The sequence below is a fragment of the Thiothrix fructosivorans genome, from assembly GCF_017349355.1.
Classification (GTDB): Bacteria; Pseudomonadota; Gammaproteobacteria; order Thiotrichales; family Thiotrichaceae; genus Thiothrix; species Thiothrix fructosivorans.
The window spans coordinates 1,268,157-1,467,533 of the sequence record NZ_JAFMPM010000008.1; the positions used below are offsets into that span (position 1 = coordinate 1,268,157).

The following is a 199,377-nucleotide window of genomic DNA, read 5'->3' on the forward strand; positions in this document are numbered from 1 at the left end:
CCAAAACGCATGTGGTCTTTATCGCCAATCCGAACAACCCCACCGGAACATGGCTGGAAAAGGCGGAGCTACACGCTTTCCTGCAACAAGTCCCGCCGGAAGTGATTGTGGTGATCGACGAAGCCTATACCGAATACGTACAGGATGCGGATTTCCCCAATGCGCTGACATGGTTGGATGAATTCCCGAATCTGATTGTGACGCGCACGTTCTCCAAAATTTACGGGCTGGCAGGATTACGGGTTGGCTACGCGGTTTCAAGCCCGGAAGTGGCGGACATACTCAACCGGATGCACTTGCCGTTTTGTGTGAATTCGCTGGCATTGGCGGCGGCACAAGCAGCACTGGCGGATGATGACTTCCTGCAACACAGTGTCACCACGAACAGCATTGGCTTGCAGCAATGGTTTGCGGCTTGTGTTAACAATGGTTGGGAATACATCCCCAGCGTGGGAAACTTCATTACGATTGATTGTAAACGCCCCGCCATGCCCTTGTACCACGCCATGCTGCGCGAAGGTGTGATTGTGCGCCCGATTGGGGGTTATGGTTTGCCGCAGCACTTGCGTATTACCGTTGGTACGGAAGCACAAAACAGCCGCTGCATTGAGGTGTTGCAAACGCAACTGCGCGAACCTTACCTTGACCAAGGAATATTGTAGACAACACCCATGGCTTGTATTTTTTGACCTTCTACTTTTTATCCATCAACACATGAGAGTATGGCGATGAACAATGAAGTGACTAAAGCAGAAAGCGAACTTGCTGAGACATCCGTTGCTGAAAATAAACTCAAGGTGGGAGAGGTTGCGGCTGCATCGGGTGCTGTAGTGAGTGCGGGTGGTATTGCCGCAGGCATTGCCGGTGCTTGCGCTACCGGCGGTTGTGCAATTATGTCGGCAGGTAGTTTTGTCGGTGGTTCGGCAGCCGCAGGCCCGGTGGTCATGGCTGGCGCACCTGCCTATTTGGGCGCAAAAGCCATTAACCACTACGCTTTCAAAGACGAAATAACGCTTGAGCCTGAAGAAGCTCAAGCCCGCGAAGCGGCACGTAAAGCCACCAATATCGGTGCATTGGTTGGTGTGGGTGCAACCGCAGCCATCACCGTTAGCAATGGCTTCAGGACGGCAGCGGTCATGACCAAATTGGCGGCTATCGGCGGAATGCTGGGTGGTAGCGCGGTCACGGGGGGTGTGATGTTGGCGTTGATACCGATTGCCACGGCGGGTATTGTCGGAGCTGGGGTCTATTACGCTAAGAAAAAGCTCACGCAACCAGCGCCACTTGCTGCGGCATAATCCGCTAGGTTTTTTTGCCGAGCAAACTCACGCCGGAGATGACCAGTAGCATTCCGGCGAGATGCTGCCAGCCAAAAGCCTCATCCAGTAACATGACGGACAGCAAAACGGTGATTACTGGGCCGAATGTTCCGACAATGCTGGTGCGTCCTGCACCGATGCGATGAATCGCTTCACTTAGCATAAAACTGGGTATCACGGTGCTGACAATGCCTAATAAAACTGCGTAAAACCATGCAGTAGGGCTGACGAGCAAATCACTGAATGCGTGAGTGAAGGCAAAATGTACGGTGATGCACACCGTAGATGTCAACATGACAAGGCTGGTAAATAACGCGCTGCCAAATTTGCCAATCAAGCGTTTGCTTAGTACTACATAGAATGCAAACACCAATGCAGCCCCAGCGACTAAGGTTATCCCCACATTGACTTGGCTACCGCCGAGTTGGTTTGCCTCATAAGCATACAGCAGCAATACACCGCAGTACGTCAACACCAACGCCATGATAATACGCGGTGTCACGGCTTCACGCAGGAGCAACCACCCCAACAGCGTTGTCATGATTGGATAGGTGTAGAGCGTCAGACGTGCCAGTTGCGCTGAAATATAGTTCAGACTTTGCATGTCCATCCACGATGCAAGGTAATACCCGATAAACCCCAGTCCCATGATACTGGCAAGTTCACGCCCTGACGGCAGGGTTAAGCTGGTCTGGCGCAATGCCCATATCAACGCGCTTAGGTAAAAGGGTAAGGACACCAACATGCGCAAGCTCAGTAAGGTCACAGTGTCCACACCTTGTGTGTAAGCCAGTTTGATAAAAATGGCTTTGAACGAAAACAAAGCGGTACTGACAATGGCTAGCCATAGGCCTGTCTGGAAGTGTTGCATGGGGTTGTTTGCCACAGAATTGTTAAGAAATGTTAAGCAGTATGGGTGGTGATGAATTTTTTTTCTATACTCGACCGCTCAATACCCCAATCCCTATCCAGACCCCTATCAGTAAAACAGAGGTTAATACGATGAAATACAGTGTTTTTCACTATGGAAAACCCAGTTGTGCCGTGATGCACACCCTGCCACACATCCTGTATCAGCGTTCCAAGGATTTGACAACAACACCCTGTATTTATGTCGATGGTAAACCTGTTTTATCTTGGGCAGAGTATGCCGATGCCGCTTTCGGGATTGCTTTAGGGTTGCGTGCACTTGATATCAAACCGGGTCAGCGTGTGGCGATGTTATGCGAAAACTCAGCAGATTGGGCGAAAGTGCAACTCGGCATTTACGCGGCGGGCATGATCAGTGTGCCGATACTGCCTTCCAGTTCCGACAATATGATTGAACGTATTATCAAAATGGCAGAGCCACAAGCCCTGTTGGTGGATGCGGTGCAAATGTCGCGTGTTATTGCGATGCGGGAAAAAGGTGTGACCTCCGCCCCGCTGTTTTGCCTGAATGGCTCACAGCCCGGTGTGTTGGGGCTGGCGGATCTGTACCAGAAACCTACCGATGCGCAGATGCAGCAATTGCTGAGCGAGATTAATGAGAAAACGCCTTGCCTGATTTCTTACACCTCCGGTTCTACAGGCGACCCCAAAGGCGTGTACAAAAATCACCTCATTACCACGGTTAACCACGGCCCTTGCGATGTCAACGGTCAACTAGTACCCGCGCAACCAGAGCAAATGGCTGGCATTATCCTCAGCCTGAACCACGGCATGGGGCAGGGGCTGTTCTATCGCGCACTGGCGCAAGGCTATTCTATCGGTCTTACTGAACGCCCTGAGCCAGAAATCAGTCTGGCGCATTTAGCGGCAATGGCTCCGACCATCATTTGGGTCGTACCACGGGTGATCAAGCGGCTGGTGGCGGAATTTGATGAACAGCACCCTGAATGGTTACAGGAATGGGAAGCCCAATATGCCGCAGGCAAACGGCGCGGCAGCCCAGAAATGGCAAGCCTGCACCAGCGTATGCAAGCGGCATTCGGCGGGCGTTTGCTACAAATCCATTCTTCGGGTTCGCAGACACCGCCTGCCTTGTTCAAACGCTGTACCGAAATCGGGCTGGAACTGTGGGAGTTCTACGGCGTTACCGAAACTGGCATTGTGTCAGAAGGCAGCCCATCGGGTGTACCGGGAATGACCGGGATGCCTGTGCCGGGCATCGAATTGCGCTTTGAAGACGACGGTGAGTTACTGGTACGCGGCCCTGGTATTTCATTGGGGTACTACCAGAATGAAGCCGCTACCCATGAGATGATTGATGCGGACGGTTGGTGCAAAACCGGCGATTTCGTGGTTTTCAAACCAGAAGGTCTGCATATTGCTGGGCGCAAGAAGGACATTTTCAATACATCCGAAGGTTCTAATATCTACCCAACCCGCATTGAAGGCATTCTGGAAGAGTTGCCATTGGTAGCAGAAGCCGTGTTGTTGGGCGATCGTCGTCCATTCATTGCTGCGCTGATTGTGCCGGATGTCAGCAAGGCTGTGCAGGAACTGGGTCGGGAACTCACCGAGGCCGATTATGCTGAAGGTGGTGAGTTGCATCAGGTATTGATGCGTAGCATTGCACGGATCAATGACGGGCTAGAACCTTACGAATGCATCCACAAGATTGTTCTGCTGCAAACCCCGTTCCTGCCAACCGTCCGTTCACAGGTGGGCGGTATCAGTAAGACCCGCGTGCGCCGCGATCTGGTTGACCAGTTCTATCAAACCGACATTCAGCAGATTTACGAGGTTGTATGAGTACTACAATGAACGACGGGCTTGCGCTCGATTTTCCTATCCATTACGACATCGCAGCGGTGCGGATGTTGCGTGCCACCTCGCGTGAAGAGCGGGCGGCGGCGCTGGCAGCGTGTTGTTACAATACTGGCAACCTGCCAGCGGACGTGATCTATGTCGACTTGCAAAGCGACGGCGGTATGGGTGCTGTCGGAATCGAACAACTGGCGGCAGTCGTAGGCGATGCTCCTTCATCAACTTCGCTGGAATCACTGGGAGCGGCAGACCCGGAGTACGGTGCGCTGCTGGCAGGCGTGACTGAACTGACGGGTTATCCGCACGTAGTGGCGTTCAACAGTGGCAGGCAATCGGAAGCCGCCTTGTTACGGGCTATCCTGAAACCGGGTGTGAAAGTGTGCGGCAATATGCTGTTCCCGACCACCCGCTATTACGTCAGGACGCTGGGCGCAGAACTGGTGGATGTGATTAACGAACGCACCTATGCGCTGGATGACCCGTATCCGTTCAAGGGCGAGGTCGACTTGGACAAGCTGGCGGATACGCTGGGGCAAGCAACTCCAGTGGCTTGTGTATTGGTTGAAACGGCTGTCAATGGCAGTGGCGGACACCCGATTTCCCTAGCCAACCTTCAAGCCGCTTACGCTTTGTGCCAACAGCACGATGTGCCGCTGTATCTGGATGCTTCACGCATACTGGAAAATGCTTACCTGATCCAGCAGCGCGAATCCGGTCAGCAAGCGCGTCGTGTTACGGAGATTGTCGGTGATTTATGCAATGCTTCTTCCGGCTTGTGGGCGAGTGCTGCTAAAGATTTTGGCGTGTTGGAAGGTGGTTTGGTTGGCTTGCGGGATGAGGTGCTTTACCATCGGTTGCGCACGGTGTCTATGCTGGAATGCGTTTCCAACCGCACGATTCGCGAGATAGCGGCGGGCTTCCGCGAAGGTTGGCAGCGTGATGGGCATTTGCATGACCGTGCGGCGGGTGTGCAGCAGTTGTGGCAAGGTCTGCAAGCAGCGGGCATTCCGCTGGTGCATCCCTCCGGCGCACATGCAGCATTCGTGGATGTGAAAAGCTTTTTCGGCACGGGCGACGGCGTGAATCTGGGTGAATCGCTGGCGGCTTACATCTACCTCATTTCTGGCGTGCGTGTGACCAAAGGACCGCGTTTATCAGATGGGCAACAGGCGCGTGGACAGGAACTGATGCGTCTGACTGTGCCTGCGCGGCGTTACTTGCCTGCGCACATTGAGCATGTGGTGCAGGCGTTCAAACTGGCGTTTGCCAATCGTGAACAGATTCCACGTCTGACCAAGCTGGAGGCAAGCTCCAGTTGGATGTTTGAAGCAGCGCGTTTCGCGCTGTAAACAAGACTGTAAACGCATGTTGCGGCTGCCGGGTTAATGCCCGGCAGTGTTGCGTTTGAAGGCTGCTTCGATGAATTCTTCTTTGCTGACAGGGCGGGTACTGAAGGCGAGCGCATGGGCAGCTTCCAGCAATGGCATGGGTTGCTCATACTGGTTTGCCAGTTCTAGCCCGACACGCAGTGACTCCACCCCTTCAGCCATTTCGCCACGCGCCTTGATCGGGGCTAATGCCTCTTCCAGTGTCATTCCTTGACCCATTTGCACAGCGATTTGGTAGTTGAGGGCAAACTCGCTGGTGCATACCAGAAAAATGTCGGCGATGCCTGCAACCCCATACAACGGTTTGCTGTCTAGCCCCATTTTGGTTAGGAGCTGGTCGAGTTCTTTCATGCCTTCTGCGGCAACTAACCCTTGGAAATTCGTGCCTAAACCTAAGCCTTGCACCATACCGACTTCCATGCCGACGATATTTTTCAAGCCACTGAGATATTCATAGGATGCCAGATCGGCTACGGTATTGACGTTAATGGTTGGCGAGGTAAATGCTTGCCAGCCATGCTGACGCATTTGGGCTGAATCCGAGGCAATCACCAAAGTCGTGGGCAAGCCTTTGACCATATAGGCTTGCATGTTGGGGCCTGAAATTGTTCCCAGATGTTCTGTTTGGCACTCTTCGCGCAAAACATGCGTCATCAGCTTGGTATTAGTCGGTTCAAAGCCTTTGGTCGAAGATAAAACCGATTGAGCAGGATGTATCAGCGCACCAAGCTGTTGTGCGGCTGCCCGCATCGCATGGGAAGGGACTGCCATCACAACTAGATCTGCTTTAGGGATTTCATCTGCAATATTCATCGACGCACGCACAGCAGGATGGATCGGCGCACCCTTGAAATAGGTCGGGTGGCAATGCTGGGTATTGATGCTTTCCTGCACGGTTGCGTCTTGTGTTAACAAGGTACAAGTATGTCCAGCCGAGGCAATCAGGTGGGATAAGGCAGTACCCATTGTCGTACTGCCAAAGACAGCAACGCGCAGTGTCTTGTTGTTTTTCATGTTGGAACTCGGTTCGGGGTTGAGATTGGTAATGGTATAGGTTTATTTTTCAGCCTATTGGTTAAGGGTAAAACTGTCAATGCTGAAAAGTGGCACTTAACATTTCTTAACATTACGGGTACATTTTAACCGTTATACTCACAATCTTTAAAATCAAGGAGAATACTTATGTTTCCAGTAGCTTTTGTAGTGGGCGCGGCGGTTGGTGCTACCAGCACGTATGTCTATAAAGATGAACCAGCTAAGCAATGGGTGCAGGACACCAGCAAGAAACTGAAAGAGGCTGCCGTTTCTTTCATGGATTCCATGAAAAAGAAACCGGAAGAGCCAGCAGAAGCCAGTGTTGAGGCTGCTGCTACTGCGCAAACAGTTGAAGGCACGGTCGTTGTGGACAAAATGGAAGAGGCTACCAAGTCTTAAGCGTCTGCTGCTGGGGCTTCAACGTGAAGTTCCCGTCAGCTTGTTCTTGAGTGTTGTTTGCTGTCGAACGCCTTGGTTCAACTCGGCAACGAATGTACCTTTGGCTTTGTCTGGGTCAAAGTTTTCCAGTGTTCCGCCTTGTTCAAAATGTTGTTGGAATACCCTGCCTACCGCATAAGTGGATGCCCCGCCTAATGCTGCGGTGGTTGCTCCCCCCGCTAATGTGCCGATCCCCGGAATCAGTTTGAGAAAACTGCCGACCAGTGGCGTGGCTGCTTTGGGTGCCAGGCCCGTCATGAGGGTGGCGATCCATGCTTTCGCCAGATTTTTGGAAAACGGCACACTGTACAGTTTGGAGAGTCGCATCAGCATGACCCGTTGTACCCCGATCAGTCCTAAAGTATCCAGTAGGGGGATGGGGATGAATCCGGTCAGGCTTGAGCCAAACGCATAATCTTTAATAAGTTGTTCGGCTTGTTGCGCCCGTTGTTGCTTATTCATAGTGTGTTTGTAAATCCGTGCGGAAGGCGTTGGTTTGTTGCTTAGTATCGAAGTTTTCTAGCGTGCCGCCTGCCTCGAAATGGCGGATAAAGATGTTGCCCGTGGCGTAAATGACTGCACCTGACAGGGCGGATAAGCTGGCTCCACCGCTGAGCGTCCCAATGCCGGGTATTAGTTTGGTCAGGCTGCTTAAGCCGATGATAGTGGTCGTAGGCAGGGTACTGCTGAGTAGGGAGAATAGTTTGGCTTTCGCCAGCTTTTTATCGAAACCGACGGCATAGTGCTGGCTGAGTTTGTCCAGCAAGTGCAACTGGGTGCTGGTTAAGGCTGCCACATCCAGCAGGGGGATGGGGATGGCACTCATCGCAGCACCTGCCAACAGGTGTTTTCTGACAATCCGCTGTGCGTGTTGGCGGCGTTCGGTATGGATAGCTGCCAAATCGGAGAGGGTAGGTATTGCCTCTGGCGGTGATTCGGCGGTATGGGTTGTTTCTAGAATGCTGTTTACTTGTTCCATTACCGGTTCTTTAGGCGGAACTAGCACGGGTTCTGGTTGTGCAATCACCGGAACAGTTGCCACCGTGTCACCCAGCAAAAGGATGTGTCGTTCTTTCAGCCGCATCAGTATATGGTCGGCATGGGTACGCAGTTGATAAAACTCCGGCATGTGTGCCAGTGGTACGGAAACCGTATTCGCCAGTTCGCCATGTAAGTTGTGTAGGCGGGCAATTTCCTGTTCGGTGGCGGGTAAATCAAGGCTGTCCAGTTTGCGGTCGAGCTGGCTCAGGGTTTTATACCAAGGGTAAATGCGTGACCGGATACGCCATTGGTACAAGGGCATAATACCTTTACTGAGTGGGATCAGTAGGGTAAGCAACGGAATCAGCATGATTTTGAGTTGATCTAGCCGCGATGCAAGCCAGAAGGGGAAGATTTTTTCCAGCCAAGACGGACCTTGCTGGAGGTATTGTTCGGCAGTCGGATGGATGGGGATTTCCAGATGGTCAATAGAAGGGAACTCGCGGGGCTTTTCCAGGAGACCTTGTTGGCTATGGATTTTGTGGGCTTCTCGACTGAAGAGGCGCACATGTTCAGGGTGAATATCCTTGCCCGCTACCAATGTCGCAGCGGTGGTCAGCATCGTTACATTGTGGTCAGGCAAGTTATTTTTCAGGTCGATGATGCCTTCGCCCAACGTTAGAGCATTCAGAAAGGGGTAATGACTGGTGTACGTAATACTTTGCCGCTGGAAATCCATCAAGGCGATGTCAGGTGAGCTGATGAGTTTGGAGACGATAGCTGCGTTGGGAAGCGTCATGATGAATAGTGCATCTATTTCACCGGCGAGCAGTTTGGTTTCAGCTTCATCCATGAGCAGGGGTTGCAAGCTGCTGTTATCCTTCGTAATGTCATTGTCGGTCAGCAATTGCGAGACGAGGACTTGCGTGCCGCTACCTTGTTTGCCAATCGACAAGCGTTTGCCACGCAAGGCATTCAGGTGGCTGATGTCACCCAATTCTTTGCGGTAGAATACCCATAAAGGTTCATAAAACAGGCTGGCAATGGAGTGTAAACCCTGTTCGGCGGCATCCGGCAGGGTGCTGTGGGCAACACCGCCTTGCACCAAGGCTAAATCTGCTTTCCCCTCTTTAACTATTTGCAAGGCTTCGACTGAACCCGCCACGGAAACAATCTCAAGGCTGAGACCTTCCGCTTGAACATTTTGCTGATAACGTTTAGCGTAATCGTAATACGCGCCGCTCGTACCGCCTACGGCAATCTTCAAGGTGTTGGCGGCTGATGTGGGCACGAATTGCCACGCCACATAAAACCCGATTACCAGTATTACCATCAGGGGTAGCCAGATTTTGCAGAACTCACATGTGAACTTGAACTTCAGTTTTAGCTTCTTCATGGTATTAGATGGGTTTTGAAGGATTTGCGCATAACTTTAGCACTTTCATTGAGAAAGAAATGTTAAGAAATGTTGCGTTATGTTTCCTTGAGGTATTGTCGATGATTTAATGAGCATAATAATGCCACTTGAGATGTGAGGGATTTCCAATGCCTGAGGATCGTATCAACATCAGTACACATCGTACTGTTCAGTCAAATAAAACCGCGTTGTCACGGCAAGTCAAGGAACAAACGCAACTGATTGGTGAACTAACCGCCATGATCCAGCAAAAGGAACAGGAATTGGCGGAATGGAACGGTCAGTCACATTTGATTGGTGAACTCACCAACAAACTTCAGGAAACTGAAACAGCCATGAGCGTCGTCCACCAGCAACTTCAGTCTAAAACGCATCTGGTTAACGACCTGACCAACCAATTAAAGACACAGGAACAGCACATGCGTACTGCCGCTGAACACGCTCAATTGATTGACGACTTGACCACTAAACTTCAGGAAGTGGAAATCAAGCTAGCCGCCGCTTCACTGCAAGGTAAACATATTAGTGCGCAAAATACGGTGAAAACGCACATGGTTTCGGGTATGGCGCTGGGTTTGTTACCAGCCCCCTTGTTTGACATTATGGCGTTGAGTGGTGTGCAGCTTAACCTATTACGTAGTTTATGCAGGCATTATGCGGTGGATTTTGATGAGCAGATTGGCAAAGGCATGGTGTCGGCATTGGTCAGTGGTTCTCTGCCTGTGCTTACCGTGTTGGGGTTGAGCAGCTTCGCTAAACTCATTCCCGGTATTGGTACAGTGGGTGGTGGTCTCAGTATGACGGTGCTGGCAGGTGCAACCCTTTATGCGACCGGACAAGTGTTCATCCGTCATTTTGAGGCGGGTGGTACGTTACAGGACTTTGACGGCAAGCATTGGCAGGCATTCTTCAAACAACAATTGGAAGAAGGCAAGGCGTTTGTCAGGAGCAAGCAGTTTGGCACAGAACCCAACAGCCGTTCTGCCACCACCGTTAACTAAACCGTTGTCATGATCAATAGGGGATAATCATTGTGCGTGGATTGACCGAGCCAAGGTCGAGGCTAGAACCATTCTTCATTGAATACAACAGTACCTATCTGCATGGGGATCTGTTGCCCAAAGGGAATCAAGAACCACCAGAAGTGCTTTGTCTTTATGGAGGCGGGAAAGAAAGGCGCAGCAGTTTTTTGCTCTTACGGCATGTTTTGTTTGAGAAACATTCAATCTCATCCTGTGCGTTTGATTTCTATGAGGAATCACTCGATCCGTATCGACAAGAATACTTGAATCAGGCGACCGATATTATTGATGCCTGTTTTGATTCCCAGCCATTTAGTGTTGTAGCGGCAGACTTGAATGCTGAAGTGGCGTTACAATTGGCTAAACTATTCCCAGTACGTCAGCTGATTTTGCTGAATCCGCCAGCGGGTTGCCATGAAGCAAGGGAAACACCTTGTCAGGCCGTGGCGATGCCAGTTGAATCAACACAAACATTGGCTTACCTGAATACTAACCCTACCTTGTTGTTGAAGGTCGCTCAGATGGTTAAGAATACCTTGCAGGGTGATGGTAGCCATGTGAGATGCAATTATAAGGAGTACGGCTAATGATCCACCTACCTTTTCTTCTCCCTTTGCTAGCAGCGGGGGTCGTTCGAGCCATGTGGCGTGAGCATCAGCAGGGTAAAGTATTTGTAAATTCACCCTTAGGTTTGCCTGATCCGACGACGGGTACAGCACAGGCAACATTGCCCACACATCAAGCGGACAAGGCATTCGATGATGTTGGCGAGTTGCATCATTACCAAAAGGTTGCTTGGTACAGTCTGGCATTTGCTGCGTCTGGTTCATGGTTTTATCCACCCGCTACTTTGCTGAGTATTCCTTTGTTGGGATACAACGCTTATCACTTTACTAAGCTCATTCGGCATACGGATGCGGCTGGGCGCAAGTCACCCATGACTGTTTTTGAAAGTATCGCTTTGGCAGGTTCATTGGTGACAGGGCAGGCAACCACAGCATCGGTCATGTTTTTGTTGATATTTGGTTCGCGTAAGCTGCTATTGCAGGCGGGTAATATCGCTGATATTGGTCTTTCCCGTACCATGGATCCGCGCTTTGCCAAAATGTGGATTTTACGGGATGGTGCAGAAATTGAAGCATCACTACGCGAGATACAGGAAGGCGATGTGGTGGTGATAAGAAACGGTGATACGGTACTGGTGGAAGGTAAAGTTTTGGAAGGTGAAGGGGTTGTCCGCCAATACAGTCTGTTAAAAAAGCCTAAATCCATCAATAAGCAAACGGGGGATAAAGTTTTTCCTTTCACCCAATTAAAATCGGGTTGTTTATATATTCAACGCGTGTAATATCCCTTTTAAATATAAGAAAATGATTGATACAGATCAATTAGTAACCATATCAATGCAGTTCTCGAATTTTCTAATAAAAAATTAGCAAAATGTGTAGTAGTATAGCGCGGTTAGTTGAAAAAAGGTCGTCATCTGATCACCTTATGAGTGTGCATACTCTATGATTGAATAGATAGTTAAGGATTCCCCACCTTGTTATTTTTATTCATACGTCCCTTCAAGTAAAAATAAAGTGCTGTTATGACTATGTTGCAAAAACATGCAATGAGAAAACTGCTGATTGTCGATGATGATGAAATTTTACAGAGTTTTTTGCAGAAATATCTGGATCGTGCACAGTATGAAACTGAGAGTCTGCTGGATGGAAGTCATTTACCCGGAGTGCTTAGTAGTGTCCGGACAGATTTGATTGTGTTGGATGTGGAATTGCCCAGCAAAGACGGTTTTTATTGGCTTAAATGGTTACGGCAATACCATCCCCACATTCCGGTCATTATGGCTTCTGTCAGAAGTAACGAACATGATCGCTTAGCGGGTCTGGAGCAAGGTGCACGCGATTATCTGGTCAAACCTTTTCAGTGTAAGGAGCTGTTGCTCAGGATTGAGAACATCCTCGGTAGTACTCAACCCAAAAGCAACAGTACGCTGCTCCGTATCGGGGAACTGGAATTGGATACTCATGCTTGTACCATCGTCAATGGGCATAAGGAGATTAAACTGACTTTGCTGGAAACCAGTATTCTTAAATTACTCTACATAAACAGTGGTGCTCCGGTCAGCCGTGATGACATCATGGCGCAGGTAAAAGGTACTAGCCATAACCCGCTTGATCGCAGTATTGATATACATATCAATAAACTGCGTAAAAAGATTGAAACTAATCCCGCAACCCCACAGTACATTCGCACAGTCAGGGGAAAAGGCTACCGTTTACATCGTAATTGATCACATCCCCACCCCTTGCGGTAAAGCGGGCAGGGCAAAGCCAGCGCGGGCAGCGGTAATAACACTGGCAAGATAAGCCAAGGCAGACTGTCCACGTTTGCGGCAAGTACCGATGATGCTGGCCAGCATGGCAAACGCACGGCTCCCCGTAGCACTCTTTGTGCCATGGTTGGTTTTGCGCAGGATCACCCAATGGCGCAACGCCCGCTCAGCCTCATTATTGGTCAAGGGAAGCCACGGGTGGTCAAGGATTCGGAAAATGGCATCCCAATCATTGATGAACTCTTTCGCCAGTGCCGCCGTCTTGTCATGGGCAGATACGGCATGGATCAAGCATAATGCCCTGAATTCCAGGAGTTTTGCCTGATGGCGTTGACGGATCACGTCGGTTTGCGTCCCCACCGTGCCGCCTGCTGCCCGCCAAGCGTAAATGTCGTCCTGTAATACCCTCAGCCAAGCGAGGGTGAAGTTGCCAAACGTCCGCCCGTCTTTGTCCAGTGATTCTGCCAGCCCACGGGCTTTGCGGATCAGGTGCGCCCAGCAACGCAAGCGTTTGGGGTGGTGGCGGTAAGCGGCATAGCCATCACTCATCAGCCAGCCCCCAAAGTGGGGGCTAATCACGTTGTCGAGCATTTCAATGGTGCGCTGCCCTACGTAGAAACAAACGCTGAGGGTGGTGACGAATGTCCATAGCCACAGGGCTTCGCCACGCTCTTTCCAAGAGGTTTCATCAATATACAGCACCCCGCCGTCAGCGGTGGCTTCTGCCAACAGCCCTTCCACCAAGGCATCTTCCAATGGAGAAGCACTCGCGGCTGCTTCCTCAAAACATTGCTGCAACACCCCGACACTTAGGGGAATGCCCAACACCTCCCGCAACAGTTCTTGTGTGCCACGCAGTGACAAGCGTGAGCGCAGCCGTAGGTGGACAATAAGTGCCGCCAGATTGCCCCCAATCAGCCGCCACTCGCCCACATCAACCTCCGGGTATAACGGGTCGGGAGCTTGGCGATGCGGGATATGGCGGCTCACATGACCGCAGGTGCATACGCTATCGTGAAGGTGGTGGCGGGTGGTGATGACGGTCAGTCCGGGGTTCCCATCCGTGCCAAACTGGATGTCCACACTGTCATAGGCGGTATAAATACGGGAGACAGCCGCATCCAGGGACCTGCCACAGGCTTCACATCGGCTGGGGTAATGGTGTTCGTCTGCATTGATGGGCGGATGCCATACCCGACCATAACCCGGTGCGCCGGGTTGTTTACCCGCTTTGCGTTTGGCTGGTTGGGCTGGCTTTGTGCCCGCCACAGCTTCTGGTTCCGGGGTTGGCTTTCCTCTGGCTGCACCCACCCCTTCTGTTTCGGGCAAAGCCACCGTTTTGGGTGACGTTTCCCACGGGAAACCGCTGCTGGGTGGTTTGGAGGAGTTGTTGGAGTTTTGGTTGATCTGTTCCCGCGCTTCTTTCAGGTCATGCAACAACTTGGTCGACAGGTGCAGCAGTTCCTCCGGCGTGAGCTTGGCAAGGTACTGGCTGTTAAGCTGTTTGAGGCTGTGGTCTTTCAGTTGTTGGGTCATCGGGGGAGTGTCGCAAATTTAGTGCGTTTGGGTAAGGGGGGACTGTTCAGTTACTTTACATCTTGCTGAGTTAACGACATAATTAAAAGCCATACTAATAGTCGGAAATAATCAAAAATGACAAACGTTGGCAGAGAAGAGGTACTGGATAGTCTGCTGGAAAACTTAGGGATGACAACTACGGTTGAATTGTTGGCATTCGCTTTGCCACATATCGGTCAGAGAAGGGATAGCTTACAGCAGCTTTTGCAAGCCGGTGATTGGGAAGGTGCTGGGCGGGTTGCCCATAAAACATTGAGTTCAGCACGTTTGTATAGCTCAAGCCAGTTTGAGACTTTATTGAGGAAAGTGAGTCAACAAGATATAGCAGTTATTGCTACAGCGGAATTCCAGACAATGTTAGATGAAGAATTTTCTTTCACGATTAAAGCGCTGGAACAATGGCTGGCTTCGGCGGCTGCCTGAACACAATAGGCAAGGCAATGGTTTGTTCCAGCCCGGTAAGCGTCAAACTGCCAGCTTTTTCCGACTTCTTCTAAACCCGGCTCACACGATAAATGCCAGCGGCTGGTCTTCCAACGGTAGAAAGCAAACTGTTGCAAGGGTAACTGTAAACCCATGCCACGCGCCTTGATATACGCTTCTTTCAAAGTCCAGTAAGTGAAAAAACGGTCGGCTTGCGCGTTTGGGCAAGGGGCAGAGAGAACATCGTTTGCCTCTAGCGGCGTTAATACATACTGGCATAAGGCAGGCAAATCACTGGGGCGTTTGATGTTTTCTACATCGACACCCACCGCCCGTCCACGCGCCACGGCACAAGCAACCATCCCCTGCGTATGCGAAAGGTTAAATTGCAGCCAATCATAGCCGGGGTTGGCAATGGCAGGCTTGCCATAGGCATTGTGATTGAACTGCCATTGTGCAGGGTTGACCGGGGCATAACGGCTCAATACTCGTCTCAGGAAAACGTGGGCAGCCACATACAAATCCCGATCTTTAGGGAAACGGAATGCCTGCGCCCGTTGGTGTTCTTCCGGGCTGAGGATGTGTTCTGCCTCTGCACCTACATACCCATCCGGCTGTAACAGATGGATATGCACCTTATCCGCGAGTGCCTGCATCAGTTGGCAACAATAGGTGTACGTTGACGGAAAGCCAGCAGCATCCATGCCGCCTGTGCCAATACCACGCTGTAGACTAGGCCGACCGCAATACCCTGTAACTGATACAGGAGCAGGGCAACATTTGGCATGGCAAACATGCCTTCCGACCCCAGCAATGCGACGCATAAACTACCCCATACTCCACCGACGCCATGAATGGCTACCAGATACGCTGCCCGCGATTGCCATGCTTGCGTCAGGAACTGTTTGCGTAACATGCTGAAAGCTAGGTTATGTATCAAGCCTGCACTGATACCGACGACCAGTGCTTCCATAAATAATAAGCTATGTGCTGATGCTGCGACCGCCACCAGCCCGGTGACAAAGCCGCCCAAGGCGCGTGCAATCATGCCTTTGCCGGTATGGAAAAAGCTGTAGTGCAGGAAAGCCACTAGACCAGCAGCAGCGGCAGCCAATACTACATTCAGCATGGTAGAACCAATCTGGTTGCCAGAAATGGGCAGGGTTCCGGTGGTAAAGCCCAACCAGCTCAACCACAAGAACAATACAGCACTGGAAGAGTAGGCAGCGTCATCGTTGGCTTTGGTAGCACTGGCCTGTTCAGTATGCTGGCGCCCCAGTTTCCAGACCAACACAAAGGCGAACCATGCTGCTACTGAATGGATAGTGGTAGAACCAGCCGCATCCATAAAACCGGCGGCCTCCAGCCAGCCTTTGTTACCGGGGATAAATTGCCCTGCCCACGCCCAATGCCCAAAAACAGGCACAAGAATGATGCCGACAAAGGCTGCCAACAAAAGGTGTGATGCGGCGGATAATTGCTTACCGATAGCGCTATAGATAATCAAGGTAGCCAACATGGTAAACCCAGCCTGATACAGAACAAATTCGGCAAAAGGAAATAGCGGCGCTTGGTTCGGGTCAGCCACGTCATTACTCAGCAGGTAGCTGGATGTACCTATCCACCCGCCAGCGGATGTGCCGAACATCAAACCAAATCCAACCAAGAAATAACCAAGAAATGCCCCCAGACAAACCAACAGGACACCCTGATGTTGGGGAGTGCCGTCTGGCAAGGGTTTGTAGTGCTCGCGGCTACTGGTTAATACATAAGCCAGTGGTGTCAGGAAAACCAGTACGATAGCCAGCAATGTCCACAGGCGATTCAGGCTCTTCATGAGTGTTGTTTGTTCTTCCTGTTTTTGATCGGCTACTTTGGTTTCAGACCCCTGTAGTGTTTCCAATTGCTTGGTCAGATCCGCAATCGTGATCAGAATCTCATACAAACGGGTGGCATTGCCTTCGATCAGGGATTTTTGCGAGTAAATGTCACTGGCATTGGTGCGTACATCCCGGCTCAGTGCCAGTAAGTCGGTTTTCAGCTTTTCAATATCAGTGGTGTTAGACGTAATGTTGTTGCGGCTGGTATCCAGCCCGGAATAGGCTTCCTTGAGCTTGGTGTCGATCTGTTCTAGACCATTCTTAATGGTATCCATGCTACTGCGGTTGAGTGTGGCATCCTCTTTGCTGTTGTCAATTTCTGTACGCAGGGATTCCAGTGTCTGTTGGATGATCTCGATGTTGTCCATGCTATTTTCGATTTTGGACTGAGCCTGTTCTTTGGAAGTGGCTGCTGCATCGGGAGTCCCCGTGCCTGATACGGGCGCAGCCGTTTGGCCTTTGATTTCAGCACTGGCAGATGGCAGGTCAGGGGCGGCTTTTTTTTCTTCGGTCAATCCGCTAAGGGGGAGACAAAGTATGAGCCATAACAGGATAAACCGAAACCCAGTGTGGCACTGACGGGCTGGGGATGGGTAAGTTATTTGCATACAGAGCCTCAATGGTTATTTCTTTGTCGATTTAGTGGTAGGTGTTGCCAGCAATTGTGCGCAGTTTTGCCCTTTCAGCGTGGCTTGCAGGGCGTTATTTATGTCCTTGAACAAGTCAGTATCCTGTTCACGTAAAGCCAGTACCATCGCTGTGGCAGGTAATGTTTTAGGATCAGCTTCAATGACCTTGAAATGGAGGTAGCCTTCCAGTGAGGTATCCGTGATGCGTGCCTTGATCATGGCTTCTTCCGCAAATAGGGCATCCAGCCTGCCAAATACTAAGTCAAACACCGCACTATCGGCGAATGGATAAGCTTTTAAACGTGCTTGGCTGCTGTACTCATCCAGCAAATAAATGTGGAAAATCGAGCCTTCTAGAACACCTAGGTTTGCTCCCCGGAAATCTTCCGGCTTGCTGCGCACGGATGCATCTGCTTTTTGGATAAACAGAGGTTTGGGTTTGCAAAGGGGTTGCGTTAACTGGAGTTTATCTACTTCTGGGGCAATAAAAGCATCAACGACCAGCAGCGCATTCAGTTTAACCGCCTGTAAATCCTGCAATAGTTGGTCGGGCGTACCACTAACAAATTCACACTTTGTCTGCATGTATTGGCAGGTTGCCTGAACAGCATCGACCAAGATACCAGCCGCTTGCTTTTGTGCATCCAGATAAGCGTAAGGTGGTCGTTGGGGGGGAATGCCAATATACAGGGACGGCTTGTCCGCAACGCTGGGTGTCGTTGATTCTGCAAAAGCAGGTAGGCTAAGGAGACTAAGCAACACTATGGAGTAACCACATATCAGGTATTTCATGGCGTGTTGCCTGTCTTTTTTTCAGGAACAGGTGTTGGGATATGGTCGTCAACACTATCTAAAAACGTGGCGGGAGCTAGATCCAGAAAAGGTGCATCAGAAAAACCTTGATATTGCAAACTACTGAGATTAATAGAAATTTCCGGCATCCCTACCAAGTGCGAAGCCAGTTCATGTACTTTTACATTGTGTACCAGATCACGGTAAACCTCCATATTTCCCCTGCCTTGTGGGTCGACATCAGTGCGTTGGTTCAACACGATATCCACTCCGGTGAGATCGATTTGTTCACCAATAAAGATGGCAGGTACTTTAAAAAAAGTCATGCTACTGTTCAACCGCCCGACCAGTGTTTGGTTGATTCCAGCATGGTTGCTGATAAAGAAGGCATCGGCATTGAGTGATAATTTGCCATAACAGGCAATCAGTTCCCGTTCAATTTCATTCTTGCTTAAAGCCGAAAACGGGATGTCGCATCCCACCAGTTTTACCCCACTCTGTTCCGTCATCTGTTTGACGATAGAATAACCCGCTGCCAGCCGCCCATTTTCGGTGTCTTCATAAATCAGACCAATACGTTTGAACTGAAACATAGCTTGCGCAAGTTCTAATAGGCGAACTTTATGGTCGTCGCTGTGCACTGGGGTACTAAAAATTTCAGCGAAACTGAGCTTCTTACTGGTCTGCGTCTGTCCCGCTAATGTGTTTGTGGTGGGTGTTTGTGCGGGAGCGCTTGGCATTTCCGCTGATTGTTTAGCAGATTGCGCCGTGTTGTTTGGCTGCTCAGACGGTAGGACGGTTGTTTGCTCGACCGTTGGGGTGGCTGGCGGCAGATCGGGCTTTGATCGTGTATTTTCCACTGGAGTAGTCGTATCACTCAGGCGCTTTTCAAAACGCTCCAGCAGAAACGGTAGGTGGATGGCTGGCAAGGGGCGGAATTCGCCGCGCTGCCAGACGTTGAAAACAAAGTGTTTGCCATAAAGGTCACCCACACCATTATAGGCATACAAACCCGTAACCCCAAGCCATGCAGGCAAGTAGTGCATCGTTGACGATAACAAGGCTGGTACTGTTGAACCTGCTTTTTCAATGGCGGCTGCGAGCAGCATTACTGAGTCATAACCTTGGGCAGCGTTGTAGTCAGGCTCTTCCTGATACTTGTCCTTATAACGTTGGATAAAAGCTGTATCACGGGGATTCTGGTTATTGGGGCGATACACCGCTGGCACGATGGTATTTTGTCCCGCTTCTCCTACGGTTTTGGCATAGGCGGGCAGGTTGAAGCCATCACCACCAAGGATGGGCTTGTTGATGCCCATTTCCCGGAGTTGTTTGACCATATTGCCGCCCGGTTGGGAAGGGGAGGCGATGAAAACGGCATCAAAGTCTTTGCCCGTAAATTGTGAAATCAACGGACGGTAATTGTCTTCTTTTTCAAAAAACGAAGAGTTTTGCACCAGTTTTATGTCCCGTTTGACTGCCGCATCCTCAAACAGGAAAGCCAGTTCACGGCTAAGGTCATCACGGGCGTAAAGAATAACTACATTTTTGTAGCCAAGGTATTGAGCGACACTGGCGATCTGTTCCGTCATGACGGCTGCATTAGGCATCATACGGAATACATACTGAAAATTATGTCCGGTTAATTCTTGTGCGGTCGAAAAGGGTGGGATGAATAGGATCTGGCTACGTTCGTAAACGACCGAGGCGGGTACAGCGATACTGGAACTACGATGTCCCAGTACAGCCGTCACTTTGGGATCGGCAGCAATGCGGCGAATGGTGGGCTTGGTGTCATCAAACGATTCCCCATCCTGTTCGATACTGACATTCAGGGAACGCCCCATGAGTTTGTTAGGACGCTGATTGATTTCTTCAGCAGCCAGAAGAACGCCGTTCAGGTAGTTACTTTTATAGGTATCCTGTACCGCCACGAAGTGGATGTCCCCTGTATTCTGGCGGGCATAATCCAGCCGCTGCTGTGCCATCTGTTCATAATCAGGGCTACACGCCGCAAGGTTTAGGCAGACTATCAGCCATACTAGCAGGCGGGTAGCATTCATGGCTTGTCACCTGTCGCAGGAGGGGGATTAGTCAGTTTTTGTTCGTTTGGTACGCTGGTCGAAGGCTGCTTATCCTTGTCCTTGGTTTTTTTCCCGTCGGCTTGGGCAGCAGGCGTTGTGGTTTCAGTGAGGGGGGCATCCGCTGGCAGTGTTTCTGATGTTGCCGGGATGGGGGAACTAACGCCATTATCGCCGCCCAGAATGATGGGAAGACCATCTTTGCCAGAACCAATTACCACAACTTTGGCGTTGGGTGAAGCTGCCAGCTTTGCGGTAGCTTCAATACCTTTACTACGCAGCACTTGCTCGGTCAACGAGCTATTGATGGTATCGTGGTAAGTTTTGATACCCCCCGCTTCGATAGCCATCCGTGCGGCTTCCTGCTCGGCTGTCTTAAGACGGAATTCATAGGATTTCATGAATTCTTCCTGTTTCAGTTTGTCTTCGATGGCATCGACGATTTCTGGGGGGAGGGTGATGCTACGGATGATGATGTCTTCGACGGCTACGTAGTTACGCCCTACCTCATCCAAAGCGCTGAGGATGGCATTCGTCAACAGTCCTGCTTCGTTCGTGTAAATTTGTTCAGCAGTGTAACTGCCTAATTGCTTACGCATGACCGATTCGATCTGCGGCAGGATGACCAGATTCAGGTAATCAGGGCCGATACGTTGGTGGAGAATACCCAACAGTTCATATTCAGGACGGTAACGTACCGCGAGTGACAAGTGGATGCTCAATCCCTTGTTGGTAATAACATCAAACTCATGTAGTGCTATTTGCTTGCGCACGTCGTAGAGGTACATGGTATTGAACGGATTGATGATATGTATCCCTTCTGGATAAATCGTATCGGTTTCTGTGCCGCCGCCAAACAGACGATAGAGCACGCCCGCTTGACCGGAGTGGATAGTGATCACAATACGGTTAAAAAAGAAAATAACCACTAACGCAGTCAGCAGGGTCGCAACAATCAGTAGGGGCACTTTGCGCCTAATCCAGCGTTTGAATTGCGCATTGGCGCTGATGGGTTTGTTTTCCACAGGGTAACACTCTGTCCTTTTGTTACCGGATTGCGGGGTTACAACACGGTAATGCCTGTCTGTTTGGGTATAAGGGATAAGGGCTTGTTGTCAACAGTTCAGGATGTCAGAAAACCAAAAACCACCCAAAACACGCGTTCTGGGTGGGTTAACTTATTCGTGTCGAATGAATAAATCAGGCAGCGGCCATGACGGGTGCGGCTGTATTCTTTTTGCCGAACATCTTGCCAAAGGCGTAGTAAGTCCCTAGACCCAACAATGCCCCGCCTGCGACAGCCATACCCATCGGGTGGCTCAGCGCAAAGACTTTGGCGGTAGTGCCCATATTGGCTAGTGAATTGCCAATCGTTGCTAAGGTGCTGTTGGAACCGGCTGCTGCTGCGGTTGCTGCTTCTGCTTCCATAAGGTTCTCCTGTAGAGGGTGTTAAATGGATAACGTATTGTGAGAGTGGATTATCAACGCCTGTCCAAAATTGAGTCAAGCCAATACCCCCCGTTGAAAGCCACTGAATTGTTAAGTTTTGTTAAGTCAGCCATATCGGTCGTTATATTTATTTTGATTATGATAAAATTTTAGCAATATCGATGTTTGCTAACTGAAGGTCAGGATACATGCCACTTACCGTTGAAGCGGTCGATGTTATTACCGGTAGCCACCCCACTGATCCAGTCACGGAATTGGAGGCGGTTGCCGCCGAGGTGCAAGAAATCACCGCCAGCAGTATTGTCAAAAACCACCTGATTACCAGCATGGGTTTGGGATTAGTACCCATTCCACTGTTTGATGTATCTGCCTTGACGACGGTGCAAATGAACATGCTACGCAGCTTGAGTGCGCATTATGGTGTGCCCGTGAGAGATCAAGACCTCAAGTCGATGTTGCTTTCCCTCGCAGGCGGGGCAATGCCAGTGCTGGCAATCGTTGGGTTAAGCAGTTTTGCCAAAGTGATACCGGGAATCGGCACATTGGCAGGTAGCGCCAGCCTTAGCGTATTGGCAGGTGCGGTGACTTATGCAGTGGGGCAGACTTTTATCCTGCATTTTGAAGCAGGCGGTACGCTGGAAAACTTTGATCCAAAACAGGCACAAGCATTTTTCCGGCGTGAACTGGCAATGGGTAAGTGCTTGGTACACAGCATCAGGGACGAGATCAACGGTTCCAAAAGACGTAGTAGGCAGATATTGCCGCAATAGTGGTCAGTCAGAGGGAGGGGCATACAGATGGCGGATGAGGGGGAAGATGTCTGGCAGCCAATTGAGGCGGATTCTGCTTTGGCTCAACAGGCTGATCAGGTACGTTTGAACGCTGAAAAGCAGGCTGCTTGTGCCGCGAAAGCTGATAGCATCATCAAATCCAATGTTGCCCAAGCGATGGCAATGGGATTGATCCCTGTGCCACTGTTGGATGTGATTGCACTCACCAATATCCAGTTCAAGATGGTGGATGATTTGGTTAAGTTATATGGCATACGTTATACCCATATTGAGAAGGCTGTAGTACGCTCCTTCATTCTGGGGATGTTACCGGTAGTGGCTGTGGCAGGGTTGGGGAGTGCCTTTAAAGTATTACCGGGTGTTGGTTCATTTGCAGGTGGTGCAAGTGTATGCATAGTGGCAGGTGGTTTGACTTATGCCACGGGCAAAGTGTTTGTGCAACATTTTGCAACAGGAGGAACTCTGCAAGATCTTGATCTGGTAACAGCCAAGCAGCATTTCATGCGTGAGTTCCGCCGGGGCAAGCAACTCGCTAAAGAACGGCTAAACGATCCACCGTTACTTTTGCACTCTTAAACAATAATATTAGAATTTAACCATGCAACACGTTATTTTGGGCATATTCCTGACACTGGTGCTGATGTTACCTGCGCAGGCGGCTGGTACAGGCAGTAACACAGCCATCGCGGAAGAAACCGTCATTGTCTATAACTGGTCAGATTACATACCGGAAGGGGTACTGGAAGATTTTACCCGTGAAACCGGTATCAAAGTTGAATACCTGACCTACAAAAACAATGAAATCATGTATACCAAGCTGAAATTATTGAAAGGGCGGGGTTATGATGTGCTGATTCCCTCTACTTATATGGTGGAGCGGCTACGCAAAGATGGTTTGCTCCAACCACTCAATAAGACACTGCTTAGCAATTTTAAACAGCTTGATCCTGATTTGCTCAATAAACTGTATGACCCGGGTAATGAGGTGAGCGTGCCTTACTTGTGGGGCAGTGTTGGTCTGGGGGTTAACGCCAACAACCCAGCCGCCACTAATGTGACCTCATGGTCAGATTTATGGCATAAGCAATGGCGTGACAAACTATTACTGCTGGATGACATGCGTAGCGTGTTTCATATGGCGCTGAGTCTGGATGGACATTCCACCAATGCTACTGCTCCAGAGGAAATCAAGCAGGCTTACGAACGTCTGCAAAAATTGATGCCTAATGTTCATTTACTTGGGGATGCAAACCCTGATGAACCTTTCGCAAGCGGGAAGGTGGATTTAGGATTGCTCTGGAATGGCGATGCAGTACTTGCCCATAGCAAGAATCCGGCAATCCGCTATGTATACCCCAAGGAAGGAGCTAGTTTCTGGATGGATAGTTTTGTGATTCCAGCGCGTGCCAGTAACCCGGAAAATGCGCACAAGTTCATTGACTACATGCTGCGCCCAGAAGTGGCAGTACGTTGTGTCAAGGAACTGGGGTACGCTACGCCCAATTTGACTGCGAAATCCATGCTGGATACTGAAACGCGAGAAAATCCAACGATTTTCCCTTCCCCTGAGAGGTTGGCAAAAGCGGAATTCCAACGTGATATTGGCGATGCTCAAGATCTTTATATGCGTTATTGGGCAAAGTTGAAAGCGGGACGCTAATCCGGTAGTCAACGGTAAGCCAAGCCGGAAACCTTGCTCCGGCTTGGCTTAGTGATGGCTTTAAGCGCGACCTTGCAACGGGCCTGCTGCACAAATAGCTTCAGCCACCCCTGCGCTGTATTGCGCAAAGTTCTGGTGGAACAATGAGGCTAAGTGAGTTGCTTTCACTGCATACACGGCTTTGTCCGTCCATGTAGAGGATGGATCAAGCACGGCGGAGGGTACGTCTGGGCAAGAGGTTGGAATGTTCAGCCCGAAAATCGCATCTTGCTGCATTTCCACGCTATCCAATGTGCCATTCAGCGCGGCATTGACCATGCTGCGGGTATGGTGGATGTTCATACGCTTACCCACGCCATAAGCCCCGCCCGTCCAGCCAGTATTCACCAGCCAGCAAGAGACACCGTGTTCGTTGATCTTTTTGCCCAGCAAGTCAGCATAAACCGATGGGTGCAATGCCATGAACGGTGCACCGAAGCAAGTACTGAAAGTAGCGGTGGGTTCAGTGACACCCTTTTCCGTACCCGCAACTTTCGCGGTATAACCGGAAATAAAGTGATACATCGCCTGTTCTGTGGTCAGCTTAGAAATCGGTGGCAATACGCCAAACGCATCACACGTCAGCATAATAATGTGCTTAGGATTACCTGCCTTGCCCGGATACAATGCGCCCGGAATTTGCGTGATCGGGTAACTCGCACGGGTATTTTCCGTTAAGCTATTGTCATCTAGATTCAGTTTGCGGGTTGTTTGATCCATCACCACGTTTTCCAGCACCGTGCCGAAGGTTTTGGTGGTTTTGTAGATCATCGGCTCTTGTTCGGCGGAAAGGTTAATCACCTTCGCGTAGCAACCGCCTTCCAGATTGAATACGCCGTCATCGCTCCAACCGTGCTCGTCGTCACCGATCAATGAACGGTTAGGGTCTGCCGATAACGTGGTTTTACCTGTGCCGGAGAGCCCGAACAGAATCGCAACGTCACCTGCTTTGCCCACATTGGCGGACGCGTGCATCGACATAATACCGCGCTGTGGCAATAAGTAGTTGAGTACGGAGAAAATGGATTTCTTGATTTCACCCGCGTAATGCGTGCCGCCAATCAAAATCAGCCCACGACTCAAGTTCAGCAATACAAATGCGCCGGAATGCGTGCCATGCGCTTCTGGGTCAGCCTGCATATCGGGTACATGAATAACCGTGAATTTAGGCTCAGTCACGCCTAGTGTGCGGTTCAAGTCATCAGGGCGAATAAACATATTACGGGCAAATAACGCGTGCCATGCGTACTGGGTAATGATACGGACAGGTAATTCGTCAGCTTCATTCGCGCCTGCCAGTAAGTCTTGCACAAACAACTCACGACCATCCAAAAACTGCACTGCATCCGCTAAAATCTTATCGAATTGTGCTTCTGTCATGGCTTTATTGACTTTGCCCCACCACACTTTGTCGTGTGAACCGGCATCATCGACAATGAATTTATCGTTGGGGGCGCGTCCCGTAAATGTACCGGTATAGGCAACAAATACACCGTCTTCGCTGATTTTGCCTTCGCTGCGGTTGAGTGCTTGTTCGTATAGAACCGGGGAGGATTGGTTCCAGTAAAGGTTTGGTGAATTTTTTAGTCCCAACGTACTGGCAAGATGTTGTGCCAGTGTGCCTGTTGTACTCATGTGACGCCTCCGGTAGCGCTGTTTAATGTCGACAATATATCGTTCAAGTATAACGAAGGCACAGAATAATATCGCATAGTGTCGACTATTAGAATACATTTTATCGGAAATTCCTGCTTAATTAGTTATATTGTCGACAGCAGGTTTTTTGTCTGTCGACAATGTGGATTTTTGTAAGGTTATCTTGAAAAATACCTAAAAGTTGTTGCGCTTTTTGTGACGCCTTGTTGATTCAGTGTGATATTCTCGCGCAATGGAAAATTTCTACTTAAGTCAAATACGTTTTGCTGATTTCCCGCTGGATGAGCGCATCTTGGCGTCGCTCCGGGAGACTGGTTTTGAGTTCTGCTCGCGGATTCAAGCGGAGACGTTGCCGCTCGCATTAGCTGGGCGCGATATTGCGGGGCAAGCCCAAACGGGCACGGGCAAAACCGGCGCGTTTTTGGTGGCTGTTTTTCAGCATTTATTAACGCATCCCTTGCCAGCGGCGGGTGCTGGAACAGTGCGCTGCATGATTCTTGCGCCAACGCGTGAACTGGCAATTCAGATTGCGCGGGATGCGGAAGAGCTGGGTAAACACACGGGCTTGCGTTCGGTATTGGTCTATGGCGGGGCAGGTTACGACAAGCAACGCCGCCAATTTGAAGAGCCAGTCGATGTCTTGATCGGCACACCTGGGCGGGTGATTGATTACTGGAAACAGCATGTTTTCACCCTCAAATACGCGCAAGCCTTGGTGATGGATGAAGCTGATCGCATGTTTGACATGGGTTTCATTCAAGATGTGCGTTTCTTGATGCACAAAATGCCACCGCCTGAGAAACGTTTGAATATGCTGTTTTCTGCTACGCTGTCACAGCGCGTGTTGGAATTAGCCTACGAACACATGAATAACCCGCAGCAAATCAAAATTGAGGCGGAATCGGTGCGAGCGGATAATATTGCGGAGCATGTTTATTTTCCGGCGAACGAGGAAAAAATTCCATTGCTGGTGGGGTTGGTGCGTAAACTTCAGCCGTTCCGTGCGATTGTGTTTGTGAATACCAAACACATTGCTGAAAAGATTGATGATTATCTCCGCGCTAATGGCATTACCTCTGACCTGATTTCGGGGGATGTGCGTCAGAATAAGCGCGAAAAGCTGTTGCAAAACTTTGAAGCCGGTGAGTTTCAGGTGATGATTGCGACCGATGTGGCAGCGCGGGGCTTGCATATTCCTGATGTATCCCACGTTTTCAATTTTGATTTGCCGCAATTGGCGGAAGATTACGTGCACCGTATCGGGCGTACTGCGCGGGCGGGTGCATCAGGTGAGGCACATAGCTTTGCGTGCGAAGATACCGCGTTTTACCTGCCGGATATTGAGGAATACACGGGTAAGTCGATTCCGGTGAGCAAAATTACTGCCGAATTATTGCCAGCAGATTTGCATCGTCCACACCGTAGCCAGCGTGAACGTGTTCCGCACCATCCAGGCGGGCATGGTCACAACGGTGGTGGGCAAGGTGGCGGTCAGCGCCGTCGTAGCCGTCCGAGGGGTTAATGAGGACTTGATGGACTGTTATGCGAAACGTTTGCATAATCCTTTCAGTAGCGCGGTGCAAGTGGTGGCATCCGCGCAGATTCGTGCCTTAAGTTTCAATGGGATAGACTGGGAACTTCAGTTCCAATGTCAAACCCCTCGTGGTATTCAGTACGCTAGGATCGGGCTATGGTCGGCGCGTCATGGTTTTCGTCCTTATCCGCTTGATCCCAGTATTGACCGTGACGCGCTCGAAATCGCGTACCCGCCTATTGTTGCCACCCTCGAAACAACCCCCGTACCCTTGCCGCAAGATGACCATTACGAGTTCTGGTTGTTGGATGAAACCGATCACTACCCATTAGCCTTGTTGGCGAGTTGCCGATTGCCGACTGAAATGTCGCAAGCGCGTATTTACCCCATCTGGAAAGCGGTGAGTGCCAGCCAGCTTGAGTTGCGCAATACGCCTGAAGAAGAGCGCCGAGGTGCGCCGCCGCTGAGTTATCGCTTAGAGCAGAATGTGAAAGACAGGGCAGGGCAAAACCCGCAGGCGAAGTGGTTTTTGCGCACGCCCGATGGCGCTGGGCAATGGCTGAATGCGGCTAATGAGGTGGTGGATAAGCTGGCAGCGGAGCATTTCCCACCGCTGCTATTGCGCGAAACGTGGCGCAAACCAGCGGAGCAAGATTTGTGTGATCGTTACTTGCAACGCCTTGCGCCGCGTTTGCTGGGTTTGGCACGTTTGTCGCTTGCTGACCGTGCGCGAGTGGAACAGATGGCAAGCCATTATGCGCAGGAAGTTGCCGCGCATTTCCACCTGTACCCCGCCATTGCCGACCCGCAGCGGATGACTGCATTGCGGGTTGAGGCGCGTTTACGGGATGCGGTGTTAGTCGCTGCCAAATAGGTCGCGGGTGTAAACCTTCGCCGCGACATCGTGTAGCTCGTCGCTCATGCGGTTGGCAATAATGACATCGCTCATTTGCTTGAAAGCGTCGATATTGCGAATGACAGCGGAGCGGAAAAACGTTTCTTCTTCCAGCACGGGTTCGTACACCACTACATCAATCCCTTTTGCTTTAATGCGCTTCATAATGCCTTGAATGGAAGAGGCGCGGAAATTATCCGACCCCGCCTTCATGACTAAGCGGTAGATGCCAACAACACGCGGGTTACGCCGAATCACATCATCCGCAATAAAATCTTTACGGGTGCGGTTGGAATCGACAATCGCGTGAATCAGGTTTTGCGGTACTTGATTGTAATTAGCGAGCAATTGCTTGGTGTCTTTAGGTAAGCAATAACCGCCGTAACCGAATGATGGGTTGTTGTAATGATTGCCAATACGCGGATCAAGGCATACGCCGTCAATGATTTGGCGCGTGTCCAAGGTATTCGTTGCCGCATACGTATCCAGCTCATTGAAGTATGCCACGCGCATCGCGAGGTAGGTATTCGCAAACAGCTTAATGGCTTCGGCTTCGGTCGAGTCGGTGAATAGCACGGGTGCATCTTGTTTGACCGCCCCTTGTTGCAATAAGCCTGCAAAGACTTGGGCGCGTTCCGAGCGTTCTCCGATCACAATGCGGGAAGGGTAGAGATTGTCGTATAACGCTCTACCTTCGCGTAAAAATTCCGGCGAGAAAATAATATTGTCGCTGCCGACTTCTTGGCGCAAGCGGGCGGTGTAGCCGACTGGCACAGTGGATTTTATAATCATGACGGCATCAGGATTGATTACCATGACATCACGCACGACCGCTTCGACCGAACGCGTATTGAAATAATTGGTTTGCGGGTCATAATCCGTCGGCGTTGCAATGACCACGAAGGTCGCCCCACGGTATGCGTCTTCCTTGTCAAGCGTGGCGCGGAAATTCAAATCATTGCGCAACAGGAATGCTTCGATTTCGGTATCCACAATCGGGGATTGATGCGCATTCAATTGGGCGACTTTTTCGGGGAGAATGTCGAGGGCAACCACTTCATGGTGTTGCGCTAACAGCATGGCGTTGGAAAGACCGACATAGCCCGTTCCGGCAATTGCAATTTTCATAAGTTATTCATTGTCATTGTATGTTAGAAGAAAGTAAGCCATCCATTGGATCAGCATGGCAATTATCGAGCTTTGCGTGTTCATGCCGCAAGTGCTCCGAGATGAAATGTGGCAATGTGGTAGGCAAATGGCGTTTGCGTGAAAAAAAGGCTTGCCTTTTGTTTCTGATTCCCTATAATTCACCACCTTCAGCGACAGGCGTATAGCTCAGTTGGTTAGAGCACCACCTTGACATGGTGGGGGTCGTTGGTTCGAGTCCAATTACGCCTACCACTTTCATACACAACCACTATAACCACGTGACCCCTCGTATAGGCCACCACTGGAGTACAATATGCCTATCATTACTCTCCCCGACGCAAGTCAACGTTCTTACGATGCCCCCCTTTCTGTCCTTGCCGTTGCTGCCGATATTGGCGCGGGTTTGGCTAAAGCGACACTCGCAGGCAAAGTAAACGATCAATTGGTTGATGCCAGCTATGTCATTGATCACGATGTTTCCCTGAGTATTATCACTGCGAAAGATGCCGAAGGCTTGGATATTATCCGCCATTCCGCCGCGCATTTGATGGCTCAAGCGGTCAAACAATTATTCCCTGAAGTACAAGTCACCATTGGTCCCACGGTCGAAAATGGCTTTTACTACGATTTTGCCTCCCCACGCCCGTTCACGCCTGAAGATTTACAGGCGATTGATGCGCGGATGCAGGATCTCATCAAGCAAGATATTCCCGTCGAGCGTAGCACCCTGTCACGCGATGAAGCCGTAAGCTTCTTTCTGAATATGGGGGAAGCATACAAAGCGGAAATCATCGCAGGCATTCCCGCCGACCAAACGCTGTCGCTCTATCGTCAAGGCGATTTTATTGACTTGTGCCGTGGTCCTCACGTTCCTAGCACGGGAAAAATCCCCTCCGTCAAAGTGATGAAGGTGGCAGGTGCTTACTGGCGTGGCAATTCCAACAACGCCATGCTGCAACGCATTTATGGTACAGCGTGGGCAAACAAAAAAGATTTACAAGCCTACCTGACGATGTTGGAAGAGGCTGAAAAGCGTGATCACCGTAAACTCGGTCGTCAATTGGATTTATTCCATTTCGACGAACAAGCCCCCGGTGCAGTCTTCTGGCATCCCAAAGGTTGGACAGTATTCCAAGCCTTGATTGGCTACATGCGTCAACGCCAGCAACGCGCTGGCTACGTCGAGGTAAACACCCCCGATGTCATGGATCGCAGTCTGTGGGAAACCTCCGGTCACTGGTTTAACTACCGTGACAATATGTTCACCACAACGACAGAAGACGAGCGTGTCTTCGCCCTGAAACCGATGAACTGCCCCGGTGGCATGTTGATGTTTTCACAGGGTTTGAAAAGCTACCGCGACCTACCATTGCGTATGGCTGAATTCGGCAAAGTACACCGCTACGAACCGTCCGGTGCATTACACGGCTTGATGCGTGTACGCCACTTCACACAGGATGATGCGCATATCTTCTGTACTGAAGACCAGATGGCGCAAGAGTGCAAGGACGTAGTGGCGTTGGTGCTCGACATTTACAAAGAATTTGGCTTTGAAAATGTTCACATCAAATTGTCTACTCGTCCAGAAAACCGCATTGGTTCGGATGAGAGTTGGGATTTGCTGGAACACGCGCTCGGCAATGCACTCGATAGCATGAAGTTGCCGTATACATTGTTCCCCGGTGAAGGCGCATTTTACGGCCCTAAGCTGGAATTTGTATTGCGTGATGCTATCGGTCGTGATTGGCAGTGTGGTACGCTGCAAGTCGATATGAGCTTGCCAGAACGCTTTGATCTGACCTACGTAGCGGAAGATAATACCCGTAAACGTCCGGTTATGTTGCATCGTGCATTATTTGGTTCATTGGAACGCTTCACTGGCATCCTGATCGAGCATTACGAAGGGCGTTTCCCGCTCTGGTTAGCGCCAACGCAAGCTGTCGTGATGAATATCACGGACAAACAAGCCGATTTCGTGCAAGATGCCACCAAGCAATTGCTTGATGCAGGTATTCGCGCTGTATCAGACTTGAGAAATGAAAAAATTGGCTTTAAAATCCGTGAACACACGATGCAACGTGTCCCCTACCTGTTGGTAGTCGGAGACCGCGAAGTGGAAACACAATCTGTAGCCATGCGCACCCGTTCCGGTAAAGACTTAGGAACTTTCCCATTAGCGGAAGTTTTGCAACGTCTGAATGCGGAAATTGCTGCGCGTCGCTTATCACTATCTGAGGATTAAACTTATCGCTCTCGAAAAAGAACACCGTATTAATGACGATATTAACGTTCCGAAAATTCGTCTGATTGATGCGGAAGGTGAAAATCAAGGTGTTGTCTCCTTACGGGACGCAATGGAAATGGCCTACGATGCCGAGCTTGATCTGGTGGAAATCGTACCCAATGCGAAACCACCGGTTTGCCGCATCATGGATTATGGCAAATTCCGTTTCGATGAAAGCAAAAAAGCTGCGATAGCCCGAAAAAACCAGAAACAAGTGCAGGTCAAGGAAATCAAGATGCGTCCGGCAACGGATGAAGGCGATTACCAGATCAAACTGCGAAAACTGAAAGAGTTTCTGGAAGAGGGCGATAAGGTTAAAGTCACCCTGCGCTTTAAAGGGCGTGAAATGGCTCACAAAGAGCTGGGGATGGATGTTCTCAAGCGCGTTGAGAAAGAGCTAGAAGACATTGCCGTTGTTGAGCAATTCCCGCGTCTGGAAGGCCGTCAAATGGTTATGATGCTCGGTGGCAAGAAAAAAATCTAAGCCCAACATTGGGGGCATTCCCCAACACCATCCTGTTAAGGCAAGGCACTCTTGCAGGATGTTTTATCTACCTGATCGAAAAGGAGACCAAGATGCCTAAGATGAAAAGTAGCCGTGCTGCGGCTAAACGTTTCAAGAAAAACGGCAGTGGCTTGTTTAAACGCAAGCAGTCACACCTGCGTCATATCTTGACTAAAAAATCCACCAAGCGTAAGCGTCATTTGCGTTCAGGCGACAACTTCGTTGTTGCAGCCGACCACGGCAATGTACAAAAAATGCTGCCCTACGCGTAATCAGGAGGATTTAAAACATGGCAAGAGTTAAACGTGGTGTAACGGCACATGCCCGTCACAAGAAAATTCTCAAGCTGGCTAAAGGTTACTACGGTGCTAGAAGCCGGGTCTACCGGGTTGCGCATCAAGCAGTTATCAAAGCTGGTCAATACGCATTCCGCGACCGCCGTCAGAAAAAACGCCAATTCCGCGCTCTGTGGATCGTGCGTATTAATGCTGGTGCACGTCTGTTCGGTCTGTCTTACAGCCGCATGATGAATGGTTTGAAGAAAGCCAATATTAGCCTTGACCGTAAGGTTCTGGCTGATCTGGCAGTCCACGACATCACTGCGTTTGGTGCAGTCGCAGAGAAGGCAAAAGCTGCCCTAGCTGCTTAAGCTGCATTAAGATGCGCTGAAAAATACCCGTAAATGGGTGAGCAAGGCGGGGGAAGGTTTTACCTCTCCCCGCCTTTTGCTTTTTACCGATAAAACCCCATATATTTAAGGAAATCGTCGTGCAAAGTTTGCTGGAATTGATGGGCGTAGCCCACGAGCAGATTTCGCAAGCCGTCAGCCTCACCGCGTTGGATCAGGTGCGTGTGCAGTATCTAGGCAAGACTGGTTTGTTGACCGAGCAACTCAAGCAACTGGGTAAGTTACCGCATGAAGAGCGTAAAGCGGCTGGTGCGGAAATCAATACTGCCAAGCAAGCACTCACGCTGGCTTTGGATGAGCGTAAGCAAAGCTTGCAAGTTGAAGCACTGAATGCGCGTTTGCAAGCTGAAAAAGTGGATGTCACTTTGCCGGGGCGTCGGATGGATACTGGCAGTTTGCATCCTGTTACGCAAACCATTCAACGCATTAGCGAGATCTTCGCACAATTGGGTTTCAGTTTGGCAGAAGGTCCTGAAATTGAAGACGATTTTCACAACTTTACCGCATTGAATATCCCAGAATCGCATCCGGCACGTGCGATGCACGATACCTTTTATATGGATAGTGGCTTGCTGCTGCGTACCCATACCTCATCCGTGCAAGTGCGTCACATGGAAAACAATCCTCCACCGCTGCGTATCATTTCGCCGGGTCGGGTATACCGTTGCGATTCCGACATGACCCACAGCCCGATGTTCCACCAAGTGGAAGGTTTGATGGTCGACGAAGACGTGACCTTCGCGGATTTAAAAGGCATTCTCGAAGCCTTCTTTAAAGCTTTCTTTGAAGTAGATGAATTACCGACACGTTTCCGTGCCACGTTTTTCCCCTTTACCGAGCCATCGGCAGAAACCGACATTCAGTGCGTGCACTGTGGTGGTGACGGTTGCCGTGTGTGCAAAGGCACGGGTTGGCTGGAAGTGATGGGCTGCGGCATGGTGCATCCGAACGTGCTGAAAAACGTCGGTATCGACAGCGAAAAATACACTGGCTTCGCGTTTGGTTTCGGGGTCGAGCGTTTGGCGATGTTACGCTATCAGATCAATGACTTGCGCGTGATGTTTGATAACGACGTGCGCTTCCTCAAACAATTCGGTTGAACAAAGCGGAGTAACCTTATGAAAGTCAGTGAAAAATGGCTGCGTGAGTGGATTGATACCCCGCTAGCGCTGGATGTGATTGCCGACAAACTCACCATGTCCGGCTGCGAAGTGGAAGCGCGTGATGCAGTAGCCACCGCCTTCACCAACATTGTGGTGGGTCATGTCCTCGAACGTGAAAAACACCCTGATGCTGATAAACTCAGTGTCTGCAAAGTCGACAATGGACGTGGCGAAATTCTGCAAATAGTGTGTGGTGCGAGCAATGTGCGTGCGGGCATCAAAGTGCCATTGGCACTGATCGGCGCGGTATTGCCACTACCCGATGGCACGGATTTAAAGATCAAAAAAGGCAAGCTGCGTGGTGTGGAATCGTTCGGCATGTTGTGTTCATCAACCGAATTGGGTATGTCCGACAAGTCCGACGGCTTGCTGGAATTGCCAGATGATGCGCCCGTGGGCATGGACATCCGTGAGTATTTGAAACTCAATGACGAAGTGATTGAGTTGGCGATTACCGCGAACCGTGGCGATTGCATGAGCATGATTGGTGTGGCGCGTGAAACCGCCTTGGTCATGGATGTACCGTTGAATGTGCCGGAAATCCCCGCGCAAACCATCCAGCATACCGACACGTTTCCGGTTGACTTACAAGCGGCGGATGCTTGCCCGCGTTATGTTGGGCGCATTATTCGCAATATCAACCCGCAAGCCGCCACGCCGATTTGGATGCAGGAAAAATTGCGCCGTGCCGGTGTACGTAGCATTTCTGCCACGGTTGACGTAACCAATTACGTGTTGCTGGAACTCGGTCAGCCGATGCACGCTTTCGACCTCGACAAACTGCAAAGCGGTATCGTGGTACGTTACGCGAATGCGGGTGAAACCCTGAAGCTGCTGGATGGGCAAACCGCGACCTTGCGTAACGATACGCTGGTGATTGCCGATGCCACACAGCCTGTTGCGATGGCAGGCATTATGGGGGGCGAACCCACGTCGGTGACGGATGCTACCCGCAACGTATTTCTGGAAAGTGCACATTTCCGCCCTGCCAAAATCATGGGTAAGGCGCGTAGCTACGGCTTGCAAACCGATTCTTCGGCGCGTTTCGAGCGTGGTGTCGACCCTGATATGCCAGTTAAGGCAATGGAACGTGCGACACAGTTGATCGTGAGCGTTTGCGGTGGCGAAGTCGGCACATTGGTGGATACGGTAGCGGATACCAGCATATTGCAGCGCAAAGCGATTCTGTTGCGTCCTGAACGTATTCGCCGTGTGCTGGGGATAACGATGGCGGCGGCAACGGTTGAAGGCGTGTTGGTGCGTTTGAATTGCACCTTCACCAGCAGCGATGCAGGCTGGCAAGTGCAAGCACCGTTGGCACGTTTCGATTTAAATATCGAAGAAGATTTGATCGAAGAGCTGGCACGGGTACGCGGTTACGATTCGATTCCGGCAGAATTACGCCCGCGTGCGCCGCGTATTACCCAGCCGAGCGAAACAGCGGTTAGACGTGAACATTTGCGTCAGTTGTTGGTGGCGCGGGGTTATCAGGAAGCGGTTACGTTCAGCTTTGTTGATCCGAAAATGGAGCACTTACTTGCTCCCGGTGCGGATAATATTGCATTGGCGAACCCGATTTCAGCCGATTTGGGTGTTATGCGCAGCACTTTGTGGTCAGGTTTGTTGCGGGCGGTAACGTACAACGTAAATCGGCAGCAGAGTCGAGTGCGTTTGTTTGAGATTGGTCCCGCGTTTTCGCAAGGTGAAGCTGGCAAGCCACAGCAAAAAACCATGTTATCGGGCGTATTGACCGGCAATCTTTACCCAGAACAGTGGGGACAGGTGAACCGAAACGTCGATTTTTACGACTTAAAAGGGGACGTGGAAACGTTGCTGGAACAGGTCACAGGTACGTCATTCTATTTTGCACCTGTTGCTCATGCGGCATTGCACCCCGGTCAATCCGCTGAAATCATGACTGAGACAGCCGTGGTGGGCTGGATGGGCATGTTGCATCCACGTATTGAGGAACAGCTCGGTCTGGAACAACCCGTGTATGTCTTTGAATTAGATATGAGTTTGTTGATGCAACGGGCGTTACCGAAGTATCAAGCGATTTCCAAGTTCCCGGCTATTCGCCGTGATTTAGCATTATTGGTCAGAGAAGATACATTGGCAGTTGCTTTGGAAAATGCTGTGAAAAAAACAGCGATTCCGCAGCTAATGTCCTATTATTTATTTGATGTTTATACGGGTAAAGGCATACCAGAAGGGCAAAAAAGTGTTGCGTTGAGTTTGATTATTCAAGACGCTACGCGCACGCTTGAGGATGCAGAAGTCAATCGGATCGTCGATACAGTCATTACTTCGCTTCAGGATGAAGTCGGTGCGGTATTGCGTTAAACAGGGAGAAAGTGCATGACAACAACATTAACCAAAGCAGACATGGTTGAACATCTGTTTGAAGAGTTGGGTTTGAATAAGCGCGAAGCCAAGGATTTGGTCGAGATGTTTTTTGAAGAAGTCCGCGATGCTTTGGAAACAGGCAAAAACGTGAAATTGTCCGGTTTCGGGAATTTTATGTTGCGTGACAAGACCCAACGTCCGGGGCGTAACCCGAAAACAGGTGAAGAAATTCCCGTCACGGCGCGGCGTGTGGTGACATTCCGTCCGGGGCAGAAGCTCAAGCAACGGGTAGAGGAATATGGAAGTAGCGACACCCAATAGTCAACTGCCACCCATTCCGGGCAAACGCTACTTCACCATCGGTGAGGTAAGTGATTTGTGCGGGGTGAAAACGCACGTATTGCGCTATTGGGAGGGTGAGTTCCCTTCTTTAAAGCCGATGAAGCGGCGGGGTAACCGTCGCTATTATCAGCGTGAGGATGTGTTGCTGATCCGTCAGATTCGGGCGTTGCTGTATGAAAATGGCTATACCATCAGTGGTGCGCGGCAGAAATTGTTGGATGAAGCGCACACGCCACCGCCATCTGTGCATCCCTTAGAGCCAATTGTGCTCAACGGGCATGATGTCGCGCCGCTGGTGGAAGAGCTGGAACGTATCTTGTTTATCCTTAAATGTTGATTTCAGCTTGAGCTTACGCGGTGATTACGGTAAGCTCTGTCCCCTTCACGTCGGGGCGTAGCGCAGCCTGGTAGCGCACCACACTGGGGGTGTGGGGGTCGTAGGTTCAAATCCTATCGTCCCGACCAATTCATTGATTCATGTTGTATCATGATGACCCAAAAGCCCTTACAGGCAGCAATCTGTAAGGGCTTTTGTTGTGTCAGGTTGTATCAGATTGGCTCACTGAAGCTCATGCAATTGACTGTACTATTGTCCATATATCAACTTAAGCGCATGGATATATGGACACATGGAAAGAAAACTAACAGATACAAAGATTAAGAAGGCAAAGGCAAAACCAAACGGCAAGGACAACATTTTAGCGGATGGCGGCGGACTTGCTGTTTACGTGACAGCCAAAAACAATCGGTATTGGCGTTACACCTATCGGTACGAAGGTAAAAGGCAAAACTTAACCATTGGTAGTTACCCAGAAATCGACCTTGCAACAGCCCGTGAAAAGCACATGGAAGCACGGGCGCAACTTGCCAGAGGCATGAACCCCGCCACCCTCAAACGCATCATGAAGGCATCCCGTACCGACATCACCACCAACAGTTTTGAGGCGATAGCGCGGGAGTGGTTCGAGCGTAGTAAAAAATCATGGTCTGAAAGCCACACGGTACGCACTATCAGCTATCTGGAACGGGATGTTTTCCCGTGGATGGGTAAAACCAACATCAATGAAGTGACACCGGGTGACGTTATCCGAGTAGTCCAGCGGGTAGAAGCGCGTGGGGCAGGGGATGCAGCACGGCGGGTTAAGCAATACATCCTGCAAGTGTACAAATACGCGGTTACGTTAGAACTGGCAGACCGTAACCCAGCGGCGGATATTGATAACGGCATCATCTTGCAACCCCGTATCAAAAAGCACTTTGCCGCGATCATAGACCCGGTGAAGGTCGGGCAACTGTTGCGGGATATGGACGCTTACCAAGGTTCGTTTGTGGTGCGGTGTGCTTTGCTCTTGTCGGCATTGGTGATGTTAAGACCGGGTGAGTTACGGGCGGCGGAATGGTCGGAGATAGACCTTGAAGCCGCTACATGGACAATTGAAGTAAGGCGCATGAAAGCCCCTACCCACATCAAGCGGGCTAACCAGACCGCGCACATTATCCCGCTATGCAGACAAGCGGTGGAGGTGTTGCGGGAATTGTACCCGCTCACAGGTCGGTTTAAGTACGTGTTTCCCAGTGCCAGAGGTGCAAGCAAGCCAATGAGTGACAACGGGGTGAGGGCGGCATTACGCACGATGGGTTACGACAATGACACGATGACCCCGCATGGATTTAGGGGCATGGCATCCAGCTTGCTGAATGAACTGGGATGGAATCCCGACGCGATAGAACGGCAGCTTGCCCATAAGGATACCAACCCCATTAGAGCGGCATACAACCGGGCGGAATACATGGAAGAACGAACCAGAATGATGCAGGCGTGGGCGGATTATCTGGACACCCTGAAAGTGGGCGGGAAGGTTATCCCCTTCAAAACCAAAGCAGGGTAGGTTGTTGCACAAACCCCAACCTGAGAGCCGGACCCGTTCCGGCTTTTTTGTGCCTGAGAAAGCCAATACAAAAAAAGCTGCTACAGTTGCTACACTTGCTACACTTCGCTACGTTTAGCCTATATCCCGCCTCCTTATGATTAAAATATAACCATAATATAATTATAATAATATATAACTTATTGTTTTTATTGTTATTTATATATTATTACTACTTTATAACCCACCTAGAAACCCGTGACGTTCTCACCGTAGCAATTGCTACTGCTACAGTTGCTACACTTGCTACACTTCGGGAAAACGCAGTGATAACACACCCATTCACCCTTGGTTATTCCCCCTTTGGTTTTGCGTTACGCAGTAACGGGCAAGGCGTTTGATTGTTGTAACAGAATTCAAAGCACCTCAACAAAGGTAGACGGATAGTAGCCCGTGGGTGAGGGTGTTTGTGAATTGCGTGTGGACATAGGCGCGGGATACCGCATCTACTATGGTCGGCATGGGCAAGAGCTTGTGATTCTGCTTTGTGGTGGCGACAAAGACAGCCAGCAATCAGACATTCGGCAAGCTATCCAATACTGGAAAGATTACAAGGCGGATACCAATGGCAACAATACCCTACAGTAGCAGTGACTACCTGCAAACCGATGATGACGTTATCGAGTACCTTAACGCAGCAATGGAAGACGGCGATAATCACGTATTGCTGTTGGCATTGCGTAACGTGGCGATTGCCAAGGGCGGGTTTGCAAAGCTGGCAGACATCACCGGATTGAACCGCGAAAGCCTTTATAAAACCTTGTCAGAGCAGGGCAACCCACACTATGAGACAGTCGCAGCAATTATGCGCGGGTTGGGTTTCCGGTTTGCGATCTTGCCCAACCAAATCAGCAGCCACCACCAAGCAGCTTGAAATCTGTAACAACAATCAAAACCCAAAGAGCCGGACACGTTCCGGCTTTTTTGCGTCTGTCACCGTGGAAAACTTCAACACCTGCTTAGTGTGAAAGTGAGTACAATAATTGGTACTTACTAACAAAATGAGGACGTGACCAATGGAAGCCATCAGCTATTCAGCTTTCAGAAAAGGGCTATCGAACGCTTTGGATAAGGTGGAGCAAGACCGTGTGCCATTGCTGATTACGCGGCAAAACGGTACGGCGGCGGTGCTTATTTCCTTGGATGAATACAACGCTTATGCGGAAACCGCGCACTTGGCAGCAAGCCCCAAAAATGCCGAACGCTTGAACCGTGCCATTGCCCAACTGGAAGCAGGGCGGGGCGTGGTGCGTGACATCGTGGAGGCGGAATAATGCTGCTGTGTTGGGCTGATGATGCGTGGGATGATTACCTACACTGGCAGCAAACCGACCGCAAAATCGTGAAGCGGGTTAATGACCTAATCAAGGATATGAAGCGCAACCCGTTTGAAGGCGTGGGCAAACCCGAACCCCTTAAGCACCAGTGGGCGGGGTATTGGTCACGGCGCATCACGGAGGAACACCGGATTGTGTACAAGGTGGAAAGTGACCACCTGTATATTGCGCAGTGCCGTTACCACTATTAGTCCACTGTCACCCAACCCCGTCACGCTTTGAAATCTGTTACAACAATCAAAACCCAATCAAGAATGTCGGACACGTTCCGGCTTTTTTGTGCCTATCTATTGCTACCGAAAGGCGTTAATATTTAACGGTCAACAAGGCAGGAAAGCACATGACCCCACACCAAGCAAAAGCCATCTTGAACGACCTAGCCAGCGATGGGCAGCGGGTATTCTTCACCCGTCATGCAGAGCAACGCATGGTGGAGCGGGAAATAACCCGTATGCAGGTTTTACGCTGTTTGCAGGTGGGCAGCTTTGAGGAAGAACCCGCTAAGGATGCGCGGGGTAATTGGGCAATGAGGCTAAGAATGTTTACCGCAGGCGAATATATCCGCGTGGCGCTTGCCATTGATGAAGATCAGCATGGGAATCTTGCTGTGATTATTACCGTTATCTAGTGAGGTGTTGTTATGTCTGAATTATTCCATTATCAAAGTTGCGGGCTTGATAGCATTTGGTTACGCAACGGTTTTGAAAGCAAGCAAACGCCTTACGGTGAAGCGGTAGCCATTGCCGATGTAGCAGGGCTGCACAAGACCATAGGGCTATTCATCACCAACAACCAACCCTTGTTGGATGGGGCGGAAATTCGTTTTTTGCGTAAGGAATTAGACCTTTCCCAAACGATGTTGGGTGAGGTGTTGGGCGTGAGTGAGTCCACCGTTAGGAACTGGGAGGCAGGGCGGCAACCAATCACGGCAGCGGCTGACAGGTTCACCCGTTTGCTGTACCAAGAACACATTCAGGGCAACGCCTATATCAAAGCAATGGTGGAACGTTTGAGTAAGCTCGACCATGCACGGCACATTCAGCGGCTGGAACTGGAAAGCACCGGGCAAGGCTGGAAAGCAGCGGCTTGACTGCCACTTACACCCAAAGAGGCGCAACGATGACCGGCAATATTACCCATACTGAACACCTGACAGATGACGGCGGTGAAGTTCGCGAATTGACGGCGGAAGATATGGCTGGATTCCTTCCCATTGGTGAAGTATCGCCAGCACTGGCTAACCCTACCCGCAAACGTAAGGTGTACACATTGGCGGAATTGCTGGAAGGATGGGAACCAGACGCCACTATGTCGGCAGAAGTCCGCGAATGGGAGAACATGCCACCCGTGGGCAATGAAGTTATCTAAGCAGGAAGAGTGCCACCCAACACCGTCACGCTTTGAAATCTGTAACAACAATCAAAACCCGATCAAGAAAGCCGGATACGTTTCGGCTTTTTTGTTTGCATTGTGTTGTTAAGAACTTTGCAAAATACGTGCATTTTTTTTTGTTGTTTTGTAGCGTGTTTGAAGTGCTGAAACAGCACAAAACCCAAGCGGGAAGCCATATGCAGGCGCATTGCATCGTAAAAAGCGGTTCGTAATTTCGTGGCAGTTATTTTTAGCGCGAGCGGGAGTGAGTGCGCGTTTTCGCGTTTTTGAGTTTTTTCTTTGACTGACAGCCTGCACTTGGCAGACTGTCACGAAGGATAGTAAAACGGGGTTAGCTAGGGCTTATCTCTTGTTCGATTTCGGACATGATGGCGTGTTTAAGGTCATCAAACAGCGGGTCACGTTCAAACGGCTTAGGTTGTTCAATCATGGCTTTTCTGAGGTAAGCCAGTGGCGACATACCGAACCCATCATCTTGGTACAGTAACTGCCCTGACAAATCCATGAATGCAGCGACACGGTTATACGCGGGTGCAAAAGCTTCAACAGCGGTTTTGTATTCGTCAATGGCAATCAGGGCTTGCTGACGTAGCAATGAGCGACGGCACGCCTTAGCAATTTTGTTGTATGCGTCGAAATCCAATTCAAGGCGCTTGGTTGCATCGGTGTATCCATCACGGCGGATTTCATAACGCTTTCTTTCGCCAACAATGGTTACTGCATCTTTCTCGGCTTTCTGGATACCTTTTTCATCATCAGCCAAGACAAGTGCTTTGTAGCCTTGTGTGATCTTGCTTTCCTGTTCTGTAAGGGCTTTGAGCTTTTTTACTGCTTCATTGCGCTGGTTTTCGGTTTGCTCCATTTTGGCAGAAATATCATGAGCAAGGCTTTCAGCAATCCGCACATGCTCAGCCGTTACTTCTTTGCGGGTGATTGGCATCGCTGAACTTTCATCGAGACGTTCCCAACCATGCAAAACCATCAGCTCTTTCCCTGCGATCTTCCCGCCAGGTTGTTGCACGGTTGCGGCTTCCATTGTGGCAAGGCGGATTCTGAGCATTTCATTGTGGAACGCCTGCACATCGGCGGCGGCATCGCCAGACAGTTGGTAGTCTTGAAGTGCGTTTTTCATAGTCATTTTGGGTTTTTCCATGTGGTTAACAAGGTCGTTAGGTTCGTATAGCCCGTCTGGATTGAAAAGGCGGTGTTGTCCAGCAAGGGGAGCGGCTGGACAAGCACGCATAGAAGGCATTAGGGCGGCATTGGCACTATAGGAACAATTGATTCAATGCAGAGGAATGGACAGTGCAGGAACAACAGAACGATGAATACACCGTAACCAATTCACGGGCGGCAAATATGCTGGGATTATCCCGAAAAAGTCTTTACAGCTTGCCTTTGTCTTATCGCCAGTTCAAACCGCGTGGGCGGCGATATTACCGATTGTCTGATATTGAGAAACTGAAACAAACCAGTATTCACCAACCAAACCGTTAAACCATTATTTCTAGGATGTAACCCATGAATACCTATTATTACGGGCAAAGAAAATACACGCTGGCACAATTGCGCGAATTGCGCAAAAAGATGGAAGGCACTTATTCATCTTTGGTTGCGGTATCAAAAGAAGATTTTGAAGCTAAAGAAGAAATCGACAAAATGAATGAAATTGATAAGAAAATTGGCGAAGCGTTTTCTTATCTGCATAATGAAGTGGGCATTAGCTATTATAAAGTTGATGATTTAAAACAGAAATATGCCGCATTACGTTCTAATTTAACGTTTGGTGCTGAATCAAGTATTTATTAATTTTTCGTCGAGCCTTGAGGGTATTGCGGCTTAACTGTGTTTGAGCCGCTTTTTTAAATTCACTGATTAAATAATTATGCAAAGTGAACTATTTAAAGATCGGTTCAATCATGCCAAGCATTGGGCAAATCAACACCGATCACGGGTAGAGCGGCGGGCGCGTGTTGCCTCTGGTCATTTCCTTGTGAACCTAACGCATGAGTGGCGCTTGCTGCTGGTGCGTGAAGTCCTCAGTTAACCCCACAACCCCCAGTAACGGGCGGGCGTGATCTTTAACAATAGAATCCCCTTTCTCGCCTTGTCAGTTCCCCCGCATGACCTATACTAGCCGTTCGTCTGTCTGGCTAGGGTAGCTCCCGAAAGCCTGAATCCTTTGCAGGTTGCCAGACGATTTTCACCAAGGGAACACGGCACAAAGGGGCGTGTATGTATGTCTGGAACTGGAAACGAGGAACAGCCACAAACACGGCTGATTTTTCTGTATGCGCGGCTGTATGAGTTAATGAGGGAAGCGGTTGAAGACGAACGCCTAGATAACCCGCTTTGTCCCATTCCTGATGCAATCGCTATCCCTGAGTGGCACGACATCAAAAACGCCATCACCAAGCCGTTATCCATCTGGAATATTGCCGTGATGCGCTACCCCTACCGCGATTTGTGGCCTACAGATAACCCCTCAATGTGGCACAATTACGCCAATAAGCGGCGACATCTGGTTTATGAGTTGTTGGATGCGGTTTACCGGGATGAAATCAAAATTTATCAGTACCCCGCTGAAATCGACAATCAAGCCATGTTCAAACGGGCTGACACTAGCCACCAAGCCAAGGCCGAAATTCACGTTGATAGTTTGCGGGCGGCGATCCTTGAAGATCGTTTTTCATGGAGACATTCCATCGTAGTGAAAATATGGGATTGCCTGATAAAAGCCTGCAAATCCGCTACCTTGCCTTTTCAAGACCCGCCCACCCCGATTAGGTTACAAGACACTTTCAGCACTATAGTCTTTCCCCGTAAAACAGCTACAATAGGTTGAAGATCAACTTTTTTGCTATTGCCATGACAACCTACTCTCACGACTTACGCGAACGTGTTATCCATGCCTGTGAGCAAACAGGTCACAAAACAAAGGTTTGCCAAACATTCTCGATTGCCCGCAGTACCTTGGATAAATGGCTTGCCTTACGAGTCGAAACCGGCGGCTTAACACCGCGCCCTCATCGTATTCGCGGACATAGCCATAAAGTGACCGATTTAGATGCCTTTCGTGAATGGGTCAAAAGCGAGACACCAGTCGAACGGCTGGAGGAACTGATTCCGCGTTTTGAAGCCCATTACGGCACACCCATTTCTTATAGTAATTTGCACAAATGGTTACAACGGATTGGCTGGAGTCACAAAAAAAAACCATCAGTTACCAACAAGCCAAACCGCTAGAACGCTGGGTTTACCGATGGCTGCACCAAGAACTGGAAGAGGAATATGGGCTGGATCACATGCTGTATGCCGATGAGGCGGGTCTTTCCAGCACCGCCCGCTACGCGTGGGGCTGGTCAGAGCGCGGCAAACCCTGTGAGATGCCACGTCCGGGCGGTCATGGAGAAAAACGCAATTGGATCAGTGCGATTTTGGCTTCTGATCATCGTTGGCAAATGCCTTGGGTGGTGCAGGGAACCATTAACCGTGAGGTGGTTGAACAATGGCTCACGGCATTGGGGCAGTCATTGCCGCAAGAGGCGGAGACGCCCAAGCCTTATGTGCTTATTTGGGACAATGCCAGCTTTCATTTGGGCGGTGAGTTACTGACGATTGCTAAACAATACCGGATTCGCATCGTTCAATTACCCGCTTATTCCCCTGATTTCAATCCTATTGAACAATGTTGGGCAACCTTGAAACGGTATGTGCGTCTGGCATTGGGAAAAGGTAGTTCCTTGGATGATGCAATCGATGCCGCTTTCAAAATTCAAGTGTAGCTGTTTATTAAGGAAAGACTATACAGCATTTTTCAGGCCATCCCCTGATGATCTATTCACGATGCAGGCCACAACAGAATGCTTACCTGATGATATTGGGATTGAATTCATGGATAGCTGGGAAATCTGGCGAAAGAATCACGCATGGGATAGAGAACCAATAGCGGGAAGCGCTAGAGAAATCATTCATTCTCACCTTGGTATTATTCCTGCAACTAGCAGTGACAATGCCAATAACCTGCAAATCATCCAGCCACAAGAATTAATAACCAGTAGTGAACTACCAATAATCAGCAATAACAAATTACAAGAGCCAGATATTGAAAACACCCCCGACGGCTTACCCATTCCGTGGCTGATGAAAAAAATCCAACGTGAACGCGGAATAGCACCAATGCTAAAAGCAGCTTACATGGCGCTCAGGCAATCACCAGAAAAACGCAACCCAGAACGTGATGAGTTATGGCTATATCTCACTCATGAGAACCTTCCTGAATTCATCAGCAAACGTGATAAAGATGGCCCGACTCTTGCCGATAGTAACCGCACATGGACTAAAAAAGACTTTCTGACCGCTTACCCATTTTGGTTTAGTGCTGGAGATTCAGAATAGTTTCAGAATAAGGCAGAACACCCCACAAGCCAGCGTTTACCTGTTACAAATCCCTCAGACACAAAAAACCCGGAAGGGGCAACCATCCGGGCTTCATTGCTTAATTTTTATCATCAATAGGAGTCCATTGTATGGGCTACAGCAACGCTTTGCCTACTAAAAACAGAACTCCCTACTTACCCGCTTTGGTGAGTTCTTCCCGTATCAGTTCCCGAATGCGTGATTCTGCAAGATCGGGAACGGGTTCTTTCATGCCAAGGGCGGCGGACATCAAATGCACCATTTCTGCATTCACGCTTCTACCGCTTTCCTCTGCTGATAACTTGATTGCTTCATACACATCTGAGGGGATGCGTATTTGTGTTCTGAAAAAATCGTCTTGTTTACCCATTGTTCCATCTTCCCGCGTACCTAGTGCCAGTGTATCACTAAAATAGTTGCTTGCTTTTTTTGTCACTGCTATAGTGACAACTTGAATGACAAAATAGTGACTAGGTAGTGACAATGACAGACACGGAAACCGAAAAACGTACACAAGTGAGAATGCCGGGTGATGTTCACCAATGGCTGACACATCGGGCAAAGCAGAACGATAGAAGCATGAACGCGGAACTTATCCGCATTTTGAAGGAGGCAAAGGAAGCAACGGAAAAGAAAGCGGCGTAAGCCATAAACGAAAACGCCCCACCCTGTTACAGGTGAGGCGCTTACGGGCTGCAAGGTGCTGGAAACACCACAACAGCCCATTTACTGATCGAAGTTAAGAGAACTCAGCAAATGAAAGCTAATGTTATCACAACGCCTAACGGCACAAACAAGACCTATGAATCAGACATCCTGATTACTGTTACAGGCATCAAACCCGGCATGGATAGCGCCATCATCGGCGAACATCTGGCGAACTTCCTGCACAACCAAGGCTTGCAAGTAGAAATTGCCGGTCAAACCATCCAGCACGGCAACCACTACCCACAAGCCGTCACGATCCGCACCACTACCCGCGTAGGCGGTGCAGCATGAACAAGCAAGAACACAACCAACTGTTAGAGATTCACCGCCGCGTATATGGCTATTCGGCTGTAATCGGCGTTTCCCTTGATGCATTGGAATACCAAAACTCACGCAGCGAAGACCTAGAAACCGCCCATATCGAGCTGGTGCTGAAAAACCTGCATTACGACCTTGCGGCGCAATGCGAAAAGCTGGAAAAAATGCTGGAAGCAGCAGAAGCCAAGTTCCAAGCAGAAGCACAAGCGGAACAAGCACGTAAGGAAAAAGAGTGGCTGGAAAAACGCAAAGCCAACTTTCCCGAAGGTGCGGTTGACGCCTTCAAAGCCGTAAACGCGGCCTACGGCATCAAGTCAGAGGGGGCTTCACAATGAAAGCCCCCAAACTAAACCAAATCGAGCTATTCGCCCGTAAAGGTGGCACACGCGCCAACGCAGGCCGCAAAGCTGGCGAATCAACGAGCGTTATCCGCATCCCTACCGCTTGCCTGCCAACGGTAACGGAGATCCTCACCGCAGAACAGGGTGCAGCAGCGGCAAGAGTTTATGCAAAAACCGGAAAAAATCAACGCAATCCTTACAGAACTGAAGCGTTTGAGAGCGGATGGTGGAATCACGGCTTTAGGATGGAAATATCACGTATCGAAGGGGTGCAATCATGAGCAACCCACTACTTTCACCCGCTGAGAATGCAGAATTGGCAGCGCTACGCAGCAACAGCGCGGCTTCCCTATCACACTGGAAAACGGAAACGAACGCCCTACTCGACCGCGTGGACTGGAATAAGGCATTCATCCGCGTGGCTATCGGCATGAATGCCGTGGGTATCCTCTACGTTGGGTATATCTACAGCGCGTATATCGCCTACTTTGGCTATTCGGCAATTGCCTTTATTGGGCAACTTCTTATCGGAGTGTTCTTCATGGCGTGCGTGGTGAGCAACACCAGCGGCTTGCACGTCATGTTGGCATCTATCGGCATGTTTGTTTTAGCGAATAGTTTTTAAGGGGTAACGTATGAAATTCAATCTTCCAAACAACAACGGCAAATTGCCAACCGACCAACACCGTGCCATGAAAAACTATCGCCTGATGCAGTGGGCGAAAGTAGCCACCTTCGGGCTGTATATGGTGGCAGTGTTCATGCTGTACGTTTCCGACGTGTGGGGAGTTGCGTCCTTCGTGACTCAAAACAGCAATGAGTTCATCGCCCTTTCGGTGTTTTCCATCATCAGCTTCGTGCTGGCGTTCTTTCTCGCATCCAGCAAGGAAGCCGTTTACGAAGACATCGCCCTGCACCGCTCCGAAGGCTGGAAACTGAAGCCAACCCAATACGCGGCTATGGGCTTGTTCCTATCCAGCGGCATCCTGTTTGAAATGTTCAGCACGACCAACAATCAGCAGCACATTGCCAACACGGCGGCGGAACAATCCACCATGATGAAAAGCATTCAGGGAACAGACGTATCCTTGTTGGGCAGTGCCAACCTAACCGACAGTTTCGCCAGTGCTCAAATGAAGCTGGCGCAATGTGAGCAACGCCTAGCGCAAGGCAAAGAAAAGCATTGTGCAGGTGCTAAGGCGCGTGTTGACGCGGTACGGGAAAGCATGACCATGAGTAATCAGCTAGCCACCACAGCCGCACAACAAAGCGTGGATAACAAAGTGGATGGAATGCTGAAGATCCGTGAGCACTTTGATAAGCCGATGTTTCAGGCGATTGGTAAAGCCACTGGCACAGACAACAATTCCGGCATGTTAATGGTTATCGGCGTGCTGATCTTCATCTTTGAATGTCAGCACATCATGGCACTGTTTGCTTATGCCAACAGTCTGGCACGGATTAACCGCAAAGACTCAAAGGGGTTGGGGTTGCCAGCCGATGATGAAATGAAGGAACGGCGCGAAGCTGAGGCAATGGCGGCGCGTGATCTTAAATCTAGCTCATACGACTTTAAAAGATGGGCTGATGAAAAAGAAGCTAAAGCACCGTTGGCAGCATTTGCCAATTCCGCCAAACAAACCGTAGGCGAATATGCTGCAAAAGTCGAAGCGGGTTTAAAAGCCTCACCCTACGTTATCGCCCGTGAATATGCCCGTGCCGATTATGCCAATAAGCAGGTATTAGCTGACGCGGGGCGTATTGGTGGCAAGATCGGCGCAAAGCTGGACGACGCGTTAAATGCTGAAAACCGTAAAAACTACCCTCAGAAAATTCAATTTCCAGTGGGCGAAGGTAAAACAGCAGAGGACTATGACTTAATCCCGCGTACCGATAAAACCCCTACCCTTTCCGGTGAAAATACATTGGCGTATTTGACCCCGCGTTTGTCCGTAGAGGAAACCGTGAAGCACATCCAAGCCAATGTGAAGCAATCGGGCGCAACCTCACCAGACGCGATTCAGGCGGCTGTATTCGACACGTTTGCAGCCATGCCGAACCCTGCCCCGCTCTCTGATGTGATCCTTGAGCGCATCGCGGGCAAGCTGGTAGAACAGGCTGTAACGACTGTGCACGCACAGCCAGAACAGACCCGCACAGAGGCACAGCCAGAACAGCATGAACAGCCTGTAACGACTGTGCACGCACAGCCAGAACAGACCATGCCAGAACTGACAGCAGCGGCAAAACAGGCAGAATCAGACCTGTACCCAGAGTGGGTAAAACAGGTATCTGCCAAGGCGATTACGTCAGGGGCGCGTGATTCAAAACGCTTTATCAGTCAGGCAACTTTCACGCACGGCGACAAAACAGTTTTGTCTGTGCAGGAAATGGGGCGCATTTGGTTGAACTGGCAAGATCGGGCGGCGCGTGATGGCGTACTGACAGCAAACCCAAAATATCAACCCAACAACCGCCAACCTAAATATTTGTTAGCGGCATAACCCAACAGGGCAGGGAGGTATTAAAACTCCCTGCCCACCTTTAAATCTCATTGGAGCTATTAACATGATTAACCCCGCCACTTTTCAAACATTCGACTTCAAAGAATGGAAACAAAAGTTACAGCAGAAAAAACCCGACATGCCTATCGGTGTACGCCTGATTGATATGCACGAAATTGTCATGAAAACCGGATACAGCAGAAGCACCATTAACCGCTGGCGTAAAGCCGGAACGTTTCCTGATGGCACGTTATACGGCAGCAGCACCCGCCGTTGGTTAGAATCAGACATTGACGCATGGATTTATCAGGCAAGAGGGTAGTTTATGGAAAGCACACAAAGAAAAGCCCCTAGTGTTACCAGCACCAGAGGCAATTCGAGAATCAACGATTTGAACACTGATTATAATCCAAAAGCCGAAAAACTGCCATTAAGCACAGGTGATATTATCGCCAATTTCCGCCAAGCGGTGCTAGACAATATCGGCTATGCCCCTAGCGTTATCAAGCTATCCGGCAAAATGGAACGCTTTGCCAGCAACAGCAAAAAAGGCGACGTTTCCGGCTGGTACGTCCTGCACTTGCACGGTGATTATGCCGTGGGCGCGTTTGGTTGCTGGCGTTCTGGCATCAAGCAAACGTGGCACAGTGCCAGCGGCTCACAACGCCTTTCTGATGCAGAGTGGGTGCAACTCCGCAAACTGATAGCCGCCGAACGTGCCAAGACAGCAGCAGAGCAAGCCGCGAAAGCAGAGCAAGCCCAACGCCAAGCCGTGGCGCTGTGGCAATCCAGCCAACCCGCTGACCCGCAACACCCGTACTTGATGCGCAAGCGGGTAGGGGCGCACGGCATCCGCCAAAAAGGCCACTGGTTGCTGATTCCCCTATGTGATCTTGACGGCCTGCTATGCGGCATCCAAACCATTGACCCTGACGGAAAAAAACACTTTCCCAAAGGCACAGCTAAACACGGGCATTTCTGCCTAGTTGGGGAAAACCTGACCCATCCACACGGCGTTTACATTTGCGAAGGTTACGCCACCGCTGCCAGCCTGCATGAAGTCTACGGCCTGCCCGTACTGTCTGCCTTTGATGCGGGAAACCTGCTACCTGTTGCCACCGCATACCGGGAGCGTTTCCCCCATGTTCCCCTGACCCTTTGCGCGGACAATGACCGCGACCACACCAGCACGGGCTATATGATCGGCTTAACCAAAGCGCGGGAAGTGGTTGCCACTTTGCCGAATGTGGGCTTGATCGTGCCAGAATTCCCCGACAATGCGCCGCTGAACCTCTCCGATTTTAACGATTTGACGGTATTGCTCACCAGCAACACCGAGAAGGACATTACCCCATGACTACCGCAACCCCCCACAACACCCACAAACCCACCTTGGCAGTCGTGAGCAGCTTCGTGCGTACCGAAAAGCCTGTTAGCTGCGGATGGGAAAACCCCGAACCCATTACCCCATCCGGCAGCGATAGCGCAAAATACCCCATTCACGCATTACCCGGCATTGTTGGGGCCGCTGTGCGTGAAGTGGTGGAAATCGTCAAATGCCCCCCGGCACTGGCGGCAAACTCTGCCTTATCCGTGTTGGCAGTCGCAGGGCAGGGCATCGCCAATGTGCAAGCGCATATCAGCCTAAAACCTTCACCATTAAGCCTGTACCTGTTATCCATCGGCACATCCGGCGAACGCAAAACCACGGCGGATAAACACTTCTCCGACGTGCTGGATACGTGGGCGTTCCGCAAACAACAAGACATTGAACCCAACCTGATAAAAAGTCGGGCGGCGGTAACAGTCTGGAAAGCCGAAGTGGAAGGCATCAAGCAAGCCATTATCCAAGCAGGACGCAAGGGTGAAAATACCCGCGAACTCCAAGAGCGTATGGAACTGGCAGAAGCCACCCAACCCAAAGCACTACACACCCCCGATATGGTGTTTGAAGATTCCACCCCTGAATCCATCGCGTTCGACCTCGCCCACAAATGGGCTAGCGCGGGTATCTTGTCGGATGAAGCAGGCGTGGTGTTTGGTGGGCATGGCATGAAAGCCGACAACATCACTAAAAATTTAGCCGTGCTGAATAAGCTGTGGGAAGGCGGTTCACTGTCGATCAAGCGACGCGGTGACGGTGGCAGCTTCAATGTGCGCAATGTGCGCTTATCGGCAGGGCTAGCCGTGCAACCCAGCATTATCCAAAACTTTTACGAAACCAACGGCGATATAGCCAGAGGCTCAGGGTTTGCGGCGCGTTTCCTGCTGGCATACCCCGAATCAACGCAAGGTGGGCGCTTTTTGACGCTGGATGAAATCACCACCCAACACCCCAAGAAATCCCTAAACCTGTTCTATGCAAAATTGCATGATGTGTTGGAACGCCAGTACACCAACGCCCAAGGCGGCACACTGGAAAACCTGCCCACCTTGCAACTATCACCCGCTGCACAGCAGGCATGGTTGAATTATTACAACGGTGTGGAAAGCGAACTGAAAGCAGGCGGGGACATGGAACATTATCGCGACATTGCCAGCAAGTCAGCCGACAACGCGGCGCGGATTGCGGGATTGTTCCACCTGTTCAACGATGGCGACGCGTTAGACACGATCAACGGCGCAACGATGGAAGCCGCTACCCAGTTAGCCGCATGGCACTTGTACGAAGCGCGGCGATTTTTCAGTGAAATAGCCGTACCCACTGACCTTTCCAACGCCATTAAGCTGGACAGTTGGCTAATCCAGTATTGCCGTAACAATCACACCGACCACGTAGGCAAGCGTGAAACGCGCCAACTTGCCCCCAATCGCCTACGCAATAGCCAAGAGCTAGACAAGGCGTTAGAAGAATTGGAAGGGTTAAGCCGTATCCGCATCATGACCGAAGGTCGAAAAGAGTTCATCGAAGTTAACCCCGCATTGTTGGGAGGGTAGGCTATGGCACTGCGTGATTCACTGGCATGGAATACCCCCACCAATAGACCTGCCACCCAGCCACCCCCGCAAGGTGTCAAGCGTTTGCGTGACTGGTTGGCATGGGATACCCCACCACAACCCGACCTCGAAGCACTGGCAGAACGGGCGGCAATTATGGAGCATGACGGCGGATTAACCCGCCAAGAGACAGAACGTAGGGCAAAGCAGCCCACACGCTAGGGCAGCAGAACCCAACACCACACAACGAGCCGGGGAAACCCGGTTTTTTTGTGCCTGTTTTCCGAAGTGTAGCAAGTGTAGCAACTGTAGCAGTAGCAATTGCTACGGCTGGCACAACCAAAGGGTAGGGCGTAGCAACGTAAAATCAAGCACTTACTGATTCATGACTGCGAAGTGTAGCAAGTGTAGCAACTGTAGCAGTAGCAATTGCTACGGCTGGCACAACCAAAGGGTAGGGCGTAGCAACGTAAAATCAAGCACTTACCGATTAATGGCGGCGAAGTGTAGCAAGTGTAGCAACTGTAGCAGTAGCAATTGCTACGGCTGGCACAACCAAGGGGCAGGGATGGAAGGAGCGGGTAATCTGGTGCTATTATTGGTTAAGTGTCCGTATATTTGGCTATATGGTGATTATTTTTGTTTAGTAAAATTGTTAAAGAACAACTGTTTATGATGGCTTTTAAGTTGGTATCGTCCCAATTCATTGATTCATGTTGTATCATGATGACCCAAAAGCCCTTACAGGCAGCAATCTGTAAGGGCTTTTGTCGTTTCTGCGTAGCAGTGGTTATGCACTACAACAATATAATAAAGCAAATTCGACAGGCTGATTGGAATTGTTAGCAATACGACAAAGCATGACGCATTTTTTTTGAAAAATATTCATATTTTTTAGTGGCATGACTTTTGCCTCATCGTTTCCGTTTGATACCTAGCAACGTTGTAAAAGGAATCCTCCATGAAACTGTTTAAAACCCTTGGTTTGGCTATCACTTTGTCGTTCAGCGTAGCCACCGCTTGGGCGGAAGATGTACCCGTCGCCGTTGCCGCTAACTTCACTAAACCGATGGAAAAGATTGCCGCCGATTTTGAGAAAGCCACTGGCAACAAAGCCGTATTGTCTTTTGGTGCGACCGGCAAATTTGTTGAACAAATCAAGAACGGTGCGCCTTTCCAGATTCTCGTTTCTGCTGACCAGAAAAGCCCGATCAAGCTGGAGAAGGAAGCGCTCGCTGTTCTCGGCACACGTTACACTTACGCCATTGGCAAGCTGGTGTTATGGTCCGCCAAACCACAATTTGTGGATGACAAGGGGCTTATCCTGAAAACCAACCGCGATTTTGAACACATCGCCATCGCTGATCCCAAGGTTGCTCCCTATGGCAAGGCAGCCATGCAAGTGATGGAGAAAATGGGGGTGCTGGATACCCTGAAACCGAAAATGGTGCAAGGTGAGAGCATTGGTCAGACCAAGGAGTTTGTCGCCAGCGGTAATGCCGAACTGGGCTTTGTTGCGCTGTCGCAAGTTATCAAGGAAACGACAGGTTCGAGCTGGATGATTCCCCAAGATTTATACAGCCCCTTGTATCAGGATGTTATCCTGCTCAAAACCGGCGATAGCAGTGCCGCCGCCAAAGCGTTGCTGGATTATCTGCGCAGTGATGCAGCTTTGGCTGTGATCAAAGACTACGGCTACGACCTGCCAGACTGGGCAAAGACTGATGCTAAATGACGAAGATTTCGGTGCAATCCTGCTAACCCTGCAACTGGCGAGTCTGGTGACAGTCATCCTGCTGTTGCTGGGTACGCCTATCGCGTGGTGGCTGGCGCACGCCCGTTCACGCTGGAAAGGCATTATTGGCGCGGTGGTCGCTCTGCCGCTGGTATTACCGCCAGCGGTGCTGGGTTTTTACCTGCTGGTGCTGATGGGGCCGCACGGCGCGGTTGGGCAAGTCACTAAGGCGCTGGGGCTGGGGACGCTGCCGTTCACCTTCGGCGGGTTGGTGGTGGCTTCAGTGATCTATTCGCTGCCGTTCGTGGTGCAACCGTTGCAGAATGCGTTTGAAGCGATTGGCTCACGTCCGCTGGAAGTGGCTGCTACCTTACGCGCCAGTCCGCTGGATACATTTTTCAGTGTGGTTGTGCCGCTGGCACGCTCCGGTTTTTTGACCGCTGCGATTTTGGGATTTGCGCACACCATCGGTGAATTCGGCGTGGTGTTAATGGTCGGCGGCAATATTCCCGGCAAAACCCAAGTGATTTCCATGCAAATTTTCAACCATGTTGAAACGGGCGAATACGCACAGGCGCATTGGCTCTCTGGCGGGATGCTGGTGTTTTCGTTCGTGGTGCTGTTGATGCTCTACACCTTGACACCGAATCCGTGGAGGAAACGCTAAAGTGGCAAATATCGAAGCGCAGTTCCGCCTGCCATTTCCCGATTTCACGCTGGAGGTTGACCTGCAATTGCCCGCTAAAGGCGTGACGGCGTTGTTTGGGCATTCCGGTTCGGGTAAGACGACGTTATTGCGCTGCATCGCTGGCTTGGAATGCGCCCCGCAAGGCTTCCTGCGTGTCAACGGCAAGCTGTGGCAGGACAGTAAGCAGGACGTGTTCCTGCCTACCCACCAGCGCCCATTGGGTTATGTGTTTCAGGAAGCCAGCCTATTTCCACATTTGAATGTGCGTAAAAATCTGGAATTTGGGCGCAAGCGAGTGTCTTTCCTGCGCAATCCAGCGGGGCTAGCGCAGGCGGTGGAATTGCTGGGCATCAGCCATTTGCTGGAGAGGATGCCGGATAAATTGTCTGGTGGTGAACGTCAGCGGGTCGCGATTGCCCGCGCCTTAGCGGTTAGCCCACAGGTGCTGTTGATGGACGAACCGCTCGCCGCACTCGACCTCAAACGCAAGCAGGAAATCCTGCCGTTCCTCACGCGTTTGCAGGGCGAACTCGACATTCCGATTTTGTACGTGACGCATTCGCCACAGGAAGTCACCCAACTCGCCGATCATCTGGTCGTGCTAGAAGCGGGCAAGGTGGTGGCATCCGGCACGCTGGAAGAAACCCTGACGCAATTGGATTCGCCGCTGGCGCAAGGCAAACAGGCAGCCACCGTGTTGCAAGTGACGGTCTGCGGGCATGAGCCGGAATTCCACCTCAGTCAGGTGCAATTTGCGGGCGGGGTATTGAGTTTGCCTTACCAGCAGGCAGCGGCTGTCGGTACGGCTTTGCGGCTGCGAGTGTATGCGCGTGATGTCAGCATTACTCTCCAACAACCGGAACAAACCAGCATCCTCAACGTGCTACCTGCTACGATTACTGGCATGGCACATGATGCCGCCGGGCGTACTATGGTGCGGCTGAACATGGGTGGCGTGCCGCTGCTGTCGCACATCACCCGCAAATCCGCCAGTGTACTGGGCTTGGAAAAAGGGATGCAGGTATTCGCGCAAATCAAAGCGACGGCGATTTTGTAGGTTTAGCCCTGCTCAATCACTTTCCTAAAGCGCACGATTTGTTTTTCGCGTACTTGCTGCATATCCAGATGGTAAATGTCGTAAGGGAACAGGAAGTCCATCACTCCTGAATCGAACAAGCGGCGCACTTCATATTCGTCGTGTGACGTGCCGCGCTGGTAACGGTAGTTGAGATAAGACGGATTGGTATGGATGATGAATTCCACCCGCAAGCCTCCCATCCGCGCAAAGAATTTCAGCATCTGCGTCTGATTGCTGCTGCCGACGGCGGTAGCGGTGTATTGATTGCCTGCTAACGTATCGGAAATGTCTTCCAGAATCATGATTGAACCCGCTTTGACGGCGGCGCGGGTCAGGTGGCGCACAAAGCGTTTAACGTGGCTGACATTATCTAGCACCGCCATTAGCCCCAGCTCATCATCGACGGCAACGGCAGGATTCTTTTCATTCTTGCGTAACAGTTTCAGCACTTTGGCGGCAGAATCCTTTTTACGCACGGTGACATACACCGGAATTTCTTGCCCATTGACGTGAAACAGGCGGCGTTTTACCAAGGTCAGTTTCTCATTTTCGCCCACAGGGGGCAGGTGTTTGACCGTTTCAGCATCCAGCACTTCGACGTGGGTGCAACTGAAATCTACTCCGTCATGGTGGCTGGCGAGGTAGGCAATGTCCAGTTCGCCAATCTTGAGTTGCGGACTCCACACGTATTGGTTGAGGAAGTTCAGGAATGCGGAAAACTTGTTTTCGATGTCGGTTTCGCGTTCACGCTGATCAATTGAACCTGCCAACCCCATCAGTACCAGTTTGCGTTTTGCCTCGAAGCGGATTTTTTTGTGGTAACGGTCATCGAATACGATCAGTAGTAGATCAACCGGATTTTTGGAGGTTTCAATCTCGTTGCTGATTTCGATGTGAGAGGTGTAGGGGGCGAGAACCTTGCTGCGTAATTGCCCGATTACCGCATCGGCGGTGTTCATGTATTCATGAATGCGCGTTTGAATTTCCGGTAGCCCACCGCTTAAGCCAAACAGGTTGCCGAGCAATTGATAGGCGCGTTGGCTGCGTTGTTCACGCAATGCCGCGTCGTTGATAAGCGCGGGAATTTCGTCGAAAGATTCAATCTCCAACAGGTCGAATAACTGGTCACGCACCGCACGGTATTTGGTCGCTTTTTGCCTATCGTGCAGCAGCGCTTTGGCACATTGCCGATTTTGCTGCGAAAACAGATGGTCAAAGGCAATCTGGTCGCGCACGGCAAACAGGCCGTCTTGCTTCATGGCGGTGAAAATGGATTTTTCGTCAATGATGCTCATGGATTCATCCGTCTGCCGAGGTTTGTGTAGGGGACTATTGTACAGCAACATTTGTACCAATTATGATGCGTCGCATGAAAATGCCCCTCACTGAACAGACATTGCCCGTCGATGCGGTACTCGACGACCTCAAGCAAGCGCTGCGTCAGCGTCATGAAGCCGTGTTGGAAGCGCCCCCCGGTGCAGGTAAAACCACGCGTGTGCCGCTGGCGTTGCTGGATGCGCCGTGGCTTGCGGGCAAAAAAATCCTCATGCTCGAACCGCGCCGCATTGCTGCCAAAAATGCTGCCCACCGCATGGCTAGCCTATTGAACGAAAGTGTTGGGCAAACGGTGGGCTACCGGATGCGCCTCGACAATAAAACCAGCCGCGCCACGCGGATCGAAGTTATTACCGAAGGCATCCTCACCCGTCTATTGCAGCAAGACCCGTCGCTGGAAAGCGTCGGCTTGGTCATTTTCGATGAATTCCACGAACGCAGTTTGGATGCTGACCTCGCCCTCAGCCTGTGTTTGAAAGGACGCGAACTCTTCCGTGATGACAGCAATCCACTGAAGATTTTGGTCATGTCCGCGACGTTGGATAGCGCTGCGATTGCCAATTTGCTGGACGATGCGCCGCTGGTACGCAGCGAAGGCAGAACCTATCCCGTCACGATTCGCTACGGGCAAGCTGCCAAACCCGGCGAACGCATTGTCGAGCGCATGGTTGCCACGCTGCGCCAAGCCCTGAGCGACAATCCCGACAGCAGCATTCTCGCCTTTCTGCCCGGTCAAAGCGAAATCCACCGCACCACGGCAGCGCTGAGTGAATGGCTGGTGGAGCGCAAGCTGCGTGGCGTGCATTTGCGCCCCATGTACGGCAACCTCACGCTGGAAGAACAGCAGCAAGCGATTGCCCCGCTCACGGGCGCAAGTGAGGGCGAACGCAAAGTCGTGCTTGCCACCAATATCGCCGAAACCAGCCTGACTATCGAAGGCGTGGATGTGGTGGTGGATGCTGGGTTGGTGCGTGAAGCCCGTTTCGACCCCGGCACGGGCATGACGGGCTTGCACACCACGCGCATTTCCCGCGCATCCAGCACACAACGTGCCGGACGGGCAGGGCGGCTTGCCCCCGGTGTGTGCTACCGCTTGTGGACGGAAAGCCAGCAAGAGCAACTCGCCGCGCACAATACGCCGGAAATGTTGCGTGCCGATCTCGCCCCGCTGGCGTTGCAATTGCTGCAATGGGGCGTAAACGATCCGGCGGAATTGCGTTGGTTGGATGTGCCACCGTCCGGCTTATGGCAACAAGCGTTAGACTTGCTGGCAACCTTGGGGGCGATTGCACGCAAGGACGACAGTCATGTGTTGACCGCGCACGGGCAAGTGATGGTGGATTTGCCCGTGCATCCGCGTTTGGCGCATTTGCTGCTGTGTGGCGCACAGGTTGGGCATTTGCAAACCGCCGCCTATCTTGCCAGCCTATTGTCCGAGCGCAATCCGTTCAGCCAAGATAATCCCGATATTAGTTTGCCGCTGGACATGCTGGCGGGTAAAGCCAACTGTCCGCCCCCGCAACAAGGCTGGTTAACGCGCACGCGCCAGCTTGCCAACCAGTTTGTGGCGCAAGTCCGCAGCCAAGCCTTGCCGGAAAGCACGGTCAGTTTTCTATTGCCCGCGTCACAGCTCAACGGCTATTTACTGGCGTGTGCTTACCCTGATCGGATGGCGCGTCGCCGTCATTCCGGCGGTTATCAGTTAGCCAATGGGCGTAGCGCTGAATTGCCCGACAAACACGCCATCGGCAACCAGCCGTGGCTGGTGATTGCCGAAGTCAGCAGTATGATCGGCGGCAAAAGCGACACGATCCGTGCTGCTACCGTGCTGGATGACAAGCTGTTTGCTAGCGCACTCGCAGAGCAGGTGCGTGTACACACCGTGCTGGAGTGGGATAAAAAAAGTGAGCGCTTCCTTGCTGAGACGCAGCACAAAATTGGTGCATTAGTCTTGCAACGCACCACCTTGCAGAATGTGCCGCCAGAAGCCAAAAGTGCTGCCCTGATCGGTTTCATCCGCAAACAGGGCTTGGATTTGTTGCCGTGGCAAGCGGAACACGCGCAATGGTGCGCCCGCGTGAATCTGCTACGCCGTGTTGAGCCGGAACAGCCGTGGCCGGATGTGAGTCGAGAACACTTGCTGGCAACGTTGGAGATTTGGCTTGCGCCGTATTTGGATGCGGTCAATCTGTTGAGTGATTTCAAAAAGCTGGATTTAAGCGCGATTCTCAGCACACTATTGCCGTGGATGTTGCAACAGCGTTTGGACGCGCTTGCCCCGCAACAGTTGGATGTGCCGTCGGAACATGCCATTGCTATCGACTACCGTCAGTCGCCGCCCGTATTGGCAGTGAAATTGCAGGAAATGTTTGGCTGTGAACAAACGCCGACGATTGCGAATGGCAGGGTGGCGCTGCTGGTGCATTTGCTCTCTCCGGCGGGTAGGCCGTTGCAGATTACGCAAGATTTGGCAGGGTTTTGGCGCACGTCTTACCACGACGTGAAAAAGGACATGAAAGGGCGTTACCCCAAACATCCGTGGCCGGATGATCCGTTACAGGCGGTGGCGACGCGCAAGACCAAGCGGCATCAAATATAGTTTGGCGAATAGGAATATTCGGTTAATGATAATGTTAATGAAGAGTCATGGATGAGAAATAAATTTTTAGGCACGGGAGAGGAGGGGTATCACCCCTTGCGTAAATTCCAAACCGTATTATCCGGTTTAAAGTATGCCGTGAAATATGATTTTAGTGTCACCTATAAACTGGTGTTGTCTATAATTGTATTAATCATTGCGTTTGCCTTCAGAGGCTGGGTCGATTTTTTGATGGTGTTGGTATCAACCACATTGGGCTCTTTGGGAATTCCCGTGGAAGCCACCAGATGTAGTGTTAGCCTCATGCTGGTTGCTTCCTTGAAAATGCCAGATCCACCTGAATGTGTTGGAAGAAACGCTTCACATCCAACAACCCATAGCAGCGGCGCTTGATGACTTTCAGCTTGTTGTTCATGCCTTCGACAAAACCGGAGGTGTTGCGATCTTCAAAGTAGTTGGTGATGCCATCCTGCCATGTTTCCAGCAAGTTGAGGAATTTGTCAAAACAGGCCAGCCCTGATGCTTTAACCTTGGCCTTCCAGTCTTGTAGTTGTTGTTGGGCTTGTGCCTTGGTTTGTTCCTGTTCAAATAGCAGGTTCAGTTCATGACGCAGTAGCCAAGCATCTTTCAACTCAGGGGCGAGTAGCAGAAATTCTTCCAGTTGCCCACGCTGTTCTGCGGTCAATGACCAGTAGTGGTGACGGAACAGCCAGAGTGTCCCCTTACAGGTAGCGTAGGTATCTGCCGAAAGTGTTTGTTTGAGTTCCTGCAAGGTCTGCTTACGGAAATTGTCCACCTCCCGGTTGTAGTATTGTGCGACATGGAAACGGTCTACCACGATAGCGACCTTGGGCAAGGTTTCCCGGACGGCATTGGCAAAACCCTCGTTCATGTCACAACATGCCCCGCACACGGTGGTTTGCAGGTGTTCAGGAATGCTGCGCAGGAAGGCAGCTACCGTTTCTTTGAGACGGTCAGGCAACACAGCCAACACCTGCGGACGGTCATGATCATCCAGTGAGCTGATAATCGCGGCATAGTGCTTATGGCCTTTTTTCAGGGCGATTTCATCAATGCCCAAGGTGCGTAATTGCTTAAAACCAGACCAATCCACTTGGGTGCTGACACGACGTTTCAGCACCCCTTCCACCTCACCATAGCTGACACCACAGCGGCGGCTGACATCCATGACGGTGGAATTGCCCAACATCTTCAACAGCCAGTCCTCAAAAGCACGGGTATGCGGGCTGCGTGGGTCATACCATTCCAGCGTCTGGGTAGTGGTCGGGTCACCTTCGCAATGGCGGCAGCGGTAACGTTTGGGGCGGATTTCAATCCAGACATCACGCCCCAGAATCGGCAAATGGCGCAAACGGATCGGTCGGTCGTAGCCATGGAATTCGGTAATCTTGTGCCCACAGCAACGACACTTCGTGAATGAAAGGCTACTTTCCACTTCCAGAATGAAATTGCCCTGTGCGTCATGGGAACTCGACTGTAAACGGACGTTGGGGAGATCAAGCGGGATTTGCAGGCTACTGTTCATGGGGGATCCTCGCTAGGGGTGCTCGGTTTTCCTCATGATACTACATGTTGTGGCTTCCACGGGAATTCCCAAAGAGCCCCACATTGGTGGTTATGGCGGAATTATTCAACAGTGCCATCGAGGCATTGTGTGACTTTGTTGAGGATCAACACAATGAAAAGATTAAAGTTATTAAGGATATTGCCGCTGCGGCGGTGGGTATCTCCATTTTGTTATGGGTGATTGTGATAGGCATGGAGCTGTGGCGCGTCCTCGTCGATTAAGCGGAGACTTGTTGAGTGTGACTGTATGAGTGTTAATCCACATTTATTGGGAGATTTTGTCAACGCGCTGTTTAACACGCCAGCATTCCCTGAGCGTTTCAAGCTGTATGTCAGTTTCATTGAGACGCTCGGTTTTGAGGGACGTGTGGTGTATTCCTTCCTGCCTTTGTTACGCATGGAAGGTAAGCTGTTCCCAGCGAACGTGGAACTTACCCACACTAGCAACTATCCCGTTGATTTTTTGCAACATTACGTCATAGAAGATTTAGATCGTTATGACATTAGCCTGAAAAAAATCAGAAACAATGACTTTTCCATGACGAATTACCGTGAGTATGCCGACACGATTGGTTTTACTTCTGACGAACGCTACTTTGATAAGCTGGCAACGCATGAGTATGGTTGTGTAAATGCGTTGTGTTTGCCGTCATTGGGCGCGACGGGTATTTCTAGTTTTAATATTATCAGTTGTGAACACGATTATATTTTCAGGCATTTGATGCGAGAACGTGCCGAGATGCTGTTGCACCTAACGCAATTGTTCCACAGCGTGGTGTTGTCTGATCCCCAAACCTGTGCGCAGTTTACCTCGCCGTTTTTACCGAGATTGAATGACACTGAAATCACGATTTTGCGTTATGCGGCTTCTGGCAAGTCATTCAAAAATATTCAGGATCACACGGGCATTTCGTACCGTTATGCTGCCAAAGTATTGGATCGGTTGCGTGATAAGTTGGGGGGTATCACGCGGGATCGCTTGTTTTATTTGGCAGGTTTATTGCGCTTCACTTCTGCTGATCCACAAACCACACCGCCGCTTCCACCCGCGACCGCAGGTTGAGTTTGCGTAGTAAATGTTTGACGTGAACTTTGACCGTGCCTTCGGTGATACCCAGTTCACGCGCTACCAGCTTATTGCTTTTGCCCGCCGCGACTCGTTCCAGAATGCGCTGTTCTTGCTCGGTCAAACCCGCTTCGGAGCTGGTTTTGGGGTGAATCGCATCGTGGCGCATGGCGTGTGCCAGCAAGTTGATCAGGCGTTCGGTGAGGGTAATGCGTCCCGCCGCTGCTTCCGCCAGCTTTTCTACCAAATCCTCAGGTTCCATTTCCTTGAGCAAATAGCCGTCTGCACCTGCGCGTAACGCTGCCACCAAATCACTCGCCTGATCAGAAACGGTCAGCATCACCACCCGTGCATCGCTGCCAGAGGCTTTGATGACTTTTAATACCTCAATGCCGCTCATGTCTTTCATGTTCAGGTCGAGCAGGATCATATCGGGGGCAAGTTCTAACGCCATGTCGATGCCTTCCTGCCCGCAGGAGGCTTCGCCGACAATGATGAAATCAGGCACCATATTGACCAGATAGCGCACGCCTTTGCGAAACAGGGGGTGATCGTCCACGATCAGCAGGCTTTGCGGGGTTTCAAGCGGCATGAGCAATCCTTGTTTTGGGGGTGAAATCGAGCTGTACGCAAGTGCCACCACCCGTGCGCGGCAAGTATTGCAGTATGCCATGCAGGGCGCGGGCGCGTTCGTCCATAATCGCCATGCCGTAATGGTGCAGGTTGGCGGTTTTTTGGATACCTGCGCCGTCATCTTCGATGCGCAATTGCAGGCTGTTATTGCCTTCTTGACGTTGCAACGACACCCACGCTTGGCTGGCGTGCGCGTGTTTGAGGGTATTGGATAAGGCTTCGCGCACGATTTGCAGCAAGTGAATTTCTTCGTTGGGGGTCAGGTTGAGGTTGCCTAGACTGACATCCAGCGCAATCGGCAAGTTGCCGCGCTCGGCAAATTCGGTGGTGGTTTGCGCCAGTGCCATGCCTAAATCGTCGTCTTCCATACGCAAGCGGAAGGTGGAGAGCAGTTCGCGCAATTGTTGGTAAGAGCTGTTAAGACCCTCGCGCAATTCTTCCAAGGCGGCGGTGACTTCGGTGGCATCTGCCGGATTTTTTACGGCGGCACGTAAGCGACTGACTTGAATTTTCATGTACGCCAGCGATTGTGCCAAGGAATCGTGTAGTTCGCGGGCGATGACGGCGCGTTCTTCCAACAGGGAGACGCGGCGGTGCTGTTCGCTGCGTTGTTCTGAGGCGATGGTGACACCGATGTGACGCGATAAGGCTTCCAGCAATTGCACTTGCCAGCGTTCGGCGGTGGTGTTGGCGGGGACATCGACGGCTAACATGCCGTAGCGTTTTTCGGCATCGGTGAGCGGCATCCGCAAGATTTGGCGACCGTCGGGGAGGGTATCCATGCGGGCGGCGTGCGGGTCGTGGCATTCGGCGCAACTGTTGGCGCGTTGGCACATGGGGCTTTTGCCATCGCTAGACGTGGTGGCGACGACATCGCCTTGTTGGTCATTGTCTTCTTTGAGGCAAATCGTACCATTGCCCAAGCCCAGCACGGCTTCGGCATCTTTCAACACGTTATGGAAGACGGCGCGGTCGGGGGCAATGCCGTGCAAGCGGGTGATGGAGCGGTACAACAAATCCAGCGAGCGGTTGCTGCGGGTGAGTTCGGCGGTTTTCTGTTCGACCCGTGCTTCGAGGTCTTGGTAGAGCTTGGACAAGTCTTCTGCCATGAGGTTGAAGGCTTGTCCCAATTGTCCGATTTCGTCTTCGCCGCCGAGTTCGGTACGCACTGCGAGATTGCCTTGGCGAATCTGGTCGGTTAGCCCCAATAGCCCTTTGAGCGGGGTGACGAGAATGTTATTGACCAAGTAAATGGAGAGGATGACGGCGAGGATCGTGCCAATCACGGCGACACCCAAAATGACCCGCAATACAAAAATTTTGGCTTCGGTGGCTTCTTCAATCTGCTTGACCAGATCGTTGATGTGGGCAACGAATTGCGGGACAGCATCGAGTAATGCTGCATCGGCAGCAGTGGTGGTATTCGTGGTCAGCAAGGAAATCAGGTCGGGTTTGATGCGTTGCTGCCAACCATTTTCCACTTGTCGGTATACCTGCTTGAGCGGGGTGGTTTCGTCGGAGGGCAATACGGAGAGGATAGAATCCGCCGCTAAATCGGTTTCAAAGCGTTGGATGGCTTGTTGCAAGTCGCTGCGGTGCGTGGGGTTGGAGTCTTGCAAAATGCGTTGGTAGAGTGATGCCATGCGCCAGCTTTGCATCCGCAAGCTTCCGGCGACGTTGATGGCTTCGCCGTTGCCTTGGGTGGTTTCCGCGACCATCCACGAGGTGGACATGCCGACGACGGCGAGAACGGTGATGGCAGCGATCATGCCGCCTAGCCGTAGCAGCAGGGAGTTTTGGAGTTTGTTCCACAGTAGGCGGTTCACGCGGTGGTTTCCTAGTGTTGTTATTGGATGCTGCGCACTGATTCTAGGGTAATACATTTGGGGGTGGGTCGGGTGGAAAAAAGGGTGTACTACTTTGGGGGTAGTTGAGGAGATTTAGACGTTTATCGGCTTGGTGCGTTTGCTGGCAATTGCCGAGCAACAAGATATTTGAAGTTGGGAGTAATTTTATGGGGCTAAATGTTGGTACGTTCCCATTCGGAAAGCCAATTCTTTCATTGGTACAAAAAGATCAAACACCTAAGCGCGTGTTTATTTTAGGTGTATATGCAAGTGCGGTACATGCTCGTTGGATAGGGCAAGATGGTCGTCAGAAAATAGGTGCATTAGCCGTGGCTTCTGAGCCAGAAATATTTTGGAGAGGCAGTACGGCATCAGCGCAGGAGATTATTTCAACTATTCAGCTTCCGCTGGGTGCAGGACGCTTGCTTCCTGCAAGCAAACATTTGAATGGGCCATCTGGCAAAGCTCTTGATGATTGTTTTATTGCACCGTTGGGTATGTCTCGGAATGATGTGTGGCTATGTGATCTGATTCCGTATAGTTGCATGAACGAAAATCAGGAGGTCGCCTTAAAGCGGGAATACGATCCCCTCATTGATTCGCTAAAGCTTCCTGAATACACTTGGTCTCGTTTGCCTGATACGTTGGTTAGTTGCGGCAGACGATTGGAGATTGAGCAAGAGCTGATTCGTTCCAATGCTGACATTGTTATCACGTTGGGAGATCAGCCGTTAAAATGGTTTACGCAACATTATGGAACAGCGTCTAAATTATCTGCTTATGGAAACACAGAAAAACACTATGGTCGTTTGTATCCTTTTTCGGTGGCTGGCAAACAGTTGCAACTTCTTCCGCTTGTTCATCCTCGGCAAGCAGCAAAATTAGGGGCGCATTCGACAGGTTGGGCTGATCTACATGCCGCATGGGTTAAGCATTGTCCTGTAAAGTAACCACACTAGTATCAACGTAAGGGGCAGTTCCGTGGGTTAAAGGGTGTACCACCTCTATGCTGCCATCACCAAAATCCAATCAATGCCTTAATAAAAATTCAAATTAAAACAGTTGCTTAGGTAATTTCTCATGTACCACTAAAGTGGTATTTACCATCCTTTACCCGCCATTACCCCCACTAGAATCAGGAATTCATCGGCCTAGAATCACCTTGAAACCACTTACGGTTTTGTTACGAGGTGAATTATGGCAACGCAGCAATACAAGGCATGGTCGGTCGTCATCATGAGTACGCTGGCCTTCACGGTGTGCTTCATGATCTGGATGATGTTTGCCGTCATCGGGATTCCTATCAAAGCAACCTTGGGTTTGAACGAAACCCAGTTCGGGATTTTGATCGCAACACCGGTACTGACCGGCTCATTGATCCGCGTACCGCTAGGGATGTGGACGGATAAATTCGGTGGGCGCATCGTGTTCACCATCCTGATGTTATCCACCGTATTGCCGATTTGGATGATTTCGCAGGCAACCCAATTCTGGCATTTCCTCGTAACCGGCTTGTTTGTCGGCGTAGCGGGTGGTTCATTCACCGTTGGTATTGCTTATTGCGCCCGCTGGTTCCCGAAGGAACGTCAAGGTTTGGCGATGGGGATTTTCGGCGCAGGCAATACTGGCGCGGCAGTCACCAAGTTGCTCGCGCCCATTATCGTGGTCGGCTATGGCTGGACGATGGTGCCAAAAGTCTACGCCGTGTTGATGCTGGTCACTGCGATTGTGTTCTGGTTTTTCACCTTCAGCGAACCGAGCCACAAGGTCGGTAAAGCGGTCACTGTGCGCGAACAGCTTGCGGTATTCAAAGACCCCAAGGTGTGGCGTTACAGCCAATATTATTCCATCGTGTTCGGCGGCTACGTCGCACTGGCGTTGTGGATGACCAAATATTATGTCAGCGAATACGGTTTCGACCTGAAAACCGCCGCGTTTTTAGCCGCCGCGTTCAGTATTCCCGGCGGCTTGTTGCGGGCAGTTGGTGGCTACTTCTCCGACAGACTCGGCGCACACACCCTGACTTGGTGGGTATTGTGGGTTTCACTGGTGTGCTTGTTCTTCCTGTCTTACCCGCAAAGTGACATTACGATTCAAACCTTGAATGGCGCAAAAACCTTTCACTTCGGGCTGACCCCGACCGTCTTCACCATCATCCTGTTTACCCTCGGCGTAGTCTTCGCTGTCGGTAAAGCCTCGGTTTTCAAGTACATTTCGGACGATTACCCCGACAACATTGGCGTGGTATCCGGTGTGGTGGGCTTGGCGGGCGGTTTGGGTGGTTTCCTGATGCCGATTATGTTTGGCGCATTGGTGGATCTCACTGGCATTCGTTCTTCCGCCTTCATGCTGATGTTCGGGGTGGTGTGGGTGTCGCTGATGTGGATGTATTTCACCGAAGTGCGCCCGGTTCATGCCGATTTACACGCAAAGTCCCTCACCACAACTGTTTAATGCGAGGAATACCTGATGACTGATATTAAAAATTGGGACGTGGAAGACACCACGTTCTGGGAAAGCACCGGCAAGAAGATTGCCAACCGTAATTTGTGGATTTCGATCCCCAGCCTGCTGATGGGTTTCGCTATCTGGCTGATGTGGGGAATTATCACCGTACAGATGTCCAATCTGGGCTTTCCATTTAAAGACGAAGAGTTGTTTACCTTGACGGCAATTGCCGGTTTGGCAGGCGCGACCCTGCGGATTCCGGCTTCTTTCTTTATCCGCTTGGCGGGTGGGCGCAATACCATTTTCCTGACCACCGCGCTGCTGATGATTCCGGCTATCGGCACGGGGTTTGCGCTGCAAAACAAGGAAACCCCGCTGCTGACTTTCCAGATTCTGGCATTTTTGTCCGGGATTGGTGGCGGTAACTTTGCGTGTTCCATGTCGAATATCAGCACGTTTTTCCCCAAGCGTTTGCAAGGTACGGCACTGGGTTTGAACGCGGGTTTGGGTAACTTTGGTGTGACCACCATGCAAATCCTGATTCCGCTGGTGATGACGATGGGCGTGTTTGGCGCATTGGGTGGCGATTCCATGCCCTTGATGAAAGATTCCGGCTGGATTCTTGGCAAAATTTTGGCAGGCACAGAAACGTGGGTGCAAAACGCGGGCTTTGTGTGGCTGGTATTCCTGATTCCGCTGGCGTTCTTCGGCTTCTTTGGCATGAATAACCTGTTGCCGATTTCTCCGGCGATTGGCGGCACGCTTGCGGCGTTCGTGAAAATTTTGTGGCTGTATGGCTTGGCGTTTTTGACCACGGCAGTTGGCTTGTATTTGTACCTGCCTGCGCCCACGGGTTTGGGTTTGCTGAATATGTGGGTGGCGCTGCCGCTGATTATTGTGGCAACGCTGGGGATTATGAAAGTGACTGCCTTTGGTGAAATGAAGGTGGGTATCAACAAGCAATTTGCGATTTTCAGCAACAAGCATACTTGGTCAATGACCGTGTTGTATGTACTGACCTTCGGCTCTTTCATCGGTTTTTCAATGGCATTGCCACTGGCGATCAAGGTCATTTTCGGCAATACCCATGTGTTTGATGCAGCCACGCAAGCGTGGGTACATGCCAAAAACCCTAACGCTATTTCGGTGTTTACTTACGCATGGATTGGCCCGTTTGTGGGTGCGTTGATTCGTCCGGTCGGCGGCTGGATTTCTGACAAAGTGGGCGGCTCTATCGTTACGCAAGTGATTTCGGTGGTGATGGTGGGCGCGTCTGCGTATGCCGGTTACATCATGATGCAGGCTTATCAATCGGCTACCCCGGAAATTTACTTCCAGCCGTTCTTGTGGACATTCGTGTTGCTGTTTGCTGCCACCGGTTTGGGCAATGGCTCGACCTTCCGCACGGTTGGGGTGATTTTTGACCGTTTGCAAGCAGGCCCTGTATTGGGTTGGACTTCAGCAGTAGCGGCTTACGGTTCGTTCATTGCACCTGTGGTGATTGGGGCGCAAGTGAAAGCGGGTACGCCGGAAAACGCGATGTATGGCTTTGCGATTTTCTACGCGCTGTGCCTGATTTTGAACTGGTGGTTTTATCTGCGTAGTGGCAGCGATATTAAGAATCCGTAAGACAGGAGATAAACATGGCAATTCAACAGTATGACGACAATCTACAAACCAACCCTTACGCGATTTATACCTTGGCGTTGGAAGTGGATGGCAAAACGATCCTCACCGATCAGGAAGGCTACATCCAAAACATGGATGACTGGAGCGAAGGTTTCGTGGAAGCCCTCGCCGAACGTGAAGGCTTGGTGCTGACCGACGAGCATTGGGAAATTATCGAGTTCCTGCGCAACTACCATCAGGAACACGGCGTGCAAGCGCCGGTGCGTGACATGCTCAAGCACTTCAAGCAAGCGTGGGGTGAAGAGTTCGCTACCAACCATTACCTGCATGAAATTTTCCCCAAAGGCGGCCCGCAGAAGCAGGGCAATCGCTTGGCGGGTATCCGTAGAACCAAAGGGGAGCATTGATTGCCATGAGCCACTTTATTGACCGACTGAATTTTTTCAAACGTACCCAAACGCCATTTTCCAACGGGCATGGCGCGATGACCGAGGAAAGCCGCGACTGGGAAGACGGCTACCGCAAACGCTGGCAGCACGACAAGGTGGTACGTTCCACCCACGGCGTAAACTGCACGGGTTCGTGTAGCTGGAAAATCTACGTGAAAAACGGCTTGGTGACGTGGGAAACGCAGCAAACTGACTACCCGCGTACCCGCCCGGATTTGCCGAATCATGAGCCGCGTGGCTGTCCGCGTGGCGCAAGTTATTCGTGGTATATGTACAGCGCGAATCGCCTCAAATACCCCTTGATGCGCCGCCAGTTAATGGAATTGTGGCGTTCTGCCAAAGCGAAAAACCCTGATCCGGTCACGGCGTGGGCATCCATCGTTGAAAATCCAACCACGGCGCAATCCTACAAAACCCGGCGCGGTTTGGGTGGTTTTGTGCGTTCTTCGTGGGATGAAGCTAACGAGCTGATTGCAGCGGCGAATGTGTATACCGCCAAGCAATATGGCCCAGACCGCGTGATTGGTTTCTCACCGATTCCGGCGATGTCGATGGTGTCGTATGCGGCCGGAAGCCGTTACCTGTCGTTGATTGGTGGCGTGTGTTTAAGCTTCTATGATTGGTATTGCGATTTGCCGCCTGCGTCACCGATGGTGTGGGGCGAGCAAACCGACGTGCCGGAATCTGCCGATTGGTACAACAGCAGCTATATCATTGCGTGGGGTTCTAACGTTCCGCAAACCCGTACCCCTGACGCGCATTTCTTCACTGAAGTGCGTTACAAAGGCACGAAAACGGTGGCGATTACGCCGGATTACGCGGAAGTTGCCAAACATGCCGACCAATGGCTGAACCCGAAACAGGGGACGGATGCGGCGTTGGCAATGGCGTTTGGACACGTCATTCTGAAAGAATTCCACGTTGATAAGCCTAGCGAGTATTTCACCGATTACGTGCGCCGTTACACCGACTGGCCGAATCTGGTATTGCTGGAGTCGCGGGACGATGGCAGCTATCAGGCGGGACGCTTTGCGCGTGCTAGTGACTTCGTGTCTGGTTTGGGCGAAGAGCAAAACCCGGATTGGAAAACTGTCGCGATTGATGATGCGACGGGTGAAATCATTTCCCCGAACGGTTCTATCGGCTACCGTTGGGATGGTAGTGGTCAGTGGAATCTGCAACAAAAAGACGGGAAGACCCACGACGACGTTAACCTTTCATTGTCCTTGGTAGCGCGGCACGACACCGTGGTGGATGTTGCGCTGCCTTATTTTGGCGGTGTGCCCAGCGATTATTTCCAAGGCAATACGCTCAAAGACATCCTCAAGTATAAATTGCCTGCCCGTAAAGTCACTTTGGCGGATGGTAGCGAAGGTTTGCTGGTGTCGGTGTACGACCTGAACATGGTCAACTACGGTATTAGCCGTGGCTTGGGTGATGATGACAGTGCCAAAGATTTCGATGATGCCAATGCGCCGTACACTCCGGCATGGCAGGAAGCGATTACCGGTGTGCCGCGTGACAAAGTGATCCGCATTGCGCGTGAATTTGCCGATACCGCCGACAAGACCAAGGGTAAGTCGATGATTATCGTCGGCGCGGGCATGAACCACTGGTATCACATGGACATGAACTACCGTGGTCTGATCAATATGCTCGCCATGTGCGGCTGTGTGGGGCAATCCGGCGGTGGCTGGGCGCATTACGTTGGGCAGGAAAAGCTACGTCCGCAGACCGGCTGGTTGCCGCTGGCGTTTGGGCTGGACTGGTCACGTCCGCCACGGCAAATGAATGGCACGTCGTTCTTCTACAACCATTCCAGCCAATGGCGTTACGAAAAGCTCGAAATCAAGGAAATCCTTTCCCCGTTGGCGAACAAAGAACGTCAATCCGGCAACTTGATTGACTACAACGTGCGGGCAGAACGCATGGGTTGGTTGCCATCTGCGCCGCAGTTGAATACTAATCCGTTGCGCATTGCCCAAGCCGCGAAAGATGCGGGCATGAGTCCGGCGGATTACACCGTTGCCAGCCTCAAATCCGGCAAGATCGCGTTTGCAGCGGAAGACCCCGACAACGCGCAAAACTTCCCGCGTAACCTGTTCGTGTGGCGTTCCAATTTGCTGGGTTCTTCGGGCAAAGGGCATGAATACTTGCTCAAGTATTTGCTGGGCACAAAGCACGGCGTGCAAGGCAAAGACCTTGGCGAAATGGGCGGGGTGAAACCGCAAGAAGTGAAGTGGCATACAGATGCGCCCGAAGGCAAACTCGATTTGCTGGTAACGCTCGACTTCCGCATGTCTACCACCTGCTTGTATTCCGACATCGTGCTGCCGACCGCGACCTGGTACGAAAAGGATGACCTGAACACCTCCGATATGCACCCGTTCATTCACCCGCTGACCGCCGCCGTCGATCCGTCATGGGAAGCACGCAGCGACTGGGAAATCTACAAAGGCATTGCCAAGGAATTTTCACGGGTATGTGTCGGGCATTTGGGCGTGGAAACCGATTTGGTGACACTGCCACTGTTGCACGATGCGCCCGCCGAATTGGGTCAAGCCTTCGGTGTGAAAGACTGGAAAAAAGGCCAATGCGACCTGATTCCGGGCAAAACCGCGCCCGCGTTGATTGCGGTCGAACGCAATTACCCTGAAACCTACGCCCGCTTTACCTCCATTGGCCCCTTGATGGAAAAACTCGGTAACGGCGGCAAAGGTATCGGCTGGAATACCGAAACCGAAATCGCTTTCCTCGGCAAGCTCAATCACCAGCACACCAGCGGCACGAACGAAGGCCGTCCGTGCCTGAACAGCGCGATTGATGCGGCGGAAATGATCCTTTCACTTGCCCCCGAAACCAACGGGCAAGTGGCGGTGAAAGCGTGGGCGGCACTGTCGAAAATTACTGGCATTGACCACACCCACCTCGCCTTGAACAAGGAAGACGAGAAAATCCGCTTCCGTGACATCGTGGCGCAACCGCGCAAGATCATTTCCAGCCCTACTTGGTCGGGCTTGGAAGATGAACATGTGTCATACAACGCCGGTTATACCAACGTCCACGAGTTGATTCCGTGGCGTACTTTGACAGGTCGGCAACAGTTCTACCTCGACCATGACTGGATGCGTGATTTTGGCGAAAGCATGTTGGTGTATCGCCCGCCGATCAACACCAAAACCATCAAGCCGATGCTCAACCAAAAGTCCAACGGCAACCCCGAACTGGCGTTGAACTGGATTACCCCGCATCAAAAATGGGGCATCCATTCCACCTACACCGACAACTTGCTGATGCTCACGCTGTCACGCGGCGGGCCGATTGTGTGGATGAGTGAAGACGATGCCAAAAAACTGGGCATTGTCGATAACGACTGGATCGACCTGTTCAACGCCAACGGTGCGATTGCGGCGCGGGCAGTGGTCAGCCAGCGCGTCATGCCGGGGATGGTGATGATGTACCACGCGCAAGAGCGCATTGTGAACGTACCCGGTTCTGCCATTACGGGCGAACGCGGCGGCATTCACAACTCCGTCACCCGCGTTTGCCCGAAACCCACCCATATGATCGGCGGTTACGCGCAACAGGCTTACGGCTTCAACTACTACGGCACGGTCGGTTCTAACCGCGATGAATTCGTCATTGTGCGCAAGATGACCAATGTCGATTGGCTGGACGGCGAAGGTAATGACACGATTCAGGAGGCAGTAAAATGAAAATCCGTTCCCAAGTCGGCATGGTGCTGAATTTAGACAAGTGCATCGGCTGCCATACCTGCTCGATTACTTGCAAAAACGTCTGGACTTCACGCGAAGGCATGGAGTACGCATGGTTCAATAACGTCGAAACCAAGCCCGGTATCGGTTATCCCAAAGAGTGGGAGAATCAGGACAAGTGGAAAGGCGGCTGGTTACGCCGTGCCGATGGCAAGATTGAGCCGCGCATCGGCGGTAAATTCCGCCTGCTGGCGAATATCTTTGCAAACCCCGATTTACCGGCGATTGACGACTATTACGAGCCGTTCGATTTCGATTACCAACACTTGCACAACGCACCCGATAGCAAGCATCAGCCGGTAGCACGTCCGCGCTCGCTGATTTCCGGGCAGCGTATGGACAAGATCGAATGGGGGCCAAACTGGGAAGAAATCCTCGGCACAGAATTTTCCAAGCGCCGCAAGGATAAAAACTTCGACCAGATTCAGGCGGACATTTACGGTGAATTTGAAAACACCTTTATGTTTACCCTGCCGCGTTTGTGCGAACACTGCTTGAATCCGGCGTGTGTCGCGTCTTGCCCCAGCGGTGCAATTTACAAGCGTGACGAAGACGGCATTGTGTTGATCGACCAAGACAAATGCCGGGGCTGGCGCATGTGCGTGAGTGGCTGCCCTTACAAAAAGATTTACTACAACTGGAAGTCTGGTAAATCCGAGAAGTGCATTTTCTGCTACCCACGCATTGAAGCGGGGATGCCGACGGTGTGTTCCGAAACCTGTGTGGGGCGTATCCGTTACCTTGGCGTGTTGTTGTATGACGCGGATCAGATTGAGTCCGCCGCCAGCACTCCGAACGAGAAGGATTTGTACAAAAAGCAGTTGGAAGTATTTCTCGACCCATTCGACCCGAAAGTGATTGAACAGGCGAAGAAAGATGGCATTCCCGACAATGTGCTGAAAGCCGCGCAAGAGTCTCCCGTGTGGAAGCTGGCGATGGATTGGAAGCTGGCACTGCCGTTACACCCTGAATACCGTACTTTGCCGATGGTGTGGTATGTGCCGCCACTGTCCCCAATCCAATCGGCGGCGGATGCGGGCAAGATCGGTTACGACGGCGTATTGCCGGACGTGGACAGCTTGCGGATTCCGGTGCGTTACCTCGCTAACTTGCTCACGGCGGGCGATGAAGAGCCGGTGAAATTGGCACTCAAACGCCTGATGGCAATGCGCCAATACAAGCGGGCGGAAACCGTGGAAGGCATCCACGATACCCGTGCGCTGGAACAAGTCGGTTTGTCGGAAGCGCAAGCCAAGGAAATGTACCGTTATCTGGCGATTGCCAATTACGAAGACCGTTACGTGATTCCCACCAGTCACCGCGAACTGGCACGCGATGCTTTCCCGGAACGGGGCGGTTGCGGTTTCAGCTTCGGCGACGGTTGCGGCACTAGCACGGGGAATAACGAGGTCAACCTGTTCGGCGGGCGCAAGCAAACCGTGACGATGGTGCAGAAAATCGACTTCGTGAAGCAGGAGGTCAAGCCATGATTAAGATCTTTGCCGTACTGGCACGCTTAATGGATTACCCCACGGCGGAACTGATCGAATCCCGCAGTGCCTTGATTGACGTGGTGCGCGAAGAAACCCGTTTGCCGGTGAGCTTGCGCGATTCCCTGACCGCTTTCATCCAGCAATTGGGTACGGGCGAGTTGTTGGATGCACAGGAAGATTACGTGGCGCTGTTTGATCGCGGGCGTTCGCTGTCTTTGCTGCTGTTTGAACACGTTCACGGCGAATCGCGGGATCGTGGGCAGGCAATGGTGGATTTACTTCAGCAATACCGCGATGCGGGGTTGGAACTGAGCGTCAAGGAATTGCCGGATTACATCCCGCTGTATCTGGAATACCTCGCCACCCGCAGCGAAGCAGAAGCGGCGCAAGGGCTGGGTGATGTTCACCCGATTCTCGCGCTGTTATCGGCACGCTTGCAGGAGCGCGGCAGCAATTACCACCTGTTGTTTGATGCGTTGCTGGCGATGATTGGCATCCAGCCGAACATGGGGGAATTGCGCGGTAAAGTGGCAACCGAACCCCGCGATGACACCGCCGCTGCGATGGATAAGGTCTGGGAAGAGGAAATGGTCGCCTTTGTGGAAGACAAAGGCGCGTCGTGCCGCCCCACCCAATCCACCAACCAAACCCACACGCTGCATTTTCGGGAGAACTGATATGTCTTACTTTGATTCACTTTTCTTTGGGCTGTACCCCTACGTAGCGGGGGCGGTGTTTCTGATTGGTAGCTGGCTGCGTTACGACCAAGCGCAATATACGTGGCGGGCAGGTTCTAGCCAGATGCTCAGTAAATCTGGGATGCAGGTGGCGAGTAATTTGTTCCATGTGGGCATTCTGGTGATCTTTTTCGGGCATTTGGTGGGTTTGCTGATGCCGCATTGGTTGTATGAACCGTTTATGTCACCCGGCACGAAGCAGGTGATGGCGATTCTGGTCGGTGGCATTGCAGGAGCGGCTTGCTGGTATGGCGCGTTTTTGCTGTTCATGCGCCGCAAGAATGATGCACGGGTACGCGCTACGGGTTCAACAATGGACTTGGTGGTGATTGGTATTTTGCTGGTGCAAGTGACGCTGGGTTTGCTGACCATCATTCCGACCTTGGGGCATTTGGATGGCAGCAATATGCTGAAATTGGCGGAATGGGCGCAATCCATTGTGTTCTTCAAGGGCGGTGCGGCGGCGCATCTGGCGGATGTGGGTTTTATCTTTAAGCTGCATATTTTGCTGGGCTTGACTGTGTTTTTGCTGTTCCCGTTTACGCGCTTGGTGCACATCTGGAGCGTGCCGGTGCAATACGTGAATCGTCAGTATCAAATCGTGCGGGCGCGGGGTTAAGCCATGAATAGCATCCAAGTCGGCAATGACACCATCACCGCTGAAGCGATTGCCCGCGAGTTGCAATATCACCCCGCCGAACAGATGGACGATGCTTGGCAAGCCGCTGCTACCAGCTTGGTGGTGAAAACCTTGCTGGAGCAACGTGCCAATGAGCTGGGCATTGAGGCGGCAACGGAAGAAGAGCGTACCGCCTTATTGTTGGAGCAGGAACTGCAAGTGCCTGAGCCGACGGAAGAGCAGTGCCAGCATTACTTCCACAGCAATCGGGGGCGTTTCCATACCCCGGTATTGCTGGCGGTAAGCCACATTTTGTTGCTAGCTGCGCCGGAGGATGTGCAGCAGCGTGATCAGCAGCGCATTCTGGCAGCCCAGTTGTTACGGCAATTGCAAGTTGAACCCGATAGTTTTGTGGCACTGGCGCAGCAGTATTCGGTTTGCCCATCATCGGGGCAGGGCGGCAGTCTGGGGCAATTGTCGAAAGGACAAACCGTGGCAGAGTTTGAGCGGCAAGTGTGGCGATTACCCGTGGGACTTGCCGCGCAGCCAGTGGAAACGCGCTTTGGTTTTCATCTGGTGCGGGTGGATCAGCGTGTGGAAGGCGAGCCGTTGGAATATGAGCATGTGGCAACGCGCATCCGCCAGTATTTGCATGAGCAGGTGACGCGGCGGGCATTGAGCCAATACTTGCAGGTGTTGGGTGCAGAGATTGGCGTTGAGGGGATTGCCTTCAATGCCGCCGGTTCGCCGTTAGTGCAGTAAGGGTGGGTGGTGTGTATGGGTAATGGATTAGTTGACCCGTTTGGGCGTGAAATTAGCTATTTGCGGGTATCGGTGACGGATCGCTGTGACTTGCGGTGTTTTTACTGTATGCCGGAACACTTCAACGATTATACCGTGCCGGAGCATTGGCTGAGCTTCGAGGAAATCGAGCGGGTCACGGCAGCGTTTGCCGCCTTGGGCGTGAGTCGGTTGCGCTTGACAGGTGGTGAACCGTTGGTGCGCAAGGGCTTGCCTGAACTGGCGACGCGGCTGGCAGCATTACCCGGTATTACCGATTTATCCTTAAGCACCAATGCTAACCGACTAGTGCATGACGCACGGGTGCTCAAGCAGGCAGGTGTTTCCCGTCTCAATGTCAGTCTCGATAGCCTGCAACCCAAACGCTTTCAACGCATTACCAAAGGCAAGTTGGATAAAGTCATGGCAGGCTTGATGGCAGCCAAAGCCACTGGGTTTGCCCCTATCAAAATCAATATGGTGGTGATGCAGGGCATCAACGACGACGAAGTGCTGGATATGGTGGAATTCTGTCTGGAACACCGTTTCACCCTACGTTTTATCGAAACCATGCCGATGGGTGAAACGGGGCGCAATGCCCGCGATTCGTATTACTTGAGCCTGCAAACGGTTAAGGCACGGTTGGCGGAACACTACAATTTGTTGCCGTCGATCATGGAGGGCGGTGGCCCGGCACAGTATTACACCATCGGTGATACGGGGTTGAAGATTGGGTTTATTACGCCGATTTCGCAGCACTTTTGTGCGACCTGTAATCGCGTAAGGCTGGGCGTGGATGGCACGTTGTACTTGTGTTTGGGGCAGGAACATAGCGTGGCATTGCGTCCGTTATTGCGGGCGGGGATTAGTGATGTGGCGTTGCAGGCGACTATTCGCAAGGCGTTGTGGCTGAAGCCGCTGGCGCATAACTTCAACCAGACGCAAACACAGGTGTTGCGGTTTATGTCGATGACGGGTGGGTAAAGCTGTTGAAAGAGGTAGGAGAGGAATATGTGCTGAATGATGCGTTATCGGCATTCCAGTGTTTTAAAAACTTACCGCCGTTACAAAGAGAGTATCTATTAAATCATTCCCAAAAGATTAAAGTGTCCCGTTTAGAACGATTGTTTGAAAATGGCAATCAATGCGCTGGTGTGTTTTGTTTAAATGTCGGGCGTGTTCGTCTCGGTATTCTTGCTTCCAATGGGAATGAACGCACCATTGATCTTGTTTTGCCCGGTGAAATATTTGGTGAATCCGGTATTTTTAAAAGCCATAAATCGCCTTTATATGCTCAAGCCCTGACACCAGCAGAACGTAACTGAACAGTCCCCCCTTACCCAAACGCACTAAATTTGCGACACTCCCCCGATGACCCAACAACTGAAAGACCACAGCCTCAAACAGCTTAACAGCCAGTACCTTGCCAAGCTCACGCCGGAGGAACTGCTGCACCTGTCGACCAAGTTGTTGCATGACCTGAAAGAAGCGCGGGAACAGATCAACCAAAACTCCAACAACTCCTCCAAACCACCCAGCAGCGGTTTCCCGTGGGAAACGTCACCCAAAACGGTGGCTTTGCCCGAAACAGAAGGGGTGGGTGCAGCCAGAGGAAAGCCAACCCCGGAACCAGAAGCTGTGGCGGGCACAAAGCCAGCCCAACCAGCCAAACGCAAAGCGGGTAAACAACCCGGCGCACCGGGTTATGGTCGGGTATGGCATCCGCCCATCAATGCAGACGAACACCATTACCCCAGCCGATGTGAAGCCTGTGGCAGGTCCCTGGATGCGGCTGTCTCCCGTATTTATACCGCCTATGACAGTGTGGACATCCAGTTTGGCACGGATGGGAACCCCGGACTGACCGTCATCACCACCCGCCACCACCTTCACGATAGCGTATGCACCTGCGGTCATGTGAGCCGCCATATCCCGCATCGCCAAGCTCCCGACCCGTTATACCCGGAGGTTGATGTGGGCGAGTGGCGGCTGATTGGGGGCAATCTGGCGGCACTTATTGTCCACCTACGGCTGCGCTCACGCTTGTCACTGCGTGGCACACAAGAACTGTTGCGGGAGGTGTTGGGCATTCCCCTAAGTGTCGGGGTGTTGCAGCAATGTTTTGAGGAAGCAGCCGCGAGTGCTTCTCCATTGGAAGATGCCTTGGTGGAAGGGCTGTTGGCAGAAGCCACCGCTGACGGCGGGGTGCTGTATATTGATGAAACCTCTTGGAAAGAGCGTGGCGAAGCCCTGTGGCTATGGACATTCGTCACCACCCTCAGCGTTTGTTTCTACGTAGGGCAGCGCACCATTGAAATGCTCGACAACGTGATTAGCCCCCACTTTGGGGGCTGGCTGATGAGTGATGGCTATGCCGCTTACCGCCACCACCCCAAACGCTTGCGTTGCTGGGCGCACCTGATCCGCAAAGCCCGTGGGCTGGCAGAATCACTGGACAAAGACGGGCGGACGTTTGGCAACTTCACCCTCGCTTGGCTGAGGGTATTACAGGACGACATTTACGCTTGGCGGGCAGCAGGCGGCACGGTGGGGACGCAAACCGACGTGATCCGTCAACGCCATCAGGCAAAACTCCTGGAATTCAGGGCATTATGCTTGATCCATGCCGTATCTGCCCATGACAAGACGGCGGCACTGGCGAAAGAGTTCATCAATGATTGGGATGCCATTTTCCGAATCCTTGACCACCCGTGGCTTCCCTTGACCAATAATGAGGCTGAGCGGGCGTTGCGCCATTGGGTGATCCTGCGCAAAACCAACCATGGCACAAAGAGTGCTACGGGGAGCCGTGCGTTTGCCATGCTGGCCAGCATCATCGGTACTTGCCGCAAACGTGGACAGTCTGCCTTGGCTTATCTTGCCAGTGTTATTACCGCTGCCCGCGCTGGCTTTGCCCTGCCCGCTTTACCGCAAGGGGTGGGGATGTGATCAATTACAGCAGAACTACTATGCATTAACAAAAGTGCGATTTTAGCGGGCATTCAACAATGGCCGGAAATGGGAATCGTATTTCTCGAATTGGCCTGTAAACGTATTGATCAATTACTGGGAGGTATGTACGTGTGTTGTTTACGTAATGCCCACCAGCGCGTCAATGATTTTCTGTTGAAAAACGTCAAGCCGTTAGGAAGAAGCCGCTCTCAAGGAGTTGTTTCACTACCTGTCAGTAAGGCGATGCTGGCTTCCAGCCTGAATTTGTCAGCAGAAACCTTTTCACGCGAACTCCATAACCTGTCGGAGATGGGGTTGATCCGAGTGGAACGTACCGCCATCCACGTTTACGACCTTGAACAACTGCACAAGCAGTGTATTTCTTAAAACCGTAAAGAGGAGATAAAGCAAATGATGAATCGTAGAACATTTTTGCGGGGCAGTCTGGCTGCCAGCGCACTGGGGCTGGTTGTTAGTGCCGGATTGCTGACCCCGCGTTTACTGTTGGCGGATGAAACCCGTGCGGCAGCTTTCGAGGCAAAATCACTGGATGAAGCCCTCAAAGCGATGGCGGCAACACCCGAAGAATCCGCTGAGATCAGTATTGAAGCACCGGACACCGCCGCTAATGGCGCATCGGTTCGAGTTACGGCAGTCAGCAAGTTACCCAGCACATCCGAAATCAGTTTTATTGTGGAAAACAATCCGTTGCCCTTGGCTGCGACGTTTGTTCTGGGGGAGGGCGTAGAACCCACTTCATCGGTGGTACTCAAGTTCGGCAAGACTTCCAACGTCATTGTCTTGGTGAAAGCCGGGGATAAGATCTATTCCGCCAAGAAAACCGTCAATGTCACTACCGGCGGTTGCGCCTAAGCACAGGAGAATACACACATGTCCAGCATCAAGATGAAAGCCAAAGCAGAAGGCGATAAGGTCGAAGTCAAGGCACTGATTACCCACCCAATGGAAACCGGTCTGCGCAAGGATAAAACCACGGGCGAATTGGTTCCAGCGCATTACATTCAGGAAGTTGTCGTGACATCGGGGGATAAAATCCTCGTGACGGCTTATTGGGGCGCATCCGTTTCTAAAAACCCGTTTATGGGATTCACCTATAAAGGGGTGGTTGGTGATAAATTAAAGATCACTTGGAAAGATAATAAAGCGGCAACCGATTCCGCTGAAGCAGATGTTGTCTAGGTTTTAATTAATACGCTTGCCGTGATGGAGTCGAATAACACCATCACGGCTGATTTTGATAAATGTCAAAATTTAAGAGGCATATAACGATTTTCTTATATATTTGTTCTTGAGTCGCATCAAGGATTTCCTTTTAAACAGTATGGTAAAAGAATAAAAATAATTTTTTATGTCAGTAGTTTCAGTTACGCTGGAGAGGAGTTGAATAATGCATACACGGTCTTTTTTGGGGATCTCGAATCCCTTTTCGCTGCCTTGGTTAGGGGTATTATTTGCCCTGCTTTTATTCACTAATCCACTTCAGGCTGCCCGCCCAACGGGTGAAATGGGCAAAGACTGGGGCAATCCAAAAGGTAAAGCCTGTGTTGAATGCCATCAGGCAGAAACACCGGGATTAACGCAGGAATGGAATCACAGCCAGCACGGTCAATCCGGCGTTAACTGTCTGGATTGCCATCAGGCCAAACCCGAAGACAAAGACGGTTTTGTGCATGAAGGTGAGCGTATTTCCGTCATCGTCACCCCCAAAGATTGCTCCACCTGCCATAAAGCTGAATTCGAGGAAATGGACGGTTCCCACCATGCTAAAGCCGGTGACATTCTGGGTTCACTGGATAACCTGATGGGTGAAGTAATCGGTGGTCCCGCAGCCGTTACGGTCGGTTGTAAGCAATGCCACGGCGGCGTGGTTGAAATCGGTGCAGATGGCAAGCCTTCCCCCGGTAGCTGGCCTAATACTGGTATCGGGCGCATCAACCCGGATGGCAGCAAAGGCTCTTGTAGCGCCTGCCACGCCCGTCACACGTTCTCCAAGGCTCAAGCACGTACCCCGGATACTTGCGGCAAATGCCATGTTGGCCCTGACCATCCGCAAATCGAAATTTACAACGAATCCAAACATGGGATTGTTTACCGCGCCAGTGTCGACAAAATGAACCTTGATTCGGATAAATGGGTTGCTGGTATCGACTATTCTGCTGCCCCCACCTGTGCAACCTGCCACATGAGTGCAGGCGGTAAAGAAGGCAAAACCCATAACGTGGGTGAACGCATTTCCTGGACATTGCGCCCCGCCGTTTCCAAAAAGCTCAATCTGGTCAAGCTGGAAAACGGGCAGGAATTTGACGTACCCGAAGGTGAAGCCGTGCCTAAAGTGGGTGAAGCTGCCAAGGAATCCAAAGTCATTGAAGTGCTGACGTGGGAAGACCGCCGCAACAAGATGAAGAGCGTGTGTTCCGCCTGCCATACCGAAAACATGGTGGAAGGTCACTACAAACAGTTTGACGATCTGGTTGAGCTGTACAACGAAAAGTTTGCCAAGCCCATCGCGGCGATGATGGAAGACCTGAAGAAGGAAGGTTACATCACCCCTGCACCGTTTGATGAAAAGATCGAATGGGTCTGGTGGGAAATCTGGCATCACGAAGGTCGTCGTGCTCGTCACGGTGCATCCATGAGTGGCCCGGATTACGCTTGGTGGCACGGTATCTATGACGTTGCCAAGAACACTTACTTCGAGTTCATTCCTGAGTTGAAGGAAGTCGTGCAACACAAGGACGGCAACACCAAGAAAGCCGACGAACTGCTGGCGAAACACTTCAAAGGTCACGAAGGCCACGACTGGTACTTCAACGGCCTGAACAAGGAGCAGATCGAAAAAGTCCGCCAAGGTTATGAAGAGCGCTACGGCAAAGGCGCACTCAAATAATCTCCTGTCCCCGCGTATTCCGCTCCGGTGGAGTACGCGGTTTTAAGCGAGCCAAACACATCTTGTTGTACCCGTTTTCAGGAGTTTACCGATGAACCGATACAGTACCCTGTTCTCTCTCCTCTTGCTCTGCGCTACACCGCTAACAGTGCTGGCGCAAGAGCAGGATTTCATGGCGGAAGCGGAAAAAGCCTCCGTCGGTGGTGATTGGGAAAAAGCCACCACCCTTTACCGACAAGCCGTTGAGAAAGACCCAAACTCCTCCTTGGCACTATCACGGCTTGCCGGGTCTCTTATGGCCAGCCAGAAATACGGCGAAAGCATCTCCGTATTTCAGCAAGCCATCGGCAAAGACCAGAAAAACGCCAGCGCCTTTATTGGCATGGGGATTTCTTACCTGCATCTGGGGCGTTACAACGCAACACAAGCAGCATTTGCCGAAGCCAAAAAGCTGCAACCGGATAAAAAGGAACTGGATGAAGTGATTACTTGGGTGGAAAAAAAGCTGGCAGCCGAAGAGCAAGCTGCTGCCACGCCGCCTTCCGCACCCTCTACCGCACCGCATTCCACGCCACCTGCTGCTACACCCGCACCACCCACGCAGGGGGAGGTCAAACCATGAAGCTATATCCAAGCAAACTGATAGTGGCAATGGCACTGTTAGTGTTTTCCCAAACAGCCTGTTCTGAAGAAAAAGCCTCAGCCCCGCCTGCTGCTGACAAAGCCCCGGCGGCTGCGCCCGCATCTGCACCTGCTAAACCGGCGGCAGCACCTTCGGGTGCTATCAAATCGTCTTTCGCGTTGGCAAATACCTGCGCGGGTTGCCACGGAACCAACGGGCAAAGTGCGGGTGATTCCATGCCGTCACTGGCGGGTCTGGACGAACGTTATTTCTACAAGACCATGAAAGATTTCCAGTCTGGTGCGCGTCCCTCCACCATCATGGGGCGGTTGGCGAAGGGCTATTCCGATAATGAAATGAAGGCAATGGCTGATTTCTTTGCAGGCCAGCCGTGGTTCAACGCCAAGGTCGAGGTCGACAAGAAACTGGCAGCAGAAGGCAAGAAATTGCACATGGATCATTGCGAAAGCTGTCATGAGCAAGGTGGCACGGTGTCCGGTAGCAAGGATACCCCACGCATTGCTGGGCAATGGCGACCTTACCTACTCAACCTGCTGACCGACTTGCACACCATCGGGCGTTCCAGTACCCAGCCCATCAAGATGCGCCAGCGCGTGCAAAAATTGTCGCAGGAAGAGCTGGAAGCCCTCAGCCATTATTACGCCAGCCAGCAGGAGGCCAAGCCATGAACAAGCTATCACGCCGTGATTTCATCAGGACTGCTGGTGGTTTCACCCTACTATCGGCTTACGGTTTCCCGCTGTTCGCCTCGACAGCGGAAAGCACAGCATCGGCAGCGGCTCCGGCAACACCTGCCGCCACCAAAGCGCGGGTCATTGTCATTGGCGGCGGTTACGGCGGCACAATTGCTGCCAAATACATCCGTATGGCTGACCCGGCTATCGAAGTGACCCTGATTGAAAAACATGCGGAATTCATTTCCTGCCCACTCAGCAACGAAGTATTGTCCGGTGAACGTGACCTCAAATCGCTGACCTTCAACTACAAGGGGCTGGAAGCACACGGGGTGAAAGTCGTCATTGCCGAAGTGACCGCCATTGACCCAGTGAAAAAGTCAGTCACTGCTGGAGGTCAGGAATTGGCCTATGACAAACTGGTGGTCTCCCCCGGTGTCGATTACAAATGGGACAGCATTCAAGGGCACAGCGCCGAATTAGCGGAAAGCAAAATACCCCATGCTTGGAAAGCAGGCGCACAAACCGCGCTGCTGCGTAAGCAGATCGAAGGCATGAAGGATGGCGGCAAGGTCATTATTACCGCCCCACCTGACCCGTTCCGTTGCCCGCCGGGGCCGTATGAACGCGCCGCACAAATTGCCAGTTACCTCAAACACCACAAGCCCAAATCCAAAGTTATTATCCTTGACGACAAGGCGGGTTTTTCTAAGCAAAGCCTGTTTACCCAAGGCTGGCAAATGCACTACGGCGACATGATCGAGTGGGTTTCCGGTGAACAGGGTGGCAAAATCAGCGCAGTCAACCCGGATGCAATGACCGTAACGGGCGAACTGGAAGATTTCAGTGCGGACGTCATCAATATCATTCCACCGCAAAAAGCCGGGCCGATTGCCTTCGCTGCTGGGCTGACCAATGAGAGCGGCTGGTGTCCGGTGGATCAGCGTACCTTTGAATCCACCATCCACAAGGATGTGTACGTGATCGGCGATGCGTGTATTGCAGGCAAAATGCCCAAGTCCGGCTATGCCGCCAACTCGCATGGCAAGGTGTGCGCTGCCGCAATCGCGGCATCCGTCAATGGAACGCCAATCCCCGAACCTTCTTACGTCAACACTTGTTACAGCGTCATTGCACCGAATCATGGTATTTCGGTGGCAGCCGTCTACCGGCTGGAAGGGAAAGAGATCGTTCCCGTACCGGATTCCGGCGGAATTTCACCGTTGGGCGCATCCGAACGCGATCGGGCGCTGGAGGCTGAGTATGCCTACAGTTGGTTGAAAAACATTACCTCCGACATGTTCGGGTAAGCAAAGGGAAGCATATGCGGCTGGATGTTGTAGGTCTTCATTGCACACGCGGTTATCGCTCCCTGTTCAGCGAACTGGCATTTACGCTGGAAGCTGGGCAGTTGTTGCTGGTGGAAGGCCACAATGGCAGCGGCAAAACCACTCTGCTGAAAACACTGGCGGGATTACGCGAACCGGATGCTGGGCAGGTGTTGTGGGAACAACAGCAACCGATTGTGTGGTTGGGACATTCCAACGGTATCAAGGATGATCTGACGGCGTTGGAGAATTTGCAGATGATGCAGGTAATGGCAGGTGCTGATTCTCTTCTTCGTAGAGACGCAAAATCTTGCATCTCTACCTTGGAGCGGATGGGATTGGCGGGTAACGGGCATCGTTTCCCGCGCCATTTTTCGGCGGGGATGAAACGTCGCCTTGCCCTGTGTCGCTTGCTGCTGTCCAGCGCCTGCCTGTGGATTCTGGATGAACCGCAGGCGGCTTTGGATAAAGCGGGTATCCAGTTGTTTGAAGCGTTGTTGGCGGAACATTTAGCACAAGGGGGAAGTGCCATTATGACCTCTCATCATCATGTTGGGCTGCAAGGCTCGCACATCCAGCGTTTGCTGCTGGCGGCTTGATGCACATAGCCAAGGCTTTCCTATCAGTATTAAAGCGGGATGTCACCGTAGCATTCCGGCATCGCAATGAAATCTTTAACCCCCTGCTATTTTTTTCGCTGGTGACGCTGCTGTTTCCGCTCGGTATTGGCCCTTCCCCCAAGTTGTTGCAAACCATTGCCCCCGGCATTTTGTGGGTGGCGGCGTTACTAGCAGCATTGCTGGCAGCCGATAACCTGTTTCGATCGGACTACGAAGACGGTACGTTGGAACAACTGGTGTTAAGCCCCCAGCCGTTATCGCTCATGGTCACGGCGAAAGTGCTAGCACACTGGCTGGTTAGCGCCGTCCCCTTGCTGCTGCTGACACCGTTGCTGGCAGTGTCATTCGGGCTGGATGCGCCGACGATTGGCGTTGCCTTGCTGACGCTGTTGTTGGGTACGCCAGTACTGAGTTTCGTCGGCGCAATTGGGGTGGCGCTGACGGTTAGCCTGAAACGCAGCGGCATGTTGTTGGCACTGTTGGTGTTACCGCTCTACGTCCCTGTGCTGATTTTTGGCAGTAACGCCATTGATACCGCTGCATCCGGGTTGCCGGTCAACGGGCAATTATACCTGCTGGCGGCAATGCTGGTGCTTGCGGTGACGCTAGCTCCGTTGGCGATTGCTGCGGCTTTGAAAATGAGTGTTTCGCAATGAATAGTAATGCTTCACACGTTAATTCTGTTGCCATGAAAAACCCCGGTTTTTTCACCCGCTGGTTTCACCGCATGGCTTCCCCCGTCTGGTTCTATCAAATCTCCGGCAAGCTGCTACCGTGGCTGTGGGTACTGTTCGCGGTATTGCTGGTAACAGGTCTGTACGGCGGGTTGGTGACAGCCCCGGCGGATTACCAGCAGGGCGATTCCTTCCGCATTATCTATGTGCATGTTCCGGCGGCGTGGATGTCGATGTTTGTCTACATGGTGATGGCGGTCAGCGGTGCGATTGCGCTGATCTGGCGCATGAAGCTCGCGGAAATGGTCATGGTCAGTTGTGCGCCAATCGGGGCAGGTTTTACTTTCATTGCGCTGGTGACAGGCTCGCTGTGGGGCAAACCCATGTGGGGTGCGTGGTGGGTGTGGGATGCCCGTTTGACGGCGGAACTGATCCTGTTGTTCCTGTATCTCGGTGTCATTGGCTTGTACAGCGCGATTGAGGACAAGCGCATGGCTTCGCGTGCCGTCGCCATTCTTGCGCTGGTCGGCATCGTCAATATTCCGATCATTCATTATTCGGTGGAGTGGTGGAATACCCTGCATCAGGGCGCGACAGTGACCAAGTTCGACAAGCCGTCCATCCACATCGACATGCTGATTCCATTGCTGTTGATGGCGGGTGCATTCAAGGTATTTTTTGCGATTAGCCTGTTGCTGCGTACCCGCAATGAGTTGCTGGAGCGTGAATTGCCCCGCCAGTGGGTGAAACAATTAGTGGAGGAAAAGGATGGCTGAGTTTTTCCACATGGGCGGTTATGCCCTGTATGTCTGGACTTCGTTCGGCATTGCGGCGGTGGTGTTGCTGTTGAATATTGTGTTGCCCTTGCAGCAGCATCGGGAAGTGTTGCGTAGGGCTGCGGATTTTCATGAACTGGAAGGGAGAACCAAACAATGACACCTGTCAGGAAAAAACGCTTGTTGCTGATCCTCGCGCTGGTTGCCGGGGTTGGGGTGGCGGCAACGTTGGTGTTGCAAGCCTTCAACCAGAACATGATGTTTTATTATGCGCCGAAAGAGGTCAAAGCTGGCAATGCCCCTGCTAACCATGATTTCCGCGTCGGTGGATTGGTGGTCAAAGGCACGGTGAAGCGTGACCCCAATAATCTGGATGTGCATTTCGACATTACCGATATGACCGAAACCGTGACGGTGAAATACACCGGCATCCTGCCCGACCTGTTCCGCGAAGGGCAAGGCATTATTGCGCGGGGCAGGCTGTTACCGAGTGGCGTGATCGAAGCGGCGGAAGTGCTGGCGAAACACGATGAAAATTACATGCCGCCGGAAGTCGCGGCCTCACTGCCACAAAAACCTGCCTCGGAGGCAAAATGATTCCTGAAATTGGCCATTTTGCCCTGATTTTGGCGCTGGTGGTGGCGGTGGTGCAAACCGCTGTGCCGTTGCTGGGCAGTGCCTTGGGTAATCCGCGTTGGATTGGCTTGGCAAAACCTGCCACGCGGTTGCAATTGCTGTTCATGGTGATTGCCTATGCTTGCCTGACTTACGCCTTCATTACCCACGATTTTTCGGTGAAGTATGTGGCGAGTAATTCGCATACCACCATGCCCTTGCTGTACCGCGTTTCTGGGGTGTGGGGGGCGCATGAAGGTTCGTTGCTGTTGTGGGCGTTGATCCTGAGTTTGTGGGCGGTGTCGGTGTCGGTGTTTAGTCGCAGCATTCCGGCAGTGATGCTGGCGCGGGTGCTGGGGGTAATGGGTTTTGTAGCGGTGGGTTTTTTGCTGTTTTTGTTGGTGACTTCCAACCCGTTTGAACGCTTGCTGCCTGCTCCTGCGGATGGGCGCAGTTTGAATCCGTTGTTGCAAGACCCCGGTTTGGCGATTCATCCGCCGATGTTGTACATGGGTTATGTGGGCTTTTCGGTGGCGTTTGCGTTTGCGGTGGCGGCAATGCTGGGCGGCAAGTTGGATGCCGCCTGGACGCGCTGGGTACGCCCCTGGACGAATATTGCGTGGATGTTCCTGACGCTGGGGATTGCGCTGGGTAGCTGGTGGGCGTATTACGAACTTGGCTGGGGTGGCTGGTGGTTCTGGGATCCGGTGGAAAATGCGTCGTTGATGCCCTGGTTGGTGGGGACTGCCTTGATCCATTCGCTGGCGGTGAGTGAAAAGCGCGGAGCGTTCAAGGCGTGGACGGTGTTGCTGGCAGTGTTTGCGTTTTCACTGAGTTTGCTGGGAACGTTTCTGGTGCGTTCTGGGGTGCTGACATCGGTACATGCGTTTGCCAGCGATCCGGGACGGGGGTTGTTTATCCTGCTGTTTTTGGTGACGGTGGTGGGGTTGTCGCTGACCTTGTATGCGTTCCGGGCGAAACAGTTTACCTCCAACGTGAGCTTCCAGTTATTTTCGCGGGAAACGGGTTTGCTGCTGAATAACGTGATTCTGGTGGTGATGGCTGCGACTATTTTGCTGGGTACGCTGTATCCGCTGGTGATGGATGCATTGGGGATTGGCAAGATTTCGGTGGGGCCGCCGTATTTCAATAGCGTGATTGTACCGCTGGGAATTCCGTTGGTAATGGTGATGGGGCTGGGAGTGTTGTTGCGCTGGAAACGCGACAGCATCAGCCGTTTGGGGACTGATTTGATTCTACTGGTGATTGTGGCACTGGGGGTTGGTTTGCTGTTTTCCCTGCTGTTGCGTTATGACTGGGAAGTCATGGCAGCGGTTGGTTTAGTGATGGCGATGTGGATTGCGGCGACGACCGTTTTCTCGGCATGGCGACAGAAACGCACGGCTTCGGTGTGGGGCGCGGCTTTGGCGCATACCGGTATGGCGATCACCATTATTGGTATTAGCCTTACATCCCTGTACAGCAGCGAAAAGGATGTGCGCCTGAGTGCTGGGCAGCAGTACCAAATGGCAGGGTATGCATTCCAGTTTCAAGGGGTGAAGAAGGTTTCCGAGACGGCGTTTGATGCGTATCAGGGTACGGTGGACATTACCCGTGACGGGCAGCCAGTCAGTCACATGGAACCGCAAAAGCGGGTGTACAAGGTGCAAACCATGCCGATGACCGAAGCGGGGATTGATGCCGGATTGTTCCGTGATTTGTTTGTGGCGTTGGGCGAACCGCTGGAAGGTGGGGCGTGGAGCTTGCGTTTGTACCATAAGCCGTTCATCCGCTGGATTTGGCTGGGTGGGATTTTCATGGCAGTCGGTGGGCTGTTGGCGGCGACTGACCGGCGTTATCGCTTGAAGTTGCGGAGGGCTGGCAATGCTTAAGTATTTCGTGCCATTAGGTGGGTTTTTGTTGCTGGTGGCTTTGCTGGCAGCCGGTTTGAAACTTGATCCACGTGAAGTGCCATCCCCTTTCATTGGCAGGCAAGCCCCCGCATTTGAAGCGAATCAGTTGGAAGCAGCAGGTATGCTTGCCAGCACTTCACTCAAGGGTGATGTCTGGTTGCTGAATGTGTGGGCATCTTGGTGCGGGGAATGCCAGCGTGAACATGCCGTACTGACCGAGCTGATAAAGGGGCAAAATCTCAAGGCAGTGGGCTTGAATTACAAAGATGTGTCTGCCGATGCCAAACGCTGGATTGCTCAATTCGGCAACCCGTTTACCCAGATTATCACTGACCCACAAGGCAAAATCGGGCTGGAATGGGGGGTGTATGGCACGCCGGAAACCTTCATTATCGACCAGCAGGGGATTATTCGTTACAAGCACATCGGCCCGATGAACCAGAAGGCTGTGACGGAAAAAATCCTGCCATTGCTGGCGGAATTGCGTAAGGAGGCTGGGCAATGAGAGCGTTTTTATTTGCAGTAATATGGCTGTTTGCATCCAGCAGTATGGCAAGCATTGAAGTACATACCTTCCAGACACCGCAACAGGAGGCTCTCTACAATGAGATGATTGCGGAACTACGTTGCCTCGTCTGCCAAAACCAGAATCTGGCGGATTCCAATTCCGCGTTGGCACAGGATTTGCGTGGCAAGACTTACGAACTGGTGATGGCGGGGTCTTCGCGTGACGCGATTATCGACTTTATGGTGACACGCTACGGCGATTTCGTGCTGTATAAACCACCCGTCAAGCAAAGCACCTTGCTGTTGTGGCTGGGGCCGTTGCTGTTTTTCTTGGTGGGGCTGGGGGTATTGTTTGCTTTCCTGCGGGGGAAAACACGTCAGACCAGCGAACCCTTGTCAGATGCCGATCATCAACGTGCCGCACAACTGCTTGCAAAGGATAAACCATGACATTTTGGATGATTGTTTTTCTGCTGGTGGTGTTAACAGTGGCGGGTTTGCTCATACCGTTGTTACGCCAATCCAAGGTACAAGCAGAGGTGGAGCGCAATGCCCAGAATATCCAGATTGCCCGCGAACAATTGGCTGATTTGGAACGCATGAATGTCGCCGGAGAGCTGGATGCTGCCGAATACCACAGTGCTAAACAGGAGCTGGAACGTACCCTGTTGGATGATGTGCAAACGGGTGAGAGCCGCGTGCCTGCCCGCCAACACCTGTCACCACTATGGACGGCGATGGTCATCGGCTTGTTTGTACCTGTCGCGGCTTTCGGTTTGTATGGCTGGCTGGGTACGCCCGAAGCCCTGCAAGTGGTGGCACAGGAACAAGGCTTGCCAGCGGATCATCCGCCGATGGATGCTGGTCAGCAGCAAGCCCCCGATATTGGCAAAATGGTGGAAGGTTTGCGCAAAAAACTGGATGCCAACCCCAATAACCCGGAAGGCTGGAATATGCTGGGGCGTTCCTACATGAACATGGAACGCTTTACGGATGCTGCAAACGCCTACCGCAAGCTCAACGAATTGCAGCCGGATAATGTGGATGTCATGCTGCTGTTTGCCGACGCGTTGGCGATGGGTAATGACGGCAAAGTCACTGGTGAGGCTGAAACCCTCGCACTCAAAGCCTTGGCAAAAGCGCCCAAGAACGTGACGGCGTTATGGTTGGCGGGGCTAGGGGCAGCGGAAAAGGGAGATAAGACCAACGCCTTGCAACACTGGAATACCTTGCTACCGTTATTGGCGGATAGCCCTGCGGAACAATCTGAGGTGAAAAAGCTGATTCAGCAGTTGCAGTAATCAGTGTCATTTTGCACAAAATCTTGCGCGTTCCATGGCCTGTAGCTGAAGGCGTAAGTTATCCGCTGTACCGTAATGCTGTTCCCAGCATGTTAACCATTGCGCCACACTGAGATTTTCTGCCCAACTGTGGGCAATAGCACACTCACGCATCGCTTTTTGTACCATGTATGGGGAATCTGGTGTTTGTAATGCCCGTAAAATACGGCGTTTACTGCGCCACTGCCGCCCGTGTTTTCCAGCCAGCTTTACGCTAAACCATAGGCTTGCCAACAATGCCAGCAGACTAAACACACCCATTACACCACGCCAAATCCAACCCAATACCCACTGGCGTGGTGGCGTGTATTGCCTGTGTTCCAAACGTGCCGTTTCAGGGTCAAACCAATGCCATTTCAAGGTTGGCAAATCCAGCCGTCCGCTGCTTTGCGGCTTGAAGGGGATGTGGTATTCGAGTCGGTATTGCCCGCCGTCACTGGCAGGTTTGTCAACTTTCGCAGGGAATAATTCCACTCCGCTGCTGCGCATTTGTTTGAGAATCGGTGGGAATTGTGCGGTTGTCACCTCGTTGCTGTGCAAACGGATGTGCCAATACGCCAGATGCCCCGGTTGCAACACACCGCTGGGTTCGATGTGCGATTCAATCTCGACATTACCGACGGGGATGGTTGGCGGCAAATACGGGGGCAGGGCTTGCACGTCCAGCGTTTGCACGGGCGGTTGCCATTGCGCCGCATCCCGTCCGTTGAGGTTGTAGCGGATGGTGGGAAGTCTGATAGTTTGCTTGCCGGGAGTATGGGCGGACAATTGCCAGCTCAGGCGCAGTATACGTTTGCCATCGGGATTTGCTTCATTGGTGGCAGGCAGGGCTTGCACATCGACACCTTCGATGCGCGGTAAGCTGGCTTCGAGCGTGGCGAAACGGTCGGTGGACTGCACTTCTACGGTCAATGTGGTGCGTTCGCGCTGCCAAACTTGCACGTCTTCGAGTTGAATTGTCCACGGCAAATCGGCGGCTACCACGGTAAAACTCCCAGTAATTCGTTGGGTTCGATTTGGGGTGCGGGGTAGCCTTCTTCGACTTCAAACAGACGTTTCCATAAAGCAGCAGGGTCGTCGTCGAGCTGTTGCAGGGCAATGCGGGCATCGTCGAGCGATTGTTGGCTTTTGCGCCATGTTTGCGGATCGCTTGCGCCGGTTTCTGCCAATCGAGCTATGCCTTTGTTAATCAGTTGCTCGATGTCAGGGGTAAATCGGGCGGTGGGGCATTCACGGGTGCGTCTTTGCCTTCGCCCAACGTCAGGGTGCTGGCTTGATCCCAGTCGAGAGTATTGGTGTTGCGTTCGCGGCGTGCGCCAGTGCTGGCGTTGTCGGCGGCGGCGCGTTGCCCAGCTTCGCGGCGGCGTTCGAGTTCGGCTTGGACTTCGGCGGCGAGGGCTAGGTTTTGCTGGGTGGCGGGGTGTTCTGGACGATAGGTTAGGGCATCGCGGAAGACTTGCGCGGCGGCAGCGTAATCGCCTTGTTGGAAATAGCTGTTGCCGAGGTTGTGCAGGGCGCGGGCGCGTTCGGTGTCGTTGGTGGCGGCGAACACGGCGGCGGTGAAGTGTTGGGTGGCGGTGTCGTAGTGTTCGGCACGGTAGGCTTCGATGCCAGCGGTTAAGTCGGCTTCATCAGCGTGTGAATACATCGGCAGCAGTAACATCATGAACAGTAACTTAGTTTTCAACATGTCGCCTCCACACTGCCAACCATACGCACACTATTCCCAGCAACAACGCCCACACATACAACTCCCGCCACTGTTGCGCATCGCTGGAGGTGGCAGGAAAGGCTTGCGCAATTCCGTTGGTGTACAGCGTTTTCCAGTCGCTGGCATCGTCTTTCACCGCGCTGTACGCACCGTCCGCTTGTGCTGTCAGGCTTTGTAGCAAGGTACTGTCGAGGCGCGAACGCACCGCTTGTCCGTCATGTTCCAACCATTTGCCGCCGGGGAGTGGGATGGCTTCGCCATCTTCTGTGCCGACACCAAGGCTGTACAACGGAATACCCGCCGCTTTTAGTGCTTGCGCACGGGTTTGCAAAGCGGTGTGCTGCTCAGCGGGAATATTGCCATCGGTAATCCATAGCACCGCAGTGGGTAATGTTTGTTTACGAGCCGCGAGTTCTTGCTGGGCGAAGCCGAGCGCGGCGGCGTGGTCAGTGCCGTGCGTCGGTAGCACCAGCGTTTCCAGATGTTGCAGATAAAAGCGCACGGCGTTGGCATCGTTAGTCAGCGGAGCGAACAGGTGCGGACGTGCGCCATATACCACGATCCCGACGCGGCTTCCTTGGGCAAGGCTGAGGAATTCGTGCAATTCCAGCGCGGCGCGTTGCAGGCGATTGGGGGCAATGTCAGTGGCTTGCATCGAGCGCGAAATGTCCAGCACCACCAACACGTCGAACTGGGCGGGACGTAAATCATCGGGCTGGGTTTGCGGAATGCGTGGCCCGGCAAGGCTGATGGCGAATAGTAGCCACGTAATCGCCCACAGGGTTTGCGGTGAGAGCCACTTGCTCCAACCGTGTTGGCTGGCGGTTATTTGTACCCACGGCAATAAATGCGGATCGGCGTAGGTTTGCGCTTGGCGGCGTTGCTGGAAATAGCTCCATGCGGCAAGGAGTAGTGGGAACAGTGCCAGTAACAGCCACAGGGGTTCGCGCCAGTGTAAGGCTTGCCATAAGTTCATGCGTTTGCCCGCCGTTGCCAGAGTTGCCACAGCATGAGCGGCAATAAACCTGCGAGTAGCAGCCAGTGGTAGAGCGGTTGCTGTTCGTAACGCGGGGTTTGTTCGGCGGCATTTTGGTGTCGGCGGGTAATGTCGGCAAGGGCTTGTTCGACGGCTTGCGCGTCACCGGCTTGGTAGGTTGTTGCACCAGTGCGTTCTGAGAGTGTTTGTAACAGGGCGAGGTTGACGGGTTGGTAGACTAATCCGCCGGTGTCGCCTTCCATCGTGGCGGCGGTGGAGCCGATGGCGATAGTGTACAGCGGAATCTTGCTTGCGGCGGCGAGGGCGGCGGCGGCTTCGGGGTCTACGCGCCCGATGGATTCGTCGGCATCAGTGAATAGCACGAAAATGGGTTTGCGTTGCGGTTGTTTGCCCGCTTCTTTGAGTGCGAGGGTGATGGCATCGCCGACGGCACTGACACGCCCTGCCAAGGTTGGGGTGAGGCGTTGTAGTTGGCGTTGTACCAGCGTTGGGTCGCGGGTCAGCGGTACGAGCAGGTAGGGGCTTTCAGCGAAGACGATCATGCCGAGGCGTTCGCCTTGCAGGCGGTTGGCGAAATCGTGCAGCAGGGTTTTGAGGACTTCCATGCGGCTGCGTTTTTGCCCGCCGAGGGCGTAGTCGGTGAGAGTCATGCTGATGGATACGTCAACCAGTAGTAGGATGTCGCGTTCGGGCGGCAGGTCGGGGAGTTTTGCGCCGCGTTGCACGGGTTGGGCGATGGCGACGGTTAGGCAGAGCCAAAGCCATGTGAAGAGGGTGCGATGGAGGTGGCGTTGCCATTGGGGTTCGGGAGTTGTGGGGAGCAAATGGGCTAGAGGATGAAGAAAGACCCCCTTCCCCGACCCTTCCCCCGCAAGGGAGGCAGGGAGGAAGAGAAGAGGGACTGCCGCCAGTAGTGGGAGGATTGCCAGATACGGGGTAAGCCAGTCGATGTTCATCGGGCTTGTTCCAACAAAGTGCGGGCTTCGCGTTTGAGGGTGGCGAAGGTGTCGGGGGGGCAGGGTGTTGGAGCGAAGCGGGCGTGGTCGAGAGCAGCAAGGGAAGTAAGCCCTGCTTCGCGCAAAATGCTTGCCAATGCGGTTGGATTAGGCGGTGAATCGGGCAGGCGTTCAAGCTGACGCAAAGCACGCGCCACGGGGTGTTGTCGTTTGCGCCACCACGCTAATCCAGCAATCAGCAACAACAGCATAACCAACGCCAGCAGCCACCACACATAACCCGGCAAGGGTGCAGGCGGAAGTTCCAGATCGTGCAGGACGGGCGAATTCATGCGGCTGGCTTACCCCCGAACCTGTTCAAGTATTTGCTGGGCTGCCCTCAAGCCGGATAAGTACGCGCCGTGGACGCTGCTGAAATGCTTGCGCTCGGTAGCTTCTCCGGCAAAAAACACCGTATTGCCCAGCCGTTCTGCCAAATGGTCACGCATGGCAGGCGTTGAACCCACGCTATTGAAGGAATACGCGCCCCGCGCATACGGGTCAGCATTCCAGCGGGTAATCTGGTAATCCAGCGGTTCAGGGATGTTATTTCCGAACAGTTTGCGCAATGTTTGCATGGCATCAGCGACGATTTGTTTGTCCGTCCACTGCTCGATGCGCTTGCCGCGCTTTGCCGCATTGAAGCCTAACAGCACCGGCCAACCTGCTACCCGCGTCAGGCTAACCCATTCTGTCCATGCGCCTGCTTCGGTGGGAATGTATTCCAGCCAGTCCTGATCATCCGGCCAAAAAGCGTTGGGGAATTGCAGGTAGCACTTGTTTAACGTACCCATCCCCAGTGTCGCAATGGCTTGTTGTTTGCGGGCAGGCAATGGCGGCGAAAAGGCGACTTGCCCACTTTTCAACACGCCCAGCGGTAAGGTGATAACGGCGTGATCGGCTTGAAACGCACCCCGGTTGGTTTGCACCGTCACCTGTTGTTCTGACCATGTGACTGTTTTCACGACGTGTTGCAACTGCACATTCAGCCCCTTCGCCAGATGATCGACGATGACTTGGTAGCCATCAGGGAACAACGCATCATCGCCCTTGAATGCGGCGGCTGCATCATGCCAGTAGGCGGAAAGCTCATGGATGCCGCCTGCGTATTCCTGTTCCAAGGTACTGTTGAGGATGAATTGCACGAGTTGGCGTTCGCTTGCCTTCAGGCTATTCCAGCCCAGTGCTGTTTCGACAGCGGCTTGAACGGATTGATCGGTGTCGGCGGCTTGCGCGGCTTCCAACGCTTTGTCGATACGCGCTTGCCATTGTTCCAACTGGCGGTTTTCGCTGTTGTTCAGGGGTTTGCCAGCGGTGTTGTAGGTGGTGGTGTTTGCGTAACGAGTGATTAAACGTTTTGCGCCGATGCGGTCAGCCAAAGCGGATAAGGGGTTGTCTTTTGCGCCGTGAATCCACGTTGCGCCGAGGTCTACGGGCATGTGTTGCCAGCGTTTGCTCGTCCACAAACGCCCGCCCAGTCGGTCACGCGCTTCCACAACGGTTACGGAATGCCCTTGCTGGCGCAGGGTTTGTGCGGCAGTTAGACCGGCGATGCCTGCGCCGACGACGATAATGCGTTTGGCGGGGGCGGCAGACAGGGGTGCAATGGTGCTGCTTGCTAACAGACCAGCGATTAGGTGTAAGAATTTTCTTCGGCTCATCGGGCTTGTCACCTCGGTTCTTGCTGCGTAGTGCAATGAATCCCACCGCCGCCCGCCGCTACCCCGTCGATGTTGATTTGCACAATGTCCCGGTCAGGGAACAGCTTTTGCAGGGTATCGTGGGCGGCTTTGTCCGCTTTGGCATCGCCGAATTCGGGGGCAATCACTGCGCCGTTGCACACGTAGAAATTGATGTATCCTGCGGCGAAATCGTTATTGGCGTATTGCTCACGCACGTTGGAAGGAGCTGGCATTACCGCGACTTCCAGCTTGTTGCCTTGCGCATCCGTCGCGGTTTTGAGGATGTCCAAATGGCGCTTGGTCACGGCATGGTCGAACGATTGCGGGTCGGGGTCGTAGCCCGCCACCACCACACCGGGGCGGGCGAAGCGGGCGTAAAAGTCGGTGTGTCCATCGGTGATGTCTTTGCCCTTGATGCCCGGTAGCCAGATGATTTTCTGCAAACCCAGCAGGCGTTTGAGTTCGGCTTCGCACGCGGCTTTGCTGACACCGGGGTTGCGGTTGGCGTTTAGCACACAGCTTTCGGTGATGATAGCTGTGCCGTGTCCGTCAACTTCGATGCCGCCGCCTTCCAGCACCAGATCGGTTTCCAGCAATTGCACGCCTGCGGTTTTGGCAACCAGTGGGGCGACTTTGGCATCTTCATCAAAATCCTGCTTTTCGCCCCAGCCGTTAAAGTTGAAATTCACAGCTGATTTTTCGCCCTTGGTGTTGGTGACGAAGACCGCGCCTGTATCACGCATCCACAAATCATCCAGCGATGCGACCACCAATTTGACGTTGGACGTACCCAATAGCTTTGCAGCGATGGCGTAATCTTCCTCGTGTACCAGCATGGAAACGGGTTCGTAGCGGGCAATGGTGGTGGCGATGGTGACAAGGTTGCGGCGCACTTCCGGCAGCAGTTTCTTGCCCCAGATGGCGGTCGATGCACCGAAAGCCATCCAGGTGCGGGCGTGGGGTTCGCTTTCGTCGGGCATTCGCCAGCCGTTGCCGGACGCTGCCCAGCCCATGCTTGGCGTGCCGAAAATGCTGCCTGCGGATAGCAGCAGGCTGGTGCTGAGAAAATGGCGGCGGTTCATGCAGCAAATCTCCACGTTATTGATTAGTAAGCGGTTGGTTGTTGTTGGGTCACGCAATGTACCATGCCACCGTTGGCGTACAGGTTGCGCACGTCGATCCCTACCACCGTGCGGGTCGGGTAGAGCGACTGCAAGATGTTCCGCGCTACGGTGTCGTTCGCATCCTGATAGGCAGGCATTAGCACCACGTTGTTGCCGACATAATAATTGACGTAAGAGCCTTTGTAACCGAGGTTTTTGCCGTAAGTTGTCACCACGTTTTTGGCGGTCAGCGGCAATTTCACGATATTGTAGGGTGTGCCGTTGGCATTTTTCGCGGTGTACAGGGTGTTGATGTCCTTACTGGAAATGCTCCAGTAGTTGAGGTCGGTGGCACTCATGGTGACGAGGGTGCGTTCGTCGCCGAAGCGGGCGAAACCGTCGATGTGGGTGTCGGTGATGTCTTCCTTGCCGCCGGGTGCGCCATCCAGCCAGATAAATTTGCTGATGCCGAGGTTGTTGGACAGGGCTTGTTCCACTTGCGCTTGGGTCAGGTTGGGGTTGCGCTTGTTTTGCAACACCGAGCTTTTGGTGGCGAGTAATGTGCCCTTGCCATCGACTTCGATCGCGCCGCCTTCCAGCACCACGTTGTTGAGGTTGACGGTGGGCATGGCAAGGCTTTTGCCGACGGCAGTGGGGATGAGGTTATCTTTGCTGTAAGGCGTATCCAGCCCCCAGCCGTTGAAACCCCAGTCGGTAATCTGCAATTGTCCGCTCTGATTGCGCACGAAGACCGGGCCATTGTCGCGTACCCACACGTCATCGGTCGGGCTGATCAGGAAGCTGACGCTGGCAAGGGGTACGCCTGCGTTCAGCAGCAGGTTCTGGATGCGGGTTTTCTCGGTGGCGTTGTAGGCGATGATGTGGACGTTTTCGCTTTGCACCAGTGCCTTGGTCATGGCTACCCATGTCGTGTCGAGGCGGTTGCGGTAGGTTGCGCCGTAGGTGTATTGGTGCGGCCATTGCAACCAAGTGCCTTCGTGGGTGGCGTTTTCTTCTGGCATGTAGCTTTGGCTGGCGGCGTAGGTGGCGGTGCTGGTCATCGTTCCCAAAACGCTCAGTGAGCAGATCAGGGTGGCAAGCAGGGTTTGGCGGATTGCGGTTTTCATGGTGTTGTCTCCATCGGTTGGTTGTCGATGGGGACAGATTACGGGGGAAAGCTGATATTTTGCTGACAGTGGGTTAATACACCACAACAAGACATTGGCAATTTTTAGCATTATAATACTAAAAAATCGCACGAAAGTAGGTATCACAGTAAGATGATTGAGCCATTACAGCACCTTTCCAATCAAATCAGGACGCAAAAGTTGCCGGATTACCAGCGTTTCCTGTTCCGGCAAATCGACTTTTCGCAACGCTTGATCGGTATCATGGGCGCACGCGGGGCGGGGAAAACCACCTTGCTGTTGCAATACCTCAAATCCGTGGCGCGGGAAACCAAGGTGCTGTATGTGATTGCTGACCACCCTTTGGTCGGACAACACGGGCTGTTTACCATTGCTGACGAATTCCAGAAAATCGGTGGTGAATTGCTCATCATCGACGAAATCCACAAATGCCAACATTTCGAGCGTGACCTGAAGCTGATTTTCGACAGCTATTTCAATCTCAAGGTCATTTTCACGGGTTCATCGGCAACTGCCATTGACAATGCCAAGGCGGACTTGAGCCGTCGGGCGATGCTGTACCACTTGCCGGTATTGTCATTCCGCGAATTTCTGGAATTGGAAACGGGTGAAACCTTTGAGGCGGTGACGCTGGATGCCCTGCTCCAACACCATCCGCAACTGGCGCTGGAAACCGTCAGCCGGATCAAACCCTTAGCGTATTTGCCCGCGTATCTGGAACACGGTGCTTACCCGTTTTACCGCGAGGCGGGTTCAACCTATTTGCCGCGCTTGCTGAATGCGTCGATGCAGGTGATCGAGACGGATATTCCCGCGCTTTACCCGATTGACTACGACAAAGTGAACGCGCTGAAAAAGCTGATGGTGATGTTGTGCCAAAGCGAGCCTTACGACATCAATGTGTCCAAGCTGTGCGGCGCAGTGGAGCTGAACCAGAAAACCCTCTACAAATACCTTGGTTTGTTACAGGCGGCGGGGTTGTTGCGCTTGTTGGGGGCGAAATCCAGCGGGGTCAGCATTATTTCCAAGCCGGAAAAGTTGTATCTGGATAACACCAACCTGTTTGCTGTGTTTTGCAACCAGCCCAAAGCGGGGACACTGCGCGAGACGTTTTTTGCTTCGATGCTGTCTTACCACCACACGTTGAATTATCCCAAAAGTGGGGATTTTCTGGTGGATGGGCAGTATGTGTTTGAGGTTGGCGGCAAAGCCAAAACGAAGAAGCAGATTAAGGATGAAACGGCTGCGTGGGTGGTGGCGGATGGGTTGGAAATTGGGGGGGAGGGGAAGATTCCGTTGTGGTTGTTTGGGTTTTTGTATTGATTGGTAGCCCGCAGAAGCGGGCGATGAATGTGTGGGTTAGCGTTTGGCGGCTTTGGCTTGCTCGATCAATTGCAGCGTGTAGTCGTACTTTTTCCCGAATACACCGGGGGCTTGCTGGGCAAGTGGTGCAAACAGTTGGGCGGATTCTTGTAGCAGTAGCAGGGATTGATAGGGTTGATCCCAATTCAAATATGACCAACCAAAAGCCATGAGCGTCAGCGCCACGTTGGGCTGGTACACCGCCGGGTTGTCCTTAGCTAGTTGGCGGTAGCTGCTGAGCGCCTCGGTGTAGATGGCTTCGGCTTCCTCGCGCCGCTGACTGTTAGCAGCCACCAAAAGACCAAGGTTGTTCAGCGTCCCCGCCACGGCGGGCTGGTACACTGCTGGGTTATCCTTGGCGAGTTGGCGGTAGCTGGAGAGCGCCTCGATATAGAGTGTTTCGGCTTCCTTGCACCGCTGACTGTCAGCAGCCATCAAGATGCCAAGGTTGTTCAGTATCCCCGCCACGGCGGGCTGATACACTGCTAGATTGTTCTTGGCGAGTTGGCGACGGAGGGAGAGTGCCTCGGTGTAGAGAGCTTCGGCTTCCTTGCGCCGCTGGCTGTCAGCCGCCACTAATGTGCCAAGGTTGTTCAGCGTCGTCGCCACTTCGGGCTGGTACACTGCTGGGTTGTTCTTGGCGAGTTGGCGGTGGAGAGTGAGTGCCTCGGTGTAGAGAGCTTCAGCTTCCTTGCGCCGCTGGCTGTCTGCCGCCACTAATGTGCCAAGGTTGTTCAGCGTCGTCGCCACGTCGGACTGATACACTGCTGGGTTGTTCTTGGCGAGTTGGCGATGGAGAGTGAGTGCCTCGGTGTAGAGGGCTTCGGCTTCCTTGCGCCGCTGGCTGTCTGCCGCCACCAAGAGACCAAGGTTATTCAGCGTCGTCGCCACGTAAGGCTGGTACACTGCTGGGTTGTTCTTGGCGAGTTGGCGACGGAGGGTGAGTGCCTCGGTGTAGAGGGCTTCGGCTTCCTTGCGCCGCTGGCTGTCTGCCGCCACCAAGTTGCCAAGATTGCTCAGCGTCAGCGCCACGTAAGGTTGGTAAACTGCTGGGTTGTCCTTGGCGAGTTGGCGGCAGATAGTGAGAGCCTTGGTGCAGAGTGTTTCAGCCTCCTTGTGCCGCTGGCTGTCAGCTGCCACCAATTTGCCAAGATTGCTCAGTGTCATCGCCACGTTGGGCTGGTACACCGCTGGGTTATCCTTGGCGAGTTGGCGGTGGAGAGTAAGTGCCTCGGTGTAGAGTGTTTCGGCTTCCTTGCGGCGCTGGCTGGCAGCCGCCACCAAGTTGCCAAGGTTGTTCAGAGTCCCCGCCACATAGAGCTGGTACACCGCAGGGTTATCCTTAGCGAGTTGGCGGTAGCTGCTGAGAGCCTCGGTGTAGAGGGTTTCAGCTTCTTTGCACCGCTGGCTGTCTGCCGCCACTAAGAGACCAAGGTTGTTCAGAGTCAGCGCCACGTAGGGCTGGTGCACCGCCGAGTTGTCCTTGGCGAGTTGGCGGCAGCCGCTGAGTGCCTCGGTATAGAGGGTTTCGGCTTCGCGGTATTGGTTGCTATCCTGCAAAAACTTGGCATAGGTAAACAAACGTTCGGAGGTTCTACCAGATTTGAGTGCTTTTTCAAAATAGCCGCTGGTTTGGGCAATGCGTTGGTCGCCCAAGCTGTAGTCAATCGCCGTCAACTGGGCTTTCAATAGCCATTCGTTGGCTTTATCCTCAAGCTGGGCGTTGGTCGTTGTCAGTTCTCCCTGTAGCCGCTGCTGCTTGTCAAGCAGAGCATCTTGCTCTTGGGTGATACTTTCCGCATCCAGCACCGCACGCGCTTGCACGTATTCGCCCGCATCAAAATGTTGCTTGGCTAACTTCAGACGCTCGGTGTTGAGAGGGATACGCTGGAAATCCTCTGCCAACTTCAGTACATCACGCTTGAAGTCTTCCATCTGTTGCAGCAATCGTGCTAACTCTTGCCGGAAGTCAGCGTCATCGGGGTATTTTTGTATGTGCCCTAACAGCTTCTGCCGCTGGCTTTCCATCGCTTGATAAGATGCGGAATGGTAGAAGTTTTGGATAATTTGGTTATCGTTGCCAACAATGACATGACCACCATCCGTGATGATGCTACCCGTCTGGATGCCGGATACTGCCATGTCTCAGCCTATACTGTTGCGATTACCAACGATCACAGAACCGCCCGTGGTCGAGATATTGCCCGTGGTAATGGTGCTAATATCGCCCGTTCCACCCATCGCCAATTGCGTGAGACTGTCACGTAAGGCTTGGTTGGTTTCCAACATTGCCTGTAACGCAATCTCGAATTCAATTTGCTGGTTGTTGGCTGTATAGCCAGAGAGCCGCGTAAAACCTGCACCCGTCAGTGCTTTGATGCCATCGTAAGCTGCATTGCCAATCACGCCGCCAGCAATAGCACTCCACGCAAAATTGGTTAATGTCGTCAGATCCATTTTAAGCCTCGTCGTAAATGTAGGATTGCCAAAGATTGTAGCAATATTTGCAGGTGCTTATAGGTTTTTTCAATGGATTGTGATGGGCATCGGTTTGCTGAATAATTTGTAGATAAGATTTGATAGTAGGAATGAGCTGATTTTCTTTGGCTAACAACAAGTTATGGCAACCAGTGGTGAGGTATCGGCAATAACCAGCATCAGCAGGTTAACCGAAAATCAGCCAGCTCGGCTTCCAAGTCTTCGGGCGTGTAGTTGATGGTCGGAATGTCGTGTTTTTTGCACTCTGCCATGAAGGTGTAGCGGTCAACGCCTGCCAGTTCGGTTGCAGCGCCAGCGGACAATTTTCCGGCTTGGAATAGTGCAAGGGCGGCATACAGCTTGAGAATACTGGCAATTTCCGGCTTGGTTTTATCTAGCCCGAAGTATTCGGGGATGTCCATTGTGATTTGCATGTCATGTATTCCTAGTGGAAAGGTGCTATTTCCATTCTATAGCGGCAACACCGCCTTATCCACCACCCGTCGCAACACAAAGCTGAAATATCACGCAAAATTCACCGTCACCCGCGCCCCACCCTCCACCCGATTTTCCAGCCGCAACGCGCCGCCATGCAGCCGCGCCACCATATTCACAATCGCCAGCCCCAAACCCGTGCCACCTTGCGTCGGCGACAGCGCGAAATCGGTTTCCCGTCGCGCCAGCAATTCGGCAGAAAAGCCCTTGCCCTGATCTTCAACCGTAACTTGCGCACCCGCCACCGTAACATGGATGTGCGACTGCGCGGCTGCTCCATGCTTGCGGGCATTTTCCAGCAGATTGCGCACCGCCACCGTTGCCAGTCGGGGATCGAGGTTGACCACCGTAGCAGTCGCATCCAGCGTTACCGAATCGTCGTCGGGCAGCAGGGCTTCGACCAGCAAATCCAGCCGCACGGGTTGGCGTTCCAGACTTGCCCCAGCATCCAGCCGCGCAAACAGCAGCAGGTCTTCGAGCGTGTGGGTGGCGCTGCGTAACAGGCCATCCATGCGTGTCAGGGCGAGTTGCGGGGCTTCGTCACCACGCTGGGCGGATTCGCAAATGCTGCGCAAGGCGGCAACCGGAGTACGCAATTCGTGGGCGGTAGCGGACAGGAAACGTTCGCGCTGGCGTAACGAAGCCAGCACCGGGCGCAAACTCCACGCTGTCAGCCCGACCCCGACCAGCAGACCGAGAATGCCCAGCAATGCACTTGCCCCAACAATCCGCTGCACGAATGCCTGATACGCCGCTTGCCCCGGTGTCGGGTCGGCAACGGTAATGATCATGGCTTTGGGGGTGCTGGTGTCGCCCTGATCCATAAAGGTGGGGATGGCGTGCAGGCGGTACGGCTTGCCGTCGGTATCCTGCCCATCAAGATAAACATCTTGCCCTTGCCCCATCACGGTGGTTTGCAATTGGGTGAAATCGGTGAGGTTGAAACGCGGGTGCGCCGGGCTGAAATGGCGGGTGGGCGGGTTGCCCGGTTCGACTACCCAGATGTCATACGGCGCATCCAGCAATTCCTTTTCCAGTCGTAAAATTTCATCGTGGAATACACCCGCTTCGTCAAACCACGTCAGGCCATACACGGTGGTGGCGTAGAGGGCAAGTTCGGTATCGAGGTCGGTTTCGCGCAATTCCGCCCGCAAGTCGATGGCGACTTTGGCAAGGATGGCAATGCCCAGCAGCCATGCCACACCCCACGCCAACAGCAGCGGGATGCCCAGCCGCAACAGCCGCGCCCGCTGGCTGGGGTCAACTTTCATGGGCATCGTCCAGCTTGTAGCCGTGACCGCGCACGGTTTTGATCAGGGCAGGTTCGCCCAGCTTGCGCCGCAGCGAGGCAATGATGGTTTCTTCGACGTTGGAGGCGGGGCTTTCCAGCGTATCCCAGCAATATTCGAGGATGTCGTTGCGTGACACGGCGCGGCGGTTACGTACTGCCAGTAATTCCAGCACGGCGTATTCTTTGGGGCGCAAGGGGATCAGCACTCCGGCACGGCGCACTTCATGCCGCCCGCTATCCACTTCCAGATCAGCCACCCGCAGGATGGTGTCGCGTAACGGTTCGCCCCGTCGTGCCAAGACGTTGATGCGTGCCAGCAACTCATCCATTGCGAATGGTTTCACCAGATAATCGTCAGCGCCGACTTGTAAGCCTTCCACCCGGTCTTCGATGCGGTCGCGGGCGGTCAGCAGCAGGATCGGGGTGCGGTTGGCAGCATTGCGTAATGCCTGCAACAGGGTGAGGGAATCGCCGTCGGGCAACATGCGGTCAAACACGCCTACGTCGTAGTGTGCGCCGTTCAGGTAGGTGCGAATTTCGCGGAGGCTGGATACTTCGTCCACACTGTTGCCGAGGGCGCGAAGCCGTCGGGCGATGGCTTCGCGGAGTTCGGTATGGTCTTCGGCAAGCAGAATGCGCATGGGGGAATCCTATGGGGTTGCGCAGGTTTTCAACGCTGCATCCACAAACACCGCAAAATCAGGATCGTGCTGGAGTTTCACCGCTGTTTGGTATTCCTCGCCCGACAAGTAAAGCTCGTGGTAACAGACTTCTGTTGCCAACCCTTTGTGCCACTGCGGGTCATCGGGGTAAGCCGTGTAAATCTGTTCCGCGCTGTAGAGAAAATAGGTCACAAACCATTCATAGCCGGACTTCGCACTCTTGTTATCGCTGGGTTGGGCATTGGCGAAATCGGGCTTGTCGATGGCGAGTTTGAGGTATTCCTTGAAGGCTTCGCGGGCAGAGGCTTCGCGTTGGATGTTTTCCGCCGCTTTGATTTGCCAGACAGCAATCACTAATGCCAGCACGGCAACAAGAGCGGTGGCAATCGTGCTGATGTGAGAAAAATGTTGGAGGTCAAAACGGCGCATCAGGCATTCCAGTCAGTTGATAAAAGCAAGCGGGCGTAGCGCAGTATAACGCATCCCGCCGATGGTTTACGTCCCCATCCCGTGGGGTAATGGCACTGCCAATTCGGGTGCATCCACGTCCGTCAGCAGTTGGGTGTAATGGCAACCCCAGCCGCGTAGACGTTGCGCTTGCTCATTATGCAATGCCGCTGCTTGCTGGCTAAACTGTTCGCGTAAGGTAGGGTCAGCCAGATTGACACGGTGGGTAACGCCATCCAGTCCTTGCAGGTTCACGCGTCCGGCAGCGGGTAATTCGCATTCGGCAGTGTCCAGCACTTGCACTGTGAACAGCGGGTGATGATGGAGAAGTTGCAGGATATGTGCCTCACACTCTGCGTCCAGATCGGTGAAATCGCTGAGTAGATAGACGTGTGTGCCGCGTACCACAGACGCATTGATGAGCGGCAAAATACTTGCCAAGGTAGGTTCATGCGTAGTCAGTAACGGTGGGCAAGTTGCTGCGCATTGACGCACGAACTCCCATACGGCGTGGGTATCGGTTGAGGCGGGAAACCAGTGGGGTTGCGTTTCCAAGATTACGCCGGAGACTGCCCAGCTTTGTTGGGTGGCTGCGAACGCGACGAGGGCGGCAACGCGGGCGGCTTGCGCGGCTTTGAGGCGTACTTTCGTGCCGAAGCGCATGGCATTGCGTCGATCCAGCACGATGAAAACCGCTGGGCGGCGTTCTTCGCGGAATTGCTTGACGTGTGGTTTGCCAGTGCGGGCGGTAACGCTCCAGTGGATGAAGCGCGGTTCGTCGCCGGGTTGGTAGGGGCGGCTTTCGGCGTAATCCAGCCCTGCACCGCGATAGCGCGAGGCTACGTCACCGGCTTGGCGTTGTTCCAGCAGGTTTTGCAGGGATGCATCAGCGGTGGCACTGCGGGCACGTTGATACAATGCTTGCAGTTCGGTTTCGGTGAGCAGTTGGTTATTGCCCATGGTGGCATGACGGCGGCGTTTGCTAGTGATGTCGCTGATGTCCGACATTGCATCCTCCTTCGGCGATTAAAGAGAGAAAGTCTGTTATTGGCTACTTTTGGGGTTAGACCAAACCCTTGCCCCGCAAGCGGCTCATAAACGCTGGACGGCGACTATACTGATTTACCAGCGCAATCAACTTAGGTTGAAATACTGGCAATGTCTGCTCGCGTTCCGCCAGTTCGCGCAAGTCACTCAAATGGCGAGCCGCTTGTTCATAACTTGTGGCATTGCCTTCACTAATCAGATTGTCAATCTCGTGCCATACACGATTTTCCCGCTGCTTCAGTTCATCAAGGTATTGCTGACGTTTTTGTGCATCGGCTTGGCGTTTTGCTTCGGCTTTGATAGCGGCTTGACGCTGGGTTTCGCGATCAGCCGCCTCCTTACACGCACCATAAGTGGTTTGCATATCAACAAAGCGGCGGAGAGGCGATTGAGGTTGGGTTGTTCCCGTTTGTGTTGGAGTCTGAAACAGGGTTTGCAACCGCTTGTTTAGGTGCATAGCGAGGTTGGGTTCATGACGACACAATCGCACCAGAAAATCGTTTTTTTCTGCATCGGGGAGTTGCGTTACCCATGCTTCTGGCTGAAACGCAGTCTGCTGGAGCGGCAGGCTATTGTCAGCAGCAACGTTGATCATGATTTCATCCACTCCAAACAATGCCGCAAAGCGTTGCTGGGCGTGAGAAAGTTCAGCCAATCCAGCCGGAACGACGGGTTCAAGCGTTTCATCATCTGCCTCTTTTTCTGCTGCTTTTAGCCATGCCAAATACAACACGCGGAAATCCCCCTGCAAGAGTTCATCCCGCAACGACAGCATTTCGTCTAATAATCCCTCACCTTCCATCCAGTCGCCATCAGGTTCTTCTTCGCTAAAATGCAGGTCGATGATGACGTATTCACCGTGTTGGTGATGGTCTATTTCGTCGGAAATAAAATAATCGCGAACCTCCGACACGTTAAACAATGCCTTGGGCAGCCGGAACATTAACCGCTGCGCTCCCCAATTGGTGACATACAACATCATGTCAAAGGTTTCACGCATGAGCTGGGTCACATTGCCCCGAAAATCACCGTAGTGGTAAACGAATTCGGCACGTTGTGAACTCACCTGCGCACGGCTAGACAAACTGGCAACGCTTGCCTTTTGTGCGACGGTTAACGACTGGTCAATCGCTCGAAAATCATAATATTGGTATTCACTCATGCACTTACTCCTTGTTATTTGACTATACCACTACGCGAAACCCTCACGGAATCGCCACGCCCGCCAACACCTTCCGCACCACCGCATTCGCATCCACACCCGCAGCCCGTGCCGCATACCCCAACACCAACCTATGACGCAATACATCCGGCGCAATGTCGATGATGTCATCCGGCACAACATACTCACGCCCACGCAAATACGCCAAGGCACTGCTGGCTCGCAACAACGCAATCGACGCACGCGGCGATGCCCCGACCTGCAAATAATCTGCCCACGCTGCATCAAACTGCCCCAAATTGCGGGTAGCCCCGACCAGCGCAACAATGTATCTCTCCAGTTCCGGCGCAACGTGCACTTCGGCAACTTCCCGCCGTGCCTGCAATACCTGTTGCGGGTGCAAGGGCGAATGCAGCACGGGTTTATCCGCACCGTAATGCCGTGCCCGGTCGCGTTGCAGGATCAGCAATTCGTCGTCAGATGTTGGGTATTGCAGCACGACATGCAGCAAAAAGCGGTCGAGTTGCGCTTCGGGCAAGGGGTACGTGCCGCTTTGTTCCAGCGGGTTTTGTGTTGCCATCACGATGAACAGTTCGGGCAAGGGGCGGGTCACGCCGCCGACGGTAATCTGGTGTTCCTGCATGGCTTCGAGCAGCGCGGATTGCACTTTGGGCGGAGCGCGGTTGATCTCATCCGCCAGTACGATTTCGTGGAATAACGGTCCCGCGATAAAGCGGAACGTGCCGTGTTGCGGCTCAAAAATATCCGTGCCGGTCAAATCCCCCGGCATCAAATCCGGCGTGAACTGGATGCGTTGGAAACTGGCGTGGACTCCGCTTGCCAACGTGGTGACAGCGGTGGTTTTCGCCAGACCGGGCAGACTTTCCAGCAGGATATGCCCGCCCGTGAGCAGTGCAATCATTAGGCGGTCGAGTAAGGCGGATTGCCCTACGATCACTTGTTCGAGGTGGGAACGTAGTTGCAGAAACTCGCGTTGTGTTTGCACGGTTACTCCTTATTAAATGTCAGCGCAACCCACGCGCCGGAGAGCAACATTGCTACCCCGACCAGCCAGAAGGTTACGTCCAAGCCTTGCGTCCATTGCGCCAGCAAGCCCATACTCAGCGCACCGACGGCGTAGCCGAAGTCACGCCAGAAACGGTATACGCCGAGCAATGTGCTGCGTTGCGCGGGTGGGCTGACATCGGCGACTGCTGCGCCTAGCGTGGGGTAGAGCATCGCCATGCCGAAACCGATTAGCCCTGCTTCCAGCGTCCACAGCCAAACGGTGTGGGTGAGTACCAGCAGCAATACGCCGATGCCGCACAGCCACATGCCACCGACAATCAGCGGCTTGCGCCCGAAACGGTCAGAAGCCGAACCCGTGATAAGCTGGCTTGCACCCCACACCAACGCGTAAACACCGATGATGGAACTGCCCTGCACTAGCGTCAGGTTCTGCGATACGAACCACACGGGTAGAATGATCCAGACCAGTGCATCAGTAAATTTTTCCACCAATCCAGCCTGATTCAAAGCCAACAGATTGCGGTTTTGCCAACTCGCGTACCAAAAGGCTTGCCCTAATGATGGTGCGGGCGCGGGTTTTATTCCCTGAATATGCGCCAAAGCCCACGGACGGGTTTCTTTGATCACCAGAACCGCCAATAGCAAGCCCAGCACAATCACTGTTGTGCCAAATAGAAACAAGCCCAGCCGTGCGCCATACACCTCCACCAACCATGCAGTAACAACACCCGCCAAGGCAACGGCAGCGTAGCCGGAAAACTCGTTCATACCATTGACCAGCCCTTTCTGGTTCAGATTGGTCATGTCGAGTTTACTGTTCAACGTCATCGACCAGCACAAGCCTTGGTTAATGCCAAGCAAAGCGGTGGCGGCGACGACCCAACCCCAATTCGGCGCGTAAAGCAGCAGCAACGGAATCGGCAACGCAGCAATCCATCCCGCCACCAACACGCGCTTGCGCCCGAAACGGTCGGAAAACCGCCCTGCAAACAGGTTCATCACGGATTTGACTGCGCCGAAAACCACCACGAAGGTCGTTAGCAAAAAGAACTGTTGCCCGCCCAACCCGAATTCGGTTTCCGCCAAACCGGGGACAACGGTGCGGGTCATGCCGATGGTCAAACCGACCAGAAACACTTGCAGGAGCTGGTGCAAGATTTGCGCGAGATTGGCGTGGATACCGTGCTGAAGCTGAGGCATGGAAAAAACCTGTGGTAGAAACACTTGCAGGATACGCATTGCCATGCAATCATTCAAGTTATCAATTGAATGAGAAATCCCTGATGTCATCCCCCGGTTTCAAACAGCACGTTAACGCCCAATTTGCCCTGATTGCGCAAGCACTTGCCTCCCCGCAACGCTTGGAAATCCTCGACTACCTCGCGCAAACCGAGCGCAGCGTGGAGGAACTCAGCCAGCTTGCTAACCTCACGGTAGCCAATACCTCGCGGCATTTGCAAACCCTCAAACAAGCCGCGTTGGTGAATGTACGCCCCGACGGCAAACGCCGTTGCTACCGCCTTGCAGGAGGTGACGTGGTGCAACTGATTGCCAGCTTGCGACGCACGGCGGAATTGCATCTGGCAGAAGTGGAACGGCTTGCCCACATCTACCTGACCGACAAACAAGCGATGGAAGCCATTAGCGCGGAAGAATTGCTGACCCGCATTCAACGCGATGAAGTCACCGTGCTGGATGTACGCCCACAAGCCGAATATGCCGCCGGACATATCCCCGGCGCGATTCACCTGCTGCCGGAAGAAGTCGCCGAACGCTTGCACGAACTCGATGACAGCAAAACCATCGTTGCGTATTGCCGTGGGCCGTATTGCGTGTATTCCTACCAAATGGTGCAAGCCTTGCGTGGGCATGGCATTAACGCCGTGCGCCTTGTCGATGGTCTGCCCGAATGGAAAGCCGCTGGATTACCTGTTCAAACTGTTTAGGAGGATTACCCATGTTTTTCTTGCAACGTGCCGCACCCTCGAACCCTTCCTCGCTCGCTTATTTGTTAGGCTGTGGCGGCAAAGGTCATGCCATTGCCGTCGATGTTCATGCCGAAGACGTGGAGTGGTTTTTGCAGCAAGCCGCGCAACAGGCGGTGAAAATTGATTACGTGATCGACACGCACATCCACGCCGACCACGTATCCGGCGGGCGTGAGTTGGCGCAACGTTGCGGCGGTGAATATTGCTTGCACGAAAGTTCTACACCGCAATTTGCGTTTACCGCGCTTAAGGATGGGCAAGTGTTGACCATCGGCAATGTCACGGCACAAGTGCTGCATACACCGGGGCATACGGCGGATAGCATTTGCCTGCTGGTATCGGATGTGCGTCGCAGTGCTGAACCGTGGTTTTTGTTGAGTGGGCATACGCTGTTTGTGGGCAGTGCGGGGCGACCGGATTTGCGCGGTGAAGAAGAGCGTATGGGCGGTTTGCTGCACGATTCGCTGTTCAACAAGCTGCTGACCTTGCCGGATCACGTTGAAATTTTTCCCGGTGCGCAAGCGGGTAGTGTGTGTGGGGCGGGGATTTCGGGCAAACCGTCTTCTACCATTGCGTTTGAAAAGCGGTTTAATACTACGTTGCTAGCGGATAAGGGCGAATTTGTGGAGGCAATTCTGGCAAATCTACCGCTACAACCCGAAGGTATGGCAGAAATTATTCGACAAAATGTGATGGTATAATTTTTCTTCTAGCAATTTCGCGGTATAACGCCTCTTGCACCACAATTGCAAATAAATTAATCGAAACCGTTAGGATTACACCATGTTCAAAAAATTCTCATCAGGACTCATCGGCTTGCTGCTATTAGCCGCACCGTTCGCTCATGCTTTTGAACCCACCACTCAAAAAGTCACCGACAACGTGTACGCCATCATCGGCGAACTCGACCAACGCAGTGCCGACAACCAAGGTTTGAACAACACCATCGGCTTTATTATCACCACTGACGGGGTAGTGTTGGTCGGCAGTGGCGCAACCGCAGGCAGCGCGAAAATGCTCGAAGCCGCTGTCAAAAAAGTCACTGATAAACCCATCAAGCAGGTTATGAACATCGGTGTACAAGATCATCACTGGATGGGTAATAGCCATTTCCTCGCGCAAAAAATCCCGGTCAGTGCCTTAGCCAAAACCGTAGCCAGCCAGCACGAACAAGAACCGATGAACCGGATGCGCCTTGCCAGCGCGATTGGCGGCAAGCCCGAAGATTTGAAGGTGGAATACGCCAGTGAAACCTTCGATAGCGACGAAAAAGACCTAACGATTGGTGGCGTGGAAATGTCACTACGCTACCTCGGCGATGCGCATTTCCCCGGCGATGCGGTGCTGTGGTTGCCTAAGGAAAAGTTGGTGTTCACGGGTGACATGGTGTTCAACGAGCGGATGCTGGGCGTATTGCCGGAGATTACCAAGATCAAAAACTGGCAAACGACCTTCAAGAAAATGGTGGAACTCAAACCCGAACATGTCATTGCAGGGCATGGTACACCCAGCAATTTGGCTACCGCGCAGAAAAATACTGGCGATTACCTCGATTGGCTGGTAATGGAAATCGGCAAGTCGCTAGAGGAGATGGAGGATTTGGGCGATGCGGTTAAACGCTTGTCAGCGGATGATAAGTTTAGCTTCCTGAAGCTTTCTAAAGACTTGCATGGGCGCAATGTGCATCAAACTTATTTGCAGCTAGAGGCGGAGTAACGCGTGGGTGCGGATGGCCTTGCACCACCCGCCCCCGTTTTAATTTATCGACACAATACGTCAGTACGGGTGCTTTCCACGATTGCCCCCGCTTCCGTGATAATGTCTTCCGGCACATTCAAATCGCGCAAGGCTTTGACCAGATTTTCCACGGTGGCATCGAAATGCACATCAGAAAGCCCCATGTGATCGACCATGTGCTGGTGAGCGGAACGCATATCCTTACCCGCATAACCGCCGTCCGCGCCCAACGCAAAGGAAATGAAATCCTTCTGGTGTTGGCGTTGCTTTTCCATATTGATATTCGCGAAAAAGTGTTTGACGCGATCATCTGTCAGCATGTATTCGTAAAAACGATCAACCGCTGCATCCACTGCGGCTTTACCACCAATACGCTTAAAAACATCTCTCATTGTGAGCTTTCCTTGTGACTAAAAAACATGAATAAAACTAACCCCAGCAATACCAAACACCACACAGCAAACCCCATCCACACGATCAGCAGTGAAATCCACTGCAACGGTGGAAACTCCGCCGCCAAACCCAGCCGGAAACTGGCAACCGCATACATCCCCAGCGGAAACACCATGCTCCACATCGCAGGCTCGTAGCGTAACGGGTAACGCTTCACCCCGTGTTTCCATACCCCAAAAATCACCAGCATCGGAATCCACCAAGTTGCCCATGACCACAACAGCATTGCCACACCGTCAATAAATGGGTGCAAGGCTTGTAAAAAACTCAGGGTCGTTGAGGTTTGCAATAACACCGTTCCGGCATTCACGCCTGCCGCCGCTGCGCCCATAATGACCCACAACAAGGGCGAAGTGTCTTCCGGCTGAAATCGCTGGAAGAAAATCCGGTAGCAAAATAAGGTGACAAAAATTCCGTACAATACCAGCCCCAGCAGCCACAGCAAATGCACTTCTACCAGCATGTAATCGGTGTAAATGCCCAAATCCGGCGCAACCATCACCCCTAGCAATACCAGCGATTGCGTGGCAATAATCGAGGTCAACCAGTCACCATGCACCACATTCACGGTATGCGGATGCGTCAAAAATGTCAGCACGCTAAAACTCAGGTACAACAACAACGACCACACCACAAAGGCAAACGCCCAACACACCAACGCCAATTGCGGATAGCTGTGTTGATGCAGCAAAATCCCCACCACATTGGTCGATACCACCAAGGTAAAAAACGCAAATACCCGCCGGATATTCAACAGGTCGATTTTCACCGCTTGCGGGAAACGCCATAAACGCCACGCACTCAAGCCCAGCATCACCACCCACGCCAGCAATGCGGCGGCGAATAAACTCTCAGCCAGCACATTCTGCCCGATCATATCGAAGGCAATGCTCAAAATGCCGCTCGCCATTGCTACCGCAAAATAGCCGGGCGGCAAGCCTTCCAGCCAGCGCAGCGTGTTATCGTTTGAAATGGATTGCGTCAAAGCTTGTACCTACTTTTCCCACTAAAGCATTAAGGTTTTAAAGCATAGCGATAAGCCTTAACCCTTACATAACGATATTTTTTGCTGTCTAATATCGGAATCGTCGATATAAAGATTGGAACATGGATACCGAACAAGCCCGTACTTTCCTCGCGATTGCTGCCCACGGTAGTTTTATTGCCGCTGCCAGCCAGCTACACCTCACGCAATCCACCGTGAGTGCGCGGATTCAACGGCTGGAGGAAACCTTGAATGCGCGGCTGTTCGTGCGCAATCGCTCCGGCGCGAGCCTGACACCCGCAGGGCGGCGTTTTCTGGAATACGCCAAACGGCTGGTATTCACCGCAGAACAGGCGATTCACGACGTGGGTTCATCCAGCCGTTACCGCGCCACACTGCGTGTCGGTGGGCGCATTGCGTTGTGGGAAGGTTTTTTGCCGCAATGGGTCGGGTGGATGCGCCTCACCAATCCCGATGTGGCGATGCGCACGGAAATCGGCTTTGAAGATGACCTGATGCGCCGCTTGATTGAAGGCACGCTCGACATGGGTTTGATGTACACACCCAGCCATCAGCCGGGGTTAATCGTTGAACATTTGTTTGACGAACGCCTGATTCTGGTCAGCAGCCGCCCCGATGTTCACGAACCGGGGTCGGGTTATGTCCATGTCGATTGGGGCGCAAGTTTTCATGCGCAACACCGCCAAAGTTTCCCGCAAATGGAAACCCCAGCGTTGGTGGCAAATATTGGCTGGCTGGCAATCCAACTGGTGCTGGCGAATGGTGGTTGCTGTTTTTTGCCGGTGCGATTGGCACAGCCGTTTTTGACGACGGGGCAATTGTTTCCGGTATTGGGTGCGCCGGAATACGACCATCCGGCGTACATGGTTTACCCGCAAAAAGCCGAGAGCATGGTGTTGGAACAGGCGGTGCAGGGCTTGCGAGAAGTGGCGAAGCAGCAAGGGGCATGGCAATCTTGAATAAGTGCGGCTAAATATGGCTGATTATGCGTTGAAACAGTATTTCTAAAGGCTGCAAATCACCCAAATAACCGGCAATGTTGGCTTGATTTACTGATGTCAACCGTTCGCAACGTTCCCGCCCACGGGTAAATGTCTTGAAATAAGTAATGGTGGATGCCACACAAGGCTGATAAATCAAAGACTGAAAAATCGGGTTCAAACAACGCCGCTCTGGATTCGGTCAAGGCTTTTTCGATCTCGGCAAGTTCTTCTGCGTCACGGATATTGAGCTTATTGATTAAAACCGTGCTGTTTGGGTAGCAAGCCGGATCATGTGCAACACCGTACTTATCCTGCATAGCGAGCAGTAATGCGTTCGATTCGTTGCAGAATTTGCTGGCGAGTCAGTGTATCAAAGTTGATTTCCTTGTCAGGTACGACTTTAAACCCTTCCAAACGCAAGCTGGCACGGTAATTGCTGTTGCGGTGCATTTGGAAATAGCGCAGTTTTTGTTCATTAGTTAGCATGATGTCACCTGTTTTTTGCCTGGAAACACCGTCATTTTAGCATGATCATAATCAAGAAACTGCTTCCTCATACGTTTTGCCATCGCGAATATGATACAGCCGCTTAAAGGTCGGAATGATCTTCTCATCATGCGTGACCACAATAATCGCCGTTTGGTGCTGTTGCGCCATGTCGTTGAGGATTTTTACCACCGCCAATGCCCGTTCGCCATCCAGCGGCGCAGTGGGTTCGTCGGCAAGAATCACTGGCGGATTATTTGCCAATGCCCGTGCAATCGACACGCGCTGTTGTTCACCACCGGAAAGCAGTGCCGGATTGGATTTGGCGCGATGGGCTACGTCGAGGGCTTCGAGTAATTCTAACGCACGACGGCGGGCTTCTTTGTTGGATTTCCCTGCCAGCATCGGCAACAGTGCCACATTGTCGGTCACGTCCAGAAACGGGATCAGGTATGGGGCTTGGAACACAAAACCAATCCGGTCGCGGCGTAAGGTGCGCAAGTCTTTCACCTTCCACACCTCATCGAAAATGGCTTCCCCACCCAAAAACATCTGCCCTGCGGTCGGGTCAATGACCGCACCCAGACATTTCAGCAAGGTGCTTTTGCCCGAACCGCTGGGGCCAACCAGCCCGACGACTTCGCCGGGGGCAATGCGCATATCCACGCCCTTGAGCGCGTCCACCGCCGTGTCGCCGCTGCCGTAGCGTTTGCATAAGCCGCGCAGTTCAATCGCCGGAGTGGTGTTATCTGCCATGTTCAGCCTCCTATGGCTTCAGCGGGATCAACTTTTAACGCGGCGCGAATCGCCATGACACTCGCCAGCGTACACACCACCACGATCACCAGCAGCCCTAGCACAGCATCCAGCGGTAATAGCAAGACGTATTTGGGGAAAACAGGTGCCCACAAGGTCGCCACCGTTTTGCCGATAATGAAACCCACCAGCCCCAAGCCGAGGGATTCCTGCAAAATCATCCACGAAATCGTACTGTTGCGCGTGCCGATCAGCTTTAACACCGCAATTTCGCGGATTTTGCCCAGCGTCATGGTGTAGATGATGAACGACACAATCGCGGTGCTGACAATGGTAAGAATGACGAGAAACAAGCCGATTTGCTTGGCGGACGTGGCAATCAGTTTTTTCACCGAAATCTCTTCCATGTCGGCGTAGGTGTAGGCTTGCAAGTGTTTCCAGCGTTGGATGTCTGCCGCCAATTGCGCCGCATCCCACCTCGCTCGCACTTGCACCAGCACAGCATTGACGTTGTGGCTGGTGGTTTGGCTCATCTGCACCGCTTCCAGCAAACCCGGCACATTCGGGCGGTTGAAAGCGGGGTTGGCAGCGGTACGTTCACGCCCGCTCACAATCGCGTCGTTGTTTTTTTGGAATTGTGCCGCTTGCGCATCCGCCAGTGGGATAAATACCATCGGGTCGCCGCCGGATGACACGGTGCGCTGGCTCAAGCCGACAATGGTGTATTCGTTGCGGCGAATGCGGATTTTTTCGCCCAGTTTGAAACCGGCTTTCACATCCGCCACGGCTTCGTAGTGCGAACGGGTAACGTGCCGTCCGGCAATCAGCGACGGCGGCGCACCCGGTTGCCCCGACTCGAAACCGACTACCATGACGCGGGTATCCTTGCCCTGATGCTGCACCTGCATGGTGAAATAGGTGACATTGGCGGCTTGTTGCACCCCTGGCATTCCCAGAATGCTGCGGTACACATCGTCGGGCAGGCTGGACGATTCGGCATACGGCCCTTGGGTGTCTTTTTGCACCACCCACACATCCGCCTGACTGTTGCGCAATAACACCTGCGCGTCATCCACCATGCCACGAAAAATCCCCGCCATCGACAGCGTGACCCCAATCAGCAAACCCAAGCCAATGCCGGTGAGGACGTATTTTGACCACGAATGCGCAATGTCACGGGCGGCAAGGCTGATCATAATTGCGCTACTACCTTGATTTTGCTGTCGGCACGGAGGGCTTTGCTGGTGTAGACCACGATCGTGTCATCCGCCTGCAAGCCGCTGAGGATTTCTACCTGACCGTCGAGCGAATGGATGCCGGTTTGTACGGGGGTGAATTGCAGGCTGTTGTCAGGGTTGAGTTTCCATACGCCGGATTGCCCCGCCTGTTGCTGAATGGCGGCGTTGGGAATCACCAGCGCGGCGGCTTTTTGTCCGGTTTGCAGGGTGACTTCCGCCAGTTCGCCAGAGGATAACGCGGCGGGAACAGGGGTGAACGCGATGCCAACGATGCGTTCTTCGGTGACGCTATCGCTTAACGGTTCAATGCGTACCAGCTTGCCGGGTAAGGCTTGTTGCGGGGCAGAACGCAGGGTGATACTTGCCGTTTGACCCGCTTGTAAACCCAAGGCAAGGCTTTGGTCGATGCGGGCTTTGACCCAGTAGCTTTGCGGGTCAGCGAGGGTGAGAACTGCCTGACCCGCAACCAGCGTTGTGCCCGGTTCGGCATCGCGGCTGGTGATCATGCCTGCCACGGGCGCGGTCAGGGTGAGGTTGGCTTGTTGTTGGCGCAAGGCTTGCTGTTCGGCTTGCAGGCGTTGCTGTTCCTTTTTGGCGACAGCGGCGGCGGCATGGCTGGCTTCCACTGCGGCTTGGGTAACAGCTAAATCTTGCTGGCGGGCATCGCTGCTGCTTGGGCTGACGAGGGCTTTGGCGGCAAGGCTTTGCTGCCGCTGGGCTTCGTGCTGGGCAAGGGTGAAACGGGCGTTCGCTTCCTTGGTTTGCGCGTTGGCACTGGCGATGCTGGCAGTGGCGCGTTCGGCGGCTAAACCAGCGGCTTGAATGCGGGAATCGAGGTCAACCGCATCCATGATTGCCAAGGTTTGCCCCGCTTGCACGCTGTCACCGACATCGACCAACACTTGCTGGACGCGCCCCGCAGCCGTGGGACCGATGCGGTAGTTGTAACGCGCTTCCACCGTGCCAATGCCAAACACGCTGGCACTGATGGCCTGCTTTGTCACCGTCGCTACGCTGATGCGGGGTTCATCACCGACCGGACGGGTGAGGAAACCTATGAACAGCAACGGCGGGCATGGTTGTCCCATCAGGGCGGTGATCCTGTTTGGTGATTGCGCCGGGAGGCTGGGTATGATCTTAAACCTGTGAATGTTTAGAAAATCCCTTGCTCAGGCCTTACGCTGTTTGGGAAAGGAATTATCTGAACGTCTATAGACAATGGGGAGCACCTTAATATGGCTTCTCAGGTTTGGCATAGCACATGATTATTCAGCCTCACCCTTTAGAGCTTCTCTCATCTTTGTGATATATCTCAAGTTAATCCAAACCCAACCCATAAGCCTATTTTATTTTAAGAGCAAATAGGATTCAATAGATGTGTACTCCGTGGGTGTGAACAAAAGTGTGGTTTTTCCTCTACGGCTTCGCCGTTACCCCTCACCCCAGCTCCTCTCCCTCAAGGGGGGAGGGGCTCATAGCCTGATTTTCTTGCTCCACCTCGCCCCTTGAGGGAGAGGAGCTGGGGGGGGGTGGGGAATATCGGAGTGCAATAACTGAACAAAACCACACTTTTGTTCACACCCGTACTCCGTTAGCTATGTGAGGGGGCTTGTCATGAGAACATCATTTTTTGAAAAAGCGGGCATATTTTTAGTATTTATAGTTATCAGTATATTGCTACAAAAAACTGCACTGTCTAATATGTCGGAAAATGTCTCGTTTGCGCCAGTCAATCCTGACTTTACTGCATACCAAGCAGCTAAGTTCGTGGGAAAAATCCAAGAATTTCCAAGCATTTCCACTAATGGGCATACACTAGGTTATATTCCTCCACCCGTAGCTTTGCCACCGCAAAAAGCTACAACATCTCAGAGTATCTTAAAAGTACCTTCATTTCCATCAAGTTACGATCTCCGTTTATTTCAGAAACTTCCCCCAGTCCGAAACCAAGACCAGTGTGGTGACTGTTGGGCTCATGCAGCCTATGCATCACTGGAAGGTGGGTTGGCAGTAGCTGAGTCTCGAAATTTCTCTGAAGCTCATCTCAATGATTCCCACGGCTTTAGTCATGCTTGGTGCAACGGGGGGAACGATAATATGGCGGTCGCTTATTTGGCTAGGTGGTCTGGGCCGGGACAAGACGCAGCTTATCCACACCCAATTAGTGGTGCTAAAATAATAATTCCTGAGGAGAAACACGTACAAAACGTGGACTTTCTTCCTGACAGGTCTGGCTATTTAGATAATGATGCTATCAAAGATGCACTAATGAATACAGGGCCTGTAACAATGAGCTATTATGTAGGCGAAGAAGAAACGTATTATAACGCTACTGCTCATACTTGGTATAACCCTACATCATCCCATGCACCGAACCATGCCGTTGCTATTGTCGGGTGGAATGATACTATTTCCCGTAATACTTTTCCTATCACTCCTCCCGGCGATGGGGCATTCATCGTCCGTAATAGTTGGGGGATAGACTGGGGAGAAAATGGATATTTTTACTTATCTTATTATGATGCCACAATGCATCCTGGAGCGGCATTCAATAATGCGGAACCAACCGGGAACTTCTCCCACGTCTATGAGTACGACCCTTTGGGCTGGACAAACAGCAGTGGCTTCAATAGTGATACAGCTTGGTTCTCGAACATCTTTAGTGCTGAGAGTTACAACGGTGCTGATACTGCCATTGAAGGTGTAAGCTTTTATACGCAAGTACCGAACAGTACCTATAACTTGATGATTTACAATAATGTATCTTCTGGCAATCCCAGAAGTGGTACGATGATGGTTAATCTTACTGGCACGATTGTCAAGCCTGGCTATCATACCGTCCATATTACTTCCACTCCACTTATTACGCCCGGAAGATTATTTTCAATAGTTGTTAAATTAAAAACACCTGATTATTTATATCCTATCCCAATAGAGTCTTCGATTAGCAGTTATAGTGAAAAGGCAACTGCATCAACAGGACAGAGTTTTGTTAGCAAAGATGGTAAGGTTTGGACTGATTTTGGAAAAACAAAATCCGCCAATGTCTGCTTGAAGGCATTGGCGCGAAATGGGCTAACACCAGATATATTTTCTTTTCGTGATCAAACAAGTGTTGATCTATCTACTTATATTTATTCTGATCAAATTGTTATTGAGGGTGTTATTTATCCTGCTGAGATTAGTATTACAGGTGGAGAGTATAAAATTGATGCAGGGAGCTATACAGCCGCACCGGGGGTTATTAATAATGGTCAAAAACTCATATTGCGTCATCTGTCTGCAAATACTCCCAATACGGCTAAACACACAGTAGTGACGATTTGGGGAGTACATGATACTTTTAGTAGCCTCACTGGCTCATTCTTCCCGTTTTTAAAGGTCTCTAAACTTGGTATGGGCAGCGGTACAGTGACCAGCTCCCCCACTGGGATCGACTGCGGATCGACCTGCAGTTCATATTATCATATCGGTCAAACAGTGACACTGACGGCCTCGCCCTCCCCCGGTTTTTTGTTTGCTGGTTGGGGCGGTGCTTGTAGTGGCAGTGCGCTAACCTGCACACTATCTGGTATAAGGGTATTTGGGGAAACATCGGTCTCAGCAACTTTTGTCCCTATTTGTCCTGTGTCCAACATATCCCTGTGGCAAACGGTTAATAATTCATGGGATTCAGGATGTACTTCTGCCCACAGGGGGAGTGCTTATTATGCGAGGTATTATAGTTTCACTGTCCCATCAAGCCAGACAGTGACTATTGACCTTATGTCTAGTACACAAGATGCGTACCTGTATCTTCTGGTCGGTGACAACAGAAATGGCAGTATTGTTGCCTCCAATGACGATCATTCGGCAATAGGTAGTTGGAACTCGCGTATCAACATGACGTTGCCTGCTGGAACATATACGGCAGAAGCTACAACTCATCAAGGAGGTCAGACCGGGGAATTCTTGCTTATGGTTACAGGTGGTGGTGACCATACTTTGACCGTTAGCCGGACTGGCGCAGGTAACGGTATAGTCCGCAGCTCACCCAGTGGGATCATCTGCTACCAAATCTGTAGCGGGTCCTACGTCTCAGGCGCAAATGTAACATTGACAGCTACAGCAGACTCCGATTCTGCATTTGGGGGATGGGGTGGGGCTTGTAGTGGCACTGCACCGACCTGCACCGTCTCCATGACAGAGGCAAAAGCGGTAACGGCAACTTTTTATAGATCAGTTACCTGTACGGAATCCGATATGTCGATAGGGGAGACTGTCAGCGGGTTATGGGATTGGGACTGTAAGTCTGTTCACTATTGGAGGGAAGGCGGTCTTGCGCAGTACTACAAGTTCACTGTCCCATCACGCCAATTAGTAACTATTGACCTGGTTAGTCCAAAACAACTAGGACAAACAAGATCACCATATCCGTACATCTACCTCCTGTCTGGCGACAGTCGATATGGACAGGTTATTGCCACTAATGATGATTATTACTACGGTATTGACCACTCACATATCGAGATGGTGCTGGATGCTGGAACATATACTGTCGAGGCTGCCACTCAATCCGGTGTAGAGGCAGACTTTTCACTTACCGTGGCACGTGGCGATACTCTGGCTGTCACCAAGCTTGGTACAGGAAACGGGAATGTGACGAGTTTACCCATGGGGTTATATTGTGGGTTAAGATGTAGTGCCTCCTATATATCGGGTACGAGCGTGGTACTGACAGCGAATGCCTCCTCTGGTTCCACGTTTGCAGGATGGAGTGGAGCTTGTAGCGGAACAGCGTCGACCTGCACAGTATCCGTAACAACAGCGAAGTCAGTGACCGCCACCTTTAACCTTCAGACTTATGCTTTGTCAGTGAGCAAGTCTGGTAAGGGCGGTGGTACAGTGACCAGTACACCTATCGGCATCAATTGCGGGACTGATTGCACCGAACCTTATACCATCGGCACAAATGTTACGCTGACTGCGATACCCAATGTCGGAACTCGCTTCACAGGCTGGGCAGGCGCATGTTCCGGCACAGCATCCACCTGTACTGTCAGCATGAAAGCCTCCAAGTCCGTAACTGCGACGTTTGATAAGGTTTATACCCTAACGGTAGCAAGTAACGGCACTGTGACCAGTACGCCTACGGGCATTAACTGTGGGACTGATTGCACCGAACCTTATACCATCGGCACAAATGTTACGCTGACTGCGATATCCAATGCCGGAACCCGCTTCACAGGCTGGTCAGGCGCATGTTCCGGCACAAAACCAACCTGCACCGTTAGCATGACAGCCTCCAAATCTGTGACTGCCACCTTCAAACCGGTCTATACCCTGACGGTTAGCAAAACGGGCGCAGGTTCAGGCACTGTGGGCAGTTCGCCTGCGGGCATCAGTTGCGGCGAGGATTGCATGGAAGATTACATTGGCGGAACCCGTGTCAAGCTCACAGCCACTGTAAAGACTGGCTCTAAATTCATAGGCTGGTCAGGCGCGTGTGCAGGCATCACTACCATGTCTTGTACGGTAGCCATGTCTGAGGCGAAAACTGTTGGTGCAAATTTTAATATTATCACTTTCCCATTAATCATGGTGAACAGTGGCAACGGCACTGTGATCAGTACGCCTACGGGCATTAACTGTGGGACTGATTGCACCGAGCCTTATGCCACTGGCACAAAGGTCACACTGACTGCGACACCCAACGTCGGAACCCGCTTCACAGGCTGGTCAGGCGCATGTTCCGGCACAAAACCAACCTGCACCGTTAGCATGACAGCCTCCAAATCTGTGACTGCCACCTTCAAACCGGTCTATACCCTGACGGTTAGCAAAACGGGCGCAGGTTCAGGCACTGTGGGCAGTTCGCCTGCGGGCATCAGTTGCGGCGAGGATTGCATGGAAGATTACATTGGCGGAACCCGTGTCAAGCTCACAGCCACTGTAAAGACTGGCTCTAAATTCATAGGCTGGTCAGGCGCGTGTGCAGGCATCACTACCATGTCTTGTACGGTAGCCATGTCTGAGGCGAAAACTGTTGGTGCAAATTTTGTAACTCATTGATAGGTAAGCGGGTGTGACCGGAAGTGATGCATGGTCTAATATCAGGTAAATTTTCCCATCAAAACGAGTCCCTCTATGTTAGACAAGCCAACGGGTGACGACTTGAAACGCGCCGATGAAGCAGAACGGCAGATAATCGAAACCCTGCGCCAACTGGGACACAATGCGCTGTCCGGTTTGGCACAACAGCATTAAGAAGCGGCCGCCGACCAAGGCCAACAGGCGGCGGGTTGGCGTTCTATGGGTCAAGAAAACTCTACTGGCATAGCACCTACGGATTGATTGAAGTAAACGAACGGCTGTTTCGTCAGGGTTCGTGCCTAAACGTTAGAAAGTTGGAAAGTTAGACTTATTATTCAATCTAGGTATTTGTTAGCGGATGTCAATGCTTCGCCGCTTTTTTCCACAAGTCGCATGGCTACATTCCGTTAACTGAAGGAGTCAATGTCATTGGGGAAAAGGTGTTCAACGGTTTAGGAGTATGAAGATTTGCTGTATTGATGCGAAGTAGCAACCAGTACTGGCAAGTAGGGGGAAGATGAAGGCATACTGCCTACTGAGGTTCAAAACCTTTTAGGTGGCACAGTAGGCAAAACGGTAGCACGGATTTTTTAATGTCAGTTCGGATGTCGTGGATAGTTCTGCTAACCAACTGATTTAATTGGTGCCCGGAGCCGGACTCGAACCGGCACGCTGTTACCAGCGAGAGATTTTAAGAGTGAGAGATCAACAGACTCATTTTACCGAAACGCGACCCCGCAACCCTTGCGTTTAGCGACTCAGAAAGCCGCGCAAGCCCTCGCACCCCCTCAGAACCTTACTATCAACCATGACCCCGCTATCAGGGCAAACATGACCCCGTAGCGGGGCATCTGCTACCATCAAAACCGCCAATATGACACCGGATGGGGTAGGGGATGACCAAGAAACTAAACTTCAACAAGGCAGTGCTCGAAGCACTCGAACTGCCCACCGTTGGGCGGTTGTATGTGTACGACACCAAAGTCGACGGATTGCTGCTGATGCTCACCAAAGCGGGAACGCGTTCCTTTCAAATCAGAAAATTCCTGAATGGCAAGGCGGCGCGGGTAACGTTGGGCGGATTCCCCCACATGACCGTGGTACAGGCGCGGGAAAGAGCACTCAGGGAATTGTCCCTGATAGCAACCACCCGCCAGACCAGCACGCAGCAGAAAGCAGAGATCCGCCAATACGACAGCCTGACACTGGGAAAAGCCTTTCAGGACTACCTCAAATCGCACAAGAATCTAAAGACATCGACCGTCAGCGACTACGAACGCGCCGTGCGTGTCGGTTTCCCTGACTGGCAAGAACTGCCCCTGACAAAAATCACGCGGGATATGGTCGAAGCACGCCACCGCGAACGCAGCGACCAATCAGCGGCACGGGCAAACAATGAAATGCGCGTGCTGAGGTGCATCTTCAACTATGCTGCTGAGGAATATTTTGATGCAGCGGGTAAACCGATCATCACCGCCAACCCCGTCAAGCGACTCTCACACAGCCGCGCATGGAATAGGGTAGAGCGCAGACAGACCATTATCAAAAATGACGAACTGCCCAACTGGTTTGCAGCCGTTGACACCCTGCCCGAATGGTACGGCGGCGCGTTGGCAAGCAAAGCACGCACCTATTTTCTGTTGACCCTTTTCAGCGGCTACCGTCGCAGCGAGTCGGGCAACCTGTTGTGGGAAAATGTCGACCTGAAAAACAATACCATCCGCATCGAAGACACCAAAAACCACCACAACCACGTGTTACCCCTCACCACCTTCACACGCGAATTGCTCACCCAGTGGCAAGCGTGGACAGGGCAGGGCAGCGGCTTAGTATTCCGTGCCACGGACAACACCTCACCGCTTTTCAGTGTGGAGGAAGTCATCAAAGCCATTCGCACCCGCACCGGCATTCAGTGGACAATGCACGACCTGAGACGCACCTTCACCACCACGGCGGAAAATAACGGTGTACAGGGCTACACCCTCAAACGCTTGATCAATCACAAAACCGGCGCGGCGGATGTAACAGGCGGCTACATTGTTACCGACCTCGAAAGCCTCCGTGAACCCATGCAAATCATCACCGATAGGCTACTCACCCTCACATCGGCTAAACTCACCCCATCCAAGACCGCAGCAGCGGCAATCAATACCTGACACAGGAAGTTTGGACATGACCGACACCCCCAAGAAAACCCTAAGCATCACCCGCAAGCCTGCCGACACTGGCGCGGTAAATTCTCCATCTGGCACAATCCAGCGCACGGGCAAGCGCATTATCCGCCGTGAAGACCTGCCACAAGTGCAGCGCGTGCCACCACCCAAACCCAAAGCACCCAGCAACAAAACCAAACCCAAAAAGCCACCGCGCAAACCTGCCCCAAAAAAGCAGGTAACACCGCCATCCGATCTGCGAATGCAGGAACTCGACGCACGCCTCAACGGTTTTCGTGTTTGGGTGATGTATCAACCGCTCTCCGTTGGCATCGAAAAGGAGATTTTCCGGCTGATCAATGATGAATCGTTTTCCGCATCCAAGCGCGTCGTACAGAAAGTGCTGAGGATGCACACCCACCACGGGCTATACCTGCAAGCCATCCAGCACGGTGGTGCTCGCTACACACTGGACGGCGTAGAGCAGGGCGACGTGACCGAGTACCAACGCCAGTACGCAACCGAAACCCTCACCAAACGACTACAAGGAAAGTAAAATGGAATGGCATAGTCAACGATTCAATAAGCGCGTGATACTCACCCACCATGCTGATGAGCGCATCGAAGCGCGGCGTATCAGCCAGAGCGAAATGGAAACGCTAGTGGAGCAGGGCGAACTACTCTATAAAGATTCAGAACATCTATGGATATTCAAGGCGTTGGAAGGCAGAACCGATAATTTGATATGCGCGGCGGCAATAGAGCGCAATGCGCTAATCATCAAAACCGTGATGACTAACTGGGAGAAAACACCATGAAAGCAATTTACCATCAAGATGACGATATTCTCGTCCTGCGATTCAGCGACGAACTGCCAGCGCGGGAAGTGTCACAAGGCTGGAATGTGAATATCAGCTACACCGCACGCGGCGATATTGTCGAAATCGTGGTACTGGAAGCCAAAGAATCAGGTCTGTATCCAGTGTTCACAGAATACCAACAAGCCGCTTGAGCGTACAGCATGAAAAAACACTATAGACTTTAGCGGCGGGGTACGTATCGCAGCTATCAAAGCCAGTAAAGGGTTTGAAGCAGCTACCACAAAACCCACCCAAACTTCTCCAATCTTTGTCATTTTGGAGAAGTTGTAAGGCACAGACTACCGTTCATCTGTCGATAGCAACATCAAAAACACCCACCCCTAGACACAAAACCTGCTGTATTGCATCCTATCCCTCATGATTATCAGCCACAAAATCCGCCTAGACCCCAACAATAAACAAGCCACGTACTTGGCGAAAGCCGCAGGTACAGCTCGGTTTGCTTACAACTGGGCGTTGGCGGAATGGCAAACCCAATACGCCGCGAGGAAAGACGACAATACCCAGCCCAAACCCAATCAAATGAGCTTGCGCCGCCAATTGAACGCCATCAAGCGTGAACAATTCCCGTGGATGCTCGAAGTCACCAAAAACGCTCCACAAATGGCGATTATCCAACTGGGGCAAGCGTTCAACAACTTTTTTGCCGGACGTGCCCAGTACCCGCAGTTCAAAAAGAAAGGCAAGAGCCGTGACAGTTTCACCCTCACCAACGATCAATTTTCGCTTGATGCTTCCCGCATCCGCATTCCCAACCTTGGGTTAGTACGGATGCGGGAAACGTTACGCTTTTTCGGCAAAATTCTTTCTGCCACGATTTCCCGCACCGCTGACCAGTGGTTCGCCAGCATCACCGTGGATACGGATCAAAATTCGCTCCCGCCTGCCGAAAACCAAAGCACGGTGGGGGTGGATTTGGGCGTATCCGCACTGGCAACGCTGTCAACGGGGGAAAAAGTGGTCGGGGCGAAGCCGCATAAAGCCTTGCTTTCACGCCTAAAACGGCTGTCCCGCAGCCTGTCGCGCAAGGTCAAAGGCAGTGCCAACCGCCACAAAGCAAAACAGAAGTTGGCAAAGCTTCACGCCAAGATAGCCAACATCCGTCAAGACAGTTTGCACCAACTCACTACGGATTTAACCCGCCGTTTCCACACCATCGGCATTGAAGACTTGAACGTATCGGGCATGGTGAAAAATCGCCATTTATCCCGTGCCATCAGTGATATGGGGTTTTTCGAGTTTCGCCGTCAACTGGCATACAAGGCGGGAATGCGGGGTGCGGTGGTCGTGGTGGCTGATCGGTTTTTTGCCTCCAGCAAGACTTGTTCTGCCCCCGACTGTGGGCATAAAGTGGACAAATTACCACTATCGGTACGCGAATGGACTTGCCCCGTTTGTGGCGCAGTTCATGACCGTGACGTAAACGCTGCCAAGAATTTGCAAGAGTATGCTTCGGCTACGCTCAGCAACCACGCCGTGAGTTCCACGGTGTCTGCCTGTGGAGGGTGCGACCTGATGCCTCTTAAGTGATTGTTTCATTTGTCAAAAGCAAAAGAGAAACCTGGTGTTTCGCCACCAGTAGCCTACTGACCCATGCGGTGCTGGTAACGGTGCGGTGTGAAGCGGTCAGGACAAAGTAACCTGCCATAAGGCGGCGTAGGTTTCGTGAGGAAACACGCTATCTGTAAGCATCAATGCGGATGGGAGCTAGGCTTGATGGTATGACTAACGAAAGTGAACTGCTGATAAACATCGTAAAGCAGAACGAGCTAAAGATGCTGACAAGCTTGAGCCAAAAGGCAAATGGCTGGTTAATCCCCTCCTCCATGGGATTACGCGGACACAACAGCCATCGGTGAACAGGCAGGGTCTACCCCATCATTGTCACTCAAGTGGAACAGGATAAGCCCGTATCCCCGCCAGCAATGGCAAGCCGACCGTAAGGGAAGCCGATGGGAATGCGGGTATGGGATGCCAGAAAAAGCGAATGCCACTCTGTAATGGGGTGGACAGGGGTTGAAACATCACCCTGCCCAAAAGGGTGCAGACTTCTGGCGGGTCTCTCTTTGCAGGAGAGTTTGTAGGACTTTTACAGGAGGTTGGACAAATGAACGAAGCGCAAGCCAAGTGTGCCACCCCCGATGGCGTGGTGGATTGGCACGGAATTGACCGGGCAAAAGCACATCAGGCCACCCAAAAGCTGCAAGTGCGTATTGCAAAGGCAATCCGGGAAGGGAAGCACCGCAAGGCAAAATCCTTGCAATGGCTACTGACCCACTCGTTTTACGCCAAATGCATGGCGGTCAAACGTGTCACGGAAAACAGCGGCAAAAAGACTGCCGGGGTGGACAATGAAACTTGGGACACTCCACCGGCCAAAGCCAAAGCAATAGTGGGTCTCAAACGCAGGGGCTACAAGCCCCAGCCACTGAGACGGGTATATATTCCCAAAGCAAACGGCAAGCAACGCCCGTTAGGCATCCCGACGATGAAAGACAGGGCTATGCAAGCACTTCACTTGCTTGCCCTTGAACCCATCTCGGAAACCACAGCCGACCCGAACTCATACGGGTTCAGGCCAAAACGGGGTTGCAAGGACGCAGCGGAACAGATATTCATCAGCATGGCGCAAAAAACGCAGGCAAAGTGGGTATTGGAGGCAGACATCGCCGGGTGCTTTGATAACATTAGCCATGAATGGTTGCTCGCCAACATCCCTACGGATCGGCGATACTCAGGAAATGGCTGAAGGCAGGGTTCGTGTGGAAAGGGGTGCGCTCCGATACGGAAGCAGGCACTCCACAGGGCGGTATCATATCCCCCGTACTGGCAAACATGGCACTGGACGGATTGGCGGGTAAACTGGCTAAGCCTTCCCAAAAATCACTGGACGTGGCAGGGCGACCAAGGTCAATTATATCCGATATGCCGATGACTTCATCATCACGGGCACAAGCCCGGAAGTGCTGGAAGAAGCCAAACCATCACTGAACGGTTTCTGGAGGCAAGGGGACTAATCCTCTCACCGGAAAAGACCAAGGTGGTGAACATCTCAGAAGGTTTCGACTTTCTGGGCTGGAATTTCCGCAAGTTACAACGGGAAGATGATGATCAAACCTGCCAAGAAGAACGTTTAAAAAACTTCTTGGCAGGCATCAGGCAACTGATAGACAGTAATAAGACCGCCACACAGGAAAAACCTGATCCGCCTCCTCAACCCCAAAATACGGGGATGGACGGAGTACCACAAAAACCAAGTGGCAAAGGAAACATTTTCCGATGTTGATCATGCCATCTGGAAAAAGCTATGGAAATGGGCAAGACGGGCGACACCCCACAAACCCAAAATGTGGGTCAAGGCTAGTATTGGCCTCACCACAATGGGTGTAACTGGACGTTTAGGGTAAAGGTGCTGGACAGGAAAGGGAATGGGGTGTGGCTTGACCTGTTCAAGGCATCCTCTGTTCCCATTGTCCGGCATGTCAAGATTAAGGCAGATGCGAACCCCTATGACCCGGCGCAGGAAGAATACTTTGAGGAGCGGTTTCAACGCCACTTCAAGGAGGAAGCCCACGGCGCTAGGATCAAATACCTCTGGCACTCACAGGACGGCAAGTGTACCGCTTGTGGGCAAACCTGACCAAGCAAACAGGGTGGCACGTCCACCATGTTATATGGCGGGTAAAAGGGGGTACGGATGACTCGCGGAACTTGGTCTTAATGCACCCGGACTGTCACCGACAATTACACAGCCGTGTAAACCGTGGGTTGCCGACCACCCTGAAAAGTGGCTGAAGAGAGGCTTGAGCCGTATGTGGTGAAAATCACAAGTACGGTTCTTAGGGGAGGATGGTGCAGTAATGTACTGTTCTTACCCGACGGAAGGCGCTGGTCTTGAGCGCAAGCCGAAGACGAAACCAGCCCCAATGAAGCAGGAATTTAACCGCAAACTTGACCTTGGTTAAGTTTGCATAAGTTTAAAAGAACGGAAAGCGAGTATCCACAAGCGCAAGGTGCTCGTGTCACACCCTAGCGGTTTATCACGCAGTGGATTGATTAACGAAAAACATTATGAAAATATTAAATATATACAAGAACATAGGCGCATTTCCTGAGAAATTAAATCAATGACTATGAGAAGGCGTAGGTGGTAAGGCTCGCACTCCTCCTAACCTGCCGGGTTTTTGCAATTTTTTTATCTATTGCGTAGATTCGGCATATTCTAAGTGCTGTAATCACCGGTATAAGGCGATATTTCTTGAGCGCCAGGGCGTGTTATTCAAAAAACAAAAGCCTTAAAACGGCACGTAGTGTGTTATTGAGCTATGTGCGAACCCGCATTTTTAGCAAATTGACAAGAAAAACAAAACAACAAGAATTAACAAGCACAACAAACGAAACAAACCACACATTTATTAGAAAATATTTCTATTTCACAATATTGAAAATAAATCATTAGTGTGTTTTATTGGTGTTCTTATTCCTATATGACATATACGGGTTTTAAAATGTTTGAAGTCATCACCGGGTCAGAATCAGCAGAATCGACCATCACCACGCACACACAGCAGCGCGTTCAAGACGTTTTCAGCAAAGCAAAGCAGCTAAGGGCGAACAAGGCAGAACTCACCGCCATTGAACGCCAGAAACGCGAGGAAAATCCTATTGTTCTCGCAAGTGGTCGGGTAAGACTCGGAACTTTCAAGATACCGGGCATGGATGCTATCTCAAAAGAATATGAGGAAAACATACAGTCCTTAAAGTTTGATGATCTGGGCGAATGCAAAGATCATCTCGCCGCGATAAAAGAAGGAAAAACCGAATTAGAAAACCTGCTATTTGATCTTGCCCAGCAACTCAAACCACAGATGCAAGCTGTTCCGGTTATAGTATATCTGTTTTAACGCCTTCTCAAACAGGCTGCCATTCAAACTCAACTAAAAACTGACTATACTAACTGGTTAAACGTTTTAACGCCTTCTCAAACAGGCTGCCATTCAAACGGCGGATGCCGAAAATTTCCCTTTGGTTACAATGACTTGGGAGGCAATTTTTTCTATATCAAAAGGGATAGATCGCGTTAGCCCGACAAGACCATGAAAACTGTAGGGGATTGTGCGCATTGGGTACAGTTTTCTCCTCTTTTGCGGTGAAAAATCATGCAAATCTACGCTCGCTGCACGTGTTTGTATAGTAACACCTCCAGCACCTAGGGATACAGTGCTCAAACCAACAAGGCTTATGGTTTAGGTCGTTTTATCCATGCCCAGCTAATGAGGGCTACCAAAGGTAAGGCTACCAGCAGCGTCATTCCCCCTTCATGGAGGTGTTTTGCCCCCCACTGCCAGAGTGAGAGTGACGGTGTATTAAAGTCTTTAACCATATCGTTTAAGACAGGTAGTACAGCCAGATACAATGCCCCCAAGGCAAAGGCAGCACCCCAATGTGTCAGTTTGGTGCTCAATTGGCTGAGCGCGTTGCTTAAATCGCTGCTGTGGGCTTCGCGTTGAGCGTTCAGGTATTCATCCGTGCGGCTGATTTTTTCCTTGATGCGCTCGTAATGTACCTGCAAGTTCAACCCCTGCTGTTGGAGGCGGAAAATCTCTTTGCCCTGCATTTGGTCGGTCAGTTCCGGGAACCAATACTGGTTGGTAAAGCGAATGAATGCTTCGAGTTGCTCCTTGATAAGCTTGATTTTGTCTTGATCCTTCAGCAGTGTCAGGGTGGTCTCTATCATTTTGTGGTCGTAATGACGTAACGATGCCTGATAGAACAATGCTTGTACCAACATGCGGTTATACAGGTGTGGAATATGGCAGGTAGCGATACTTCGGCGGAAAAACCCACCATTTGAAACGTAGGCATTCACCCTGTCGGTGTAGAAATAGTTACTGCCAACGGCTTTCCACAAATCGAAGCATTTCCCTTGCAGATAACGGTCGGTTACTTCAGCAGTGTAGGGATAATCTTCTACCCAGCAATCAGCAACCCGGTCAGTGAAGCCTGCCAATGTATTGATCTTATGCAGGGTTTCGTCAGTGTGTTGTTTGCCTGCCAACCCGTAAGCCACGCTAATAAACATACGGTCGTCATAGAGGGCAATATTCTGTTTTAACCAAGTTTCCAACGCCGCTGCTTGCGGTTTGAAGAATTGTTGGAGCAAAAAAATAATGATGGGAGACAGGTCTTTACCCGGATGCTCCGGCATTTCCAGCTTTTTCATGGATTCATCAAAAGCGGTTTTCAATGTTTCGCCGGTCACGGAATTCAGGCACAGTTTGGCTATCTTGCTCTCATCCCCCTGTTCGGTGAAACTGCGGTAGAGCTGCCGCCCCAAGCGGGAAAAGCGTAACCACGCTTCCAGTTGTAATTTTGGATAGACATCACGATCAGGGTCATAGGGGCTGACATCTGCCAGCTTTTGTATGCTGCCTGCAAACAGGCTCACAGTCGCATCAGCTTCTTTATCCAATTCCCATGCAGGTTTTCGTTCCTCTACGGGTATTTGTTTTTCTGCCTCTGCCAGTTCGTTTCTTTTTTGTTTAACCCGCTCTTGTAGTGGTGGCAAGACTTCTGGTGTGACGGTGAATGCCAGCACATAAATACCATTGAAATACCGGAACAGTTGCACCGATTGGAAGAGGGCAGTTTGTTGTGTCAGCGGGGTTACATCTTTGTCACCATCTGCTTTGTGCAGTGTCATGCGCCAGGGCTGAATAACCTCTTGGGGCAAATACCATTCACGCATTGGCGTCAGGGTTTGCGGCGAATGCTCAGTATCTTCAGTGCCACGATCAAACAAGATATTACGCAGAATGGGGGTGAAAAAGTGAAATGCCTGTGCGTCACACTCGCTCGATGCACTGCCCGCCGGATAAGTTTTACGGGTGGCTTCTGGCTTGAACTCGTCGGGTAAGCCGATCAGCGGCAAGAAAAACGTGCAGTGGTAATGATCCAGCAGCAGGGTTTTGAGTTCATCGTTGGAAGGTGCAGACATAAGAGGCATCCGATAGCGGCAAAAGTGGGATAATGCCACATCCCACTTGACTAATCACTGCTCTGTTTTTTCATCAGTCCTGAACGACGAAACCCCTCACGGGGAGGGGCTTCGCCTTCGGTATCGTTTGTCAGATACCCAGTATTTTATCCATTTCGGCGGCTGATTGCCGCATCTCTTTCTTCAAGGATGCGATCTCTGACGGTTTGAGACGGTTTGTAATTGGAAAGATAACGCGCCTCGCTTTCCGTGAGCGCATCAAAACCATAACCCGTTGCTTCCCTGAAATCATTTTCAATATCACCCTATTGATGAATCACTCTCCCGCCATTGCTGCCAATTGTTCACGCAAGGCGGCTGACAAACGATAACCACAGCGAAACAAGGCATCCAGCTCCGCCCTGACATTGCCGATGTGTCCGCGCCGCTTTGCTGTGACTAGAACGATACCTGTGCCGATGATGCGCACGCCTTTTTGTTGCGCAATCACTCTGCCGCGTTGTTCGTCAATCAATAACAAATCGGCGGGAAGGTGTAGCGCAAGGGCAATGGCTTCGGCTTCACCGGGGTCTAAACGCTCTTTTAATTCGCTGACTTCAGCGGCTGGAATGGCAGCATAATCGACGGTTTCTAGCCAACCTTCCATTAGGGCTTGCTGAAGTTCAGCACCGCCCGGACGCAAACTCCCCGCCTGCAATTCAGCATAAACAGCGGGGGGTATCAGAATGTGTTGGTAGAGGTTTTTTAGCAGTGCCAGCCTGCCAATCTTGGCTAACCCTATCAATGGGCTGGCATCAGCTATGATCACAGGCAGCAAGCGCATTCTCCAATTCGCGTTCGAGTTCTTCGGGTGGGTAGTCCACGGCATCAATGCCGCTTGCGCCGAGCAGTTCGATGAAGGATGACAAATTCATGTCTGCTAGCTTTGCTGCTTGTGCCAGTGTCAATTGGCGAGATTGCACCATGTGCAGGGCGATGACGCGGTGAATGCCGTGTTGTAGCAGGTGGGCATCAAACGGAATCGCTAAGATGGAGGGTTTGCCGTGCTTGGTGATAATGCTGATATTGCCGTCGGTGGCGTGTTTGAGCAGTTCGCCGGAACGGTTACGCAAATCACGCGCTGTGTAGACTTCGACAGTTTGCATCGTAACACCTCTCGGTTGGTTGTGTGCACATAGTGTAGCACTTTTTATCGGTATGGGTATCTACACCAGTTGCGGCTTCGCCGTTTCCCCCCATCCCCGACCCTTCCCCCGCAAGGGGTGAAGGGAGCAAGAGGAAACCCCTGTGCGTTGTTAAGTGAAAAACGACACTTCTTAGCCCCTTCACCCCTTGCGGGGGAAGGGGTTGAGGATGGGGGAGAGGTTCGGAGTGAAGAAGGTGACGGTCTCACAGCCTAAACGGCATCCCGCCCCTGCAACTGATTAGTAAACTCAGTGAGGCAGATGAAGTAATGCGTCTCACAGCCTAAACGGCATCCCGCCCCTGCAACAATTCTGACACGTTCAAGGGCAAGCAAACGCAAATGTCTCACAGCCTAAACGGCATCCCGCCCCTGCAACGTGTTTTTCAATATTTTGCACTGGAGGTGCATATGTCTCACAGCCTAAACGGCATCCCGCCCCTGCAACTCTTGGTTCAAGAGGTTTTTGTAGAGAAGGCGTCTTACAGCCTAAACGGCATCCCGCCCCTGCAACGAACCCAGAGTGCGTGAAGGAAAACGGTAACTAGTCTCACAGCCTAAACGGCATCCCGCCCCTGCAACAACTCGGCGTGCAATCCACTGGCGCTGGCGTAGTGGTCTCACAGCCTAAACGGCATCCCGCCCCTGCAACAAAGCGTGGCGCACTTCGGAAACTGTGCGGTTGGTCTCACAGCCTAAACGGCATCCCGCCCCTGCAACTCAAATGGTTCGTTTGAATGGAAATTTTCTTACAGTCTCACAGCCTAAACGGCATCCCGCCCCTGCAACCCAACCGGGTTCGTCGCTTAATCCCATTCAGTACAAGTCTCACAGCCTAAACGGCATCCCGCTCCTGCAACGGATTTTTTTATGATCGATCGCAAGGAGTTTTACAAGTCTCACAGCCTAAACGGCATCCCGCCCCTGCAACACCAGCCACCAAAAACACACGCCATGCCCGGGGTCTCACAGCCTAAACGGCATACCGCCCCTGCAACCCGGTGAGGTTTACAGTTGCAATCAGTATTTGGGTCTCGCAGCCTAAACGGCATCCCGCTCCTGCAACAATATCGCAGGCAGCAATACTCTGTCTGGCAACGTAGCGTCTCACAGCCTAAACGGCCTCCCGCCCCTGCAACTCGGTGCAGTCGTGCGGCTATCAATGCGGATGTTGTCTCACAGCCTAAACGGCCTCCCGCCCCTGCAACATTGAAGCCGGAAAATTGAGTGGTGCCATTCATCGGTCTCACAGCCTAAACGGCATCCCGCCCCTGCAACAGAACTGCTATGACTGATGCATATAAACCTGGTGTCTCACAGCCTAAACGGCATCCCGCCCCTGCAACCCCGGTTCGCGTTGTTCGTCTTTCCGCGCCTGCGTCTCACAGCCTAAACGGCATCCCGCCCCTGCAACTACGAAAAATGGTACAGCTATCATCTAGTTCAAGTCTCACAGCCTAAACGGCATCCCGCCCCTGCAACCAGAAGCACCTTTGTTAGGTCGCCTTATATGGGACAATGTCTCACAGCCTAAACGGCATCCCGCCCCTGCAACGCATACCCACGAACTAAAGAAGCTTTTGAGTCGTCTCACAGCCTAAACGGCATCCCGCCCCTGCAACGGTGATAGCTGTAAAAGTAGCCCCGAAACTGATTCGTCTCACAGCCTAAACGGCATCCCGCCCCTGCAACGGATTGCAAACACGTCGCCAATGGTGATATGTTGTCTCACAGCCTAAACGGCATCCCGCCCCTGCAACAGCACCCCATTTTCCACCAATAGAATCAATGCCTTGGACGGCGATTTGGTGAACCTCAGCGGTACGGACAGAAAAGCGGTTAAACAGCATTCATTTTCACTCGTTGCAAATGCTCAAGTCATTGATCACAAAGGGTTGGTGAATCGTTTATGATTAGCGCATTACGCCACCACCAACCCCCTCACGTTACAGGAGCGGGAACAAAATTATACCATCACCGCGCCCGAAACGCATGAAAAGCCTCACCCTTCGTCACAAACCCCTTCAACGACAACGCCTGCGCCCGCAACTGATCCAACCAACTCTTCGCCGCATCATCCCCCCGCGCCGTCAGCTTGTTCTCCCAACCCTGCATCAACAACGCCAAAAACTTACGCCGCGCCGCATCGCTAATCAAACACGCCCGCTCCGGCGTATACCGAAAATCAGTCGCCACAATCTCCCCCCGTGCCACCATCGACAACGCGCTACGCTCCACCAAATGCCGGAACGGTTCCATCAAATCCGACGCCAACACCGCATGACGCCCACGCGGCTGATGGTAAAACCCCTGCCAAGGCAACAACCCCACCGTATGCACCACACTCTCCGTCAAGCTATACAACTGCGTATACCCCAACGACAACAACACATTAAACGGGTCACGCGGCGGGCGACGATTCCGCCCCTCAAACCGAAAATCCACAGGCAACACACTCGCAATCCGCGCAAAATACTCCCGCGTACTGCTCCCCTCATACCCCAGCAAACTCGCCAACGAATCCACCTTCGGCAACTTACGCAACGCCCCATTAATCACCGGCAAATCCTCCGCCAACTGCCGATGCCGCAAGGTCTCCTTCATGTGGATCAACCGCGCCTGCACCACCTCTTTGGCACACGCCAACACCTTCGCCTCATCCTGAAACGCCAGAATCTGCTGCACCCACAAACTCTGATGCTGGCTATTACGGTTATGCGTAATACACCCCTTATAATTCCCCTTACCACTCGCCAAATGGATCGGAATATCCTCATCCAACGCCGTGTGCATTGCCTGCGTCGTCACCTGATGATTCCCCAGCAGCAACACCATCTCGATACTGTTCCAGGGCAATTGCATCAGCAACTCATCCTTACGGTAAACGTGCAACTGCCCATTGGAAGTCGTCAGCACCGCCGGATCGCCCGTGACGGTCACAAAGCTCCCGGTACGTTCGCGTTGCCCGACTTCATGAATAATCACACCTGACGCTTGCTCCGCAGGGGCTGCCGCCGAACGCTGGTGCTCGACATCATCCCGCATCAGTTCCGCCAACAACGGGCTGAGTGGCGACCCCAACGGCAAACCCCGCGTCCGCGCTACGGATTCACCCGCACACACCACCTCCGCCCGCAACCAGCCAAGAATCGCCGCCACCACCGGATCGTTGTGGTAAACCGCCACCAATCGCCCGCGCAACCGTTCCAGATCAATGCTGCCGAAAAAGTCCTGAATATCGCCCTCATACACCCAACGATAGCCCTCCGCCCACGCCTGACGAATCGCCTGACCCGGATCGGTATCTCGCCCCTCACGCTGTGCCGCCAACAAAGCCCCCAAGGTATGCGCCAACACCTGCTGCACCGCCCGCTGCAACACCCGATCATACGTCGGCGCAACCGCCAACAAATGCATCCCGCCACTGGTTTTCGGCAACCAATAACCCTGTGCTACCGGTGGCTGATACGTGCCGTGCAACACCCGCTCCAAATCCGCCTGCAACTGCTCCAACGGCAACTCACTGCTGGGAATAGCTTCCTCAGCATCCGCGTCTATACTTACCGCATCATCGTCTTCATCGTCCGGCAAATACCACCGCGCCACTTCCGGCTCATCCACCAAACCATCGGGGATGTCTTGCCCCGCCTGCACATACGCCCACGCCTGACTCAGGTTCTCCTCGGTTTGCGCCAACATCAGCAAGGAACTCGCCGGAAACACCCGCCGGTAACTTTGCCCACCTTCCGCATCCACCAGCAGGTAACGACCCCACCCAAACGTGGTGCGCTGCCCCATGCCAAGGTATTGCCCCAGCACCAACAATTCCCACCACCCTAACGCCAGATTAGCAGGCAAGTGCAAGCTCAGGTGCCCACTCACCCCGCCCATGCTTTGGTACTGATGGTCAGCCCCGCGATAACCCGCTTCCAACCAGAACAGATGCGCAGCGCTGATCTCCACCGGCGGCGCTGTCGTCAACGGCATGGTTTGGGTTTCCCCGCGCCGCCGCAACAAATCCGCCACCGCCGTATGCACCCGGCTACACAACAACGCCCCGCTCAAGTCGGGCGCATCACGCACATACCGCGCTTCACCTTTGGCCTTGACGCCTTCCGCCTCACGCTGCTGCTTATCCTTGAGCAACAGGGCAGGGGAGAGCCATTGCCATTGCACCTGCTGCTTGCCTTCCCACAACGCCACTTCGGCTTGCAAGGCATCGACATCATAACAACACGCCTCCGCCAGACTGCTTACCGGGTTGCCGGTGAACATATCTTGCACCGCCTCCAGCCGCCAATTGTCCGCAAACGGCAAACCCTCGCCCTGTTTCGGCGCACTCTGCGGCAAACCCGCCAAGCCCGCCAGCAGCGCATCCAGCAACGCCTCACTCCCCGCCAGCCCCAGCAACAAGAAGCGGTAATGCTCACCCGCCCGGTAACTGACCCGCCCACTTTCCGGCGTATCAATGCGGATAAGCTGGTCATACTGATCAGGTGAACCCGCCAGAAAACGCAAAAACGCGGTCAACGCAGGCTGATGAAAAAACGCCAGCCGCGCCGTCGCAGTACAGCGCAAGGTAATCACCAAACCGCGCAGCGGCAACAGGGTGTGTAGACTCATAGCATGACCACCTAACTTGCGAGTGTTGGCAACCGCTTACCGGGGGCAACACTCTCTAAAGCCTGATGAATAGCCCGTTGGTTGCGGCTGTCATTTTTGCCAAACCACTTAAACCCTTCGCCTTCGCTATACGCCTCTTGTCCCTTGTTTGAGTCAAATGGGTAACACACTGGAATATGTGCCGGTACATTGCTGGGATTGGCAAGCCAGCGCAATTCTTTTAATGCTTTGGCATTTACAAGGCTGATGTCAGGCTGTTTTGACCATGTTTGATAACGCCCACCCTGCAAACCTAGACGTGAATAACGCTGCTGGCGATTAATCGTTTCCACATCAGCTTCAAGTTGCACATGCCCAAGACCCAAGGGCTTGCCTAGACCCAGCCGATGCACAAAGGTACTACTTGCTTCTGCGGGTTGTAACGCGGTCAACAACAAACCCAGTTCTGCTTCACTCAAATTTTCAAAGTGGACATAAAAACGCAATTCCACTTGAGCAGGAATAGGTTGGCAGCGCAGGTGCATGTGAGGACGGTAATCTTTATCCCCTGTTTCCCGTTGTGTTTCCCAGTCATTGCGTGGTAACTCAAAGAGTGAACGGGGGTGTGGCAGATACTGCTTACGTCCGTTAGGCGTGTCACTACCCAAATCAAGGTCGGTTTTGGCAACATACCGCCCATGACCACTGAAATACAGGGCAGGCGATGGCGGTTTGGGAGAGTTGAGGATTTTTAAGATAACCGCATCTTGCAACTCAATCGGCTGGGTAACAATGGCATCGGTAAAACGTACCCGTGATGCCAGATTACGCGCACCGCCGCGTTTCTTTTCATCCGGTTGGTCTTCCACAACGCCAAACAAGGCTTCGGCTGGGGTGAGGGCATCCCGCTCAGCATTCCAGGGTAGACTGTTGATCCCCGCCGTTTTCTTGAATGCCCCATGCAGATCACTGGGTATGGCCTTGCGCCAGATGGAGGAGTAGCTGATTTCTATCACTTCACCATTGGTTTCTCGGTAATACAACAAGTCGCCATCCAATACCAAAGGCTTGTCATCCTTGACTTCCCAGCCACGCGGCTGGTTAGCATAACCTTTGGGTAACATTTGCTCGGATTTGGTTGCACGATCTTTGGGATCTTTAATCGTGGCGTATAGTGTGCGCAGAATCGTTTCCAACACTGTTACCACATTGGACTTGATGGGTAACAGTTTGCCATCATCAATCTTGCCATCCCACGGCAGGTAATATTCACGCCGTTTGCCCAGTTGTTTGTTTTCACCGCGTATGTAGTAAATACCTGCTGCGTGCGAACCATAGCTATGGGATTGGCTATTGTGATGACGCTGATAGCAAGCCTGTTTTTTCAGAAATTGGGTTTCTTTCTGCCAGCGTTGGCGGCATTCCGCATTATCGCCTTTATCCAGATAATCACCGACTGGGATAGCTTTGTTGTCTTCATCTGCCAATGGGTAAATGGCAAAATGACCATCAGCTTGTTTGCATAGCAAGCCAAGCTTTTTCAGGGGAGCATCTTCAATGCCCGCATTTTCAGCTTGTGCGGCTTTCCTGACCGAGTATTCCCCATTTTCCGCTTGTATCAGCACCCGCAAGCTGGATTGGCTGATGGTTTCGGCGATATTACCTACCATCCCTCGCAGACTGTTGCCGGGAATCGCTGGATTACCATCACGGTCACGGTAGGGTGTGACACTGCCCGGAACTCCCTTGTCTTTATTACTCGCCTGTTGTTCAGCACCCACCACCAGCGGACTGAGTGTTTTCAGTGTGCAGGTGATACGCCCAGACAACCCATCCTTATGCCAGTAATCGTGACGGATGAAACGGTTTTCGACCCGTTCCAACCCATCCAGTGTTTTCCACTCATCGGTTTTGGTTTTACGGGTGTCGACCCGGATAAACTGATAAGGGTGATGGAATTCTGTCATGCTGCTTGCTCCTGTGTCATCACGCCCAATTGTTGCAACAACTCGTTTTCCCATTGCTGCAAGGTCTCATCGTCTAGCTTTGTCAGCCAAGCATTCCAGCCGCCGTGTTCAGATACCAACCGTACCCGCCCATAGCCCTTGCTTTTGCCCCAGCCCAGCACTAAATCACCTTCTTGTGCATCCCGCCATGCAAACAGTAATAGCAACTGCATCCAGCCGGTTAGCTTGTCTTTGCGGTAAGCGATGCGCCCGCTGAACATTTCCCTGACCCACAATGCCCTGACTTTATACAAAGCTGAATCTTTGACCCCACCTGTGAAACGATCAACCGCATTGAAGGTTTGCCAGTGTTTATCATCTTCGGTAAACGCTACTGTCGCATCGTAAAAACGCACATGCCCTTCACCATCAGTGCTGCCAAACAGTTGTTTAAGCAATACGTCTACGTCTTCTGCTTTCTTACTGCTGGTATCTTGCGCCAGCGTGAGCAGAATGCGGCGACAATGCGCACGGAACCAGCCTTTGAGGGTAGAGCCGGGAACAAGTGCTTGCTTGCCCCGCACCATGAAAGCATGGTTGGGCAGGCGTTTCCTGTCTTCCGCATCATCCGTGGAATACTTCTTGAGTACATCTGAGTCATGTGGGTTGTTAATCAGTATCGGCGACTCAGGCTGCAAGCCAAAGGTTTCCTCTACCCATTCGCCACTGCGAATACCCGTTACCGTTAGAGTCGCAAGGTTATCCAGTGGAATGGGTTTGAAGCTGCTAGTGAGTGGTGTAGCATTTGGTCTGCCAACCCAAGAACAGAAATCAACCTCACTCAGCCCCAGCACACTAACGGATTTCCAGCGCAGGCAACCCTGACCACTGCTTTTGCCTTTGCCTAATTGTCCACTAGGTTGTTCGCCAAAGGATTGCAACGCGAGCAGCAGCGTAGCAATGTCTTGCTCCGTGATTGGGGTGCGTTGGTTGCCTTCCAGCATGATTTCTACGTCAAACACACTGCCAACCGGAACAGCTTCGTGAGTGGCAAGGTGGTGGCGTTTAGCTGTGCCGCTGACAGCATCAATACTGGTTCGACTGATCTTTGCCCTGTCTCCACCTGATGTTTTGAGTCGGGCATCATATACCCGCACAACGCCTGCTTGCCCTTGTGCAATAGCATCGCTTGCTTGCCGTGCATCTCCAAACAAGAAAGCACGGGTATTGTCGTCCACACTCAGGCTGCGCAAATAACCACGCAGTGTTGAAGCAGGGATATAAGGTTTTTTGTCTACATCCAGTAACAACGTATTGAATGAAAAGATTTCTTCCTTGTCTGTGGGAGTAGCACGGGTATATGTAGCCTCATCCCCCGTACCAATGTGCAGTTCTGAACAGGTAGTGAGGGTTCCGCTAAGGGTTACACGACGATAGCTCATGCGTTGTCACCTCCGTTTTGCAATGGGCGTTCTGTTTGAGCAGACCAGTTGACACAAATTTCCCCGAAACCGTGTTCAGGTAGATAGGGGGTATCTTTCCACGTTACAGGCTGATCCTTTGCTTCTGTATGGGTAGGTAAACCTGTCCGCATCCATTGTTGAAGTTTCTCCAGACCTGCATTGGTTTCCACGGTTAGGACAAACACACTTCCGGCAACCGTCAACCATTCCGGGGCATAAGCATCCCGATTCTGGAAATGTCGGTGCTGATAGGCTCCACCCCGGCGTTTTTGTTGAGCAAAATGGCGTTGTAAGCTCAAGCCATTCCCTGCAACGTTTTCCCAATAAGCCGCATACAAGGAATGCAGGATACTGTCTGATTGCGTTCCATCTCTCCATTGATTCGCCAACACCTGTTCGAGATGTGCAGGCAACAAAAGGGCATCACTCATCAGTGTGACTATTGCTGTCTCACCGACTTGTGGTGTTGCTCCATGTGGTGTGGCAAATGCTTGCGGGTAAACGTCCACTTGTGCATAAGCTTTGGTTTTGCCTATACCGTCCAACCCTTGTTGCAAGCAAGCCACCAAGTTTTTCAGCACTTGCGGGCGGCGTTCATCAGCAACCAAGCTCAAATCAACATTGCCGTACCAAGCAAAATCATGCGGGTCAACACACTCCACACTAAATAGGCGACCTTCTTCAGCCGTACCACTGTCACGGGAAATTTCTGTCCTAACCAGTAGCAAACGTTCAGGGCTGGCTAGGCTGAGACCACAGTCTTCGCTTGCCTTACTCCATTGCGCATCTTTCCAGTCTGGTTGGAAAGCAGGGATGTCTTGCCAGAGAAAATGTTGCGGGTTATCCAAACCCGACATATCCACCAGCTTATCTTGATAAAACGCAAGGCTCAACGGTAGCGGTGGTTGACGTGTTGCGGTTTTGGCAGGCAGGGCATGGCTAAAGACCAGTTGGTCAAAGCACAAAGCATCCTCTCGCGCTTGTTCGCTGGCATATTGGTTAGCGATGACCGCTTTGATCACATTGCCACTGATGAAATCGTCAGACACGACCCGGTTGCTGTCCGGTGTGCGCGGTTTACCAATACAGAAGGGGCGATCCAAGTGAAGGCTGATACCGAAGCGAACAGTATTTGCCGGTAATGAGAGGGGCGTTTTCTTTCCAGTCGCAGTCATTGATGCTGGTTTGAGTTCGGCTTTCAATAACCGACCATAACCAATACCTTTCAGACTTCCCATTGCCGGGATAAAGCTAAGCGTTTTGTTAATCCATTTCTCGAATCGTTGGCGTTCTTCCGGATCTTTGAACGTGGCGCGTAATTTTCCGCTAAATACGGGTTTAGTTCCTGTGGGGAAACAATCTTCAATCGTCTGCAACGCACCCGATTCGACACTTCCCTGTTCACCCAATTGAATACGGGTGCGATGCCCACCTTGAAAATCCTTGTCTTGCAACAGCCAGAACAGATCAAAACGAACATTACCCCGCTGTGGTTCCATGTTGCTTTCACTGGATGCTTGCCCAAACCAGTCCAAACTGGCATTGAGCAGAGACTGACTTTTGTTCTCTGGCAAGGCTTCGACAAGCTGCCCCAAATAATCGCGGATATTTCCCCGAACCAGACTGCCATTGATAGCGGGTTGTTCACGGTAACGCTGCATAGCCGTGTCCACGCCAAGCCTGAGCGTACCAGACTGTTGTGACAGCAATGGCCCGGCAAATGTCAGGCGTAATTCGTACACAATGTTTTGGACAGGGTTTGTCTTGGGTTTTTTATTACTCATGGCTTAGCCCCCTTGGCAGGTATTAGGTAGTCCCACAATTCCAATAAATGTAACCAGCACCAAGCGCGTTCTTTCGCCTCATCCATGTCCAAGGCAAACAACTGTTCAATCATGACAGGAAGCTCTTGCTCGACGGTTGTCCTGTTTGCACCGTCCAAGGTACGCAGCATCTGGAACTCTGCCTGTTCCTGAAGACTGGCTTCTTGGATGGTTTCTTGCGTGGCATCACATAAGCCATTCCAATCCAGCGTTCCCTGTGGTTCGTTACTATTAAACGTGTCAACGATGCGGTAAAGCTGGCGAATCGGTAACATGCCATCCCCCAATAAACGGTGCAAACTGGCTTCGGCTACCTGCCAATTTGGAGCGGATGGGTGTCCTGCTGGGCGTGATTGCTGGAGAGCCGTACCGTAGCGCTTTCCAAAATAAGCATCCAGATCGTCACGGGTCGGGTAATCAACCGATTCCAGCACCAGATAATCCCAGCCATCTTTGTCCCGCCCGTACTTGTCCTTTACCCGTTCTGCCAATTTGCGGGCAAGGTTTTGGATAATACGTATCGGGGTTTTCGCTTTGCAGAATACAATTCCCGCTGCATGGGTGAATTGCTCTTGCTGCTGGTCATCCAGCTCCCATAAACGGGTATGTGTAAAGAACTGTTGCAAAAAGCTGGTTCCTAACCATGCGGGTAAGACAAACAGCATTTCATCGCCGCCCCAGAGTAATGTTTCCAGACGAATTGCGGGAAAGTTGCCACCACCGTCTTCTTCATCTTCACTGAAACGTGTCACTGCATCGGGTAATTTGCCGTCCAGCATTTTGGTTATGATGTCCTCCAAGAACTGGTTGCGCCAAGTCTGGATACAATCATCAAAGGCTTGCTGTGCGGCAATACCATCCTGTCCCGCACCAATCGCTTTTTGTAGGTAGCTGTCTTGACGTTTGCCGAAGCCATTCCCATCAATATAGATGACAGCCATTTTGCCATTGAGATTGCCGTAGGCTGGGTTTTCACAGAGTGTTTCAATATCAGGCACAAAACGGTACTTCGCCAGCCTGTTTTGCAAGTCATCGCTCAATCCATTGAGGTAATAACTCTGTTTCTGCTGCCGCCCGTATTCACGGCGTTGGAAAACGGACAGGGATAAGTGGCGTTTGGGCTTATCCAGCGTCGCTTGGACTTTGCGTTGTGTACGGTTAGCCGCAATACGGATACCTTCCAGTTCGCATGGCTCATCCCGGCTGGTGTGTTTGCCTTCAAATACATCAGGGGTAAGTGTCAAAGCGCGTAACTGGCGGAAATGCAATTGCGCCCATAGCTGCCGTTTGGCTTGCAAGATGTCCCCAGCTTGACAATGTTCCACCAGAAAAGTCAGGTGGCGAAACTGCGGATGTGTCCGCAAGCTCTGCGTCACAGCTTCGGCAATACCCTCGATAGCTTTCGTTGAAGCCATTTTCAGGCAGAATAAGCCGGACGATGCCCCCGTGGAAACCGCTTCCAGATCAGCCGCAAACTCTTTTTGGATATGCGTGACCGCATCCTTATACAAAAAGCTGCTGCCACGAATCACACTGAGTTGGTCAGTGTCGTAGATATTGGCGTAAAGGTTGACCCCTTCCACCAACAGAAAATGATGCCCCATAACGTTATCCTTACCGTTTATTGATCGACCGCGTGCCGATGTCGCCCTTCTTCAATGTCCTTACGTGCCAGTTCATACGCTTTACGCGGGATCACTGGCGCGGTTTGGTTCAGTTCGTCCTTTTTGACCGATAGCTCCAGCAAACGCTTTTTCAGTGCCTGCATGTCTTGCTCGGTGGTGCTGACCAGTTCGATTTCCCGGAAAATCCGCGCCGCGTTGCGCAAACTCAGGAACTGGTCGCCGTAAGATTTGTGGGTGGAAGCGTGGTCAGACGGCTTTAAAAAAGTCAGCGTTGCGGTCAGTACCGTGCCAATGGTAGCCAGAATGCCTGCCCAGAAAGCCTGATCGGCAAACGCTGTAGCACCCGCCAGTGCTGTGACCACCGCAGCGGGCAACCCCAATACCAGATTCCAGCTTTTCCAGTCTTCCGCTGCATTGAAATGCCCTTTGCAGGAATAGGTGCTGTCTTCCTCAATGCGTTGAATTTCCTGCACCATGTTGGGCAGTAATTCCCCCGTTTCAGCTTGTGGCATGTAGCCCCCGTTATGTTTCCAGTAAAACCCGTTGTAACTCGTATCGCCCCAACCCCATATTGGTGCTCTTGCCCGTGTGCAACCATTGTCCAAGGTATAAGTATGGCCAAAAGTCAGCCAAGTTCCCGCCTTGTAGAAAAATATCGCCCAACCAGCCTTTCACCGGCTGTTCACGCTGTTGGCGCGAGGAATAACGCTGCCAGCCCCCTGACCAAACATTGGCTTTGTGGCGGATGTGGGCGGACTGATGTTTGAGTTCGCCAAAGTCCGCTTCCAGTGGTGAATTGGTGTAAAACTGGTGCAATAAGGAAACGCGCCGCACTACACCCATCAAAAAGCGTTCCACCGCAAAGCCCTCACCGTGGTCACCCATATTGGTTGGGGTAATGAAATGAATGCGGGCAGAAGTGGCGGGTTCGGGTATGGTGGGTGGTTCAAGCGGTGCAGCACGGAAGAAAATATCATCGGCGTAAATCACGCTGGCATTGCCACACACCGGCAATTGCACCACTTCTTGCAAAGCTGCCCGCCCATAGCCTTTGCCCAAACCGCCTTGCCCCGCCAATTGCATGGCTTCAATGATTGGGCGCACGTAATGGTTAGCGTGTGCCACCAACAACAGCTTGACGGAAAACCAGTCGCCGGGGTTGAGCCGCCGCGCTTGCTGGCGTTGCACCCGAAACACATACGGCACGGGAAAGGTAGAAATGGTTTTTAGAATACCGGCATCTTCACGCACTTCTGGCATTTGTGGCTCGAAAATCCGTGCATACAAACAATCATCCGTATGGACTTCTTGCCCGCAACAATGCAGGTGACGTAATGCATGACCAAATGCTCCGCGCCATAATGAGCCGGTAAATTCAGGGAAATCAATAGCATCCACTGCCCGAAACAAGAAGCGGTATTCAGCGAATGTTAGTCTGGAAGGGGAGGTTTCAACAGACACAAGTACAAGCCCAAAAAAAGATTTATGGGAGTGTAACTTATCTGGGCTGATGAATAAAGCAGCGACTTGTTGATGCCGAGCAGCGGATGTCGGTGTTTCTGGTTCATCGGTGTTGAATCCGAGGGCGGAACGGCTGTTTCATGTGGATAGCAAAGCGGTGATGGCATTGCTGGAGTTGTGGCTGAAACAAGGGGTTTGAACAGTTATCATAAAATCCACCTAAAACTACTTAAATATTGTTATTTTAAATAGTTTTCAACGTGAGGAGTTACCATTCATCGGTGATACCTAACGGTAAAAACACTTGCCACTAGACAAACATCCCGCTGCATCGCATCCTATCACGCATGATCATCAGCCACAAAATCCGCCTTGACCCCAACAACAAGCAAGCCACGTACTTGGCGAAAGCCGCCGGTACAGCGCGGTTTGCTTACAACTGGGCATTGGCAGAATGGCAAATCCAATACGCCACATGGAAAGACGATAACAGCCAACCGAAACCCAACCAAATGAGCTTGCGCCGTCAATTAAACGCCATTAAACGCGAACAATTCCCGTGGATGCTGGAAGTCACCAAAAACGCCCCGCAAATGGCGATCATCCAACTCGGTGCAGCTTTCAAGAACTTCTTTGCCGGACGTGCGAAATATCCGCAATTCAAAAAGAAAGGCAAAAGCCGCGACAGTTTCACCCTCACCAACGACCAGTTTGCCCTCGACGCTTGCCGCATCCGCATTCCCAACCTTGGGTTAGTACGGATGCGGGAAACGTTACGCTTTTCCGGCAAAATCCTCTCTGCCACGATCTCCCGCACCGCTGACCAGTGGTTCGCCAGCATCACCGTGGATACGGATCAAACTCACCTCCCGCCTGCCGAAAACCAAGGCACGGTGGGGGTGGATTTGGGCGTATCCGCACTGGCAACCCTATCAACGTGGGAAAAAGTCGCAGGGGCGAAACCGCATAAAGCCTTACTTTCCCGCCTGCAACGGCTCTCGCGCAGCCTGTCCCGCAAGGTCAAAGGCAGTGCCAACCGCCATAAAGCCAAAGTGAAACTGGCAAAACTTCACGCACGTATTGCCAACATCCGCCAAGACAGTTTGCACCAGTTCACCACGGATTTGACCCGTCGCTTCCATACCATCGGCATTGAAGATTTGAATGTATCGGGTATGGTGAAAAACCGTCATTTATCCCGTGCTATCAGTGATATGGGCTTTTTCGAGTTTCGCCGCCAACTGGAATACAAGGCAGAAATGCGCGGCGCGGTGGTCGTGGTGGCTAATCGGTTTTTTGCCTCCAGCAAAACCTGTTCTGCTGCTGGCTGTGGACACAAAGTGGACAAACTGCCGTTATCAGTACGTGAATGGACTTGCCCTGTTTGCGGCGCAGTCCATGATCGTGACGTAAACGCAGCTAAGAATTTAGAAGAATACGCCGTGAGTTACACGGGGTCTGCCTGTGGAGGGGAAGGCGCTGGTCTTGGGCGAAAGCCGAAGACGAAACCAGCCCCCGTGAAGCAGGAATTCAACACCATGACTACTTTTAATTAGTTATAGGTAGATTTGGGTAGGTTTGAAATAACGGCGCATCACACCAGCTTGCTGGGGAGTGATCGGGGTATTTCACAAGGGGCGATATTGTCGCCGCTGATGTGTAATTTGTACCTGCATGATTTTGACATTGCACTGGAAAAGGCTAATATACCGTTTGTGAGGTATGCGGATGATTTTTTGCTGTTTACCTCCAGTAAAGTACAGGCAGAACAGGCACTGGATTATGTGCGCAGCCTGTTGAAGAAGCTGGATTTGGAATTGAAAGATGAGAAAACCCGTGTGGTGCGTTCCAGCCCTGAAGTCGTGTTCCTTGGAGAGCGACTTCCTGTGCCGAAACGCTGAAAAGCCCTACTGTTTTTATGGTCTTGTGAGGCTAAACGCAACTTACCTTTTTCATGGGGTCGCGAACACCTTCCAACACACTGAATTCAAAAGGAAATTTTCAAACCTCAGGGTTTAAGCGGTAGCCTGATTTAGAAGGCGTTAAGACTGTTTCTGCCCATCTTTTGCCCAATGATGTCCGCGTTTAAGCGGTAGCCTGATTTAGAAGGCGTTAAGACAATATTCTGGCCAACAATAGTGGCATTCCATTTTTGTTTAAGCGGTAGCCTGATTTAGAAGGCGTTAAGACAATATTCTGGCCAACAATAGTGGCATTCCATTTTTGTTTAAGCGGTAGCCTGATTTAGAAGGCGTTAAGACGATGGTAACCAGCATGCAAACGTTGGAGGGGGAGTTTAAGCGGTAGCCTGATTTAGAAGGCGTTAAGACGCGGCTGGTGGTTCTTCAGCAAAAGCTACACCAGGTTTAAGCGGTAGCCTGATTTAGAAGGCGTTAAGACTGGAATGTATTAGTCCAGTCCGCAGAATCCGCGGGTTTAAGCGGTAGCCTGATTTAGAAGGCGTTAAGACAGAACATTCTGCAAATGCGGAAAAACTCATAGCTGTTTAAGCGGTAGCCTGATTTAGAAGGCGTTAAGACGGGGAATTTCGCAGTATTAGTCCAATCTGCCCCGTTTAAGCGGTAGCCTGATTTAGAAGGCGTTAAGACCAGCAAAAGCTGCAGTAGAAGTTAAAGTCAACGGTTTAAGCGGTAGCCTGATTTAGAAGGCGTTAAGACTAGACCAGCAGACAGAAGTATGGACGCGGACAGGGTTTAAGCGGTAGCCTGATTTAGAAGGCGTTAAGACAAAATAGTCTCAACCGTTCCATCAATAGGTTGAGTTTAAGCGGTAGCCTGATTTAGAAGGCGTTAAGACCCAGCCAGTTTGGCTGATTTCTCTTCAGGTTTTTGTTTAAGCGGTAGCCTGATTTAGAAGGCGTTAAGACTCACGCGCCAGAACATCATCGCCTTCTAATTTGGTTTAAGCGGTAGCCTGATTTAGAAGGCGTTAAGACAAAACACTTTTTTTGTTCATGACAATACTACCTTGTTTAAGCGGTAGCCTGATTTAGAAGGCGTTAAGACATCCAGACAGGACACTTCATCCTGTGTGTAGATCGTTTAAGCGGTAGCCTGATTTAGAAGGCGTTAAGACATATAAGGGTATTTTTTCATGAATTCTATCAGTTTAAGCGGTAGCCTGATTTAGAAGGCGTTAAGACAATTTCTTTCAGCTCTGGTTTTAACTTCAGAGCTGTTTAAGCGGTAGCCTGATTTAGAAGGCGTTAAGACTGCCCATTGCTGAGCATAAGCGACTGCCTTATTTGTTTAAGCGGTAGCCTGATTTAGAAGGCGTTAAGACAGAGAAATTGTCTCGTAGATAAGATCCTACGAGGTTTAAGCGGTAGCCTGATTTAGAAGGCGTTAAGACGCCTAACGGCATTACCATATATGCCGGATTTGCTGTTTAAGCGGTAGCCTGATTTAGAAGGCGTTAAGACAGAGAAATTGTCTCGTAGATAAGATCCTACGAGGTTTAAGCGGTAGCCTGATTTAGAAGGCGTTAAGACGCCTAACGGCATTACCATATATGCCGGATTTGCTGTTTAAGCGGTAGCCTGATTTAGAAGGCGTTAAGACGTTTACATTCTAGCCTTCCCCACTGGGGTTGGGCTGTTTAAGCGGTAGCCTGATTTAGAAGGCGTTAAGACCGGGTTCATCGGCTTGCCATTTGAAGCGGCTTGGTTTAAGCGGTAGCCTGATTTAGAAGGCGTTAAGACCACTACTATTTTGTATTAACTTACCTGTTGCGTTTAAGCGGTAGCCTGATTTAGAAGGCGTTAAGACTACAGTATAATCTGTATACAGCACTCCCCAAGGTTTAAGCGGTAGCCTGATTTAGAAGGCGTTAAGACTACAGTATAATCTGTATACAGCACTCCCCAAGGTTTAAGCGGTAGCCTGATTTAGAAGGCGTTAAGACGATGGAAAATAGTGCTACTACTAAGAGTAGCACTAGTTTAAGCGGTAGCCTGATTTAGAAGGCGTTAAGACCCTAGTATGATTATCTTTTTCATACTTTGCTAATGTTTAAGCGGTAGCCTGATTTAGAAGGCGTTAAGACCCATTACGAACGGAACCGGACAGTTCGAGAGATGGTTTAAGCGGTAGCCTGATTTAGAAGGCGTTAAGACACAGCAATACTCATACTAAAAAACCCCATATGGTTTAAGCGGTAGCCTGATTTAGAAGGCGTTAAGACAAGTTCCGATGGAACCTCTGGGGCTGCAGCAAAGGTTTAAGCGGTAGCCTGATTTAGAAGGCGTTAAGACAGCACGCAATGGCTAGGCCTCTCAACCAGGTTTCCGTTTAAGCGGTAGCCTGATTTAGAAGGCGTTAAGACGCCCTCCTGGGGCATTTTGTTTTAAAAATTTTACGTTTAAGCGGTAGCCTGATTTAGAAGGCGTTAAGACCTACCTTTTACGGTCACATAGTCAGTTTGGATTTGTTTAAGCGGTAGCCTGATTTAGAAGGCGTTAAGACGGACAATACCACCTGGAATAAATGGATTATTTGTTTAAGCGGTAGCCTGATTTAGAGTAACTGAACAGTCCCCCCTTACCCAAACGCACTAAATTTGCGACACTCCCCCGATGACCCAACAACTGAAAGACCACAGCCTCAAACAGCTTAACAGCCAGTACCTTGCCAAGCTCACGCCGGAGGAACTGCTGCACCTGTCGACCAAGTTGTTGCATGACCTGAAAGAAGCGCGGGAACAGATCAACCAAAACTCCAACAACTCCTCCAAACCACCCAGCAGCGGTTTCCCGTGGGAAACGTCACCCAAAACGGTGGCTTTGCCCGAAACAGAAGGGGTGGGTGCAGCCAGAGGAAAGCCAACCCCGGAACCAGAAGCTGTGGCGGGCACAAAGCCAGCCCAACCAGCCAAACGCAAAGCGGGTAAACAACCCGGCGCACCGGGTTATGGTCGGGTATGGCATCCGCCCATCAATGCAGACGAACACCATTACCCCAGCCGATGTGAAGCCTGTGGCAGGTCCCTGGATGCGGCTGTCTCCCGTATTTATACCGCCTATGACAGTGTGGACATCCAGTTTGGCACGGATGGGAACCCCGGACTGACCGTCATCACCACCCGCCACCACCTTCACGATAGCGTATGCACCTGCGGTCATGTGAGCCGCCATATCCCGCATCGCCAAGCTCCCGACCCGTTATACCCGGAGGTTGATGTGGGCGAGTGGCGGCTGATTGGGGGCAATCTGGCGGCACTTATTGTCCACCTACGGCTGCGCTCACGCTTGTCACTGCGTGGCACACAAGAACTGTTGCGGGAGGTGTTGGGCATTCCCCTAAGTGTCGGGGTGTTGCAGCAATGTTTTGAGGAAGCAGCCGCGAGTGCTTCTCCATTGGAAGATGCCTTGGTGGAAGGGCTGTTGGCAGAAGCCACCGCTGACGGCGGGGTGCTGTATATTGATGAAACCTCTTGGAAAGAGCGTGGCGAAGCCCTGTGGCTATGGACATTCGTCACCACCCTCAGCGTTTGTTTCTACGTAGGGCAGCGCACCATTGAAATGCTCGACAACGTGATTAGCCCCCACTTTGGGGGCTGGCTGATGAGTGATGGCTATGCCGCTTACCGCCACCACCCCAAACGCTTGCGTTGCTGGGCGCACCTGATCCGCAAAGCCCGTGGGCTGGCAGAATCACTGGACAAAGACGGGCGGACGTTTGGCAACTTCACCCTCGCTTGGCTGAGGGTATTACAGGACGACATTTACGCTTGGCGGGCAGCAGGCGGCACGGTGGGGACGCAAACCGACGTGATCCGTCAACGCCATCAGGCAAAACTCCTGGAATTCAGGGCATTATGCTTGATCCATGCCGTATCTGCCCATGACAAGACGGCGGCACTGGCGAAAGAGTTCATCAATGATTGGGATGCCATTTTCCGAATCCTTGACCACCCGTGGCTTCCCTTGACCAATAATGAGGCTGAGCGGGCGTTGCGCCATTGGGTGATCCTGCGCAAAACCAACCATGGCACAAAGAGTGCTACGGGGAGCCGTGCGTTTGCCATGCTGGCCAGCATCATCGGTACTTGCCGCAAACGTGGACAGTCTGCCTTGGCTTATCTTGCCAGTGTTATTACCGCTGCCCGCGCTGGCTTTGCCCTGCCCGCTTTACCGCAAGGGGTGGGGATGTGATCAATTACGATTTAGAAGGCGTTAAGACGCATTTGCTGCCTCTTGAATCTCGTCAGGTGCGGTTTAAGCGGTAGCCTGATTTAGAAGGCGTTAAGACGCAGCTTTTTCGTCTTTCCCACACCAAAAATCGGGTTTAAGCGGTAGCCTGATTTAGAAGGCGTTAAGACACATTGGAATGAATGGTACAATTCCATGGGGTGGTTTAAGCGGTAGCCTGATTTAGAAGGCGTTAAGACGCTAAAGCTCGCGCTTTATCTACAATTTCTTTTGTTTAAGCGGTAGCCTGATTTAGAAGGCGTTAAGACCCACACCTCCTTGTGGTTTTTGAAAACCGGTTTGTTTAAGCGGTAGCCTGATTTAGAAGGCGTTAAGACGCTACAGTGGAAGCAAGAGGCAGACCTGCAACCGGTTTAAGCGGTAGCCTGATTTAGAAGGCGTTAAGACCATTTTTCAAGTCTTCATCTGAGATGCTGTACGTTTAAGCGGTAGCCTGATTTAGAAGGCGTTAAGACGTAATTGCCCCGTCTTTTTCCGTGGTCCCCTCAGGTTTAAGCGGTAGCCTGATTTAGAAGGCGTTAAGACTTTCGATTTGAGTAGGAGCTGGGGGAGCAAGGGTTTAAGCGGTAGCCTGATTTAGAAGGCGTTAAGACAGCGATCTACCTGCTCCGCAGGAGGTATAGGTGCCGGTTTAAGCGGTAGCCTGATTTAGAAGGCGTTAAGACGCAGAAAATGAAATATCATACACTCCGTCAGCCGTTTAAGCGGTAGCCTGATTTAGAAGGCGTTAAGACAGGGTTAGAAGGGGGGGGTTATTTTTTTGGAGCCGGTTTAAGCGGTAGCCTGATTTAGAAGGCGTTAAGACATAGGACTTTTGTTTTTTACACACCATTATTTGGTTTAAGCGGTAGCCTGATTTAGAAGGCGTTAAGACATAGGACTTTTGTTTTTTACACACCATTATTTGGTTTAAGCGGTAGCCTGATTTAGAAGGCGTTAAGACATAGGACTTTTGTTTTTTACACACCATTATTTGGTTTAAGCGGTAGCCTGATTTAGAAGGCGTTAAGACTAATTATTATGGTTAATATGCCAATTACTTTTCGTTTAAGCGGTAGCCTGATTTAGAAGGCGTTAAGACGCTGATTTTTCTTCTGCTTTTTGGTTTTTTTTGTTTAAGCGGTAGCCTGATTTAGAAGGCGTTAAGACAGCTTGGCCTAACGGCATTACCATATATGCTGGTTGGTTTAAGCGGTAGCCTGATTTAGAAGGCGTTAAGACTTCATGTCGTTACTCCTTTTTGAGGTTGAAAAAAGTTTAAGCGGTAGCCTGATTTAGAAGGCGTTAAGACACATACAGCGGTCTGCTAACGCAGAACCAGAAAGTTTAAGCGGTAGCCTGATTTAGAAGGCGTTAAGACTATTACTACCGAGACTCCAGAGGGAGGCATAAAGTTTAAGCGGTAGCCTGATTTAGAAGGCGTTAAGACCCATTTGACTTTCTCCTGTCGTTCAGTCATTGTTTAAGCGGTAGCCTGATTTAGAAGGCGTTAAGACGTCCTTGAAAAGATTGTCTCTTTAACCCCATCAGTTTAAGCGGTAGCCTGATTTAGAAGGCGTTAAGACGTTGAATTGCCCGGCAGAAGCCGACCAGAGAGTTGTTTAAGCGGTAGCCTGATTTAGAAGGCGTTAAGACTTTCGTTTTGCTCAGCAACTTCTTCAACTGCCGTTTAAGCGGTAGCCTGATTTAGAAGGCGTTAAGACTTTGCATGGATTACCCCTTCTTGTTAAAAAAAGTTTAAGCGGTAGCCTGATTTAGAAGGCGTTAAGACCAATAATGATTGAGATTATTCCCAATAACATTATGGTTTAAGCGGTAGCCTGATTTAGAAGAGTATCGTCTTGAGGTTCTGGCTGGGGGGATGCTTCGGAATATGTAGGCTTGCAAGTTATTGTCCTTCGCTGTATTTTGATGTTTTCAGCCTGTCGTTCTGTGCCAAATGAACAAGCAAACCCTTATCGAACAACGCATTTATCGGCTGCATCAGCGGGTCATCGAAAAATTGCAAGCTGACCCAGAGCAGGTGGTGGGTATCGCCCGCGCCAATTTGCAGCGTTACCGCGCCAACAATGGTAATTGGCAGGCTTACACGGATTGGGAGCAAAAGCTTTCCTTACCCGTGACAGACATCATCAACATTCTGGATTCCCACGACGAAAGCGCAGTGCTGGCACGTTCAAACTCCCCCTTTGCCGGATGCCTTTCTGCCCATGAACGCTGGGAAATCCTACGCGAATTCAAGAACACCTATGAAACGTTATGAAATCGAACACTTGATCAGAGCAGCGGGTGCAATCACACAGAGCAATGAAATCATTGTCATTGGCAGCCAGTCGATTCTTGGCAGCTACCCAGAAGCCCCGGATGCCCTTTTGCAATCACGCGAAGCAGATTTGATCCCTGTCCAGTACCCTGAGCGTACCGACCTGATTGACGGCGTGCTGGGTGAATTATCTCCGTTTGATGAAACATTTGGGTACTACGCTGACGGTGTTGACAAAACCACCGCCATACTCCCCGAAGGCTGGGAAAGTCGTCTGATCAGGATTGCTAACACGAATACCAATAATGTTGTCGGCTTGTTTCTGGAGCCACATGATCTGATGGTCAGCAAACTTTATGCTGGGCGGGAAAAGACATGGACTTTGTGGCGACAGCCATTCGTAGCGGTATTGTGGATGCCAATCTGATCAGGGAGCGGATAAACAAGGTGTCTGGTCAAGACGCTATGCGCGATACCGTGCAGGCAAGGCTTGAACGGCTTCTTTAAGGCGTTAGCTTGCTGATAATAATCGGTGTGATGTGTGGCGGGAATTTGATCCGGTCATCATTGGTAACAAAATAGGTGCAGCCGCTGGTGAGTGCCGTGATCAAATGGATGGTATCCGGCAATTTGTTTTTGAAAAATGCCCGCAGTTGCGCAGCATCCTTGAGGATTTGACGTGACACCGGAATGACCAGCAAAGCCTCAGACGGGCTGATGTGCTGCTCATATTGCATCTGTGACCCGACATCCTGCTTCTCGAACGGTTTGACCAAACACTCCGCCAAAGTCAGCTCACTGGTGACACTGGTACTGTCGGTTGCTGCAATCACTTCAAACAACGCTGTCACCTGCCCGACAAATTCGGGGTGTGCTTCCAGCGCGTAAATGAACGCATTGGCATCCAGATAGAAAATGCCCTTGCTGATGCTGCTCAGTTCCATTCATCCCTCAGCTTGCGGATAAAGTTATCGGCATCCTGTGCAGATTTGTACAGGTTGCTGCCCTTGTTCGCCCCAATCATTGCCAACAAGGGGCTGCGGGGTTGCACCGCCGGACGTTGGCTCACCGCTTGGGGAACTAGCACCAGCAAGCCATCCTGTTCCCGCACTTCCAACATATCGCCTTCGTGCAGGTTAAGGCGTTTGCGTAGGGCGGCGGGAATCGTCACCTGGTATTTGTGTTTCACCTGAACATAAGTCACGGGCATCACCTAAACGTTAGAAAGTTGGAAAGTCAGACTTAGGCGTCCAGTCTAGGTATTTGTTAGCGGATGTCAATGCTTCGCAGATTTTTTCCACAAGTCGCATGGGCTACATTCCGTTAACTGAAGGAGTCAATGTCATTGGGGAAAAGGTGTTCAACGGTTTAGGAGTATGAAGATTTGCTGTATTGATGCGAGGTAGCAACCAGTACTGGCAAGTAGGGGGAAGATGAAGGCATACTGCCTACTGAGGTTCAAAACCTTTTAGGTGGCACAGTAGGCAAAACGGTAGCATATTGGTAGCACGGATTTTTTAATGTCAGTTCGGATGTCGTGGATAGTTTCGCTAACCAACTGATTTAATTGGTGCCCGGAGCCGGACTCGAACCGGCACGCTGTTACCAGCGAGAGATTTTAAGAGTGAGAGATCAACAGACTCATTTTACCGAAACGCGACCCCGCAACCCTTGCGTTTAGCGACTCAGAAAGCCGCGCAAACCCTCGCACCCCCTCAGAACCCTACTATCAGCCATGACCCCGCTATCAGGGCAAACATGACCCCGTAGCGGGGCATCTGCTACCATCAAAACCGCCAACATGACACTGGACGGGGGAGGGATGACCAAGAAGCTAAACTTCAACAAGGCAGTGCTCGAAGCACTCGAACTGCCCACCGTCGGGCGGCTGTACGTGTACGACACCAAAGTCGACGGACTGCTGCTGATGCTCACCAAAGCGGGAACGCGTTCCTTTCAAATCAGAAAATTCCTGAATGGCAAGGCGGCGCGGGTAACGTTGGGCGGATTCCCCCACATGACCGTGGTACAGGCGCGGGAAAGAGCACTCAGGGAATTGTCCCTGATAGCAACCACCCGCCAGACCAGCACGCAGCAGAAAGCAGAGATCCGCCAATACGACAGCCTGACACTGGGAAAAGCCTTTCAGGACTACCTCAAATCGCACAAGAATCTAAAGACATCGACCGTCAGCGACTACGAACGCGCCGTGCGTGTCGGTTTCCCTGACTGGCAAGAACTGCCCCTGACAAAAATCACGCGGGATATGGTCGAAGCACGCCACCGCGAACGCAGCGACCAATCAGCGGCACGGGCAAACAATGAAATGCGCGTGCTGAGGTGCATCTTCAACTATGCTGCTGAGGAATATTTTGATGCAGCGGGTAAACCGATCATCACCGCCAACCCCGTCAAGCGACTCTCACACAGCCGCGCATGGAATAGGGTAGAGCGCAGACAGACCATTATCAAAAATGACGAACTGCCCAACTGGTTTGCAGCCGTTGACACCCTGCCCGAATGGTACGGCGGCGCGTTGGCAAGCAAAGCACGCACCTATTTTCTGTTGACCCTTTTCAGCGGCTACCGTCGCAGCGAGTCGGGCAACCTGTTGTGGGAAAATGTCGACCTGAAAAACAATACCATCCGCATCGAAGACACCAAAAACCACCACAACCACGTGTTACCCCTCACCACCTTCACACGCGAATTGCTCACCCAGTGGCAAGCGTGGACAGGGCAGGGCAGCGGCTTAGTATTCCGTGCCACGGACAACACCTCACCGCTTTTCAGTGTGGAGGAAGTCATCAAAGCCATTCGCACCCGCACCGGCATTCAGTGGACAATGCACGACCTGAGACGCACCTTCACCACCACGGCGGAAAATAACGGTGTGCAGGGTTACACCCTCAAACGCTTGATCAACCACAAAACCGGTGCGGCGGATGTGACCGGCGGCTACATTGTTACCGACCTCGAAAGCCTCCGTGAACCCATGCAAATCATCACCGATAGGCTGCTGACCCTCACATCGGCTAAACTCACCCCATCCAAGACCGCACCAGCGGCAAGCAATACCTGATACAGGAAGTTTGGACATGACCGACACCCCCAAGAAAACCCTAAGCATCACCCGCAAGCCTGCCGACACTGGCCCGGTAAATTCCCCCGTTGGCACAATCCAACGCACGGGGAAACGCATCATCCGTCGTGAAGACCTGCCACAAGTGCAGCGCGTGCCACCCCCCAAACCCAAAGCACCCAGCAACAAAACCAAGCCCAAAAAGCCACCGCGCAAACCTGCACCGAAAAAGCAGGTAACACCGCCGTCCGATCTGCGAATGCAGGAACTCGACGCACGCCTCAACGGTTTTCGTGTTTGGGTGATGTATCAGCCGCTCTCCGTTGGCATCGAAAAGGAGATTTTCCGGCTGATCAATGATGAATCGTTTTCCGCATCCAAGCGCGTCGTACAGAAAGTGCTGAGGATGCACACCCACCACGGGCTATACCTGCAAGCCATCCAGCACGGTGGTGCACGCTACACGCTGGACGGCGTAGAACAGGGCGACGTGACCGAGTACCAACGCCAGTACGCAACCGAAACCCTCACCAAACGACTACAGGGCAAGGGCTGAATAAAATAGAATTTTCTTTATGGAAAATACAACTATAATGAACAGCATCAACACACTAAGGAGGATGCAGAATGACCACCGCAACATTACGCACCGTCGGTAATTCCGTCGCCGTGGTAATCCCTAAGCAATGGTTGGCTATGTTAGGGCTGGAAGCAGGCGCAAAAGTAGAATTGAGCGTTGAAGGCGGCAAGCTCACCTTGCAACCAAAAGCAGCGACTAGACGCAAAAAATACAAACTTGCCGATCTGTTAGCCAAATGTGACCCATCCGCACCCATCCCAACAGCAGCGACCGAATGGGACAACATGCCAGCAGTGGGGAATGAAGTATGGTAAAGCGTAGCGGATTTGAACGCGGCGACATTGTGCGCGTCAGTTTTAACCCGACAGTGGGGCGTGAGATGCAGGGCGATATGCGCCCCGCACTGGTGCTTTCGACCCGTGAGTTCAATAACACTGTTGGCACTGCCTTGGTAGCACCGATTACCCAAGGTGGCAATCTTGCACGGGTAGCGGGGTTCGCTGTGCCATTAATGGGCAGTGGCACGGAAACACAGGGCGTTATTCTGGTGAGTGCCGTGCGAACCCTTGATCTAGTGGGCAGAGGGGCAAGGCGCATCGAATCCGCACCCGATAGCATTGTCGATGAAGTGCTTGAAATACTCGCGGGTATCATCGAATAGCAGAAAGCGCTTGATTGTTGTAACAGAAATCAAAGCACTTGCCCCAACCACCCAATGAGCCGGACACGTTCCGGCTTTTTTGTGCCTGCCACCATCACCTCCGTTACTCGCTATTACAAACTGCCCGTTAAGCGCAACAACACACGCCCGCCGAACAATAGAATTTCAGATAAAAAATTCTCGAAAAATCTTTTTTAGACAAGAAAAACAGCGTTTTACCGCGTATTTTCGGTCAAAAAAGCAAAAACAGCCAATCGTGATGTTACAAAACGCTACATCAAACCCCAAAAAAGCCGTTCACCGCGCATTCAGCAGCCCCAACACCCCTATGTTTTTGTACAGCCCACAAACAAAAATCCGCCGATAGAACCCCGTCACCCATACCGGCATTCTTGGCAGCATCGAACGTAACCGAGAACACCCCATGATTATTACCGATTGGATACGCGCCGCCGTCGCAGGCACAACAGCAGACGGGCGCGAAATTTCAGAACAAGCCTTGGTTGAAATAGCAGAAGGCTATTCACAGGACACCTATAACGCCCGAATCTGGGCTGAACATATCCGTAGCGTTGCCCCTGATGGCATGTTCAAAGCATTGGGCGACGTGGTGCAGGTTAAGACTGAACGCATCAGCGGCGGCGCATTGGCTGGCAAGCTAGGTTTTTACGTCAAACTTGCACCGCATCAAGACTTAATCGACATGGTGCGCAATGGGCAGAAAGTCCACCTCTCTGTGGAGATCGAACCAAAGTTTGCTGCTACTGGCAAAGCGTACTTAGTAGGGGTAGGTGCTACCGACTCACCTGCAAGCCTTGGCACGGGCATTATGAAATTCAGCACTGCCGAACGCCAAACCAGTTTATTCAGCACCCCACTGCAAGCCGACATCAAAGAGCCAGCCAACCCCACGGGCGGCGCGGATTACTCCCTACAGTTCGCCCAATTGCAGGGGCAAAACACCGCGATCATTCAGCAATTCAACGCCCTGAAAGGCGAACTCACCCTATTGCTAACTGAGATCGGCAAATTGCAAGCCAGTCTCAAAGAAACGCACACCATTGTTGAAGAGATCGGCAACACCAGCCAAGGGCGTTTTAAGCGCTATGTACCGCACAGCAACACCGTCACCCACTCGCAGTCAGTGGACTACTAAGGATTACCCCCATGAAAACCGAAACACGCAAGAAATTCACCCGCCTGAAAGACACCGTGGCATTAGCCAACGATGTTGACAACGTAAGCGAAAAATTCAGCTTAGTACCCGCCGTAGAACAACGCCTCATTGAAAAAATGGGCGAAAGTAGCGACTTCCTGCAAAAGGTCAACATGGTCGGCGTGACCGAACAGAAAGGGCAAAAGCTAGGCTTAGGCGTAGGCTTGCCCATCTCAGGGCGTACCGACACCAACACCACCGACCGCGAAACCGCGTTTGTCGGTGAATTGAGTGGTGATGAATACGAATGCAAGCAAACCAACACCGACACCCACCTTAGTTACAACGTTCTCGACGCGTGGGCAGGGCTAGACAGCTTTGAAGCGAAATACCGCGCTCAAGTCATGAAACGCACAGCCCTTGACCGCATCATGATTGGCTGGAATGGCACAAGTGCAGCCACCACCACCGACCGCACAGCAAATCCACTCTTGCAAGATGTGAACATTGGTTGGTTGGAAAAAGTGCGCCGCAATGCAGTAGGGCGTTTTATGGGTTACGCCTCAGACGGCACACCCAACGCCGAAGAATACAAAATCGGTGAAGGCGGCAATTTTCAAACCCTCGACGCGCTGGCTTTTGACGTAATGAGCAACCTACTCGACCCTTGGCACGTTGGCAGTGATGACCTTGTGTTAATCATCGGGCGCGAACTGTGGGTGAATCACGGCTTGACCCTGTACAACGACAACCGACCCGCCACCGAACGCAACGCCCTACAAATCTGGTTTGCACAGCAAGCCATTGCCGGATTACCGACCGTTACCGTGCCATTTTTCCCCGCACGCGGCATGGTGATTACCTCATACGACAACCTCAGTATTTACTATCAGACAGGTGCAGTCCGTCGGGCAATCATCGACAACCCCAAGCGCGACCGCGTGGAAGAATACCTTTCCTCGAATGACGCGTATGTGGTGGAAGACTACGGCAAGTTGGGTGCAGTCCGTCATGGTGCTATCAAGCTGAAAAACGCGGCGGGTGAATGGGTGTAATCGTGCAGAGCCTTGCAGCCAAACACAGGGCGCAAGTGGACGCGGGGCGCAATATCCCCGCCACCGCCACCCACAAGCCAGCATCAACCACCCAACGGTTCATGCTGGCAGCCCTGCAAGCTGACTATGCACGCCTGAAAAACGTGCGTAGCAAGCAACGTAAAGCTGAGATCAAGCGCGAATTGCTCCCCCGCTATGCTGACCATTTGAGCGTGATACTCAACCAGTCGGGCAGTGGTCACGATGAAAGCGTGGTGGTGTTGTGCGTGTGGGCGTTTGACGCGGGGGAATGGCACACCGCCGTCATGTTGGCAGAATTTGCCCTACAGCACGGCATGAGTGCCCCTGAGGGTTTCAAGCGTAGCCTACCCGAAACCCTGCTAGAAGAAGCTGCACTTCAAGCCACCCGCCAAGGCAACCCAAGCGAATTACGCGATTACTTGCAACACCTGCAAGCACTCACCAGCGGCGCGGATATTGCCGATGAAGTAACCGCCAAGTTCCATAAGGCACTGGGGCAAACACTCGAATCCACGGACAAGCCAGCAGCGTTACACGCCTACCGCACCGCGCAACAGTACGGTGCGCACGTCCAGCGCAACATCAACCGAATAGAAAGAGAACTACAGCCATGAGAGCAAATTTAGAAAAACAGGCGGAATTTTTCAAAGGTCAACCCCTGTTACACCGTAACGGCTGGATGACCGAGACAGACGCAGCGTGGGCATTAGGCGGCGTGAAACCGCTTTTTGCGCGGCGTTTGCCCATCCCGCGTACCAACGTCAGTAAGCCGAACTCACGGCGCACGTGCAACCGTTACCGCGTTGAAGATGTGCTTGCCTATTTGCAAGCCAATACCGCAGCACCAGCACCGACTGCTGCATAGTTTTCTTGAGTGAGGTAGCCGCGTTTTTTGTCCCTTGGAACACGGCATTCAGGCGGCGGGTAACGTTATGTAGGTACTCATACACTTTACGCGATACCCGACCGCCTGCTTTTTATTCTCCACTGGCAACCGTCCCCACATCAGGTTACATTCAACGCCCAACCTGTCGGGATAGGCTGATCACCGAACCTCTGTAAGCCCTTTGCAGACCTCCCGACAATTTTTTCAAGGGAAACCGTAGCAAGGGCGCGTGAATGGATGACACCCCTAAAACACTTGCCGAAACACTGGCAATATTCAATGAACGCCTAAGACCATTCCGAGAATTGAGTGAGCGCCTCAAGCAGATTCAAGCACCCTACCAACGCCTAGGGCAATCATTCCAGCCATTCACCAAAGTAAATCAACACAAGCAGAACGGTGTGGTTATGCCTCAGTCTTGCTTAGTACCACTTCCCCAAACCCCGCCACCTGTTGCACCAAAGCCACCACCCGAAAAACGCCCCTCAACGCTCGACAAGAATGCAGAAAGAAGAGAAATATATCAGCAAGTGGTTGCTGAACTAGGGCGGTATGCTCAACAAGGCGTATTACTTGAAGAAGCCGCAAAAAGGGCGGGGTGTACGGCTAGAACGATGTGGAGAGCTATAACGGACAAAAAATAATCAATTTTATGACATCTTCTGACATGTTCTGACATCTTCCCTGTTTTTGACGGTTCAGACGGCACAATAAAAAAAGGCTAGCAATGCGGCTAGCCTTGAACAAAAAGTTGAGCCGCTATGATAACCAGACACACCCAAATTTTCCACCACTCACAACAAAAACCGAACTATCCAGCGCAATCATTCGGTTTTACCGAATTGACCATAAACCCACCTTTCCCCCATACTGTCCCCGTTGGTGCAAATCACCAACAAACAGCAAAATTACGGGTACTCTATCCCATCATCTGGCGGCAACACCGCCACCATGACGCAGGCGGTTTTTTTTCGTCTGTAGGATGCGCAAGCGGCTTTATGCCAAGTCTGCGTGGACTACAAAACGGTGAAAACCGAAATAAGCGCGTCGTGAACCAGTTGAGCGATAGAGAGACTTGGCAATTTTTGCCCAACTCTAAAACTCAAACTGGAATTGTCATCATGACAGCAATTACTACGGGCAACACTGCCCACAATCCCTTGGCACGTCTGCCACACCTCCCGTTTACGTCAGCCCTGCCTAAACACAAAGCAGCCCCCGCCCGTATCGTTTTTAGTCGGTCACGTACCGGATACATCGCCTACCGCAAAGCAACACCGATAGCGTGGTTAGTGCTCGGCTACCATCAAGGGCAACTCAACAATCAGCGCAAGCTCGTAAAATTCGTCGACGTAGCCTACCACCGCCAACACGAACGCGGCATCAGCATGGAAACCGCTTTTTTCGACACCCTGCCCGAAGCCATGCAATTCATCCGCACCACATTCGACAAGGTAGGTGCAGCATGAGCAGTAACCAAGCCAACCGCGTCGTTAAAATCGGCGTGATCTACGAAGAACTAGAAAACCTGCACAATCTCTTGCAAGTCTGTGTTGATGCAATGGCACACCATAACGTCCTAGAACTGGATAGCGTCAAACAGGTGCTCTTAATGGCAACTGATAAAGCATGGGGCAACTACACAACGGCAAAAGACCTGCACGACGAAATGTTAGCCGTGTTGAAGGATGGTGCAAAATGAGCCAAGCCTCCTCACGCTCAACCAGAGCAAGCCTCAAATACCGCCGTAACCGCGATGCCATCCGCCGTGCGCAAATCGTGCAAGCCATCCCCGCGTACAGCGTCAACAGCGACCCCCTGCTAAACGCAATCGAAGCCGCTGCCTATCTCTCTGTGTCGTACAGAACCCTTGAAAAATGGCGTAGCACTCACCCCGACCGCCTGTCATTCGTCAAGATCGGCGGTCGGAGCGTGCGCTACCGCCGTTCCGTGCTCGACACCTACATCAGCGGTCAAGCCGTCACCGACGGGCGCGGGGTGGCAAAATGAACCGCCACGACGTACCAGCGGCGCAAATCGCCCCGCAAGACTTTCTCGACCGCGTTGATTTAGTCGAAACCGAAGTTCAACGCCGCAAAACCCATACAGCCAACCCGAAACCAGCCGCGTATGTCACTAGCCTATGGTTGCGTTGGATTGAAAAAAACGCCTACAGCCACACCGACAGAGGAGCAGCCGTATGAACCAACCTACCCTCACCCTGAAAACCGCACCCGTGGAAATCAGCAGCCGTTACAGTGACCGTGGATTCATTGCCGACAAACTGGCAACCATCCCCGACCACCTGCATGAAGCCGTTAAGCAAGGCTACAACGACCGCTACGTTTCCAACGGTTCGCACATCGAAGCCAACGCCTACCTTGGTAAAGCGGCGGATAAAATCCTATCCACCCAATCCCCGTTAGGCATCACGGCGGATGATGACGACGACACCCTCCTGCTGAAAGCCCAAAAGCTCGCAGCAACATTTGCCAACATGATCAACGGCGGCGGTCTGCCCACTGCCCTAGAACACGCGTCCGTCATCGGCATCAGTCCCCCGCAAGTGCCACACAAAGCCATCCGCCTAGACGATGGTGCAGTCGTGACCGACCGCGACACCATCCGCGAAATCGGGCAAGCCAAACGCCTCACCTCACCCCGTTGGCTCTATCGCGTGATGCGCTGCGAAAGGGAGCGCTTAGCCGAACTGCAAGCCCTCCGCCTCCGCATGATTCACAAAGACGCAAGCGCCTATGTAACGCGTCGCGCTCTGGCAGTGCAAAAGGCAAAAAGCGAGATGGCGCGTGACTACATGAATTCACGCGAAGCCGTCTCGCTCACCGATGGGCGCGTGATGAACATGGGCGACGTGATGAACGCAGGCGTATCCAATCCCGCCAACCTCCGCAATGAAATGATGATGCGCATCAGCGACGGCGAACGCTACATTCAGCAATATCACCCTGACTATGTGTGTCTGTTTTTCACCTTCACCTCACCCAGTGCATTTCACGCCATGAAAATGAGCGGCGGTTATCGCACCACCGACAAACATGGCGTGACGCGCACCATCGGCGCGAAAGCCATCCCCAATCCAAGCTATCAGCAGCAAATCCCCACCCACAAAGGACGCGGTAAAAACGTCGTCACCACCTTGCGCGAAAACACCCCGCGACTGTCACACCACTGGTTAACCGACAAATTCGCGGATTTTCGGACGTGGGCGAAAGACAACGACATCGACCTGCATTACATCCGCACCACCGAACCCAACCACGACGCAACCGCCCATTGGCACGGTCTGCTATGGGTAGCGGAAAACGTCGTGAGTGACGTAAAACGCGCTCTTAACGACACGTTCCTCGCTGAATTCGGTGAAGAGATTGGCGCATGGAAACACCGCGTTCAAATCAAACAGATGGATGCCAGCAAAGGCAGTGCGGCGGGATACATCGCCAAGTATATTTCAAAGAACATCGACGGCTTTTCTGTCGGCAAAGACTTTGAGTCAGGGCTAGACGCAGCCACCGGAGCGGATGCGGTCAACGCATGGCGCAAAACGTGGGGCATCCGTGCATTCCAATTTTCCGGCAACTTTGCCCCCGTCACCCACTGGCGTGAATTGCGCCGCATCACCCCGCAACAAGTCGCAGACCGTCCCCTGCTCGCAGCACTGCGCAACGCGGCGGATTTATCCGACTGGTACGGCTTCGTGGTACACAGCCACCGCAACCCCACCGTGCTGCACACCGGTGTCATTGACCTGAAAGACGGCAGCGGCATCACCACCCCGTTGGACTGGTGCGACTTCAACCCCGAAGACACCGACCGTCAAGCGGCATTTGAGGCACGCGCCACGCTCGCCAAACCCAACGCCTATGGTGAAGTTGTCCCGCGTGCCATCGGCATCAAAGCCTACTCCGAAACCCCGCTCTATACCCGCGATACCGTTTGGGAAATCCAAGCCAAGCGCGGCGGCGAATCGTGGCTCGACAAGTTGCGCGAAATGGGCGAACACGGCACAAGCTGGCACGTTGCCAACGTGATCGACAGCGTTACCGACGCGGCTTCTTTCTCTTCAATCTCCTCTTCCTCCCCCCTTGGACTAGTGAAAAATAACTGTGGAACTCCACTGTTACCCGACGAAAAGGAGGAAATTTACCAGCAGATGCGGCGCGATTATCGCCAGATGCGCCTAAATCCCAACAGCAAACTACACAAAACCATGAACGAAAAGTTCCCGACATGGGACTCCTACGAAAACGCAGCCATCGACATGATGCAGCACCGCGAAATGTCAGCCGAAGCGTGGGCAGCGCATCAAGAGCGCGTCGCCATCATGTTGGAGGGTATGTCATGAGCCAGCAATCCACCAACGTTCCACACCGTCAGCCCACCCGCCATCGGGCGCGGCGCGTGGTGCAACAGCATCAGCCACAACCACACAAGCAACCCGCCACCAAAGCAGCAAGCGGCGGTGTGGACGGCTTAACGGTGTTTCTGCTGGCACTGATCGGCATGTTGGCAGCATGGGGGATTCTGTCATGAGCAATTCACCTTTAAAGCTATCCGATCTAATCGCCCTGCAAGCCGAAAATAAGGCAGTTAAAGCCAACTTGAAAACTGTTACAGAAATCAAGTTAGACCAAATTCCGCTATTTGACCAACCCCAACAACACGGCGGCAATCGTGAAGGGTGTGGTCGCAAATCCTCAGCAGAGAAAACGGCGGTGGTGCGTGTCCCTGTTGGGTGTTTGGCAGCGGTGCAGCAGTTGATTGCTGAATACCGCAATCCAAACTTGAAAACTGTTACAGAAATCAAGTTGCCCGAAGGGCTGGAAGATCGGAGGAGACCAAGAGCACCGCCGCGCTATCGTTTGGTTGTGGATGGCGTAGAACATTTGTGGTCTGGACGTGGGCGAATACCAGTGGAGTACCAGCACTATGCAAAACAGCAAGGTTGCCAAGGGCGCGATTGCCTGCAAGCCCTGCTAATCGAAGGGGTGCAGCCATGAGCAACCCACTCCTTTCACCCGTATCCAGCGTTACCGCCATCCTCGACCGCGTGGACTGGAATAAGGCATTCATCCGCGTGGCAATCGTCCTAAATGCCGTGGGCTTGCTGTACACCGCCTACGTATACAGCGTGTATGCCGCCTATTTTGGCTATTCCGCACTCGCATTTATTGGGCAGTTCCTTATCGGGCTTTTCTTCCTAAACGTCGTGGTGAGCAACACGGACGGCTTGCAGGTAATGCTAGCGTCGGTCGGTATGTTCATTCTCGCAAACAGTTTCTAAGGGGTATCACATGAAATTCAATCTTCCAAACAATAACGGCAAATTGCCAACCGACCAACACCGGGCCCTGAAAAACTATCGCCTGATGCAGTGGGCGAAGGTCGCCACCTTCGGGCTGTATATGGTGGCAGTGTTCATGCTGTACGTCTCCGACGTGTGGGGCGTTGCCTCCTTCGTGACTCAAAACAGCAATGAATTCATCGCCCTTTCGGTGTTTTCCATCATCAGCTTTGTTCTGGCGTTCTTCCTCGCATCCAGCAAAGAAGCGGTTTATGAAGACATCGCCCTGCACCGCTCGGAGGGCTGGAAGCTCAAGGGCACGCAATACGCGGCAATGGGCTTGTTCCTATCCAGTGGCATCCTGTTTGAAATGTTCTCGACCACCAACAATCAGCAGCACATTGCCAACACAGCAGCAGAACAATCCACCATGATGAAATCCATTCAGGGAACGGACGTATCCTTGTTGGGCAGCGCCAACCTAACCGACAGTTTCGCCAGTGCCAAAATGAAATTGGCGCAATGTGAAGCACGTCTGGCACAAGGCAAAGAAAAGCATTGTGACGGTGCTAGAGCACGGGTTGACGCGGTACGCGAAAGCATGACCATGAGCAACCAACTAGCCACTACAGCCGCGCAGCAAAGCGTCGACAACAAAGTCGACGGTATGCTGAAGATCCGTGAGCACTTTGACAAACCCATGTTTCAGGCAATCGGCAAAGCTACTGGCACAGATAACAATTCAGGCATGTTAATGGTCATCGGCGTGCTGATCTTCATCTTTGAATGTCAGCACATCATGGCATTGTTTGCTTATGCCAACAGTCTGGCACGGATTAACCGCAAAGACTCAAAGGGGTTGGGGTTGCCAGCCGATGATGAAATGAAGGAACGGCGCGAAGCTGAGGCAATGGCGGCGCGTGATCTTAAATCTAGCTCATACGACTTTAAAAGATGGGCTGATGAAAAAGAAGCTAAAGCACCGTTGGCAGCATTTGCCAATTCCGCCAAACAAACCGTAGGCGAATATGCTGCAAAAGTCGAAGCGGGTTTAAAAGCCTCACCCTACGTTATCGCCCGTGAATATGCCCGTGCCGATTATGCCAATAAGCAGGTATTAGCCGACGCGGGGCGTATTGGTGGCAAGATCGGCGCAAAGCTGGACGACGCATTAAATGCTGAAAACCGTAAAAACCACCCGCAGAAAATTCAATTTCCTGTAGGCGAAGGTAAAACAGCAGATGACTATGACTTAATCCCGCGTACCGATAAAACCCCTACCCTTTCCGGCGAAAACACTGTGAAGTATTTAACCCCGAAAATGAGCGTAGCGGATACGGTTAAGCATATCCAAGCCAGCGTAAAGCAATCAGGCGCAAGCTCACCAGCGGCGATTCAGGCGGCTGTGTTTGATGCGTTTGCAGCCATGCCCAACCCTGCCCCACTCTCTGATTCAATCCTTGAGCGCATCGTTGGCAAGCTGGCAGAAAAGACAATCCCGACCACTGCTCCTTCCGTTCCATTCCACCAGCAATCCGGCGCAACGGGCATCCACAACCCCGTGTTAGGTACTGAGGAAGAGCACTTCCCACTACCCCTGCAAGACCTCGACGCGGCGCGTGTCTCACCGTGTACTGTACACGTAGCACCGTCAACCGAAACACGCGCATCAGACGTGAATCACGGCGGTGGTGAATCACGCGTGTCACCGTGTACAGTACACGCAGAAGAGGGTGGGAAACCATTCACTGAATCACACTATGACCAGCTCAAAAAAATGGTTGTGAACCGCGAAATTGAGCCAACATTCAGACCTATTAAAGCCGTGTTGCGCGGCTGGGAAGTCGGCACAAGTGAGCGCAACCGCCAAGTGATTGCCACGACTGCACTTGACAGAATGCACCGTGAAAACATTCTGGTGCTCAACCCCGCCAATGATGGCAGCGGTATCAAAAAAGCCAAATACATCTTGGCATGATCGACACGGCGGGGAAGGGTAGTTCCTTCCTCGCTATCAAATGACCATCAAATGAGCCGGACAAGTTTCCGGCTTTTTTATGTCAGAATGAATATTTAGCCGTAGCAAAGATAATAGGAGTTTTATGTATCAAGATTGGAAACAGTGGGCAAGGTTTGCCTATTCCGCGTTTAACTTATTTATCGTGTGGCGATTAACGCAGCCGTGGGTAATTAACTTGTATTCAGAATTGGAAATACCCGGATATGTTCAAGTGTCATTATTTGTAATCGCGGCGGGGCTGGTATTCCCAACCAAACAGCGCTTCGATTGGGATGATGACGGCGACGTATTCCAAGTCAGAATAGGCGTGTTTGTGTCGTGGCTAGCATGGGCAGCAAGTTTTCTACCCTGACAATCAAAACTCAATCAAGAAAGCCGTGTCACCCGATGCGGCTTTTTTTTGCGAAAGGGTAGGGTATTAATCCCTAGCGAGTTGTCCCCGCGAAAGGTGCAGGTATGACCCCAACATGACCCCGCCAAAAACGGGCAAAAAACGGCAGCGCGTAAAAATCCGCAAGTGCTTATAAAGATTGGTGCCCGGAGCCGGACTCGAACCGGCACGCTGTTACCAGCGAGAGATTTTAAGTCTCTTGTGTCTACCGATTTCACCATCCGGGCAGGAGGAATAAGGTAGGGCGCTAATCTTACACAACTCTGGCGCTCGCTTCCAGCACTTGTTGCAAACAATTTGCCTAAAAACGCTATACTGTTTGCCATTATCGGTTTTAACGGGAAATAAAAGCACCATGCGATACCTGCCAGCAGCTTTTTTGGGCATGAGCCTCGTGTTTAGCACGAGCGCACAAGCAGAATGTACCTCGCCCAACTTCAACGATTGGTTGGGAACGTTCAAGGCGGATGCCAGTGCGGCTGGGTTAACGCCTGCGTTGCTGGAGCGTACTTTGGGGGAGTTGCAACCGGATGCTGCTGTGATCCAACGCGATCGTTCGCAGCAAGTGTTTGCACAAGATTTCTTAACCTTCGCCACCAAAAAAGTGAGTAGCAATCGCTTGAGTTTGGGGAAAACCAACCTAAAAAAGCACGCGGCTTTATTCAAGCGCATTGAGCAAGCCTACGGCGTACCAGCCCCCGTTTTGACCGCTTTGTGGGGGTTGGAAACCGATTTTGGTGCGGTCACGGGTGATTTTTCTACTCTACGTTCCTTGCTGACGTTAGCGCATGATTGTCGCCGCCCTGAGATGTTTCGCACGGAATTGCTCAGTGCTTTGCAATTAGTGCAAAAAGGCGATTTGACACCCGCTAAAATGCGCGGTGCGTGGGCGGGAGAAATCGGACAATTGCAATTTCTCGCGTCGCGCTACGATCAATACGCGGTCGATTTTAATGATGACGGACACCGCGATCTGATTCACACCAGTGCCGATGCGCTGGCATCAGGGGCAAACATGCTCAAAGCCAATGGTTGGCGAGCAGGTGAGCCGTGGCTGCAAGCCGTGCAAGTGCCTGCCAAGATGGATTGGTCGTTAGCGCGTTTGGATAACAAATTACCCTTAGAGGATTGGGCAACCCAAGGGGTTAGCGATGTCGATGGCAGCCCGCTCAGTGGCAGCGGGTCGGCGGCATTATTGCTGCCAATGGGTCGGAATGGTCCCGCGTTCCTTGCTTATCCCAATTTCGATGTATTCTTGCAATGGAACGAATCCACCGTGTATTCCGCGACCGCTGCATATTTTGCGACGCGTTTAGCCGGTGCGCCCGCTTTGCGTAAAGGCAATGCCCCCGTCGCCTTATTATCCACTTTTGAAACCAAGCAGTTACAAGCGAAATTGCAAGCGCAAGGGCTGAGCATTTCCAAAGTGGATGGGATTATTGGTGAAGAAACTCGTGAAGCCGTGCGCCAAGCCCAGCAAAAACTAGGGCTGCCCGTGGATGGCTACCCTGATCCTGAATTGCTGGCACGTTTATAATGCAGTAACATTGCCCACTGCAAAAAGGTATACAAGGTACGGCAACCAATAACGCTTGCCGATTTTATGGATAAAACAATACGGTTGGTTTCAGTAGTGGATATACAACTTTCACAGCGCGTTGGGCGCGTCAAACCTTCGCCTACACTGGCTATCACAGCATTAGCGGCACAGCTTAAAGCATCAGGTCGCGACATTATTGGTTTGGGCGCAGGTGAACCTGATTTTGATACCCCCGATCACATTAAGCAGGCGGGTATCGAAGCCATCCAAAAAGGTGAAACCCGCTACACCGCAGTCGATGGGACACCCGCCCTTAAACAAGCCATCATCCGTAAATTCAAACGCGATAATGGCTTAGATTTCAACCCCAAGCAGATTTTGGTATCGTGCGGCGGTAAGCAAAGTTTCTACAACTTGTGCCAAGCCTTCTTGAATGCTGGCGATGAAGTCATTATTCCCGCGCCGTATTGGGTATCTTACCCTGACATGGTGCTGTTGGCGGATGCTGTGCCAGTCATCGTTGCCGCTGGGCAGAGCGAACATTTCAAATTGTCGCCCGCGAAGCTGGAAGCCGCGATTACTGCCAAAACGCGTTTATTCGTGATCAATAGTCCGTCAAATCCGACGGGTGTAGCGTACACCTTGGAAGAGCTGGCAGCATTGGGTGAAGTATTACGTCGCTACCCGCAGGTATTGATTGCGACTGATGATATGTATGAACATGTTCTGTTCGATGGCAGAAAGTTCGTGAATATTTTGGATGCTTGCCCTGATTTGTATGAGCGTACCATTGTATTGAATGGCGTTTCCAAAGCCTATTCCATGACGGGTTGGCGGATTGGTTATGCGGGTGGCCCTGAAAAGCTGATTCAGGCGATGAATATCATCCAATCACAGAGTACCTCTAACCCGACCTCTATCTCGCAATATGCGGCAGTCACGGCGTTGGATGGCGATCAAGGTTTCATCCAAACGATGGTGGAGGCGTTCCAAGCGCGTCATGCTTATGTGTTGAAAGCGTTCAATGCGATGGATGGGGTGGAATGTTTGCCCGCTGATGGTACGTTCTACAGCTTCCCGAATGTCGAAGGTATGATCAAGCGTTTGGGCTTGGAAAACGATGCTGCGTTGGCAAGCTACCTGCTCGATAAAACGGGTGTGGCGGTGGTGCCGGGTTCGGCGTTTGGCTTAGAAGGTCACATCCGCATTTCATTCGCCACCAGTATGGCAAACCTCGAAAATGCGCTAGGGCGTATCGCCTCTGTGTAAGTCTAGTGTGGGGGGCGTGGTGACTCACGCCCTCATTATTGGTGTGCCGATACGCGGTACTGCTTTTCCAGATGGGTGATCACCAAATCTTGTAGTACGATAAATTCATCATTTTGCAGCAAATACCCATACAGCTTATTCCCTAAAAGGTCGCGTACTTGTGCGTAGGGTGCGGGTAATTCTATTTCTTTTACTTCCATTTCCTGCATATCCGTTTGCCGATCAAACGAACTCCCTGCATAAGCTGCCGGATTGGCTTTGAATTGTGCGTGCGCCGGAGCGGCGATGAGTGAGCCAGCCAGTAGTAATGCGCTAACGTAGTGTGCTTGACCTAACATAATGTGTTCCCTCTCGATTTATTGTACGAGTATGCTCGTTGGCATAGATCGTATTATTGTGCTGATTAGTCGAACTATGCTGTGAGAGGGTTCACATTTATAGGGAAAATTTTGTATTTTACGCAAAAATTTATGGCTGTAAGCTTAATCGCGATAGCGTTTGACTAAATCTTCGTAAGCATCAATGCGCCGATCCCGTAAATAAGGCCACCAGCGGCGCACTTGTTCGGTGCGGTCTAAATCCAGTTCCACTACCAATTCTGTCGTGCTCGCCGTATCGGCTTGTGCCAGTAATTCGCCTTGCCAGCCGACAATCATGCTTGAACCCCAAAACTGACTGCCTGCGGTTTGCTCGCTAGGGTCACCTTCAAAACCAATGCGGTTGGCGCTTAATACTGGAATGTTATTGGCAACGGCATGGGAGCGTTGGATGGTGATCCACGCGTCGCGCTGGCGAGCTTGCTCTTCCGGCGTATCTTGTGGATTCCAGCCAATCGCAGTGGGGTAAAGCAGCAATTCTGCCCCTGCCAATGCCATCAAGCGTGCGGCTTCGGGATACCACTGGTCCCAACACACCAGCACACCTAGCGTTGCCAAGCTGGTTTTAATCGGCGTAAAGCCGAGGTCGCCGGGGGTGAAGTAAAACTTTTCGTAATAACCGGGATCGTCAGGAATGTGCATCTTGCGGTATTTGCCTGCAATGCTGCCATCCGTATCCAGCACCACAGCGGTATTGTGATACAGCCCCGTAGCACGTTTTTCAAACAGCGAACACACGATGACGATACGCAATTCAGCCGCTAATGCGCCGAGCGTCTGCGTGCTTGCACCGGGGATAGTTTCCGCAAGGTCGAAGAAATCGGTGTTTTCGACTTGGCAGAAGTACAATCCGGTATGCAATTCCTGCAACATCACCAACTGTGCCCCTTGCGCGGCAGCACGGCGAATACCTGTAATGCTCTGGGCGAGATTCTTAGCGTAATCGGCACTATTGCTGTGTTGGACGACGGCGACTTTCAAGTTACGGCTCATACGTTAACGACCTCGTGAGGGATTTGCATGGTGATGCAGTGCAGGCTGCCGTTTTGGGCAATCAAGGCGCGGCAATCAATCGGGATAATGACGTGGTGTGGGAACGCTGCTTGCATTTGCTCGATGGCTACGGGGTCAAAACATTCATCCGCATACACGGGCAGCAAGACCGCGCCGTTGATGATTAGGAAATTCACATAGCTGGCGGCTAAGCGTCGTCCATCTGCGTAAATCGCTTCCGGTAACGGAATCGGGAATAAGCGATACGGCTCGCCATTGCTTTGGCGCAAGGCTTGCAGTTCGGCTTCCATCGCCTGCAAGGGTTTGTAATGCGAATCTGTCGGGTCGGTGCAACTCATGTACACAATGCTGTGCGGATCAGCAAAGCGTGCCAGCGTGTCAATGTGTGCGTCGGTGTCGTCGCCTTCCAAATGCCCATGCGCTAACCACAGGATACGTTCCACGCCTAAGGCGCTGCGTAACTGGCTTTCAATCGCGCTGCGATCAAGGGTGGGGTTGCGATTGGGGTTGAGCAAGCAGATTTCGGTGGTTAACAATGTGCCTTGTCCGTCGGTTTCGAGGCTGCCACCTTCCATGACCAGCGGGTACGTTTCCAGCGTATTGCCAGACAGCAGCGGATGGTGCGCTAAGCGTTGGTTAACGGCGTTATCCAGTGCTGCTTCAAATTTGCCGCCCCATGCAGTGAAAGTGAAATCCAGCAATAACGGCTTGCCTGCTTGTTTCACCGTGATAAATCCGAAATCCCGCGCCCACGTATCGTTGTAGGGCATTTGTACGCAATGCACGTTGGCAGCGTTATGCGTGACAGCACTCAACACACTGTCGATATGCGCCTGATGTGCGTCATCATGGCACAACAATAGCACCCGTTCGCGCAGGCTTATCGCGCTGACAATGGCGGCGTAACAGGTTTCGGCTGCGTCCAGATTATCCGCCCAATCGGTATCAGGGTGCGGCCACGCCAGCAATACGCCCCATTGCGGATGCCATTCAGCGAGAAATTCACGGTTTTCCATCAGCTTAATTATTCATGTGATCACAAAGTGGCGATTATACAAAGCGGCTGTTGCGAAACAAACCCCTGTTTGCTTGTAGCTATTTACCTAAAGCGCGACAACAGTGAGACAATACTTGTATTAACTCGATAAAAGGATGGTAACGCGCATGATTAAGCAATTGTTTGGGCTGGCAATGAGTTTTTTTGCCGCCGCTAATGTGATGGCTGAACCCGTGGCGGGGGCGGCAACCGCGAACGGTTGTCCCGCTGCTTTGAATTTCACCTTACGCGAATTAGGCTCGGATAAGGAAGTCAATTTGTGCGAAACCTATAAAGGTAAAGTCGTCATCATGGTAAATACGGCTAGCAAATGCGGTTTTACCCCGCAATTTGAAGGCTTGGAAAAGTTGTACAGCGATTATAAAGAGCGCGGTTTGGTGGTATTGGGCTTCCCCTCTAACGATTTCGCCCAGCAAGATCCCGGCACGGAAAAAGAGATCAAAGATTTCTGCCAACTGACTTACGGGGTGAAGTTCCCGATGTTTGCGAAAACCGAAGTGACCAAAGACAGCGCATCCCCGCTCTACAAAGTATTGGGTGAGATGGCAGGCGAATACCCAAGCTGGAATTTCCACAAGTACGTGTTGAATACCAAGGGCGAATTGGTTGGTAGTTTTTCCAGCTTTGTAACCCCGCAAAGTAATAAACTGGTGAAATTAATTGAAGCGAACTTGCCGTAATGCAACATGACGATCGGATAAAAATTGGCATCAGCGCGTGCTTAGTTGGGGAGCAAGTCCGCTTTGACGGCGGGCATAAGCGTGATGGGTATATCATGGGTACGTTGGGGCTGTACTTTGATTTCGTGCCACTCTGCCCTGAAGTGGGGGCGGGTTTGGGTGTGCCGCGTCAGACCATGCATTTGGTGCGTAAAGATGGCACAGTGCGGGCTATCAATACCAAGGATGCCAGCATTGACCATACCGACGCGCTAGCAGCTTATACTCATGCTGCCGTGCTGCAATTGCAGGGAATTCATGGATATATCCTGAAAAAGAATTCGCCTAGTTGCGGTATGGAACGCGTGAAAGTGTATTCGCTGGAAAACCGTAATGTGCCGCCGGAACGCGATGGTATCGGTATTTTTGCACGGGGTTTGCGCGAACAATTTCCGTTATTGCCGATCGAGGAAGAAGGGCGCTTGTGTGACCCCGTGTTGCGCGAAAACTTTATCCAACGGGTGTTTATCTACCACCGTTGGCAACAGTTGCAGGCGGCGGAACTTAAACCGGCCGATTTAGTGGCGTTTCATGCTGACCACAAATACATCTTGATGGCGCACGATCAAGATATGGTGCGCGAATTGGGGCAACTGGTGGCACGCGCTGGAGTAACGGAAGATTTGCCGCATCTAGCAAACGACTACTTGCACCTGATGATGGCGACGCTGGAAAAGCGGGTGTCACGCGGGCAACACGCTAATGTGTTAATGCACTTGATGGGCTATTTGAAAAATGCGCTGGATGGGGAAGACCGTCAAGAATTGCTGGAAACGATCCATCAATACCGCACGGGGTATGTGCCGCTGATTGTGCCGATTACGTTATTGAAGCACCATTTTCGGCGGCATCCGCAGCCGTATATTGAACGCCAGCATTACTTGAATCCGCATCCGCGTGAGTTGATGCTCAGGAATCAGTTGTAATACTAGTTTTCTGCGGTATCCACTGGGAAGTGTGACAGGTATTATCGAAACTGTCCTGAAATAACATCCCGCGCTCATCCAGTCTGCGAGATGGGTATGTAGTGTTGGTTGTATGCAAAATAGTCAAAATGTATACCTTTATTTTGAAAAAATGAAAATAGGGGTCTTGTTTTAAGACAGTTCCGTAATTTAAAATATTTATCATTAAACAATGAAAATAAAAAATATGAGCCGATACTGTCCCCCTGCATTGTCAAGCTCGCCAGTTCCCTTACGTCATACCCAAGGGGTGACGTTGGTTGAGTTAATGCTGACTATCGCGGTTGCAGCCGTGTTGATAGCTGTCGCTGCGCCTAGCTTCACTAGTCTGCGCTTTAGCCAGAGTTTGACCACCCAAGCGAATGAAATGCTTTGGGTAATTAATTTTGTTCGTTCAGAAGCCATCCGCCGCAACAGACCTGTCACTTTGTGCCGTTCCTCCTCTGAAGCATCCACTGCTTGCGTAACCGCCAATGGCGTTTGGCGATATTGGATCGTGCTGGCTAATGGTAGTGTCATACGCAGAGGCGTCATACCAGAAAAGAATGGTTTAAGCCAAAGCTCAACATTAACTGCCGACAGTTTAGTGATCGGTGCTGATGGACTAACGCGTACCAATAATACGTTAGTAAACAACCAATATCTGGAAATCATTGCACCTATTAGTGCTGTTGAAAAGAACGCTCGAAGGGTCGTTCTAGGCGCAGGAAGCCGAATCAATATACAAAAGCTGTCACTGCAACAGTAAGGATGACGACGATGGCTATGGCGACAATGGAACGTTTCCAACGCGGAGTTGGATTGATTGAAGTGTTGATTTCTGTGTTGATATTGTCCGTTGGTCTACTGGCTGTCGCCTCATTACAGATTCGTGCCATCAAAAATAATCATAGTTCATTGGGGCGCAGCATGGCAGTCATGCATACCTATAGCATTATTGATGCCATGCAGGTTGATCGTGTCCATGCTATCACTGGCGATTTTAATGTAGGGCTTGCTGATGCTCCTCCTACGGGTGACCGTTTTGCTGCAAGTTCACTCACGGCTTGGCGGCAGAGTTTGCGCACGTTACTGGATGATAGTGCTACAGGGTCAGTTGCTTGTGATAACACCGCCTGTACGGTTATCGTGCAATGGGACGATACTCGTGGAACAGAAGGCGATGCTAGTCAACAAATAAGGGTTGAGGTGCGGCTATGAGACAGCGTGGCTTAAGCCTGATTGAGTTGATGATAGCCATGATGTTGGGATTGGTAATAGCGGCGGGTGTTGGCAGTGTATTCCAATCCACCCGCCAAACCTACCGCAGCGTAGAAAGCCTTTCACAGCTTCAGGAAAGCGCCCGTTCCACCTTTGAATTATTGTCCCATGACTTGCGGCAATCAGGGCTGGGTATTTGCGGCGATACCAGTAGCATTGCCAACGTGTTGAATGGGGCAAGCGGTAATGCTTTTTTCCAGTGGGTTGGTCTGATGGGTTTTGATGGTGAGATGGCAGCCCCCCGCATTACAACGGGAAGTGGCACGGGGCAACGGGTAGCTGGAACGAGTGCTATCCAATTACAAGGCGTGACGGGCAGTGGTTTTGCTATTGCGAACCACATGGCGGCTTCTACCAGTTTCAAAATTAATGCGATTCAAACTGATTTTGCAGCGGGCGACATACTAATGGTCTGTGATGTTAGCCAAGCGACTCTCTTTCAGGTCACTCATTACTACAGCAGCACGCTGACGGTGAAATATGAAACAGGAGCGGGAACACCGGGTAACTGTTCCACTGGGTTGGGTTTCCCCAGTAATTGCAGTTCAACGCTTGGTAATCCCTACACCTATGGGCCAAATGCCAGTATCACCCGCTTCCTAAGCACAATTTGGTATATCGGCAACAATGGGCGAAATACTGATGGTGGGCAATCGCTTTATCGTCTGCGCTTAGGGGAAAACGGCAACCTTGTGACAGAAGAAATTGTTGCGGGTGTCAATAATTTGCAAATTCGTTATCACGAGCGCGGTGCGAATATTTGGAGCAATGCCGCTAACGTAGAGGCAGCAAATAATTGGTCGGTAGTTGATGCTGTTGAATTAGCGCTGACTTTTGAATCAGCAGAAACACAGGTATCCATTGACACTACTCACAATGAAGGACGCCTCCAGCATAACGTGACCCTAATCATTGCCTTGAGGAACAGGATTCAATGAACACTATTACGCGACAACGCGGGGCAACCCTCATTTTTTCTTTGGTTATGTTGTTGGTAATGACTACTTTAGCACTATCGAGCGTCCGAGGCATTGGTTTACAAGAGCGTATGGCTTCCAATCTTTACGACCGTGATTTGGCCTTTCATGCAGCCGAATCCGCGCTACGAGCTGGGGAAAACGCGATTGCCATTAACCCAATACCCGCCGGTATGGTGAATTGTAGCCCGGATTCTGGAGTTTCTTGCCCACCTGTACCTAGCACTGTATTCCAAAACGACAATACCCATTGGACCAATGTTAGTGAAGAGTTTGCAATGAACAACAATATGATGTTAGGCACACCACAGTATCACATTCAACTGATGGGCAGTGGCAATGGAGCAGGGCAACTGGGTCAACAAAACAGTGCCAACAGCAATCAATACGGTTTCAATGGTGGGTCACTTACTGAACAGTATTACCGAATCACGGCACGCAGTAGCAACCCTGGTCTTGCACAGAGTCGAGCTATTGTCGTCTTGCAAACGACGGTTAAACGGAACATTTAAGTGAATAAGCATCCATATATTTACACTGGTTTCAGCTTAATCTGGCTGACTGTGCCAACAACACAGGCTGGGGTGGAAATTTCTCAATTTCCGCTAGTGGTTGGCAGTGGTGCGCCAGATAACTTGGTACTAGTCCCATCCGTTGAATGGCCTACGATCAATAGTGTGGCTAATCTAGGTAGCTACGACAGTAATAAAACTTACTCAGGCTATTTCGATGCGGCTAAATGTTATTTGTATAACTACAACACGGTTGAAACCGAACGCTATTTTTACCCCAGTGTTATGGCATCTAACCATCTTTGTACAGCAGGGAATAAACTCTGGGGGGGCAATTTCCTGAATTGGGCTGTTACACAAACCATTGATCCATTTCGTTCTGCCATGACAGGAGGCTACCGCGTCAAAGACACGGCTAGCGAAACATGGTTAGAAAAGGCGCGTCATGAAGGAAGTGGAGGAACAGGTATTTTCCCTAACCAACGCTTGCCAAATTCTGGTAATAACGCAACCTTAGTGAAAACATCGACTCCCTTTAACAAGAATTACATGCAAATGCGAATTCAAGGTTTGGGCAATAAGATGTGGTTTAGCGTAAATGGTACAAATACTACGTCTGCCAGCACAGCAACACCTTACAATCCAACGGCTACCCAAAATGACAATAGTACTTATGAAGTGAGTATTCGGGTCAAAGTGTGTGTTTCTGGTTTATTGGAAAACAATTGCAAAGCTTACGGCACTAATTACAAGCCTGAGGGGCTGATGCAGGAATATGCCGATCGGTTACGCTATAGCGTGTTCGGTTATTTGAACCATAGTGATTACTTGCGTGATGGGGCGGTTCTTAGAGCACAACAAAAATCCATTGGACCTTTCCTTGCCAACTTGAATAACAAAGTACGGATTGATAACCCGCTAAAAGAATGGAATGCTGATACGGGGGTATTGTTGCGTAACCCAAGTCCGGTAGATGCTAGTGCCACGTCTGCTAACTTAGGTATCAACGTTCAAGACAGTGGTGTTATTAATTACCTTAATAAATTTGGGCAGATGAGCACTCAGGCACATAAGAGTTATGACCCAGTGAGCGAATTATTTTACGCCGGATTACGTTACTTGCGCAATCAAGACAATATTCCAGTGTATTCCAACATGACAGGAGCAAATGCCACTACCAAATACAACTATGCTGATGGTTTCCCTGTCATCACCAATTGGGAAGATCCTTTCCAAGCATCATGCCAAGTAAATGCCTTGTTGGGTATTGGGGACATCTATACACACCGAGACAAAAATTTACCCGGTAATAACAGTTACCGATCGGAAGAACCTAGCAGTCCCGGTGAGGTATCCAGTGATACCATCAACGTTGTTTCTCTAACCAATAAAATTGGGCAACTGGAAGGGATCGGCAATATTGGCAATACTAGCAGTTTTACCGGACGTAATAATTCTGCCTATCTGGCAGGATTAGCATGGTATGCCAATACTACTGACTTGCGCCCAGACCTGCCGGGCAAGCAAACAGCTTCCACTTATTGGGTGGATGTGCTGGAGGCGCAATCATTGGAGGGCATGGCACGCAACCAATACGCCCTAGCGGCAAAATACGGAGGTTTTAAAGTATCCGACAATTTTAATCCTAATACCTGGACGGGGGCATTACCTGAAGCATGGTGGCATACCAATACGGATACACTGATTCCCTTCGGTAGTGGCAATGGTCAAGCCGAATTTAAGCGCCCCGACAATTTTTTTGTGGCAGGGCAAGCCACACAAATGGTGGATAGTCTGAAAAAGGCGTTTGAACGCATTATCAACGAATTGATGGGTTCTGGCGCTTCTCTTACTGCCAACTCTAGTAAATTGGAAATAGGGACTCGCACTTATCAAGCGTTGTTTTACAGTAAAACTTGGCAGGGTGATCTTAAAGCATTTGATGTCGACCCAACGACGGGTGCACTGTCTAATGGTCCTGTGTGGGTAGCCAGTGCTAACGTGCCTCTCTGGAGCAACCGAAAAATTTTCTTGCGTGATAAAGCATTCAATTGGGAACTATTAAATAGTGCACAACGTGACATCCTCGCATCCTCATCAGTTGTGGAATATTTACGGGGTAACACTGCCAATGAACAACGGAATGGTGGTTCATTTCGGGATCGGGCTACCTTGCTTGGTGATATTGTGCATTCACAACCTATTTTGGTTAGTAAGCCCAATCCTAAATTGTATGCCAGTAAAGCCTTTGCGGGTGCGGATCGTTACACCGCCTTTGCAGCCGCAACCGCAGGCCGTACTCCTACCCTGTATGTAGGAGCAAATGATGGCATGGTGCATGGTTTTAATGCTGATACCGGGGTTGAAACCTATGCGTTAGTGCCATCATCGGCGATTACTGGCTATTTAAAACAATTATCTGAACCTGGATATCAACACCATTATTTTGTGGATGGGGAGCTGACCGTTGCCGATGTGTATGTTGACGGCGAATGGAAAACCGTATTGGCAGGATCGTTGGGTCGGGGAGGTAAAGGGGTATTCGCCCTCGATGTCACTGATCCTGATGATGTGAAGTTTCTATGGGAAAAGTCGAGCGCTGATATTCCTGCGTTAGGCAACGTCTTGGGGAAACCACTCATTACTCAAACAGCAGAGGGTGTTTGGCAGGTCGTATTGGGTAATGGTCTTAATAGCACCGGAGAGCGGGCGCAGTTGCTAATGATTGATATTAGTTCAGGATCTGTGACGACGGTTGATACTGGGGCGAGTAGCAACAACGGGCTGGCGGCGGTCAGTGGTTGGAGTACTTACGGTGATGGGATTACTGACCTGTTTTATGCAGGAGACTTCAACGGTAATGTATGGCGTATCCTTGTGAATGGCACCGCGTTCAAATTATTTGCTGCTAAAGATGCCAATAATAAAGCCCAACCTATTACTGCAACACCATTAGTGGGAAAAGACCCTTCTACTGATGAAATCTGGCTGTTTTTTGGAACAGGTCAATATTTAATGGAGGCCGACCTCAGCAATAGTGCAACGCAAACATGGTACGGTATTAAAGATAAGCAAACCTTAATCAATGACCGTAGTGCATTGGTCGAACGTTCCATCGTAGCAGACGGAAAAATTAATAACGTTGATGTCCGCGTTATTGAAACAGGTACAGTGACTGACTTATTAGATAAATCAGGTTGGTATATCGATTTACCTAGCGTGGGCGAGCGTATGGTTGTCCCTAATTTCTTTCAAGGTAATGTATTAATAGGCACGTCACGCATACCGGATGGTTCAGATATATGTGCTCCAACAGGAAAAGGTTTCATCATGGCGATTAACCCCTTTACTGGCGCTCGTTTGGGCAAAACGTTCTTTGATGTTTCGGGTGATAACGTGTTTAACCATTTGGACACGTTGACCGTGGATGGTACGCCAACCGATGTGTCAGGCATTGGCTTCGGTAGTAGCCCGAATAACCCTATTTTTGTCGGAAATGTCATGCAAGTTGTCAAAGATGATGGCACAACCAACACAATACTGACCCAAGGTATGACAGGTGCTGCTGGTCGGACTTCATGGCGTGAAATCATTAACCAATAATAAGGACTAAAATAATGAACCAAAAATATGCTTTTCACTACGTTACATGTGGATTTACCCTGATTGAGCTAATAATTGTAGTTGCCATTATTAGCATCATCGCCACATTTTCTTACCCGTCTTACACAAGTTACGTTGTTAAAACTTATCGCAGTACTGCTAAGGACTGCCTTGCAGAGTACACGCAGTTTATGGAGCGTTTTTACACCATTAATTTTGCCTACCATCAGAAAATAGCAGGGAACGCCTTAGTATTACCCAATCTAGACTGTGCCACGCAAGGCAATATGCAGCAGCGTTATCTGTTTACGGCTGACACACTTTCCCGTAGTACATTCCGGGTTGTTGCGACCCCAATAGGTATCCAAGCAAAGCAAGATACATTGTGCGGCACACTCAGTATCGACCAAACGGGACTGAATACCGCTAGCGGCACAGAAGGGAGCAAGGAATGTTGGTAGGATGACTTGGGTATGCGATGGTCATCCGAGCATCTCTTCCGCCAACGCCCGTGTCGCGGGCGTGATTTCCACCCCACCAATCATCCGCGCCACTTCTTCCACGCGTTGCGCTTGCGTCAAATGCACAATGCCCGTGCTGGTATGTGCCGCACCTTTAATCTTGGTGACTTTGTAATGCTGGTGCGCTTGCGAGGCGACTTGCGGTAAATGCGTCACACACAGCACTTGCCGATTGATACCGAGGGCGCGAAGTTGTTTGCCGACGACTTCGGCAATGCCGCCGCCAATCCCAGTATCCACTTCGTCGAAAATCAGCGCGGGCAGGGTAACTTTTTGCGCGGCAATCATTTGAATGGCGAGGCTAATGCGAGAGAGTTCGCCGCCGGATGCCACTTTCATCAGTGGTTTCAGCGGCTGACCGGGGTTGGCACTCACGGTGAAGTCGATGCTATCCATGCCCGTGGCTTGGAAGTGGTTGCCGTTATCCAGCGTGACTTGAATGGCGAATTTGCCACCCTGCATCCCTAATTGCTGCATCGCTTGCGTTACGCCAGCAGAGAGTTGTGCGGCAGCGTGTTGCCGTGCTTCGCTGAGGGTTTGCGCGTGGTGTCGGTAGGTGTCGGCTGCGTCCTGCAATTGCTGTTCCAGCGCGTCGAGGTCGTAATCGCCGCCGCCGAGCTGGTCGAGTTCTTGCTGGATGCTGGCTAAACGCGTCGGCAGGTCTTGCGGGTTGGTGCGGTATTTGCGAGCAAGGCTGCGAATATCCGCAATGCGATTTTCCACCCATTGCAAGCGGGCGGGGTCAAGCTCCAGCCCGTCAGCGTAATCACGCAATTGCGCCGCTGCTTCCTGCACCTGAATTTGCGCACTGGTGAGCAATTCGAGCGGGGCTTCCAATTGCGCATCGACCCGTGCTTGCTGGGTCAAGTCGTGGATCAAACGCCCCAGCGCTGAATACAACGAGGGTTCGTCGTCGTAGAGTTGGGCGTAGCCTTGCGCAGCGGTGGCGCGGAGCTGTTCCTCATTCGCCAGCCGATTCAATTCTTCATCAAGCTGGTCGGGTTCGCCCGCGTGCATGGCGAGGGTTTCCAGCTCCTGCGATTGGAAACGCAGTAAGTCGATGCGTTCTTGATGCTGTTGGTTTTGGCTGGTCAGTTGGGTGACGCGTTCATGCAGCTTTTTCCAGCTTTGCCATGCACGGCGGGTCGTGTCCAGCAAGACATCATTGTCGGCAAACGCGTCGAGCATTTGGCGTTGCGCATCTTTTTTCATCAGCGATTGGTGTTCGTGCTGACCGTGGATGTCGACCAGTTGTTCGCCGAGTTCGCGCAATTGGGTGAGGTTAGCGGGCGAGCCGTTGATCCATGCCCGCGATTTACCTTGCGCAGAAATCACGCGACGCAGGATGCAGGTATCATCCGCACCTTCCATGTCCTGCGCTTCCAGCCACACGCGGGCGGATGGCGTTTGGGTAATATCGACGCTTAAGGTGATTTCGGCTTTGTCCGCGCCGTGGCGCACGCTGCTGCTGTCGGCTTTGTCGCCTAATACCAGCCCAATCGCGTCGAGCAGGATGGATTTGCCTGCGCCGGTTTCGCCCGTTAACGCGGTCATGCCTTGGTGCAATTCGACTTCGAGCGCGTCAATAATCGCAAAATTGCGGATATGGATGTGTGTCAACATGGTTTAAAGCTGGACTCCCCAGTGCAGTTTTTCACGCAAGATGTGGAAATAATCGTAGCTTTGCGGGTGCAACAAACGCACTTTTTCCGGTCGGGTGTGGATGCGCAACGTGTCACCGGATTCTAGTTCAATATTGTTGTGCCCATCGAAAGAAACCCGCGCGGGAACGTCGCGGTCTTCGCACAGGCGGATGTCGATCACGCTTTGGTTGCTGATCACCAGCGGGCGATCACTCAAGGTATGCGGGCAAATCGGCACGAGCGCAATCGCTTGCAGGGCAGGGTGCAGAATGGGCCCCCCGCTGGAGAGTGCGTAAGCGGTAGAGCCTGTTGGCGTGGTAATAATAATGCCGTCGGCGCGTTGGGTATTGACGAAATACCCGTCAATGCGTGTGGTGAATTCGATCATGCGGACTTCGTTGCGCACGTGCAGCACTACGTCATTGAGCGCTTCACCGCTGCCGATGATTTCATCTTCACGGATCACCTCGGCGCGGAGGACAAAGCGTGGTTCTTCTTTGTACTGCCCCGCTAGCATTTGCTCCAATTGGGTGAGCATGTCAGCGGGGGAAATATCCACCAGAAAGCCGACACGCCCCAAGTTGATGCCAATGAGCGGCACTTCGTGATCGGCGAGTAAACGTCCGGTGGAGAGTAATGTGCCGTCACCACCGACCACAATGGCAAGGTCAATTTGCCGCGCCAGTAGGTCGGAGGGCATGGTGGGCAAGCCCAAAATAATGCCTGCATCGCGGTCGCAATGGACGTGATAACCGTGTGTCAACAGGAATTCGTGCAACTGAAACAGCGTCTTATCAACGCGGGTATCGTTGGGTTTGGTAAACAGACCGATGTGAGAAAACGGGTTCATAACCATCGCTTACATGAGTAAAGCGGTAAGGCTGGCAAAGCTGGGAATAAATTGCAAGTTAAACAGGCTTGGGAAAATGGATTGTCTGAACTGGGATTTTCAGGATGGCAGGATTACCGGGATGTTGTTCTTGGGTATCATCAATTCAATCATTTTTTATGATAAAAATCATTGAGTATGTAATTCTCTGTTTACATCTTGTCTGTTGTAATTTTAAAATTGCACAATATTAATACATGCTATCAGCAACACCGGGCCTTCGGCATCTAGTCTCTACCTGTATGCCATTTTTCAGCGACCACAACTTGGGGAAGACTCATGACTCATCGTCCATCACGTTTTGCGACCTTGGCATCCACCACTCTGCTGGTTTCCAGCCTTGCTTTGCTGTCAGCCTGCGGCGGCAGTTCCGGCACGGCGGCTACGGATACCAGCGGTACGACAGATACCAGCGGTACGACAGATACGACCACTACGCCAACGCTTACGCCAGTACCAACACCTACACCAACGCCCGTTGCCACGCCTGATGTAGCAGGCAAAGTGTTCATACCCACTAAGGACACAAGCAAGGGACTTTTAATTCTCAATGTTGGTGGCAACGGAACTGCTTATATGCAGGAAACGGGTAAGAGTGCCCAAACAGCCCCACTCACTTGGAATCTGAACAGTGCCGATTTGACGTTGGCGTTTACTGGCAGCACCAGTAGCTTCAAAGTCGCCGAAGACAGCAACACCCTGACAATGAGTACTGACAGCACCAATACCTTCACTCAAGCCAAGCCACTGACACTCGCGGCACTGAACGGCAAACACCTCAGTTTTGATATGACGGGTAATCCTCAATGCACAGCCATGACTATTTCCTTCAACGGTGCAACCGCTACCCTGCGTGATAAATGTAATGGTAAGTACGGAGAGGGAACAATTCCTGTCGAAGAAGTTGCGGGTGCTAAAAACCTGATTAAGTTGAATGGCGGTGATGGTTACATGCTGCTTGCCCTCGCCAGTGGCGATTTGACCAAAGGCAGAATGATTCGTGCCGAGTTCGGTGGCAGTACGCTAGAAGGTCTGCAAGCTAACGACATCACGACTGTCAGCACACCGCTGCAACCCTAATCACACGTTCATGAGTTGGGATTTAGAGCTGCCCTAGTGGTAGCTCTTTTTTTAAAGCATTGCATTTTCTGCAATTTGGGCTAACCGGCGCAAAGGTCGGTTTTATTGATAATAATGTTGGAGATATTTTTTTGACTTCCTCCCCTCCCTGAAGGAAGGGGATTCCTAATTCATCGAGAACCAGACGAATACACCGAAATGCACGCGTCACTGACATTCTCTCCAAAGGCTAACACCGCCCGTCCGGCGGCTAAAATATTGCGGGCTGCGTTTATGTCACGGTCGTGGATTGCCTTGCATTCAGGGCATTCCCAGACACGTACTGCCAATGGCAAACGATCAACTACACATCCACAACCACTGCACCGCTTACTGGAGGGGAAGAACCTGCCGATTTCGACATACGTTCTGCCCGCCCAGTTGGCTTTGTACGCAAGCTGGCGGGTAAATTCACCCCAGCTTGCATCGGCAATGTGCTTGGCTAATGTCAAGCCAGTAAACAACAATCTGGATTTACGCGTTGGTGTTAACAAGTTTGACTATGATGCCAACGAAACCCTCGACGGCGTGGACTACACCGCCACGCTGGGAATGCAAACCGTCTCCGCACTGGCAGACCAGTCAACGGTGCAAAAGGCTTAACCTTTGCAGCGGATGCGGGCGTACTCCTGCAAGGCGACCCGAAAATCGCCTTGACGGAATCCACTGGCACGGTTGCACAAAGCGACATCGATGCTGAAATCGCCTCTGTGCGGGATGATGTGGATGCGCTCAAAAATTTGCCAGTGATCTCACTCGGCGTGGTTTACAACTTCTAAGCCGTTATTGGTGAGGCGCACTGTTATGTGTGCCTCATCTAAATTGCAAGTTAAACGTAATTGATCACATCCCCACCCCTTGCGGTAAAGCGGGCAGGGCAAAGCCAGCGCGGGCAGCGGTAATAACACTGGCAAGATAAGCCAAGGCAGACTGTCCACGTTTGCGGCAAGTACCGATGATGCTGGCCAGCATGGCAAACGCACGGCTCCCCGTAGCACTCTTTGTGCCATGGTTGGTTTTGCGCAGGATCACCCAATGGCGCAACGCCCGCTCAGCCTCATTATTGGTCAAGGGAAGCCACGGGTGGTCAAGGATTCGGAAAATGGCATCCCAATCATTGATGAACTCTTTCGCCAGTGCCGCCGTCTTGTCATGGGCAGATACGGCATGGATCAAGCATAATGCCCTGAATTCCAGGAGTTTTGCCTGATGGCGTTGACGGATCACGTCGGTTTGCGTCCCCACCGTGCCGCCTGCTGCCCGCCAAGCGTAAATGTCGTCCTGTAATACCCTCAGCCAAGCGAGGGTGAAGTTGCCAAACGTCCGCCCGTCTTTGTCCAGTGATTCTGCCAGCCCACGGGCTTTGCGGATCAGGTGCGCCCAGCAACGCAAGCGTTTGGGGTGGTGGCGGTAAGCGGCATAGCCATCACTCATCAGCCAGCCCCCAAAGTGGGGGCTAATCACGTTGTCGAGCATTTCAATGGTGCGCTGCCCTACGTAGAAACAAACGCTGAGGGTGGTGACGAATGTCCATAGCCACAGGGCTTCGCCACGCTCTTTCCAAGAGGTTTCATCAATATACAGCACCCCGCCGTCAGCGGTGGCTTCTGCCAACAGCCCTTCCACCAAGGCATCTTCCAATGGAGAAGCACTCGCGGCTGCTTCCTCAAAACATTGCTGCAACACCCCGACACTTAGGGGAATGCCCAACACCTCCCGCAACAGTTCTTGTGTGCCACGCAGTGACAAGCGTGAGCGCAGCCGTAGGTGGACAATAAGTGCCGCCAGATTGCCCCCAATCAGCCGCCACTCGCCCACATCAACCTCCGGGTATAACGGGTCGGGAGCTTGGCGATGCGGGATATGGCGGCTCACATGACCGCAGGTGCATACGCTATCGTGAAGGTGGTGGCGGGTGGTGATGACGGTCAGTCCGGGGTTCCCATCCGTGCCAAACTGGATGTCCACACTGTCATAGGCGGTATAAATACGGGAGACAGCCGCATCCAGGGACCTGCCACAGGCTTCACATCGGCTGGGTAATGGTGTTCGTCTGCATTGATGGGCGGATGCCATACCCGACCATAACCCGGTGCGCCGGGTTGTTTACCCGCTTTGCGTTTGGCTGGTTGGGCTGGCTTTGTGCCCGCCACAGCTTCTGGTTCCGGGGTTGGCTTTCCTCTGGCTGCACCCACCCCTTCTGTTTCGGGCAAAGCCACCGTTTTGGGTGACGTTTCCCACGGGAAACCGCTGCTGGTGGTTTGGAGGAGTTGTTGGAGTTTTGGTTGATCTGTTCCCGCGCTTCTTTCAGGTCATGCAACAACTTGGTCGACAGGTGCAGCAGTTCCTCCGGCGTGAGCTTGGCAAGGTACTGGCTGTTAAGCTGTTTGAGGCTGTGGTCTTTCAGTTGTTGGGTCATCGGGGGAGTGTCGCAAATTTAGTGCGTTTGGGTAAGGGGGACTGTTCAGTTACAGTTAAACAGGCTTGTATCTACGGCACTTTGCCCCTATAAATGGTGGCATGACAATACGCCTGTACCCAGAACTGAACGAACGCGCCCGCCACATCCTCAAAGTGTTGGTGGAAAGCTATATCCAAGACGGACAGCCCGTCGGTTCGCGCAACCTTGCCCGTAGCAGTGGCTTGGACTTGAGCGCCGCCACCATCCGCAATGTGATGGCGGACTTGGAGGATATGGGCTATATCCGCGCCCCGCACACCTCGGCAGGGCGCATTCCCACCTCGCAAGGCTACCGTCTCTTTGTGGATGCGTTGGTGAATATCAAGCCGCTCGAACAACACGCCATGCACATCCTGCAAGGGCAGTTGAAAGCGGAACGCGACCCCGCTGCGTTAATCCAATCCGCCTCTAGTTTGCTCTCTTGTATTACCCAACTGACGGGCGTAGTGAGTTTGCCGCGTCGCAATCCTTCATCTATCCGCCAGATTGAATTCCTGAGCTTATCGAGTCGGCAAGTGCTGGCGATTTTGGTGATGAACCGCAATGAGGTACAAAACCGCATTATCCAACTCGATGCGGATGTGAGTTCTTCGGAATTGCAACAAGCCGCCAATTTCCTCAACGAACGCCTGATTGGCAAGGATTTACAGCAAGCTCGTGCTGCCTTGCTGGAAGAAATGCGCGAACACCGCGAAGACATGAACCGCATGATGCTTTCCGCGATTGAGCTGGGCGAAAAAACTGTCGCGGATTTGGGTGATCAGAAGCAGGAAGAGGATTGCGTGATTGCGGGTGAAACCAATCTGATGGGTTACGATGACCTGTCGGATATTACCAAGCTGCGCGAATTGTTTGCCGCCTTTACCCGCAAGCGCGATATTCTGGGTTTGCTGGACAAATGCTTGCAGGCGGATGGGGTGAAAATTTTCATCGGGCGCGAATCCGGTCAGGCAGTGTTCGACGAATGCAGTTTGGTGACAGCACCGTATGAGGTCGACGGTGAGCAGTTGGGCGTACTGGGTGTGATTGGTCCCAAACGCATTCCGTATGAACGGGTGATCCCTGTTGTTGACATTACCGCGAAGTTACTGAGTTTGGCATTAAAATCACGGTACTGAAGTTGCATAAAACACAATTTATGTGACGATTGTCATAAATTATTATTATAATAAGTGGTTAAATAACAATCTAGTCAATGTATCAGCCAGTGAGGGGCTACGGCTATGTTAACTTCAGTGGTAAAAATCTTGTTGCGGCTATTTGTCATCAGTCTCATGAGCCTAGGGTATGGTGTGGTTTCGCCAGCGGCTGCCGCTGTGTCGATTAAGTTGCCGGAGAATGCGTTGCCTGCTATTCCCGCGCAGCCATTACAGCTTGTACGTCCGCAAACGGATGCAGGGGTGCGCTATGACCGTATTAGCCCTGTCGTCAATGGGCAAGCGACTTATAACCCCGCGCTGTGTAATGTTGCTGCGTACTGGTCTGCGACTCAAGTAAGTGTGGGCGGGCGGGCTATCGGTAACGGTGTAGATGTCTGCAAGGTGCAGGCGCAAACTGATGACGGTGCACTCAAATTCCTCACTAAATGGCCACTCAACAATATCCATTACCCGTTGACCCCTGCACCGGCTTGGGCGCAGTTTCGTTTTTCGATTCCGCAAGGTCATACGGCTAGCACGTTGGAATACGAATTGTCGTGGTACAAACTGTTCGGTTCTATGCCTACGCATTGCCATCCTACGGAAATCGACTCTACCACAGGGCTGTGCAAACTGGATGTGAGTACCGACTGGCAACCGGATGTACCGGCGGGCTTGTTCTTGTTGTGGGCAAAACCGGGCGATAGTCAATATACCGTCACTGGGCCACATGACCCGATTGAGAAAATCGGCTATAGCGGTAAACAGGTGTTTCAAGCGGCTGTTCCAGAAGCCATGCGTGGCGTGGATGAAGTGATCGTGACGCTGTTGACCTATAACCAGTACACTAAAGCGTGTGAAAAAGCTAATCCGAGTGCCTGCACCACGCACGAGAATGAAAATCTGGAACTGCATTCCGTTAGCTTGAAGACTACCCGCGCTTTGCAGCCATTGCATCAACCCGCCCACAACACCCACGTCTTTTGGGAAATGGTGCGGCTTGGAAAGCCTACTGGCAACCGTTTGAGTCTTTGCCTGTGTGAACAGCGGCCTTGATGCGGATTGGGGCGTGGTCTTTAATGCCAAAATGTCTGGGACAAAAACACCAAAGGATATGCGCCTTGTCGGGGAGGTTCACCCACTGGCTTGCAAACGTTAGCTGATGCTGCTTTCTATTTGAATCCGCCGACGGATCCCGTGTGGAATCAAGATCGTGCCTTGCGGGTATTGTTTCTGCTGCGGCAGTTGAAGCAATGCCAAAGCGAGGGCAGCGCTTGCACGTACAGTGCTGCTGAAACCCAAGCCTTACAGGCGGCTTTTATCGCGTATGAAATGCGGCGTTTCCGACAGTGGTGTGGGATTGGGGCTATAAATGCTTTGATCTTGGCACAGAACCCACCATGAAATTCTGGTCGCTGTTTGTGGATGTGTTCTGGCATGACTTAGCCGCTGCCGATAAAAAAGCCATAGATACCAAACTCGGTGCACTGGCTGATTGTTATTTACAACAATATGCAGCCAAAGATTGGTCGATTTTCAATGGCAATAACTGGACACCCGTGCTGGGCAAGGGTGCAACCTATTGGGCATTAGCTTATTACCATGAAGATCCCGGGCGCCCGTGGTATTGGAAAAAGTGTTGGAAAGCCTATGGTTACACCGCGATTTCTACCTGACGGATGGGGCGTATATCGAAGGCATTGTCGAATACACCAATGTTTCCTACTCTAGCCTGCGCGAAATCAATAATCTGGTGATGCAGGGCTTTGGTGTGCCACTGGAGAGTGTGCGCTGGAGCGTATTGCTAAAACCGCCGATTGGTATCTGGATTTTATGACACCTGACGGTAGCATGGTCGATTTCGGTGATTCTTGGGAAAAACTTGGTTGGTACACACTCGACCCGCTCCACATGCTGTTGTGGGAAGAAATGATCGGCAAAAAAGCCATTGGCACGGTTAACCTTGATGCGTGCAAGGTACAGGAGTATTTCAGCAATAAATGGTTTTCCAAAGACCTAGAAGATCCGTGGGCAGTGCAACCGTCCATGGCACGCGATTGGATTGGGTTGGCGGCGCAATGTCAGCGCACTACCCAGAAGGGAACGCGTACCAGCCTATTTACCGAGGCGTTGACTGGTTCGCTACGTCAGTATTGCCGGGTAGCAGTACGTTGGCACAAAAAGAGGGATTGCGTTTCAAACAAGCGGATCAAACTTATCTCGCGGTGAGTGGTGTACCCAATGATTTCCCGCACCGTGAGTTGGATTCGGTGGGCTGATTTGGTCAGCGTATGGCAATCGTTTGTTGTACGACTTGGTTACGGGATATTGCCAAACTGCCCAAGGAAAACCGTATTTGATAAAGGATGGTACGAACGAGTTGTTTGATAATCTGCCATTGGGTGCCATACCTTGGTGGTTGAAAATGCGACACAAACGGGTTACAGCGGCGGCAGTTACAACAATGACACCATTAACAGTAGTCAGATTTACGGTGAACGGGGGCGTTTAGCCAAAGTGAATATTGGGGATACGACGGTCTTCACCTTGATGCACAGGCGGTGTATGGGGCGAATGATGCTGAACTGGGTTGGTTGCGTTATTTCGACCGCTGGATGTTGTCGCTGAATGATGGCAATTATTTGGTGGTGGATGCGTTGCCGTTAAGGCTGACCGAGGCGTGGCGGATGTGCAGGAATACTGGCATACCGCTGCCGAAACCGATACGGCGACCAGTTGCAGCTTTCTCGCCAGAATGTGGCGATGACGCTGGAGAATGCCCAAGTTTACGGCTGACACCAGAATGTGCGCGTCTTGAGCGCAATGCTGCTTCCAGCGTGGTGGGAGGATCAGTGCGGCGTCCTTGCAGGCGGGTGCATTCAGCCTTGAGCCACACGTCATCGCCTACCGCAATCGTATTGGTGGCATAACTTCACGCCAGCGGGCGCGTTTTAAACCGCTGAGTCCAGTCGGTGAAGATGTACGGGTTTTCTTATTGCAAGCAGCACCGCAGGCAGCACAATTACAAGCCGTGAGTGTGAAGAAAATGGATTGTGGTGGAATGCCCTGTTTTGATGTGGTGATGAATGGGCAAGCGCGGCGTTTGACGTTTGCATACGCTAATACCCAATACAGTTTGGTTAATATTCAACCCGTTGCGACCGCTTTTGAAATCAGAATGGGGTGAAGCCAACGACTGTGGTGGAATCCAATAGCATTCAGATCAGTGGTTTAACCAAACCGCTGCCTTGACGATCAGTGGGGGTGAGTATCGCCTTAATGGCAGCGCTTACACCAAAGCTAAGGCACAGTGAAAGATGGCGATACGGTTCAAGTACGGCATACGGCTTCCAGCGCCTCCAACACCACTGTTACGACGACGCTGAAGCAGGTACGAATACTTACACCTTCAAAGTACGACACTGGTGATGGATAGTACGCCTGACCCGATCAGTTTTGTGCCGCAAACGGGTGTGAGCTTAAGCAGTTGGTGGAATCGGCTGTTGTCACAGTCAGCGGCATCAATACCACGCTGGCGCTCAGTATTACGGGTGGGAATACCGTATCAATGGTGGGGTGTATACCAGGCTAAAGGCACGCTGCAAACGGGGATACGTTGCAATTCGGCATACGGCTTCCAGCAAATCCAACACCACTGTTACGACGACGCTGAAAGCAGGTACGAATACTTACACTTTCAAAAGTACGACACTGGTGGTGGATAGTACGCCTGACCCGATCAGTTTTACGCCGCAAACGGGTGTGAGCTTAAGTAGTCTGGTGGAATCGGCTGTTGTCACAGTCAGCGGCATCAATACCACGCTGGCGCTCAGTATTACGGGTGGGAATACCGTATCAATGGTGGGTGTATACCAAGGCTAAAGGCACGCTGCAAAACGGGGATACGTTGCAAGTACGGCATACGGCGGCAACCAGCTCGCGCAAATCGATAACGACAACGCTGAAACTGGGTAGTACCTCAGTTAGTTTTAAAAGCACTACAAATAAACGTGCCGGAGGAAAAATGCAAATCAGGTATGGTCTATGGTCAATTCTACTCTTCTGGATTCTATCGCCACTAGCGGCATGGGCAGAGGCGCTGCCCCACTACGGTGTTGGCGATATGCTGATCTATGATGGTGAAACGGGTTCTGCGCCAGTGTTGTTTGAAGATGCTGGCAATGGCAGCAACCGTTGCCTGTTCTACCTAGAATCGACCCCTAACGCAGGGCTGAATGGCAATAATGCCCTGCAACTCAAGCCTGATAAATGGCATGGCCCGGCTTACCGACTGTATTGCGGGGCGGCTCGCGGCGTGATTTTCTGCGCATGATATTTTGGAATTCTATTTCCGTTGTCCTGCCGGTTATAGCACCCCGCCCGTTTTCCACCTCAGTACTTGGGATCGGAGCAGCAATACCGTGAACATCCTAGACTTTATTGAAGGGGGTGTTATCGATACGAGTTGGCGACGCGTGCAAATTCCGCTGAATAAACTGGCAACCCCCGCGTGGACACTCGGTAATGTAGAGACCCTTGCTTGGCCTACTGATGATAAGAATCGTACTTGCTATGTGGATAATATTGCCCTGCGTGATATTACGCGGCCTACCGTTATCACTCAGGGCGAGACGGCTCCCACGCCTGTCAGTAATCGGGTATTACGTCTGACCTTCAGCGAAGCTTATGCTGCTAGCAGTATCCGCACCTTGGCGAACTACACGCTGCATAGCACAACTGACAGTACTTACAGCAGCCCAGTACCCGCCAGCGATACGGGAATGCATTACCGTATGCAACACTTTGACAACAGCGGCATACCCAAAAACCGTTATGACCTGTTCCTGCAATTTGCCAAGCCGTTGAAGAATGGGCAGGAATACACGCTGACCGTACAGGGTGTGCAAGACCTTTCCGACAATACGATGGCAGTAACGCAATACCGTTTTACCTACAATGACCGGCAACAATTGAATACCAATATCAAGGTGAATCAGGTCGGTTACTTGCCGGAACGCCCCAAAGTTGGTTATGTCGGTGGTTATCTGGGGGATCTCGGAGGGGGCGTTTGGGCAGTCGGCACACAGGGTAACGTTCTGTTTCATGATCCACAAAATGGCTGGCAAGCGCAGTCCACGCCTGTCACTAGCACACTGCGTGCCGTGACGGCTACCCGTGAAGATTCCGCTTGGGCAGTTGGTGATGGTGGCGTTATCTTGCACTGGAACGGGCAACAATGGACACGGGTTACTTCACCCGTCAGTACTAACCTGCTGGCAATTGCTTTCGACCCGTTGAATCAGGGGTGGATTGTCGGTGAGGGTGGGGTTATCTTGCGCTACACCGGTAGTGCTTGGGTAACGGTGGTCAGCCCAACAGCATCCAGTTTGCGTGGTGTTTTGGCAGAAACGGGTAGTGCTGCTTGGGCAGTGGGCGACAACGGCACGATTATCCGCTGGAATGGTGTCAAGTGGGTCATGGATGACAACGTTACCAACGTTACCCTTCACGCCGTTGGAGGCTCTAAAGCCGATGATCTCTGGGCAGTGGGGGACAATGGCACTATCCTGCAACGCCAGTATGGTCATTGGAAACCGTGGGCAGATAAACCGACGGGAACACCCCACCTGTATTCTCTCGCATGGAATCACAGTGGCGCCGTTTGGGCAGCCGGTGATAATGGCGCATTGTGGTATAAAACTGGCTTCGGCAGTAATGCCTTCACGGCACTCGCCAGTGGCAGCACCACGCATTTGCGGGCGGTGGTACGCCAAAACTCGCGTCAGTTCTGGGGCAGTGATGCCAATGGTGCATTGATTACTAACACTGGCGGCAACTGGCAAACGGCAGGCGATCTGCATAGCGGCATTAACGGCATGTTCGCCTTGCCTTATGGCGCGTTACGCCTGCCAGACGTTCTACCCAACGTCAGTATCCAGAATGCTCAGATGGGCAACCGTTCTGAGCGGCCCCTGACGCTGCGTTATGCTAACTGGCATCTGTCGGGTGAAGATGTCTACCATTGATTTCAGCGCCTTAATCGGCGGGCGAATACCGTGCCTATATTCCCGGCATCGGGGTATCGGACACGTTTAAGGTTAGCAAGGATACGCTGAACTCGGTGGCTTATACCACGGCACGCGGCCTGTTCTACCAGCGTAGCGGTACAGCCTTGACCGAACCGTATGCGGAAGCCCGTTTCACCCGTCCACTCAGCCACGAATACGCTGAGAACGGGCGCAAGATTGACGGGGTTTTCGATAAATCCTTGAGCACTTCACCGCTGTACCATAACGAA

At 51.9% G+C, this 199,377-nt stretch carries 210 protein-coding genes, 3 tRNA genes and 3 CRISPR repeat arrays (1 of these 216 cut by a window edge); of the genes, 146 read left to right on the forward strand and 67 right to left on the reverse strand.

The genetic code is table 11. From position 1 onward, the window contains the following. Both hisC and J1836_RS20275 read left to right on the forward strand, forming a co-directional pair. Window positions 1-662, forward strand: partial view of a histidinol-phosphate transaminase gene (gene hisC / locus J1836_RS20270; protein ID WP_207252952.1) — the 3' portion only. 490 nt of this gene lie to the left of the window's left edge; the window shows 662 of its 1,152 coding nt (coding positions 491-1,152); the start codon falls outside the window, past its left edge; its stop codon occupies window positions 660-662. A 60-nt stretch (window positions 663-722) separates the two neighbouring features. Beyond that, on the forward strand, window positions 723-1,298 hold the full coding sequence (locus J1836_RS20275) for a hypothetical protein (protein WP_207252953.1): 576 nt from the start codon (window positions 723-725) through the stop codon (window positions 1,296-1,298). Between the two features lie 4 nt (window positions 1,299-1,302). Here J1836_RS20275 and J1836_RS20280 read toward each other — a convergent pair whose 3' ends face one another. Beyond that, complete coding sequence (locus tag J1836_RS20280; protein ID WP_207252954.1) at window positions 1,303-2,190, reverse strand: DMT family transporter; 888 nt, start codon at window positions 2,188-2,190, stop codon at window positions 1,303-1,305. Window positions 2,191-2,321: 131 nt separating this feature from the next. Here J1836_RS20280 and J1836_RS20285 point away from each other — a divergent pair, with 131 nt between their 5' ends. Both J1836_RS20285 and J1836_RS20290 read left to right on the forward strand, forming a co-directional pair. Beyond that, window positions 2,322-4,055 carry an AMP-binding protein gene (locus J1836_RS20285; protein WP_207252955.1) on the forward strand — a complete coding sequence of 578 codons (1,734 nt, stop codon included), beginning with the start codon at window positions 2,322-2,324 and terminating at the stop codon, window positions 4,053-4,055. After that, window positions 4,052-5,419, forward strand: coding sequence for a beta-eliminating lyase-related protein (locus J1836_RS20290; RefSeq protein WP_207252956.1), 1,368 nt, complete (start codon window positions 4,052-4,054; stop codon window positions 5,417-5,419). Before J1836_RS20285 ends, J1836_RS20290 begins: the two co-directional genes overlap by 4 nt. 33 nt (window positions 5,420-5,452) lie before the next feature. On the opposite strand, the gene J1836_RS20295 is transcribed toward J1836_RS20290, so the two are convergent. Further along, window positions 5,453-6,472: an NAD(P)H-dependent glycerol-3-phosphate dehydrogenase gene (locus J1836_RS20295; protein WP_207252957.1), complete on the reverse strand. Its 1,020-nt coding sequence runs from the start codon at window positions 6,470-6,472 to the stop codon at window positions 5,453-5,455. Window positions 6,473-6,640: 168 nt separating this feature from the next. On the opposite strand from J1836_RS20295, the gene J1836_RS20300 reads away from it, so the two are divergent. Continuing rightward, a complete protein-coding gene (locus tag J1836_RS20300) occupies window positions 6,641-6,892 on the forward strand; it encodes a hypothetical protein (protein ID WP_207252958.1) in 252 nt (83 codons plus the stop codon). An 18-nt stretch (window positions 6,893-6,910) separates the two neighbouring features. Here the strand turns inward: J1836_RS20300 and J1836_RS20305 are convergent, their stop codons facing one another. Next, window positions 6,911-7,393, reverse strand: coding sequence for a YcjF family protein (locus J1836_RS20305; RefSeq protein ID WP_207252959.1), 483 nt, complete (start codon window positions 7,391-7,393; stop codon window positions 6,911-6,913). Beyond that, window positions 7,386-9,245, reverse strand: a complete 1,860-nt coding sequence (locus J1836_RS20310) for a TAXI family TRAP transporter solute-binding subunit (protein WP_207252960.1) — start codon at window positions 9,243-9,245, stop codon at window positions 7,386-7,388. Before J1836_RS20310 ends, J1836_RS20305 begins: the two co-directional genes overlap by 8 nt. Before the next feature lie 212 nt (window positions 9,246-9,457). On the opposite strand from J1836_RS20310, the gene J1836_RS20315 reads away from it, so the two are divergent. The 4 genes from J1836_RS20315 to J1836_RS20330 all read left to right on the forward strand — a co-directional run bounded on the left by J1836_RS20315 (window position 9,458) and on the right by J1836_RS20330 (window position 12,647). Further along, a complete protein-coding gene (locus tag J1836_RS20315; protein WP_207252961.1) occupies window positions 9,458-10,330 on the forward strand; it encodes a YcjF family protein in 873 nt (290 codons plus the stop codon). Between the two features lie 32 nt (window positions 10,331-10,362). Then, entirely contained in the window at window positions 10,363-10,938 is a 576-nt protein-coding gene (locus J1836_RS20320) for an alpha/beta hydrolase family protein (RefSeq protein ID WP_207252962.1), read from the forward strand. Next, window positions 10,938-11,699 carry a P-type ATPase actuator domain-containing protein gene (locus J1836_RS20325; protein ID WP_207252963.1) on the forward strand — a complete coding sequence of 254 codons (762 nt, stop codon included), beginning with the start codon at window positions 10,938-10,940 and terminating at the stop codon, window positions 11,697-11,699. The genes J1836_RS20320 and J1836_RS20325 overlap by 1 nt, the downstream gene beginning before the upstream one ends. Window positions 11,700-11,942: 243 nt before the next feature. Beyond that, window positions 11,943-12,647: a response regulator transcription factor gene (locus J1836_RS20330; RefSeq protein ID WP_207252964.1), complete on the forward strand. Its 705-nt coding sequence runs from the start codon at window positions 11,943-11,945 to the stop codon at window positions 12,645-12,647. On the opposite strand, the gene tnpC (J1836_RS20335) is transcribed toward J1836_RS20330, so the two are convergent. The 7 genes from tnpC (J1836_RS20335) to J1836_RS20365 all read right to left on the reverse strand — a co-directional run bounded on the left by tnpC (J1836_RS20335) (window position 12,648) and on the right by J1836_RS20365 (window position 21,500). Beyond that, entirely contained in the window at window positions 12,648-14,225 is a 1,578-nt protein-coding gene (tnpC, locus tag J1836_RS20335) for an IS66 family transposase (RefSeq protein WP_242632653.1), read from the reverse strand. It abuts the gene before it with no gap. A gap of 353 nt (window positions 14,226-14,578) precedes the next feature. Continuing rightward, the gene (locus J1836_RS20340) at window positions 14,579-15,394 is read right to left on the reverse strand and encodes a 4'-phosphopantetheinyl transferase family protein (RefSeq protein ID WP_207252965.1); all 816 of its coding nucleotides are present in this window, start codon (window positions 15,392-15,394) and stop codon (window positions 14,579-14,581) included. Further along, window positions 15,346-17,085, reverse strand: coding sequence for a hypothetical protein (locus tag J1836_RS20345; protein ID WP_207252966.1), 1,740 nt, complete (start codon window positions 17,083-17,085; stop codon window positions 15,346-15,348). Before J1836_RS20345 ends, J1836_RS20340 begins: the two co-directional genes overlap by 49 nt. 108 nt (window positions 17,086-17,193) lie before the next feature. Continuing rightward, window positions 17,194-17,991: a substrate-binding periplasmic protein gene (locus J1836_RS20350; protein ID WP_207252967.1), complete on the reverse strand. Its 798-nt coding sequence runs from the start codon at window positions 17,989-17,991 to the stop codon at window positions 17,194-17,196. Beyond that, window positions 17,988-20,054, reverse strand: a complete 2,067-nt coding sequence (locus J1836_RS20355) for an ABC transporter substrate-binding protein (RefSeq protein ID WP_207252968.1) — start codon at window positions 20,052-20,054, stop codon at window positions 17,988-17,990. The genes J1836_RS20350 and J1836_RS20355 overlap by 4 nt, the downstream gene beginning before the upstream one ends. After that, window positions 20,051-21,097 carry a prohibitin family protein gene (locus J1836_RS20360; protein WP_207252969.1) on the reverse strand — a complete coding sequence of 349 codons (1,047 nt, stop codon included), beginning with the start codon at window positions 21,095-21,097 and terminating at the stop codon, window positions 20,051-20,053. Before J1836_RS20360 ends, J1836_RS20355 begins: the two co-directional genes overlap by 4 nt. A gap of 175 nt (window positions 21,098-21,272) precedes the next feature. Further along, window positions 21,273-21,500: a hypothetical protein gene (locus J1836_RS20365; RefSeq protein ID WP_207252970.1), complete on the reverse strand. Its 228-nt coding sequence runs from the start codon at window positions 21,498-21,500 to the stop codon at window positions 21,273-21,275. 209 nt (window positions 21,501-21,709) lie between these two features. Here J1836_RS20365 and J1836_RS20370 point away from each other — a divergent pair, with 209 nt between their 5' ends. Genes J1836_RS20370 through J1836_RS20380 form a run of 3 tightly spaced genes read left to right on the forward strand, consistent with a single transcriptional unit; the run spans window position 21,710 to window position 23,972 of the window. Next, entirely contained in the window at window positions 21,710-22,291 is a 582-nt protein-coding gene (locus J1836_RS20370; RefSeq protein ID WP_207252971.1) for a YcjF family protein, read from the forward strand. Window positions 22,292-22,318: 27 nt separating this feature from the next. Continuing rightward, window positions 22,319-22,888, forward strand: a complete 570-nt coding sequence (locus tag J1836_RS20375; protein ID WP_207252972.1) for a YcjF family protein — start codon at window positions 22,319-22,321, stop codon at window positions 22,886-22,888. 22 nt (window positions 22,889-22,910) lie between these two features. Next, window positions 22,911-23,972: an extracellular solute-binding protein gene (locus J1836_RS20380; RefSeq protein WP_242632937.1), complete on the forward strand. Its 1,062-nt coding sequence runs from the start codon at window positions 22,911-22,913 to the stop codon at window positions 23,970-23,972. A 60-nt stretch (window positions 23,973-24,032) separates the two neighbouring features. On the opposite strand, the gene pckA is transcribed toward J1836_RS20380, so the two are convergent. Then, complete coding sequence (gene pckA / locus J1836_RS20385; RefSeq protein ID WP_207252973.1) at window positions 24,033-25,646, reverse strand: phosphoenolpyruvate carboxykinase (ATP); 1,614 nt, start codon at window positions 25,644-25,646, stop codon at window positions 24,033-24,035. Window positions 25,647-25,899: 253 nt separating this feature from the next. Here pckA and J1836_RS20390 point away from each other — a divergent pair, with 253 nt between their 5' ends. Beyond that, the gene (locus J1836_RS20390) at window positions 25,900-27,189 is read left to right on the forward strand and encodes a DEAD/DEAH box helicase (protein ID WP_207252974.1); all 1,290 of its coding nucleotides are present in this window, start codon (window positions 25,900-25,902) and stop codon (window positions 27,187-27,189) included. After that, window positions 27,104-28,075, forward strand: coding sequence for a hypothetical protein (locus J1836_RS20395; protein ID WP_207252975.1), 972 nt, complete (start codon window positions 27,104-27,106; stop codon window positions 28,073-28,075). Before J1836_RS20390 ends, J1836_RS20395 begins: the two co-directional genes overlap by 86 nt. Here the strand turns inward: J1836_RS20395 and J1836_RS20400 are convergent. After that, window positions 28,058-29,224, reverse strand: a complete 1,167-nt coding sequence (locus J1836_RS20400) for a nucleotide sugar dehydrogenase (protein ID WP_207252976.1) — start codon at window positions 29,222-29,224, stop codon at window positions 28,058-28,060. The two genes, J1836_RS20395 and J1836_RS20400, sit on opposite strands and share 18 nt — an antisense overlap. Window positions 29,225-29,420: 196 nt before the next feature. Here J1836_RS20400 and J1836_RS20405 point away from each other — a divergent pair. From J1836_RS20405 to J1836_RS20490, 18 genes are all read left to right on the forward strand, one after another. Then, window positions 29,421-29,497: transfer RNA gene (locus tag J1836_RS20405), tRNA-Val, on the forward strand. A gap of 61 nt (window positions 29,498-29,558) precedes the next feature. Continuing rightward, a complete protein-coding gene (thrS, locus tag J1836_RS20410; RefSeq protein WP_207252977.1) occupies window positions 29,559-31,487 on the forward strand; it encodes a threonine--tRNA ligase in 1,929 nt (642 codons plus the stop codon). Continuing rightward, on the forward strand, window positions 31,444-32,013 hold the full coding sequence (gene infC / locus J1836_RS20415) for a translation initiation factor IF-3 (RefSeq protein WP_207252978.1): 570 nt from the start codon (window positions 31,444-31,446) through the stop codon (window positions 32,011-32,013). The genes thrS and infC overlap by 44 nt, the downstream gene beginning before the upstream one ends. A gap of 92 nt (window positions 32,014-32,105) precedes the next feature. Further along, entirely contained in the window at window positions 32,106-32,306 is a 201-nt protein-coding gene (gene rpmI, locus J1836_RS20420; protein ID WP_202717470.1) for a 50S ribosomal protein L35, read from the forward strand. A gap of 17 nt (window positions 32,307-32,323) precedes the next feature. After that, window positions 32,324-32,683: a 50S ribosomal protein L20 gene (gene rplT, locus J1836_RS20425; RefSeq protein ID WP_202717469.1), complete on the forward strand. Its 360-nt coding sequence runs from the start codon at window positions 32,324-32,326 to the stop codon at window positions 32,681-32,683. 119 nt (window positions 32,684-32,802) lie between these two features. Further along, on the forward strand, window positions 32,803-33,822 hold the full coding sequence (gene pheS, locus J1836_RS20430; protein WP_207252979.1) for a phenylalanine--tRNA ligase subunit alpha: 1,020 nt from the start codon (window positions 32,803-32,805) through the stop codon (window positions 33,820-33,822). 18 nt (window positions 33,823-33,840) lie between these two features. Beyond that, window positions 33,841-36,228 carry a phenylalanine--tRNA ligase subunit beta gene (pheT, locus tag J1836_RS20435; RefSeq protein WP_207252980.1) on the forward strand — a complete coding sequence of 796 codons (2,388 nt, stop codon included), beginning with the start codon at window positions 33,841-33,843 and terminating at the stop codon, window positions 36,226-36,228. Between the two features lie 15 nt (window positions 36,229-36,243). Continuing rightward, window positions 36,244-36,552 (forward strand): integration host factor subunit alpha, encoded by a 309-nt coding sequence (locus J1836_RS20440; RefSeq protein WP_207252981.1) that lies wholly within the window; start codon window positions 36,244-36,246, stop codon window positions 36,550-36,552. Then, a complete protein-coding gene (locus J1836_RS20445; RefSeq protein WP_207252982.1) occupies window positions 36,530-36,910 on the forward strand; it encodes a MerR family transcriptional regulator in 381 nt (126 codons plus the stop codon). Before J1836_RS20440 ends, J1836_RS20445 begins: the two co-directional genes overlap by 23 nt. A gap of 51 nt (window positions 36,911-36,961) precedes the next feature. Beyond that, window positions 36,962-37,038: transfer RNA gene (locus tag J1836_RS20450), tRNA-Pro, on the forward strand. Between the two features lie 164 nt (window positions 37,039-37,202). Next, window positions 37,203-38,462 (forward strand): tyrosine-type recombinase/integrase, encoded by a 1,260-nt coding sequence (locus J1836_RS20455; protein ID WP_207252983.1) that lies wholly within the window; start codon window positions 37,203-37,205, stop codon window positions 38,460-38,462. Between the two features lie 432 nt (window positions 38,463-38,894). Further along, window positions 38,895-39,089: a type II toxin-antitoxin system RelE/ParE family toxin gene (locus tag J1836_RS20460; protein ID WP_207252984.1), complete on the forward strand. Its 195-nt coding sequence runs from the start codon at window positions 38,895-38,897 to the stop codon at window positions 39,087-39,089. Then, window positions 39,067-39,375, forward strand: coding sequence for an addiction module antidote protein (locus tag J1836_RS20465; protein WP_207252985.1), 309 nt, complete (start codon window positions 39,067-39,069; stop codon window positions 39,373-39,375). The genes J1836_RS20460 and J1836_RS20465 overlap by 23 nt, the downstream gene beginning before the upstream one ends. 142 nt (window positions 39,376-39,517) lie before the next feature. Further along, window positions 39,518-39,775, forward strand: coding sequence for a type II toxin-antitoxin system Phd/YefM family antitoxin (locus tag J1836_RS20470; protein ID WP_207252986.1), 258 nt, complete (start codon window positions 39,518-39,520; stop codon window positions 39,773-39,775). Further along, a complete protein-coding gene (locus J1836_RS20475; RefSeq protein ID WP_207252987.1) occupies window positions 39,775-40,029 on the forward strand; it encodes a Txe/YoeB family addiction module toxin in 255 nt (84 codons plus the stop codon). Before J1836_RS20470 ends, J1836_RS20475 begins: the two co-directional genes overlap by 1 nt. A 149-nt stretch (window positions 40,030-40,178) precedes the next feature. Beyond that, window positions 40,179-40,466, forward strand: coding sequence for a DUF4258 domain-containing protein (locus tag J1836_RS20480; RefSeq protein ID WP_207252988.1), 288 nt, complete (start codon window positions 40,179-40,181; stop codon window positions 40,464-40,466). A 12-nt stretch (window positions 40,467-40,478) separates the two neighbouring features. Beyond that, entirely contained in the window at window positions 40,479-40,928 is a 450-nt protein-coding gene (locus J1836_RS20485) for a helix-turn-helix domain-containing protein (RefSeq protein WP_207252989.1), read from the forward strand. Next, on the forward strand, window positions 40,925-41,206 hold the full coding sequence (locus tag J1836_RS20490; RefSeq protein ID WP_207252990.1) for a hypothetical protein: 282 nt from the start codon (window positions 40,925-40,927) through the stop codon (window positions 41,204-41,206). The genes J1836_RS20485 and J1836_RS20490 overlap by 4 nt, the downstream gene beginning before the upstream one ends. Before the next feature lie 355 nt (window positions 41,207-41,561). Here J1836_RS20490 and J1836_RS20495 read toward each other — a convergent pair whose 3' ends face one another. Further along, complete coding sequence (locus J1836_RS20495) at window positions 41,562-42,368, reverse strand: hypothetical protein (protein WP_207252991.1); 807 nt, start codon at window positions 42,366-42,368, stop codon at window positions 41,562-41,564. Between the two features lie 383 nt (window positions 42,369-42,751). On the opposite strand from J1836_RS20495, the gene J1836_RS20500 reads away from it, so the two are divergent. The 6 genes from J1836_RS20500 (at window position 42,752) to J1836_RS20520 (ending at window position 45,628) form a co-directional block, all read left to right on the forward strand. Further along, window positions 42,752-43,039 carry a hypothetical protein gene (locus tag J1836_RS20500; protein ID WP_207252992.1) on the forward strand — a complete coding sequence of 96 codons (288 nt, stop codon included), beginning with the start codon at window positions 42,752-42,754 and terminating at the stop codon, window positions 43,037-43,039. Between the two features lie 76 nt (window positions 43,040-43,115). Then, the gene (locus J1836_RS20505; RefSeq protein ID WP_207252993.1) at window positions 43,116-43,277 is read left to right on the forward strand and encodes a hypothetical protein; all 162 of its coding nucleotides are present in this window, start codon (window positions 43,116-43,118) and stop codon (window positions 43,275-43,277) included. Window positions 43,278-43,469: 192 nt separating this feature from the next. Next, entirely contained in the window at window positions 43,470-44,075 is a 606-nt protein-coding gene (locus J1836_RS20510; RefSeq protein ID WP_207252994.1) for a hypothetical protein, read from the forward strand. 23 nt (window positions 44,076-44,098) lie between these two features. Continuing rightward, window positions 44,099-44,476, forward strand: a complete 378-nt coding sequence (locus tag J1836_RS21665; protein ID WP_242632938.1) for a helix-turn-helix domain-containing protein — start codon at window positions 44,099-44,101, stop codon at window positions 44,474-44,476. Next, on the forward strand, window positions 44,410-45,015 hold the full coding sequence (locus J1836_RS20515; protein ID WP_242632939.1) for a transposase: 606 nt from the start codon (window positions 44,410-44,412) through the stop codon (window positions 45,013-45,015). Before J1836_RS21665 ends, J1836_RS20515 begins: the two co-directional genes overlap by 67 nt. Beyond that, window positions 44,978-45,628 (forward strand): hypothetical protein, encoded by a 651-nt coding sequence (locus tag J1836_RS20520; protein ID WP_207252995.1) that lies wholly within the window; start codon window positions 44,978-44,980, stop codon window positions 45,626-45,628. The genes J1836_RS20515 and J1836_RS20520 overlap by 38 nt, the downstream gene beginning before the upstream one ends. Before the next feature lie 172 nt (window positions 45,629-45,800). On the opposite strand, the gene J1836_RS20525 is transcribed toward J1836_RS20520, so the two are convergent. Then, window positions 45,801-46,019 carry an Arc family DNA-binding protein gene (locus J1836_RS20525; RefSeq protein ID WP_207252996.1) on the reverse strand — a complete coding sequence of 73 codons (219 nt, stop codon included), beginning with the start codon at window positions 46,017-46,019 and terminating at the stop codon, window positions 45,801-45,803. 113 nt (window positions 46,020-46,132) lie between these two features. Here J1836_RS20525 and J1836_RS20530 point away from each other — a divergent pair, with 113 nt between their 5' ends. The 13 genes from J1836_RS20530 (at window position 46,133) to modC (ending at window position 55,937) form a co-directional block, all read left to right on the forward strand. Then, on the forward strand, window positions 46,133-46,294 hold the full coding sequence (locus J1836_RS20530; RefSeq protein WP_207252997.1) for an Arc family DNA-binding protein: 162 nt from the start codon (window positions 46,133-46,135) through the stop codon (window positions 46,292-46,294). Window positions 46,295-46,405: 111 nt separating this feature from the next. Beyond that, window positions 46,406-46,648 carry a hypothetical protein gene (locus J1836_RS20535; protein WP_207252998.1) on the forward strand — a complete coding sequence of 81 codons (243 nt, stop codon included), beginning with the start codon at window positions 46,406-46,408 and terminating at the stop codon, window positions 46,646-46,648. Continuing rightward, entirely contained in the window at window positions 46,645-47,010 is a 366-nt protein-coding gene (locus J1836_RS20540; RefSeq protein WP_207252999.1) for a hypothetical protein, read from the forward strand. Before J1836_RS20535 ends, J1836_RS20540 begins: the two co-directional genes overlap by 4 nt. Further along, the gene (locus tag J1836_RS20545) at window positions 47,007-47,297 is read left to right on the forward strand and encodes a hypothetical protein (protein WP_207253000.1); all 291 of its coding nucleotides are present in this window, start codon (window positions 47,007-47,009) and stop codon (window positions 47,295-47,297) included. The genes J1836_RS20540 and J1836_RS20545 overlap by 4 nt, the downstream gene beginning before the upstream one ends. Beyond that, window positions 47,294-47,641 carry a hypothetical protein gene (locus tag J1836_RS20550; RefSeq protein ID WP_207253001.1) on the forward strand — a complete coding sequence of 116 codons (348 nt, stop codon included), beginning with the start codon at window positions 47,294-47,296 and terminating at the stop codon, window positions 47,639-47,641. Before J1836_RS20545 ends, J1836_RS20550 begins: the two co-directional genes overlap by 4 nt. Window positions 47,642-47,651: 10 nt before the next feature. Beyond that, complete coding sequence (locus J1836_RS20555; RefSeq protein ID WP_207253002.1) at window positions 47,652-49,520, forward strand: hypothetical protein; 1,869 nt, start codon at window positions 47,652-47,654, stop codon at window positions 49,518-49,520. 64 nt (window positions 49,521-49,584) lie between these two features. After that, a complete protein-coding gene (locus J1836_RS20560; RefSeq protein ID WP_207253003.1) occupies window positions 49,585-49,842 on the forward strand; it encodes a helix-turn-helix transcriptional regulator in 258 nt (85 codons plus the stop codon). Window positions 49,843-49,911: 69 nt separating this feature from the next. Continuing rightward, on the forward strand, window positions 49,912-50,877 hold the full coding sequence (locus J1836_RS20565) for a toprim domain-containing protein (protein ID WP_207253004.1): 966 nt from the start codon (window positions 49,912-49,914) through the stop codon (window positions 50,875-50,877). Continuing rightward, window positions 50,874-52,457, forward strand: a complete 1,584-nt coding sequence (locus tag J1836_RS20570) for a YfjI family protein (protein ID WP_207253005.1) — start codon at window positions 50,874-50,876, stop codon at window positions 52,455-52,457. Before J1836_RS20565 ends, J1836_RS20570 begins: the two co-directional genes overlap by 4 nt. Before the next feature lie 3 nt (window positions 52,458-52,460). Then, entirely contained in the window at window positions 52,461-52,679 is a 219-nt protein-coding gene (locus J1836_RS20575) for a hypothetical protein (protein ID WP_207253006.1), read from the forward strand. 739 nt (window positions 52,680-53,418) lie between these two features. After that, window positions 53,419-54,192 carry a molybdate ABC transporter substrate-binding protein gene (modA, locus tag J1836_RS20580; RefSeq protein ID WP_207253007.1) on the forward strand — a complete coding sequence of 258 codons (774 nt, stop codon included), beginning with the start codon at window positions 53,419-53,421 and terminating at the stop codon, window positions 54,190-54,192. Continuing rightward, window positions 54,182-54,859, forward strand: a complete 678-nt coding sequence (gene modB, locus J1836_RS20585) for a molybdate ABC transporter permease subunit (protein WP_207253008.1) — start codon at window positions 54,182-54,184, stop codon at window positions 54,857-54,859. The genes modA and modB overlap by 11 nt, the downstream gene beginning before the upstream one ends. 1 nt (window position 54,860) lies before the next feature. Beyond that, window positions 54,861-55,937: a molybdenum ABC transporter ATP-binding protein gene (gene modC, locus J1836_RS20590; protein WP_242632940.1), complete on the forward strand. Its 1,077-nt coding sequence runs from the start codon at window positions 54,861-54,863 to the stop codon at window positions 55,935-55,937. A 2-nt stretch (window positions 55,938-55,939) separates the two neighbouring features. Here the strand turns inward: modC and J1836_RS20595 are convergent, their stop codons facing one another. Then, window positions 55,940-57,253: a hypothetical protein gene (locus J1836_RS20595; RefSeq protein WP_207253009.1), complete on the reverse strand. Its 1,314-nt coding sequence runs from the start codon at window positions 57,251-57,253 to the stop codon at window positions 55,940-55,942. Window positions 57,254-57,327: 74 nt separating this feature from the next. On the opposite strand from J1836_RS20595, the gene hrpB reads away from it, so the two are divergent. Continuing rightward, window positions 57,328-59,892 carry an ATP-dependent helicase HrpB gene (gene hrpB / locus J1836_RS20600; RefSeq protein ID WP_242632941.1) on the forward strand — a complete coding sequence of 855 codons (2,565 nt, stop codon included), beginning with the start codon at window positions 57,328-57,330 and terminating at the stop codon, window positions 59,890-59,892. 301 nt (window positions 59,893-60,193) lie between these two features. Here the strand turns inward: hrpB and J1836_RS20605 are convergent, their stop codons facing one another. Further along, entirely contained in the window at window positions 60,194-61,438 is a 1,245-nt protein-coding gene (locus tag J1836_RS20605; RefSeq protein ID WP_207249679.1) for an ISL3 family transposase, read from the reverse strand. 92 nt (window positions 61,439-61,530) lie between these two features. On the opposite strand from J1836_RS20605, the gene J1836_RS20610 reads away from it, so the two are divergent. Then, complete coding sequence (locus J1836_RS20610; RefSeq protein WP_207253010.1) at window positions 61,531-61,701, forward strand: diacylglycerol kinase; 171 nt, start codon at window positions 61,531-61,533, stop codon at window positions 61,699-61,701. Between the two features lie 25 nt (window positions 61,702-61,726). Beyond that, on the forward strand, window positions 61,727-62,542 hold the full coding sequence (locus J1836_RS20615; RefSeq protein ID WP_207253011.1) for a helix-turn-helix transcriptional regulator: 816 nt from the start codon (window positions 61,727-61,729) through the stop codon (window positions 62,540-62,542). Here the strand turns inward: J1836_RS20615 and narL are convergent. Both narL and J1836_RS20625 read right to left on the reverse strand, forming a co-directional pair. Further along, window positions 62,487-63,137 carry a two-component system response regulator NarL gene (gene narL / locus J1836_RS20620; RefSeq protein WP_093069270.1) on the reverse strand — a complete coding sequence of 217 codons (651 nt, stop codon included), beginning with the start codon at window positions 63,135-63,137 and terminating at the stop codon, window positions 62,487-62,489. The two genes, J1836_RS20615 and narL, sit on opposite strands and share 56 nt — an antisense overlap. Further along, window positions 63,127-65,004: a histidine kinase gene (locus J1836_RS20625; RefSeq protein WP_242632942.1), complete on the reverse strand. Its 1,878-nt coding sequence runs from the start codon at window positions 65,002-65,004 to the stop codon at window positions 63,127-63,129. The genes narL and J1836_RS20625 overlap by 11 nt, the downstream gene beginning before the upstream one ends. 188 nt (window positions 65,005-65,192) lie before the next feature. Here J1836_RS20625 and J1836_RS20630 point away from each other — a divergent pair, with 188 nt between their 5' ends. The 28 genes from J1836_RS20630 (at window position 65,193) to ccmI (ending at window position 91,867) form a co-directional block, all read left to right on the forward strand. After that, window positions 65,193-65,975 (forward strand): uracil-DNA glycosylase family protein, encoded by a 783-nt coding sequence (locus tag J1836_RS20630; RefSeq protein WP_207253012.1) that lies wholly within the window; start codon window positions 65,193-65,195, stop codon window positions 65,973-65,975. Window positions 65,976-66,222: 247 nt separating this feature from the next. After that, entirely contained in the window at window positions 66,223-67,479 is a 1,257-nt protein-coding gene (locus J1836_RS20635) for an MFS transporter (protein ID WP_207253013.1), read from the forward strand. Between the two features lie 15 nt (window positions 67,480-67,494). Continuing rightward, a complete protein-coding gene (locus tag J1836_RS20640; RefSeq protein ID WP_207253014.1) occupies window positions 67,495-69,102 on the forward strand; it encodes an MFS transporter in 1,608 nt (535 codons plus the stop codon). A 14-nt stretch (window positions 69,103-69,116) separates the two neighbouring features. Next, window positions 69,117-69,509, forward strand: coding sequence for a TusE/DsrC/DsvC family sulfur relay protein (locus tag J1836_RS20645; protein ID WP_207253015.1), 393 nt, complete (start codon window positions 69,117-69,119; stop codon window positions 69,507-69,509). A 5-nt stretch (window positions 69,510-69,514) separates the two neighbouring features. Then, window positions 69,515-73,267 carry a nitrate reductase subunit alpha gene (locus tag J1836_RS20650; RefSeq protein WP_207253016.1) on the forward strand — a complete coding sequence of 1,251 codons (3,753 nt, stop codon included), beginning with the start codon at window positions 69,515-69,517 and terminating at the stop codon, window positions 73,265-73,267. Beyond that, entirely contained in the window at window positions 73,264-74,817 is a 1,554-nt protein-coding gene (narH, locus tag J1836_RS20655; RefSeq protein WP_207253017.1) for a nitrate reductase subunit beta, read from the forward strand. The genes J1836_RS20650 and narH overlap by 4 nt, the downstream gene beginning before the upstream one ends. After that, window positions 74,814-75,497 (forward strand): nitrate reductase molybdenum cofactor assembly chaperone, encoded by a 684-nt coding sequence (gene narJ / locus J1836_RS20660; protein WP_207253018.1) that lies wholly within the window; start codon window positions 74,814-74,816, stop codon window positions 75,495-75,497. Before narH ends, narJ begins: the two co-directional genes overlap by 4 nt. Before the next feature lies 1 nt (window position 75,498). Then, window positions 75,499-76,176: a respiratory nitrate reductase subunit gamma gene (gene narI / locus J1836_RS20665; RefSeq protein WP_207253019.1), complete on the forward strand. Its 678-nt coding sequence runs from the start codon at window positions 75,499-75,501 to the stop codon at window positions 76,174-76,176. Between the two features lie 3 nt (window positions 76,177-76,179). Continuing rightward, entirely contained in the window at window positions 76,180-76,938 is a 759-nt protein-coding gene (locus J1836_RS20670) for a peptidylprolyl isomerase (protein WP_207253020.1), read from the forward strand. Between the two features lie 15 nt (window positions 76,939-76,953). Next, on the forward strand, window positions 76,954-77,940 hold the full coding sequence (moaA, locus tag J1836_RS20675; protein ID WP_207253021.1) for a GTP 3',8-cyclase MoaA: 987 nt from the start codon (window positions 76,954-76,956) through the stop codon (window positions 77,938-77,940). A 5-nt stretch (window positions 77,941-77,945) separates the two neighbouring features. Beyond that, window positions 77,946-78,281, forward strand: coding sequence for a Crp/Fnr family transcriptional regulator (locus J1836_RS20680; protein ID WP_207253022.1), 336 nt, complete (start codon window positions 77,946-77,948; stop codon window positions 78,279-78,281). 46 nt (window positions 78,282-78,327) lie between these two features. After that, window positions 78,328-79,905, forward strand: coding sequence for an IS66 family transposase (tnpC, locus tag J1836_RS20685; protein WP_242632653.1), 1,578 nt, complete (start codon window positions 78,328-78,330; stop codon window positions 79,903-79,905). Between the two features lie 69 nt (window positions 79,906-79,974). Continuing rightward, window positions 79,975-80,295 (forward strand): Crp/Fnr family transcriptional regulator, encoded by a 321-nt coding sequence (locus J1836_RS20690; RefSeq protein ID WP_207253023.1) that lies wholly within the window; start codon window positions 79,975-79,977, stop codon window positions 80,293-80,295. A 24-nt stretch (window positions 80,296-80,319) separates the two neighbouring features. After that, window positions 80,320-80,781 (forward strand): thiosulfate oxidation carrier protein SoxY, encoded by a 462-nt coding sequence (locus tag J1836_RS20695; RefSeq protein ID WP_242632943.1) that lies wholly within the window; start codon window positions 80,320-80,322, stop codon window positions 80,779-80,781. Between the two features lie 18 nt (window positions 80,782-80,799). Beyond that, window positions 80,800-81,108: a thiosulfate oxidation carrier complex protein SoxZ gene (gene soxZ / locus J1836_RS20700; protein WP_207253024.1), complete on the forward strand. Its 309-nt coding sequence runs from the start codon at window positions 80,800-80,802 to the stop codon at window positions 81,106-81,108. 208 nt (window positions 81,109-81,316) lie between these two features. Then, window positions 81,317-82,816 (forward strand): multiheme c-type cytochrome, encoded by a 1,500-nt coding sequence (locus tag J1836_RS20705; protein ID WP_207253025.1) that lies wholly within the window; start codon window positions 81,317-81,319, stop codon window positions 82,814-82,816. Between the two features lie 91 nt (window positions 82,817-82,907). After that, window positions 82,908-83,438, forward strand: coding sequence for a tetratricopeptide repeat protein (locus J1836_RS20710; protein ID WP_207253026.1), 531 nt, complete (start codon window positions 82,908-82,910; stop codon window positions 83,436-83,438). Then, window positions 83,435-84,127: a c-type cytochrome gene (locus tag J1836_RS20715; protein ID WP_207253027.1), complete on the forward strand. Its 693-nt coding sequence runs from the start codon at window positions 83,435-83,437 to the stop codon at window positions 84,125-84,127. The genes J1836_RS20710 and J1836_RS20715 overlap by 4 nt, the downstream gene beginning before the upstream one ends. Next, window positions 84,124-85,443 carry an NAD(P)/FAD-dependent oxidoreductase gene (locus tag J1836_RS20720; protein WP_207253028.1) on the forward strand — a complete coding sequence of 440 codons (1,320 nt, stop codon included), beginning with the start codon at window positions 84,124-84,126 and terminating at the stop codon, window positions 85,441-85,443. The genes J1836_RS20715 and J1836_RS20720 overlap by 4 nt, the downstream gene beginning before the upstream one ends. 14 nt (window positions 85,444-85,457) lie before the next feature. Next, window positions 85,458-86,060: a cytochrome c biogenesis heme-transporting ATPase CcmA gene (gene ccmA / locus J1836_RS20725; RefSeq protein ID WP_207253029.1), complete on the forward strand. Its 603-nt coding sequence runs from the start codon at window positions 85,458-85,460 to the stop codon at window positions 86,058-86,060. Then, a complete protein-coding gene (ccmB, locus tag J1836_RS20730; RefSeq protein ID WP_207253030.1) occupies window positions 86,060-86,737 on the forward strand; it encodes a heme exporter protein CcmB in 678 nt (225 codons plus the stop codon). Before ccmA ends, ccmB begins: the two co-directional genes overlap by 1 nt. Continuing rightward, entirely contained in the window at window positions 86,734-87,531 is a 798-nt protein-coding gene (locus tag J1836_RS20735) for a heme ABC transporter permease (RefSeq protein WP_242632944.1), read from the forward strand. Before ccmB ends, J1836_RS20735 begins: the two co-directional genes overlap by 4 nt. Continuing rightward, a complete protein-coding gene (ccmD, locus tag J1836_RS20740) occupies window positions 87,524-87,691 on the forward strand; it encodes a heme exporter protein CcmD (RefSeq protein ID WP_207253031.1) in 168 nt (55 codons plus the stop codon). Before J1836_RS20735 ends, ccmD begins: the two co-directional genes overlap by 8 nt. After that, the gene (gene ccmE, locus J1836_RS20745) at window positions 87,688-88,128 is read left to right on the forward strand and encodes a cytochrome c maturation protein CcmE (RefSeq protein WP_207253032.1); all 441 of its coding nucleotides are present in this window, start codon (window positions 87,688-87,690) and stop codon (window positions 88,126-88,128) included. The genes ccmD and ccmE overlap by 4 nt, the downstream gene beginning before the upstream one ends. Beyond that, window positions 88,125-90,038, forward strand: coding sequence for a heme lyase CcmF/NrfE family subunit (locus J1836_RS20750; RefSeq protein ID WP_207253033.1), 1,914 nt, complete (start codon window positions 88,125-88,127; stop codon window positions 90,036-90,038). Before ccmE ends, J1836_RS20750 begins: the two co-directional genes overlap by 4 nt. Further along, the gene (locus J1836_RS20755) at window positions 90,031-90,564 is read left to right on the forward strand and encodes a DsbE family thiol:disulfide interchange protein (protein WP_207253034.1); all 534 of its coding nucleotides are present in this window, start codon (window positions 90,031-90,033) and stop codon (window positions 90,562-90,564) included. Before J1836_RS20750 ends, J1836_RS20755 begins: the two co-directional genes overlap by 8 nt. Beyond that, window positions 90,561-91,016, forward strand: coding sequence for a cytochrome c-type biogenesis protein (locus J1836_RS20760; RefSeq protein WP_207253035.1), 456 nt, complete (start codon window positions 90,561-90,563; stop codon window positions 91,014-91,016). The genes J1836_RS20755 and J1836_RS20760 overlap by 4 nt, the downstream gene beginning before the upstream one ends. Further along, window positions 91,013-91,867, forward strand: a complete 855-nt coding sequence (gene ccmI, locus J1836_RS20765; RefSeq protein ID WP_207253036.1) for a c-type cytochrome biogenesis protein CcmI — start codon at window positions 91,013-91,015, stop codon at window positions 91,865-91,867. The genes J1836_RS20760 and ccmI overlap by 4 nt, the downstream gene beginning before the upstream one ends. A 6-nt stretch (window positions 91,868-91,873) precedes the next feature. Here ccmI and J1836_RS20770 read toward each other — a convergent pair whose 3' ends face one another. From J1836_RS20770 to J1836_RS20810, 9 genes are read right to left on the reverse strand one after another with little or no spacing between them, the layout of a single operon-like run. Continuing rightward, the gene (locus J1836_RS20770; RefSeq protein WP_207253037.1) at window positions 91,874-92,890 is read right to left on the reverse strand and encodes a BatD family protein; all 1,017 of its coding nucleotides are present in this window, start codon (window positions 92,888-92,890) and stop codon (window positions 91,874-91,876) included. Then, the gene (locus tag J1836_RS20775) at window positions 92,884-93,075 is read right to left on the reverse strand and encodes a hypothetical protein (protein ID WP_207253038.1); all 192 of its coding nucleotides are present in this window, start codon (window positions 93,073-93,075) and stop codon (window positions 92,884-92,886) included. The genes J1836_RS20770 and J1836_RS20775 overlap by 7 nt, the downstream gene beginning before the upstream one ends. A gap of 20 nt (window positions 93,076-93,095) precedes the next feature. Beyond that, window positions 93,096-93,596 (reverse strand): tetratricopeptide repeat protein, encoded by a 501-nt coding sequence (locus tag J1836_RS20780; protein WP_207253039.1) that lies wholly within the window; start codon window positions 93,594-93,596, stop codon window positions 93,096-93,098. Next, window positions 93,583-94,623 carry a vWA domain-containing protein gene (locus tag J1836_RS20785; RefSeq protein ID WP_207253040.1) on the reverse strand — a complete coding sequence of 347 codons (1,041 nt, stop codon included), beginning with the start codon at window positions 94,621-94,623 and terminating at the stop codon, window positions 93,583-93,585. The genes J1836_RS20780 and J1836_RS20785 overlap by 14 nt, the downstream gene beginning before the upstream one ends. Continuing rightward, window positions 94,590-95,570, reverse strand: a complete 981-nt coding sequence (locus tag J1836_RS20790) for a vWA domain-containing protein (protein ID WP_207253041.1) — start codon at window positions 95,568-95,570, stop codon at window positions 94,590-94,592. Before J1836_RS20790 ends, J1836_RS20785 begins: the two co-directional genes overlap by 34 nt. Beyond that, entirely contained in the window at window positions 95,567-95,902 is a 336-nt protein-coding gene (locus J1836_RS20795; RefSeq protein ID WP_207253042.1) for a DUF4381 family protein, read from the reverse strand. Before J1836_RS20795 ends, J1836_RS20790 begins: the two co-directional genes overlap by 4 nt. Before the next feature lie 9 nt (window positions 95,903-95,911). After that, complete coding sequence (locus J1836_RS20800) at window positions 95,912-97,270, reverse strand: flavin monoamine oxidase family protein (RefSeq protein WP_207253043.1); 1,359 nt, start codon at window positions 97,268-97,270, stop codon at window positions 95,912-95,914. An 8-nt stretch (window positions 97,271-97,278) separates the two neighbouring features. Further along, on the reverse strand, window positions 97,279-98,373 hold the full coding sequence (locus J1836_RS20805; protein ID WP_207253044.1) for an agmatine deiminase family protein: 1,095 nt from the start codon (window positions 98,371-98,373) through the stop codon (window positions 97,279-97,281). A gap of 23 nt (window positions 98,374-98,396) precedes the next feature. Beyond that, complete coding sequence (locus tag J1836_RS20810; protein WP_207252373.1) at window positions 98,397-99,521, reverse strand: agmatine deiminase family protein; 1,125 nt, start codon at window positions 99,519-99,521, stop codon at window positions 98,397-98,399. 153 nt (window positions 99,522-99,674) lie between these two features. On the opposite strand from J1836_RS20810, the gene J1836_RS20815 reads away from it, so the two are divergent. Further along, window positions 99,675-100,865: an AAA family ATPase gene (locus tag J1836_RS20815; protein ID WP_207253045.1), complete on the forward strand. Its 1,191-nt coding sequence runs from the start codon at window positions 99,675-99,677 to the stop codon at window positions 100,863-100,865. 36 nt (window positions 100,866-100,901) lie between these two features. On the opposite strand, the gene J1836_RS20820 is transcribed toward J1836_RS20815, so the two are convergent. The 10 genes from J1836_RS20820 to J1836_RS20865 all read right to left on the reverse strand — a co-directional run bounded on the left by J1836_RS20820 (window position 100,902) and on the right by J1836_RS20865 (window position 110,760). Next, window positions 100,902-103,046, reverse strand: coding sequence for a tetratricopeptide repeat protein (locus J1836_RS20820; RefSeq protein WP_207253046.1), 2,145 nt, complete (start codon window positions 103,044-103,046; stop codon window positions 100,902-100,904). A gap of 3 nt (window positions 103,047-103,049) precedes the next feature. Beyond that, window positions 103,050-103,361, reverse strand: a complete 312-nt coding sequence (locus J1836_RS20825) for a hypothetical protein (protein ID WP_207253047.1) — start codon at window positions 103,359-103,361, stop codon at window positions 103,050-103,052. Between the two features lie 200 nt (window positions 103,362-103,561). Further along, complete coding sequence (locus J1836_RS20830) at window positions 103,562-103,816, reverse strand: UPF0175 family protein (RefSeq protein ID WP_207253048.1); 255 nt, start codon at window positions 103,814-103,816, stop codon at window positions 103,562-103,564. Window positions 103,817-103,906: 90 nt separating this feature from the next. Beyond that, a complete protein-coding gene (locus J1836_RS20835) occupies window positions 103,907-105,148 on the reverse strand; it encodes a sensor histidine kinase (protein ID WP_207253049.1) in 1,242 nt (413 codons plus the stop codon). Further along, entirely contained in the window at window positions 105,138-105,809 is a 672-nt protein-coding gene (locus J1836_RS20840) for a response regulator (protein WP_207253050.1), read from the reverse strand. Before J1836_RS20840 ends, J1836_RS20835 begins: the two co-directional genes overlap by 11 nt. 9 nt (window positions 105,810-105,818) lie before the next feature. Continuing rightward, the gene (locus tag J1836_RS20845) at window positions 105,819-106,259 is read right to left on the reverse strand and encodes a hypothetical protein (protein ID WP_207253051.1); all 441 of its coding nucleotides are present in this window, start codon (window positions 106,257-106,259) and stop codon (window positions 105,819-105,821) included. Window positions 106,260-106,325: 66 nt separating this feature from the next. Then, a complete protein-coding gene (locus J1836_RS20850) occupies window positions 106,326-107,285 on the reverse strand; it encodes a DUF58 domain-containing protein (RefSeq protein WP_207253052.1) in 960 nt (319 codons plus the stop codon). A gap of 55 nt (window positions 107,286-107,340) precedes the next feature. Further along, a complete protein-coding gene (locus J1836_RS20855; RefSeq protein ID WP_207253053.1) occupies window positions 107,341-108,486 on the reverse strand; it encodes a hypothetical protein in 1,146 nt (381 codons plus the stop codon). Window positions 108,487-108,529: 43 nt separating this feature from the next. Further along, window positions 108,530-109,492, reverse strand: coding sequence for an AAA family ATPase (locus J1836_RS20860; protein WP_242632945.1), 963 nt, complete (start codon window positions 109,490-109,492; stop codon window positions 108,530-108,532). A 2-nt stretch (window positions 109,493-109,494) separates the two neighbouring features. Beyond that, complete coding sequence (locus J1836_RS20865) at window positions 109,495-110,760, reverse strand: MFS transporter (RefSeq protein ID WP_242632946.1); 1,266 nt, start codon at window positions 110,758-110,760, stop codon at window positions 109,495-109,497. Between the two features lie 20 nt (window positions 110,761-110,780). Between J1836_RS20865 and J1836_RS20870 the strand changes: the two genes are divergently transcribed. The 3 genes from J1836_RS20870 (at window position 110,781) to J1836_RS20880 (ending at window position 113,219) form a co-directional block, all read left to right on the forward strand. Beyond that, entirely contained in the window at window positions 110,781-111,461 is a 681-nt protein-coding gene (locus J1836_RS20870) for an ArsR/SmtB family transcription factor (RefSeq protein WP_242632947.1), read from the forward strand. 11 nt (window positions 111,462-111,472) lie between these two features. Further along, window positions 111,473-112,204 (forward strand): MBL fold metallo-hydrolase, encoded by a 732-nt coding sequence (locus J1836_RS20875; protein ID WP_207253054.1) that lies wholly within the window; start codon window positions 111,473-111,475, stop codon window positions 112,202-112,204. An 82-nt stretch (window positions 112,205-112,286) separates the two neighbouring features. Next, entirely contained in the window at window positions 112,287-113,219 is a 933-nt protein-coding gene (locus J1836_RS20880; protein WP_207253055.1) for an MBL fold metallo-hydrolase, read from the forward strand. 44 nt (window positions 113,220-113,263) lie between these two features. Here the strand turns inward: J1836_RS20880 and J1836_RS20885 are convergent, their stop codons facing one another. Together J1836_RS20885 and J1836_RS20890 are read right to left on the reverse strand one after the other, a co-directional pair. Beyond that, window positions 113,264-113,632: a group I truncated hemoglobin gene (locus J1836_RS20885; protein ID WP_207253056.1), complete on the reverse strand. Its 369-nt coding sequence runs from the start codon at window positions 113,630-113,632 to the stop codon at window positions 113,264-113,266. Continuing rightward, a complete protein-coding gene (locus tag J1836_RS20890; protein WP_207253057.1) occupies window positions 113,629-114,678 on the reverse strand; it encodes a tellurite resistance/C4-dicarboxylate transporter family protein in 1,050 nt (349 codons plus the stop codon). The genes J1836_RS20885 and J1836_RS20890 overlap by 4 nt, the downstream gene beginning before the upstream one ends. Window positions 114,679-114,800: 122 nt before the next feature. On the opposite strand from J1836_RS20890, the gene J1836_RS20895 reads away from it, so the two are divergent. After that, window positions 114,801-115,658, forward strand: coding sequence for a LysR family transcriptional regulator (locus tag J1836_RS20895; RefSeq protein ID WP_207253058.1), 858 nt, complete (start codon window positions 114,801-114,803; stop codon window positions 115,656-115,658). Window positions 115,659-115,717: 59 nt separating this feature from the next. Here the strand turns inward: J1836_RS20895 and J1836_RS20900 are convergent, their stop codons facing one another. Genes J1836_RS20900 through J1836_RS20920 form a run of 5 tightly spaced genes read right to left on the reverse strand, consistent with a single transcriptional unit; the run spans window position 115,718 to window position 119,250 of the window. Continuing rightward, entirely contained in the window at window positions 115,718-115,999 is a 282-nt protein-coding gene (locus J1836_RS20900) for a hypothetical protein (protein ID WP_207253059.1), read from the reverse strand. Then, window positions 115,989-116,168 (reverse strand): YhfG family protein, encoded by a 180-nt coding sequence (locus tag J1836_RS20905; protein WP_207253060.1) that lies wholly within the window; start codon window positions 116,166-116,168, stop codon window positions 115,989-115,991. The genes J1836_RS20900 and J1836_RS20905 overlap by 11 nt, the downstream gene beginning before the upstream one ends. Before the next feature lie 51 nt (window positions 116,169-116,219). Continuing rightward, the gene (locus tag J1836_RS20910; protein ID WP_207253061.1) at window positions 116,220-116,924 is read right to left on the reverse strand and encodes an ABC transporter ATP-binding protein; all 705 of its coding nucleotides are present in this window, start codon (window positions 116,922-116,924) and stop codon (window positions 116,220-116,222) included. Between the two features lie 2 nt (window positions 116,925-116,926). After that, on the reverse strand, window positions 116,927-118,120 hold the full coding sequence (locus J1836_RS20915; RefSeq protein ID WP_207253062.1) for an ABC transporter permease: 1,194 nt from the start codon (window positions 118,118-118,120) through the stop codon (window positions 116,927-116,929). Further along, window positions 118,117-119,250 carry an efflux RND transporter periplasmic adaptor subunit gene (locus tag J1836_RS20920; protein ID WP_207253063.1) on the reverse strand — a complete coding sequence of 378 codons (1,134 nt, stop codon included), beginning with the start codon at window positions 119,248-119,250 and terminating at the stop codon, window positions 118,117-118,119. Before J1836_RS20920 ends, J1836_RS20915 begins: the two co-directional genes overlap by 4 nt. 526 nt (window positions 119,251-119,776) lie before the next feature. Here J1836_RS20920 and J1836_RS20925 point away from each other — a divergent pair. The 12 genes from J1836_RS20925 (at window position 119,777) to J1836_RS20960 (ending at window position 132,172) form a co-directional block, all read left to right on the forward strand. Then, the gene (locus tag J1836_RS20925) at window positions 119,777-124,213 is read left to right on the forward strand and encodes an InlB B-repeat-containing protein (RefSeq protein ID WP_207253064.1); all 4,437 of its coding nucleotides are present in this window, start codon (window positions 119,777-119,779) and stop codon (window positions 124,211-124,213) included. 917 nt (window positions 124,214-125,130) lie between these two features. Further along, window positions 125,131-126,390, forward strand: coding sequence for a tyrosine-type recombinase/integrase (locus tag J1836_RS20930; RefSeq protein ID WP_207253065.1), 1,260 nt, complete (start codon window positions 125,131-125,133; stop codon window positions 126,388-126,390). Between the two features lie 16 nt (window positions 126,391-126,406). Further along, window positions 126,407-126,943 (forward strand): ProQ/FINO family protein, encoded by a 537-nt coding sequence (locus J1836_RS20935; RefSeq protein ID WP_207253066.1) that lies wholly within the window; start codon window positions 126,407-126,409, stop codon window positions 126,941-126,943. 1 nt (window position 126,944) lies between these two features. Further along, window positions 126,945-127,205 carry a DUF4258 domain-containing protein gene (locus tag J1836_RS20940; protein WP_207253067.1) on the forward strand — a complete coding sequence of 87 codons (261 nt, stop codon included), beginning with the start codon at window positions 126,945-126,947 and terminating at the stop codon, window positions 127,203-127,205. After that, window positions 127,202-127,399 carry a DUF2283 domain-containing protein gene (locus tag J1836_RS20945; protein WP_207253068.1) on the forward strand — a complete coding sequence of 66 codons (198 nt, stop codon included), beginning with the start codon at window positions 127,202-127,204 and terminating at the stop codon, window positions 127,397-127,399. Before J1836_RS20940 ends, J1836_RS20945 begins: the two co-directional genes overlap by 4 nt. Window positions 127,400-127,625: 226 nt before the next feature. Next, the gene (locus J1836_RS20950; protein ID WP_242632948.1) at window positions 127,626-128,798 is read left to right on the forward strand and encodes an RNA-guided endonuclease InsQ/TnpB family protein; all 1,173 of its coding nucleotides are present in this window, start codon (window positions 127,626-127,628) and stop codon (window positions 128,796-128,798) included. A 577-nt stretch (window positions 128,799-129,375) separates the two neighbouring features. After that, complete coding sequence (locus J1836_RS22065; RefSeq protein ID WP_242632949.1) at window positions 129,376-130,017, forward strand: reverse transcriptase N-terminal domain-containing protein; 642 nt, start codon at window positions 129,376-129,378, stop codon at window positions 130,015-130,017. Window positions 130,018-130,308: 291 nt separating this feature from the next. Then, the gene (locus J1836_RS22070) at window positions 130,309-130,554 is read left to right on the forward strand and encodes a hypothetical protein (RefSeq protein ID WP_242632980.1); all 246 of its coding nucleotides are present in this window, start codon (window positions 130,309-130,311) and stop codon (window positions 130,552-130,554) included. Beyond that, window positions 130,526-130,675 carry a group II intron maturase-specific domain-containing protein gene (locus J1836_RS22075; RefSeq protein ID WP_242632950.1) on the forward strand — a complete coding sequence of 50 codons (150 nt, stop codon included), beginning with the start codon at window positions 130,526-130,528 and terminating at the stop codon, window positions 130,673-130,675. Before J1836_RS22070 ends, J1836_RS22075 begins: the two co-directional genes overlap by 29 nt. Window positions 130,676-130,677: 2 nt before the next feature. Next, window positions 130,678-130,908 carry a hypothetical protein gene (locus J1836_RS22080; protein WP_242632951.1) on the forward strand — a complete coding sequence of 77 codons (231 nt, stop codon included), beginning with the start codon at window positions 130,678-130,680 and terminating at the stop codon, window positions 130,906-130,908. Continuing rightward, window positions 130,884-131,063 (forward strand): HNH endonuclease signature motif containing protein, encoded by a 180-nt coding sequence (locus tag J1836_RS22085; RefSeq protein WP_242632952.1) that lies wholly within the window; start codon window positions 130,884-130,886, stop codon window positions 131,061-131,063. Before J1836_RS22080 ends, J1836_RS22085 begins: the two co-directional genes overlap by 25 nt. A 713-nt stretch (window positions 131,064-131,776) precedes the next feature. Further along, a complete protein-coding gene (locus tag J1836_RS20960) occupies window positions 131,777-132,172 on the forward strand; it encodes a hypothetical protein (RefSeq protein WP_207253069.1) in 396 nt (131 codons plus the stop codon). A 335-nt stretch (window positions 132,173-132,507) separates the two neighbouring features. Here J1836_RS20960 and J1836_RS20965 read toward each other — a convergent pair whose 3' ends face one another. The 10 genes from J1836_RS20965 to cas6 all read right to left on the reverse strand — a co-directional run bounded on the left by J1836_RS20965 (window position 132,508) and on the right by cas6 (window position 148,368). Continuing rightward, the gene (locus tag J1836_RS20965) at window positions 132,508-134,265 is read right to left on the reverse strand and encodes a hypothetical protein (RefSeq protein ID WP_207253070.1); all 1,758 of its coding nucleotides are present in this window, start codon (window positions 134,263-134,265) and stop codon (window positions 132,508-132,510) included. Between the two features lie 316 nt (window positions 134,266-134,581). Continuing rightward, window positions 134,582-135,073 carry a PIN domain-containing protein gene (locus tag J1836_RS20970; protein ID WP_278189519.1) on the reverse strand — a complete coding sequence of 164 codons (492 nt, stop codon included), beginning with the start codon at window positions 135,071-135,073 and terminating at the stop codon, window positions 134,582-134,584. Continuing rightward, window positions 135,060-135,410 carry a type II toxin-antitoxin system prevent-host-death family antitoxin gene (locus J1836_RS20975; RefSeq protein WP_207253072.1) on the reverse strand — a complete coding sequence of 117 codons (351 nt, stop codon included), beginning with the start codon at window positions 135,408-135,410 and terminating at the stop codon, window positions 135,060-135,062. The genes J1836_RS20970 and J1836_RS20975 overlap by 14 nt, the downstream gene beginning before the upstream one ends. 241 nt (window positions 135,411-135,651) lie before the next feature. Then, a CRISPR array of direct repeats spans window positions 135,652-137,208; the repeat unit is 35 nt; unit sequence GTCTCACAGCCTAAACGGCATCCCGCCCCTGCAAC. Window positions 137,209-137,422: 214 nt separating this feature from the next. Next, on the reverse strand, window positions 137,423-140,071 hold the full coding sequence (gene cas1 / locus J1836_RS20980; RefSeq protein WP_207253073.1) for a CRISPR-associated endonuclease Cas1: 2,649 nt from the start codon (window positions 140,069-140,071) through the stop codon (window positions 137,423-137,425). A gap of 11 nt (window positions 140,072-140,082) precedes the next feature. After that, a complete protein-coding gene (locus J1836_RS20985) occupies window positions 140,083-142,017 on the reverse strand; it encodes a TIGR03986 family type III CRISPR-associated RAMP protein (protein ID WP_207253074.1) in 1,935 nt (644 codons plus the stop codon). After that, window positions 142,014-143,438 (reverse strand): RAMP superfamily CRISPR-associated protein, encoded by a 1,425-nt coding sequence (locus tag J1836_RS20990; RefSeq protein ID WP_207253075.1) that lies wholly within the window; start codon window positions 143,436-143,438, stop codon window positions 142,014-142,016. Before J1836_RS20990 ends, J1836_RS20985 begins: the two co-directional genes overlap by 4 nt. Beyond that, the gene (locus tag J1836_RS20995) at window positions 143,435-145,243 is read right to left on the reverse strand and encodes a hypothetical protein (protein WP_207253076.1); all 1,809 of its coding nucleotides are present in this window, start codon (window positions 145,241-145,243) and stop codon (window positions 143,435-143,437) included. Before J1836_RS20995 ends, J1836_RS20990 begins: the two co-directional genes overlap by 4 nt. Beyond that, window positions 145,240-146,886 carry a hypothetical protein gene (locus J1836_RS21000; RefSeq protein ID WP_207253077.1) on the reverse strand — a complete coding sequence of 549 codons (1,647 nt, stop codon included), beginning with the start codon at window positions 146,884-146,886 and terminating at the stop codon, window positions 145,240-145,242. Before J1836_RS21000 ends, J1836_RS20995 begins: the two co-directional genes overlap by 4 nt. A gap of 17 nt (window positions 146,887-146,903) precedes the next feature. Then, window positions 146,904-147,419, reverse strand: a complete 516-nt coding sequence (locus J1836_RS21005; protein ID WP_207253078.1) for an SLATT domain-containing protein — start codon at window positions 147,417-147,419, stop codon at window positions 146,904-146,906. Window positions 147,420-147,429: 10 nt separating this feature from the next. Continuing rightward, the gene (gene cas6 / locus J1836_RS21010) at window positions 147,430-148,368 is read right to left on the reverse strand and encodes a CRISPR system precrRNA processing endoribonuclease RAMP protein Cas6 (RefSeq protein ID WP_207253079.1); all 939 of its coding nucleotides are present in this window, start codon (window positions 148,366-148,368) and stop codon (window positions 147,430-147,432) included. A 347-nt stretch (window positions 148,369-148,715) separates the two neighbouring features. Between cas6 and J1836_RS21015 the strand changes: the two genes are divergently transcribed. The 5 genes from J1836_RS21015 (at window position 148,716) to J1836_RS21035 (ending at window position 157,287) form a co-directional block, all read left to right on the forward strand. After that, window positions 148,716-149,924 (forward strand): RNA-guided endonuclease InsQ/TnpB family protein, encoded by a 1,209-nt coding sequence (locus J1836_RS21015; RefSeq protein WP_207253080.1) that lies wholly within the window; start codon window positions 148,716-148,718, stop codon window positions 149,922-149,924. A gap of 12 nt (window positions 149,925-149,936) precedes the next feature. Continuing rightward, window positions 149,937-150,269: a reverse transcriptase domain-containing protein gene (locus J1836_RS21020; protein ID WP_207253081.1), complete on the forward strand. Its 333-nt coding sequence runs from the start codon at window positions 149,937-149,939 to the stop codon at window positions 150,267-150,269. Window positions 150,270-150,381: 112 nt separating this feature from the next. Further along, a CRISPR array of direct repeats spans window positions 150,382-152,852; the repeat unit is 36 nt; unit sequence GTTTAAGCGGTAGCCTGATTTAGAAGGCGTTAAGAC. Window positions 152,853-152,962: 110 nt separating this feature from the next. Beyond that, window positions 152,963-154,540 (forward strand): IS66 family transposase, encoded by a 1,578-nt coding sequence (gene tnpC, locus J1836_RS22045; RefSeq protein WP_242632653.1) that lies wholly within the window; start codon window positions 152,963-152,965, stop codon window positions 154,538-154,540. Between the two features lie 61 nt (window positions 154,541-154,601). Continuing rightward, window positions 154,602-156,368: a CRISPR direct-repeat array (repeat unit 36 nt; unit sequence GTTTAAGCGGTAGCCTGATTTAGAAGGCGTTAAGAC). Between the two features lie 168 nt (window positions 156,369-156,536). Beyond that, entirely contained in the window at window positions 156,537-156,860 is a 324-nt protein-coding gene (locus J1836_RS21030) for a hypothetical protein (RefSeq protein ID WP_207253082.1), read from the forward strand. After that, the gene (locus J1836_RS21035) at window positions 156,847-157,287 is read left to right on the forward strand and encodes a DUF6036 family nucleotidyltransferase (RefSeq protein ID WP_207253083.1); all 441 of its coding nucleotides are present in this window, start codon (window positions 156,847-156,849) and stop codon (window positions 157,285-157,287) included. The genes J1836_RS21030 and J1836_RS21035 overlap by 14 nt, the downstream gene beginning before the upstream one ends. A gap of 76 nt (window positions 157,288-157,363) precedes the next feature. Here the strand turns inward: J1836_RS21035 and J1836_RS21040 are convergent, their stop codons facing one another. Together J1836_RS21040 and J1836_RS21045 are read right to left on the reverse strand one after the other, a co-directional pair. Beyond that, the gene (locus tag J1836_RS21040; RefSeq protein ID WP_207253084.1) at window positions 157,364-157,804 is read right to left on the reverse strand and encodes a type II toxin-antitoxin system VapC family toxin; all 441 of its coding nucleotides are present in this window, start codon (window positions 157,802-157,804) and stop codon (window positions 157,364-157,366) included. After that, window positions 157,795-158,049 (reverse strand): AbrB/MazE/SpoVT family DNA-binding domain-containing protein, encoded by a 255-nt coding sequence (locus J1836_RS21045; protein ID WP_207253085.1) that lies wholly within the window; start codon window positions 158,047-158,049, stop codon window positions 157,795-157,797. The genes J1836_RS21040 and J1836_RS21045 overlap by 10 nt, the downstream gene beginning before the upstream one ends. A 633-nt stretch (window positions 158,050-158,682) precedes the next feature. Between J1836_RS21045 and J1836_RS21050 the strand changes: the two genes are divergently transcribed. The 19 genes from J1836_RS21050 (at window position 158,683) to J1836_RS21140 (ending at window position 171,975) form a co-directional block, all read left to right on the forward strand. After that, window positions 158,683-159,942: a tyrosine-type recombinase/integrase gene (locus tag J1836_RS21050; protein ID WP_207253086.1), complete on the forward strand. Its 1,260-nt coding sequence runs from the start codon at window positions 158,683-158,685 to the stop codon at window positions 159,940-159,942. 16 nt (window positions 159,943-159,958) lie between these two features. Further along, a complete protein-coding gene (locus J1836_RS21055; protein WP_207253087.1) occupies window positions 159,959-160,498 on the forward strand; it encodes a ProQ/FINO family protein in 540 nt (179 codons plus the stop codon). A gap of 71 nt (window positions 160,499-160,569) precedes the next feature. Beyond that, window positions 160,570-160,836 carry an AbrB/MazE/SpoVT family DNA-binding domain-containing protein gene (locus J1836_RS21060; RefSeq protein WP_207253088.1) on the forward strand — a complete coding sequence of 89 codons (267 nt, stop codon included), beginning with the start codon at window positions 160,570-160,572 and terminating at the stop codon, window positions 160,834-160,836. Beyond that, window positions 160,830-161,183: a type II toxin-antitoxin system ChpB family toxin gene (locus tag J1836_RS21065; RefSeq protein ID WP_207253089.1), complete on the forward strand. Its 354-nt coding sequence runs from the start codon at window positions 160,830-160,832 to the stop codon at window positions 161,181-161,183. The genes J1836_RS21060 and J1836_RS21065 overlap by 7 nt, the downstream gene beginning before the upstream one ends. 424 nt (window positions 161,184-161,607) lie before the next feature. Continuing rightward, window positions 161,608-162,339: a GPO family capsid scaffolding protein gene (locus J1836_RS21070; RefSeq protein ID WP_207253090.1), complete on the forward strand. Its 732-nt coding sequence runs from the start codon at window positions 161,608-161,610 to the stop codon at window positions 162,337-162,339. An 11-nt stretch (window positions 162,340-162,350) separates the two neighbouring features. Beyond that, window positions 162,351-163,394 carry a phage major capsid protein, P2 family gene (locus J1836_RS21075; RefSeq protein ID WP_207253091.1) on the forward strand — a complete coding sequence of 348 codons (1,044 nt, stop codon included), beginning with the start codon at window positions 162,351-162,353 and terminating at the stop codon, window positions 163,392-163,394. A 2-nt stretch (window positions 163,395-163,396) separates the two neighbouring features. Further along, the gene (gene gpM, locus J1836_RS21080; protein ID WP_207253092.1) at window positions 163,397-164,029 is read left to right on the forward strand and encodes a phage terminase small subunit; all 633 of its coding nucleotides are present in this window, start codon (window positions 163,397-163,399) and stop codon (window positions 164,027-164,029) included. Continuing rightward, on the forward strand, window positions 164,026-164,280 hold the full coding sequence (locus J1836_RS21085) for a hypothetical protein (protein WP_207253093.1): 255 nt from the start codon (window positions 164,026-164,028) through the stop codon (window positions 164,278-164,280). The genes gpM and J1836_RS21085 overlap by 4 nt, the downstream gene beginning before the upstream one ends. A 254-nt stretch (window positions 164,281-164,534) precedes the next feature. Then, window positions 164,535-164,945: a hypothetical protein gene (locus tag J1836_RS21090; RefSeq protein ID WP_207253094.1), complete on the forward strand. Its 411-nt coding sequence runs from the start codon at window positions 164,535-164,537 to the stop codon at window positions 164,943-164,945. A 477-nt stretch (window positions 164,946-165,422) separates the two neighbouring features. Then, entirely contained in the window at window positions 165,423-165,770 is a 348-nt protein-coding gene (locus J1836_RS21095; RefSeq protein WP_207253095.1) for a hypothetical protein, read from the forward strand. Continuing rightward, a complete protein-coding gene (locus J1836_RS21100) occupies window positions 165,767-166,003 on the forward strand; it encodes a hypothetical protein (RefSeq protein ID WP_207253096.1) in 237 nt (78 codons plus the stop codon). The genes J1836_RS21095 and J1836_RS21100 overlap by 4 nt, the downstream gene beginning before the upstream one ends. After that, complete coding sequence (locus J1836_RS21105; RefSeq protein ID WP_207253097.1) at window positions 166,000-166,311, forward strand: helix-turn-helix transcriptional regulator; 312 nt, start codon at window positions 166,000-166,002, stop codon at window positions 166,309-166,311. Before J1836_RS21100 ends, J1836_RS21105 begins: the two co-directional genes overlap by 4 nt. Beyond that, complete coding sequence (locus J1836_RS21110; protein WP_207253098.1) at window positions 166,308-166,505, forward strand: hypothetical protein; 198 nt, start codon at window positions 166,308-166,310, stop codon at window positions 166,503-166,505. The genes J1836_RS21105 and J1836_RS21110 overlap by 4 nt, the downstream gene beginning before the upstream one ends. Next, complete coding sequence (locus J1836_RS21115; RefSeq protein WP_207253103.1) at window positions 166,502-168,664, forward strand: replication endonuclease; 2,163 nt, start codon at window positions 166,502-166,504, stop codon at window positions 168,662-168,664. The genes J1836_RS21110 and J1836_RS21115 overlap by 4 nt, the downstream gene beginning before the upstream one ends. Then, window positions 168,661-168,852, forward strand: coding sequence for a hypothetical protein (locus J1836_RS21120; protein WP_207253104.1), 192 nt, complete (start codon window positions 168,661-168,663; stop codon window positions 168,850-168,852). The genes J1836_RS21115 and J1836_RS21120 overlap by 4 nt, the downstream gene beginning before the upstream one ends. Further along, the gene (locus tag J1836_RS21125; protein ID WP_207253106.1) at window positions 168,849-169,319 is read left to right on the forward strand and encodes a hypothetical protein; all 471 of its coding nucleotides are present in this window, start codon (window positions 168,849-168,851) and stop codon (window positions 169,317-169,319) included. Before J1836_RS21120 ends, J1836_RS21125 begins: the two co-directional genes overlap by 4 nt. Then, the gene (locus J1836_RS21130; RefSeq protein ID WP_207253107.1) at window positions 169,316-169,603 is read left to right on the forward strand and encodes a hypothetical protein; all 288 of its coding nucleotides are present in this window, start codon (window positions 169,316-169,318) and stop codon (window positions 169,601-169,603) included. Before J1836_RS21125 ends, J1836_RS21130 begins: the two co-directional genes overlap by 4 nt. Before the next feature lie 10 nt (window positions 169,604-169,613). Beyond that, window positions 169,614-171,581 (forward strand): hypothetical protein, encoded by a 1,968-nt coding sequence (locus J1836_RS21135; protein ID WP_207253108.1) that lies wholly within the window; start codon window positions 169,614-169,616, stop codon window positions 171,579-171,581. A gap of 253 nt (window positions 171,582-171,834) precedes the next feature. Next, complete coding sequence (locus J1836_RS21140) at window positions 171,835-171,975, forward strand: hypothetical protein (protein WP_207253110.1); 141 nt, start codon at window positions 171,835-171,837, stop codon at window positions 171,973-171,975. A 179-nt stretch (window positions 171,976-172,154) separates the two neighbouring features. Here the strand turns inward: J1836_RS21140 and J1836_RS21145 are convergent. Next, a tRNA-Leu gene (locus tag J1836_RS21145) sits at window positions 172,155-172,241 on the reverse strand. A 128-nt stretch (window positions 172,242-172,369) separates the two neighbouring features. Between J1836_RS21145 and J1836_RS21150 the strand changes: the two genes are divergently transcribed. Continuing rightward, entirely contained in the window at window positions 172,370-173,551 is a 1,182-nt protein-coding gene (locus tag J1836_RS21150; RefSeq protein WP_207253111.1) for a lytic murein transglycosylase, read from the forward strand. A gap of 96 nt (window positions 173,552-173,647) precedes the next feature. Beyond that, the gene (locus J1836_RS21155; protein WP_207253112.1) at window positions 173,648-174,823 is read left to right on the forward strand and encodes a pyridoxal phosphate-dependent aminotransferase; all 1,176 of its coding nucleotides are present in this window, start codon (window positions 173,648-173,650) and stop codon (window positions 174,821-174,823) included. Window positions 174,824-174,858: 35 nt separating this feature from the next. Here J1836_RS21155 and J1836_RS21160 read toward each other — a convergent pair whose 3' ends face one another. From J1836_RS21160 to J1836_RS21170, 3 genes are all read right to left on the reverse strand, one after another. Next, a complete protein-coding gene (locus J1836_RS21160) occupies window positions 174,859-175,161 on the reverse strand; it encodes a hypothetical protein (protein ID WP_207253113.1) in 303 nt (100 codons plus the stop codon). Window positions 175,162-175,305: 144 nt separating this feature from the next. Further along, window positions 175,306-176,193, reverse strand: coding sequence for a carbon-nitrogen hydrolase (locus tag J1836_RS21165; protein ID WP_242632955.1), 888 nt, complete (start codon window positions 176,191-176,193; stop codon window positions 175,306-175,308). Beyond that, entirely contained in the window at window positions 176,190-177,230 is a 1,041-nt protein-coding gene (locus J1836_RS21170; protein WP_207253114.1) for an agmatine deiminase family protein, read from the reverse strand. Before J1836_RS21170 ends, J1836_RS21165 begins: the two co-directional genes overlap by 4 nt. Window positions 177,231-177,378: 148 nt before the next feature. On the opposite strand from J1836_RS21170, the gene J1836_RS21175 reads away from it, so the two are divergent. The 8 genes from J1836_RS21175 to J1836_RS21210 all read left to right on the forward strand — a co-directional run bounded on the left by J1836_RS21175 (window position 177,379) and on the right by J1836_RS21210 (window position 185,768). Then, window positions 177,379-177,951, forward strand: coding sequence for a glutathione peroxidase (locus tag J1836_RS21175; RefSeq protein ID WP_207253116.1), 573 nt, complete (start codon window positions 177,379-177,381; stop codon window positions 177,949-177,951). Then, window positions 177,951-178,916 carry a YbgA family protein gene (locus J1836_RS21180; protein ID WP_207253117.1) on the forward strand — a complete coding sequence of 322 codons (966 nt, stop codon included), beginning with the start codon at window positions 177,951-177,953 and terminating at the stop codon, window positions 178,914-178,916. The genes J1836_RS21175 and J1836_RS21180 overlap by 1 nt, the downstream gene beginning before the upstream one ends. A 226-nt stretch (window positions 178,917-179,142) precedes the next feature. After that, the gene (locus J1836_RS21185) at window positions 179,143-179,703 is read left to right on the forward strand and encodes a GspH/FimT family pseudopilin (protein WP_278189520.1); all 561 of its coding nucleotides are present in this window, start codon (window positions 179,143-179,145) and stop codon (window positions 179,701-179,703) included. Between the two features lie 11 nt (window positions 179,704-179,714). Next, window positions 179,715-180,155 carry a type IV pilus modification protein PilV gene (pilV, locus tag J1836_RS21190; protein WP_207253121.1) on the forward strand — a complete coding sequence of 147 codons (441 nt, stop codon included), beginning with the start codon at window positions 179,715-179,717 and terminating at the stop codon, window positions 180,153-180,155. Beyond that, entirely contained in the window at window positions 180,152-181,153 is a 1,002-nt protein-coding gene (locus J1836_RS21195) for a PilW family protein (protein WP_207253122.1), read from the forward strand. Before pilV ends, J1836_RS21195 begins: the two co-directional genes overlap by 4 nt. Next, window positions 181,150-181,704 (forward strand): pilus assembly PilX family protein, encoded by a 555-nt coding sequence (locus tag J1836_RS21200; protein ID WP_207253124.1) that lies wholly within the window; start codon window positions 181,150-181,152, stop codon window positions 181,702-181,704. Before J1836_RS21195 ends, J1836_RS21200 begins: the two co-directional genes overlap by 4 nt. After that, window positions 181,705-185,307 (forward strand): pilus assembly protein, encoded by a 3,603-nt coding sequence (locus J1836_RS21205; RefSeq protein ID WP_207253125.1) that lies wholly within the window; start codon window positions 181,705-181,707, stop codon window positions 185,305-185,307. A 14-nt stretch (window positions 185,308-185,321) separates the two neighbouring features. Next, window positions 185,322-185,768 carry a type IV pilin protein gene (locus J1836_RS21210; protein ID WP_207253127.1) on the forward strand — a complete coding sequence of 149 codons (447 nt, stop codon included), beginning with the start codon at window positions 185,322-185,324 and terminating at the stop codon, window positions 185,766-185,768. Window positions 185,769-185,789: 21 nt separating this feature from the next. On the opposite strand, the gene recN is transcribed toward J1836_RS21210, so the two are convergent. Beyond that, the gene (gene recN / locus J1836_RS21215; protein WP_207253129.1) at window positions 185,790-187,451 is read right to left on the reverse strand and encodes a DNA repair protein RecN; all 1,662 of its coding nucleotides are present in this window, start codon (window positions 187,449-187,451) and stop codon (window positions 185,790-185,792) included. Between the two features lie 3 nt (window positions 187,452-187,454). Beyond that, a complete protein-coding gene (locus J1836_RS21220; protein ID WP_207253131.1) occupies window positions 187,455-188,321 on the reverse strand; it encodes an NAD(+) kinase in 867 nt (288 codons plus the stop codon). Window positions 188,322-188,639: 318 nt separating this feature from the next. Between J1836_RS21220 and J1836_RS21225 the strand changes: the two genes are divergently transcribed. Then, window positions 188,640-189,440 carry a hypothetical protein gene (locus tag J1836_RS21225; protein WP_207253132.1) on the forward strand — a complete coding sequence of 267 codons (801 nt, stop codon included), beginning with the start codon at window positions 188,640-188,642 and terminating at the stop codon, window positions 189,438-189,440. A gap of 170 nt (window positions 189,441-189,610) precedes the next feature. On the opposite strand, the gene J1836_RS21230 is transcribed toward J1836_RS21225, so the two are convergent. Then, window positions 189,611-189,931: a zinc ribbon domain-containing protein gene (locus J1836_RS21230; protein ID WP_242632956.1), complete on the reverse strand. Its 321-nt coding sequence runs from the start codon at window positions 189,929-189,931 to the stop codon at window positions 189,611-189,613. Here J1836_RS21230 and J1836_RS21235 point away from each other — a divergent pair. Then, complete coding sequence (locus J1836_RS21235) at window positions 189,918-190,082, forward strand: hypothetical protein (protein WP_207253134.1); 165 nt, start codon at window positions 189,918-189,920, stop codon at window positions 190,080-190,082. The genes J1836_RS21230 and J1836_RS21235 overlap by 14 nt on opposite strands. 50 nt (window positions 190,083-190,132) lie before the next feature. Next, entirely contained in the window at window positions 190,133-190,258 is a 126-nt protein-coding gene (locus tag J1836_RS21865) for a hypothetical protein (RefSeq protein ID WP_278189510.1), read from the forward strand. A 64-nt stretch (window positions 190,259-190,322) separates the two neighbouring features. On the opposite strand, the gene tnpC (J1836_RS21240) is transcribed toward J1836_RS21865, so the two are convergent. Together tnpC (J1836_RS21240) and J1836_RS21705 are read right to left on the reverse strand one after the other, a co-directional pair. After that, window positions 190,323-191,555, reverse strand: coding sequence for an IS66 family transposase (gene tnpC, locus J1836_RS21240; RefSeq protein ID WP_242632957.1), 1,233 nt, complete (start codon window positions 191,553-191,555; stop codon window positions 190,323-190,325). Next, a complete protein-coding gene (locus J1836_RS21705) occupies window positions 191,506-191,898 on the reverse strand; it encodes a DUF6444 domain-containing protein (protein ID WP_242632958.1) in 393 nt (130 codons plus the stop codon). The genes tnpC (J1836_RS21240) and J1836_RS21705 overlap by 50 nt, the downstream gene beginning before the upstream one ends. A 101-nt stretch (window positions 191,899-191,999) precedes the next feature. Here J1836_RS21705 and hrcA point away from each other — a divergent pair, with 101 nt between their 5' ends. The 6 genes from hrcA to J1836_RS21270 all read left to right on the forward strand — a co-directional run bounded on the left by hrcA (window position 192,000) and on the right by J1836_RS21270 (window position 195,308). Then, window positions 192,000-193,058, forward strand: coding sequence for a heat-inducible transcriptional repressor HrcA (gene hrcA / locus J1836_RS21245; RefSeq protein WP_207251554.1), 1,059 nt, complete (start codon window positions 192,000-192,002; stop codon window positions 193,056-193,058). 105 nt (window positions 193,059-193,163) lie between these two features. After that, entirely contained in the window at window positions 193,164-194,135 is a 972-nt protein-coding gene (locus J1836_RS21250) for a hypothetical protein (RefSeq protein WP_207253136.1), read from the forward strand. A 90-nt stretch (window positions 194,136-194,225) separates the two neighbouring features. Further along, entirely contained in the window at window positions 194,226-194,483 is a 258-nt protein-coding gene (locus J1836_RS21255) for a hypothetical protein (protein ID WP_207253138.1), read from the forward strand. Next, entirely contained in the window at window positions 194,480-194,755 is a 276-nt protein-coding gene (locus J1836_RS21260) for a hypothetical protein (protein ID WP_207253139.1), read from the forward strand. The genes J1836_RS21255 and J1836_RS21260 overlap by 4 nt, the downstream gene beginning before the upstream one ends. Then, the gene (locus J1836_RS21265; RefSeq protein WP_207253141.1) at window positions 194,716-194,916 is read left to right on the forward strand and encodes a hypothetical protein; all 201 of its coding nucleotides are present in this window, start codon (window positions 194,716-194,718) and stop codon (window positions 194,914-194,916) included. The genes J1836_RS21260 and J1836_RS21265 overlap by 40 nt, the downstream gene beginning before the upstream one ends. Then, a complete protein-coding gene (locus J1836_RS21270; RefSeq protein WP_207253142.1) occupies window positions 194,913-195,308 on the forward strand; it encodes a hypothetical protein in 396 nt (131 codons plus the stop codon). The genes J1836_RS21265 and J1836_RS21270 overlap by 4 nt, the downstream gene beginning before the upstream one ends. A 409-nt stretch (window positions 195,309-195,717) precedes the next feature. Here the strand turns inward: J1836_RS21270 and J1836_RS21275 are convergent, their stop codons facing one another. Continuing rightward, entirely contained in the window at window positions 195,718-195,975 is a 258-nt protein-coding gene (locus J1836_RS21275; protein ID WP_207253144.1) for a hypothetical protein, read from the reverse strand. Between J1836_RS21275 and J1836_RS21280 the strand changes: the two genes are divergently transcribed. The 4 genes from J1836_RS21280 to J1836_RS21295 all read left to right on the forward strand — a co-directional run bounded on the left by J1836_RS21280 (window position 195,943) and on the right by J1836_RS21295 (window position 199,105). Beyond that, entirely contained in the window at window positions 195,943-196,266 is a 324-nt protein-coding gene (locus J1836_RS21280; RefSeq protein ID WP_207253146.1) for a hypothetical protein, read from the forward strand. The genes J1836_RS21275 and J1836_RS21280 overlap by 33 nt on opposite strands. 389 nt (window positions 196,267-196,655) lie before the next feature. After that, window positions 196,656-196,961, forward strand: coding sequence for a hypothetical protein (locus tag J1836_RS21285; protein ID WP_207253148.1), 306 nt, complete (start codon window positions 196,656-196,658; stop codon window positions 196,959-196,961). A gap of 142 nt (window positions 196,962-197,103) precedes the next feature. Continuing rightward, window positions 197,104-197,412 (forward strand): hypothetical protein, encoded by a 309-nt coding sequence (locus J1836_RS21290; protein WP_207253149.1) that lies wholly within the window; start codon window positions 197,104-197,106, stop codon window positions 197,410-197,412. Between the two features lie 88 nt (window positions 197,413-197,500). Next, window positions 197,501-199,105, forward strand: coding sequence for a YCF48-related protein (locus J1836_RS21295; protein WP_207253151.1), 1,605 nt, complete (start codon window positions 197,501-197,503; stop codon window positions 199,103-199,105). Window positions 199,106-199,377: the final 272 nt, after the last annotated feature.

Coding starts and splice junctions, on each gene's coding strand:
- tnpC (WP_242632957.1), bottom strand. CDS start 191,555: ATGGCATCCGCCCATCAATGCAGACGAACACCATTACCCAGCCGATGT.
- thrS (WP_207252977.1), top strand. CDS start 29,559: ATGCCTATCATTACTCTCCCCGACGCAAGTCAACGTTCTTACGATGCC.
- J1836_RS21185 (WP_278189520.1), top strand. CDS start 179,143: ATGAGCCGATACTGTCCCCCTGCATTGTCAAGCTCGCCAGTTCCCTTA.
- J1836_RS20455 (WP_207252983.1), top strand. CDS start 37,203: ATGGAAAGAAAACTAACAGATACAAAGATTAAGAAGGCAAAGGCAAAA.
- J1836_RS21180 (WP_207253117.1), top strand. CDS start 177,951: ATGCAACATGACGATCGGATAAAAATTGGCATCAGCGCGTGCTTAGTT.
- J1836_RS20485 (WP_207252989.1), top strand. CDS start 40,479: ATGTCTGAATTATTCCATTATCAAAGTTGCGGGCTTGATAGCATTTGG.
- J1836_RS20935 (WP_207253066.1), top strand. CDS start 126,407: ATGACCGACACCCCCAAGAAAACCCTAAGCATCACCCGCAAGCCTGCC.
- J1836_RS20570 (WP_207253005.1), top strand. CDS start 50,874: ATGACTACCGCAACCCCCCACAACACCCACAAACCCACCTTGGCAGTC.
- J1836_RS20720 (WP_207253028.1), top strand. CDS start 84,124: ATGAACAAGCTATCACGCCGTGATTTCATCAGGACTGCTGGTGGTTTC.
- J1836_RS20995 (WP_207253076.1), bottom strand. CDS start 145,243: ATGAGTAATAAAAAACCCAAGACAAACCCTGTCCAAAACATTGTGTAC.
- J1836_RS20875 (WP_207253054.1), top strand. CDS start 111,473: ATGTTTTTCTTGCAACGTGCCGCACCCTCGAACCCTTCCTCGCTCGCT.
- J1836_RS20480 (WP_207252988.1), top strand. CDS start 40,179: ATGACCCCACACCAAGCAAAAGCCATCTTGAACGACCTAGCCAGCGAT.
- J1836_RS20885 (WP_207253056.1), bottom strand. CDS start 113,632: ATGAGAGATGTTTTTAAGCGTATTGGTGGTAAAGCCGCAGTGGATGCA.
- J1836_RS21055 (WP_207253087.1), top strand. CDS start 159,959: ATGACCGACACCCCCAAGAAAACCCTAAGCATCACCCGCAAGCCTGCC.
- narJ (WP_207253018.1), top strand. CDS start 74,814: ATGATTAAGATCTTTGCCGTACTGGCACGCTTAATGGATTACCCCACG.
- J1836_RS21035 (WP_207253083.1), top strand. CDS start 156,847: ATGAAACGTTATGAAATCGAACACTTGATCAGAGCAGCGGGTGCAATC.
- J1836_RS20440 (WP_207252981.1), top strand. CDS start 36,244: ATGACAACAACATTAACCAAAGCAGACATGGTTGAACATCTGTTTGAA.
- J1836_RS20755 (WP_207253034.1), top strand. CDS start 90,031: ATGCTTAAGTATTTCGTGCCATTAGGTGGGTTTTTGTTGCTGGTGGCT.
- tnpC (WP_242632653.1), top strand. CDS start 152,963: ATGACCCAACAACTGAAAGACCACAGCCTCAAACAGCTTAACAGCCAG.
- J1836_RS20815 (WP_207253045.1), top strand. CDS start 99,675: ATGATTGAGCCATTACAGCACCTTTCCAATCAAATCAGGACGCAAAAG.
- soxZ (WP_207253024.1), top strand. CDS start 80,800: ATGTCCAGCATCAAGATGAAAGCCAAAGCAGAAGGCGATAAGGTCGAA.
- J1836_RS20330 (WP_207252964.1), top strand. CDS start 11,943: ATGACTATGTTGCAAAAACATGCAATGAGAAAACTGCTGATTGTCGAT.
- modA (WP_207253007.1), top strand. CDS start 53,419: ATGAAACTGTTTAAAACCCTTGGTTTGGCTATCACTTTGTCGTTCAGC.
- narL (WP_093069270.1), bottom strand. CDS start 63,137: ATGCCGCTTGAAACCCCGCAAAGCCTGCTGATCGTGGACGATCACCCC.
- J1836_RS20305 (WP_207252959.1), bottom strand. CDS start 7,393: ATGAATAAGCAACAACGGGCGCAACAAGCCGAACAACTTATTAAAGAT.
- infC (WP_207252978.1), top strand. CDS start 31,444: ATGCGGAAATTGCTGCGCGTCGCTTATCACTATCTGAGGATTAAACTT.
- J1836_RS20670 (WP_207253020.1), top strand. CDS start 76,180: ATGAATAGCATCCAAGTCGGCAATGACACCATCACCGCTGAAGCGATT.
- J1836_RS20300 (WP_207252958.1), top strand. CDS start 6,641: ATGTTTCCAGTAGCTTTTGTAGTGGGCGCGGCGGTTGGTGCTACCAGC.
- J1836_RS20905 (WP_207253060.1), bottom strand. CDS start 116,168: ATGCTAACTAATGAACAAAAACTGCGCTATTTCCAAATGCACCGCAAC.
- moaA (WP_207253021.1), top strand. CDS start 76,954: ATGGGTAATGGATTAGTTGACCCGTTTGGGCGTGAAATTAGCTATTTG.
- J1836_RS21290 (WP_207253149.1), top strand. CDS start 197,104: ATGCAAATCAGGTATGGTCTATGGTCAATTCTACTCTTCTGGATTCTA.
- ccmD (WP_207253031.1), top strand. CDS start 87,524: ATGGCTGAGTTTTTCCACATGGGCGGTTATGCCCTGTATGTCTGGACT.
- J1836_RS20355 (WP_207252968.1), bottom strand. CDS start 20,054: ATGAATGCTACCCGCCTGCTAGTATGGCTGATAGTCTGCCTAAACCTT.
- modB (WP_207253008.1), top strand. CDS start 54,182: ATGCTAAATGACGAAGATTTCGGTGCAATCCTGCTAACCCTGCAACTG.
- J1836_RS21015 (WP_207253080.1), top strand. CDS start 148,716: ATGATCATCAGCCACAAAATCCGCCTTGACCCCAACAACAAGCAAGCC.
- J1836_RS20825 (WP_207253047.1), bottom strand. CDS start 103,361: ATGGATCTGACGACATTAACCAATTTTGCGTGGAGTGCTATTGCTGGC.
- J1836_RS20820 (WP_207253046.1), bottom strand. CDS start 103,046: ATGGCAGTATCCGGCATCCAGACGGGTAGCATCATCACGGATGGTGGT.
- J1836_RS21150 (WP_207253111.1), top strand. CDS start 172,370: ATGCGATACCTGCCAGCAGCTTTTTTGGGCATGAGCCTCGTGTTTAGC.
- J1836_RS21040 (WP_207253084.1), bottom strand. CDS start 157,804: ATGGAACTGAGCAGCATCAGCAAGGGCATTTTCTATCTGGATGCCAAT.
- pheT (WP_207252980.1), top strand. CDS start 33,841: ATGAAAGTCAGTGAAAAATGGCTGCGTGAGTGGATTGATACCCCGCTA.
- J1836_RS20520 (WP_207252995.1), top strand. CDS start 44,978: ATGATGCAATCGATGCCGCTTTCAAAATTCAAGTGTAGCTGTTTATTA.
- J1836_RS20640 (WP_207253014.1), top strand. CDS start 67,495: ATGACTGATATTAAAAATTGGGACGTGGAAGACACCACGTTCTGGGAA.
- J1836_RS20285 (WP_207252955.1), top strand. CDS start 2,322: ATGAAATACAGTGTTTTTCACTATGGAAAACCCAGTTGTGCCGTGATG.
- pilV (WP_207253121.1), top strand. CDS start 179,715: ATGGCTATGGCGACAATGGAACGTTTCCAACGCGGAGTTGGATTGATT.
- J1836_RS20930 (WP_207253065.1), top strand. CDS start 125,131: ATGACCAAGAAACTAAACTTCAACAAGGCAGTGCTCGAAGCACTCGAA.
- J1836_RS20950 (WP_242632948.1), top strand. CDS start 127,626: ATGATTATCAGCCACAAAATCCGCCTAGACCCCAACAATAAACAAGCC.
- J1836_RS20350 (WP_207252967.1), bottom strand. CDS start 17,991: ATGAAATACCTGATATGTGGTTACTCCATAGTGTTGCTTAGTCTCCTT.
- tnpC (WP_242632653.1), top strand. CDS start 78,328: ATGACCCAACAACTGAAAGACCACAGCCTCAAACAGCTTAACAGCCAG.
- J1836_RS21105 (WP_207253097.1), top strand. CDS start 166,000: ATGAGCCAAGCCTCCTCACGCTCAACCAGAGCAAGCCTCAAATACCGC.
- rplT (WP_202717469.1), top strand. CDS start 32,324: ATGGCAAGAGTTAAACGTGGTGTAACGGCACATGCCCGTCACAAGAAA.
- J1836_RS20510 (WP_207252994.1), top strand. CDS start 43,470: ATGTCTGGAACTGGAAACGAGGAACAGCCACAAACACGGCTGATTTTT.
- J1836_RS20575 (WP_207253006.1), top strand. CDS start 52,461: ATGGCACTGCGTGATTCACTGGCATGGAATACCCCCACCAATAGACCT.
- J1836_RS20380 (WP_242632937.1), top strand. CDS start 22,911: ATGCAACACGTTATTTTGGGCATATTCCTGACACTGGTGCTGATGTTA.
- J1836_RS20375 (WP_207252972.1), top strand. CDS start 22,319: ATGGCGGATGAGGGGGAAGATGTCTGGCAGCCAATTGAGGCGGATTCT.
- J1836_RS21225 (WP_207253132.1), top strand. CDS start 188,640: ATGACTCATCGTCCATCACGTTTTGCGACCTTGGCATCCACCACTCTG.
- J1836_RS21095 (WP_207253095.1), top strand. CDS start 165,423: ATGACAGCAATTACTACGGGCAACACTGCCCACAATCCCTTGGCACGT.
- J1836_RS21065 (WP_207253089.1), top strand. CDS start 160,830: ATGGTAAAGCGTAGCGGATTTGAACGCGGCGACATTGTGCGCGTCAGT.
- J1836_RS20370 (WP_207252971.1), top strand. CDS start 21,710: ATGCCACTTACCGTTGAAGCGGTCGATGTTATTACCGGTAGCCACCCC.
- J1836_RS20275 (WP_207252953.1), top strand. CDS start 723: ATGGCGATGAACAATGAAGTGACTAAAGCAGAAAGCGAACTTGCTGAG.
- J1836_RS20475 (WP_207252987.1), top strand. CDS start 39,775: ATGCTGCTGTGTTGGGCTGATGATGCGTGGGATGATTACCTACACTGG.
- J1836_RS20690 (WP_207253023.1), top strand. CDS start 79,975: ATGGGAATCGTATTTCTCGAATTGGCCTGTAAACGTATTGATCAATTA.
- J1836_RS20605 (WP_207249679.1), bottom strand. CDS start 61,438: ATGAACAGTAGCCTGCAAATCCCGCTTGATCTCCCCAACGTCCGTTTA.
- J1836_RS20325 (WP_207252963.1), top strand. CDS start 10,938: ATGATCCACCTACCTTTTCTTCTCCCTTTGCTAGCAGCGGGGGTCGTT.
- J1836_RS21125 (WP_207253106.1), top strand. CDS start 168,849: ATGAGCAATTCACCTTTAAAGCTATCCGATCTAATCGCCCTGCAAGCC.
- J1836_RS20705 (WP_207253025.1), top strand. CDS start 81,317: ATGCATACACGGTCTTTTTTGGGGATCTCGAATCCCTTTTCGCTGCCT.
- J1836_RS20340 (WP_207252965.1), bottom strand. CDS start 15,394: ATGGATGCTGCTGGCTTTCCGTCAACGTACACCTATTGTTGCCAACTG.
- J1836_RS20645 (WP_207253015.1), top strand. CDS start 69,117: ATGGCAATTCAACAGTATGACGACAATCTACAAACCAACCCTTACGCG.
- J1836_RS20810 (WP_207252373.1), bottom strand. CDS start 99,521: ATGAAAACCGCAATCCGCCAAACCCTGCTTGCCACCCTGATCTGCTCA.
- J1836_RS20805 (WP_207253044.1), bottom strand. CDS start 98,373: ATGAACCGCCGCCATTTTCTCAGCACCAGCCTGCTGCTATCCGCAGGC.
- J1836_RS21030 (WP_207253082.1), top strand. CDS start 156,537: ATGAACAAGCAAACCCTTATCGAACAACGCATTTATCGGCTGCATCAG.
- J1836_RS20610 (WP_207253010.1), top strand. CDS start 61,531: ATGGCGGAATTATTCAACAGTGCCATCGAGGCATTGTGTGACTTTGTT.
- J1836_RS21100 (WP_207253096.1), top strand. CDS start 165,767: ATGAGCAGTAACCAAGCCAACCGCGTCGTTAAAATCGGCGTGATCTAC.
- J1836_RS20945 (WP_207253068.1), top strand. CDS start 127,202: ATGAAAGCAATTTACCATCAAGATGACGATATTCTCGTCCTGCGATTC.
- J1836_RS20880 (WP_207253055.1), top strand. CDS start 112,287: ATGTTCAAAAAATTCTCATCAGGACTCATCGGCTTGCTGCTATTAGCC.
- J1836_RS20635 (WP_207253013.1), top strand. CDS start 66,223: ATGGCAACGCAGCAATACAAGGCATGGTCGGTCGTCATCATGAGTACG.
- J1836_RS20295 (WP_207252957.1), bottom strand. CDS start 6,472: ATGAAAAACAACAAGACACTGCGCGTTGCTGTCTTTGGCAGTACGACA.
- J1836_RS21120 (WP_207253104.1), top strand. CDS start 168,661: ATGAGCCAGCAATCCACCAACGTTCCACACCGTCAGCCCACCCGCCAT.
- J1836_RS20790 (WP_207253041.1), bottom strand. CDS start 95,570: ATGAACATCGACTGGCTTACCCCGTATCTGGCAATCCTCCCACTACTG.
- J1836_RS20985 (WP_207253074.1), bottom strand. CDS start 142,017: ATGACAGAATTCCATCACCCTTATCAGTTTATCCGGGTCGACACCCGT.
- J1836_RS21200 (WP_207253124.1), top strand. CDS start 181,150: ATGAACACTATTACGCGACAACGCGGGGCAACCCTCATTTTTTCTTTG.
- narI (WP_207253019.1), top strand. CDS start 75,499: ATGTCTTACTTTGATTCACTTTTCTTTGGGCTGTACCCCTACGTAGCG.
- cas1 (WP_207253073.1), bottom strand. CDS start 140,071: ATGAGTCTACACACCCTGTTGCCGCTGCGCGGTTTGGTGATTACCTTG.
- J1836_RS20715 (WP_207253027.1), top strand. CDS start 83,435: ATGAAGCTATATCCAAGCAAACTGATAGTGGCAATGGCACTGTTAGTG.
- J1836_RS20365 (WP_207252970.1), bottom strand. CDS start 21,500: ATGGAAGCAGAAGCAGCAACCGCAGCAGCAGCCGGTTCCAACAGCACC.
- J1836_RS20840 (WP_207253050.1), bottom strand. CDS start 105,809: ATGCGCATTCTGCTTGCCGAAGACCATACCGAACTCCGCGAAGCCATC.
- recN (WP_207253129.1), bottom strand. CDS start 187,451: ATGTTGACACACATCCATATCCGCAATTTTGCGATTATTGACGCGCTC.
- ccmB (WP_207253030.1), top strand. CDS start 86,060: ATGCACATAGCCAAGGCTTTCCTATCAGTATTAAAGCGGGATGTCACC.
- J1836_RS21195 (WP_207253122.1), top strand. CDS start 180,152: ATGAGACAGCGTGGCTTAAGCCTGATTGAGTTGATGATAGCCATGATG.
- rpmI (WP_202717470.1), top strand. CDS start 32,106: ATGCCTAAGATGAAAAGTAGCCGTGCTGCGGCTAAACGTTTCAAGAAA.
- pckA (WP_207252973.1), bottom strand. CDS start 25,646: ATGAGTACAACAGGCACACTGGCACAACATCTTGCCAGTACGTTGGGA.
- J1836_RS20975 (WP_207253072.1), bottom strand. CDS start 135,410: ATGCAAACTGTCGAAGTCTACACAGCGCGTGATTTGCGTAACCGTTCC.
- J1836_RS20555 (WP_207253002.1), top strand. CDS start 47,652: ATGAAATTCAATCTTCCAAACAACAACGGCAAATTGCCAACCGACCAA.
- ccmE (WP_207253032.1), top strand. CDS start 87,688: ATGACACCTGTCAGGAAAAAACGCTTGTTGCTGATCCTCGCGCTGGTT.
- J1836_RS21110 (WP_207253098.1), top strand. CDS start 166,308: ATGAACCGCCACGACGTACCAGCGGCGCAAATCGCCCCGCAAGACTTT.
- J1836_RS20560 (WP_207253003.1), top strand. CDS start 49,585: ATGATTAACCCCGCCACTTTTCAAACATTCGACTTCAAAGAATGGAAA.
- J1836_RS20915 (WP_207253062.1), bottom strand. CDS start 118,120: ATGATCAGCCTTGCCGCCCGTGACATTGCGCATTCGTGGTCAAAATAC.
- J1836_RS21115 (WP_207253103.1), top strand. CDS start 166,502: ATGAACCAACCTACCCTCACCCTGAAAACCGCACCCGTGGAAATCAGC.
- J1836_RS20855 (WP_207253053.1), bottom strand. CDS start 108,486: ATGAGTGAATACCAATATTATGATTTTCGAGCGATTGACCAGTCGTTA.
- ccmI (WP_207253036.1), top strand. CDS start 91,013: ATGACATTTTGGATGATTGTTTTTCTGCTGGTGGTGTTAACAGTGGCG.
- J1836_RS21060 (WP_207253088.1), top strand. CDS start 160,570: ATGACCACCGCAACATTACGCACCGTCGGTAATTCCGTCGCCGTGGTA.
- J1836_RS20750 (WP_207253033.1), top strand. CDS start 88,125: ATGATTCCTGAAATTGGCCATTTTGCCCTGATTTTGGCGCTGGTGGTG.
- J1836_RS21250 (WP_207253136.1), top strand. CDS start 193,164: ATGTTAACTTCAGTGGTAAAAATCTTGTTGCGGCTATTTGTCATCAGT.
- J1836_RS20780 (WP_207253039.1), bottom strand. CDS start 93,596: ATGTTGAAAACTAAGTTACTGTTCATGATGTTACTGCTGCCGATGTAT.
- J1836_RS20800 (WP_207253043.1), bottom strand. CDS start 97,270: ATGAGCCGAAGAAAATTCTTACACCTAATCGCTGGTCTGTTAGCAAGC.
- J1836_RS21170 (WP_207253114.1), bottom strand. CDS start 177,230: ATGGAAAACCGTGAATTTCTCGCTGAATGGCATCCGCAATGGGGCGTA.
- J1836_RS22065 (WP_242632949.1), top strand. CDS start 129,376: ATGAACGAAGCGCAAGCCAAGTGTGCCACCCCCGATGGCGTGGTGGAT.
- J1836_RS20895 (WP_207253058.1), top strand. CDS start 114,801: ATGGATACCGAACAAGCCCGTACTTTCCTCGCGATTGCTGCCCACGGT.
- ccmA (WP_207253029.1), top strand. CDS start 85,458: ATGCGGCTGGATGTTGTAGGTCTTCATTGCACACGCGGTTATCGCTCC.
- J1836_RS20830 (WP_207253048.1), bottom strand. CDS start 103,816: ATGCAAATCACAATGGACATCCCCGAATACTTCGGGCTAGATAAAACC.
- J1836_RS21090 (WP_207253094.1), top strand. CDS start 164,535: ATGGATGACACCCCTAAAACACTTGCCGAAACACTGGCAATATTCAAT.
- J1836_RS20550 (WP_207253001.1), top strand. CDS start 47,294: ATGAGCAACCCACTACTTTCACCCGCTGAGAATGCAGAATTGGCAGCG.
- J1836_RS20515 (WP_242632939.1), top strand. CDS start 44,410: ATGGTTACAACGGATTGGCTGGAGTCACAAAAAAAAACCATCAGTTAC.
- J1836_RS20735 (WP_242632944.1), top strand. CDS start 86,734: ATGAATAGTAATGCTTCACACGTTAATTCTGTTGCCATGAAAAACCCC.
- J1836_RS20525 (WP_207252996.1), bottom strand. CDS start 46,019: ATGGGTAAACAAGACGATTTTTTCAGAACACAAATACGCATCCCCTCA.
- J1836_RS20900 (WP_207253059.1), bottom strand. CDS start 115,999: ATGCAGGATAAGTACGGTGTTGCACATGATCCGGCTTGCTACCCAAAC.
- J1836_RS20920 (WP_207253063.1), bottom strand. CDS start 119,250: ATGGGACAACCATGCCCGCCGTTGCTGTTCATAGGTTTCCTCACCCGT.
- J1836_RS20965 (WP_207253070.1), bottom strand. CDS start 134,265: ATGTCTGCACCTTCCAACGATGAACTCAAAACCCTGCTGCTGGATCAT.
- hrpB (WP_242632941.1), top strand. CDS start 57,328: ATGAAAATGCCCCTCACTGAACAGACATTGCCCGTCGATGCGGTACTC.
- J1836_RS20850 (WP_207253052.1), bottom strand. CDS start 107,285: ATGTCGGACATCAGCGACATCACTAGCAAACGCCGCCGTCATGCCACC.
- J1836_RS20960 (WP_207253069.1), top strand. CDS start 131,777: ATGTTTGAAGTCATCACCGGGTCAGAATCAGCAGAATCGACCATCACC.
- J1836_RS20940 (WP_207253067.1), top strand. CDS start 126,945: ATGGAATGGCATAGTCAACGATTCAATAAGCGCGTGATACTCACCCAC.
- J1836_RS20500 (WP_207252992.1), top strand. CDS start 42,752: ATGAATACCTATTATTACGGGCAAAGAAAATACACGCTGGCACAATTG.
- J1836_RS21260 (WP_207253139.1), top strand. CDS start 194,480: ATGAAATTCTGGTCGCTGTTTGTGGATGTGTTCTGGCATGACTTAGCC.
- J1836_RS20390 (WP_207252974.1), top strand. CDS start 25,900: ATGGAAAATTTCTACTTAAGTCAAATACGTTTTGCTGATTTCCCGCTG.
- J1836_RS20400 (WP_207252976.1), bottom strand. CDS start 29,224: ATGAAAATTGCAATTGCCGGAACGGGCTATGTCGGTCTTTCCAACGCC.
- J1836_RS21175 (WP_207253116.1), top strand. CDS start 177,379: ATGATTAAGCAATTGTTTGGGCTGGCAATGAGTTTTTTTGCCGCCGCT.
- narH (WP_207253017.1), top strand. CDS start 73,264: ATGAAAATCCGTTCCCAAGTCGGCATGGTGCTGAATTTAGACAAGTGC.
- J1836_RS20595 (WP_207253009.1), bottom strand. CDS start 57,253: ATGAGCATCATTGACGAAAAATCCATTTTCACCGCCATGAAGCAAGAC.
- J1836_RS20445 (WP_207252982.1), top strand. CDS start 36,530: ATGGAAGTAGCGACACCCAATAGTCAACTGCCACCCATTCCGGGCAAA.
- J1836_RS20845 (WP_207253051.1), bottom strand. CDS start 106,259: ATGCGCCGTTTTGACCTCCAACATTTTTCTCACATCAGCACGATTGCC.
- J1836_RS20910 (WP_207253061.1), bottom strand. CDS start 116,924: ATGGCAGATAACACCACTCCGGCGATTGAACTGCGCGGCTTATGCAAA.
- J1836_RS21160 (WP_207253113.1), bottom strand. CDS start 175,161: ATGTTAGGTCAAGCACACTACGTTAGCGCATTACTACTGGCTGGCTCA.
- J1836_RS20535 (WP_207252998.1), top strand. CDS start 46,406: ATGAAAGCTAATGTTATCACAACGCCTAACGGCACAAACAAGACCTAT.
- J1836_RS20310 (WP_207252960.1), bottom strand. CDS start 9,245: ATGGTAATACTGGTAATCGGGTTTTATGTGGCGTGGCAATTCGTGCCC.
- J1836_RS21135 (WP_207253108.1), top strand. CDS start 169,614: ATGAAATTCAATCTTCCAAACAATAACGGCAAATTGCCAACCGACCAA.
- J1836_RS20465 (WP_207252985.1), top strand. CDS start 39,067: ATGGCAACAATACCCTACAGTAGCAGTGACTACCTGCAAACCGATGAT.
- J1836_RS20280 (WP_207252954.1), bottom strand. CDS start 2,190: ATGCAACACTTCCAGACAGGCCTATGGCTAGCCATTGTCAGTACCGCT.
- J1836_RS20835 (WP_207253049.1), bottom strand. CDS start 105,148: ATGAAAGTTGACCCCAGCCAGCGGGCGCGGCTGTTGCGGCTGGGCATC.
- J1836_RS20865 (WP_242632946.1), bottom strand. CDS start 110,760: ATGGCAATGCGTATCCTGCAAGTGTTTCTACCACAGGTTTTTTCCATG.
- J1836_RS20315 (WP_207252961.1), top strand. CDS start 9,458: ATGCCTGAGGATCGTATCAACATCAGTACACATCGTACTGTTCAGTCA.
- J1836_RS20760 (WP_207253035.1), top strand. CDS start 90,561: ATGAGAGCGTTTTTATTTGCAGTAATATGGCTGTTTGCATCCAGCAGT.
- J1836_RS20795 (WP_207253042.1), bottom strand. CDS start 95,902: ATGAATTCGCCCGTCCTGCACGATCTGGAACTTCCGCCTGCACCCTTG.
- tnpC (WP_242632653.1), bottom strand. CDS start 14,225: ATGACCCAACAACTGAAAGACCACAGCCTCAAACAGCTTAACAGCCAG.
- J1836_RS20545 (WP_207253000.1), top strand. CDS start 47,007: ATGAAAGCCCCCAAACTAAACCAAATCGAGCTATTCGCCCGTAAAGGT.
- hrcA (WP_207251554.1), top strand. CDS start 192,000: ATGACAATACGCCTGTACCCAGAACTGAACGAACGCGCCCGCCACATC.
- J1836_RS21220 (WP_207253131.1), bottom strand. CDS start 188,321: ATGAACCCGTTTTCTCACATCGGTCTGTTTACCAAACCCAACGATACC.
- J1836_RS21270 (WP_207253142.1), top strand. CDS start 194,913: ATGACACCTGACGGTAGCATGGTCGATTTCGGTGATTCTTGGGAAAAA.
- J1836_RS21210 (WP_207253127.1), top strand. CDS start 185,322: ATGAACCAAAAATATGCTTTTCACTACGTTACATGTGGATTTACCCTG.
- J1836_RS20925 (WP_207253064.1), top strand. CDS start 119,777: ATGAGAACATCATTTTTTGAAAAAGCGGGCATATTTTTAGTATTTATA.
- J1836_RS20540 (WP_207252999.1), top strand. CDS start 46,645: ATGAACAAGCAAGAACACAACCAACTGTTAGAGATTCACCGCCGCGTA.
- J1836_RS21130 (WP_207253107.1), top strand. CDS start 169,316: ATGAGCAACCCACTCCTTTCACCCGTATCCAGCGTTACCGCCATCCTC.
- J1836_RS20615 (WP_207253011.1), top strand. CDS start 61,727: ATGAGTGTTAATCCACATTTATTGGGAGATTTTGTCAACGCGCTGTTT.
- J1836_RS21075 (WP_207253091.1), top strand. CDS start 162,351: ATGAAAACCGAAACACGCAAGAAATTCACCCGCCTGAAAGACACCGTG.
- J1836_RS20505 (WP_207252993.1), top strand. CDS start 43,116: ATGCAAAGTGAACTATTTAAAGATCGGTTCAATCATGCCAAGCATTGG.
- J1836_RS20630 (WP_207253012.1), top strand. CDS start 65,193: ATGGGGCTAAATGTTGGTACGTTCCCATTCGGAAAGCCAATTCTTTCA.
- J1836_RS21705 (WP_242632958.1), bottom strand. CDS start 191,898: ATGACCCAACAACTGAAAGACCACAGCCTCAAACAGCTTAACAGCCAG.
- J1836_RS20290 (WP_207252956.1), top strand. CDS start 4,052: ATGAGTACTACAATGAACGACGGGCTTGCGCTCGATTTTCCTATCCAT.
- J1836_RS20710 (WP_207253026.1), top strand. CDS start 82,908: ATGAACCGATACAGTACCCTGTTCTCTCTCCTCTTGCTCTGCGCTACA.
- J1836_RS21665 (WP_242632938.1), top strand. CDS start 44,099: ATGACAACCTACTCTCACGACTTACGCGAACGTGTTATCCATGCCTGT.
- J1836_RS20650 (WP_207253016.1), top strand. CDS start 69,515: ATGAGCCACTTTATTGACCGACTGAATTTTTTCAAACGTACCCAAACG.
- J1836_RS21000 (WP_207253077.1), bottom strand. CDS start 146,886: ATGGGGCATCATTTTCTGTTGGTGGAAGGGGTCAACCTTTACGCCAAT.
- J1836_RS21050 (WP_207253086.1), top strand. CDS start 158,683: ATGACCAAGAAGCTAAACTTCAACAAGGCAGTGCTCGAAGCACTCGAA.
- J1836_RS20695 (WP_242632943.1), top strand. CDS start 80,320: ATGATGAATCGTAGAACATTTTTGCGGGGCAGTCTGGCTGCCAGCGCA.
- J1836_RS21085 (WP_207253093.1), top strand. CDS start 164,026: ATGAGAGCAAATTTAGAAAAACAGGCGGAATTTTTCAAAGGTCAACCC.
- J1836_RS20530 (WP_207252997.1), top strand. CDS start 46,133: ATGACAGACACGGAAACCGAAAAACGTACACAAGTGAGAATGCCGGGT.
- J1836_RS21005 (WP_207253078.1), bottom strand. CDS start 147,419: ATGCCACAAGCTGAAACGGGGGAATTACTGCCCAACATGGTGCAGGAA.
- J1836_RS20990 (WP_207253075.1), bottom strand. CDS start 143,438: ATGAGCTATCGTCGTGTAACCCTTAGCGGAACCCTCACTACCTGTTCA.
- J1836_RS20470 (WP_207252986.1), top strand. CDS start 39,518: ATGGAAGCCATCAGCTATTCAGCTTTCAGAAAAGGGCTATCGAACGCT.
- J1836_RS20495 (WP_207252991.1), bottom strand. CDS start 42,368: ATGACTATGAAAAACGCACTTCAAGACTACCAACTGTCTGGCGATGCC.
- J1836_RS21070 (WP_207253090.1), top strand. CDS start 161,608: ATGATTATTACCGATTGGATACGCGCCGCCGTCGCAGGCACAACAGCA.
- J1836_RS21165 (WP_242632955.1), bottom strand. CDS start 176,193: ATGAGCCGTAACTTGAAAGTCGCCGTCGTCCAACACAGCAATAGTGCC.